Below are 164,750 nucleotides of genomic sequence, written 5' to 3' on the forward strand. Positions count from 1 at the left end.
TTTGGGCGCTATCATAGCGCCCGATTGAAGTGTCCAAAATCATTAGGCCAGTTCAAGCCCCCTCCCACATTGTTTTCTGCTGTCAGATAAATTGGGTTTAACCCGAACCTCGCCCACCTCGCGTCTGACCTTGTGAACGGCTCATTCATTCACGAGGCCCAGCCCATGTCCCGCCCTCTGCTCTCCCTGCGTCCTGCTGCCCAAGGCTTCACCGTTACCCTGCTGGTAGCGCTGGCCGGATGCGGGCTGTCGTCGTCCCCCGACCTGGCGAAACCAGCGGAGCCCATCGCAACGCTTCAACGCGCGCCGGCCCAGGGCGCAGTGGTCAAACGCATGGTCATGCCTGCCCCAATGATGATGCGGGAGACGGCGACCCTGGCTGAGCGCAGCGAACCCCGCGAGCAATACGCCAACCTGCCCGACAACCCCGTGCATCGCGTCGCCGAAACCCCGGTCTCCACCTTCAGCGTGGATGTCGACACCGGCAGCTACGCCAACGTACGACGCTTCCTCAACCAGGGCCGCCTGCCGCCCGAAGGCGCTGTAAGGCTGGAGGAAATGGTCAACTATTTCCCTTACGACTACGCGCTGGCTACCGATGGCTCACCCTTTGGCGTCACCACTGAAGTCGCCGCCACGCCGTGGAACCCGCGCACGAAACTCTTGCGCATCGGCATCAAGGCCTGCGACAAAACCGTGGCAGAACTGGCCCCGGCCAATCTGGTGTTCCTGGTGGATGTGTCCGGCTCCATGGACCGTCGCGAAGGCTTGCCGCTGGTCAAAAGCACCCTGAAATTACTGGTGGATCAACTGCGTGATCAGGACCGGGTGTCATTGGTGGTCTACGCCGGTGAGTCCCGCGTGGTGCTCAAGCCCACCTCCGGCCGTGACAAAACCACAATCCGCAACGCCATCGACCAACTCACCGCCGGTGGCGCCACCGCTGGCGCGTCCGGTATCGAACTGGCCTACCAGATGGCCCGCGAAGGCTTCATCGACCAGGGCATCAACCGCATCCTGCTGGCCACCGACGGCGACTTCAACGTGGGCATCAGCGACTTCGACAGCCTCAAGCAAATGGCGGTCGACCAGCGTAAAAGCCGCATATCGCTGACCACCTTGGGGTTCGGTGTGGACAACTACAACGAACACCTGATGGAACAACTGGCTGACGCCGGTGACGGCAACTACGCCTACATCGACAACTTGCGTGAGGCACGCAAGGTGCTGGTGGAGCAACTCAGTTCGACCCTGGCGGTGGTGGCGCGGGATGTGAAATTGCAGGTGGAATTCAACCCGGCCCAGGTCAGCGAATACCGCCTGCTCGGCTATGAAAACCGCGCCTTGAAACGTGAGGACTTCAACAACGATAAAGTCGATGCCGGCGAAATCGGCGCAGGGCACACGGTGACTGCGTTGTATGAAATCGTGCCGAAGGGCGAGAAGGGCTGGCTGGAGCCGTTGCGCTATGCCAGAGCGCCTGCGGCTGAATCCACCTCGGCCGAACTGGCGACGGTGCGCGTACGCTATAAACCGGCTGCGGGCGGTGACAGCCAGTTGATCGAACGGGCCGTCGGTAAAACGTCCACCGAGCCCAGCGACGACCTGCGCTTCAGTGCCGCCGTAGCCGCCTTCGCCCAACAGCTCAAGGGCGAAGGCCGCTACACTGGCAACATGAGCTTGCAGGACACCGCCGCCCTGGCCCGCTCGGCCCGAGGCGACGACCCGTTCGGCCTGCGCAATGAATTCGTGCAACTGGTCGAACTGGCCCAAAGCCTAAAACCCTGATCCCGAGCACAATGAGGATCAAATGTGGGAGGGGGCTTGCCCCCTCCCACACTTAGATCTGCTTCGATCTGACAGAAGGAGTTCGCCCACTACATGGCCGTTCCAGACGATCCACCCAGCGACGAATCGCTGCTGGCCCGCTACCGCACCGGCGACGCTGCTGCGTTCGAAGCCTTGTACGCCCGGCACCGCCAGGGCCTGTATCGCTTCCTCGTATCCCTGTGCAACAAACCCGAACTGGCCGAAGAAATCTACCAGGACACCTGGCTCAGCCTGATCCGCAGCACCACCCAGCCACAAGGCCGGGCGAGTTTTCGCACCTGGCTGTTCCAGATTGCGCGCAACCGCCTGATCGACCACTGGCGCAAGCACGGCCTGCACAACCCGCTGCATGACAGCTACGACGAGTTGCTGCACGCCCAGCCCGACGACAGCGCTGGCCCCGAACAGCAACTGAGCCTGAACCGCGACCAGGCGCGCCTCGACGCCGCCGTGCAAGCCTTGCCCGAAGACCAGCGCGAAGTCTTCCTGCTGCGCCTGCACGGCGACCTCGAAGTCCCGCAAATCGCCACCCTCACCGGTGCCCCGCTGGAAACCGTTAAAAGCCGCTTGCGCTATGCCCTGCAGAAATTGCGGCGCTTGCTGGCTGACGAGGTAACTGTATGACCGACGCCCGAGACCCGAACGATCCGCGCGACGAAGCGCTGATCCAACACTATCGCCAGAACAGCGCCGGCGAACCGCCCGCATTCCTGGACGCATTCATTCTGAACGCCGCCCGCCGCGAAGCGCCTGCCCCCAAGCTCAGCCTGTGGCAACGCTGGCTGCGGCTGTGCCAGCAACCGCGTTGGCAGATGGCGTTTGCCAGCGTGGCCGGTGTGGCGCTGCTGGCGGGCGTGATCACGCGCAGCCCCGAGCTTGCCCCGGTACAAAACACGCGCCTCGCCGCCCCGGCAACTTTATCCGCGCCTGCGCCCATGAGCGCGCCGCCGCGGGTCGAGTCGTTCAGCGCCGAAATGAACAGTGATGCCTTGCCCCAAGGCAAGCTGGCCAAGCGCGCAGTGCCTGACCCGCTGGAGCAGGGCTTGCAGGAAGTGTTGCGCCTGCGCGCGGCAGGCGATGAGGGTGCCGCGACGGTGAAACTGGCCGAGTTGCAAAAACGCTTTCCTGCGCAAAATCTTGAGGAGCGGCTCAAGGCATTGCAGCCTCACTGACCCCGTGGCGATGGTATCGCGCGATACCATCGCCCCTGTTCACTCATCTTGCACTGAACCTATTACGCAATAGCCCAATGCCATGGATGCTATTTGCTATCATTCGTCGAGCATGGTAGCCCAGAAGTTTAAAGTGAATTTAAAGTACGAGTTGATATGAGTAAAAAATATCTTATTGAGAATTTTATGATCTCCATTTTCATATTTGTTCTCTTCTTTACCGACATTTTTGGAGAGAGCACTTTTCTGAAGGATATTAGCTTCACTGCTCTGATGTTAGGAGCAGGCAGTATTTTCCTGTTTCCGTTCTCTCGATTTATAATCGAGCAGACAGCGCTTCGATTCACACGTCGTGAATTCTGGACGACCGGCTTATTGACGGAGTCGTCTGGGAAAAACGGGCTGTATGTGATTTTTTATATGGTTTGCATCGCTTTTGCCATTCCGGCCGTGCTTGGGTATCTATTCTATTCAGCACTAAAAAAAGTGGCCTGAAAAGGCCACTTCGTGTTTTTAGAAAGGAAGCACCGCGTCGAGTGCATCGTTAAATTGCTTAACACGTTTATCGTCAATAAATGCACTGACAAATGCCATGATCAGCGCAAACGCTACAATCCCGACGGGTGACGAAACAGTCACGCCGAACGCGAAAGCAATCAGGCCTGTTGCTGCAGCACCTGCAAACAGTGTTTCCACTTTCAGTGCAGTGTTATTCCAATCGCCTGTCGCGTAGCTTTTACTCACTTCATTATGCAAGTCATAGGCATCAACGGCTTTGCCCACATAGCCAAAGCCTTTGGCAAACCTGTTCAGGTTTTTTCCCAGTTCAGCGCTATCAAGCGAATCCAGGGCATTGACGATGGCCGCGCGGTCAGCCGCACTGAATTTCTTATCCAGAGCACCCTTGTATTGCTCAAAGGCATTCAGGGCCTCTTGTGCGCTGCGAAGCTTTTTGCCCTTCGCACTTTCGGCCAATTCTGCTGAGAGCGTAGACATTTGCTGCCCAAATTTTCCTCCGATCTCCTTGTAAAAATCAGCAGTGAATTTAATGGCATCTTTGATTTGCGCATCGGCCTTTGCCTGCTCTTCGGCAAGACGCTCCGCTTCAGCTTTTGCTGCGGCTTCGGCAGCCAGGCGTTCAGCCTCTGCCTGCGCCGCAAGACGTGCATCTTCCTCCGCTTGAGCGGTAGCGATCAAACCCGTCAAGGCGTTAGATTTTTCAGTCAACAATCGAATCTTTTCAGACAGGTATCTGCTTTTATAGGCCGCGCTATAGGAGTCGGCAAGTGCCTGATACGCGTGTTTGAAGCCCAACCGATCTTTATATTCAAGATTGACGAAATCCACCGCATTGTGCGGTATATCTTTTAGTAGAGGATCTCTGCCGAAGTAAGCGTTGGCCGCCGCAAGACTGGCAGTAAGGTCAGCCTGTGAGGTGTTGATTAGAGCATCAACGACGGTTTTTTCTTTCCTGGATTTTTCCAGTGCCGAAAGAGCATCCGCCCCAACGGCTGCGGCAACCTCCGAGTCGATCTCGGCCAGCAGGTTTGGCAGGTTGGCAGCGTACGAATCTGCAATCTGCTTTTGCGCCCTGACCGCCAGCGCCACCTTCGTCATCGTACTGTCAGGATGGCTGAAGTTCATCTTTCGCATGAGCGCATCGATGTCTGAAAAATCAACGATTTTCCCATCCCACGGCAAAGGCTTGGCAATAAAACCTCCCCCTGGCAGCGGCCCAGGAGGAAGGGGCAGTGGCGGCTCTGGCGTTACGATAATTGGGGGTAGAGTAATGTCTGTCATGAAATATCTCCTTGATATTTAGCTTCCTTGAGAATGCCCACCTTCCTGACGATTGCAGGGGAGGGCAAACGGTGTGAGGCAGAAGCCATCACACCCACACTGTACATAAATACAGCATTAAGGCCAATAAAAATATGCATTTGTGCATATTTCTGGAGGGGCTTCATCTGGCAAAACTAGAGAACAAAAAAGCCCCAGGTCTTTCGACCTGGGGCTTTTTCGTTCGTATATGGTGCCCCCGGCGTCGTTTGAACTGGACAGTAAAAGCCGCGTATTTATTGGGTATATTTGGTGGTTATTCGGTTAGGCATACACGTGGGCATACACGGCGCTTCCTTCTGGCCACTTTTTCGAGGTAGGTAAAGCAACACCAGATGGTTGGTGATGTGTTGCCATCCAGCTGAGTAGTTACTTCTTCGTTCGACCTTCTGCAGCAAGTGAGGCAAGCGCAAGGGTGATAAATCCTGCATTTCCATCCAGGGTATCCAGTGCCCCTCGAATGTTCTGTGCCACTTCTGTAGATCCTCTTTGCTCAACCCAGTTTGACAGCTCCTCGATAGCTGCCCCCAGGGCCAGTTGGTTTTCATTCATGCGCTTGAGTAATGACGCAAGCAAAGGTGTGTCTTCCATGATGTTCTCCCGCCATGTTGTCAGGTCGTCAATCTACCTCGAGCCAGTCGCATTGCATATCAGCTGTCCTCACCACCTGGTGATCGGAAATCACGCTGGTCATCTTGATTCCCTAGATGCGAAGTTGCATGGACTTGACCACCCATTTGCATTCGACTTGACCAGTCGTTTGCATCGGATTTGACCAGCATGCTGGGTGGCTTTGATCGGCAAAAAACGGCCAAAAGCTGCCGCTACTTGAGATAAACCTCAAGCGTTCCAACGCCCGAAAAGAGCCCCCCGTAACCGCAAAACAAAGCCTGTCAACATGCCTCTCAACGCGTCGCACATTGACCTATCCGAACAAAATCTTTAAGCGCCGCCTGATAAAGCGTCAATGGCTGATTGTCCGTATTGAATAGTGCAAACGGAATCATCGTGAGATGTGAAAACGACGTGGAGTTTATCGAGTAGGTTTTCTGCCTGCAAAAGCGCTGATCCTTATTCAATATAAAATCGAACTTGAAAAGGTTTGTCCGCGTACACCAACTGGGGATCAAACCCAGACTCAGGCCCGTCAAGTAATCTTGTCCGCAAGCGCCGCCAGATGAGAACTCCGAGATCTTTATTTCTAATGCCGGCAGGGTCGGAGCGGCGAGGCTGGAGCCCGTATCCTGTGCATCGGAAATGACTTTGAGTGTCGCTGCGTATGCGTCCTTGCCGAAGCGACTGTCTTTCCATGGGGAGTTTATTGCGTAACTGAAGCTGGAGATGATTTCTTGTGTTTCGGGTTCAGCGGGTTCGTTGATTGTCGGCTGGGACGAATAAGATGTGCAGCCGGAACAGAGTATCGCAATGCTGACAAACACAAATCCGTTGGCTATTAAGCGACGCATACTCAATTTTCCCTAACTATCAATTAGCCGACATTCCTGTCACTTAATGCCGTATAGCATCTTATCTACACGCCGGATTGCTGAATCAGCATAACAGGGCAGACTGTACGCGCGACACATCGGGAGAGAGAAAAGGCCACCGCCATGCGTTCTTTGCCCCAATCCGATGCGAACGATTGGCCAAGTCGAATGCAAATGAGTGGGCAGGTGCAATGCAAATGGGCGGTCAGATGGAGTGCAATTACCCACCCTAGAGGCCAACAATGTGGTGTAGGGCCAATTTGGAAAGGCAGCATCAGAGCACATATCCAGCCCCCTCCAAAACTGGTGTAACCGGTGTTACGAGTGTAACGCCCTTCACCAAACGCCCGGTTTCATTGGCTTTCATGCCTGTTACACAGTTGGGCGACATAGCGTACCCCCGATGTAACGCTGCCCCTGCGTGTAACGCTAAAGTCAGCATCCGGATGTTGTGGGCAGGCGCATTGCGCTCGAGCCTACCAAGCGAATTTCGCTGGCTCCGCCTTTCGATGAGAGGAAATCACGCTGGGGACCCTGAAAGCTTTAGCATCACACGGGGCATGAAACCCGCGGGATCGTGGTAGCGACAACCACACCAGCTTACTGAAATTTCAACGTTGAAATTGAAAGGTTCTTGAAGAAAGAAGGGCATCGTTACCGTATTGGTAACGGTACTCGCAGACGGCTGAAAAGGTAGGGCATATGCACAGGTGAACTGTAGTTCACCTGGTTCACCTGTTCACTAAGCTGGGCGCACTTTCGCTAACACGATCCCGCGGGTTCTATGCCCCGTGTCTTCCCAAAATACCCAGGGTCCCCGGTGAGGTTCCGATTCATAGAGCAGATGCACTGTGAATAGCAACTCGCTAAGCCGGGCACCTTTCCGCTGACATGAACAGGAGAGTTTCCTATCCTTTATTCAAGGGGATACTGCGATTTTCAAGTGTGAGCGCTATGCTCATGACCCTTATCGCTGATGGTTTATCTGCTTTCGGGGCCTGGGGAGCTAAAATTGGTGTTACAGGCTGCACGGGTGTTACGTCTGACAGCGGTTCTTGAGCTCTGGGCTCCCAGTGTTGGCTTATAATTTGAGGAGCTTTTCGACCATTCGCTGCCATTCGCAACGAGCAGCTATCTGCCAAGAGGTTGCTCTCACTCCCCACGCGTCAAATCACATCCCAATGGCCGGTAAGGGTCTGTCGCGGATACGACAAGCATCGTCGCTAGAGCATAACTGTTTGTGCATGAGTCATTGGATCGACCCTTCCGTTATCAGCTAGGAGCTAGCTGTTAATTTAACAAAGTTGAAAACGTAGTCCCCGCAAGATAAATCTTATGCCGAATGTAGGTGACTAGCAAAAGCTAATTCAAGTGACTTTGGTTAGGTTGGTAGATGTTCTACTATTAAACCAACAATTACTTTTGATCCGGCTAGCTTTCGAATTTTTTCTTGATAGGTATTAGGTCTGGCATGGAAGTGGATTCTACCCTTGTCGTAAGTGAATTTTGTATGCCATTCACATGTGATATGACTATCGTTGATTTCAACGCGTCTTCTCGCCATAGCGCCTCTATTACCATGAGTTTTTACGCTCTCAGGAGAAATTTCAACTCCCTTGCTGGCTGCTAGTTGTATTATTGTCGCAGGAAGATCGTTTTCAAAATGCAAAATCGCAAAATCATTTAAATAAGATAAGTGAGCTATGATAGATTGTGAGTGATCTCGGTAGCTAATCCCCATTCGCTTTAGGTTACTAGGGTTTGCGTGAAAATAAATATTTGGAAACAATAGATCGCCAAAAGCTTCCAGCTGTTCCGCCGGCATGTCTAATGCGCTAAACAAAAATCGCAATGCATTTAGATAGCAGGTTTGGTCAGAAACAATATACATTTTACTGCTGCGCCACCAGTTGTTGGCACTATAATTAAATCCTGTAATATATCCTCCTGCTCCTAGTCTGGCTAGCTCAACCGCACTCGCTTCAAGCACACGGTTTTCCTGGGTTAACACGCACTCCCCTCTCTCGATGGCCATATCAAATCGAAGGATAAGATCTCGATAATCACCGTCTGAAGAATGCGCATAAAGGAGTTCTGCGAAACTTATTTCCTGAAAGGTCAGGGAGTGCAAATTATGGGTGTAGTATAAATTTGTAAGTGGTGATGAAGAGACTTTGTCCATGATCTCTACAATATTTTCAAGTCCAGGTAGCCGCTCGGCTAAACTGTTGAGGCAGTGGGCAACAAAGTTTTCATCCATGAAAAAGTTCATCATAGTTTTCCTGTTGCCAAAGCTCGAAGATTTTTTGAATGTTGGTCAAAGAAACCTTCAGGCCATTTGTCGAGTTTGCCATCTGGTCGTAGTACTACTTGCTCGGCGTGCGTTGAATCGTCCGATTTTTTAGTGAAGTAGTAGAGTCGAATATTTTCAGCGACTATATTGTCTTTGAGTTTGACCGCGAGTCTAATTCCATCTAATACGTGATCGCTATGGGTTTCAATTAGAACTTGTACTCCAGCAAATGAAGCCATTGCCGCTAAGATGCCGAGACTAGTTTGTCCGCGAGGATGTAGATGAGCTTCAGGGTTTTCTAGGATAAGGAAAGCGCCAGAGTGTTTGATTCGCTCGAACCAGTGTGCCACTCGGGGATCTGAATCATCAACCACGTGGGCAGGCATAGTAAGAAGTGAGAGAACAATTGGTAGTCCATAGCTTATCCCGTACCCTGAGTTGGTCGGTCTATATCCATCAATCGACATATGTGACATATCAAATTTTTCTTGTACGCCGAAATCCAATCTGACGCCGGGAGCAATGTCGCTCATCCACCAATTTAATTGGGTTTTCAGCGTGTTCCCAAGTGCACTGGGATGTCTCAGGCATTCAGCGATGATGCATCCCTCCAAGAGTGCGGTATAGTGGGCGGCATATTCGCCATTTTGACCTATGGACAACGAGGATATGTCGTCACCTAATGTTGGAAGGCCGACACGAGGACCAAATCGATCGGCAGATATGAATTGCGTGACAGGTGCAAGGTTTCTTCGCTCATGCAAGAAAGAGTTCTTGGATATGGATAAAGATATATCTGTGCCGTCCTGCTTCGTTACCTCGATTTCTATCGGGTCATTTGCGCCAGCGTGACGTGAGCGTAACTCGGCATAACCTCCAAGCCCACTGATATATGGACCACCACCAGCGAACTCCGACAGACACATTCGGAGTGCTTGGATGGCAGTGCTTTTCCCAGTGTTATTCAAACCAGTAAATACAGTTAGGTTGCTTAATTCGAGTGTTTGGCTTTCAAAAGATTTGAATTTTTTTATGGATATACTATTAAGCACGCTGATATTCCTTTAGCAGTGTTATTGCTCTTGAGTATCTATCTCTCACGCCGGCAGGGTCACTACCGTACTTTCCAATTGCATCAGCAAACGCATCATCATCTAACATCTTGTGGTATTTCAGCAGGAAATGCTGTTTATCGGCGATGATCGATTCAAAGGTTGGTTGGTTAATTCGTGCGAGCAATACAGTCCACATTTCAAAAAGCGATTTATTGACAGGTGTCTTTCTTCTATTTTCATGCGATCTTCTAAACGCATGTTCTCCAAATAGTGAATCGCTTCTGTTAAGCGCTCTCTTAAATGCTTCAGTTAGTTGGATTTTATCATATCTTATTCGAAGGGGGATGGTGTGCTCATTGTTTACATGGCGCATGGTATCTGCCAGAAACTCATCCATATCTCCTTTGAAATCTTCTCTTTTCCTCAAGTAAAAAGATATAAAGCGCAGCACCAATTCTCGTCCGGCCATGCGGTCATCTTTTACGGTTTTACCCACAACCCTTTGGTAGACTGAATTGTCAACTAGCTCCCTCAGTAAATCTGATGCTTCACCTTGATAGAGAGCGTGTCTTATTTCTTGGGTTGAAAGTCTCATGCCTCCAGTATTAATTCTTTTAAATATGTTTCTTTTGACTTTTTCCGGGGTGTCAGGATTGATTATTGTAAAGGAAAGCTCAGCTTCCATGACATTGTTGATAATGCGCGCCGCGTCGAGCTTTCGATTTATCGTGTAAAAATCCTTCCCGTCGAAAGATTCGCCCCAGAATTCTAACCCTTTAAGTTTAAAACCTTTGCCGTCGCCGTCTTCACCTAGAATAAAATCTTTTATCGTCGTTAGCCGTTGAAGCCCATCTACTACTTCCCATACCCCATCCTTATCCTCAGATACATAAAACATGGGCAATGGAATTCTAAGCATCATAGATTCTATGAGCAAGCTCTTACGCTTAGTATCCCAGACAAAGTTTCGCTGAAAGTTTGGAGCCAGGGTTATGGTATGGTTGCGTATCCTTCTGAGCACAGTATCTAGCGCTACAATTTTTGAAGACAAAGAAATAGACGCAGGATCAAAGGGTTCTCCGGTTTTAAATTGGTTTCCCTCTTGTTCTCTCTCCACGCCGGAGCCGACGCCTTCGTCCGCTAGATCTTCTTGAATATTAACGGTCATTAAATATTTCCTCACATAGCGGTATTTTCCAGGTCACTCATTTTTCTATTTACGCGCCAGCCATTTGGACCTAGGTATCTTCCTGTGGGACGCTCGGCGAGCCCTGGAGTCTTCTGAGTATGACTCTAGGCTGATTCGAGACCAATAGATGTTCAAAATGAGTAGCGCACCGAAAAAATCCGAAGGCGGTAAATTTACACATTGCTTAACTGAGCGAGAAGCTTTTACGACCGAAGCCTTGGCCTCAATCCATTTTTTTTGTACCCACTGGGGATGCCTGAGGAAGGTCTGCTGGTAGCCGTTCTTTGCCGATCGTCACTACGGCGTGAGTGCGCTGGTCAAGTCGAATGAAAACGCTTGTTCAGCACGGATGCAATTGACTTGTCAGTGGCAGGGCAACTGAATGGTCAGGTCCACGCAATTTCGCAATAAATGCTCACAACAGCTAACGGGATAACGTAGCAGAATGCTATGACCTCCCTCAACAGTTCGCTGTCGTGCGCTATTGAGGCTATCCTGTTGCTCATTTGTCGATATCAATCTCGAGAGCTCTCAACACCGCGACAAGGGCATGATCACAACCTTCGGCCAAGTGGAAGAAGTGCGCACGGAAATTTCCATGGGTGTTACGGGCTTCCCGAATAGCGACAGCTTTCTTTTCGTTGGTCGCATGTCCCCGGATCTCATTACGAAGCTCATGGAGCTTTCTCATCGGCGCTAAGATCTGCTTAGCGTCCTCTACGCTGATTGAGCTTCCCACCAGAATTTCGTACAACAATTTGAGCGAGCGCCAGGTTGGCTCCAGGGCGCGGCCTTTTGCTTCAGCCATCTTGCGCAGTGGCTTGTCGAGAAAGCCTTCTACCAGGCATTGATCAAGAGCCATAACTTCATCACCCCATTCCTTGGGCGAGTCGGTGGCTGGAGCAAGCACGCTGTCGATCAGATCCTCACCGCGAGGTTTCCACCAAGCAGGCTTTTCCTTGTCGAGTGTTCGGACCTTGCGCTTGAGCGAATCTAAAGGATGATATTCGGTGTACCAGTTGCCCTCGATGTCCGTTCGGTGCGCGCGTTCGGAGATGGGAGCCTTAGGCCACTCGTTGAAGGCCTTCCAGTACAATTGTTCGTCGTAAGGGAGCTTCGATAGGTCCAAAATGTATGCATGAACCTGGCCGGCCTCATTGATATCGTAAGACTTAAGATACCAAGCTCCTCTGCAGGAAATGCTCCGGTCCCCCAGCGTGTATTTCTCGGGATCGCCCTTGAAGCGATTTAGAACCTCTGCCCTGAAAAAAGCAGGAGATATCTGCCAGGGAAGATCGCTATCTTCAAAATAGCTGACGATGTGCTCGGGGCTGCAAGAGGTTTCAACCTGAAGATCATTCTTGCGGTCATAGATTTTGAAGACCGCATACTCCCGATCTGGATCACCATCGAAATCTTTGCTCCAAGCCTCTTCTTGGTCTTCAACGGTAGTCTTAGGCCTAACCACTATGGCTCCATTCGCGAAGCTCGCCTTACTAGTCGATCCACCATGGTAGAACAGATCTGGCTCGTCTCGGTTGTATCGATTGGCGCCCTGCCAGCCGGTGAAGCTACCCGCCACGTAACGGGTAAAATCAAATTTCATGACCAGCGCCATGTCCGCTAGGGCCATGTAATTGTCCAGGTCCTTACGAAGGATCGTGACCACTTCCCGACCCTCCATCTGGTCGGGAATTTGGAGCTTCAGGATTCTGATGACATCTTCGATATCACCATTGTCATTTAAGCGGCAATACGCCTTTCGCTCATCCACATAGTGAATGTCGAGACAGTGTATGAGCTTCTGGCTAATTTCGATCGGCGTTGGCCCAGTATGAACCCCCTCAAGGCGTCGCCGAATGACCAACGGTTCCCCCCCTGATAAAGCAGACCCGCTGTCCTCTGGGAAGGGTGCCTCAATGTAGACACGATGTCCTTCATCGGAACACCAGGATTTCTGTATGCGCCAGGTAGCATCGGTAAAAAGTGAGAGATTTTGAAGCATTTTTCCATCGGGGGGAGTGACATTATCAGTTGGAGCGAGTGCCCCGACGATGAGAAGGAAAGGTGCGCTAACGTAAATCACAATCTCGTCTGATTTCGAGTTTGCTGTCATGTACTGCACGGCTTGCTGGGCATCTTTGTACCAAGGATCATCCTGGTCTTCTGGGGCTGTCGCCAACGCAATCAGAGGTTTGGTATCGAAACGACGCATTTCCACTCCTGTAAGCCTAAACGAATCCTTCAGAGGATGGCCCGGTAAGCCTGATCGTGTAAAAAGATGATCGCAGAGGCCGTCATATTTATCGTGTATTTTGCCACATGCTCTGGCACTAGCTTCTGCACCTCGCCGGCACCATGTGAGGTGCTAAGTTTGTTGCGAAGCGTGCCAACGGTCATCAGTGGCTGCTCCCAGAAGGTATCCATCTCAGTTTTCTGCATAATGGTCCGAATGAGCTTGGAGGTTGTGTCTCCTTGCGCATACCCGAAGCCCTTCTGGCCACAGATTACTTTCATGACGCTTTCGTAGCTGCTGTTGCACTTGGTGACGCAGTCGCCAAATTTTCCGTGCCGAAAGTCTTCCAGAGCTGCCATAAATTCGGAGTTCGCATTGAGAAATGCAGGCTGGCGCAATAGTTTCAGAGCGGGCTCGATAGCCGTCTCGTGGATAGCTTGGCTTTCCTTTGGAATGACCTTCGCCTGCACACGTATTCCAGTGAACTGAGTAGGGGCGCCTCGATAAATTTCTTCCCGTGTTTCCCATACCGGTTTGGTGACGAAGTAAGGAAGGTCATCAACGTTTAAAAATTCATTTAAGCGATCAATTACGAGTTCATGCTTACCGCCCAAGTAACGCCAGCCATCCCAGTGGACAAGATATTCAATCGCATCAAGGAAGTGGGGGTCGCTGCAGGTATGCAGAAACTCGAAAGCATCATCAGCGTAGGACAGATTGTTCTTTTCAGAAAGGTTTTGGTGCCCAAGAAGGTAGGAGAGCCGGTCGTGAAGAAACTCTAGGGTTTCGACCAAGCCTGGGCCAACGTCCCGAATAAGCATGAACGTCCTTTGCCGAAACTGCTGAGTGAGCTCCTTTTTCGGCTTAGTCTGGTTTTCATTACGTCGTGAAAAAACGTTGAAGATATTCCCTATCACTACGGCACCTTGAAGCCATTCAAAGAATGACATCATATTCCTGAAGGTGTCGCATAGCCATCACAAGCTCATCGTTGTCAACCGTTGGCTGTTTCCTTTTTCCGCAGTAGGTCGGAAGAATGTTCAACAGTTTTTCGGCAACGCGATCATCACATATGGATCATTTCTCAACCATTATGGTTAGTGAGCGGGAAGCTGCTGATGGTCTTAGCTTTCGCTTGGCGTTCCAGAACGATTGCAACTGCGATGGTGTGACCTCGATGTGCGGACGGCTATTATTCGCCAATTATGAGTGACGGCTAGCGACCAGTTTTGCACTTTTCGGGATATTGAGTCGCGCTTGGTATTTGCAGGGACGTTCGATCAGGCTGGACTCTGTGTAATTGCTGATTTGCACGTAGATTGTTGTTCTGCATCCGCATCAGGTGATGCGCGGTATAGGGAAGAGTAAACAGCCCGCGAGGGCGGGCTGGTTCGGGATTACGCGGTGAGTAAGTCTTCTAGAGAGATGTTACGGGCGACGGCTGCTAAATCGGAGTGCTCAAGCCTCGAATGGGAGGGGCCGAAGCGAGGGACCTCAAGCCCAGACAACCCATCTCCTATTCCGCCTTTTTGGTAGCTGACGGCAAGTATCCGTGCGCCTACAGCGAGCAGTTGCTCGGTCATAGCGTTCCACTCCTCGTCCAGCGCAAATCCAACTGCGCTCAATGCGGCTGTCTTGGACTCTTCTCCACGTTGGCGAGCATTCGTGATTTGAGCCTCAAGAGCATCAAGCTCGACTTGCAGAGCAGCGATGATCAAGTCTTGCCTCCTTACCTGCTCGTCCGTTGTTGTCAGTTGCTTAGCCGCCTTTTGCATTTCGCCGCTTGCTGATTTTTCGCCTTCTGCATCACCGCTTGCGAGGCATTTGGCGTAGGACGTTGCAGCATCGCGCTCGGCTTGTTGCGCCTTTTCCAGGGCTTGATCGGCTTCTGATTGAATTGCCTGAAATCGCTCGTTCAGGTGGGATTTTTTCCGTTGCAGCGCTTCGATTTCAGCAGTCGCATCGGACATTGCACGGATGGAGTCGACTTTGATTTGATCATTTTTTTCCAGACGTTCTAGGTGTTGAATCTTCCGATCAATTGCAGCCAACTCGTGTGGTATTGCACGTATACGAGCTTCGACGCTGGATATTTTATCGGCAGCTTCGCTTGCTTCCGGACTTCCAATTGGGTTGCCAATAGCACTGAAACCGCGCGGCGCGTTACGCCATTCGGCTTCCAGTTGCGGAAGGCTTTGTTCCAATATTTCCAGTTCTTGATTCAAGGTGGCTTGTTGCTGTTTTAGCTGGTTCATGTTGCGTTCCTAAAGGCGAAAGGTTGATTGGTTTTTTTCGTTGGCGGGCCAGGCCAAGGTGAGCCTGCATTCCTCATGGAGCAGCCGTTATTAGGCGGCCTGGGCGCCGTGATCACCTTGTTCGGGCACTGCGACAACCACATAGCAACGCTGCAAGCCCAGCCCCGGTAGTCGCACTGCGGTCGAAGCTTTGCCATCCTTTCCAGGCTCTAAAACACCTCGTCGCAGGAGCTCTTTGTTAACCGCACTCAGGTTCATGCCTCGGAAGATTTCGGCCCTCCAGGCTTCCGGCAGCACGTAATAGGTATTGGTGGTATGTAAGGCATCGCCCATGCCGTGTTCCATCGTCTTGCGAAAGCCCAACCGATCAATCGTGCGTGGGCCGTGTTCATCGATCTTGGCGGCGGCAGACTCCCATCGGGTGAAGCGGCTTTCTCCAAAGCGCTCGATGACCTGTCTCAGTCGCGCCAAAATCGCATCCCCCTCGAAGTTACCGGCACCGCCACGCTCTGCCAGCCATGCATGCAGGCAAACCCGTGCAGCCGTCGTGGCCGTACCATCAGGCCAACCGGTGACGCCGAAGGCGGTGGCCAACTCTCCGGCCGCTGCTGCGAGGCCAAAGCGAAGGGCGGCACGTTGGGCTTGCCCACTGGCTGAGGCGGGTAGGTTTTGGGTGATGAACTGCTCCACCGTGCGGCGAATGATCACCGTCCACCTGAGCATTTCCCCAGGCGCGCACAGTGCGTTCAGGAAGGCGGTAAGAGGTGTGCCATAGTATTTGGCGACACGGGCTTTGAGTGCATCAGAGAGGGTGGCAGCGTCCTCAAAACCGTTCAGCACATCGAACATGCCGAGGCCTTTGCTGGCATCTGCTGGCACGGCGAGCATGCGCACCTCCATACCGGCTTTCAGCTCCTTGTTGGCATCCGCCATGTGCTGCGCCAACGTCTTCTCACCGGTCGAGAGAAACAGCAAGCGCCACTCTTGCACCTGTCGGCCCGCTTGTCCTCGATCATTCGCCCGGGCCTTACCGGTGCCGTTACCGAGCATGTAAACCGTCTCGCCAATAATGCGTGGGTCACACATGCCAATTTCGTCCAGCACCAGGAGGCCGTCTGAGTGCGCTGCAGCGATGGACTCCAGGGCGTTATCTGTCGAGCGCCACGAACGCACCAGGCGCGGCCCGCCATAAACCGAGGCGGCGACTTGTAGGTGAGTGGTCTTGCCACCGGAGCTGTCGCCGTACAGGTGGAAGCCGCCTGACTCATGCCCCAGCAGGTTTAGCAGAGGCCCTGCAAAGGCCACAGAGACGACAAACGCCAAGCGATGGTTACCAACGCACAGCGCGCCGATTTGCTGCTGCCACTGCTCCAGAGAGCCCGCCTCGCTGATGGGTGGCAACTGCGCACCGGCCTCATAAAAATGCAGGTGCTCGGCGTGCGAGCCGATCTGTTGTTCGGGCAATAGGAACGCATTGTCGTGCCAGCCCAAGCGCGTTACCAAGCGTGCGCGCTGGGCGCTATCGAAGCCGCCGAGGTAACTCTGCAGGTCATTGCGTGCGTTGCGCCCCGATCGGCTTCCGGCAAGGCGCAGGCCCATGTCTACCAGTGGACCGAGTACATCCTTGCCGAAGTCGCCTGTCATGGTTCGGGCCGGAATATTCCAGCGCTTTTTGGCGCCATCCGGGTCGTCGAACTCGACCAACAAACCCCAGTTGTGGCCCTTGTCGTCGCGAGTGCGAGCGATAATTTCGAGAGGCGAACACACGGGACGCGCCTCGCCATCGTCGCCGGAATAAAACACCCCTTCAGGCGTCAGGCGAAAGCCGCCCGGCAACAGGTCATTTTTTGATTTCGCAGGACGTTTGGCAGGCACCTTGCCCTTCGGTTGTTGTGGCTCAGTGGGCTCAGCAACACTGCCGAAAAACTCGCCGTTGCGCACCAGCTCGGCGACGTGGCCTGCGGTCCAGCCTTTGGCTAATGCATCCGCTGCATCGTCGCCGTCTGCCCATTTTCCACCTTTGACGAATGTCGGTTTTCCGCCTTTGCTGCTGGGTTTGAGCTTGAACACGTCGAGCGAGATTCGTTGCACTGAAGCGGCGCCCAGCTCAATCAGCTTGAGCTCGATGGCTTCCATGCAGGTCTTGCCGCTGGCGTCGTTATCCGGCCACAGCACCACAGCGCGCCCTTTGAGCGGCGTCAGATCGGCCTTGTGCCAGGAGTTCGAACCGTTCGGCCAGCAGGTGGCTACGTGCTCGGGCAACAGTTCGGCGGCGGCGTCAGCAGCCTTTTCGCCTTCACACAGCACCACCGGCGCATCGGCGCGCTGTGCCAGGTCATCCAGGCGTAGCAATGGCCGAGGCTCAGGCAAGCCTTGCCAACGCCATTGTGTGGTTTGTCCATCGGAGCGCTTGCACCAGGTCAACGGCGCAAAGACCTTTCGCGGTTTGCCGTCTTCATCTGGGCCCAGGTCGAAGCGATACAACGCCATGACCGGCTGGCCCTGAGCATCGCGATAGATCCACACCTTGGACGGGGTGCCGTGTTGTCGGTGCTTGGCAGGGCACTTGTTCATGGCCTCGGCCGGGATCGGTTGAATCGCGATCCACTCTGGTGTTGCGCTCTTGGCCGGTGCGGTTTTGGCGGTCGCAGAGCCAGCGGAAACACTGAGCAGATCCGCCAGCTTTTTGCAGGCCTCAACGTCCGTACCGCCGTCGATGTAGCGCACCAGATCGATCAGGTCGCCGCCCTTATCGCCGGTGGCGAAATCCGCCCATGTGCCTTTGCTCAAATTTACCTTGAGTGAGCCAGCGTGTTTGTCCGTGCGTGTGGGATTCGGTGCGGTGTATTCCTTGCCACCGTCGACACGTTTGCCGTTTGGCAGCCAGTGAGCAAGCACACGGTCGATGTTCTTCAGCGCAGCGCTTTTTACGTCGGCAAAGCTGGGGCGTTTTGAGGTGTTGCCGGTGCGTTGAGTCATGGGGCGATCCTCGACTCAAGCAAGGCCTCGTTCACGTCGTCGATCAGTGCCTTGGCCATCTCGCCGAGGTAGAACGCAGGCCAACTAAAGCGCTCGCCCGCATCGCTGATGGCGGCGTCGAGGATCAGTTGATTGGCGTGGTGCAGAATTTGGGAGACGGCTTCAAGTGCGTCTTCCAGCGGGATACCGGCATTCACCCGAAACAGGTTTTGGCCGTTACCGTTGGCAGGGGAGAACTCGGAGCGTCCACGCGTGCTGGAGTGGGTCACAGCGCACCGCCTTTCTGGCCCATCGGCACAGAGGAGGCATCACCGTACATGGTGAGTGTTTTTATCAAGCCTAAGGTGCCGCGCACGTCCCAAATAACAGACGACAGCACGCGGTTGGAAAGCAGGGGTTTATCCCCGTCTAAGTGGTCTTCCAGCAGCATGAGAACGGAGTCGGCACGGTCGAGCGCACAGGTGATGGCGTCGATAGGCAGACCGGCTTCGGCATTTTGGCTGACGCAGAGGAGATCTTCGGGCAGTGCAAAGCCTGGGAGGATGCTCATTGTGCACCTCCTGCGGCTTCCAGGGCGCGAGCCTTGGACATATGGGCGTTGTAACGGGAAAGGCGTGTAGCGAGGCTGGAATTGGCGTGTAAAGCGGCGAGAGCCATTGCTCGATGAGCGGCGGCGCGAATTTTGGACGGATTGGTGGCGTGCATTGGGCGAAACTCCTTTGTCTGGGGAGCTGCCACGGTTCGCCGTCAAACGAATTAGGGTGGCAGCTGTACGCAGGTTGACGGACCGGGGACAAAGGAACCCGGCATACCCGAAGGTATCCCGCGCACAGCCGCCATAAACAGGATGTGCATGCACAAAAAAAGCGCCTGCAATCGTGATGGGGGCGCCTGTGCGCCAATGTCTGAACGGGCCGTCAAACCCGGTCGCTGATTTTGCAGCGACGAGCAGAGAGTAACGTCCGATTTTTGAAAGTGCAACTGTGCAGATAGCTTGCGGAATTTTTTGATGCGGCATAAATTGATTAGGCATGTAGATTTACCTCAACGCCTCCGGTTGCCGCCGGGGGCGTTTTCATTTCAGGCATGGATTTCCCAGCTCAGGGAAACAAAGGGCAAGAAGTCGCTATCGAGGCAAGCGCGTGCATCTTCGTAGGCGTCTAGTTGTTGGCCTTCGTCTACGATGATTGCTCGGGGGGCTTGGCAGGGAACTGACAATGCGCACCAGATGCCGTCTGCCCATCGCATCACCATCACGTCCCGATTCAGGCGTTTTTGCTCAGTGCGGTAGCGTTCGAAGCGTTGCATCCACCGCGGCGTGAATCCGACTGTTCTGAGTACAGAAAAGGGCTGCAAAATGGCCTTGTTGGCGACTCGGTTTTTCATGCTGCCACCTGGTCGCGAGCCTCTATGCGACTTCGTGCCCATGTTTGGATTTCAGATAAAACCCAAGCTACGGGTGCACCGCGAGCGTTGCTGTTGCTCAGCTTGACGGGCAGGGGAAAGCCGCTATCTGTGCGCTGCATGAGTTTGTAGATGGTGGAACGCTTCATGCCCACGATCCGCTCGACCTCGGGCATACGGATCAATGTCGACGATGCGTCAAAGATGGAGTTTGGAATGGTTGGGTTAACGCGGGGAAGTTTGGTGATAGAGGCTTTCATAGGTCTTGCTCTCGACTGGTTAGGACTGAGAGCAATGATCTAGGTGCAGGTCTGTGGTGAGCAGTTCACTTCCAATTGAAATCCGATTGAAATTTCTGGCTTACAGCACGAAATTGCGTTTGAGAACTGCCTCAACTCTTTTGCGTGTTAGGGCTTTTTCGGTCTCAAGCGTAATCCACTCAGGCCGCTGTTTTGGAGGTTTTGCCACCTCACCTTGTAGCCAGGCATGCACCTTCGTTGCAACGTTGCGTTTGGGCATCCCCGCTGCGCGGTAGTGAAGCCCCTGTTTAACTATCGCGGCGTCTCGAACGCTAATTTCCTCGTTACGCTCCATACCGCTGACGAGGCCGCCTTTTTTGCGGATGGCATTTTTGATCGCACGGTCCGCGATGTGTCTTAGTTCATCGTCGGTCAGGCAGGGTAGGGATATGATTGGTTTCAGATAGAGGGCGTAATCATCAAGTGTCTGAATGCGTTCATCCGGATCGACCTGCATCTCGACGAACTGACAGTAGAGATCCCTGGGCCAGTCGGTGGGACGTTCGGAGACGTGAGACCAAGCCTCTTGATCGACTGTCTGCATCCAGTTGGCTAACGTCTCCAGCGCTTTTACGGCACAAGCCATGATGTATGCAGAATGAGCATCGCGCTCTGACGCTGAGTAGCAATTGCTGTACATGCGGACCCAATGCGCGAGTCGTGCCTTGGTATCGGTGGAGGCATATTGAAAAATCGTCTCCTCATGGATCGTCGTCTGAATGCACATGCTGGCTAAATCTTTGTTGATATCGTCACCATGAATGCGCAGAAAGCATTGGTCGATCAAACGGCAGGCGTCAGCGACCTGCTCATGGCAGAGGTCATAGAGCGGTTGCGCAGAGAGATAACTGAACAAGCCTCGGCTTAACGCCAAACGCAAAATGGATTGGTGATCATTCATTGCCAACTGTCTCAGGCACCCTGTAACGGTGATTCCCGCGCCCTGCATTCGAAGCGAATACCCAGCGAAAGCCATTTTGTAGGCGCATGTTTAGACCGTTTGCCCCCAGGCGTGTAATGACTTTGGCGTTACACGCAAGGGCAGCGTTACATCGCATGTACGTTAAGCTGTTGAACTGTGTAACGGGCGTGAAAGCCAATAAATCCGGGCACTTGGCGAGTGGCGTTACACGAGTAACACGCGTTACACCGGATTCAGAAGGGGGCAGGGTTAGTGCTCTCATACTGCCTTTCCACATTGCCCCTGAACGACATTTCCACTCACTAGGGCATCAAGATGATCGGCGTACCACTGCATCATCACTCTGCGCTGAGGTAGGTACACAGCTTTGTTATAGACCCCGGCAATCCCTTCTTTTGCATGGGAGAGCTGGGCCTCAATATGATTCTCATCGAAACCCTGCTCATTGAGTATGGTGCTGGCAATGTGACGAAAGCCGTGACCTGTTTGCCGGCCGGCATATCCCAGTCTGCGTAGCGCCATTAGAAATACGGTATTGCTACGGGGGATTGTCCTGTCTTTCCTGCCTGGAAATAGGAGAGGGTACGCACCTGTCAGTGTTCGTAACTCAGTGAGCGCTTCAATTGCCTGTCGAGAGAGAGGCACCACATGTTCGCGACGACGTTTCATTCGCTCGGCTGGGATCGTCCATAGCTTTTTGGAGAGGTCGATTTCTGACCAGCGTGCTTCGCGGATCTCGCTCGGGCGCGATGCTAATAAGGAAAGCAAGCGAAGCCCAATACGAACGTCTTTTGCGTGAGGGTAGGAGTTGATCGCTCGAAGTAGCGCAGGCAGTTCTTCAATCGAAACGTGTGCATAGTTTTCAGCGCTGCGTGATTGCAGAAATTTGCTGAGACCTTCAAGAGGGTTGTGGACGGCTCGTCCTGTTACGCGGGCCAGGTCATAGATCTCTTTGCAAAAGGCACGAACTCGGCCCATTTGTTCAATGATCCCCTTCTGCTCCATGCCGCGTAGAAACTCCATCCATTCCAGGGGCAGTATTTCTGTGTATACGCGTTTGCCGAACACGGGGAACACGTGAAGCTCCAGTGCGCCAAGCACTCGTCGAGACGTACCTGACTCCCAGCTTGTGCGTCTGGCCTCAAACCACTCACGGCCTAACGCTTCAAAAGTGTTGTTAGCAGCGACCTGGTCTGCAACCTTCCGAGCTTGCTTGCTCACCAACGGATTTTTGCCGGTCGATGCGTCTTCCCGCAGTTGGGCTGCTTTCTGTCTGGCCAAAGAACCACTGATTTCCGGATATCCGCCGAGGCCTAACCAAGACCATTTGCCGTCTGGCTTTTTATAGCGCAGCTCCCACGATTTTTGCCCGTTAGGTTTTACTCGGAAGTACAGACCATTCCCGTCCTGCTCCCTATACGTAGCGTGCTCAGGCTCCAGGCCCGCAAGCGTGGTGTCTGCTAAGGGGCGGCGTTTGATTTCAGAGCGCTTCACTTCCTGTATGCCTCCAGTTATAGGAATCTCAAAGCATACACGTGGGCATACACGGCGGGAAGTTATAGGGGTAGACAGGGACGGATAGCCAGAAACAAGAAAGCCCGCACAGGGCGGGCTTCTAGGGGTGTTTCGTAGACTGTCTGAGACAGCCCGAGACTGCTATATGGTGCACCCGGCGGGATTCGAACCCACGACCCCTGCCTTCGGAGGGCAGTACTCTATCCAGCTGAGCTACGGATGCTTGTGCGGGCGACATCATACCCATGTCGACCTTGGGCGTCCATGCCGGTCTTTGGGCCTTTAAGTGTAGGAGTCTGCCGTGCGCAAGCTCTGGGCCGGGTGCCACCGATCAGTGCGGTGAAACCCAGCGCAACTACCCTGATCAGAAAACTCTGACAGATGCGTCGATTTTGTTCTTTTTTTCGAACATCCTATTGCCCTGTACCCCCATTGATCCTAGGATTCGTTTGAGATTTCAAACGCTCTGTCTCCCGCGTGCTCTTTCATTTCTCCCGCGCGCTGGGGCTGATTTCCCTGACGGCAGCCCACCAGGCGCCTTTCAACAACTCTAATTTGCTCCGCGTGCGCGCGGTGCTGTTAAGGAAAGCCGACATGCAGCTCAAAGATACCCAGTTGTTCCGCCAGCAAGCCTTTATCGATGGCGCTTGGGTCGATGCGGACAATGGTCAGACCATCAAGGTCAACAACCCGGCCACGGGCGAGATTCTCGGTACCGTGCCAAAGATGGGCGCTGCGGAAACCCGCCGCGCCATCGAAGCGGCCGACAAGGCTCTGCCGGCCTGGCGTGCACTCACCGCCAAGGACCGCGCCAACAAGCTGCGTCGTTGGTTCGAACTGCTGATCGAAAACCAGGACGATCTCGGCCGCCTGATGACTCTCGAACAAGGCAAGCCGCTGGCCGAAGCCAAGGGCGAAATCGTCTACGCCGCGTCCTTTATCGAGTGGTTTGCCGAAGAAGCCAAGCGCATCTACGGTGACGTGATTCCCGGCCACCAGCCCGACAAGCGCCTGATCGTGATCAAGCAGCCGATCGGCGTGACTGCTGCCATTACCCCGTGGAACTTCCCTGCGGCGATGATTACCCGTAAAGCCGGGCCGGCCCTGGCTGCCGGCTGCACCATGGTGATCAAGCCCGCGTCGCAGACCCCGTTTTCGGCCCTGGCCCTGGTCGAGCTGGCGCACCGCGCCGGTATCCCCAAAGGCGTGCTGAGCGTGGTCACCGGCAGCGCCGGCGATATCGGCGGCGAGCTGACCAGCAATCCGATCGTGCGTAAATTGTCCTTCACCGGCTCCACCGAGATCGGTCGCCAGCTGATGGCCGAATGCGCCAAGGACATCAAGAAGGTCTCCCTGGAACTGGGCGGCAACGCGCCGTTCATCGTGTTCGACGACGCTGACCTGGATAAGGCCGTCGAAGGCGCGATCATTTCCAAGTACCGCAACAACGGCCAAACCTGCGTGTGCGCCAACCGCCTGTATATCCAGGATTCGGTGTACGACGCGTTTGCCGAAAAACTCAAGGTGGCCGTGGCCAAGCTCAAGATCGGCAACGGTCTGGAAGAAGGCACCACCACTGGCCCGCTGATCGACGAAAAAGCCGTGGCCAAGGTCCAGGAACACATTGCCGACGCCTTGAGCAAAGGCGCCAAGCTGCTGGCCGGCGGCAAAGCGATGGAAGGCAATTTCTTCGAGCCGACCATCCTCACCGACGTGCCGAAAAACGCCGCCGTGGCCAAGGAAGAAACCTTCGGCCCACTGGCGCCGTTGTTCCGTTTCAAAGACGAAGCCGACGTGATCGCGATGGCCAACGACACCGAGTTCGGCCTGGCCTCGTACTTCTATGCGCGTGACCTGGGCCGTGTGTTCCGCGTGGCTGAAGCGCTGGAATACGGCATGGTCGGCGTCAATACCGGGTTGATCTCCAACGAAGTGGCGCCGTTCGGCGGCATCAAGGCCTCGGGCCTGGGCCGTGAAGGGTCCAAGTACGGGATCGAGGACTACCTGGAAATCAAATACCTCTGCCTGGGCATCTGACCGGCACGCGATTGCAGCAAACGCAGAGGGCACGAGAGCGCTGTCCCTTTGCGTGTTTCACACCGTTATTCGCAGTGGCCGGGAAAGCTGTGGCAGTCGATCATCGCATGCTGCCGTAGTTGCCTCTCCGCCACCTATCCTTGAACCACGCCGCCCGATGAGCGGCGAATGAGGACTTTATGAGCAAGACCAACGCATCCCTGATGAAACGCCGCGAAGCCGCTGTACCGCGCGGTGTCGGCCAGATTCACCCGATCTTCGCCGAATCGGCGAAGAACGCCACCGTGACCGACGTTGAAGGTCGCGAGTTCATCGACTTCGCCGGCGGTATCGCCGTGCTCAACACCGGCCACGTGCACCCGAAAATCATCGCGGCGGTGACCGAGCAACTGAACAAACTGACCCACACCTGCTTCCAGGTACTGGCTTACGAGCCCTATGTGGAAGTGTGCGAGAAAGTCGCGGCCAAGGTGCCAGGTGATTTCGCCAAGAAAACCCTGCTGGTCACCACCGGTTCCGAAGCGGTGGAAAACGCCGTGAAAATCGCCCGCGCCGCCACTGGCCGTGCTGGCGTGATCGCCTTCACCGGCGCTTACCACGGCCGCACCATGATGACCCTGGGCCTCACCGGCAAAGTCGTGCCGTACTCGGCCGGCATGGGCCTGATGCCGGGCGGCGTGTTCCGTGCGCTGTATCCGAACGAACTGCACGGTGTGAGCGACGACGACGCCATCGCCAGCATCGAGCGCATCTTCAAGAACGATGCCGAGCCGCGTGATATCGCTGCGATCATCATCGAGCCGGTGCAGGGCGAGGGCGGTTTCTACGTCGCGCCTAAATCGTTCATGAAGCGCCTGCGCGAACTGTGCGACAAGCACGGCATCCTGCTGATCGCCGACGAAGTGCAAACCGGTGCCGGCCGTACCGGCACGTTCTTCGCCATGGAACAGATGGGCGTTGCCGCCGACCTGACCACCTTTGCCAAATCCATCGCCGGCGGCTTCCCGCTGGCCGGTGTGTGCGGCAAGGCCGAGTACATGGACGCCATCGCCCCGGGCGGCCTGGGCGGCACCTATGCCGGCAGCCCGATTGCTTGCGCCGCCGCGTTGGCGGTGATGGAAGTGTTCGAAGAAGAACACCTGTTGGACCGCTGCAAGGCCGTCGGCGAGCGCCTGGTGACCGGCCTCAAGGCCATCCAGGCCAAATACCCGGTGATCGGCGAAGTGCGTGCCCTGGGCGCGATGATCGCGGTGGAGTTGTTTGAAGATGGCGACAGCCATAAGCCGAACGCCGCTGCCGTTGCCGCGGTAGTGGCCAAGGCGCGTGACAAGGGCCTGATCCTGCTGTCCTGTGGCACCTACGGCAATGTGTTGCGCGTACTGGTGCCGTTGACCTCGCCGGACGAGCAGTTGGACAAGGGCCTGGCAATCATTGAAGAGTGCTTTGCCGAGCTGTAAGCGGCAAGCCACAAGCTTCAAGTAATAAACGCTTGCAGCTACTCGCTCCCACCTCGCTGCGCAAAGAAGCCGCCCCCTGAGCAAAAAACGCATATGCGGTTTTTTGCTCACGGGGCGGCTTCTTGCGTGATGTGCAGGCATTACCGCTGGCCTGCTGCACCTCTTACCACATCCAGGACGGGGCAGGGCCGATCTGGCGCCGGCAAGACGATGGGACCTCGCACGAGGCTTTCCTGCCGGTGTCTTTATCTGACGGGCTCATCCCAACTCACTATGCGAAGCGGATGACATACATGTGCCTGGAGATCAGGCAGAGTTCCTGCTATCCACCCGTATATGCAGGAGGTTTTTCACTCATGGCTCAACCTCATGGCTTCTTCCAGGGCAAAACCGTCGCAGAGCTTTCCCGACAGGTGCGCAACCAAGAGGTACGTTGCGTTCAACTCACTCAGGCGGCGTTGGACGCTATCCATCAACTGAACCCTGCTATCAATGCCTTCGTCTCGCTTAACGTGGCTGAGGCACTTCACACCGCACAATTGCTCGATAGGGAGATCGACGAGGGTCAGTATCGCGGGCCGCTGCACGGTATCCCCATCGCAATCAAGGACAACATCGATACTCGGGGTATGCCTACGACGTATGGTTCTCACCTGTTTCAAAACCACTGGCCTACGGCTGATGCGCGTTGTGTCGCCCAGCTCAGGACAGCCGGGGCGGTGGTGGTTGGTAAAACGCTGACCAGTGAGTTTGCGCTCGGCCCTACGGGCGAATTTTCATTTCAGGGGCCGTCTCACAATCCTCACGACCTGAACAGGGTCACGGGTGGGTCCAGCGCAGGGAGTGCCGCAGCGGTTGCCGGGGGCATGGTCCCCATCGCGATCGGCACTGATACCGCAGGGTCCATTCGTATTCCAGCGTCTTTTTGTGGCGTGGTTGGGTTCAAGCCTAGTTACGGGCGCATTTCTCTTGAGGGGGTTTACCCTGTCAGCGCCACCCTGGACCATGTCGGTCCACTGGCTCAATGTGTAGAAGACATTGCCATACTGCTGGAGGTACTTAGCGTCTCGCCAATAAGCTGCGTGAAACCTGCCGACAAACCTCGGGCGGTATGGGTGGACCCCAAGGCGATCCACGATGTGGACGAGCGCGTGCTTGCATGCTGCCGTGCACGATTCCACGCGATATTTGGTACCGAACAACGGGCCGTCGATTTCGAAGCGTTGATTCCAGCGGTTCAAAGTGCTTTTAAAACCATTCTGCTCGCAGAGGCTTACGCCGTGCACAGTGCTTACCTGGAGGATGAGGGCAGCCATTTCAGCAGTGAGCTGAGAACTCGCCTCGCATCGGGCAAAGCGATTAGCGCCTGGCAGTATCTGAATGCGCTGGGAAGCCGTAAGTTGCTGCAGAGCCAAGTGGCTGAACTATTCAAAGCAACCGATTTGCTGGTAATGCCATCCACCGCGATTACGCCACCACGGTTTGGTCTCAAGAGGGTCACTGTCAACGGCGTTGAACATCCCATTCGAGAGGCCATCAATGGCTTGACGAGCGTCTGGAACCTGCTTGGTTTACCCGCCATCAACGTCCCCGCCGGAACCGTGGATGGTCTGCCCTGCGGGTTGCAAATCATTGCTGGCCCGAACCAGGATGAAAAGTTGTTGGCGTGGCTGGCGGCGCTGCAGGTTTAGTCTGCGCGCTCCGGGGTTGGCGGCTGCGAACCTGGGCGACGATGCAGGCATCACTGCCGCCATCGTAGGCCAGGTTGCAGGTGTGTATTACGGTGCGCAGGGCATTCTGCAGGTCTGGTTAAACGCACTGTGGATGCGGGGCCAGATCCACGCCATTGCCTTGGCGCTGATGCAGGTGCCGCAACAGGAAACCAGCCCATTCTGATGCGTTAATCCGCAATCACCATACCGATCAAAGGTACGATCAACACCGTACTGATCGCCATGGACAATACGTTGCCGATATACGGATGCATGTAGTCAGGCAGGCGCCCGGCAATTGCGGAGGCCAGCGGCGGGGCGATCAGGGCTCCCAACAATGCGCTGGTTACAATCACTGTCGCGTTTCCGCCATAGGTCAAGACGGCAGCGGGCACCACAGACACGAGAGGCACATAGGTTGGGTACCAACCACGCTCGCGCCATTGCCGGCGCCACAGGATGATGCCGATCAGAGAAGTCAGCGCTTGACCTGCAATCAGGTGTGGCAACCATCCAGATCCATAAGCGGGGCTCATGGGATTTAATGCATAGGCCAGCAATACCCCGGCGAGCAAACCCAGGCTGGCCCACTCATTGCCAAAGAATGGGGCTTCGGAGAAGTCCGCCAGCACGCGACGTAACGTCCAGCGTATGCCGTAGTCGGGTGTTTTCAGCGGGGGGGCGGGGGGAGGGATGCCGGCCTTGGTTTCAGTTGCACGGCTCACCAGCGCCGGGAGTGCGCGGCAGAGTAAAAATGCGACCACGCTACCTAACGCCATGCCCAGGACATTTCCAATCACCACTGGCAAACCCAGGGGAATACAGAGGTAGTTGACCATCAGCAGACAGCTCGGCGTCACCAGAAGCGCACCGAGCAAGGCGCCGTTGAGCGTGACCTTCCATCCCCCGCCAAACAGCAACACCATGGCCGCCGGAAGTGACACAAATGCAGCGAACGTTGGTTGCCAGGAATCCGCTGTCAGGGTCCAGCCCCAGATCGCGTTGCTCAGCAGCAGTCCCAGCAATGAACTGGTCACCAACCAAGGCCAGAGCCCCGTGCCGTAGGCGATGCTGAAGCCTTGCCAGGCTTGCGCGTACCGACTGGCCCAGTAACCGAAAGCACCACCGAGCAGCAGACCGAGTGATGCGAACTCGTGTTTGTAGAAGGCCACTTCGCTGATATCGCCGACCACCCAACGTAACCACGCTGTTGGCGAGGGCAGGCTGTCCATCATGTCGTTGTAACCTGGCCAGAGTACCGGTGCCGAGGTGGAGTAAGACACCGACAACGCAGTGAGTGACGCGACCAGGATGAGCGTGGCCGAGATCAGCATGACAAGGTGGCGAACAGATGAGTCCGATGACACTTTTGTGGGTATGTAATCCATGATCGACCCTCCGTCAGCGTGGCAGGCACGGGTGAAGGTGGTAGCCGAGCATCGTGTCATACAGGTCGCTCCGGCGATCCCGTTGCAGGTCGTTAAGGCTGTTCCAGATCGGCGCGCTGCGGGCGCTGGACAAGTCGATGTCGGCGTAAATGATCGCTTGCTCGTCGGATGAGGCGATTTTGCCGATGGGCCAACCGTTGGTGCCGGCAATCAGCGAGCACCCCAGGTAACGCGCATCCTGTTCTTCCCCGATGCGGTTTGCGGCAGCAATGAACACGTTGTTGGCGTGGGCGGCGGTCATGGTCAGGTAAGAGGCCATGCATTTGCCAGCTTCGTCGAACAGGGGCGGCGGGGTCCACACCCAGTTGTTCAGGCTGCAAATGATGTCGGCGCCTTGCTGAGTCAGTATGCGTGGGACTTCGGGGAACCAGATGTCCCAGCAGATCAGTAAGCCTATGCGGCCTATGGATGTTTCAAATACGGGGAATCCAAGGTTGCCAGGGGTGAACCAGAGTTTTTCCTTGTTCCAGAGGTGGGCCTTGCGGTATTTGCCAATCAGGCCATCGGGGCCCAGCAGCACTGCCGTGTCGAACAGCTGCATGCCTTCGCGCTCGGCCAGGCCCGCCACAAGATGTACTTGGTGAGCCTGGGCGAAATCCATCCACGCCCGCAGGCTGGGACCGCCTGGAACGGGTTCGGCATGTAGATAGGCATCATGGCGATTGTTGAATAGATAACCGGTATTGGCCAACTCCGGAAGCACAATCAGATTGGCGCCATTATTCACCGCTTGCAGGGCAAGACTGAGGCTGGTTTCCAGGTTGGAGGCGCGATTGTGGGTACCGACTTGCGGATCAAATTGCACAACGGCGACGCGTACTGGGCTCGTGGAATCGTTCATCGTGTAGACCTCTTTTTATTGTTATGAGCCCACCGGAGCAGGTGGGCGTTTAATAGAAAGTCTTTTTTGCTTGTGCGTCAGTAGGCTGTTTCCGTTAGGGTCGTAGGCAGCTGCTCTATCGATTTAGCGGCCCTTGATACCGGGGATAGTCATCCAGGGTAAAGCCCCCGTTGAACTTGGCGAGGGTGGTACTGCAGAGGTTGATCACTGCGTCGACGGCGCCACGTAGGCACGGCTCGGTCCAGCCCGCATCCACGGAAAACGATTCCCCGGCCAGATACAGGCCGCTGACATGGGCATAGTCCCGGTTGTACTGCATCAAGCTGACTGCGTCGTAGTAGGTCCCCGCGCGATAGAGCTTGGCGCAACCTAGTGCGTTCTTGTCGGTCACCCAGCGTTGGACGATGGCGTTTTGTTTGTCGATGTAGGGCGATATCGCCGTTTTGATATTGGCGCTGCGTAACAGGATGCGGTCCAGTTCCGTGACGCACTTATCGACCAAGGTTTGGTCGTCGAAAGAAGCCAGTTTGGTCGCGTCATCCTCCCAGGTGTAACTGAGCAAGATGCAGTCATAGGGATAGGCGTTGTGGTAGCGGTAGGTGTACACATCGTGGATAAAGCTGTCGGTGACCATGATCTGGGGGATTTTTTTGTTTTTCGACAGAAAGCTTTTCTTGAGCGGCGCATAGACCTTGCAACTGGTTTCCCAGTGGGCGGTTTTGTAAGCATTGGTGACGGAATACGGCAGCATCGCCTGGCTGAAGTTTTCCAGCTGAATGTGTGTTTCGATAATCCAGGATGGCAGTGTCATGATCACTGCATCGAAATCTTCATGGCGTTCTGATGTGGCTCTGGGACTACTGACCTGCCAGTCATAGGTCAAGCGGATTTGGCCGTTTTCAAGCTTGGTCAAGCGAGTCACTGAGGTGTCGGTAAGAAAGCCCTTCCCGCGTTGCCGACTGTGATCATAGAAGGACTTGCCGTTTAACTTGGTCCATAAAAAGCAGGCACTCGTCCAGTGCCGTTAGCCCCAGGTAACGCGGCGCATCGAACGGCAAGTCATTGCAGTCTTTGAGGGTGGTTTCCCCTAGATACGGTGACGGAGCGGGATTGCCGTTAATGCCGACGCGCCCATGCACCAGTTGGAGTTGACTGCTGAAACCGAAGATCGCAGTACGTAAAGGATAGAGGCAGCACACGTCATAAAATGCCCCCCAACTGCCATCGCCGATACCGATGGAATAGAAAAGTGTGGACTCTTCCTGGGTCATGCCGAGACCGCCAAAGTCCTCAGGAGTACGGGTGCTCCACGTAACGCTCGCCAACGCCACCAAGTCACGAAAGGACAGGCTTTGGTAACGCGCGACGATAGCGGCCCATAAGGATTCCCATAGTGGCGTGCCATACATCTGGGCGACTTCGTGCGTCATCTGATCGGCAAAACTGCGCCACTTGGCATACACCTCCTGCAATTTTTCTGTCGGAGGTGGCGTGTGGCCTTGCGGGTTTTTCCAGATAAGCATCTGTGGCTGTGGCGTTCCCTCAAGTAACCCTTCGCGCAGGTAAATGCCTGTGTCGCGTACATGCGATGTGCCTGGGTTGGGAAAGTCGGACAGCTGCAGTTCAAAGAGTTTGCAATAGTAGGCCAGCAGCGATTGCCCATCTAAAGGCGATTCACCTGCCTGATTGAACATGGGCATGCGCATGGCGCCCATTTCGAAGGGGGTCTGGCCCAGCATTGGAGATTGGCCGCGATTGAGCATCGATAGGTGACGCCCGCCAACCCGGTGAGACTGTTCCAACAATGTGACGTTGTTGAATCCGCACCGGAGTAATTCGCGCGCAGCGGTCAATCCGGTGATGCCAGCGCCAACGATGCAGATTTTGTAATCGGGTTGGGTTGCCTGGGCGATGCCAAAATCTTGTTCGACCAATTTGCGATAGTTGAAGCACAAGTCCGGAGGACTTGGGAACCGGCCTCGCCATGACGATGGGGCGTGGGCTGTTAAGTGCTTGGCGACCAGGGCGGGGTAGTCGTAGGTGGATCCGATGGTCATGGTTCATGCTCCAGAGTCTGCCCGGTCGGGAGGAATGACCGGCGGCAATGGCGAATGAATTTAGTACCGCGAGGAGGTGGCGGGGGGGTAGATCTTTGTGGTGAGGGTTGGGCGTCCGCTGGAGCGCGGGGCTGCCATCTTTCGACGGTCGTCCTACAGAGAAAATGCTATGAGTGATTGTTGTAGCCCAAGCGCAAAATGCGTTTTGGCGCAAGCTGCGCAGCGTGGAATAGAGACCTTGAAAAAAGCTGCGGGCAAGCCCCGTATTGCCCCCGACCTAACCCGCAATCACGCGGTTCTTGCCCTGGCGCTTGGCCTCATACATCGCCGCATCGGCGCGACCGAACAGTCTGTCGAGCGTTGAGTCATCTTCGCGCAGGCTGGTCAAACCCTGGCTGACCGTCACGGTAAACCCGTGGCCTTCGACGCTGAAACTCAGCGCCTGGATTTCCCTGCCCAGCCGCTCGGCCACCTGCAGGGCCATCTCCGGGGCGCAGCCGGGCAGTACGGCGGCAAACTCTTCTCCACCGATACGCCCGAACAGGTCGCCACGGCGCAACACCCCACGCCCGCTTTCGGCGATACGTCGCAGTACCTGGTCGCCTTCCAGATGGCCGTAGGTGTCGTTGATGTCTTTGAAGTCATCGATGTCCAGCAACAGGAACGCCAGCGGCGTGCCCTGCGCACAGGCGCTCTCAAAGGCCTGATTGGCGAGCTCGAAGAAGTGCCGGCGGTTGCTGCTCTGGGTCAGCACATCGGTGGTGGCCAGGCGATGCAGTTCCAGCTCCAGGTGCTTTTTTTCGGTAATGTCCTCGGCCATGCCCACGACGATCATCGGCTTGCCCGGCTCGGCCTGCTGGTTGATATAGCATTTGTCGCTGAGCCAGCGAATCTGCCCGTCGAGGGTGACGATGCGGTATTCGCGGTCTTCCACGGCGCCCTGGTCCAATACACGGGCCAGGCTGTGTTCGGCATAGTCGAGGTCTTCGGGGTGGATGCTGTTGCGCCACTCCCGATGGTCGGCCAGCAGCAAACCGGCGCTGCGGCCGAATATGCGTTCGTAGGCGGGGCTGACGTACAGCACGCGACGGGTTTCCCAATCAATGGCCCACAGCACGGCATTCACGCTCACCAGCAGCGAGCTGAGCAGCTGCTCACGCTCACTCAGGCGCTCGACCTCACCCTGGGCATGCATCAGCGCCAACAGCGTCGACGCCGCCGCCGGGCGCGGTGGCTGGGCAGAGGACACATCAGGCGTGCAGGGCTTTTCGTGAACCATCGGAACAACTCTCTCTGGGCGCGCCGCAGGATGGAACAGCGGTCACTACAAGGGGTCACCATGATGGCGAAGTGTTCTTTGAGAGAGGGGAATTGCAGTGAAGTTCCGTGATCGGGCTGGATTGGCGGTGCCCGTAAAATGGCGTCAGAAAGCCAGTGTGCGGGAGGGCGAGCCCTCCCGCAGTCATGTCAGACCCCTGCGGGGCGCAGTGAATAGGTCTTCAATTGATGGGCAAAATCGCGCAGGGATTGGATACCGCTGGCTTCGGCTTCGTGTACCCATTCCTTGATCGCCGCCAGCATGTCGTGGCCATTGGTGCTGGTCTTGAGCCAGATCTGCTGCAGCGCCAGACGCTTCTCGTAAATCACGCTCAGCGCTTGGCTGTGCTCCAGCATGCTTTGAATGCGCACGTGGTGGCGATCGCTCAGCAGGCTGGTTTCCCGCGACAGCAGACGCTTGGCGCGGTGGAACTGGTGGCGGACCGAGTGATCGACTTTCTCCAGCTCCTGCTTGACCAGCGGGCCGATCACCAATTTGCGGTATTGGGCCATGATCTGGAAGCGGTTGTTGAGGATCGCCATGGCGGTGTCCATGTCCAGGTGACCCTTGCCTTCGACGCGGTGGGCGATCGGCGCGACGCGCTGCACCTTGGCCAGGCGCAGGAAGCTGAACACCTTGATCCAGGCCCAGCCCAGGTCGAACTCCCATTTCTTGACCGACAACTTGGCCGAGTTGGGGTAGGTGTGGTGGTTGTTGTGCAGCTCTTCGCCCCCCACGATGATGCCCCACGGCACCAGGTTGGTCGCCGCATCGCGGCATTCGAAGTTGCGATAGCCCACGGCATGGCCCAGGCCGTTGATCACACCGGCGGCCCAGAATGGAATCCACATCATCTGGATCGCCCAGATGGTGATGCCGATGGTGCCGAACAGCAGCAGGTCGATCACGCCCATGAGCGCCACGCCCAGCAGCGGGAAGCGCGTGTAGAGGTTGCGTTCGATCCAGTCGTCCGGGCAGTTCTTGCCGTAGATGCGCAGGGTCTCGGGGTTTTCCGCCTCGGCGCGGTACAGCTCGGCGCCTTTGCGCAGCACGGTGGACAGGCCCTTGATCACCGGGCTGTGCGGGTCATCGACGGTTTCGCATTTGGCGTGGTGCTTGCGGTGGATAGCGGTCCACTCGCGGGTGTTCTGCGCCGTGGTCAGCCACAGCCAGAAGCGGAAGAAGTGTTTCAGGCCGGCATTGAGCTCGAGCGAGCGATGGGCTGAATAACGGTGCAGATAGACCGTGACCCCAATAATGGTCACGTGGGTCATCAACAGCGTGACTGCCACCAGTTGCCAGGCTGACAGGTCAAGAAAACCGTTGTACCACATAGGCTGTATGGCCCTCAGATAAAGTAAAGAACAGCTCATGCATTATCACTAAGCCTACAGAGAAAACCAGCCACCCTTTCAGATAGGAGTGACTGGATGTTTCTTATTCTATAATCCTCAGCCTTCGTAGGGCGATTCTGTTTTTTTGGTAAGGATTACTGACCATATGCTGTTTTCATACCGAGGAGCCCTACGTACGGGGCTGGTATACCTGCTGATTTCCATTGTATGGCTCAGGCTCAGCCACCACTTATTGATCAACTTTATCGATGAACCCCAGGCGTTGGCGCATTGGCTGCAACTGCGCGGCTATGTCTGGGTGGGCCTGAGCGCGCTGGCTATCTACGTGATGGGCGTGCGTTTCGCCCGGGCCCACCAGCTGCAACAGCCCATGAAAGAAAACCGTGAGCGCCTGCAACAAGCCGCTGCGGTCTTTGATTGCACCCGCGAAGGGGTGCTGGTCACCGATGCCCGGGGCCTGATCGTGCACGTCAATCGGGCATTCATGGAGATCACCGGCTATCGGCGCGAAGACGTCATGGGCAAGCCACCCAGCCTGTTCAAGTCCGGGCGCCATTCGTCGCGTTTTTATCAGCAGATGTTCCAGACCCTCGAACGCAGCGGTGAGTGGAGCGGCGAAATCTGGAACCGACGCCAGAGCGGAGAAGTTTACCCACAGTGGCAGACCATCCGCGTCATCCGCGATGAGCAAGGCCACATCAGCCACTATGTTGCGGTGTTTTCGGACATCAGCGCCATCAAGGACTCCGAACACGAACTGGCGCACCTGGCTCATCACGACCCGCTGACCGACCTGCCCAACCGCCTGCTGTTCACCGACCGCGCCGAGCAGGCGCTGGCCTCGGCACAAGTGCACAAACGTGGCTGTGCATTGCTGCTGCTGGACCTGGATCACTTCAAGATCATCAATGACAGCCTGGGCCACAATGTGGGCGATCAACTGCTCAAGCTGGTGGCCGTGCGTCTGACGGGGCTGTTCGGGCCTGGGGTGACCCTGGCGCGCCTGGGCGGCGACGAATTCGCCGTGCTGGCGGAGAGTTGCCCCCAGGTGATGCAGGCTGCGGCCCTGGCGCAGCGCATGCTCGATGCCATGAAGGAGCCGTTTGTGTTTGACGGCAACCAGCTGTTTATCAGCGCCAGCATCGGCATCAGCCTGTTCCCCAGCGATGCGCTGAGCGCCGAGCAGTTGTTGCGCAACGCCGACTCGGCCCTGTTCAAGGCCAAGCACGCGGGCCGTGAGGGCTACGCCTTGTACACCGAGGAACTGACGGCTCACGCGCAGAACCGTGTGGAAATCGCCAGCGAACTGCGTCGCGCCCTCGACCAGCAGGAGCTGCGCGTCTACTACCAGCCGGTGCACGGCCTGCAGGACAGCCGCCTGATTGGCGTCGAAGCGCTGGTGCGCTGGCAGCACCCGGAACGCGGCCTGGTGCCGCCGGGCGAATTTATCCCCATCGCCGAGCGCACCGGGTTGATCGCCGACATCGACGCCTGGGTGATGAACCAGGCCTGCCGCCAGATGTGCCAATGGCTGGCGGACGGCGCGCCGTTGGGGTTTATCGCGGTCAACGTGTCCAGCCGGCTGTTTGCCCGGCGCGAACTCTACGACCACGTGGGCCAGGTGCTTCACGATACAGGGCTGGATCCAGCCTTCCTTGAGCTGGAAGTCACCGAAAGCGCGGTGATGGACGACCCGGAAGTCGCCCTTGAACAACTGCACCGCCTGCGCGAGCTGGGTTTGCGCCTGGCCATCGACGACTTCGGCACTGGCTATTCCTCGCTGTTGCGCCTCAAGCGCCTGCCGGTGCAGAAACTCAAGATCGACCAGGGCTTTGTCGCCGGCTTGCCGTGGGATGAAGACGACGCCGCCATCGTGCGCGTGGTCATCGCCCTGGCCAAAAGCATGGGCATGCAGGTGCATGCCGAAGGGATCGAGCAGGTGGAGCAGGCCCGCTTCTTGCTGGACCAGGAATGCGACATGGGGCAGGGGTACTGGTTTGGAAAGCCGGTGCCGGCTGACGAGATCAATTGGGCACAAGCACCCGCCATCCGAGCTTGAAATGCGGTCCAGGGGTGGGAGGGGGCTTGTCCCCGATGGCAGTGGGTCAGCCAAGAGTCACTAACCTGACACACCGCTATCGGGGGCAAGCCCCCTCCCACATTGGAACTGCACAAGGCTTTATTTCAGTGCTGTGGTTCAAAATCCACGTGCAACCCCACGCCCCGCCAGAAAATTCTTTCTGGTTATATAAACATTCTTAAATAGTATTTTTAAGAATATCCCCGCTTATCTACTATCGCTCTCACGCCGCAAGCAGTGCCGCCACTGCCAGGCACTATTCATTTCAGGAGCGAGACCATGAGCGCATCTCTACGTAGCGTCGACGGCCAGGACGAAGCAGCCATTTTGCGTGAGATCCAGAGCGCCCTGCGCGATCTGCGGTTTGGCGCGGTGGAAATCACCGTACACAACGCTCAAGTGGTGCAGATCGAACGCAAGGAAAAATTCCGCCTGCAGAACCCGGGTAACAAACCCGCCTAAGAATAAGCCACGAGTAGGAGCGAGCTTGCTCGCGAAAAACGCCAACGATAACGCAGCGCATCAGGTTTAACGCGGTGCTCCTGGTTTTTTCGCGAGCAAGCTCGCTCCTGCAGGGTTGCGCCAACATAAGAATTTCAGGAGCTTCTATGTCGTCGATTCGCCGTTATGCCCTGGCCGCGCTGGCCAGTGCCGTGTTTGCCGGTTCCGCCGTTGCCAAGGACTACGAGTTGCTCAACGTCTCCTACGACCCGACCCGTGAGCTGTACCAGGACTACAACGCTGAGTTCACCACCTTCTGGAAGCAGTCCCACCCGGGCGACAACGTCAAGATCCAGCAATCCCACGGTGGTTCGGGCAAGCAAGGCCGTGCGGTGATCGACGGCCTGCGCGCCGACGTAGTGACCCTGGCCCTGGCCGGTGACATCGACGAAATCGCCAAGCTGGGCAAGACCCTGCCGGAAAACTGGCAAACCCGCCTGCCGGACGCCAGCACCCCGTACACCTCGACCATCGTGTTCCTGGTGCGCAAGGGCAACCCCAAAGGCATCAAGGACTGGGGCGACCTGATCAAGAAAGACGTGTCGGTGATCACGCCTAACCCGAAAACCTCCGGCGGTGCGCGCTGGAACTTCCTCGCCGCCTGGGCCTACGGCCTCAAGGCTGGCGGCAGCGAAGCCAAGGCTCAGGAATACGTTCAAGCGTTGTTCAAGCACGTGCCGATCCTCGACACCGGCGCACGCGGTTCCACCATCACCTTCGTCAACAACGGTCAGGGCGACGTGCTGCTGGCCTGGGAAAACGAAGCGTTCCTGGCGCTCAAGGAAGACGGTGGCGCCGACAAGTTCGACATCGTCGTGCCGTCCCTGTCGATCCTCGCGGAGCCGCCGGTGGCCGTGGTCGACAAGAACGCCGAGAAAAAGGGCAATACCGAGATCGCTACCGAATACCTCAAGCACCTGTACAGCCCGGCTGGCCAGGAGATTGCGGCGAAAAACTTCTACCGCCCACGCGATGAGAAAGTCGCCGCCAAATACGCCCAACAGTTCCCTGAACTGGACTTGGTCACCATCGACAAAGACTTCGGCGGCTGGAAAACTGCCCAACCGAAATTCTTTAACGACGGTGGCGTGTTCGACCAGATCTACACGGCGCAGTAAGCCAAAGTACCTGTAGGAGCGAGCTTGCTCGCGAAGGTCGTCAACGATAACGCGTACATTCTGAATGAGCGCGGTGCCCTTGATTCTTTCGCGAGCAAGCTCGCTCCTACAGTGGTTTCTACCCTTTAACCAAGGACTCTTATGTCGCGTCGTATTTCCCCCGTCATACCCGGCTTCGGGCTGACGCTGGGCTACACCGTGGTGTACCTCAGCCTGATCGTACTCATCCCCCTGGCGGCGATGTTTGTACACGCCGCTCAACTCACCTGGGATCAGTTCTGGAACATCATCTCCGCACCGCGCGTGCTGGCGGCGTTGAAACTGAGCTTCAGCACCGCGTTGTACGCCGCGCTGATCAACGGCGTGATCGGCACGCTGCTGGCCTGGGTGTTGGTGCGCTACACCTTCCCCGGACGCAAGATCATCGATGCGATGATCGACTTGCCGTTCGCCTTGCCCACCGCTGTGGCCGGTATCGCGCTGACCGCGCTGTATGCGCCCAACGGTCTGGTGGGCCAGTTCGCCGCCGACCTGGGCTTCAAGATCGCCTACACCCCGCTGGGCATTACCCTGGCGCTGACCTTCGTGACCTTGCCCTTCGTGGTGCGCACGGTGCAGCCGGTACTGGCCGATATCCCCCGGGAAGTCGAAGAAGCCGCCGCCTGCCTGGGCGCCAAGCCTTTGCAAGTGTTCCGCCACATCCTCGTGCCGGCCCTGTTGCCGGCCTGGCTGACCGGTTTCGCGCTGGCCTTCGCCCGTGGCGTCGGTGAGTACGGCTCGGTGATTTTCATCGCCGGCAACATGCCGATGAAAACCGAAATCCTGCCGTTGCTGATCATGGTCAAGCTCGACCAGTACGACTACCGCGGCGCCACCTCTATCGGTGTGCTGATGCTGGTGGTTTCCTTTGTCCTGCTGCTGCTGATCAACTTGTTACAGCGGCGCATCGAACGTCCATAAGGAGGCGCGGAACATGTCCCAATCGTCTATCTCCGCCGCGTCCTCGGCCAACGCCGCCCGGCGTGGCAGCGCCACCTCGCGACGTATCCTGATCGGCCTCGGCTGGCTGGTGTTCGCCCTGTTCCTGCTGCTGCCGTTGTTGATCGTGGTGTCCCAGGGCCTGAAGAATGGCCTCGGCGCGTTCTTCACCGCGATCCTTGAACCGGACGCGCTGTCGGCGCTGAAACTCACGGTAATCGCCGTGGTGATCTCGGTGCCGCTCAACCTGGTGTTTGGCGTCAGCGCCGCGTGGTGCGTGAGCAAATATTCATTCCGTGGCAAAAGCATCCTGGTAACGCTGATCGACCTGCCGTTCTCGGTGTCCCCGGTGATCGCAGGCCTGGTCTACGTGCTGATGTTCGGCGCCCAGGGCTTTTTCGGCCCCTGGCTGCAGGAACATGACATCCAGATCGTGTTCGCCTTGCCCGGTATCGTGCTGGCGACCATCTTCGTCACCGTGCCGTTCGTGGCCCGTGAGCTGATCCCGCTGATGCAGGAGCAGGGCACCCAGGAAGAAGAAGCCGCGCGCCTGCTCGGGGCCAACGGCTGGCAGATGTTCTGGCATGTCACCGTACCGAACATCAAGTGGGGCCTGATCTACGGCGTGGTGCTCTGTACGGCGCGGGCCATGGGGGAGTTCGGCGCAGTGTCGGTGGTGTCCGGCCATATTCGCGGCGTGACCAACACGCTGCCGCTGCACGTCGAGATTCTCTACAACGAATACAACCACGTCGCCGCCTTTGCGGTGGCCAGCCTGTTGCTGATCCTGGCGCTCTTCATCCTGCTGCTCAAGCAGTGGAGCGAGAACCGAATCAACCGCCTGCGCAACAGCGCCGGTGAGGAATAAGTCATGTCGATCGAAGTCCGTAATGTCAGCAAGAACTTCAACGCCTTCAAGGCCCTGGACAGCATCAACCTGGATATCCAGAGTGGCGAGCTGGTGGCGTTGCTGGGTCCCTCCGGCTGCGGCAAGACCACCTTGCTGCGCATCATTGCAGGCCTGGAAACCCCGGACGCCGGCAGCATCGTGTTCCACGGCGAGGACGTCTCCGGTCACGATGTGCGTGATCGCAATGTGGGCTTTGTGTTCCAGCACTACGCGCTGTTCCGCCATATGACCGTGTTCGACAACGTTGCTTTCGGCCTGCGCATGAAGCCGAAAAACCAGCGCCCGACTGAAAGCCAGATCGCGAGCAAGGTTCACGAACTGCTGAACATGGTGCAGCTCGACTGGCTCTCCGATCGCTACCCGGAACAACTCTCCGGCGGCCAGCGCCAGCGTATCGCCCTGGCACGGGCCCTGGCGGTGGAGCCTAAGGTGCTGCTGCTGGACGAACCCTTCGGCGCCCTCGATGCCAAGGTGCGCAAAGAACTGCGGCGCTGGCTGGCGCGCTTGCACGAGGATATCAACCTGACCTCGGTGTTCGTGACCCATGACCAGGAGGAGGCCATGGAAGTCGCCGACCGTATCGTGGTGATGAACAAGGGCGTGATCGAGCAGATCGGTTCACCGGGCGACGTCTACGAAAACCCGGCCAGCGATTTTGTGTACCACTTTCTGGGTGACTCCAACCGCTTGCACCTGGGCGAGGACAAACACCTGCTGTTCCGCCCGCACGAGGTGTCGCTGTCGCGGCATGAGCTGGAGGATCACCACGCGGCTGAGGTGCGGGACATCCGGCCGCTGGGTGCGACTACTCGCGTGACCCTGAAGGTCGAAGGCCAGCCCGAGCTGATCGAAGCCGAAGTGGTGAAGGACCACGACAGCCTGACCGGCCTGGCCCGTGGCGAGACCCTGTTCTTCAAACCCAAGGTCTGGCAAAAAGCCTGAGCACGCCCCAGAACCCCATGTGAAAACGGGACCAATGTGGGAGGGGGCTTGCCCCCGATAGCGGTGTGTCAGTCACACATATTCTGACTGATCCACCGCCATCGGGAGCAAGCCCCCTCCCACATTCAGATTCCACTGGGCTTGAGATCGCGGCGCGCCACCGGGCCTGAGCGGTGCTCAATCTGCTGCTTCAGCGCCTGCCGCAACCCCAGCAGAAACGCCAACTCCGCCACCACAAACAACGGCCCCACAATCAGCCCCGACACATCATCCACAAACGCCGGCTTTCGGCCTTCGTAGTAATGCCCGACAAACTGAATCACCCAGCCCACCACAAACATCCCGATACCGCTGCTCAACCACACCATCGTGCTCTGCGCCGCCAGCACGTGCCCGGCCCATACCGACAAGCCCATCAACAGCGTCATCAACAATCCCAGGGCCAGTTCCAGGCGCAGGTAAAACCACGCCGAAAACAGCGCCAGCACTACCGCCGGAGAAACCCACAGCGCGCCCACCGCCCATTCGGGACGTGACAGCAGCACGGCGACCGCCACCACGATCAAGGGAATGCCGATGAAGTGGCTGGCGATATTGCGTGGGTCGCGGTGGTAGGCGGCGTATTGACTGAGGTGGTCGACGAGGCTTTTCATTGTTGTTCCTCCTGTAGGATGTTTGATCATGCCCTGTCAGTAGGCGCCTAACTGTCAACTGGGCGACAATCTTCGGAGTTCCCATGGACACAGGCAAATGGCACGCGCATCTGCTCAGCGGCCACTGGTTTGGCCATCTGCCAGCAGACCTGCAGCATAGCCTGCTGGCGGCGGCGCGGGTGCGCACGCTGACGGCGGGGCAGTTTCTGTTCAAGCGCGGCGATCCGCCATGTGGCCTGTATGCGGTGCTGGAAGGGGCGGTGCGCATCAGCGCGGTGAATGCCCAGGGCAAGGAAGCGGTGCTGAGCCTGGTGGAGACGCCTTACTGGTTCGGCGAGATCTGCCTGTTCGACAACCTGCCGCGCACCCACGATGCGCTCGCCACGGGCCCTTGCACGCTGGCGCAGGTGCCGCAGGCGGCGATGCTCGGCATGCTCGAGCGGCATCCGGCGTATTGGCGCGATGTGGCCCTGTTGATGAGCCACAAGCTGCGCCTGTCGTTGATCAATATCGAACAGATGAGCCTGATGCCCGCGTCGGCGCGGCTGGCCCATCGGCTGCTGATGATTGCGCAAGGCTACGGTGAGCGAACGCAAGCACGCCGGGTGTTGCAACTGCCGCAGGAGGACCTGGCGGCGATGCTCGGCCTGTCGCGTCAGACCACCAACAGCCTGCTCAGGGCGCTGGAGCAACAGGGCGTCCTCGGCCTGAGCTACGGGGCCATCGAGATTCTCGACCTCAATGGCCTGCGGCTGGCTGCCGGCCTATGAACCGCGATAGGTGGAGAAGCCGTAAGGGCTGAGCAGCAGCGGGATGTGGTAGTGCTGGTCGGCCTGCTTGACCTGGAAAATCACCGGCACTTCGGGGAAGAAGGTTTCGCGGTTGGCTTTCTTGTAATAGTCGCCAGTCTTGAACACCACGCGGTACTCGCCCGGTTTCATGCTGCGATCAGCGGGAAACAGTTCGGCGATGCGCCCCTGTTCATTGGTCACGCCCCGGGACAGCGATTGCCATTGGTCGCCCACGTGTTCTTCCAGGGTGACGTTGACGCCGGCGCTGGGCAGGCCGTTTTCCAGGTTGAGCACATGCACGCTCAGCGGGTTGCCGGCGGCCATGGCCAGGGTGCACAGGCCGCTCAGGCTGAGGGCTGCGAGGGTCATGCTGAGGGTTTTCATCGTGAAGTCCTTTTTTGACAGAGGTGGTATCAAGGGGTGATTTTCAGGCCCAGTTGCTCGGCCGCCTGTACCGCGCAGGCTTCGTCCTGCGCGGCGCCGCCGGCACCGGCAATACCCAGCGCGCCGACCAGCTCGGCATCGGCAAACAGCGGCACGCCACCGCCGAGCAACAGCAACTCGGGCAAGCTGTTAAGGTTGGCGGCCTCGGGGTTGTTGCGTGCGCGTTCGGCGAACAGTCGGGTCGGGGTTTTGCTCGACAACGCCGTGTAGGCCTTGCGCTGGCTGGCGAGGCTGTTGTGTGGGCCGACGCCGTCGGCGCGCAGGCTCAGCAACAGGTTGCCGCCACGGTCGAGTACGGTCAGCGCGGCGGTGCAGTGCGCCAGGCCGGCATCGGCCAATTGGCGCGCGGTACGCAGATCCAGCTCGGCGTGGCGTGGCAGTTGCGGCGTGGCCTGGGCGGCAGTCGCCACGGCGAGGCTCAGGAACAAGGCAGTGCGAAACATGGTGAGGGCTCCAGATGGCAGGCCGTCACGGTAGCCAGTGGACGTGGTCAAAAGCCGCACAATTTGATGACAGGTTTGTAATCAAACCCAGAGGTAAGGCATGCAGGTGTTGTTAGTGGAAGACCAGCCGCAACTGGCGCAACGCATGGCCCAGGGCCTGAGCGAAGCGGGTTTCGGCGTGGAAGTCGCGGCCAACGGCATGGCGGCGCAGCGCTTTGTGGAAAGCACCGAGTACGACCTGGTGATCCTGGACGTGATGCTGCCGGGCCTGAATGCGTGGAAGTTGCAGCAGGCGATTCGCCAGCGAGGAGAAACGCCCGTGCTGTTCCTGACCACGCCGGATGGCATTGAAGATCGGCTGCGAGGGTTGGAATTGCATGAGGATGATTACTTGCTCAAGCCGTTTGACGCCAAGGCGTTGGTGGCGCGGGTGAGGAAATTGTTGCGGCGTGATCGGGGGCGGTGATTGCCAGTGACACCGCTATCGGGGGCAAGCCCCCTCCCACATTTGAACTGTGAATACCTTCAAGTGTGGGAGGGGGCTTGCCCCCGATGAGGCCCTCAAAAACACCCCCATTCACCTAGCGCAACCCCTCCCTGAACTGCCCCGGCGTCATCCCCGTCCAGCGCTTGAACGCCCGGTTGAAACTGCTGGTATCGGCAAACCCCAGCAAATGACTGATCTCGGCCAATGAACACTGCGGGTCGCGCAGGTGCAACAGCGCCAGGTTCTGCCGGCATTCATTGAGCAACGCATCAAACCGACACCCTTCATCCGCCAGGTGCCGCTGCAGGCTGCGCAGACTCAAATGCAACGCCTGGGCGATCCGCTCCGCGCCGGGTTCGCCGTCGGGCAGTTGCGCCTCGATGGCGGCGCGCACCTTGCGCTCCCAGGTCAGCGGTTGCAGTTGCGCCAGGGTGCGCTTGAGCACGGTTTCATTGTGTTCGGCCAACTCCGGGTTGGCATCGTCCAGGTGGCTGTCGAAGTCGCGGGCGGCGAACTCCAGGCGGTCTTCCTCGGCGCCAAAGAACACTGGCGCACGAAACACCGTGTGCCAGGGCGCGGGGTCGGCCGGCGCCGGGCGCCGCAGGTAAACCGCCAGCGGTGCGTAGTCGCGCCCCAGGCGGTTGCGGCAGGTCCGCACATAGATCGCCGCAAATGCATCGATGGCTTCCAGCGCCGGTGCCGGGCTGCCTTCGGGTTGCAGCAGGCGAAAACGGTAGCAGTCGCCGTGTCGGCTCAACTCCAGGCTCAGCGCATCACTGACCACCTGGTGATAGCGCACGATTCGTTCGAACACTTCGCGCAAACTGCCGCTGGCCACCAGCGCATAACCCAACGCATGAAAGGTGGTGGGGCTGACAAACCGCGACACCCGCAAACCAATCGCCGGATCGCCACTGGCTCGCACCGCCAGTGCCCACAGGCGTGTGGTGGCCGACAACGGGTAGCGTGCGTTCGGGTCGTCCATCAGCAGCGGGTCGAGCCCGGCCTCAAGGCACAGCGCGGCGCTGTCCAGGCCCAGGGCATCGAGTTGTTTGCGCAGGGCGCGGGTCCAGCTGGCGAGGGAGGTGGGTTCAGTCATGGCGATTGGCGCTTGCGGTCAACAGGTTGGCGTGCGGAGCTAGCGGCCTGCGCCAGGGTTGGGTGCAGGATGCAGGCATCACTCCACAAGAGAATGGAAGCATGGACGGTACTTGTGCAAGTCCCCAGCAGATGAACGCGCAACAGCGTTCGGCGCATATCCGCGAGGTGGTGCTGGCCGAGGGCGCGCGCCTGCGCCGACGGCACCCCTGGCTGCTGCATCAGGATGCGCTGGGCGCGGGCATCCTGGCGCTCGCGTTGGTCGGCATGATCGGTTCGGCGGCGCTGTATATCAGCGGTCACATGGCCTGGTGGGTGTGCCTGCTGCTCAATGCCTTCTTCGCCTCACTCACCCATGAGCTGGAGCACGACCTGATCCACAGCATGTACTTTCGCAAGCAGCGCGTGCCCCACAACCTGATGATGGGCCTGGTGTGGCTAGCGCGGCCGAGCACGATCAACCCGTGGATTCGCCGGCACCTGCACCTCAATCATCACAAGGTCTCCGGCACCGAGGCCGACATGGAAGAGCGTGCGATCACCAACGGCGAGCCCTGGGGCATCGCGCGGTTGCTGATGGTGGGGGACAACATGATGTCGGCCATGATCCGCCTGCTGCGCGCCAGGACCTGGCCGCACCGGTTCAGCATCCTCAAGCGGGTGCTGCTGGTGTACGCACCGCTGGCGCTGCTGCATTGGGGCGCGTGGTACATATTCCTCGGCTTTCATGCCGCCAACGGCATCGCCGGCCTGATAGGCGCGCCTATCGACTGGTCAGCCGGGACGCTGCAGATGATGCAGGTGATCGATATCGCGGCGGTGGTGATCATCGGCCCCAACGTGCTGCGCACCTTTTGCCTGCACTTCGTCAGTTCCAACATGCATTACTACGGCGATGTGGAGCCGGGCAATGTGATCCAGCAGACCCAGGTGCTCAACCCCTGGTGGATGTGGCCGTTGCAGGCGTTCTGTTTCAATTTCGGCAGCACCCACGGCATCCACCATTTTGTGGTGAAGGAGCCGTTCTATATCCGCCAGATGACGGTCAGGGTGGCGCATAAGGTCATGGCCGAGATGGGCGTGCGCTTCAATGATTTCGGCACCTTTGCGCGGGCCAATCGGTTTGAACGCGAGGAGCAACCGGACAGCGAACTCGCGTTCAGCAAGCAATGAACGCCAGCGGCAGGTCGCGAATCTGTTCGCGCACCGGCGGCTGGTAGTGATCGTTGCTGATCAGTTCATGCAGCAGTTCTTCGCGCAATTGGTGGAATTCAAAGCTGCTGCGCTGGCGCGGGTGGGGCAGGGCGATCTCGACCACCTGCTTGATCCGCCCGGGCCGGGGCTCCATCACCACCACGCGGTCGGCGAGGAAGATCGCCTCTTCCACATCGTGGGTCACCAGCACCGTGGTGATTTTGGCGCGGGCGCGAATCGCCAGCAGTTCGTCCTGCATCTGCTGGCGGGTCAGCGCATCCAGTGCGCCGAACGGCTCGTCCAGCAGCAGAATCCGTGGGCTGGCCACCAGGCCACGGGCGATCGCTACCCGTTGCGCCATACCGCCGGACAGTTGGTGGGGATAGGCGCGGGTGAAGTCGGTGAGGCCCACCAGTTCGATAAAGTCGCCAATGCGTCGGCTGCGCTCGGCCTCGCTCAAGGGCTCATTGACCAGGCCCAGGCCGATGTTCTGCGCCACCGTCAGCCAGGGGAACAAGCGGTGTTCCTGGAACACGATGCCGCGTTCGCTGCCGATGCCGCTCACGGCTTTGCCATCGACCTGAATCTGCCCGCGAAACTGCGTATCCAGCCCCACCAGCAAGCGTAAAAGCGTGGACTTGCCGCAGCCGCTCGAACCGACAATTGCCACAAATTCGCCCTCGGCAATCTCCAGGTTGAATTCGCGGATGGCTTCCAGCTCGACGCCATCCACATCGAAGGACTTGCCCACATGGTTGAAGCTGACAATCGGTGCGTTCATGCGTGTCTCCAGCCGGTGACGCGGCTTTCAAGGCGTTGGCCGATAAGGTTGAGGGTGGCGCCGGTGAGGCCGACCAGCAGCATGCCGCTCATGATCAAATCCATGCGCAGCAACTGCTGGGCGCCGATCATGAGGCTGCCGATGCCGCCATTGGACGGCATGAAGTATTCCGCGCCGATGGTGCCCAGCCAGGCGTAGATCAGGCTCAGGCGCAGCCCGGCGAAAATGCCCGGCGCGGCACCGGGCAGTATCAGGCGGCGCAGCCGCTGGAACAGGTTCAGGCGCAGCACCTGCGCGGCTTCGTTCAGTTGCGGTGACAGGTTCAACACGCTGCGCTGGGTGGCGATAAACAGCGGGAAAAACGCCGCCAGGCCAATGAACACCCACTTGGCCAATTCCCCCAGGCCAAACCAGGCCGTGAGCAACGGCACCCAGGCAAAGATTGCGATCTGGCGCAAAGCCGCCAGGGTAGGGCCGAGCACCCGCTCGCTGCGCGGTGACAAGCCCAGCCATAAGCCGATGGCAAACCCCAGGCTGGCGCCCAATGCCAGGCCACCCAGGGTGCGCCCCAGGCTTTTGCCCAGCGCGCCCGACAGCGTGCCATCCACGACGCCCGTGGCGGTGGTCTGCAGCACAGTCCATGGGCTCACCAGGATATTCGCGTCGACCCAGCCCTGCTGCGTCGCCACTTGCCACAGCGCCAGCAACCCCAGCGGCAGCAGCCACGGCTGCAGGCGCTGCCAACCCTGGTAACGCGGGCCGCGCCGGATGTGCGCGGTGGCCGGATGCGGCCAGTGCACCCATTTGCGGTCCAGCCAGCCGACGCCACGGTCCATCACCACGCCCAGCACGCCGATGACCACGATGCACACAAAGACAATATCGAGCATGAACAACTGGCGTGCCCACACCATCAGGTAGCCGATGCCTTCACTGGAGGCCAGCAACTCCACCGCCAGCAGCGACGTCCAACCGGCCGCCAGGGCCAGGCGCACACCGGCCATGAACGCCGGCAGTGCGGCGGGCAGGATCAGTCGGCGGATCAGCAGGTGGGTGGGCAGGCGCAGCACGCGGGCAGCTTCGCGCAACTGCGGCTGGGCATCGCGCACGCCGACCAGCGTATGCAAGGTCACGGGTACCACGATGGCCTTGACCAGCACCACCAGTTTCAGGGTTTCGCCGATGCCGAAAAACACCATGAACAACGGGATCCACGCCAGGGTCGGCACTTGCGCCAGCGCGCTGAACGTGGGAAACACCAGGCGCTCGGCGCGCGCATTGAAGCCCAGCCAGGCGCCGAGCAACGCACCGGCGCCGATGCCCGCCAGCAAGCCCCAGAACAAGCGCTGCACACTGATCGCCAGATGGCTCCATAGCTCGCCGCCCGCCAGTTCCACGGCGCTGCTCCACACCAGTGCAGGCGGCGGCAGGATTTGTTCGCTCATCCACTGATGACGGCTGGCCAGCCACCACAAGGCTAATAGCGTCAGCGGTAACAGCCAGGGGCTGAGCGCCGGCCAGCGCAGTGTGGGGGTGGTCAGAGGCGGGCTTAACCGTGCGGTCCGGGCCATCGGGGACCTTCCTTTCGTTATGTGATTCCGATCTTATAAAAACGTAATCAAGATGATTGTGCGATAAGAGAGTCCATTTAAAGCCCGTGCCCGGCACGCATCCAATGCATTCGGAGAATATTTTCGATGCTGTTTATGCATAGCCCGCTGCAGCCTGCGGTTTGTCTCGCATAGTTCAAAAGGTTATTAAATTGTGAATTTATAGTATTTAAAGTTTCTATCTGCCTATGTCTACTTTCAGCTCCCCAGGCGACCGTCGCCCACCAGGAGCTGCCCTTATGAAACTGCCCTTCAAACGTCTGATCACGCTGTTCGCCGCTACCGCGCTGGCGGGTCTGGTGCAGGCCGCCGAGCTCAAGGAAATCCGCATTGCCGTGCCAGACCTCAGCGCCGGGAGCCAACACAGCGGCGGCGGCATCACCGATGTATTGCGCCAACAGCAGATCTTCGAAAAGGCCTTTGCCGACCAGGGCATCACGATTCAATGGAATTACTTCAAGGGCGCGGGCCCGGTGATCAATGAAGCCTTCGCCAATGGCCAGGTGGACCTCGCTTATCTCGGCGACCTGGCGGCCATCATCGGCCGTTCCAATGGGCTGGATACCCGCCTGCTCAGCGCTACCGCGCGTGACATCAAGCAGTACCTGGGCGTGGTGCCGGGCTCGGGCATCAAGACCCTGCACGACCTCAAGGGCAAGCGCGTCGCGGTGTTTCGCGGCACGGCCAGCCAATTGTCATTCGACAGCGCATTGGCCAGCCAGGGCCTGAGTGAAAAGGACCTGAAAGTCATCAACCTGGATTACAACGCTGCCGGTGCGGCGTTGGCCGCCAAGCAGATCGACGCGACCTGGGGCGGCTCCAACCTCACGGCGCTGCAAGCCAAGGGGCTGGCCGAGATCGCCCTGACCACCAAGGACCTGAACGGCGCCGGCAGCATCCAGGCGGTATTGGTGGGTAGCAAACAGTTTGTCGACGGGCATCCCGACGCGGTGGCCAAGTTGCTCAAGGCCCAGCAGCAGGCGGTGCAATGGTTGACCGATGACAACAACAAACAGGCCTACATCGAGCTGGTGTCGGGGCTGGCCAGTTATCCGCCAGTGATCCTGAGCAATGATTTGAAGGACCAGCAGCTCAGCCAGATTTTCCCGGCGACGCTGGACCCGGTGTTCCTGGGCAAATTGCAGGATGCGGTGGATCTGGCTTCCAGGGAGAAGTTGATTCGCCGCTCGTTTCAGGTGAGTGATTGGGTGGCGCCTGGGTTGGCGGCGGCGGGGCTTTGAGTCTGGTGGTGCCTGGGCTATAGCTATCGGGGGCAAGCCCCCTCCCACACTTTGAAGGTATTCACAGTTCAAATGTGGGAGGGGGCTTGCCCCCGATGAGGCCGTTCAGACCGCCACACTCACCTCCTGCCTGTCGACCTCCACCAACACCTCAATCATCGCTTTAGCCGCCGGCGACAACCGCGCCCCCGTGCGGCTGACGATTCCGCACCGCGCACTCAGGGTCTCCATGTTCTGCGGCAGATTGCGCCAGTGCAGCAGCACCAGCGCGCCGCTGGCGATGTCCTCGGCGAACGCTTCCTCGGTGCCCACGCCGATGGCGTTGGACTGCAGCACGATTTTCACCAGCGCCGGGAAGTGTTCGGTCTGGATGCTCGGCGAAAAATCCATGCGCCCGCTCAGGTTTGCCAGCAGTTTGCGAATGCCCTGGGAGATCAGCGGCGCCGCCAGCGGGTAGTCGAACATGTCATTGGTCGACAGGCTGTCCTTGGCCAGCAGCGGGTGCCCCGGGCGGCAGAAAAACACGCCGCGTTTGGCGGTCAGCGCACGGGTCTGGAAGTTCGGGTCGGCTTCGAACTGGCGGATGTCGGCAATGAAGAATTCGATCTCCTCGCGGCTCAGGGCGCGGCTGAGTTTTTCCCAGTTATCCACCTGGAAACCGGTGCGGATTTTCGGGTGCGCGCCGATAAACCGCGCCACCGCATCCGGCACCAGTTTCACCGCCGGCGCCGGGCCGCAGCCGAAGCGCAGGTCGCCGGCATCGAGTTTGGTCATGCGCGTGACTTCACTGCTCAGCAAGGCGGCGCCGTGCACCAGGCTCAGGGCGTGTTGCAACACCACCTGGCCTTCGGGTGTGGGGCGCAGGTCCTTGTGGCCACGGTCGACCAGCACGCAGCCGAACTCCTGTTCCAGCCCCTGGATACTGCGGCTGAACGCCGGTTGAGTGATGCCCATGGCGTCCGCCGCGCGTACGAAACTGCGGTGTTCGTTGAGGGCAATGAGGTAGCGCAGTTGACGCAGATCCATATGCATTCCCGGCATTTGAAAAATAGGTCGAAGGCATTTGCGAGCGACGGAGCTGAGGTTTTAAATGCAAGCTCTTATTCCGTCAACGAAGCATTAGTTCATTTGCTAGATCTAAAATGCATATGAATAGAGCGTTGCCGGCGAGCGTTCCACCATCCGCAGGCACATGAGGGTCACCACAATGAGCAACGCCGCATTAGCTGTTCAACCCATCGCCCAGGCACTGGACATTCATCCGGTTGCCGGCCGCATCGGCGCCGAGATCCGTGGCATCAAGCTGTCGGGTCATCTCGATGCCGCCACTGTCGACGCCATCCAGCAAGCGCTGGTGCAGTACAAGGTGATCTTCTTTCGCGAACAGTCCCACCTCGACGACCAGAGCCAGGAAGCCTTTGCCCACCTGCTCGGCGAACCGATTGCCCACCCGACCGTGCCGGTGCGTGACGGCACGCGTTTCCTGATGGAGCTGGACGGCACGCGCGGCCAGCGCGCCAACTCCTGGCACACCGACGTGACCTTCGTCGATGCCTACCCCAAAGCTTCGATCCTGCGTTCGGTGCTGGCGCCCGCATCCGGTGGCGACACCGTGTGGGCCAACACCTCGGCGGCCTACAACGACCTCAGCGTCGAGCTGCGCGCCCTGGCGGATAACCTCTGGGCCATCCACAGCAACGAATACGACTACGCCGCGCTCAAGCCGGATGTGGCGGTGGAACGGCTCGAGGAGTACCGCAAGGTGTTCACCTCGACGGTGTATGAAACCGAGCATCCGGTGGTGCGCGTGCACCCGGTCAGCGGTGAGAAAACCCTGCTGCTGGGGCACTTCGTCAAGCGCCTCAAAGGCTATTCCCAGGCCGACTCGACGCAACTGTTCAACCTGTTGCAAAGCCACGTCACCCGCCTGGAAAACACCGTGCGCTGGCGCTGGAACAGCGGCGACGTAGCGATCTGGGACAACCGCGCCACCCAGCATTACGCGGTGGACGACTACGGCACCCAGGAGCGTATCGTGCGCCGGGTGACGCTCAAGGGCGATGTGCCGGTGGGTGTGCACGGACAATCCAGCAAAACCACCAAAGGCCGCTAAGCAAACACAAATCCAAATGTGGGAGGGGGCTTGCCCCCGATAGCTGAGTGTCAGTCAACCTTTCGGTGGCTGACACACCGCCATCGGGGGCAAGCCCCTCCCACAGTGATTTGCATCGTCTACCAGACGCCGATCTGCACCACCTTCTCCGCCTCCGGCTCACCGTAGCGAAACCACTGGCCACGCACTTCGATCTCGGTGTGGCTGATGGTGGTTCGCCGCTTCAACCCGCGCAGCCAGTCGAACAGATAACCCAGGTGCACCTCGCGCACGTCGGCATAGGCCGGGTCGGCGCCCAGGTCGTGTACTTCCTGCGGGTCGTTGTGCAGGTCGAACAGCTGCGGGCGGAAGCCATCATACGCCAGGTATTTCCAGCGCTCGCTGCGCACCATGGTCATGCGGCAACGGTCGATCGGCTGGCCCAGGCGCTCGCGGGCGGGGGCCTGGAAGGCGTAGTCGTACTCGGCAATCGCATAGTCACGCCAAGGCGTCGGTTCACCGTGCAGCAGCGGGATCAGCGAGCGGCCTTCCAGGCGGTGCTCGGCGGCGGGCAGGCCCAGGGCGTCGAGGAAGGTCGGCAGTGCGTCGATGGTCTCTACCAGGCGCGCATCCACCGAGCCACGGCTGATATCGGCACTGGCACGCGGGTCGCGCACGATCAGGGGAATGCCCACGGCAGGTTCGAGCAGGAATTCCTTTTCACCGAGGAAGTGGTCGCCGAGGAAGTCGCCGTGGTCGCTGGTGAACACAATCAGCGTGTCATTCCAGCGCCCGTTGCTTTGCAGGAAATCGAACAGCCGCCCGAGCTGGTCGTCGATCTGTTTGATCAGCCCCATGTAGGTTGGAATCACCGTGAGCCGCACCTCGTCGCGGGAGAAGTTCAGGCTCTCCTGGTGTTGACGAAACGCCTGGTACACCGGGTGATCGCTGGTGTGCGCCGGTTGAATCGGCGCCTGGATATGCTCGGCGCCATACAGCGCGTGGTACGGCGCCGGGGCGATATAGGGCCAGTGCGGCTTGATGTAGGACAGGTGCAGGCACCAGGGTTGTTCGGCCTGCTCCTGGATAAAGTCGATGGCGCGGTCGGTGGTGTAGACGGTTTCCGAGTGCTGCTCGGCAACCCGCGCCGGCAACCCGGCGTTGCGCATGTGCCAGCCGCTGAGCACTTCGCCGTTTTCACCTTGCGCGGCATTGGCCCATTCATGCCACGGGTTGCTGCCGCTGTAGCCCTGCTCGCGCAGGTAATGGGTGTAGGGCGCGGACTCGCGTTTGTCCTCGAACAGCGGGCTGTCGGGGTAGATGCCGTCGTGACGGAAATAGGTGTCGAAGCCCACTTCGTTCAGCGCCTCGGCCTGGGCGCTTTCAGGGTCGATATTCAAGCGCTGCAGGGCGTCCAGGTTTGGCGTGGCGTGGGTCTTGCCCACCAGCGCGGTGCGGATGCCGTGGGGACGCAGGTAGTCGCCGATGGTCAGCTCTTCCAGGGGCAGCGGTACGGCGTTCCACGCCACCTGATGGCTGCTGACATAGCGCCCGGTGTAGGCCGACATCCGCGACGGGCCGCAGATGGTGCCCTGGGTGTAGGCGCGGCTGAAACGCACGCCGGCTGCGGCGAGGCGGTCGATATTCGGGGTGTGCAAGTGGGCGTGGCCGTAGCACGACAGGTAATCGCGGCGCAGTTGGTCGCACATGATGTAGAGCACGTTGCGTACGGGTTGGGGTTGGGACATGGAGGCTCACCGGATGGAAGATAGGTGAGGTTTTTTCGCTGTTTGGGTGGGGCGCTGGCAAGTGCATTTGGGGACTGGGTTTCATGCAGTGAATGCATGGGTGTTGCCATCGGGGGCAAGCCCCCTCCCACACTTCAAATGCCTTCCAAATGTGGGAGGGGGCTTGCCCCCGATGGCGCCGGTTCAGACCGCGATATTCTCAAGCGTACAAATATCTTCATCCAACTCATCTACTTCCTTGATCTGCTCAATCATCGCCTCCGCCAACGGCGACAGCCGATACCCCGCACGGCTGACAATCCCGTAGCGGGTGTAGCGCTCCTCCAGATTTTCATCCAGTCCTTCGATCTTCAAACACACCAACTCGCCCCGGGCCATGTGCAGCACGTCGCTGTTGGCGCTGACGATGCCGATGGCGTCCGAACGCAGTACCACGCCCAGCAGGCTGTAGCCGTTTTCGCATTCGACGTTGGGCTGGTAATCCGGTCGGCCGCTGAGGTCGACGATGACTTTGCGCAGGTTCGGCGGGCGAATGGTCACGGCCAGGGGGTAGCTCATCAGTTCGGCGGGGCTGACGCTGTCGTGGGTGGCGAGGGGGTGCCCGATGCGGCAGCAGAAATACCAGCGGCGCGGGCGCAGGCGGTGGGTGTGGTAGTCGGGGTTGGCTTCGAAGTGGCGGGTGTCGGCGACGAAAAACTCGAACTCTTCACTGAGCAGGCGTTTGCTCAGGCTTTCCCAGTCGTCCACCTGGAACTGTACGCGTGCCTTGGGGTAGCGCCCGATAAAACTGCCGATGGCGCGGGGGATCAAGCCACCGGCCGGCGCCGGGCCGCAACCGAAGCGCAACTCGCCGGCCTCCAGGCCGTTGAACTGGCTGATCTCATTGGCCAGTTGCTGCGCGCCGCTGACCAGGCGCCGGGCATGTTCGAGCAGCACCTGGCCTTGTTTGGTCGGCGCCAGGTCCTTGCGCCCACGGTCGACCAACTGGCAGCCGGTGCTGTGTTCCAGCGCCTGGATGCTGCGGCTGAAGGCCGATTGCGACAGGTTCACCGTCAACGCCGCCGCGACGAAACTGCGCTGTTCGGCGAGGGCGATGAAGTGGCGAAGTTGGCGCAGGTCGATATGCATTTTTCACATCAAAAATATCCGGGAAATGCATTGGCTATGCATTAGGTCGACTCCTTATAAAGGCTATCTCTTATGCAGTAAATGTTCTTAAAACCATAAATAAATAACCTTAAGGAATATGCCTTGCTGGATATTCCTGGGTTCCGGAGCCGCCCATGAGTCTGTTCAAGCCCGTTGTACCCTTCAAGCGCCTGCCCCTGGCGATGCTGCTGGCGGGCAGTGCCAGTTGGACCCCCAGTCATGCTGCCGAGCCGGCTCCGGCAGGCGAGAGCGCCAGTGGCCAGTTGGAAACCGTCACGGTCACCGCGCGGCGGCGCACCGAGAGCGCCCAGGCGGTACCGACGCCCATGAGCGTGGTCGGCGGCCAGGCGCTGGAGAGCCAGCGGGTGTATCGCATTCAGGACCTGCAGCAGCTGGTGCCCAGCGTCAACGTCGCCTATATGCATGCGCGCCAGTCCAGCGTGTCGATTCGCGGCCTGGGCAACAACCCGGCCAGCGACGGCCTGGAGGGCAGCGTGGGGTTGTATATCGACAACGTCTACCTCGGGCGCCCCGGCATGGCGGTGTTCGACCTGATGGACATCGAGCAGCTTGAGGTATTGCGCGGCCCGCAGGGCACCCTGTTCGGCAAGAACACCACGGCGGGGGTGATCAATATCAGCACCCGCGCGCCGAGTTTCACCCCGGAGCGCAGCATCGAAACCTCGTTGGGCGAGGACGGTTATTTCCAGACCAAGGGCACGATTTCCGGGCCGCTTACCGATGAATTGGCCGGGCGTTTTTCCGCCTATCGCACGCGCAGCGACGGCGACATCAAGAATGAACATGACGGCCACGACCTCAATGGCGGTTCGCGCCAGGGCTTTCGCGGGCAACTGCTGTACAAGCCCAATGAGGCCTTCAACCTGCGCTGGATCGGCGACTACAACGAGGAGGACTCCAGCGCCGGTACGCGCGTGCTCTACAGCACCGGGCCGACCATCAACGGCACCAACCTCTATCAGTCCCGGGCCAACGCCGCGGGTGCGACCCTGGTCGATGGCACCCACCGCAAGGTCAACCTGGACAACGACCAGCACGTCACCGTGTTTCAGGGCGGCACCTCGCTGGAGGCCAACTGGACCTTGCCGAGCGATTTCACCCTGACGTCGGTCAGTGCCTATCGCTGGTGGAATTTCACCCCGCGCAACGATGACGGTCTTAACGTGCCGGCCTCGTATAACGCCGGCGTATCGGTGGAGGACAAGCAGTGGTCCCAGGAATTTCGCCTGGCTTCACCCCAGGGCGGGTTTTTCGATTACGTGCTCGGCGCCTACTACTTCGGCTCTGACCTGGATAACAAGTCCTTCGCCTATTACGGCCCCCAGGCCGACATCTGGAACGGCACGCCGAGCGGCGCGTTGAGCAACGTGAGCAGCATCGGCAACGGGCATATCCGCACCGACAGTTTTGCGCTGTTCGCCCAAGGCACCTGGCACCTGACCGAACGCCTGGATTTCACCGCCGGCCTGCGCGGCACCTATGAAGAAAAAAGTGCCTGGGTAACACGCAATGCGCCGCTTGGCGGCGCTGCGGTCAGCGGCGCCGCAGCCACGGCGCGACGCGGGCGTACCGGGGCGTATGACTCGGGTGACCTGACGCAGTACAGCGCCACCCCGTCGGGGCTGCTCAACCTCAGTTATCACTTCAATGACAACCTGCTGGGCTACGCCACGCTGTCCCACGGCGAGAAGTCCGGCGGCGTCAACCTGGCGGTGGGCTCGGCGCCGACGGCGGGGGCCGACTCGCTGTTGATCGGCACCGAGCGCGCCAACAACGCCGAGTTGGGTTTCAAGAGCACGTTGTGGGATCGCCGCCTGCAGCTCAATGCCAACCTGTTCTGGACCCAGGTCAATGGCTACCAGACCAACGCCTACGACCAGGACAACCGTGTGCAGTACCTCACCAACGCCGGCTCCGTGCGCTCGCGGGGGGTGGAAGTGGAAAGTACGCTGGTGCCGATCAAGGGCCTGACGCTGAACCTCAACGGCTCCTTCAACGATGTGAGTTACCTGTCTTACAAGGACGCGCCATGCCCGCCGGAAGTCAGCCTGCGCCCCGGCGCACCGACGTCCTGCGACCTCACCGGCCACCAGGTGGTGGGCGCGTCGAAATGGATCGCCAACGCCAACGGCGAGTACAAGTGGAACCTGGATAATGGCTTTGAACCCTACGTCACCGCCAGTTATGCCTTCCGCTCCAAGGCAGTGGGCACCGTGGAGGACTCCGACTACGGGCAGATCCCGGCCTATGCGCTGGTCAACCTCTCCACCGGCCTGCGCGGCAATTACCAACAGGGCCAGTGGGACGTGTCGCTGTGGCTGAAAAACGCCTTCGACAAAACCTACTACACCACCCTGTGGACCGGCGGCAACGGCGGATACGAAGGCCTGCTGGGCGCCCCGCGTACCCTAGGCGTGACCGGGCGCTACGACTTCTAGCCCGCTGCGGTAGGTGGCCGGGCTGAACACCCGCGTCACCAGCAGCATGGCCAGCACGGTCAGTGTCAGCACGATCCAGGCGCTGACAAAGTTGCCGGTCAGTTCGCGCAGCCAACCGGTCAGCCAGGGCGAAACGGCGTTGATCAAAAAGCCCACGCCCTGGACAAAGGCGGCAAGTTGCCCGGCCTGGCGCGGGTCGCGGTGATGGTCGAGGGTCAGCAGCAGGCTCAGGGCGAAGCACGCGCCCAGGCCGAAGCCGCACAGGGCCACCCACACGTGGGGAAAGGCCTGCGGCGCGATGATCAGGCCGAGGTAGCCGAGGGTTTGCGCCACCAGGCTGATGCCGAGCAGCGGGCGACGGTCGATGCCGCGTTGCGCCAGCACCGGCATCAGCAGCGCAGCGATCACCTGGAAAATGGTCATGAACGCCAACAGCGAGCCGCTGGGCAGCACGCCCCACCCGAGCTGCTGATAGTAGGCGGGCAGCCAGGCGACCATGCTCATATAGCCGCAGTTGACCAGGCCGAAATACAGCGCAAGCAACCACGCGCGGCGGTTGCGCAAACCCTTGAAGGCGGGGGCGACGTGTGGGTTCCTCGCGGCGCCCAGCGGCAACCACGCCCAGAGCAACAAGGCGCCAAGGGCCGGCAACAGCCACACACCCAACCCGGCCTGCCACTGCTGGAAGTGCGTCGCCACCACCGGGCTGAGCAGCGCGGCCAGCCCGCCGCCGGCCATCAGTGAGGCCGAATACACGCCCATCGCCACCGGTACGCGGTGATGAAACTCACGCTTGATCATCGCCGGCACCAGCGCCTGGATCAGCGCCACGCCCGCGCCGCCGAGCAACGCGGTGACCAGCAGCGCCGACGCCTGGCCCATCAGCCAGCGCGCCAGGCACGCCAGCAGAATCATCACCAGGCCCAGGGCGATGCCGCGTCGTTCACCGAGCCGCGCTTCCACGCGCACGCCCACCAGCGCCACCAACCCCATGCAGATCACCGGCAGGCTGGTCAGCAGGGCGCTGCTCTGGAAGCTCAGGCCGGTGGCCTGGCGGATTTCACCGAGCAATGGGCTGATGGAACTGAGGATCGGCCGCAGGTTGAGGCCGAGCACTACGAGCAGGCCCCAGCCGGCAAAGGATTTATTGAGGGTCATGCAGCGCCTGTGCACTCGGTAAAAGAGGCGTGAGTATGGCCAGCGTCCCGAGTATTCTGAAATTAAATATAACCATGCCTATCAGTGGCAAAGAGAATGATCATGTTCGATCCGGTATTGCTGCGCAGCTTTGTTGCCGTGGTGGACTGCGGCAACTTCACCCGCGCCGCCGAGCGCCTGCATTTGACCCAGTCCACCGTCAGCCAGCAGATCCGCCGCCTGGAAGATGCCGTGGCGTGCCAATTGCTGGACCGCGATCAACGGCGTGTCGTCGCCACTGCCGAAGGCGAGCGCTTGCTGGCCTATGCGCGACGCATCCTGGCGCTGCATGAAGAGGCCGCCGATGTGATGATCAGCCAGCAAAGTGACGGGGTGCTGCGCCTGGGTGTGCCGGAAGATTTTGCGGCGCAGCGGTTGATGCCGCTGCTGTCGGCGTTTGTGCTGGCCTATCCACGGGTGCGCCTGGAGGTCACCAGCGGCCTGGGCCCCGAGTTGCAGCACCAATACCGCAGCGGTGAGTTCGACGTGTTGCTGGTCAAGCAGATGGGCAGCAGCGATGACTGCCTGGCCTCGTGGCCCGAGCCGCTGTGCTGGGTGGACAGCCGCAGCACGCCGTGCCTGGGGCGCGACCCGTTGCCATTGGTGGCGTTTCCCGTGGGCGGCCTGTACCGCAATGAAATGCTGCACCACCTTGAAGTGGGCGGCTGGCGCTGGCGTATCGGCTATTCCAGCGCAAGCCTGGCCAGCGTGTGTTCGGCCGTGGCGGCGGGGTTGGGCGTGAGTCTGTTGCCGCTGAGGGTGGTGCAGGCCGGGCATGTGGTGTTGGGCGCAGAAAGCGGTTTGCCCGTGGTGCAAGGCGTGCGCCTGGCATTGTATGCCCGCGCCGGCCTGAGTGCGGCGGGGCAGTGTTTGCAGGCTGAACTGTTCGATTTGTGCGCAAACAGCCCCGTTGGGCCATGCCTCTACTGAATATTTTGCATGCCTGAAAAGCATTGGAAAATTCGACCTCGGCGCCAGGCCGCGCAAACTGTGGCTTTGGCGTATGAGTCAGTTTTGTATATTCAAATTAAGCATAAGCATAACTTTAAAGAATACTTTAAGAGATAAGCGCCTAGCCCGATGATTCAACCCTGGACGGCCTGCCACGCAGGTCCGCCGGTTTTTTGGTTGAAGACCGTAGGGAGTGAATCAATGGGCAATGTCCAGACCGCCGCCCGTGCCTCCGAGGCGCAAGGGCGCCTGGCACCGAGCGGTGAGTTGGTCGACCTTGGCCGGCCGCACCGCGCGCCGTTGGGGCAGTTGCGCCTGCAGCAGACCCCCAAGCGGTTTTCCAGCCGGCGCGAAGGCGTGCTGTTGGGATTGTTGGTGCTGGCCTTGCACGGCGCGGTGATCTACTGGGTGAGCCAGAAGCCCACCCCGGTGCTGCCGGTGGTGCCGCCGGAAATTCCGCCGATGACCATCGAGTTTTCCCGGCCGGCGCCGCCGGTGGTTGAACCACCGCCGCCGGTGCCGCCGCCACCTCCGGTGCTCGAGCCACCGCCGCCGGTGGTGGATGAGTTGGCCGCCAAGCCGGCGCCGCCCAAACCGGTGGTCAAGCCCAAACCCAAGCCGCTGCCAAAACCTGAGCCCAAGCCAGCACCCAAGGCCATCGAACAGCCGCCCGCGCCGCCTGTACCGGCGCCCCCGGCACCGGTTGCTGCACCCGCGCCGGCGCCGGTGACGCCTGCTTCGGCCAACGCCGCGTACCTGAAGAATCCGGCGCCGCAATACCCGTCACTGGCTCAGCGGCGTGGTTGGGAGGGCACCGTGTTGCTGCGGGTACACGTATTGGCCAGCGGCAAACCCGGTGAGATCCAGCTCCAGAAAAGCAGCGGTCGCCAGCAACTCGATGACGCCGCATTGGCCGCCGTGAAGCGTTGGAGCTTCGTGCCGGCCAAGCAGGGTGAGGTGGCCCAGGACGGTTGGGTCAGCGTACCGATCGATTTCAAGATTCATTAATTATTCAGCGGCACAGAGGGAAAACATCATGGCTTTGGCATCTCCACTTGAATCCATCGAAAGCGCGGTGATCTGGTTGCTGGTGGTCTTTTCAGTCGCCACCTGGGGCTTGGCATTGTTGAAGGGCGTGCAGTTCGGGCGTCTCAAGGCCCAGGATCGCAAGTTTCACAAACAGTTCTGGGCCGCATCGAGCCTCGACGCCGCCGCCGAGTTGGCCGACACCCAGCCGGGTGCGGCGGCACGGGTGGCCCAGGCCGGGTATGCCGCGATCCAGGTGGGCGATACCCCGCACGCGGCTGACCTGAGCCAGGCGATCAATCATCAGGACCGCCTCGAGCGCGCCTTGCGCCAGCAGATCGTGCGTGAGCGCCGCTCCCTGGAAACCGGCTTGGCGGTGGTCGCCAGTATCGGCAGTACCTCGCCGTTTATCGGCCTGTTCGGCACCGTGTGGGGCATCATGGAGGCGCTCAAGGGCATCAGCGCCGCCGGTTCAGCCAGCCTGGAAACCGTGGCGGGGCCCATCGGTGCAGCACTGGTCGCGACGGGGGTGGGGATTGCCGTCGCGGTGCCGGCGGTGCTGGTCTACAACTATTTCCTGCGCCGCCTGAAGCTGACGGCTGCCGACCTTGACGACTTTGCCCACGACTTCTACAGCCTGGCGCAAAAGAACGCCTTCCGCGTGCTGCTGCATCCGGCGCTGAACAAAGCCAGCGTCGGCAACCCGCAGAAAGTGAAGGAGGCGTCCTGAGATGGCCTTTTCCACGCAAGACAGTGATGAGGTGCTGAGCGAGATCAACGTCACGCCGCTGGTGGACGTGATGCTGGTGTTGCTGGTGGTGTTTATCGTCACCGCGCCGCTGCTGACCAACTCGATCCCGATCAACCTGCCCAAGACCGAGGCCGTGGCGCCGGTCGAGCAGAAAGACCCGCTGGTGGTGAGCATCGACGGTGCCGGCAAGCTGTTTATCAACAAGGACGAAATCCAGCCGGACCTGCTGGAATTCAACCTGCAGGCGGCCAAGGCCAAGGACCCCGATGTGCGGGTGCAACTGCAGGCTGACGATGGCGTGAACTACGGCGAAGTGGCACGCGCCATGGCGTCTATCGAGCGCGCGGGGATTACCAGGCTGTCGGTGATAACGGCGCGGTAGGGCGCAGCGGCAGGTTTCAAGCTGCAAGTAAAAGCAGGTTTGTTTGCAACGCATAACGCGATGCCGTTTTTCAGGCCGTCTCCTTGGCAGGGTGCGGCCTTTTTTTTGCCTCTAACTTGCAGCTAGCAGCTAACCACGTGAATCTTTTTTTGGTTATTAATAAATAGCTTCTTATTCCTTAACGAATATAAACCGCATCCCTATACTGATCAGCAACGTTAAACGCTGCAGGAGGGCACACCCATGCACAGCGAGTCGATTCGTTACCTGATCGTGCCGGGCTGGCAAGGATCGCCAGAAGAACATTGGCAAAGTCACTGGCAGAACAGCCTGCCCAACAGTGCGCGCGTGGAGCAGGACGATTGGCTGACCCCGCGCCGCGAAGACTGGGTGGCCGCGTTGGCTGAGGCCATCGCCGCCGACAGCACGCCGGTGATCCTGATCGCCCACAGCCTGGGTTGCATCACCGTGGCGCACTGGGCGGCCACTGCGCCTGTGCATTTCCTGCGCCAGGTACGCGGTGCGTTGCTGGTGGCGCCGGCGGATGTCGAACGTCCGGCCTGTGCCCCCGCCCTGCGCAACTTTGCGCCGATTCCTACCGACCTGCTGCCGTTTCCCAGCCAGGTGGTCAGTTCCGACAACGACAGTGCCGTCAGTGCGCCACGGGCATTGGAGCTGGCGCGTCATTGGGGCGCCGAAGCCGGAATATTGTCGGGCGCCGGGCACATCAATGTGAAGTCCGGCCACCAGCGCTGGGAGCAAGGCTTCGCCTACCTCTATCGCCTGCAAAGCCGCCTTGAGCATCACGCGCGACGCCGCGCATAAAATATTTCAACGCCCCGTCCCTTGAGTGGATGGGGCGGGAGCCTGCCATGAGTCTGCATGAAACCTACGGCCAGCCGTTGCTGACCTTCCCCGACGCCGAAAAGAGCCCGCTGAGCATCCGCGCCAAAGCGTTGGTGTTCGTCGACCCACGTTCGCGGCAGCTGCGCGAGGACCTGGAAAACCTGGCACCGCGTGCGTTGCCCGTGTTGATTCGTGGCGAGACGGGGAGCGGCAAGGAGCTGCTGGCGCGGCATATCCACCGGGGCAGTGACCGCACGGGCCTGTTTGTGTCGGTCAACTGCGGTGCGATCAGCCCGACGTACGCCGATGCGGAATTGTTCGGCTATGCCGCCGGCAGCCACAGCGGCGCGGCGAGCAGCCGGGCCGGGTGGTTCGGTTCGGCCAATGGCGGCACCTTGTACCTGGATGAAATCGGCGATTTGCCGTTGCCGATCCAGGTCAAGTTACTCGCCGCCCTGGAAAACCACGAAGTCACCCGTGTCGGTGCCCAGCAGCCAAGCCCGGTGGACGTGCGCCTGGTGGCAGCTACCAGTATCGACCTGGCCCAGGCAGTGGCGGCGGGCAAGTTTCATGAGCGCCTGTTCCATTACTTGAGCGAAGGTCAATTGGACCTGCCGGCGCTGCGCGAGCGGGTCGGCGACATCCTGTCCCTGGCCGAATACTTCCTGGGTATCTACAGCCAGCGCCTGGACCTGCCGGTGCCGCTGATCAGCGACGCCGCCCAGCGCGTGCTGGAGCACCACAGCTGGCCGGGCAATACCCGCGAGCTGGAAAACGTCATTCACTTTGCGCTGTTGGTGAGCAGCGGCGATGAAATTCTGCCGGAGCATCTGAACCTGCCCAGCGCCGGTTCGCCGCTGGAGCAGGTGCGGCGGATTTTCGCGAGCGCCAGTCCCGCGGAACAGGAGGCCCTGCGAAAATTCCTGTATGAGCAAAATGGAATATCAACGTGAATAAAAGATATTGTTCGGGAATAAAAAATCTAGGTATTGTCCACCCCACGCCGCGATAGCACTTCGCTGGCACCTCACATAAAAACGGTCGTTAGAAGGACATTGCATGAAAAAGGTTCTGTTGTTTACCGCACTGGCGGCTGCCCTGACGGCCAGCTTCGCCCAGGCCAACGAGAAACTGGTGGTGGCCGCCACCCCGATCCCCCACGCCGAAATCCTCGAGCTGATCAAGCCAACCCTGGCCAAGGAAGGCGTGGACCTGCAGATCAAAGTCTTCACCGACTACGTACAACCGAACGTGCAAGTGGCCGAGAAGCGCCTGGACGCCAACTACTTCCAGACCCTGCCGTACCTGGAAAACTTCAACAAAGGTAAAGGCACCAACCTGGTGACGGTGGTCGGCGTGCACGTCGAGCCTATCGGTGGTTACTCGAAAAAAATCAAAAATATTTCCGAGCTCAAAGATGGCGCCACCGTGGCCATTCCGAACGAAGGCTCCAACAGTGGCCGCGCCCTGTTGCTGCTGCAGAAGAGCGGTTTGATCACCCTGAAAGATCCGACCAACGCGCTGTCCACGCCGAAGGACATCAAGGACAACCCGAAAAACCTCAAATTCAAAGAGCTGGAATCGGCTCTGCTGCCGCGCGTACTCGACCAGGTTGACCTGGACGTGATCAATACCAACTACGCACTGGAAGCCGGCCTGAACCCGGCCAAGGATGCGCTGATCATCGAAGACGCCAAATCCCCCTACGTGAACTTCCTGGTTGCTCGCCCGGACAACAAGGACAGCGACGCTATCCAGAAGCTGTCCAAGGCGTTGACCAGCCCGGAAGTCAAAGCTTTCATCGAGAAGAAATACAACGGCGCGGTGGTGCCGGCGTTCTGATGTAAGCCAACACCCCCTTCAAGGTTTCAACGCCGACGGCTACTACAGCGTCGGCGTTTTTTTGTGCCGGAGATTTGTAACACAACCAGAAATGTGGGAGGGGGCTTGCCCCCGATAGCGGTGTGTCAGCCGGCATATCTGTCACTGACACTCCGCCATCGGGGGCAAGCCCCCTCCCACATTGGGTGCTCTGCGAACCAGAAATCCACAGGTTAGCTTTTTGAGTGATATCTATATGTAATTTCGGTATTTAAAGTTTACTTTTTATACCTTTAAAGTTCGCGCTACCCGACGTTATCCACGCCGGAACGGACTGCGCTCGCGGCATTACCCATGCGGCGATATGGACTTCACATGACCTTCGATTTGGCTTTTATCCTCAGCACCTTGCCCGCGTTTCTGAAGGCAGTCGGGGTGACGCTGCAAGTCGGCTTGATCGCGATTGCCAGCTCCATGCTGGTGGCGCTGATCAATGCGGCGCTGCTGGTGTTTCGCACACCCTTTCTGTCGCGGCTGGTCGCTCTGTACGTGGAGCTGGCGCGTAACACGCCGCTGCTGATCCAACTGTTCTTCGTGTACTTCGCGCTGCCGGCCCTGGGCGTGAATATCTCCGGGTTCTGGGCGGCGATCATCACCATGACCTTTCTCGGCGGCGCGTATCTCACCGAGGTGCTGCGCGCCGGCGTGGAGGCGGTACCGCAGGCGCAGATCGAGTCGGGCAAGTCCATCGGCCTGTCCGACTGGCAACTGCTGCGCCATGTGATTTTGCCCCAGGCCGGCATTCTCAGCCTGCCGGCGTTGTTCGCCAATTTCATCTTTCTGCTCAAGGAGACCACGGTGGTTTCCGCCGTGGCGGTGCCGGAGATTCTCTACACCACCAAGAGCTACATCGCGCTCTACTACAAGACCTACGAAATGCTCGCCGTGCTGACACTGATTTGCGTGCTGCTGTTCCTGCCGTTGTCGCTGCTGCTCAGCCGCCTGGAACGGAGGCTCCAGCATGGCCAGTTCGGGTCTTGAGTTGTTGTGGGTGTCGTTGCCGCAACTGGGCAAGGGCGCTGCGCAAACCCTGTCGATTTCATTTTTGAGCATCGCCTTCAGTACGGTCGGCGGCGTGCTGTATGGCGTGCTGCGGACTCTGAACAACACGGTGATCAACGCTGTGCTGCGGGTGTACCTGGAGCTGTTCCGGGCGATACCGGTGCTGGTGTGGTTGTACCTGCTGTTCTTCGGCCTGCCGATCTTCTTTGGTTTGAGCCTGCCGAGTTTCTGGTGCGCGGTATGGGTGTTGTCGCTGTGGGGTGCCAGTGAGGTCGGTGAAGTGGTGCGTGGCGCATTGCATTCACTGCCGCGTGGCCAGCGTGAAGCGGGCTTGTCGATCGGGCTGTCCGCCCCGCAGTTGTACGGCTATGTACTGCTGCCCCAAGCCCTTAAACGCATGACGCCGCCGACCATCAACGTCTACACGCGCATCATCAAGACCAGTTCGCTGGCGGTGCTGATCGGTGTGGTGGATGTGATCAAGGTCGGCCAGCAAATCATCGAGCGCACCTACGAGTCGGTATTGATCTACGGCGCGCTGTTCCTGTTTTTCTTCTTTATCTGCTACCCGTTGTCGGCCGCCTCCAAGGTGCTGGAACGGCGCTGGGCCCAAGCATGAGCGCATTGATCGAGTTTCAGGGTTTCAACAAATTCTTCGGCCAGGCGCAGGTGCTCAAGGGTATCGACCTGAGTGTGCAAAGCGGCGAAGTGGTGGTGATCCTCGGCCCCAGCGGTTGCGGCAAAAGTACCTTGCTGCGCTGCCTTAATGGGCTGGAAGTCGCCCACAGCGGCAGCTTGCGGTTTGCCGGCCTTGAGCTTCTGGGCAAGCACACCGACTGGCGCCAGGTGCGCCAGGACATTGGCATGGTGTTCCAGAGCTACCACCTGTTCCCGCACATGAGCGTGCTCGACAATATTCTGCTCGGCCCGCTCAAGGTGCAAAAACGCGACCCGCGTGAAGCCCGCGCGCAAGCTGAAAAATTGCTCGAACGCGTGGGCCTGGCCGACAAGCGCGATGCCTTCCCACGCCAGCTTTCCGGCGGTCAGCAGCAACGCATCGCCATCGTCCGTTCGTTGTGCATGAACCCGCAGGTCATGCTGTTTGATGAAGTCACTGCCGCCCTCGACCCGGAGATGGTCAAGGAAGTGCTGGAAGTCATCCAGGGCCTGGCCCGCGATGGCATGACCCTGCTGATTGTCACCCACGAAATGGCCTTCGCCCGCGCCGTCGCCGACCGCGTGGTGTTCATGGAGGCCGGTCGCATCCTCGAACACAACACCCCCGAGGCATTCTTTACGAACCCGCAAACCGCACGCGCGCAGCAGTTCCTGGAGAAGTTCTCCTTTGTTTCAACACTGCCCAAAAAGCGCAAGGAACCGGAGCTGATATGAAAAAGTTACTGCTGCCACTGTTGGCCGTCGCGTTACTGGCCGGCTGCGATAAAAAGGCCGAAGAGCCCACCAAACCTGCGGCTGTCAGCTACATCGACAAAATCAAGGCGCGGGACAAGCTGATCGTCGGCGTCTTCACCGACAAGCCGCCGTTCGGTTTTGTGGATGAGGCCGGGCGTTACGTCGGCTTCGATACCGACCTCGGCCGCCAATTTGCCAAGGACCTGTTGGGCGATGAAAACAAAGTCGAATTCGTCGCCGTGGAGCCCGCCAGCCGCATCCCGTTCCTGCAGAGCGACAAGGTCGACCTGATCCTCGCCAACATGACGGTCACGCCGGAGCGCAAGGAAGCGGTGGACTTCACCAATCCCAACCTGAAAGTCGCGGTACAGGCCCTGGTGCCGAACGACAGCGCGGTAAAGAGCCTGGATGATTTGGCGACCCGCACCACCATCGTCACCACTGGCACTACCGCCGATATCTGGCTGACCAAGAACCACCCGGACTGGAAACTGCTCAAGTTCGAGAAAAACTCCGAGTCGCTGCAGGCGCTGTCGGCCGGCCGTGGCGATGCTTACGCGCAGGACAACCTGGTGCTGTTCAGCTGGGCCAAGCAGAACCCCGGCTACCGTGTGCTGGAGCAGAAACTCGGTGATGAAGCACCGATTGCCCCGGCGGTGAAGAAGGGCAATATCGAACTGCGCGACTGGGTGAATGCGGAGTTGGCGAAGTTGGGTGAGGAGAAATTTTTGCTCAAGCTGTATGACCACTATGTGCGTAAAGAGCTGAGCGATGACACCAAGCCTGAGAGTGTGATTGTTGAAGGCGGGAAGTGGCAGGGCTGAAACCTGATTTTTGTGCTGACTGTACTGGCCTCATCGGGGGCAAGCCCCTCCCACACTGGACCGGATTTACAAAATCTGACGTGTGAATACAGTCCAATGTGGGAGGGGGCTTGCCCCCGATAGGGCCGGTACAGCTACCACCTATTCCGGCCAATGCCACGCCGGCGCATCCAGCATCCCTTGCCCGACAATCCGCGTCTCCCCCAGCACCTTCTCCAGCACGATCGAATTGCACCCTTCATCCTGCTGCAACGCCGCAATCAAGCGGCTGGCATGGGACACCACCCACACCTGGCACTGCTTCGACGCTTCGATGATCAAGCGCGCCAACGCGGGCAACAGGTCCGGATGCAGGCTGGTTTCCGGTTCGTTCAGCACCATCATGGTGGGCGGCCGTGGTGTCAGCAGCGCGGCAATCAGCAGCAGGTAGCGCAAGGTGCCGTCCGACAATTCGGCCGCCGACAACGGCCGCAGCAAGCCTTCCTGATAGAACTCAATCGCAAAGCGCCCGCCCTGCAGCGGCTGGATATTCAGGCGCGCGCCGGGGAACGCATCGCTGACCGCGCGCTGTAACGCCTCGGGGTCGCCAATCTCGCGAATGGTCTGCAAGGCCGCCGCCAAATCACGCCCGTCGTGGTGCAGCACGGGTGTGCGGGTGCCCAACTGTGGCTGGCGCACGGGCGCGTCGACGTCGCTGCGAAAGTGATCGTAAAAGCGCCAGCCACGAATGCTCTCGCGCAGCAGCAGCACTTCCGGCGAGCCACGCAGGCTGCCGACCTGGTCGAACAGGCTGTGGTAATTGGGCGTGTGCTGGGCCAGCACATCCCAGGCGCGGCCTTCGCGAGCGCGCACCATCGGCCCGCAACGTTGCACCAGCAGGCTGGCCGGGCGGTAGAGGTGCCCGGCCCATATGCACTCCTTCTTCACTTGCGGATCAAGGCTGAAAAACGACTTGGAGGGTTCCGGCAATCCCAGGGAAATGGCGTAGCTGAAATCTTCGGCGGCAAACCCCAGGCGCAGGCGCTTGACGCCCTGGCGCACGGTGGACTCGATCGGCACTTCGCCGCTGCGCATACGCCGACTGATGGTTTCCGGCCCGGCCCAGAAGGTCGAGTCCAGCCCGCCTTCGCGGGCCAGGGCGTTGATCACCCCGCCCTGGGCGGTTTCGGCGAGCAGGCGCAGGGCGCGGTACAGGTTGGACTTGCCGCTGCCATTGGGACCGGTGATCAGATTCAGCCGGTCCAGGGGCACCACCAATTTATTGATCGAGCGGTAATTGGCCACCGCGAGGGTTTTGAGCATATGCATTTAGTCGGCATGGGAACCATTGGAGTATGGGATCCTCCATGCAGATAAGGAACCCTGAACTACGCTCACAGTCGCATACACACTGGCAAGTCGGCATCACGCAAAAGGAGCCTGCATGGGCGGTCGCATTTCGACATTTTTACTCGGATTTGGCTTACTGACGCTGCTTGGCGGCTGTGGTCAGGAAAAGACCGAACCCAAAGCCCATTCCCGGGTGTTTGTGCAAACCGTGCAGCCAGCGGATTTCGCCGCGGCGGTCACGCTGACGGGGGATATCCAGGCGCGGGTGCAAACCGATTTGTCCTTTCGCGTGGGTGGCAAGATCATCCAGCGCATGGTCGATGTGGGCGACCGGGTCACGGCCAGGCAAGTGCTGGCCAGGCTCGACCCCAAGGACCTGCAGACCAACGTCGACTCCGCCCAGGCCCAGGTCGTGGCCGAGCAGGCACGGGTCAAGCAGACCGCCGCTGCGTTCGTGCGCCAGGAAAAACTCTTGCCCAAGGGCTACACCAGCCGCAGCGAATACGATTCCGCCCAGGCCGCGCTGCGCGGCAGCCAGAGCGCCCTCGCCGCCGCCCAGGCCCAGTTGGCCAACGCCCGTGAACAACTGGGCTACACCGCGCTGATCGCCGACGCGCCGGGCATCATCACGGCGCGCCAGGCCGAAGTCGGCCAGGTGGTACAAGCCACCATGCCGATCTTCAGCCTGGCCCGTGACGGCGAACGCGATGCGGTGTTCAACGTCTATGAATCCCTGCTGGTAGAACCGCCGTCGGATGCGCCGATTACCGTCAGCCTGCTGGACAACCCGAGCATCAAGGCCGTGGGCAAGGTCCGTGAAGTCACCCCGGCCGTGGCCGCCAATACCGGCACCGTGCAGGTGAAGATCGCCCTGCAAAGCCTGCCCAATGGCATGGAGTTGGGCTCGGTGGTCAGCGCCACCGCCAATGGCCCGGCCAGGGCCAGCATCGAGTTGCCGTGGTCGGCCTTGACCAAAGACCTCAGTGAACCCGCCGTGTGGCTGGTGGACGGTGACGGCAAGGCGCACTTGCATAAGGTCACGGTGGCGCGTTACCTCACCGGCAAAGTGATCATCGGCGATGGCCTCAAAGGCGGCGAAAAAGTCGTGGTGGCCGGTGGGCAACTGCTGCACCCCGGCATGCCTGTTGAAATCGCCGAGCAAGGAGCCCAACCATGAAGCAACTGACGGTCATCGTCGCCGCCAGCCTGTTGCTGATGGCCTGCTCCAAAGAAGAAGCACCGCCCGAACCGGTGCGCCCGGTACTGTCCATGGAGGTTAAGGCCGAAGACCAGGAAAACCTCGGTCGCTTTGCCGGCACCATTCAGGCGCGCTACGAAAGTAACCTGGGTTTCCGTGTACCTGGCCGTATTGCGCGTCGCGCCGTGGACGTGGGCGCTGAGGTGCAGAAGGGCGCCTTGCTTGCCGTGCTCGACCCCACCGACCAGCAGAACCAATTGCGCGCCGCCCAGGGCGACCTGGCACGCGTGCAGGCGCAGTTCATCAATGCCCAGGCCAATGCCCGCCGCCAGCAGGAACTGTTCAACCGTGGCGTCGGTGCCCTGGCTCAGCTCGACGTGGCCCAGACTGACCTGAAAACCACCCAGGCCACCCTCGATCAGGCGCGCGCCTCGGTCAACCAGGCCAAGGACCAGCTCAACTACGCCGAACTGCGCACCGACCACGCCGGCATCGTCACCGCCTGGAATGCCGAGGCCGGTCAAGTGGTCAGCGCCGGCCAGCAAGTGGTGACCCTGGCTCGCCCGGATATCAAGGAAGCGGTGATCGACCTGCCCGCCGGGCTAGCCGAGCGCTTGCCCGCAGATGTGGTGTTCCTTGTCGCCGGGCAACTGGACCCCAGCGTGCAGACCACCGCCATCGTGCGCGAGATCGAGCCCCAGGCCCAAAGCGCCACGCGCACCCGTCGCGCACGCCTGAGCCTGACCGAAACCCCCGCCGCGTTCCGCCTGGGCACCGCCATCAGCGTCACCCTGAGCAGCGCCATCGCGCCGCGCATCGAACTGCCCCTGAGCGCGTTGCAGGACGTCGACGGCAAGACCCGCATCTGGCTGCTCGACACCCAGAGCCAGACGGTGCAGCCGCGTGACGTCACGGTCGTCAGCCGGGATGCCGACAGCGCCGTGCTCAACGGCAGCGTCAAACCTGGCGAACGCATTGTCACCGCCGGTGTGAACAGCCTGAAACCCGGGCAAAAAGTCAAAATCGACGAGGACAGCCCGCGATGAAAGGGAGCTTCAACTTATCCGACTGGGCCCTCAAGCATCAGTCCTTCGTGTGGTACCTGATGTTCGTCGCGCTTTTGATGGGCGTGTTTTCGTACATGAACCTGGGGCGCGAGGAAGACCCCTCGTTCACCATCAAGACCATGGTGATCCAGACCCGCTGGCCGGGCGCGACCCAGGAAGAAACCCTCAAGCAGGTCACTGACCGCATCGAGAAAAAACTCGAGGAACTCGACTCCCTCGACTATGTGAAAAGCTACACCCGGCCGGGCGAGTCCACGGTGTTCGTGTTCCTCAAGGACACCACCAGCGCCAAGGCTATTCCGGAGATCTGGTACCAGGTTCGCAAGAAGATCGACGATATTCGCGGCACCTTCCCCCAGGGCTTGCAGGGGCCGTCCTTCAACGACGAGTTCGGTGACGTGTTCGGCTCGGTATACGCCTTTACCGGCGACGGCCTGTCGATGCGCCAGCTGCGCGACTACGTGGAGCAGGTTCGCGCCGAGATCCGCTCGGTGCCGGGGCTGGGCAAGGTCGAGATGATCGGCCAGCAGGACGAAGTGATTTACCTGAATTTTTCCACGCGCAAACTGGCCGCGCTGGGCATCGATCAGCGCCAGGTCGTGCAAAGCCTGCAGTCGCAGAACGCAGTCACGCCCGCCGGGGTGATCGAGGCCGGGCCGGAGCGGATTTCGGTGCGCACCTCCGGGCAGTTCGCCTCGGAGAAGGACCTGGCCAACGTCAACCTGCGTCTCAATGACCGCTTCTATCGCCTGGCTGACATTGCCGACATCAGCCGTGGCTACGTCGACCCGGCGCGGCCGATGTTCCGTTTCAACGGCAAGCCGGCGATCGGCCTGGCGATTGCGATGCAGAAGGGCGGCAATATCCAGTCGTTCGGCAAGGCGCTGCACGGGCGCATGGATGAGCTGACCGCCGACCTGCCGGTGGGCGTTGGTGTGCACAAAGTCTCGGACCAGGCCGAAGTGGTGGAAGAGGCCGTCGGCGGCTTTACCAGTGCGCTGTTCGAAGCGGTGATCATCGTGCTGGTGGTGAGCTTTATCAGCCTGGGCATGCGCGCCGGGCTGGTGGTGGCGTGCTCGATTCCACTGGTGCTGGCGTTGGTGTTCGTGTTTATGGAATACAGCGGCATCACCATGCAGCGGGTGTCATTGGGCGCCTTGATCATCGCCCTCGGCCTGCTGGTGGACGATGCGATGATTACCGTGGAGATGATGATCACACGCCTGGAAAAAGGCGAAACCAAGGAGCAGGCCGCGACCTACGCCTATACCTCTACGGCGTTTCCGATGCTCACCGGCACGCTGGTGACCGTGGCCGGTTTTGTGCCGATTGGTCTTAACGCCAGTTCGGCGGGCGAGTACACCTTTACGCTGTTCGCGGTGATCGCCGTGGCGATGCTGGTGTCGTGGGTCGTGGCGGTGCTGTTTGCGCCGGTGATCGGCGTGCATATCCTCAGTGCCAAGGTGAAGCCGCACGACGCCGAACCGGGGCGCATTGGTCGCGCCTTCAACGGTGGCATGCTCTGGTCCATGCGCAACCGCTGGTGGGCCATCGGCATCACCGTGGCGCTGTTCGTGGCCTCGGTGTTTTCCATGCAGTTCGTGCAGAACCAGTTCTTCCCGTCGTCGGATCGCCCGGAAATCCTGGTTGACCTGAACCTGCCGCAGAACGCCTCGATCAACGAGACGCGCAAGGCGGTCGACCGCCTCGAAGCCATCATCAAGGACGACCCGGACATCGCTCGCTGGAGTACCTATATCGGCCAGGGCGCGATCCGTTTCTACCTGCCGCTGGACCAGCAGCTGGAGAATCCCTACTACGCGCAGCTTGTGATTGTGAGTAAAGGCCTGGAAGAGCGCGGCGAGTTGATTACGCGTCTGCAGAAGCGTCTGCGCGATGACTTCGTCGGCATCGGCAGCTTTGTACAGCCGCTGGAAATGGGCCCGCCGGTGGGCCGGCCGATCCAGTACCGCGTGTCCGGCAAAGACACCGACCAGGTGCGCAAGCACGCCATCGAACTGGCGACCTTGCTCGATCAGAACACCCACTTGGGCGAAATCATCTACGACTGGAACGAGCCGGGCAAAGTCTTGCGCATCGACATCGCCCAGGACAAGGCGCGGCAACTGGGGCTGTCGTCCGAAGACGTGGCGCAGTTGATGAACAGCGTGGTCAGCGGCGCGTCGGTCACTCAGGTGCATGACGATATTTACCTGATCAACGTGGTCGGCCGCGCCGAAGACGCCGAGCGCGGTACGCCGGAAACCCTGCAGAACCTGCAGATCGTCACACCCAACGGCACCTCGATTCCGTTGCTGGCCTTCGCCACGGTGCGTTACGAACTGGAGCAACCGCTGGTGTGGCGTCGTGATCGCAAGCCGACGATTACCATCAAGGCAGCAGTGCGTGACGAGATGCAGCCGACCGACTTGGTCAAGCAGCTGGCGCCGACTATCCAGAAGTTCAACGACGGCCTGCCGGTGGGCTACAAAGTCGCCACCGGCGGTACCGTGGAAGAAAGCGGCAAGGCCCAGGGCCCGATTGCCAGCGTGGTGCCGTTGATGCTGTTCCTGATGGCGACCTTCCTGATGATCCAGTTGCACAGCGTGCAGAAGATGTTCCTGGTGGCCAGCGTTGCGCCGCTGGGGCTGATCGGCGTGGTGCTGGCGCTGATTCCCACGGGCACGCCCATGGGCTTCGTGGCGATCCTGGGTATCCTCGCGCTGATCGGCATCATCATCCGCAACTCGGTGATTCTGGTGACGCAGATCCATGAGTACGAAGTGGCCGGTTATACGCCGTGGGATGCGGTGGTGGAAGCCACCGAGCATCGGCGCCGGCCGATCCTGCTCACGGCTGCGGCAGCCAGCCTGGGCATGATCCCGATTGCCCGGGAAGTGTTCTGGGGGCCGATGGCCTACGCAATGATTGGCGGGATCATTATCGCCACGTTGCTGACGCTGTTGTTCCTGCCGGCGCTGTACGTGGCCTGGTACAAAATCCGCGAGCCCAAGCAGGATCAACAGGAACAACGCAGTTGAAAACTGTGGGAGGGGGCTTGCCCCCGATAGCGGTATGTCAGCCAAGCATCAGGTGACTGAACCACCGCCATCGGGAGCAAGCCCCCTCCCACATTTGGATCTTCATCTCGATTGAGGCTGTGGGAAGCTTCCTAAACCGCCGCTTGCCGTCCCGGCGAGACTGCGCATGTTTTACTCTTTCGGCCTTCTTCTCATTCAGGTCGATTCCCATGCAGTGCCTGCGTCCGCTCTTTTTACTCGGCGCGCTTCTCCTCGCGCCCTCAGTCTTGGCCTCCACCGTGCTGGAAAACGCCCTGTGGCGGGTTGACCTCGACCCCGCCACCCTGGCGCTGCGCGTCACCCCCGCGGGCGAGGCCTCGGTACAAGCTTCCAGCGGTGTCACCGCGCATGCGGTCAACGCGCTGCAGGCCGACGCCGAACAGGTTTCCTGGCAGTGGGACAGCGGCGCCTATCGCCTGACGGCCCGGCTTGAACAGCGCGAATTGACCCTGACAATCAATGCCCGTGAAGCGGGTGAGCTGGCCCTGCTGCGCCAGCCGGCCAGGGCCATGGGTCAAGGGCTGATCTGGCCGTTGGCCGAGGGGCATTACGTGCCGGCCGATAATGCCGTGTGGAAAGATTTTCTGATCGGGCGGGGCGAGCTCAATACGACCCAGGACCTCAGCTTGCCGCTATGGGGGCTGGATCACGGGCGCTTCACGCTCAACTGGCTGCTGACCAACCCCTATCACAATCGCCTCCAATGGCAAGCGGACGGCCAGGGCGTGGCGCTGTCCGTGTCCCATGAATTCACCTCGCTCGAGCCGCAGGCGCCGATGACGCTGCTGTTGCACCTGGGCGATGCCGACCCGTTGGCCGGCGCCAAACACTATCGTCAGTGGCTGGTCGAGCAGGGCCGTTACGAGTCGCTGGCGGACAAGCTGCGGCAAACGCCGGAGGCGGTAAAATTGCTCGGTGCCAGTCACGTTTACCTCTGGGGCAACGGCTTGCTGAAGCTCGATGATGTGGTTGATTGGCCCGCGCTGATCAAACGGTTGCGCACGCATGAGCTCAGTGGGCTGATGGACAAGGAGCCTGCGCAGGTGCTCGCGCAGACACGTGCATTGAATCGCTATGAGCAAACCCTGCTGTTGCGTGGCTTCAATGCGGCCATCAACACGAAGGTTCGGCAGGCTTGGCAGGTAGAAGAGCCCGACATGAATCGCCTTGCCGCTCGCTACGGCGAGTTGCGTCGCGAGCTGGCCCTGGATTTCGCCGGGGCCTTGGGGGATCGCCCCGAAACCTGGGGTCATTCGAGCATCCAGGCCTTGCGCGACGCTGGGCTCAAGCGTCTGCTGCTGACACTGGGCGAAGGTTGGGAAGGCGGCCTGTGGCATCCCGAGGCGATTCGTGCGGGGGTGGATGCCGGTTATCTGGTGGCGCCTTATGATTCGTATGAAACGGCTTTGTCCGCAGCTGAAAACGCCGATTGGACCACTGCTCATCTGGGCGGCAAGGCCTATCGCGACTGCGCAATCATGTTGAAAGGCGGCGCGCTCAAGGTCGGCTTCCAGCAATCCGGCCACTACACCGATCCACGCTGTGTGCGACCTTTGTTGCAGGCACGGGTGAAAGCGGTACAGGCCGCAGCCGGTTTCAACGCCTGGTTTCTCGATGCCTATGCCGCCGGAATGGTTTTTGACAGTTACCGCGACAGTGCGCCAATGACCCAGGCGCAAAACGCCCAAGGCAGTATCGACGCGTCGCGCTGGATCAACACCTCGCTCAAACTGCCCGCAGGCTCCGAGGACGGCAACGCCATCACCGCCCAGGGCATCCTGTTCGCCCATGGCATGCAAACACCGGTGATCGGCTGGGGGGACCGCGAGATGACCCAGGACCCACAGTCAGCCTACTACGTCGGCAACTGGTACCCGCCGGAGCAACCGGCCGTGTTCTTCAAACCGGTGCCCTTGAAAGCGTCGCTGCGCACGGTGTATCTCGATCCGACAATGCGCCTGCCGCTGTATCAGACGGTGTTCCATGGCTCGGTGATTACCACCCATCACTGGTTGTTCGACAGCCTGAAGTTAAGCAATGTGCAGGCGGAGAATGAGCTGGCCCAACTGCTCTACAACGTGCCGCCGCTGTATCACGTGAGTGCAGCAACGCTCAAGGAACGGCTGCCGGTGATTCAGCGCCAGGAGCGGTTTTTCCGCCCGCTGCATGAGCGCTTGGCGACTCAGGCGATGACGGGTTTTCGCTGGCTGACGGTGGACAAACTGTTGCAGCAAACGACGTTCGCCGATGGGACGCGGTTGGTGGCGAATTTTTCGCGCGCGCAAAAAGAAGGGTATGCCGGGCGCAGTGTGACGGCGCTGGTGGAGGGTGAGAAACCGGTGGTGTATCAGGTGGATCGACGTCGCCCTTGAGATCATCGGGGGGCAAGTCGAATCGTCGCACCGCCCCTCCCACATTTGGAATGCGTTCTCCTGTGGGAGGGGGCTTGCCCCCGATAGCTTCAGCCCAGGCGATAAATCACTCAAACCTTGCGCCACACACTGGCCAACCAAGGCTGCTGCTCCCTTGGCAAACCCGCCGGTCGATAGTAATGCTCCAGCTCTTCAAACCCGGCCTCAACCAGCAACCCCCGCCATGCCTCCAGATCGTGATAAGACCCATACCGCGGCCCGCTCCAACCTTCCCGGTTGTCACCCCGAGGATTGGAGCTGAACAGCACGCCGCCAGGTTTCAACGTTCCATGCAGCTCTTTGAGCACCCGTGGCAATTCCTGCCTGGGTATGTGAAACAGCACCGCATTGGCGAAGATCCCGTCAAAGCGCTCGGCAGGCAGGTCCAGTTTCAGGAAGTCTTGCTGCAACACCTCGCAACCGCTGTCTTCGCGCGCCATCTGCGCAAACCGCTCGGAACCGTCGAGCCCCACGGCGATATGCCCCATACGTGTAAACGTCTGCAAATCGCGCCCCGGCCCGCAGCCGAAATCCAGCACGGTAAACGGCGCCGCGCCCTGGATATGCCGCAGCAGCGCGTCGATGTTCTGGCTTACATCGTGATCGCGGGTGCCTTCACGGAAGTCTTCGGCCACGTTGTTGTAATGGCCGAGGGTGGTGGCGGTGATCTGGTTGAGGTCGTCGGGCTTGAGGGTCATGACAGGCAATACCGGGCGCTGAAATGCCCGACTATACCTCACCGCTTGTTCAGTACCCGCGCCAACCGATCCCCGCCCAGTTGAATCACCGCCACCAGCACCACCAACAGCACAATCACCGTCAGCATGATCTGCGTATCGAAACGCTGGTAGCCATAGCGGTACGCAATGTCGCCCAAGCCACCGGCGCCAATCGCACCGGCCATGGCCGATGAGTTGATCATGGTCACCAGGGTGATGGTGAACCCGCCGACGATCCCCGGCAGCGCTTCCGGCAACAGCACGTGCCAGATGATGTGCCAGCGGCGGCAACCCATGGCCTGCGCCGCTTCGATCAGTCCATGGTCGACCTCGCGCAGGCTGACTTCGGCGATACGCGCAAAGAATGGCGTGGCTGCAATGGTCAGCGGGACGACTGCCGCCCACACGCCATAGGTGGTGCCCACGATCAGGCGGGTGAACGGGATCAGCGCCACCATCAGGATCAGAAAGGGAATGGAGCGGAACAGATTGACGAAGGCGCCCAGCACCCGATTCAGCGTCGGCGCCTGGTAGATGCCGCCTTTGTCGCTGGTGACCAGAAACACGGCCAGCGGAATCCCCACCAGCAGGGCGATCAACGACGACACGCCCACCATCAATAACGTGTCGATGGCGCCCTGTACTAAACGATCAAACCACATGGCCCAGCACCTCCACCTGTTGCGCCCAGTTCGCGGCGCGGTTGCGCAGTTCTTCGGCGCTGTGCGACGATCCATTCACCGCCAGCAGTAATTGCCCCAGGGCATGGCCCTGGATGCGTTCCACCCCGCCTTGGAGCAAGCGCACGCGGCCGCCGAGGGCCTTGAACAGGGCGGCCAGGTCGGGCTCATCGGCGTCGCTGCCGGTGAACTGCAAGCGCAGCACCAGCGCGGCGTCGGCCGATGGGGGAGTGGGTTGCAGGCGGCTTTGCAATTCAGGCGGTAGCCCGTGTTGCAAGGGGGCGAGCAGGGTTTTGCTGACGTCATGCTGCGGATTGCCGAACACGTGCCACACCGGGCCTTGCTCGACGATACGCCCGTGTTCCAGCACCACCACGCGGTCGCAGATGTCGCGGATCACCGCCATCTCATGGGTGATCAACACGATGGTCAGGCCCAGGCGCTGGTTGATCTCGCGCAGCAGGCCGAGGATCGATTGGGTGGTCTCCGGGTCCAGGGCCGATGTGGCCTCGTCGCACAGCAGAATCTCGGGGTCGTGCACCAGCGAACGGGCGATGCCCACGCGCTGTTTCTGCCCCCCGGAAAGCTGCGCCGGATACGCTGTGTGCTTGTCCTGCAAACCCACCAGTTCCAGCAGCTCGCGCACCTTTTGTTCACGCTGCGGCTTGGGCACGCCGGCGACCCTGAGGGGCAGCTCGACGTTCTGCCACACGGTCTTGGCCGACATCAGGTTGAAGTGCTGGAAGATCATGCCGATGCGTCGGCGCAGTGCGACCAGGTGGTCCTCGTCGAAGCCGCCGATATCCACCTGATCGATCAGCACCCGCCCGCTGCTGGGTTGTTCCAGGCGATTGATGGTGCGAATCAGCGACGACTTGCCGGCGCCGCTGCGGCCAATGATGCCGAACACTTCGCCACGCTGGATCGCCAGGTCGATGCCGTGCAAGGCATGCACCGTGCCGTCATAGGTTTTACCCAGGTTGATGAACCGCACGTGGGCTCGGTGCAAATCCGCATGCAGTTCGGTCTGCCAGGCGTCCCTGGGCGGTGTGTCCAGGTCGCGTAGTCGGGCATTGATCGCGGTCATTTTTTAGCTTCCCAGCCGACTTGGTAAAGCGTACCGAGGGATTTATCCAGGGCGGCGCGTACCACTGGCGAGTGCTGGTAGATGTCGACGAACTTGATCAGCCGTGGGTCGGTTTTGCTCTTGGGCTGAATCACGAACTGGATCACGTATTCCGGGTGGTCCAGGCCGTCGAACAGCAGCGCCGATTGCGCATCGAAGGTCTTGGACAGGCGGATATACGCGGGGTAGCCCTGCACCAGGTCGGCGTCGTCATAGGCGCGCACCAGTTGCACGGCTTCCACTTGCAGAATTTTGATTTTTTTCGGATTGCTGACGATGTCTTCTTCGGTGGCCTTGTAGCCCACGCCCGGCTTGAGGCTGATCAGCCCGGCCTTGGCCAGCAGCTGCAGGCCGCGACCGCTGTTGATCGGGTCGTTGGCGATGGCCACGCTGGCGCCTTCGGGCAGGTCGTTGAAGCTTTTGTACTTTTTCGAATACAGCCCGACGTTGTTGATGATGCCCGGCGCGTAAGGCACCAGGTCAAACCCGGCAGCGGCCTTGGCGTTTTCCAGGAACGGAATGTGCTGGAAGTAGTTCACGTCGATATCGCCGGCGGCGAGGCTGACGTTGGGGGCGATCCAGTCGGTGAATTCCACCAGCTCGACGTTCAGGCCTTGTTTGCCGGCCTCTTCAACTGCCGCTTCCAGCGGGATGGCGAAGGCGGCGGTGGTGCCGACTTTCAACGGCGCATCGGCGGCGAATACGGCTGTGCTGAATAATCCGAAGGCCAGGGCCAGTGCTTTGACTGGGTGGGTGAGCAGTATTTTTTTCATCATCAATTTCCAGTCATAAGGTATTAGGACAAACAATGCAGATCCATGTGGGAGGGGCCTTGCCCCCGATAGCAGTGTGTCAGCGAACCAATCCGGTGACTGATTCACCGCCATCGGGGGCACGCCCCCTCCCACACTTTTTGGTTCAGTGTCGGTAGGTCGAGCCGGTGTGTTGTTCGGGTAGGCGAGCGGAGCCGTGGAAGACTTTTTCGCGCAGCGTGCCCTGCTCATACTCAGTCTTGTACGAGCCGCGTCGTTGTAATTCCGGTATCACCCAGTCGATGAAATCCACGTAGCTTTCCGGCGTGACGATGCGCGTCAGGTTGAAACCATCAAGCCCGGTTTCGCTGATCCAGGATTCCAGCTCATCCGCAACCTGCTCAGGCGAGCCCACCAGCGTGATATAGCGCCCGCCGAGGGCGTGCTGCTCCAGCAATTTGCGCCGGGTCCAGTCGTTGTTCTGCAGGTTTTTGGTGGCCGACTGGATCGCATTGCTCTTCACATACTGGATCGGCTCGTCCAGTTCGTACTCGGAAAAATCGATTGCCGTGGACGCCGCAAAGTGCGCCACGCCGGCCTCGGCGCTGGCATAGCTGAGGTACTCGGCGTGCTTGGCCCAGGCCAGTTCTTCGGTCGCGCCGACGATGACGTTGAGGCCCATGAACACTTTGATGTCATGCGGATTACGCCCGGCCGCCACTGCGCTGGCACGCACCTTGTCCACCTGGATCCTGGTCGAGGCCTTGTTCTGCCCGCTGATGAATACGCACTCGGCATGACGTCCGGCGAACTGCAGGCCGCGGTCCGAACTGCCGGCCTGGAACAGCACCGGCGTGCGCTGCGGCGAGGGTTCGCACAGGTGATAACCCTGGACCTGGTAGAACTCGCCGTGATGCTCGACCTTGTGCACCTTGGCTGGCTGCGCATACACCCGCGCCTTGGGATCGTTGACGACCGCGTCATCTTCCCAGCTGCCTTCCCAGAGCTTGTACAGCACCTGCAGGTATTCATCGGCCTGGTCGTAGCGGCGATCATGCTCGACTTGTTCGTTCAGGCCCATGGCCTTGGCGGCGCTGTCGAGGTAGCCGGTGACGATGTTCCAACCCACTCGGCCGCGGCTCAGGTGGTCGAGGGTGGACATGCGCCGGGCGAACAGATAGGGCGGCTCGTAGGTCAGGTTGGCGGTGAGGCCGAAGCCGAGGTTGCGGGTGACGGCCGCCATGGCCGAGACCAGCAGGAGCGGGTCGTTGACCGGCAACTGGATCGATTCCCTGAGCGGCACGTCGACAGACTTCTGGTACACGTCATACACGCCGACGATATCGGCGATAAACAAGCCGTCGAACAGCCCGCGCTCCAGGGTTTGCGCCAATTCGGTCCAATACTCGAGGGTCTTGTACTGGGTGGACGTGTCCCGTGGGTGGGTCCATAAGCCGTGGTTGATGTGCCCGATGCAGTTCATGTTGAACGCATTGAGCAGGATCTTTTTCTTGCTCATCAGATCGTCCCCCGCAGCGGCGGGTTTTCGGCGTTGAGGTAGTAATTGCCCACGGCGTGATATTTCCAGCGCACCGGGTCGTGCAGGGTGTGAACCCGTGCGTTGCGCCAGTGGCGGTCCAGCCCGTGCTCGGCCAGGGTCGCCTGGCTGCCGGCCAGTTCGAACAGCGTGCTGCCGGCGGCGAGGGAGATTTCGGTGCTCAGGGCGCGCACTTCGGCGACGGCGATGGAGGCGGCCGCGACGGTCTGGGCCGTGCTGTCGGCCTGGGCGCGATCGAGGAATTCGCCCGAGCGCTCCAGCAACGCCTCGGCGGCGTGCAGGCGGATACTCAGGTGGCCGAAGCTTTTCAAGGTCAACGGGTCATCGGTGGCCTTGTCGCTGCCTGAGTCGATCCAGGGGCGGGTCTTGGTGCGCACAAAATGCAGCGCATCTTCGAAGGCGGCGCGGGCGATGCCGGTGTCGATGGCGGCGTGAAGAATCTGCGCCAGGGGGCCGACGGTGGTCGGGCGTTCGAAGGCGCTCTGGAACGGGATCACGTCCCGGGCGTCCACCCAGACGTTGTCGAACACCACAGAACCGCTGCCCGTGGTGCGCTGGCCAAAGCCGCTCCAGTCGTCGATCACCGTCAGGCCGGCGCTGTCGCGGGGCACGAAGGCCAGTTGCTGGACACCGTGTTCATCCACCACCGACGTGGGGATGCGCTGGGCATAGATCGCGCCGGTGGCGTAGAACTTGCGCCCGCTGATGCGAAAACCCTCGCCGTCGCGGCTGAGGCGGGTGACGCGGTCGTGGGCGGTCTTGGTGCCCAGTTCCGCCAAAGCGTTGCCATAGCGCTGGCCGGCCAGCACTTCTGCGTACAGGCGCTGCTGTTGTTCGGGGTTGCCGTTGACGCGCAGCACTTCAAGGGCATAGAAATGGTTTTGCGGAATCTGGCCCAGGGAGGCGTCGGCCTGGGCAATCAGCGCAATGACCTTGGCCAGGGTGACGTTGGACACGCCGGCACCGCCGTAGGCCTTGGGCACGCTGATGCCCCACAGGCCGGAGCGGGAAAAGACATCCAGCTCGGGCAACGGCAGGCGGCGTTCGCGGTCGCGTTGGGCGCTGTCGCGGCGCAGGTCTTCGGCCAGGTCGCTGGCGACAATAAGGGCTTGTTCATCGCTGGTAATGACCGCGACGTGATTGGAAAGCGTCATGTGTTCTCCAGAAGCTCGTGGAAAAAGTGTTCTGGGCGGTCAGATCCAGGAATGTCGAGCCGGCAACGTGCCGTTCAAGCGGTACGCACCGATGGCGTGATACTTCCAGCGCACCGGGTCATGCAGCGTGTGGACCCGCGCATTGCGCCAGTGCCGGTCAAGGTTGAATTCGGCGAGGGTGGCGCGGCTGCCGGCCAACTCGAAGAGCTTTTCGCTGACCAGCAATGACACCTCGGTGGTGAGGACCTTGGCCTCGGCGACTGCGATCGACGCGCGCGCGGCGGACTGCGCGGTGATCGGTGCGGCGCTGACCTGGTCCAGTACCTGGCCGGCCTTGCGCAGCAGCGCCTGCGCGGCATGCAGCTCAATCTTCAACTTGCCGATATCGGCGATGACATACAGGTCGTCGCTGGCCCGTTCGACCTTGGCATCGATCCAGGGGCGTGAACGTTCACGGACAAAGGCGATGGTGTCTTCCAGGGCGCCCTGGGCGATGCCGGCGTCGATGGCGGCCTGGATCAGTTGCGATACGGCACCCTGGATATTCGGGCTTTCGCCCAGGCGCCAGTTGTCCACCACCCACTGCGCGTCCACCGGTACCCGGTCGAGCAGTACGGTGCCGCTGGCGGTGGTGCGTTGGCCAAAGCCCGACCAGTCATCCACGATGCGCAGCCCCTCGCTGCCACGGCGCACAAACGCCATGACTTGCTTGCCGTCCTCATTGAGGGCCTTGATGGCCACCCAATGGGCGAACAGTGCGCCGGTGGAGTAGAACTTCTGGCCGCTGACCACATAGCCGTCGCCCTCGGCGGTGATCCGTGCCTTGAGTTCCAGGGTGTTTTTCGTGCCGCGTTCCGGGCCGCCATTGCCGATGCGCCAACCCTCGAGCACGCTTTGGAACAGGTGTTTTTTCTGGCGCTCGCTGGCGGTGCTCTGCAGCAGGTGCAGGATGCCGAAATGGTTCTGCGGGATTTGCCCGAGAGCCGGGTCGGCCGCGCTGATGATGGCGAAGACCTCGGCCAGGGTCACGAACGAAACCTGTGGACCGCCGTATTCTCGGGGAATGGAAATACTGCCCAACCCGCTGCGGGTGAACTGTTCGATCTGCGCCCATGGCAATTGCCGTTGCTGGTCGCGCCTGGCGGCTTGCAGGCGCGCGGCGTCAGCCAGTTCATGGGCGGCGCTCAACGCCTGGGCGTCGTTGCGCAGCACGGTGGCCGGCAACAACAGTGGTGCCACGTCCAGATCACTCTGGGGGGGTGTTAGAGCCAAATTAGACATCAGCGCCGCTCCTTGGCTGCACGTAATGCCCTGGCGTTATGCACCGGGGTAATTCTGACCATACCGACCTCGCATTCAATGAAATGAAAACAGAAAATTCAGGAATGTCCGGTGGTCCGGTGCATATACCCTAAGCGTGTTTATTTTTTAAATAAACTAACTTTTAGGAATATGCATAGAAGGGTCGTCACCCCGGTTCGCAGGGGGAGCCGAACGGGCGAGGTTGATACGTGGCCTTGGCCGCGTCCGAGCCCATGGGAATCCAGGCGGCAATGCGCAAGGTACGGGCCGGTGCCCAGCGCGAATTGTTACCGACGCGATCCAGGATGCAGTACGTCACCTCCAGGCGGCAGTCGTCACCGCCTTCGATAATGACCGCCGAAGGCACCCAGACCTGAACGGGCATGCCCACGCTCCCGGCCTGGATTTTCGGCAGATCCATGCGTACGTCACCCCAGCGCAGCGTGATGGCGTCGCCGCTGGCCATGTTCGCGTAAGGCTCGATGGACAGCGGAATACCGCGTTGCACCTGGCGACTGTTGACGCCGTGGCGGCGGATGGTCTCGGGCAGGCTGACCGGTGCCAGGTTCTGGTTTTCGTCGCTGTACAGATTCGACGGCTGCCCGCCAGGGTAGTTGGTCTTGACCCGTACCTGGGTGGTGGCAGAGCGCGCGGGGCCGTGACCGATCTGCATGATCTGGTAGTGAACCCGGGCCGGGCCATCCTGTACAAAGCTTTCCGGCACCCGCAGGTGGGTCGGGGTACCGATTTTGCCGGCCGTCACCCGGCGTGAAGCGGCAAAGCAGTTGTTCCAGAACAGCTCGATCAGGTCGCCTTCCTCCATGCCGGGGTAAGGTGCGATGTCGACCTGCAGTTGAGCGGCCGCGTGGGCACTGATGCCGTTTCGAACGGCCTGGGGCAGGGTGGGTGCGGTCAGCATGGCTGGGATAGTAGTGTGCGTCATATGTGATCTCCTTGATGCAGCCAGCAGCAATCGTTCCGGGCCTTGGGCGCGGGTGCGCAAAGGGGCCGAAAGAACGATTCAGTGAGTAGCCGGGATAGGATCCAATCCTCTGGACGCTAGATAAGAGGGTTGCGCCGGGGGCGTCAATGGCGGCAAAGGGCTAAACGGCGGGTTGGAGTAGATTCAGAAGGGTCTGACTGGAAGGGGTATTGCAGGAGGGGCCTGGCAGAGTGTTTTACAAGCAGCAGCGGCGATTCTTTGTAGGAACCGCTTCTGTGGCGAGCGAGCGTGTGCGCCGGCCACAGAAGACCGATTCAATGGGCGAGAAATTTGCTCAGGAACTGCCGGGTGCGCTCTTCCCTGGGGTTGGCGAACAGCGCCTTGGCTTCACCCTGCTCAACGATCACGCCCTTGTCGAAAAAGATCACGCGGTTGGCTACATCCCGGGCAAAGCTCATCTCGTGGGTGACGATCACCATGGTGCGGTTTTCTTCGGCCAGGCTGCGGATGGTCGCCAGCACTTCACCGACCAGTTCCGGGTCGAGGGCCGAGGTGGGTTCGTCGAACAGAATCACCTCAGGCTCCATGGCCAGGGCCCGAGCGATCGCCACACGCTGTTGCTGGCCGCCGGACAAGCGCCGTGGATAAGCCGCCTCCTTGCCTGCCAGACCGACCTTGGCCAGTAACTTGCGACCCAGATCGGTCGCCGCGTCGCGTGGCATCTTCTTGACCACGATCGGGCCTTCGATGACGTTTTCGAGTGCGGTGCGGTGGGGGAACAGGTTGAAGTTCTGGAATACAAAACCCACGTGCTGGCGCAGACGTCGCACCAGGCTTTGTTGCTGGTTGAGCGGCTTGTTGCTGTCGATTTCGATATCGCCCACCTTGATACGGCCGCTGGTGGGTTCTTCGAGAAAATTCAGGCAGCGCAGGAAGGTGGTCTTGCCGGAGCCGCTGGGGCCGATGATGGCCACGACTTCGCCGGCCTTGACCTCAAGGTCGATGCCGTTGAGCACCACCTGACCGTTGAATTGTTTGGTCAGTTTTTCAACCACGATCATGCTTCAAGACTCCAGGTCATGCCGGTTGACCCGGTCTTCCAGACGATTTTGCAGATGCGCCAGGATGCTCGCCAGGATCCAGTAGATCAGGGCGGCGGACAGATACATGGTGAAAATTTCGAAGGTGCGCGCCGAGACCAGTTGGGCCTGCCGGAACAGCTCTGGCACCTGGATGGTGGCGGCCAGCGCCGTGTCCTTGACCAGCGAAATAAAACTGTTGCCCAGCGGCGGCAGTGCGGTGCGCATTGCCTGCGGCAGGATGGCGCGGCGCAATGTCTGCGCGCGGGTCATGCCGATGCTCGCGGCGGCTTCCCACTGGCCCCGCTCGATGGACGCGATGGCGGCCCGCAGGATTTCACAGGCGTAGGCGGCCATGTTCAGCGAAAAGCCGATCATGGCGGCCGGAATCGGGTCCAGCTCGATACCCACTTGCGGCAAGCCGTAGTAGATCAGGAACAACTGCACCAGCAAGGGCGTGCCGCGAAAGAACGACACGTAGACCCGCGCCGTCCAACTCAGCAGCTTGAAGCGCGACAGGCGCATCAATGCCAGGCCGAAACCCAGCAGCAGGCCGAAGAACATCCCGCCCAGGCTGAGGATCACCGTGTAATACGCGCCCTTGAGCAGAAAGGGCGCGGAGTCCAGTGCGAGTTGCAAACCTGCTTCCATTATTGAGTGACGTCAGCGTTGAAGTACTTCTCGGACAGCTTCTTCAAGGTGCCGTCGGCGCGCAGCTTGTCGAGGGCCTTGTTCACCGCGTCGAGCAGCTCGGGTTCGCCTTTGCGCAGGGCAATACCCGATTCCTGGCGAGAGAACGCCTCGCCCGCAGCGGCGGTGTCCTTGGCTTTTTTGGCGTATTCCAGAGCGGCCAGGCGGTCGATCAGGATCGCGTCGATGCGGCCGATGCGCAGGTCCTGGAATTTGGTCGGGTCGTCGTTGTAGGTCTTGATGATGGCTTTGGGTTGGTTGTCCTTGAGCCATTGTTCGTAGTTGGTGCCCAGGCCCACACCGACTTTCTTGTCGGCCAGGTCGCCGGCGGTCTTGATGGTGTCGACGTTCTTCTCAAGGGTCAGCGCCTGGATACCGGAGATGGTGTAGGGCTTGGAGAAGTCATACTTCTTTTTGCGCTCTTCGGAGATCGTCACCTGGTTGACCACGGCGTCCAGGCGCTTGGAATCGAGGGCGGCGAGGATGCCGTCCCATGGCGTGGCCTGCAGCTTGACCTTGACGCCCAGCTCCTTGGCCAGCGCCTCGGACAGCTCCACCTCGAAGCCGCTGAGCTTGCCGCTTTCATCGACAAAGCTGAACGGTGGATAGGTGCCTTCCAGGCCGATCTTGATCTCGCCGGCTTTCTTGATGGCGTCCAGTTGTTCGCCGGCAACCGCCTGGCCGAGCATGCCTGCGCCGAGCGCCAGGCCCAATGTGCCGACCAGCAATGTGCGACGCAATACAGAAATAGTCATGAAGAGCCCCTATGGTTTTTTATGGTGAGCGAAGCCGGTGACGCAGTAGCCGTATCCTGCCTTAAAGCGAGAACCGCGTCTTCGCCTGCGGCGCGATGATAAGGCGGGTTTTTAAGACTTGAAAATAATAAAAATACAACTTCATATTCTATTTTTGAATATGCAAGAGGTCCGATGTGGGAGGGGGCTTGCCCCCGATGGCGCAGTGTCAGTCAATTCATCTGTGCCTGACCCGCCGCTATCGGGGGCAAGCCCCCTCCCACAGTCAGTCCGCATTCAATCAGCTGAATACTGAGTCATAGGCAAACAGCGCCGGTGCCCCGCCCGTATGCAGGAAAATAATCGGACCGTCCCCGAACCGCTGACGCCCGATGCCGTCCAGCAAGCCTGCCATGGCCTTGCCGGTGTAGACCGGGTCGAGCAACAGACCTTCCTGGCTGGCCAAAAGTTTGATCGCCGACAACGTGCCCGCGTTCGGTTCGCCATAACGCGGGCCGAAGTATTCGTCCCACAGGATCACTTTGAATGCCTCGGGCACCGCCACGCCGAGCAGCTCGGCGGTACGCTCGGCCAGGCCCAGGACTTTCGGGCGCTGGGCTTCGTCGGTGCGCGACACGGTGACGCCAATCACTGGCAGGTTCGGCAGCGCTTCGCTCAGCGCCAGCGCAAGGCCGCTGTGAGTGCCTGCGCTGCCGGAGGCCAGTACCACCGCCGCACAGTCGAGGCCGCTGTCTTTGATCTGTGCTGCCAGCTCCAGGCCTGCACGCACATAACCCAGCGCGCCGAGGGCATTCGAGCCGCCGATAGGCACCAGATAGGGCTTCTTGCCGTTGCTGCGCAGGCGGTCGGCGAGGGCGTTGAGCTGGTCGTCGGCATTATCGAGGTTCTCGACCCGCTCCACCTTGGCGTCGAACAGTTCGAGCAACAGACGGTTGCCGTTGCCCAGGTAGTTGGGGTCGTCAGTGCCGGTAGGGTTTTCCAGCAGGGCGACGCAGCCCAGGCCGAGCCTGGCGGCCAGTGCGGCGGTCTGGCGCACATGGTTGGACTGGATAGCGCCGGCGGTGACCAGGGTGTCGGCGCCCTGGGCGATGGCGTCGGCGGCCAGGTATTCAAGTTTGCGCAATTTGTTGCCACCCATGGCCAGCGGGGTGGTGTCATCGCGCTTGACGTAGATGTCCCTGCCCAACCAGGCCGACAGCCGCTCGAGTTTTTCCAGGGCGGTGACGCCGCCCAACAGGTCCAGACGGTTAAAGCGGTCAAGTTGTTGTCTGATCATGGCTACGCACGGTGGCTGAGTAATCGGACGACTATAGGCAGGCACTTTTCATCGGGCAACGGCAAATCGCTTATGTCGGAAGGTTCTTAGCCTCATACCATTGGTTCTTAAGGGTTGCCGGGGCGCATACCGTAAAGTGATGGCCATTTCGTCAGGAGTGAATACCGTGAGTGAGCGTTCCAGCCATTGGCAATTGCAGACCATCGTCAGCCAACTGCGCAGCGCCCGGGACCAGTGGCGAACGCGCAACGGTCGCTTGAGCGGCGAGCATGGTGGTCGCGAATTACCGTCCCGCGAGGCCGTGGCGCAGATTCTCGAAGCGTTGTGCGGTGCACTGTTCCCGATGCGGCTGGGCCCGGTGGACCTGCGCGAAGAAAGTGAAGACTTTTACGTCGGGCATACCCTTGACGTCGCCCTCAACGCTCTGCTTGCCCAGGCCCGGCTGGAGCTGCGCTACGCCGCGCGTCAGGGCGGCCAGGATGACAGCCAGGTCGACGCCCATGCCATTCGCCTGATCCAGGATTTCGCCCTGGCATTGCCTGCCTTGCGCAGCCTGCTGGACACCGACGTACTGGCCGCCTACCACGGTGACCCGGCCGCGCGCAGCGTGGATGAGGTGCTGCTGTGCTACCCCGGCATCCTGGCGGTGATTCACCACCGCCTGGCCCACCACCTGTACCGCGCCGGTTTGCCGTTGTTGGCGCGGATCAGCGCGGAAATCGCCCACTCGGCTACCGGAATCGATATCCACCCCGGCGCGCAGATCGGCCCGAGTTTCTTTATCGACCACGGGACCGGTGTGGTGATTGGCGAGACGGCGATCATTGGTGAGCGGGTGCGCATCTACCAGGCCGTGACGCTGGGTGCCAAGCGCTTCCCGGCGGATGAGGATGGGCAGTTGCAAAAAGGACACCCGCGTCATCCTATTGTTGAGGATGACGTGGTGATTTACGCCGGCGCCACGATCCTGGGGCGGATTACCATCGGCAAGGGTTCGACCATCGGCGGCAACGTATGGCTGACCCGCAACGTGCCGGCGGGGGCAAATATTACCCAGGCGAATTTGCAGCACGATGATGGGGCGCAGAAGTAAAGCGTCTGCACAAATCCCCTGTGGGAGGGGGCTTGCCCCCGATTAGGGTGTGTCAGCTACAGATAAGTTGACTGATCCACCGCTATCGGGGGCAAGCCCCCTCCCACATTTTGATTGCATTCCAGATTCCTACCGGATTTCTCCCTGCTAGCGCTGAACGATTTCCGATCTCCACCCGTCATACCAGTCCTTGAGCTAGTGTAAGAATTGTCTACCACTCAGCCCCGAAATTAGTCCCAGACCGCCCATTCATGTTTAACTTGAACGTTCGTTCAAGTTAAACCGGTGGTTCGCTGCCCGCTCACAACAGGAGGCTTACCTTTGCTGAGTCCGTTATTGACAGCCACATTTCACACCTCGGGGGTGCATCGTTCATGAGTGCATCGTCCACCCCACCCAGCGGTCTGGTGCGCATGAATGCGCCCGTTTTCTACTTTGCCGCCACGGCCATTCTGCTGTTCGGCATCACTGTCATCGCTATCCCGCAACAGGCCGGTGCCTGGCTGCTGGCGGCGCAAAACTGGGCGGCCAATACGGTCGGCTGGTACTACATGCTGGCGATGACCCTGTATCTGGTCTTCGTGGTGGTCACCGCGCTATCGGGCTACGGCAAGATAAAACTCGGTGCCGACCACGACGAGCCCGAATTCAGTTACCTGTCCTGGGCCGGCATGCTGTTTGCCGCCGGGATCAGCATCACGCTGTTTTTCTTTTGTGTGTCCGAACCGCTGACTCACCTGGTGCAACCGCCCCAGGGCGAGGCGATGAACGCTGATGCGGCGCGCCAGGCCATGCAGATCCTGTTCCTGCACTGGGGCCTGCACGGCTGGGGCGTGTTCGCGTTTGTCGGCATGGCCCTGGCATATTTCGCCTACCGGCATAACCTGCCGCTGGCATTGCGCTCGGCGTTGTACCCGTTGATCGGCAAGCGCATCAATGGCCCGATCGGTTACGCGGTGGATGGCTTTGGCATCATTGCCACGGTGTTCGGCCTGGGCGCCGACATGGGCTTTGGCGTGCTGCACCTCAACTCCGGCCTGGATTACCTGTTCGGCATCGCCCATACGCAGTGGATCCAGGTGGGCTTGATCACCTTGATGATGGGCGCAGCGATCATCGTTGCGGTGGCCGGTGTCGACAAGGGTGTGCGGGTGATGTCCGACATCAACATGCTGCTGGCCTGCGCGCTGCTGCTGTTCGTGTTGTTTGCCGGGCCCACTCAGCACCTGCTCAATACCTTGATCCAGAACATCGGCGACTACCTCGGTGCGCTGCCGACCAAGAGTTTCGACGTATACGCCTACGACAAACCCAGTGACTGGCTGGGCGGTTGGACGGTGTTCTACTGGGCCTGGTGGATTGCATGGTCGCCGTTCGTGGGCCTGTTCATCGCGCGGATTTCCCGTGGTCGCACCATCCGCGAATTCGTGTTTGGCGTGCTGCTGATCCCGCTGGGTTTCACCCTGGCGTGGATGTCGATCTTCGGTAACAGCGCCATCGACCAGGTGCTCAACCATGGCATGACCGCCTTGGGCCAGTCGGCCATTGATGAACCGTCGATGAGCCTGTACCTGCTGCTGGAAACCTACCCGTGGAGTAAAACCGTGATTGCTGTCACGGTATTTATCAGCTTTGTGTTCTTCGTGACCTCGGCGGACTCAGGCACGGTGGTGCTGTCGACCCTGTCGTCCAAAGGCGGCAACGCCGATGAAGACGGGCCGAAATGGCTGCGCGTGTTCTGGGGCGCGATGACCGCCCTGGTCACCAGCGCCTTGCTGTTTGCCGGCAGTATCGATTCGTTGAAATCAGCGGTCGTGCTGACCTCGCTGCCGTTCTCGCTGATCCTGTTGCTGATGATGTGGGGGCTGCACAAGGCGTTCTATCTGGAATCGCAAAAGCAGATCGCCCAGTTGCATTCGCTGGCGCCGATTTCAGCGTCGCGCAAAGGCCGTGGCGGCTGGCGACAGCGTTTGAGCCAGGCCGTGCACTTCCCCTCGCGGGATGAGGTGTACCGCTTCCTCGAGTCGACGGTGCGCCCGGCGATCGAAGAAGTGACGGCTGTGTTTGTCGAGAAGGGCCTGAACGTGGTCACCCAGCCGGACCCGGCCAACGACAGCGTCAGCCTGGAAATCGGCCATGGCGAGGAGCATCCGTTCATCTACCAGGTGCAGATGCGTGGCTATTTCACGCCGTCGTTCGCCCGTGGCGGCATGGGTTCCAAAGAGATCAACAACCGCCGTTACTATCGCGCCGAAGTGCACCTGCGTGAGGGCAGCCAGGATTACGACCTGGTGGGCTACACCAAGGAGCAGATCATCAACGACATTCTCGACCAGTACGAGCGGCACCTGCAGTTCCTGCATCTGGTGCGCTGATTCGGCTGAGCAAATGTAGGCAATAGCGTTCCTCTCAAGCAGGTCTTTGCTGTAAAAGGGAAAGGCAGACTTAAGCGATTAAGCGGGTTGAAAGGCCTGGGAATAACCTTATTCCCAGGCCTTATTTGCCCCAAGCCCAGAGAGGACTCGATGAAGTACATTGCTGCCGAAAACCGTTATGAATCTATTCCTTATCGCCGCGTAGGCCGCAGTGGGCTGGTGCTGCCGGCACTGTCCCTGGGGCTGTGGCACAACTTTGGCGACAGCACCCCGATCGCCACCCAGCGCGCTCTGCTGCGCACCGCGTTCGACCTGGGCATCAATCACTTCGACCTGGCCAATAACTACGGCCCTCCCTACGGCAGCGCCGAGATCAACTTCGGCCGTTTGCTGCGCGAAGATTTCAAGCACTACCGCGATGAGCTGATCATCTCCAGCAAGGCCGGCTGGGACATGTGGCCCGGTCCTTATGGCCAGGGTGGCGGTTCGCGCAAATACGTGCTGGCCAGCCTGGACCAGAGCCTGCAGCGCCTTGGTGTCGATTATGTGGATATCTTCTACTCACACCGTTTCGACGCCGACACCCCATTGGAAGAGACCGCCAGTGCGCTGGCTACCGCTGTTCAGCAGGGCAAGGCGTTGTACATCGGTATTTCGTCATACTCCGGCGTAAAAACCCGTGAGATGGCAGCGCTGCTCAAAGAGTGGAAAGTGCCGCTGTTGATTCACCAGCCGGCCTACAACCTGCTCAACCGTTGGGTGGAAAAAGACCTGCTCGACACCACCGAAGAGCTCGGCGCCGGCGTGATTGCCTTCACGCCCCTGGCGCAAGGCTTGCTCACCGATAAATACCTCAACGGCATACCGGCCGATGCCCGGGTGAATCGGCCGGGGGGAGGCTCGCTGCAGGCCCAACACCTGTCCGAGGAGAACATTGCCCACGTTCGCGCCCTGAATGAGATCGCTCAGCGTCGCGGCCAGAGCCTGGCGCAATTGGCGTTGGCCTGGACCCTGCGGGATCCAAGGGTGACCAGCGCGCTGATCGGTGCCAGCCGGCCGGAGCAGATCATCGAGAACGTCGGGGCGTTGAAGAACCTGAGCTTCAGCGCTGAAGAGCTGGCGCAGATCGATCGGTTCGCCCAGGAAGGCGGGATCAATCTGTGGGAAAAACCGTCAATGGCTGAGTAATGGCAGCGTGCCTGCTCGCTAGGGGTGCTGACCTTTATCGTGGCAGGCACACTGCAGCTTTTCGCTCATCGTAGGGTTAGCACTCGCCGCGCATGTTGGAAGCCCGACTCAGACAACTTGACCTTATTTCCGTAAAGGTCTGCATAACCGTCAATCACGGCGACTGAGTGTGTCGCGTCTGCTACGGTACCCAGCCCCCCTTTTGCCAGTTGAGCCGGGTTGGTCCAGCGCCGTTTGGCATTTAAGCCCAGGCGCATAGTGGCATCCCCCGGTATCTCGCCGTCATTCAATGAAGCCATTGCATCTTCGAAACTGCGCCTGGCGGTGCCTTCGTGGTTTTTCATCTGAGCTCGCTTGGCGCTGGCGGCATACAGGAAAACTGCGTCCTTGAGTACGTCCGGGTCAGCGCCCTCAAAGTTGCTGCCGTTCCTCGCCAGCTTTAACTCTTCGTGCGATATGTGCAGTTTGAACATGTCCTGCATGGTCACGTCGAACCCCGTTTTTGTAGGCGTTATCTGTTTGAAAATGCCCTGCGGGTTATGGCCGTATTTCATCATCGCCAGCTTGATCGCCGACACCGTGACACAATTGCCTTCGGCGCCCTGCCAGAAACCTCGCCAGATATCGTTGGGCTTGGTGCCGATCGGCACCGAAGATATAAATGGGCTCTCGTCAGAGTGTGGCTTGTTCAGAGGGTTGATATTGGGAAAAGGGGCTGGCGAATCGCGATCAACCTGATGAGGCACTGCGTCAACCGCAGGCGCAACAGGGCTGGCGCGCTGTATGAGGGTGTTGAGAAGGGTGGTCAGTGAGTTCAGTTGTTGAACGATAGACGTGTATAGGTCTCGGTTGTTTTCCGGGCCGGCCGCGACGGGTGTTTCCATCGGTGCCTTGACGTTCGGCTTCACGCCTGCACCCGCGTAGAGACTGGAAGGTATTGAAGGATTAAGCGCTGCAGTGCCGCTGGCAGTGTTGAGTAACATAGGCCGCCTCGTATTCAGTCAGTGTGAGTGAGCGATTCAGTGATGGTCGAGTACGTAGCCGTGCCCGTCATAAGGCAGGTATTGATGCGCCTTTTCATTGCCCAGGACCAAGCCAAAACCGTACAGAAACCCGACGCTATCCTGGTCTTCCAGTTCGCTCACATGGACATGGCGCATATGGCCGATCATGCCGATATTTTCCAGGATAGGTTTGATATGCCGGCCATTCTGGACCGCATCACTGAGGGCCGTCTCGAAGTCGGACATTACCTCCGGATCTTCATGTTCCAACTGGTGACGTTTGGTAAAAGCCGCAAACATGAAGTTGGCGTCCTTTATCATCTCGCTGTCGTCACCGGACAGTTTCAAGGCTTGCCCGGCCCGCTGTATCTCCTGGCGAGAAACATGCACTTCATAACCATCTTTCATGGTCACGTCATAGCCGTCACCTGCAGCGGCAACCCGTTGAAAGCAATCGGTGGGGCTTTGTCCGAACTTCATCATCATCAGTTTTATTGCGTCAACATAGGCGGCCGTTTCGCGAAACTCGCCAAAGTCCCGGGGTGTGTCACTGAAGCCAGTCAATATATTGACTGGACGTTCACCGTTTCTCTTCGAAGAGATATCCGGCATCGCCTCAGGCGAGGGAGGGCCGGGCGGTGCCGCAAGGGGTTTGACGTTGGTTTGCGGGGGGGAAGGCGGAACCTGTGCAGGGCGTGAGTCAATGGATGGATCCTTCATGTCATCCCGTCTGTTGGTGACGGGTGAATCCGATAGTACGTAGGCCTGCTTTTTCAGCCTTAACCTGGAAGGTGTCCCGTGGAAATCCTCGTGACCATCGACAACCAGCATGGATTCCCCATTCGAGACAACCGTTACACCCAGTTTCTGACCCGTGCCAAGTGACTCAGACTTAACCTCTTTCATATGGTGTTCCAGGCCCATGAGCTTCAATACGCTGCTGGCATGTTCGCCCTTGTTTGTATTGCGCATGGCCATGGGATAACTCGCCTGTTCTGCGGGGTCACTACTTTCGAGCTGTTTTCGCTTGACCAGGGTCGCGTACAGAAAGTTGGCGTCTTTCAACATGTCCTCGTTGCCCAGCAGTTGTGAACCTGCCTTCGCAAGGTCCAGCTCTTTATGCGTGATGAATAATTTGAAGCCATCTTTCATCGTCACATTGAACCCGGTGTCCAGAGGGGTGACTTGAGCGTAAATATCGGTTGGACTTTGACCAAAGTGCTGCATGGCCAACTTGATCCCCGCGACATGGGAACTGTGTGGTGTGGTCAGTGAGCGGTAAGTAACATGGGGGGAGAAAAACAGGCCACCTAACACGTCGTCGGGTTTTTGTTTGTCCTTTTTATTTGAAAGGTACTCCGTGCTGTCAGTGCGCACCGTCGAGTGGGTCGTCGCTGCAACGATTGCTGGCCTGTCAGGCTTGACGGGCTTGGCATCCTGGGCGTCCTGGGCCTTCTGGAGCGTATTCATCAACTTTGTCAGCTCGCTTAACATGGCGAGCAAATCTTCACGCCGGTAGGGCGCGGCGGTGGACGGTGTCAGTGTTTCAAGTGTTGTGCCTGTGGCTGAAGGGGCGGGTTCAGCAGGTGGTTTATTTGTCGATTCATGAGGCTGTGGCGCAAAAGCTGTCAGCCACGGCGATAGGGTTGAGATATTCATTTAAGCACTCAATGGATTCACGTTAAGGGGTCACTGCGCAGGCGTTTTAGACGCATGATGTCAGTGGTGAGCCTTACCTTGTGCGTTCCTGAACGTGAGCGCTTGACGAGTTACAGAGCGTTTCGTGAGCCACATTTTTCCATAGGAAAAATCTTGAAATTAACGAGGTTTTCGCCATTCGAACGCAACGGTGCAGGGGCGACGCGAATCGCCATCCGAGGCGGTTGGATTAAAACGGCGCATCGCCCAGGATGGTTGCCCGATGCATGACGCGGCGCTGTGGACGGTAGTCATCCACCGCGTAATGCTGGGTCACGCGATTGTCCCAGAACGCCACGTCATTTTCCTGCCAGCGCCAGCGAATGGTGAACTCTGGGCGGGTGGCGTGAGCAAACAGCAGCTTGAGAATCGCCTCGCTTTCGGCCGGTTCCAGTTCATTGATGCGGGTGGTGAAGCCGTCGTTGACGAACAGCGATTTTCGGCCGCTGACGGGGTGTGTGCGGATCACCGGGTGTGACAGCGGCGGGTTTTTCCGACGGGTTTCTTCCCAGCGCGCCAGATCGTCGGCGCTGTTGCCAAAACGCTCCAGCGGGAAGGACTTGGTGAAATCGTGGGTGGCGGTGAGCCCATTGAGCAACGCCTTGAGTGGCTCGGACAGCGCGTCATAGGCCGAAATCCCGCTGGCCCACAAGGTATCGCCACCAAACGCCGGCAACAGCTTGGCACTGAGCACCGCGCCGAGGGCAGGTGTGGGCAGGAAGGTCACGTCGGTGTGCCACACGGCGTTGTCACGCACATCGGTCACGGCGGTGTCGAGGATCAGCACTTCGGGCTGTTCCGGCACGTTGGGGTAGATCGGGTGGATGTGCAGATCGCCGAAATTCGCCGCAAACCGTGCCTGCTGTTGCGGGGTGAGCGGCTGGTCGCGCAGGAACAGCACCGAATGCTTGAGGAGTGCTTGTTCGATCGCGTCGCGCTGTTCGGTGCTCAGCGCCCGGGTGATATCGACGCCACTGATCTGGGCGCCAAGCGCAGTGCTTAAAGGGGTAATGGTCAGGCTGCTCATTTGTTCATCACTCAGTGTGCCTGGCCATGCCACGGCACTAATTTACGCTGCAGGGCGCGCAGGCCCATTTCCATGGCGAAAGCGATCAGTGCGATCACCAGGATGCCCAGGACCACGACGTCGGTGACCAGGAACTGCGCCGCCGACTGCACCATGAAGCCCAGGCCGCTGGTGGCGGCAATCAATTCGGCGGCGACCAGGGTCGACCAGCCTACGCCCAGGCCGATACGTACCCCGGTGAGGATGTCGGGCAGGGCGCTTGGCAGGATCACATGACGAATCAGTTGGGCGCGGGTGGCGCCCAGCGACTGCGCGGCGCGCAACTTGGCCGGGTCGACAGTGCGTACGCCGGTCGCGGTGGCGATGGCAATCGGTGCAAAGATCGCCAGGTAAATCAGCAGCACTTTGGACAACTCGCCGATACCGCACCAGATCACGATCAGCGGCAGATAGGCCAGCGGCGGGATTGGCCGGTAAAACTCGATCAGCGGGTCGAGAATGCCGCGGGCGATACGGTTGGCGCCGATGGCAATCCCCACCGGTACGGCCGTCAGCACCGCGAAACCCAGGCCCAGGCCGATGCGGCTGAGGCTCGCGCCCAGATGCTGCCAAAGGGTCGAATCCATGTAGCCGGATGTCGCCAGCAACCAGCCTTTTTGCAGCACGGCAGAGGGCGGCGGCAGGAACAGGGGCTCGATCAAGCCGGTGGCGGTTACCGCCCACCAGATAGCGAGCAAGGCCACCAGTGTCAGTACGCTGATCCACCGTGTGCCGAGGCTGCGGCGTGCCGGAATAACCGCACGCGTCAGCGGCTTGGCCGCTGTGGCGGGAAGTTCATAGCTGCTCATGCGCACACCTGCCGTTGCGAGAACACTTTGCCCAGTACGTGTTCGCGGGTTTCGATAAAACGCGGGTCGGACTTGATCGCCCGTGCCGATTCGCCGGCCGCGTAGCGTTGGCCAAAATCCAGCTGCAGGCGCTCGACGATCTGGCCGGGGTTGGGCGCCAGCAGGATCAAGTCCGTGGCGAGGAACACCGCTTCTTCGATGTCATGGGTGATCAGAAACACCGGCTTGGCCGTGCGCCGCCAGACTTGCAGCAGCAGTTCCTGCATCTGTTCGCGGGTGAAGGCATCGAGGGCGCCGAACGGCTCGTCCATCAGCAGTACGCGAGGGTCGGCCGCCAGGGCGCGAGCGAGGCCGACGCGTTGCTTCTGGCCGCCGGAGAGTTGCCAGATGCGCCGGCTGTCGAAGCCGCTCAGGTCCACCAGCGCGAGCATTTCCCGGGCGCGCGCTTCACGTTGCGCCTTCGGCACGCCGGCCAGTTCCAGGCCGAAGGCGACGTTGGCCAGTACGTCCTGCCAGGGCAGCAGGGCATCGTCCTGGAACACCACGCCACGTTCGGCGCCGGGACCTTTGACCGGCACGCCATCGAGGGTGATACGCCCGGCCGACGGTTCGACAAAGCCGGCAATCAGGTTCAACAGCGAAGTCTTGCCACTGCCGGAGGGGCCCAGGGCCACCAGCAATTGCCGGGGACCAAGCTCAAGTGAAATATCCGCCAGTACCGGTTCCGGGGCGCCTGGGTACTGTGCGCTGATGCGCTCCAGCTGTAGCAAGGCCATTGCGATGAACTCCTTGAATCAGTGGGTGATGAACTTGGCGCTGACGTAAGGGGCGTAGTCCGGCAGCACCGCGTCGACCTTGCCTTGCTCCTTGAGGAACGCTGCGGTATCGGTGACAGCCTGGGTGGTCGGTGCGCCCAGCAGGGTGACCTGGTCAGCGGCCAGCGGGTAGACATTGCCTTGCAGCAGCAGCGGGATGTCGCTGGCCTTGGCGCCGGAGAGCTTCACCAGCTTGTCGACGTTCGCGTTGTCGGCGAGCCAGGCTTGTGGGTCTTTACGGTAAGCGGCGTAGGCATCCAGCGTGACTTTGGCGAAGGCCGTGACGATTTCCGGATGCTTCTCGGCGAAGTCCTTACGCACAATCCAGGCATCGAAGGTCGGCGCACCGAACTTGGCCAGTTCGCCGGACGTGATCAACACCTTGCCGTTTTCCTTGGCCACGCCCAGGGCCGGGTCCCACACATAGGTGGCGTCGATATCACCGCGTTTCCAGGCGGCGATGATGGCCGGTGGTGCGAGGTTGAGGATGGTCACCTTCGAGTGGTCGATGTTCCAGTGCTTCAGCGCGGCCAGCAGGCTGTAGTGCCCCGTGGACACGAACGGTACGGCGATCTTCTTGCCGACCAGGTCCTGAGGGCTGTTGATCCCCGAACCATCGCGCGCCACCAGGGCTTCGGCGCCGCCGATCTGGGTGGCAACAAGGAAGGTTTGCACCGGCACCTTGCGCGTGATCGCAGCGGTCAACGGGCTGGAACCGAGGTAACCGATCTGCACGTCACCCGAGGCGATGGCGGCGATGATATCGGCGCCATTGTCGAATTTGCGCCAGTCGATCCTGGCGTGGGTGGCTTTTTCATAGGCGCCGTCGGCCTGGGCGACTTTTGCCGGGTCTACGGTGGTCTGGTAAGCGACGGTCACATCTGCCGCCTGGGCAAACAGGCTGGCACCGGCCAGGGATAACGCCGCCAGCAAGCGCAGTGGGGTAGGCAGTTTCAAAGGGAAGCTCCTCAATCAAGCGGCCAGGGGGGCGGCGTGTGAGGAGACTAAATGATCTAAGAATCCGAAAATAAATAACATTTTCGAATTAGCTTATGAGGAGCAGGGTTGCAGCGATTCCTGAGCCTGATGCAGGGCAAATGTGGGAGGGGGCTTGCCCCCGATGGCGGTGGTTCAGTCACTGACTGAGTGGCAGACACACTGCTATCGGGGGCAAGCCCCCTCCCACATAAGGTTTAGTTGCTGATGGCCAGGATGCTCGCCTGGTACGACCCGACGAACACATCGAAATCGCCCACTTCGTTCTGCTCAAGCTCGGCCTGCTGAGCCAGCGACGTACGCGCCAGTTCTTCAAAGCGCGCTTGTTCCTCGGCTGGCAGCGGTTCCTTGCGGAAGTACTCGGCATGCACCTCGCTCTGATGCAGCGAGAACTGCGCGAAACTTTCCTTACGCTCGGCCATCGCGGCCAGCACCTGGGCCGAGGGCGTCAGTGACGGGTCGTTGACCTTGGCCAATTGAGCGTCCAGCGCCTGGCTGTGTTCAGTGATGCCATGGCTCTCATCGAGCAGGGCGGCCAGAGGCGCAATCTGCTCCAGCAGCTCGGCGGCCCACTCTTTCATCTCCACCGTCTGGCCTTGACGCTGCAATTGCAGGCCCGGACGGCGACCTTCCTTGACCACGCTGAGGAAGTTGGACGTGGCGTTGCCGCACTCGTTATTGGCGAACAGCGGGCTGTCGTTCAGCGCGCAATACAGCAGGAACGCGTCGAGAAAACGCGACTCCGCAAGATCGATGCCCATCGGCAGGAACGGGTTGATGTCCAGGCAGCGCACTTCGATGTACTGGATGCCGCGCGCCATCAGCGCCTGTATCGGCCGCTCGCCGGTGTAGGTCACACGCTTGGGGCGGATGTTGGAGTAGTACTCGTTTTCGATCTGCAGGATATTGGTGTTGAGCTGCACCCACTCACCATCCTTGTGCGTGCCGACTTCGACATAGGGCGCGTAGGGCGTTGCCACCGCTTCGCGCAGGCTGTCGGTGTAGCTGGCCAGGTCGTTGTAGCACGGCGTGAGGCCGGCCTGGGCGTTGCTCTGGTAACCCAGGTCGCTCATGCGCAGGCTCGTGGCGTACGGCAGGTACAAGGTATCGGCGTCGAGCACTTCAAGCTGGTGCGAACGGCCGCGCAGGAAGCCTGCGTCCAGGGCCGGCGAGGCGCCAAACAGGTACATCAACAGCCAGCTGTAGCGGCGGAAGTTGCGAATCAGCGCGATATACGCGGTGGATTGATAGTCGCGGTCGGTGCCGACAAAGCCTTCGGCTTCCTTGAGCAACGGCCACAGCTGTTCCGGCAGCGAGAAGTTGTAATGGATGCCGGCAATGCATTGCATGGTCTTGCCATAACGCAGGGCCAGCCCCTTGCGGTAAACGTACTTGAGCTGCCCGATATTGGAGGTGCCATAGTAGGCAATCGGAATATCTTCCTCGGCCGGCAACGGGCACGGCATCGAGGGGCTCCACAGGTATTCGCTGCCCAGTTTGGTGTAGGCAAAGCGATGGATCTTGTCCAGGCTGCTCAGAGTATCGGCCGGGTTGGGCAGCGCGGGAGTAATGAACTCCAGCAGCGACTCCGAGTAGTCGGTAGTGATCTGTTCGTGCGTCAACGCGGCGCCCAGGGCTTCCGGATGCGGCGTCTGGGCCAGGCGACCCTCACTGGTGACGCGCAGGCATTCACGCTCGATGCCATGCAGGCAGTGCTCTAGCAGGGAGAGGTGTTCGCGCTTGCCGAGCAGAGCCAGGCGGCGGTTGAGAAGTTCGCTCAAGTTGGATTCCTTCACGCGTCAGTCGCCCCAATATGGGGGTGGGCAAGACGGTCTACAAGGGTGAAGTTGAAACTGGCGTGATCGCCTGGTTCTGAGTCGATTTGACCCGCTCTGAATATGCCTACTTCACTCCATGAATTGGGCTACAGCGCAGCGAGAAAATTCCGACGCTGTTGTCACAGCGCCGAAATTAACTCAAATCAGGGGCAGGGAGCTATAGGACAGCGAACGTGCCCTGTGCTTTTGCGACAAGTCTTTCGTCCTGGTACACGTCGGCTTCGACCACCAGGGTGCGCCTGCCGGCGTGGATCACCCGGCTGGTGCACAGCACGTCACCCTCTTCAACGGCGCGGATATAGTTGATCTTGCACTCGATGGTCGCGCTCTGCTGGTCGAACCCGTGGGCGCTGGAACATGCCAACCCCATGGTGATGTCCACCAGGCTGAAAATCGCCCCGCCGTGCAACTTGCCCCCGCGATTGCGTAAATGCGGCGCAAGGCTCAGGGCCACCTCGGCAACGCCTGCATCCAGGCGCTGCAGGCGGCAACCGATCAGTTCGCTGAACGCGCTCTGGGTCAAACCGGCCGGAATATCCATCAACGCTTCTTCAACTGCTTGGCGTTGGCGAACAGCGAGGCCATCGCGTTGTTGCTCGGTGCGGCTGTCGCGGTGTCCTTGCGCGGCGCAGTGGTTTGCGACGGACGCGGTGCCGAGCCAGGGCGAGCGCCGCGGGCACCGTCGATTTTCTCGCCGGGGGTGTCGCTCATGCGCATCGACAGGCCAACGCGTTTGCGCGGGATGTCGACTTCCATCACCTTGACCTTGACCACGTCACCGGCCTTCACCGCCTCGCGCGGGTCCTTGATGAACTTCTCCGAAAGTGCGGAGATATGCACCAAACCGTCCTGATGCACGCCGATATCCACGAACGCGCCGAAGTTGGTCACGTTGGTCACCACGCCTTCGAGGATCATGCCCGGTTGCAGGTCCTTGAGGTCTTCGACGCCGTCCTGGAACTCGGCGGTCTTGAACTCGGGGCGCGGGTCGCGGCCGGGCTTTTCCAGCTCCTGCAGGATGTCGGTGATGGTAGGCACGCCGAAGGTTTCGTCGGTGTACTTTTTCGGGTCCAGGCGCTTGAGAAACGCGGCATCGCCGATCAGCGAGCGGATGTCGCGATCGGTTTCGGCGGCAATCCGCTGTACCAGCGGATACGCTTCCGGGTGAACCGCCGAGGCGTCCAGCGGGTTATCACCGTTCATTACGCGTAGGAAACCTGCGGCTTGCTCGAAGGTTTTTTCGCCCAGGCGCGCGACTTTTTTCAGCGCGGCGCGGGTTTTGAAGGCGCCGTTCTCGTCGCGGTGGTTGACGATATTCTGCGCGAGGGTAGCGTTCAGCCCGGAGATACGTGCCAGCAGCGCCACGGACGCGGTGTTCACGTCCACACCCACGGCGTTCACACAGTCTTCCACCACCGCATCCAGTCCACGCGCCAGCTTGAGCTGCGACACGTCGTGCTGGTATTGGCCGACGCCGATGGATTTGGGATCGATCTTCACCAGCTCGGCCAGCGGGTCCTGCAGGCGACGGGCAATGGACACGGCGCCGCGGATGGACACGTCGAGGTCCGGGAACTCCTTGGACGCCAGCTCAGAAGCCGAGTACACCGAAGCGCCCGCCTCGGAGACCATGACCTTGGTCATCTTCATCGCCGGGTACTTTTTGATCAGCTCGGCGGCCAGCTTATCGGTTTCGCGGCTGGCGGTACCGTTGCCGATGGCGATCAGGTCCACGGCGTGCTTGGCGCAGAGGGCGGCCAGGACAGCCAGGGTCTGGTCCCACTTGTTATGCGGCACGTGCGGGTAGACGGTGGCGTGGTCCAGCAGCTTGCCGGTGGCGTCGACCACCGCAACCTTGCACCCGGTGCGCAGCCCCGGATCCAGGCCCAGGGTCGCGCGTGGGCCCGCCGGTGCGGCCAGCAGCAGGTCATGCAGGTTGTGGGCGAATACGTTGATCGCCTCGGTTTCAGCGCCTTCACGCAGCTCGCCGAGCAGGTCGGTTTCCAGGTGGGTGTAGAGCTTGACCTTCCAGGTCCAGCGCACGACCTCACCGAGCCACTTGTCCGCAGGACGGTTCTGATTCTGAATGCCGAATTGTTGACCGATCATGCCTTCGCACGGATGCATGGTGCCCGGCAGCTCGTCACCGACTTTCAACGCGGAGCTGAGAATGCCCTCGTTGCGGCCACGGAATATCGCCAGTGCGCGGTGTGACGGCATGCTTTTGAGCGGTTCGTCGTGTTCGAAGTAATCGCGAAACTTGGCGCCCTCTTCCTCTTTGCCGGCGATGACGCGGGCGCTGAGAATGGCTTCCTGTTTCAGGTAGGTGCGCAGTTTTTCCAGCAGGCTGGCGTTTTCCGCGAAGCGCTCCATCAGGATGTACTTGGCGCCGTCGAGGGCGGCCTTGACATCGGCGACGCCTTTTTGCGCGTCGATAAAGCGCGCAGCTTCGGTTTCAGGCGTCAGCGACGGGTCGTTGAACAGGCCGTCGGCCAAGTCGCCCAGGCCGGCTTCCAGGGCAATCTGGCCCTTTGTACGACGTTTCTGTTTATACGGCAGGTAAAGGTCTTCGAGGCGGGTCTTGGTGTCGGCCAGCTTGATGTCGCGTTCCAGTTGCGGGGTCAACTTGCCCTGTTCCTCGATGCTGGCAAGGATGCTGATACGCCGCTCGTCGAGTTCTCTCAGGTAGCGCAGGCGCTCTTCCAGGTGCCGCAGTTGGGTGTCGTCAAGGCTGCCGGTGACCTCTTTTCGGTAACGGGCGATGAAAGGCACCGTGGAGCCCTCATCCAGTAGCGCGACGGCCGCTTCGACCTGCTGTGGGCGTACACCGAGTTCCTCGGCGATGCGGCTGTTGATGCTGTCCATAAAACCACCTGAAATTCTGAAAAGCAGCTCGCAGGCCCGGAAAACAAGGCCTTGCGAGGCTGGTTGAGCGGCCCGACCGGCACCGCTGCCTGGGTCAAGAGGCAGCCTATTGACCCTCGAAATCGAAAAAACACGACAAGCGGGTAAAAAAAAGCCCGGCAGTAAACGGTAACGATCTGACGTTGCCCTGCACGAAGGCGCCGCATTATAACCAGCGTTCTGCCCTTGGGGGCTACTGCGCCGCTGGTTGTAGGACACGGCTTAGCTGGTAGTAGAGGAAAAATCTGCTAACAATGCACACGGTGCGTATAACGGCAGCTAGGCCATAATGCGCGCCGAGATAAGAGGAGCATCTAATGAGCAGCACTGCACAAACTGCTGAAGGCGAAAAAATTCTCATCGTTGACGACGATCCGGGGCTGAGCAGCCTGCTGGAGCGTTTTTTCAACTCCAAAGGCTACCGGGCGCGCGCGGTGCCGAACACCGAGCAGATGGACCGCCTGTTGGGGCGCGAAGTGTTCAATCTGGTCGTGCTCGACCTGATGTTGCCTGGCGAAGACGGCCTGACCGCCTGCAAGCGTCTGCGTGGCGCGAACAACCAGATCCCGATCATCATGCTCACTGCCAAGGGCGATGAGCTGAGTCGCATCAAGGGCCTCGAACTGGGCGCCGATGACTACCTGGCCAAGCCGTTCAACCCAGACGAGTTGATGGCGCGGGTCAAGGCCGTATTGCGTCGCCAGGCACCGCCGGTACCGGGTGCGCCAGGCAGCGAAGACGAAAGCGTGACCTTCGGCGACTACGAGTTGTCCCTGGCGACCCGCGAGCTCAAGCGTGGCGACGAAGTGCACATGCTCACCACCGGCGAATTCGCGGTGCTCAAGGCCCTGGTGATGAACGCTCGCCAGCCGCTGACCCGCGACAAGCTGATGAACCTGGCCCGTGGCCGCGAATGGGACGCCCTGGAGCGCTCCATTGACGTGCAGATCTCCCGACTGCGCCGGATGATCGAGCCGGACCCTTCCAAGCCGCGGTATATCCAGACGGTGTGGGGTGTGGGTTATGTGTTTGTGCCGGATGGCACCGCAACCAAGTGACCGATGATTTGCAGGGACGGGCATCCGGCGTTTGATTCCATGAGGGTCGACGGGGTGCTCGGCGTCTGCAATTCTGCGAGCGCCGCTCGTTCCTGCAAGGTGTCTAGCTGTCTCCTATGAAAACCCCGCTGTGGTTCCCGCAAAGTTTCTTTTCCCGCACCCTCTGGCTGGTGCTGATCGTCGTTCTGTTTTCCAAGGCACTCACCCTGGTTTATCTGTTGATGAACGAGGATGTGCTGGTGGATCGGCAGTACAGCCACGGCGTCGCCTTGACGTTGCGTGCCTACTGGGCCGTCGACCCCGAGAACCGTGAAAAGGTAGCCAAGGCCTCAACGCTGATCCGGGTCGATGGTGCCGGCGTGCCTGAGGGCGAGCAGCATTGGCCCTACAGTGAGATCTACCAGCGCCAGATGCAGGCGGAGCTGGGTGACGACACCGAGGTGCGGCTGCGCATGCACGTTTCGCCTGCGCTGTGGGTGAGGGCGCCCAGTCTGGGCGATGCCTGGATCAAGGTCCCGCTGTATCCGCATCCGTTGCGCGGGCAAAAAATCTGGAACGTATTGGGCTGGTTCCTCGCCATCGGCCTGCTTTCAACCGCGTCCGCATGGATTTTTGTGCGCCAGCTCAACCAACCGCTCAAGCGCCTGGTATTTGCCGCCCGCCAACTGGGCCAGGGGCGCAGCGTGCGCCTGCCGGTCAGCGATACACCCAGTGAGATGACCGAGGTTTACGGCGCATTCAACCAGATGGCGGAGGATGTCGAGCAGGCCGGACGCGAGCGCGAACTTATGCTGGCGGGGGTGTCCCATGACCTGCGCACGCCGTTGACGCGATTACGCTTGTCCCTGGAGTTGATGGGCAACCCTACCGACCTCACCGATGACATGGTGCGTGACATCGAGGATATGGACGCGATTCTTGACCAGTTCCTGGCGTTCATCCGTGATGGGCGTGATGAGGTTGTGGAGGAGGTTGACCTGACCGATCTGGTACGTGAAGTGGTCGCGCCCTACAACCAGAGCGGTGAGCAGGTGCGCATGCGTCTGGAGCCGATTCAGCCGTTTGCCTTGCGCAGGGTGTCGATGAAGCGCCTGTTGAACAACCTGATCGGCAACGCCTTGCATCATGCCGGTTCGGATGTGGAGGTGGCGGCGTACGTGTCGGGTGACAGCGCAGCGCCCTATGTCGTGCTGAGCGTGATGGATCGCGGCACGGGTATCGACCCGGCTGAACTGGAAGCCATCTTCAACCCGTTTACCCGTGGCGACCGCGCCCGAGGCGGTAAAGGTACCGGTTTGGGGTTGGCGATTGTGCGGCGGATTGCTTCGATGCATGGCGGCAATGTTGAGTTGCGCAACCGTGAAGGGGGCGGGCTGGAAGCTCGGGTGCGCTTGCCGCTTGGGTTGATGTTGCCTAGAGATGCGGTATAGAAGCAGCCGTAAGCTTCAAGCTTCAAGCTTCAAGCTAAAAGAGTAAGGCAGGCTGTGTTTGCCCTTTCTTGCAGCTGATAGCTTGAAGCTCATAGCTGCTTTTTAGCCCTTGCCCTTGGTCCGAGTCATATTCGGCCCGCCATTTTTTTCCAGGTGCTGAATGATAATTCCCGCCACATCCTTGCCGGTGGTGGTCTCGATCCCTTCCAGGCCCGGCGATGAGTTGACCTCCATGACCAGGGGGCCATGATTGGAGCGCAGGATATCCACACCTGCCACGGCCAACCCCATGACCTTGGCCGCACGCAGTGCGGTCATGCGCTCCTCCGGGGTAATCTTGATCAGGCTGGCGCTGCCGCCACGGTGCAGGTTGGAGCGAAACTCGCCCGGCTTGGCCTGGCGTTTCATGGCGGCAATCACCTTGTCGCCCACCACGAAGCAGCGGATATCCGCACCACCCGCTTCCTTGATGTACTCCTGCACCATGATGTTCTGCTTGAGGCCCATGAACGCCTCGATCACCGACTCCGCGGCCGTTGCCGTTTCGCACAACACCACGCCGATGCCCTGGGTGCCTTCGAGCACCTTGATCACCAGCGGCGCGCCATTGACCATTTCGATCAGGTCGGGGATGTCATCCGGGGAGTGGGCGAAGCCGGTCACCGGCAGGCCAATACCCCGGCGCGACAGCAGTTGCAGCGAGCGCAGCTTGTCCCGCGAACGTGCGATGGCCACGGACTCGTTCAGCGGGAAAACGCCCATCATTTCAAACTGGCGCAGTACCGCACAGCCATAGAAGGTCACCGAGGCGCCGATGCGTGGGATCACCGCATCAAAGCCTTCCAGCGGTTTGCCACGGTAGTGGATCTGCGGCTTGTGGCTGGCAATGTTCATGTAGGCCCGCAACGTGTCGATCACCACCATTTCATGGCCACGTTCGGTGCCGGCCTCGACCAGGCGGCGGGTGGAATACAGACGCGGGTTTCGCGACAGCACAGCAATCTTCATGCAGCACCTGGGGCAGAAATAGTGGAGACCGGGAACACCGGCTTGTCTTGTACGTATTTTACGGCCGGGCTGACGACCAACTGGCCGTCAATCAGCGCCTTGGAGCCCAGCAACAGGCGGTAACGCATGGCTTTGCGGCAGGCCAGGGTGAATTCCACTCGCCATACCCGATCGCCCAACGCCAGGGTGGTGCTGATCACGTAGCGCACCTGCGCATGGCCGTTGGAGCTCTTGATGGTTTTCATCGTCACCAGGGGCGCTTCGCAACGCCGGTGGCGCAATTGCACCACGCTGCCCAGGTGCGCGGTAAAGCGCACCCACTTCTCGCCGTCGCGCTCGAACGGCTCGATCTCGGTGGCGTGCAGGCTCGAGGTGCTGGCACCGGTGTCGATCTTGGCGCGCAGGCCCGCCACTCCCAGGTCGGGAAGGGCCACCCACTCACGCAGGCCCACAACGGTCAAATGGTCAAATGTCTTCAAATAGGGTTACCGTCATTTTGCCCAGGCTTGAGGTGCAACCTTGGCCAGGGCATTGAATGCGGGCTTGGCGAACCAGTAGCCTTGCATTAGAAATATTCCACAGTCGGAGAGGAAGTCTCGCTCGCCGGCACTTTCGATGCCTTCGGCGATGACAGTAACCCCCAACTGCTCACAGATTGTGACAATCCCCCGGACGATCACCTGGCGGACACGGTCTTGGTCGACATCGCGAATCAGCGCCATGTCGAGCTTGATCAGATCAGGTTGGAAATCGGCCAGCAGATTCAGCCCCGAATAGCCCGCGCCGAAATCGTCGATGGCGGTCTTGAAACCGAATTCGCGGTATTCACGCAGAATATTCGTCAAATGGCGATAGTTATCTACATGCTCGCTTTCCAGGGTCTCGAAAATCAGGCGGTCCAGCGGGAAATTGTGTGCGCGGGCGGCCTCGAGGGTGCTGCGGATACACAATTCGGGACGGTAGACGGCATTGGGCATGAAGTTAATGGAAAGATACGTTTGCATGCCCAAGGCGGCGGCGCCGGCAATGGCCTGGGTGCGGCAGCGCTGGTCGAAGCGGTAGCGATTGGTTTCGTTGACATGTGCCAGCACCGACAACGCGCCTTCTCCCTGTGTGCCGCGCACCAAGGCTTCATTGGCAAATATCGAACGGTCACGCAGGTCTACGATAGGCTGGTAGGCGAAAGCAAAATCGAACCCCAGCGGCTCGCTTTGCTGGCAACCCACGCACCGCTGGTTGGGCGAGGTGAGTGAAACGGGAAAGTCGGTCACGGCGTATCCTCGCGAAAACAGGGTGCTACCTGGCGTATCTTAGGTGAGCCTTGGGGTTAATGCGTCGAAGGGTTTCAACGGTAAGGTTGCGACATTTTTCAGAGCGAGGAATTCAAGTGGCTCAAAAGCAGGAAGAGGAAGAAAAAGTCCGTTTGGACAAGTGGCTGTGGGCCGCGCGTTTCTACAAGACCCGTGCTCTGGCCAAGGCCGCCATCGAGAGCGGCAAGGTGCACCATCGCGGCGAGCGCTGCAAGCCGGGGAAGGAACCGCGCGTCGGCGATGAGTTTCAGATTCGTACAGGGTTTGATGAAAAGACTGTCGTGGTGCAAGCGCTCTCCATCGTGCGCCGTGGCGCGCCTGAAGCGCAGACGTTGTACGCGGAAACCGAAGCCAGTATTGCCAAGCGTGAAAATGCCGCAGCCATGCGCAAGGCGGGGGCTTCAGGCCTGACCACCGACGGCAAGCCGAGCAAGAAGCAGCGTCGCGATCTGTTCAAATTCCGCGGCAGCGGCAATGATGATTGATAGCGCGATCTCCACCACAAGGAAGATCAAAAATGTGGCAGGGGGCTTGCCCCCGATTGCGCAGTGTCAGCCACAGATCAGCTGATTGACCCACTGCTATCGGGAGCAAGCCCCCTCCCACATTTGGTCTGCGTCGTTAAGGATTCGTGCGCATGACGCTCAAGCGCCCGATCACCGGCAGTTTGCCAAGCAACCCGAACACCGGCGCTGTTACCCGCAACAGAAACCCCGACACCTTCGCCGCAAACGGCGTGTAGTAACCCCAGCCCAGGGCCAACAGCGCCAGCAATACCCCGCCGATGTAATCGTCCTGCCCCCAATGCGCGCCCGCCACCAGCCGCGGCATCATGAACAACAGCGCCAGGCCCCAGATCACCAGGATTTGCCCGATGCGTCTGGCGAAGACCGTCATGAACATCGCCCAGATCAACAACACCGAAGCATGATCGCCGGGGAAGCTCTGGCTCGAACGGTCTTTCAATTCCCAGGTTTTCTCCAGTCCGGGAAAAAAATCGCTCATCTGAATCGCGCCATCGATCACCATCGACGGGCTGCTGTGCTGCCAACCCATGTGCGCCGCGAGCTTGGAAAACAGCATCCGGATAAACAGCAACAGCAGCAGAATACCGAGGAAACCAAAGAACGCCTGGCGCACCTGTACGGCCTTGAATACCCAGTCGCCGCGAATCAGCAGGGCCAGCAGAATCACCCCGACGATCGCGTCGAATGGCCGCAGGCTCGCCACAGCCCACACGTGCAGCCAGGTGGAGTTGCTGGCCAGCGGGCCATTGAGCAGGTGAAACAGCCACTCGTCGAAAATCACACACAGCATCTGGCCCGTGGGCCACAGCCAGAAACACAGCAGCCCGATAGCGACTAGATTGCAAAGAGCCCATCGCCGGAGGTTCCAGTTCGCTTGGAACAAACCCGGATTGTTCATAAACTGTCCCTCATCGCTCGTTGGCTCCTTGTTTCAGGAGAAACCGCACCAATGTGGTGCTAAAGCGTTTAATTTTATAAACGTTGTAATCATTTTGTCATCACTTCAGATACCCAGACCTATGACTGATCTACCGGACACCGACTTCACCCAACGCTTTATCTTTGACGAGAACGACGCCCGCGGCGAGCTGGTCTCGTTGGAGCTCAGCTATGCCGAAGTCCTTGCCAAACACGCGTATCCGGAGCCGGTCGCGCAATTGCTCGGTGAGTTGATGGCGGCGGCTGCGCTGCTGGTGGGCACGATGAAATTCGACGGCTTGCTGATCCTGCAGGCGCGTTCCGAAGGTCCGATCCCGATGCTGATGATCGAGTGTTCCAGCGAGCGCGAAATCCGTGGCCTGGCTCGCTATGACGTCGACCGGATCACCCCGAACGCGACATTTTCCGAGCTGATGGCCGATGGTGTGCTGGCGATCACCGTTGACCCGACCGAGGGCCAGCGCTACCAGGGCATCGTTGATCTGGACGGCGAGACCCTGTCGGACTGCTTTACAAACTATTTCGTCATGTCCCAGCAGGTCGGCACCAAGTTCTGGCTCAACGCCAACGGCAAGCGCGCTCGCGGCCTGTTGTTGCAGCAGTTGCCGGCTGACCGTATCAAGGACGAGGATGAGCGCACCGATAGCTGGCGCAAGCTGACCGCCCTGGCTGGCACCCTGACTGCTGAAGAATTGCTGGGCCTGGACAACGAGACCATCCTGCATCGCCTGTACCACGAAGAAGCGGTGCGCCTGTTCGACGAGCAGTCCCTGCGCTTCAATTGCAGCTGCTCCCGCGAGCGTTCCGCCAACGCCCTGGTCAGCCTTGGCCTGGAAGATGCGCAAAATCTGGTGGTGGAACACGGTGGCCATATCGAGATCGACTGCCAGTTCTGCAACGAGCGTTATCTGTTCGATGCCGCCGATGTTGCTCAATTATTCGCCGGTGCAGGCAGCGACACCCCTTCCGACACCCGTAACTAAAACGTTTAAGCACAGGTAAATCACCTGCCAAATGCCGGATTAGAGGCGTTCTGACGGGAGGGCCCTACTCTTTTTGGGCTTTTCTGGCATAATCCGGCCCACTTTTTTCGCGGTAGTAGTGCGCAACTTTCTACTACAAAACGTTTGGAGCACTCGGCCATAGGCCGACGGGGAACCTCATGACGCAAGCCAATAACGCCGTATACACCGATCTGAGTGTTGACGATCTGGTCAAAGAAGCCCTGCAGCGCGGTGAAGGCGTGCTTGCCGATACTGGCGCGCTGGTCGTAGAAACGGGTCACCGCACTGGCCGTTCGCCGGTCGACCGCTTCATCGTTGAAGAGCCTACTACCCAGGACGCAATCGCCTGGGGCCCGATCAACCGCAAGTTCCCGGCCGACAAGTTCGATGCCCTGTGGGCTCGCGTCGAAGCGTTCAACAACGCGCAAGAGCACTTCGTTTCCCACGTTCACGTAGGGGCTTCCGAAGACCACTACCTGGCCGTGAAAATGACCACCCAGACTGCCTGGCAGAACCTGTTCGGTCGTTGCCTGTTCATCAACCCGGCCCAGTACAACCCGGCCGGTCGTGACGAGTGGCAAGTGCTCAACGTGGCCAACTTCGAGTGCGTGCCAGAGCGTGACGGCACCAACTCCGACGGTTGCGTGATCCTCAATTTCGCCCAGAAAAAAGTGCTGATCGCCGGCATGCGTTACGCCGGTGAAATGAAGAAAGCCATGTTCTCGGTGCAGAACTTCCTGCTGCCGGCCTCCGACGTGTTGCCGATGCACTGCGCCGCCAACATCGGCGAAGCAGGCGACGTGACCCTGTTCTTCGGCCTGTCGGGTACCGGTAAAACCACCCTGTCCGCCGACGAAAGCCGCTACCTGATCGGTGACGACGAACACGGTTGGGGCGAAGGCGTGGTGTTCAACATCGAAGGCGGTTGCTATGCCAAGTGCATCGACCTGTCCGAGAAGAACGAGCCGGTTATCTGGAAGGCCATCAAGCACGGCGCCGTGCTGGAAAACGTCGTTATCGACGAAGCCGGGCATGCTGACTACACCAATGTCAGCCTGACCCAGAACAGCCGCGCCGCCTACCCGTTGGAGCACGTTGCCAAGCGTTCCGAGAAGAACCTGGGCGGCGAGCCCAACGCGGTGATCTTCCTGACCTGCGACCTGACCGGTGTACTGCCGCCCGTGTCGATCCTCAGCGAAGAACAAGCGGCCTACCACTTCCTGTCCGGCTACACCGCACTGGTGGGCTCGACCGAAATGGGTTCGGGCAGCGGCATCAAGTCGACCTTCTCCACCTGCTTCGGTGCACCGTTCTTCCCACGCCCGGCCGGTGAATACGCTGAGCTGTTGATCAAGCGCATCCGCGGCTTCGGCTCCAAGGTCTACCTGGTCAACACCGGCTGGACCGGCGGCGGCTACGGTGTCGGCAAACGCTTCAACATCCCGACCACTCGCGGCGTGATCGCAGCGATCCAGAGCGGCGCGTTGATCGGTGCCGAGACTGAGCACCTCGACACCATCAACCTCGACGTGCCATTGGCCGTACCGGGCGTTGAGACCGGCCTGTTGAACCCGCGCAACACCTGGTCCGACAAGTCGGCCTACGATGAAGCAGCGAAGGCGCTGGCCGGTTTGTTCATCGAGAACTTCAAGAAGTTTGAAGTGAGTGATGCGATCAAGGCTGCGGGTCCTAAGTTGTAAGAACCGCACGCTGTGAAGAAGCCGCCCCTTGTGGGCGGCTTTTTTGTGCGCGACAGGTTGTATCCCGCTCGCCGGATTTGCGCAGATCCAATGTGGGAGGGGGCTTGCCCCCGATTGCGGTGTACCAGTCAAGGGTGGGCCGCCTGACACACCGCTATCGGGGGCAAGCCCCCTCCCACACTTGATTCTCGGTGTACTTCAGGTCAGCTCAGGTTTTCCAGTGTTTGCGTATCCCAGCTATGGGTCTTGATCGCCAAATAAAGCATACCGATGGTCAGCGGTACTTTTTCGCCACGCCCCTTGGCTCGACGCTTGAGAAACACATCAAACACCGGCGGGTTGAAGTAGCGATAAGTGTCGAAGTCGCCCAGGTCGAGCGCAAACTCCTGCTCCAGCGCTTCCATCAGCTGCTTGGCCTCACTGCCATCACAGCCCAGGTCGAAGTTGAGTGAGGTTTGCAGGCGGATGGTCCTGTGCTTCGGCAGGCCAATTTCTTCGTGCAGCAATTGCAGGAGCTGCTGCATGACGGGGTCTTCGGGGAAGTCGGGGGCGAGGTTCATGGTTGCGGCTATGAATAAAGGGTGAGTGTTTTGTGCTTTGCAATAAAGATTCTGGGTGCTCAATAACCCGATTCCTGTCACAAGGGCAACTATCGGCAGGCTTTCCAGGTGCGTTTCTTTGATCCAATTGGTGGCATGGAACAGAAGCGCTGGTCCCGTTATAAGAAGGCAAAGTCCAAGCCATTTTCTGAGTACTGACAGCTTTATTGTCCTCTCAATTATTGCAGCGAGTACAAGGAGGAACAGCAGATTGATCCACTGGGTGTAATCGGTCATCGTATTAGCCACCCTGAAACTGTCGGACCATGGCCGACAGTGATCGCTGAGGGCCGATACCGCCGTTGACCTGCGCGTCGAGACCGATAATGACATCGCCGGCGTGATAGCTGCGAATGATCCCTTTGACTATCAGGCTGGCGGTCGTCCCTACGATGCCTCCGATGGGTCGAGATACCAAGCTGACAGGCGCTGCCAAAGCGCTGCCTATCAACCCTGCAAGGATTTCCCCTCGTGTGTTAAGCAAGTCTGCCTGCTGTCGACTCAGCGGCTTTGAAATCGCGACTGTTATTTTGCAGGGCAAGTCACGGGCAAGCATTTTTTCGTAAAGATCCCTGAGGTGATTGCGTACCTCGTTTGCGGAGTCTCCTGCTTCCAGCGGGCATAGGTCGACCAAGGCGTGGCGATTTTCAGGTAAAACAGTGAAGCGAATCACTGTGAAGATGACGCCATAGTGGCCAATGTGTTGAGTCCTTTCGATGTTCACGGGGTTCTGCCGAGCAGTTGAGACCGCGCTATTTTCATTCAGCTACGCGTAACTTCTATAGAGGGTTGGGCGGGTATTTGAAGCAGTTTGGGAAAGGGATGGCGCAACGTTTGGTGGTTTCCTACAGTGGACTCCGGCCTTTATGGCTTGGCAGTGATTTAACAGGCGAAACTGCTCAATTGTATGAGCGAGCTTGCTCGCGAAAAACTCAAGGACGCCGCGTTCTTTCTGATTTACCGCGTCATCGTTGACGATTTTCGCGAGCAAGCTCGCCCCTACATAGGGCGTTGCTTAGATTTGCGCTTGTTCAGGTTGCAGTTGTACGTGTTGCGCGGCTTCCAGCAAATCACAGCCGTCCTGAACGAGCAGGTACAGGGCATTGATAATGTGTGAAATGTCTTTGAGGTCGGCGTGTTCGAAGGTCAGGCAGGAGAAAGTTTCGAGCAAGTCCGTGGCTGCGCGGATGCGTTGATGGGCGGCGGACTGGATGTCTTCGGCGTTGGCTTCGGTGTCGATAAGAAGTGGGTGGGTGTCGGTGAAGTTGGTGCGTAGCTGACGATAGCGCTCCATCGTTTCAGGTGTTTGCATTTGGAGGTACTCGGTTTGCTGTTAGGTAACCGACATCACCGTGGCCAAACGGTGGGTGGCGGACTGTGCGCGGGTTGGCCAACCGGAAACAGCACCGGCACGTCCGAAGACGTCCCCCACACAGCCGCCATAGCACTGCAATACGAGACGATAGACGTACGCAGAGCAGACAATGGCACTTATGTGTGCTGTTTTCTGGGTGACCAAACCCGGTCGCTGATTTGGCAGCGACGGAACGAACCTTAGAAGTGAGTGTGTTATTGGGCAATAAACAGATGGTTTAATCGTTCGTGATGCAATCACCCACTGACAGGCTTGCTGATACACCGCTCAAAAATCGCCTCCAACCCCCGATAATCACACGCCACCGCATCAATATTCGCGGGTACCCACGACGCGTGTTTCACCAGCCACCAGTTCACCGAAAATCCGGCATTTACGATGATTTGTTCAAACAAAATCCGTTGCGCTCTGCCGTTGCCTTCGCGGAAGGGGTGAATGACGTTGAGGTCGCCGTAAGCCTCGGCAACCTGCTTTACCAGTTCGGCCTGGCTAATGGCGATAAACCAGTTTGCTTCCTCCATACGCCGAATGATCTTCGCAGCTTCCGGCAGGATGCGTTCTGGGGTACAGAAAAGGGTGTCACCTTTCTGGAGGTTGACGCTGCGCAGTTCGCCGGCCCAGTCGTAAATGTCGCCGAACAGGATGCGGTGGATGTGTTGCAAGCGGTTGAGGTCATAAGGCGGCGGGAAGAGGGCGAGATTACCTGCGGCGATTTCAGATAATTCCCGCTCCGCCTCGTGCAGGCTGGTTTCGTCAAGCAAATCGAGGCGGTTGCACAGGACGCTGCTACCGGGGTAGCAGTATGGGTCCTGGCCCACCCCGTATTTGTCGAGCATCAGCGCGGGGTATTGCGGTACTTGGCAAGCACGGCTTCGCGGGTCGGCAAGGGTTTGTCGACGTCGGCCGGTTGGGTGTCGAACCCTTCCAGGCGCAGGCTGGCCAGGTAATTGGAACGGCGGATCTTGTGATAGTGATCCTGTTTTTGCTCAAAAGTCAGTTCGCTCATTGCAGCGTACTCCTGGTTAGCAAGGCTTTGATTGTAGCGCAATGCATCAAGGGAAAGGCAGGATAAAAACCACGTCACATTCCTTATAAAAAATCCGCCAGCGCGCTGAATTCAGCGTATGTTTCACCGCAAAATCTTGTAGGGCGATTCCGCCTTCTACTTAAAGGGAGTTAAGCATGGGTTTGCTTCGTGTCGCTTCGGCGATGTCATTGTGTGCGGTGGCTTTTTCGATCCAGGCCGAGCAGTTGCCGATCGAGGTGCTCAGCGCGGTGGTCAAGGACCAGAAGATCGCCGATGCCGAGGTGCTGTTGCAACGCAACGGTGCGCAGAACGTTGTAGGCCGCACCAACGCCCAGGGGCAGGTGACGCTGACCAGCGAGGCGGCTGACGACGCCAGCAATCTATTGATCATCAAGAAACCGGGCTACTCCAACCTGGTGGTGAAATGCCCGTGCAAGGGCATGACCTATGCCGTCAGCCCGGTCATGGAAAACCTCGATGGTCTGCGCGTGGTGCTGACCTGGGGCCAGACGCCGGACGATCTCGACTCCCATATGATCTTCCCCGGCAACAATATCTACTTCGAGAACAAGACTGGCACCGACGCCGAGCTGGACGTGGACGACACCGACAGCTACGGCCCGGAAACCATCACCCTGCAGAAGAAGCACTACGGCGAAAGCTACGTTTACGCCGTGCATGACTACAGCAACGGCGGCAATCCAGGTTCGCGCCAGTTGTCCAACAGTGAAGCCAAGGTGTTTGTGTACATGGGCCAATCCCTGGTGCGCACCTACTACGTGCCGAAAAACCGCAGCGGTAACCTGTGGACCGTGTTTCGCATGACCGGCAGCGGCGACTTCCAGGACATCAACACCTTCAACGGCGTGATGGTGGATGCTGCGAATGTGCTCAATGAAGTCAAACCGTTACTGGATGACAGTGTTGCGGTGGCGGCTGTCGCGGTCAGCTCTTCGGCCCAAACCGATGCCAAGCGTCTGAACGTTCAAGGCGAAGCGGCCTATCAGGCCGGGAACCTTGACCAGGCCATCGACCTGTTCCGCCAGGCCATCGAGTTGGACAATGGCTTCGGCAAGGCCTACGGCAATCTGGGCCTGGCATATCAGAAGGCAGGCAATACCGCGGAGTCGATCTGGGCCAACCGCAAGGCCATTGCCCTGGCGACGGGTGCCAATGCGGCAACCGTACGCGCGGGTGCCTACTACAACATTGCACGGATCTACGAAGCGGCAGGGCAGTTTGCCGATGCGTTGCGTCACTACCAGTTGGCCAAGGAACAGAAAGCCAATCCGGTGTACGACACGGCGATCGAGCGGGTGCAGAATCGCTGATCCTGCCTGAGTGAAGCTCTAAACTGTGGGAGCGGGCCTGCTCGCGAACGCGGTCCGTCAGTATCAAATATGCTGACTGATCACCGCCTTCGCGAGCAAGCCCGCTCCCACATTTGGATCTGTGTTTTCCTGCTATTACTTTGGAATATTCCTACTTCGGCCCTGGGCCATCTCCCAGCCTGTGTATCATCCTGTCTCTTTTTTCCATGCGACCTTTCTCGATCCGCTGAGCTTTCCGGGCTACGTTTTTAAGCCATGTTCAACGGTCAATGGAGTGACAGCCTATGCACGACACCCTCCAGCAGGTCTTCGGTTATCCGCAGTTTCGTCCGGGCCAGGAAGAAACGGTCAGCGCCGTATTGGCCGGTCGTTCGGCAGCGGCCATTTTCCCGACCGGGTCTGGCAAGTCGCTGTGTTATCAACTTTCGGCCGTACTGCTGCCGCACCTGACGCTGGTGGTGTCGCCGCTGTTGGCGTTGATGCAGGACCAGTTGGGTTTCCTGAAGCGCCACGGTATTTCAGCGGGCAGTATCGATTCGGCCCAGAGCCGTGATGATGCCAACGATGTGATGGCCCGTGCGCGTTCGGGCGAGCTGAAAATCCTGATGATTTCAGTGGAGCGCTTGAAGAACGAGCGCTTTCGAAACTTCCTGCAAAGCGTGCAGATCTCCTTGCTGGTGGTGGATGAGGCGCACTGCATTTCCGAATGGGGCCACAACTTTCGTCCGGACTATCTGAAGCTGCCGGACTACCAGCGCCAGTTCAAGATCCCGCAGGCGCTGCTGCTGACGGCCACCGCGACTCCCAGCGTGATTGCCGATATGCAGGGCAAGTTTGCGATTGCGCCGCAGGACGTGATTACCACCGGCTTCTACCGGCCCAACCTCAACTTGCTGGTGGAGCCGGTGAGCGGCGCGGACAAGCGCCGTCGCCTTGTGCAATGGATGAGCGAGCGGGCCGACCAGCCGAGCATCGTGTACGTCACCCTGCAGAAAACCGCCGAGCAGATTGCCGAGCACCTGAACCGCAATGGCATCCAGGCCGAGGCGTATCACGCCGGTCTGCCCCACGATAAACGCGAGGGCATCCAGCAGCGTTTCATGGGCGGGCGCTCCAATTGCATCGTCGCCACCATCGCGTTTGGCATGGGCATCGACAAAAGTGACATCCGCAACGTTGTGCACTTCGACCTGCCCAAATCCATCGAGAACTACAGCCAGGAAATCGGCCGGGCCGGTCGTGATGGGCGGCCCTCCGACTGCCTGGTGCTGGCCAACCGCGACAGCCTCAATGTGCTGGAGAACTTCGTGTACGGCGATACGCCGGAGCAGGAGGGTATCCGTCGAGTGCTGGAGGAGTTGCAAGCCGCACGGGGCGAGGGCCAGTGGGAGTTTTTGCTGAGGTCTTTGTCGGACCACAGCAATATTCGCGAGCTGCCGTTGAAGACGCTGCTGGTACAACTGGAGCTCAAGGGCGTGATCGCGCCGCGCTACGCGTTTTATGCCGAATACCGTTTCAAGTACCTGATCGAACCCGAGGCCTTGCTCGCGCGTTTCTCCGGCGAGCGGCAGCAATTTGTCGCGGCGATCATCCAGGTGTGCAAGCGTGCAAAAACCTGGGCAACGGTGGATTTCGACGCGCTGTATCAGCAGCACAATGCCGAGCGCAACCGAGTGGTCAAGGCGCTGGATTACTTCCAGGAGCAGGGCCTGATCGAGCTGGAAAGCAAGCAGATGACCGAGGTTTACAGCTTGCTGAATACCGATTTCGACGCACAGGTGCTGAGCACCGAGTTATACACAGGCTTCAAGCAACACGAAGTGACGGAGGTGGCGCGAATTCACGCCATGCTCGATCTGTTTGCCACCGAGCGCTGCCTTGGGCAACGTCTGGCGCAGTATTTTGGCGATGAAAACGCGCCGCAGCGTTGTGGGCACTGCTCGGTGTGCCACGGGCATGTCGCGCACTTGCCGGCGCCGCCGAGCTTGCCGCCGCTTGTGGATAAAAACTTCATGGGCCTGTGCGGTGATTTTATCCACAGGCATCATGAGCACACCGGCCAATTACCGGGTGCGGAACGGCTGACGCGCTTTCTGGGCGGGATCAGCGTGCCGTTGTTCACCAAGTTGAAGGCGCGGGGCATTCCCGGTTTCGCCGCACTGGAGGACTACCCCTACGCCGATGTACGCGAGTGGGCCGAGGCCCATTTGAATGAGCTGTAAACCCACTTTCACCCGAGGTGCCCATGCCTGACTCAGTGCCACAACGTGCCGATTACCCCCACTTCCAGCCGATCCTCACGCGCTGGCACGATAACGATGTGTATGGCCATGTGAACAATGTGACCTACTACAGCTTCTTCGACACGGCGGTGAATACCTACCTGATCGAACAAGGCGGGTTGGATATCCATGACGGTGAAGTGGTTGGGTTTGTGGTGAGTTCGGCGTGTGATTATTTTGCGTCGATCGCTTTTCCCGAGCGCATCGAAATCGGCTTGCGGGTGGGCAAGCTGGGCAACAGTTCGGTGCAGTATGAGCTGGCGGTGTTCAAGGCTGGCGAGCAAGAGGCCTGCGCGGCGGGGCGCTTTGTGCATGTGTTTGTGGATAGAGCGTCGAACCAGCCGGTGACGATTCCGGGGCTGTTGCGCGAGGCGTTGCAGCGGTTGGTAGCCTGACTCGGTCCCGCAAACGCTGCAGAACCAAATGTGGGAGGGGGCAAGCCCCCTCCCACATGGGATTTTCGTCAGGCCTTAGTCATCATAGCGATGATGGCGCTTGTGCTTGTTCTTGCGATGACCATAGGCATGACCGCGGCCCGGGTGATCATCGCGGTAGTAGCGACGGTCGTCACGGCCACGGTAACGGCGGTCATCGTCATCGCTCTTGTTGCCCATGTAGTTGCCCAGCGCGCCACCTGCGCCACCGCCGGCCGCCGAGCCGATCAGGGCACCGGTGCCGCCGCCGACACTGCGGCCTACCACGTTGCCGCCGGCTGCGCCCAGTGCGCCGCCAATGGCGGCTTCGCCACGGCTGCGCTTGTCGGCGCCGACCGCACTACCGCCCGCGCCGCCCAGCGCGGCGCCAATGGCCGAACCGGTGTTGCCGCCCAACTGCTGGCCGACGACCGAGCCTAGCACCCCGCCCAATGCGCCGCCCACACCGGCTTCGGTGGTGCCACCGGCCATGGCTGCGCCACTGACCAGGCCAAGGGACAACAAGAGAATCGAGGAGAACTTCATTCAGGGAAACCTCAAGGGGATGACGGCGCGATCCTGAGGTTGTATCGAGACGCTGACAATCGAAATCCGACCGGTGGCAGCAGTTGTATACAATTTGCTAAGTTGCTGTTTTGTATAGGGAACTTAAGTCGTTTTTACGAGTCTTTAGTTACTTAGCAATGGCCGCTTTTATGTAAAAGCGGCCTTTTTTTGTGCCCGTAAAATGTGTGTTGAGGATGCTGGCCTCTTCGCGGGCAAGCCGCTCCCACATTTGAAATGCATTTCAAGTACGGACGGTGGCTTGTCTGCCGAACCGAATCAGGCCGAGCGCGCCATGATCAAGCCAGTGTCACTCGCTGCTTCCAAACGAATCGCGACGAACTTCGACGTTGGCGTATGGCTCCCGTCGCCCGTGCTTTCCAATGGCACCAGAGGGTTCACTTCCGGATAGTAAGCCGCCGCCTGCCCGGCCGGAATATCGAACGCCAGCAGGGTAAAGCCTTTCACTCGGCGTTCACGGCCGTCTTCCCACAACGAGATGATGTCTGCCTTTTGCCCCGGTTTGAAGCCCAGGCGGATGATGTCGGCTTCGTTGACGAACAGCACATCCCGTTGCCCCTTGACCCCACGATAACGGTCGTCCAGGCCATAGATCGTGGTGTTGTACTGATCGTGGGAGCGCATCGACTGCATGATCAGGTCCGGCACCCGCCCTGTGGCATGGGTGCGCTCGTGAATCAGGTCCTTGGGCAGGACGTTCGGCCGGAAGTTGGCGCGGCCCGATGGGGTGTTCCAGCGGCGTGCGCCAGCGGAATTACCCAGATAGAAGCCGCCGGGATGTTTGATCTTCTCGTTGAAGTCCTTGAAGCCTGGAATGGTATCGGCGATCAGGTCGCGGATGCGGCCGTAGTCGGCGACCAGCCAGTTCCAGTCCACCGGTTTGCTGCCCAGGGTCGCGGCCGCGATGCCGGCCAGGATCGCAGGCTCCGATTTCATCAGTTTCGACAGCGGCTGCAACTGGCCATTGGAGCCGTGGACCATGCTGAACGAGTCTTCCACCGTCACCGCTTGCGGGCCGTCGGCCTGAATGTCGATGTCGGTACGGCCCAGGCACGGCAGGATGAGGGCGTCTTTACCGTGCATCAGATGGCTGCGGTTGAGCTTGGTGCTGATCTGCACGGTCAGGTCGCAGTTGCGTAACGCCTCGAAGGTGCGGGTACTGTCGGGCGTGGCCTGGGCGAAGTTGCCGCCCAGGCCGATAAACACCTTGGCGCGACCTTCGAGCATCGCGTGGATGGCTTCGACCACGTTGTGCCCATTGGTACGCGGCACCTGGAACTGGAAGCGGCGCTCCAGTGAGTCGAGGAACGCCATCGGTGGGCGCTCGTTGATGCCCATGGTGCGGTCGCCCTGCACGTTGCTGTGGCCGCGTACCGGGCACAGGCCCGCACCTGGGCGGCCAATGTTGCCACGCAGCAACATCAGGTTGGCAATTTCCTGGATGGTCGGCACCGAGTGACGGTGCTGGGTGATGCCCATCGCCCAGCACATGATCACGTTCTTGCCTTTGGCATACATGCGCGCGGCTTGCTCGATCTCCACCAGTGTCAGGCCGGACTGCTCGACGATTTCCTCCCAGGAGGTGTCATCGATCTGGCCCAGATAGTCCAGTACGTTAACGGTGTGCTCATTGAGGAAGCCATGGTCGAACACGGCTTCCTTGCCTTCGGCCAGCGCTTGACGCTCCCACAGCAGCAGGAACTTGGCCATGCCGCGCAGGATGGCCATATCGCCGCCCAGCGCCGGGCGAAAATAGGCAGTATTGGTCGGCTTGTCGCCGTTAGTGAGCATTTCCAGCGGATGTTGCGGGTGCTGGAAGCGCTCCAGGCCACGTTCTTTCAGGGGGTTGATACACACCACCTGGGCGCCGCGTTTCACTGCTTCGCGCAGCGGCTCAAGCATGCGCGGGTGATTGGTACCGGGGTTCTGGCCCCAGACGAAAATCGCGTCGGCGTGTTCGAAGTCATCAAAGGTCACGGTGCCTTTGCCCACGCCCACACTCTGTGCCAGGGCGACGCCGCTGGCTTCGTGGCACATGTTCGAGCAGTCCGGGAAGTTATTGGTGCCGTAGGCGCGCACGAACAGCTGATACAGGTAGGCGGCTTCGTTGCTGGCGCGGCCCGAGGTGTAGAACTCGGCCATGTCCGGGCTGGGCAGGGCATTGAGGTGCTTGCCGACCAGGTCGAACGCGGCTTCCCAACTGATGGGCTGGTAGCGGTCGGTCTCGGCGTCGTAGCGCATGGGCTCGGTGAGACGGCCTTGGTATTCGAGCCAGTAATCGCTTTGTTCCAGCAGCGCGGTAACGCTGTGCTTGGCGAAGAAGGCCGCGTCCACGCGGCGCTTGGTGGCTTCCCAGTTGACGGCCTTGGCGCCGTTTTCGCAGAACTTGACCATGCCGCTTTCCGGCGAGTCGCCCCAGGCACAGCCCGGGCAGTCGAAGCCGCCGTTCTGGTTGGTCTTGAGCATCATGCGCAGGTTTTTCAGCGCGTTGTCGCTGGTCAGCCAGGCTTGCGCCACGCTGATCAACGCGCCCCAGCCGCCGGCCGGGCCCTTATAGGGCTTGTAGCGTGGGGTTGGGGTCTGGTCGGCTTGGTGGTGAAGGCTCATGGCTGGTACTCCATCGCAGGGCTGTAGACCCGCGGCGCGCTTTTCTGCGGCAGGTGGATGAGATTTAGGTTATGCCGGCGCGCCCATTGCAGGGCCAGGCCGGTGGGCGACGACAGGCTGACCAGGGTCTGGATGCCCACGCGCAGGACTTTCTGGATCAATTCGAGACTGCAGCGGCTGGTGACGATCGCCAGGCCGCCGTCGGTCGGAATCTTTTGGCGGATCAAGGCACCAATCAATTTATCCAGAGCGTTATGCCGGCCGATGTCTTCGCGGCCCATCAGCAATTCGCCCTGATCATTCATAAACACCGCCGCATGCACCGCGCCGCTGTGCTGGCCCAGTGGCTGGAATGCACTGATGCGCTGGCGCAGGCCATCAAGCCATTCGGCCGGTGGCAAGGGCGCGCCGGGCAGCACCTGAAGGTCGGGCAAGGCCTGCTCCACCGCTTCGACACCGCACAGGCCGCAGCCGCTGGTACCAGCCAATTGGCGGCGCTGCTGCTTGAGGTTCCAGAATGCACGGCTGGAAATCTGTACCTGGGCATACTGGGCGGAGCCCGCGCCACTGAGCTTGAGGTCGTATATGTCGCTAACGTCGCTGATGATGCCGCTGCCAAGGCTGAAACCGACAATGAAATCTTCCAGGTCGGTCGGCGTTACCAGCATGACTGCCTGGCTGATGTCGTTATAGGCAATCGCCAACGCCACCTCTTCGGCCAGCGCAGTACGGCCGACGTCGGTGTGTTCGAGATTGCTGTACTGATAGCTCTGGCTGGCGGCGGGCGCTGGCGTTTCGAGGGCGGGCGCCGCGCAGGTGGGGCGCTTGGCGTTCATGAGGCAGTTACCACCGGCGGATTGATCAGTGTTCAGACTAGGCGCGACAAAGCGTCGCGTCTAATTGCCAGTATTGATGTATTGATAGATGGCGTCGATCAGGGCTCGGTTTGCGGGTAGGGATGGCCTGGAACCCAAATCCCTGGGACTGGTCTAGTCTTGGGCATCAGGCACTTAAACCCAAGGAGAGCGCACCATGAGTATTTTCAGTTTTGTTAAGGAAGCAGGCGAGAAATTGATTGATCTGCTGACGCCGGGTAATGCGAACGCGAGTGAGCAGTTGAAGGACCACATCTCCAAGGTCGGCCTTGGAAATCCGAATGTGCAGGCCACCGTTGAGGGTGACAAAGTCACCGTAACGGGCGAAGTCGCGACTCAGGAAGAGAAAGAAAAAATCATCCTGGCGGCCGGGAACATCGCAGGTGTCGGCAGTGTTGAAGACAAGATCACCGTCTCCGGCCCGGCGGTTGCCGCTGCGCGTTTCGTGGTGGTGAAGAAAGGCGACACCCTCAGCGCGATTTCCCTGACGGTGTACGGCAACGCCAATCAGTACAACAAGATTTTCGAGGCTAACAAGCCGATGTTGTCGCACCCGGACAAGATCTACCCAGGCCAGACGCTGCGTATCCCTGAGTAATACGCACAACAACCCTGTGGGAGGGGGCTTGCCCCCGATGGCAGTGTGTCAGTCACTGGATGTATTTCTGATGTACCGCTATCGAGGGCAAGCCCCCTCCCACATAGATTTAGATACCGACAATGAGATCGCGGTAATCCTCGACAGCCGCGAACTCTGCAGTGTCCTTTGGCCCCTTTTTGCTGTCAGGCTCTTTGACTGCCAGCAAATGGCCTACCCCGAAATCCCTGGCACTGCGCAGAATCGGCAAGGTGTCGTCGATAAACAGGCTACGGGCCGGGTCGAAGTCGATGTCTGCTTGCAGCGCTTCCCAGAACTGCGGGTTCTCCTTGGGAAAACCGTAATCGTGGGAGCTGATCAGTTGTTCGAAGTACGGTGCCAACTCGATGCGCTCCAACTTCAATGACAATGAGTCGCGATGAGCGTTGGTGATCATGATCACGCGCTTGCCGGCCTGTTTGATCGCTGCCAGAAAAGTATCGGCGTCCGGGCGCAGGGCAATCAGGTGGGCGGTTTCCAGCTTGAGTTCGCGCACCGGGATTGCAAGCTCGGCGCTCCAGAAATCCAGGCAGTACCATTGCAACTGTCCGGCGTTACGCTCGAACAGCGGCTGCAATTCCATCTGCGCCATGGCCAGGCTCACGCCGTGCAGCTCGGCGTAGCGTTGCGGCAGGTGCTCCATCCAGAAGTGGTTGTCGTAATGCAGGTCGAGCAAGGTGCCGTCCATGTCCAGCAGGACGGTGTCGATGGCGTGCCAGGGCAAAGAGGGCATGGGGCGTTCTCATGTAAGTAAAGATATCCGACACAGACAATCGGAAAAGCCACGGTATAGTAACCCGATCACGTCAAGGAGCCGTTTATGCGCCAGAAACCCACCGTCCTCGCCCGCGAAATAGTCGCCAGTAGCCGTTTGTTCCGCGTGGAGGAAGTGCAATTGCGCTTTTCCAATGGCGTTGAGCGCACCTACGAACGTCTGGTGGGCCGTGGTGCCGGTTACGGCGCAGTGATGATCGTGGCGATGATCGACGAAGATCATGCATTGCTGGTGGAAGAGTACTGCGGTGGCACCGATGAATACGAGTTGTCCTTGCCCAAGGGCCTGATCGAGCCCGGCGAAGATGTGCTGGCGGCGGCGGACCGCGAGCTCAAGGAAGAGGCCGGCTATGGCGCACGCCAGTTGGAACATATCACCGAGCTGTCGCTGTCGCCCGGCTATATGAGCCAGAAAATCCAGGTGGTGCTGGCCACTGATCTGTACGAAGAGCGCCTGGAAGGCGATGAACCCGAGCCTATGCGCGTGGAGCGGGTCAACCTGCGTGAACTGTCGGCGCTGGCGCAGAACGAGCAGTTCAGCGAGGGCCGGGCGCTGGCCGCGCTGTATCTGGTACGAGACCTGCTGACCCAGCGTGGAGTGTTCACCTTATGAGCGAACTGTTCCTCGGCCATCCGTTTATCGCGCCTGTCATTGAATTGGCTCGCCAGGCCGGTGAAGCCATCCTGCCGTACTGGCGTGCCGATGTGGCAGTGACCTGCAAAGCGGATGATTCGCCGGTGACGGCCGCCGATCTGGCCGCGCACCATCTGATTCTTGCGGGTCTCACGGCGCTGGACCCGAGCATTCCGGTGCTGTCCGAAGAAGACGCCGACATCGACCAGAGCGTGCGCGCCGGCTGGCAGCGTTGGTGGCTGGTGGACCCACTGGATGGCACCAAGGAATTCATCAGTGGCAGTGAAGAGTTCACGGTCAATATTGCCTTGATCGAGCAGGGCCGTGTGGTCTTCGGCGTGGTCTCGATACCCACCAGCGGTCGTTGCTACTTCGGCGGCGCAGGCCTGGGCGCTTGGCGCTCGGATGTGAATGCCGCGCCCAGGCAGATCCAGGTGCGCCAGACTCCGGCTGCGGGTGAAGCCTTTACCGTGGTTGCCAGCCGTCGCCATACCAGCCCGGAGCAGGAGCGTCTGCTGGACGGGCTGAGCCAAGGCCTGGGGGAGTTGAAACTGGCGAATATCGGCAGCTCCTTGAAGTTCTGCCTGTTGGCCGAAGGCAGTGCCGACTGCTACCCGCGCCTGGCGCCGACGTCGCAGTGGGACACGGCGGCAGCGCAAGGTGTGTTGGAAGGGGCGGGGGGCGAGGTGCTGGAGTTGAGCGGCAAGCCGTTCAGCTACCCGGCGCGGGAATCGTTGTTGAACCCGTTCTTTCTGGCGCTGCCGGCCAAGGCTGCATGGCGCGAACGCTTGTTGAGCCTGGCCAGATCTTAAGCCCTGCGCAAATTAAAAATGTGCGAGGGGGCTTGCCCCCGATTGCGGTGTGACAGTCAGAAGTTGGTTGCCTGACACACTGCTATCGAGGGCGAGCCCCCTCCCACATTGGTTTTCGGTGATGGCGGTTAGCGGTGCAGGACGTACTGGCCGGTGAAGGTTACGGCGCGGTCTTCGCTGCCCTCATTCACCACCCACGTCTGCAGCGCCAACCGCGCCCGGCCATGGCGTTTGTAGGTCGCCACAAAGCGCTTCCACACCTTCTCTTCAGGCGCCGCGCACATCACCGTCGCATCCTGCGTCACCGGCAACGGATAACTGATCTGTCCTTCCTGAATCACGATGTGCCCGTTTTCAATGCCGTCTTCGCGCAGTCTCAGGTGCAACCAACCCCAGCCTGCCAGCACGGCGCCGCAGTAGAGGCTGCCGCCAAACATGGTGCTCTTGTGGTTGATATTGGCTTGCAAGGGCAGATGCAGTTGCAGCTGGTCGTGTTGCCAGTCGAGCACCTTGAGCCCCATTTCCCGAGTGAGGGGGATGTCGTGATGGAGGATGGATTCCAGGTAACGGCTGTCGCGGCTCATGGCGGTCTCTTGGCGGGTGGACAGGATCATTCGTCGTCTGCGCTGTGGCTGGCGCTGTCGGCGAAGTTCAGGCCGTGCTTGCGCAGTTTGTCGTGCAGTGTTTTGCGTGGCACGCCGAGGGCTTCGGCGAGGCTGCGCAGGGAGCTGTGGGGGCGGGTCAGTTCGGCGGCGATCAGGCTTTTTTCGAATTGTTCGACTTGCTCGCTCAAACCGCCAGGCGTGGAGGTCAGGGTGCTGGCGGATGGATCGTCCGGCGTACTGTCCAGGGCCAGTTCCAGGCCCAGGGCGAAGCGCTCGGCGGCGTTTTGCAGCTCGCGTACATTGCCCGGCCAACTGTGGCGCAACAGCAGGGCGCGTTGTCCCGGTTGCAGCTCGTGCAGCGGCAGGCCGTGGCGGCTGCTGGCTTCGTCGGCGAAGTGCTGGAACAGCATCAGCGCGTCTTCGCCACGTTCGCGCAGCGGTGGAATGCGCAGCGGCGCGACGTTGAGACGGTAATACAAGTCGGCGCGGAAGCGGCCCTGGTCGGCGGCCTGGCGCAGGTCTTCCTTGGTGGCGGCGATGATGCGGATGTCCAGCGGGATCAGCTGGTTGCCGCCCAGGCGCTCGACCACGCGTTCCTGCAACAACCGTAGCAGCTTGACCTGCACGTCCAGGCTCATGCTTTCGATTTCATCGAGAAACAGCGTGCCGCCGTTGGCGAATTCGAACTTGCCGATACGGCGCTTCTGCGCGCCGGTAAACGCGCCGGGTTCATGGCCGAACAGTTCGCTTTCCACCACAGACTCGGCCAGTGCCCCGGCATTGATCGCCACGAACGGGCCGCTGCGACGGTTCGACAGATCATGCAGGGCGCGGGCGACCACTTCCTTGCCGGCGCCGGTTTCGCCGAGGATCAGCACATCGGCCCTGGTCGCCGCCAGCGCACCGATTTGCTCGCGCAGGCGCAGCATCTGCGGCGAATGCCCGACCAGGCGTGTGCTCAGTTGCTGCCGATCGCTGAGGGCCAGGCGCAGGCTGCGGTTGTCCAGCACCAGGCGGCGCAGGGCCAGGGCGCGGCGTACGCTGTCGAGCAAGGCGTCGCTGGCGAAGGGCTTTTCGAGGAAGTCGTAGGCGCCGGCGCGCATCGCCTGCACTGCCAGCGGCACGTCGCCGTGGCCGGTGATCAGCAGCACCGGCAGGTCGGGGTCCTGGCCGTGCAGTTCGGCGAGCAGCTCCAGGCCGTCCATGCCGGGCATGCGGATATCGCTGACCACTACGCCCGGCCAGTCCCGCGACAGGCGTGCGGTGAGGCCGCTGGCTTCGCCCAGGGGCAGCACTTTCAGTCCGGCCAGGTCCAGGGTCTGGCATAGCGCCTGACGCAAATGGGGATCATCGTCGATCAGCACCACCTGAATCTGGTTATCGATACTCATACACTGCGGTCCTCGGACGGTTGCACACTGACGCCCGGCGAGCCGGCACGCAATTTCAAGGTTAACAGCGCGCCGCCTTCCTTGTGGTTGGCGAACAGCAGTTCGCCGCCGAACGCACGCATCAGGGTGTCACAGATGGCCAGGCCCAGGCCCAGGCCCTGGGTGCGTGTCTTGGTGGTGTAGAACGGCTCGCTGGCGCGGCCCAGGGCTTCCATGCAAAAGCCCGGGCCGTTGTCGCGGATGTACAGGTTGACGCCCTGGTCGGTGGTTTGGGCACTCAGCCACAGTTTGCGTGGCGGGCCTTTTTCGGTGAGGGCGTCGAGGGCATTGGCCAGCAGGTTGCCCAGCACCTGGCGTAGACGGGTTTCACCGGCCTGTACCCATAAGGTCGCCTCGGGCAGGTCGCGGATCAATTCCACTTCCATCGAACGCCGCCGCTTGCCCAACAACGCCAGCGCATCGTCCAGCGCCGGTTGCAACGCCACGCTTTCCGGCGCGTGGCGGTCGCGGCGGGCGAACGCGCGCAAGTGGGCGATGATCGACGCCATGCGCCCGGTCAGTTCGCTGATCAACTTGAGGTTGCCGCGGGCATCGGCGGTGCGTTCATGGTCGAGCAGCACTTCAGCGTTTTCCGCGTAGCTGCGAATCGCCGCCAGGGGTTGGTTCAGTTCATGGCTGATGCTGGCCGACATGGTGCCCAGCGCCGAGAGTTTGCCGGCCTGTACCAGATCGTCCTGGGCGCGTACCAATTCCTGCTGGGCGTGTTCGCGCTCCAGCACTTCCTGTTTGAGGCGCCGGTTCAGGCCTTCCAGGTCGCTGGTCCGCTCGGCCACGCGCATTTCCAGTTCGCGGCGGGCCTTGGCTTCGAAGGCGATGCGCTCCAGGTAATGGCGACGGCGCTGCATCATCAAGCCAAGCAGCAGCATCAGCACCAGCAATGTCGCGCCGCCGACGGCCACCACGGTACGCACCGGGCGGTTGATCAAGGACTGGGGAGCGAGAATTTCCACGTTCCAGCCGGTTTCGGCGATCGCGGTGGATTGGCGCAGCCAGGCGCTGCTGCTGAGGTTCAGTGGCTGCGGATCACGGGTCGGGTAGGGCTGGATGGCAATAATGGCCTGGCGTTCTTCGGCGGTCAGCGGGCGTGTGGCGCGGAACCGCCATTGCGGGCGCGAGGTGAGGATCACCACGCCATTGTGGTCGGTCACCAGCAGTTGTTCAGGGGTGTTGCCCCACAGGCTCTCGGTGTGGTCCAGGTCGACCTTGACCACCAGTACGCCGATGATGTTCTCACCATCGCGCACGGCGGCGGCGAAGAAATAGCCGCGCTTGGCCGAGGTGGTGCCCAGCCCGAAAAAGCGCCCCAGGCGCCCGGCCATGGCTTCGCTGAAATAGGGGCGAAAGGAAAAATTGCGCCCGACAAAGCTGTCTTGTTTATCCCAGTTGGACGCGGCGAGGGTCTTGCCGGTGGTGTCCATCAGGTACATTACTTCCACCCCGGCCTGGGCGGCGACGTCCTTGAGCAGCAGGTTGGCGTTGACCAGGTGGGTGCTGATCTGCGGCGCATCCAGCGCGGTGCGCAGGGCCGGCAGGTCACCGAGGATCTGCGGTAGCACTTCATAGCGATGCAGGGTGCCCAACAGGTTGGCGACGTACAGGTCCAGGGTCTGACGGTTCTGCCCGGCCAGCTCGCTGCGGTAGTAGCGCTCGGCCAAGTGTTCCAGCGGCCATAGCAGCGGCGCCAGGCACAACGCCAACAGGGCCAGGCTACGCCAGCGGGGTCTTCGCGGAAGAGGTGGGGTCATGGGAATCGTGCGCCTGTGGGTACAGGCGCATTATGCCTAGTGCTGCCTGGCAAGACACTCGTGCAATGCGTCTTGCCATTGCGGCTGGCTGACGTGCCATTGCTGCTGCAGGTGGCTGCAATCGAGGCGTGAGTTCAGCGGGCGCCTGGCGGGTGTTGGATAGGCGCTCGACGGGATCGCTTCCAGTTCGGCGCAGGGTTTGCCTGCCACGCGCAGGGCTTCGCCAATGGCCTGGGCAAAGCCGAACCACGATGTTTCACCCTGGGCTGTCAGGTGATAAACACCCCAATCCCCGGCGTCACCGGCTTGCCAGCGCTCGATCAGTGCACGCGTACTGTCGGCGATGGTCCCGGCCCACGTCGGCGCGCCGATCTGGTCGGCGACGATACGCATCTGCGGTTTCTCCTGCAGCAGGCGCTGCATGGTCAGCAGGAAGTTCTTGCCGTGGCTCGAATACACCCAGCTGGTGCGCAGAATCAGGTACTTGCCGCCCACGGCCGCAATCGCCTGTTCACCCGCCAGTTTGCTCTGGCCGTAGACACCCAGTGGGTTGGGCGGGTCATTTTCGGTATAGGCGGCAGGTTTGCTGCCGTCGAACACGTAATCGGTGGAGTAATGAATCAGCGGGACGCCAAGGGCCTTGGCTTCTTCGGCGAGAATGCCGGGGGCGGTGGCGTTGATGGCGAAGGCTGCGTCCGGCTCGCTTTCGGCCTGATCGACCGCAGTGTGGGCGGCGGCGTTGATGATCAGGTCGGGACGGTGAGCGCGCACGTGTTGGCGAATCTGGTCGGCGTTAGCCAGATCAAGCTGGTCGCGGCCCAGTACGATGAGCTCGCCCAGGCCCTGGAGGCGCTGCTGCAGCGCCTGGGAGACCTGGCCGTGCTGACCGGTGATCAATATCTTCAGGGGCGCTGTCACGGGAACAGGTCCGCATCCCTCAGGCTTTTACCGACCTGATCCTTGGCGGACAGGGTCGGTGGGCCATCGAGCTGCCAATCGATATTGAGGTCCGGGTCGTCCCAGCGAATACAACGCTCTGCCGACGGCGTGTAGTACTCCGTCGTCTTGTAGAGGAATTCGGCGTAATCGCTCAGCACAAGGAAACCGTGGGCGAAGCCCGGCGGTATCCACAGCTGCCGATTGTTTTCGGCAGACAGGCGCACGCTGGCCCATTTACCGAAATGAGGAGAGCTGCGGCGGATATCCACCGCCACATCCAAGACTTCCCCAGCCGTCACACGCACCAGTTTGCCCTGGGCGTGTTCGACCTGGTAGTGCAGGCCACGCAGCACGCCTTTCAACGAGCGTGAGTGGTTGTCCTGCACAAACTGAAGTTTCAACCCGCTGGCATTTTCAAACTCGCGGGCGTTGAAACTCTCATAAAAAAAGCCGCGGTCATCGCCAAATACCTTCGGTTCGATGACCAATACACCAGGCAGCTCAGTGGCGCTCACATTCATTTAGGGGTCCCGGCCAGCATGTACAAATACTGACCATAGCCGGTTTTGCCGAAATATTTAGCGCGTTCCAGCAAATAGTCACGATCAATCCAGCCGTTGTCGTAGGCGATTTCTTCCAGGCAGGCGACTTTCAGGCCCTGGCGGTGCTCGATGGTCTGCACGTAAGTGGACGCTTCCAGCAGGCTGTCATGGGTGCCGGTGTCGAGCCAGGCGAAGCCACGCCCAAAACGTTCAACGTGCAGGTCGCCGCGCTTGAGGTAGGCGTTGTTGACGTCGGTAATCTCCAGCTCGCCGCGTGGCGAAGGCTGGACGGCCTTGGCGATCTTGATCACGTCGTTGTCGTAGAAATACAGGCCGGTCACCGCATAGCTCGATTTAGGCTTGGCCGGTTTCTCTTCAATCGACAGGGCGCGGCCTTCTTTGTCGAAATCGATCACGCCGAAACGCTCCGGGTCTTTGACCCAGTAGCCGAACACCGTGGCGCCGGATGGGCGTTTCGCGGCGTTGCGCAATTGATCACCGAAGTGCTGACCGTGGAAGATGTTGTCCCCCAGGATCAGGCACACCGGGTCATCACCGATGAACTCCTCGCCAATGATGAACGCCTGGGCCAGGCCATCCGGCGAAGGCTGTTCCGCATAGCTGAAGCGCACGCCGAACTGGCTGCCGTCACCCAGGAGGTTGCGGTATTGCGGCAGGTCCACCGGCGTGGAAATCACCAGGATGTCCTTGATCCCCGCCAGCATCAGCACCGAGATCGGGTAGTAGATCATCGGTTTGTCATACACCGGCAACAGTTGTTTGGACACGCCCAGGGTAATGGGGTGCAAACGGGTGCCGGAACCGCCGGCCAATACAATTCCCTTCATCATGCGATCAGATCCTTTACGTCAGTGTTGCCAAGTCGTTCACCTTGATAGCTGCCATCCTGGACCCTGCGGCACCATTCCAGGTTATCGAGGTACCACTGCACGGTCTTGCGCAGTCCGGTCTCAAAGGTTTCTTCCGGGACCCAGCCCAGCTCGCGCTCGATTTTGCTGGCGTCGATCGCGTAGCGTTGGTCGTGGCCCGGACGATCCTTGACGAACGTGATCAGGTCGGTGAATTTTTCCACGCCGGCCGGACGCTGCGGCGCCAGCTCTTCCAACAGGGCGCAGATGCCGCGTACGACGTCGATATTCTTCTGTTCGTTGTGGCCGCCGATGTTGTAGGTCTCGCCCACCACCCCAGTCGTCACCACCTTGAGCAGCGCACGGGCGTGATCCTCGACGAACAGCCAGTCGCGCACTTGCAAGCCATCGCCATACACCGGCAGCGGTTTGCCTGCGAGGGCGTTGAGAATCACCAGTGGGATCAGCTTTTCAGGGAAGTGGAACGGCCCGTAGTTGTTCGAGCAGTTGGTCAACAGCACCGGCAGGCCGTAGGTACGCTGCCAGGCGCGGACCAGATGGTCGGAGGCTGCCTTGCTGGCCGAGTACGGCGAGCTGGGGGCGTAGGGCGTGGTTTCGGTGAACAGATCGTCCACGCCGTGCAGGTCGCCGTACACCTCGTCGGTGGAGATGTGATGGAAACGGAACGCGCTTTTGGCCGGTTCAGCCAGCTTCTGCCAATAGGCACGGGTGGCTTCGAGCAGGCTGTAGGTGCCGACGATGTTGGTCTGGATAAAATCCGACGGGCCGTCGATGGAGCGGTCCACATGGGACTCGGCCGCCAGGTGCATGATCGCGTCTGGCTCAAAGCGCGCCAGTACGGCGCTGACGGTGGCCTGGTCGATGATGTCGGCCTGGACGAACTCGTAGCGGCTGTTGGACGCAATGCTGGCCAGCGACTCAAGGTTGCCGGCGTAAGTGAGCTTGTCCAGGTTGAGCACGTCGTGCTCAGTGTGCTGGATCAGATGCCGGATCAGGGCCGAGCCAATAAATCCGGCACCGCCGGTGATGAGAATGCGCATGTCGAGGGCCTTTTCCTTAGACGGACATTAAGCGAAAGAAGCATAGCTTGAGTTGTGAATCGAGCGGGCGCAAGCGCGGCGAGCAGGAGGGGTTGATTAACGCCCCCGAACAATGGCGATATAGACGTCTGATAAAACCGAGGTCGTCACAATGTTGCTCGCCACATTGATCCATCGTGCCAGCCTGCCGTGCCCCCAGTTGAGCCTGGAACAGGCGGCCCATCTGCTTGAGCAACATTACGGCCTTAGTGGCGCATTGCAGTCATTGGGCAGTCAACAAGACCTCAACTTCAGGATTGACAGCGCCCTGGGCCGCTTCGTTCTGAAAATCTGCCGGGGTGACTACGCTGCAATTGAGCTCCAGGCCCAGCACGCCGCCCTCAATGCGCTGCAGGCGCAGGCAGAGGTGCGTGTGCCCAAGGTGATCAAGGCCCTCAATGGCGATGAACTGCTGACCATCAGCGTCGATGGGCAGACTCTGCACCTGCGGCTATTGGACTACATCGACGGCCAACCGCTGACTCGTTTGCCTCACCTGGGCCGCGACGTGATTGCAGGCTTTGGCGACCTGTGCGGGCGCATGAGCCTGGCGCTGGCCACGTTCACCCATCCCGGCCTGGACCGCACCCTGCAATGGGACCCGCGCCACGCGCAGGCGTTGATCAAGCATTTGCTGGCGGCCTTGCCCGACCTTGCCCATCGCGCCGCGCTGGAACAGGTCGCCGGGCAGATCGACGCGCATATCGGGCCTTTGGCTGCGCACTTGCCCTGGCAGGCCGTGCACATGGACATCACCGACGACAACGTGGTCTGGCTGCGTGATGCGGGGCGGCACTGGCAGGTCCAGGGCGTCATCGATTTCGGCGACCTGGTGCATACCTGGCGCATTGCCGACCTGTCCGTCACCTGCGCCGCGCTGCTGCACCACGCCGAGGGCGACCCGTTTGCCATCCTGCCGGCGATCCGGGCGTGTCACGCGGTTACGCCGTTGCAGCGTGAAGAGTTGCGCGCGCTGTGGCCGTTGATCGTCGCCCGCGCAGCGGTGTTGGTGCTGAGCAGCGAGCAGCAGCGACGCCTGGACCCTGATAACGCCTACCTGTTGAAGAACGCCGAACACGAGTGGGAAATTTTCCACGTTGCGACATCGGTGCCGTTCGAATTGATGGAGGCGGCAATCCTCAACGCAGTCGGCGAGGCCTTGCCGGCCTTGGCCAGCCAGGATTTCGCCCCATTGCTGCCAGGGCTGGTCGGGCGGGAATTCGCATTGATCGACCTGGGCGTGCTCAGCCCGCATTTCGAGGCGGGCAACTGGGAGACGCCTGGCATCGATCGGCGATTGCTGGACGACGCCGCAGCGGTGCATGGGCAGGCGGCCAGCCGTTATGGGCAATATCGATTGTCGCGTACCCGTCCGGACAGCGCTGTGGAGCCGGACACTTTTCCCCTGCACGTCGAATTGCATCTGCCCCCTGGCACAGTGGTTGAAGCCCCTTTTGCCGGGACCCTGCGCGAGGGCGCTGACGGCGTGCTGTGTGTGCATGACGAGCGCCTGAGTCTGCGCGTATGGGGCGTGAAAACGCCGCACAATCCCGGTGCAGTGGTCGTGAAAGGGCAGGTACTCGGTGAGGTCCACGGGCCGTTGATCGTGCAACTGTGTCGTGCCGACCTTGAGCCGCCGTTGTTCTGTGCCCCCTCCAGGGCGGCGGCGTGGCGCGCGTTGTGCCCGTCACCGGCGGCGCTGCTCGGGTTGGCCTGCGACGCCGAGCCGGAGCTGGACCCCGAGGCGCTGCTGGCCCGGCGCGACGCCAGCTTTGCCCGCTCGCAGAAGCATTATTACGTCGACCCGCCGCGTATCGAGCGGGGCTGGCGCAACCACTTGATCGATATGCAGGGCCGCTCCTACCTGGACATGCTCAACAACGTGGCCGTGCTGGGCCACGGTCACCCGCGGATGGCGGCGGTGGCGGCGCGGCAATGGTCACTGCTCAACACCAACTCGCGATTTCACTACGCGGCGATTGCCGAGTTTTCCGAACGCCTGCTGGCGCTGGCGCCGCAGGGTATGGACCGGGTGTTCCTGGTCAACAGCGGCACCGAGGCCAATGACCTGGCGATTCGCCTGGCCTGGGCCTACAGCGGCGGGCGCGACATGCTCAGTGTGCTGGAGGCTTATCACGGCTGGTCGGTGGCGGCGGACGCGGTGTCGACCTCGATTGCCGATAATCCCCAGGCGCTGAGCAGCCGCCCGGACTGGGTGCACCCGGTGACGGCGCCGAATACCTACCGTGGTGAGTTCCGCGGGCCGGACAGTGCGCCTGACTATGTACGAAGCGTGGAACACAACCTGGCGAAAATCGCCGCGAGCCAACGTCAGCTGGCGGGTTTCATCTGCGAGCCGGTGTATGGCAACGCCGGTGGTATTTCGTTGCCGCCGGGCTACTTGCAGCAGGTCTATGGGTTGGTCCGCGCCCAGGGCGGCGTGTGTATCGCCGATGAGGTGCAGGTGGGCTATGGCCGCATGGGGGATTTTTTCTGGGGCTTTGAAGAGCAGGGCGTTGTGCCGGACATCATTACCATGGCCAAGGGCATGGGCAACGGGCAGCCGCTGGGTGCGGTGATCACCCGTCGCGAAATTGCCGAAGCCCTGGAAGCCGAGGGCTACTTCTTCTCCTCATCGGGCGGTAGCCCGGTCAGTTGCCGTATCGGCATGGCGGTACTGGATGTGATGGAGGAAGAAAACCTGTGGGAAAACGCCCAGGTAGTGGGGGGATATTTCAAGACACGCCTGCAAGCGCTGATCGAGCGTCATCCGTTAGTCGGCGCGGTACACGGTTCCGGCTTCTATCTGGGGCTGGAGCTGGTACGTGACCGACACACCCTGGAGCCCGCGACGCAGGAGACGGCGCTGTTATGTGACCGTCTGCGTGAGCTGGGCATTTTCATGCAGCCGACCGGCGACTATCTGAACATCCTCAAGATCAAGCCGCCGATGGTCACTACCCGGCGCAGTGTGGATTTTTTCGTCGACATGCTGTCCAAAGTGCTCGACGAACAGTTGTAACAAGCCGATTGATATCGGTTTTAACCGATTGAATTTATTGTGCGCCCTGTTTTTTAACTACTAAAGCCGATATTTATCCGTTATAAAGTCGGCTTTTACCCCATTCGGAGCCCTGATCGTCATGACCACCTTGCACAGCACGCCTCGCGCCGATGGCTTTCATATGCCCGCCGAATGGGCGCCACAGACCCAGACCTGGATGATCTGGCCCGAGCGCCCGGACAACTGGCGCCTGGGCGGCAAGCCGGCGCAGGCGGCCCACGTGGCCGTGGCCAAGGCCATTGCACGGTTTGAACCGGTGACCGTTGCGGTTTCCGCCGGCCAGTACGAAAACGCCCGCAGCCGCCTGGACGTGCCGAATATCCGCGTGGTGGAGATGTCCAGCGACGACGCCTGGGTACGGGACACCGGCCCGACGTTCGTGATCAACGACAGTGGCGAAGTGCGCGGTGTGAATTGGGATTTCAACGCCTGGGGCGGGTTTGACGGCGGTTTGTATGCGCCGTGGAACCGCGACTCACAAGTGGGCGGCAAGATTCTCGAGATCGAGCGCGCCTCACGTTATCGCACCGAAGGCTTCGTGCTGGAGGGCGGTTCGATTCACGTCGACGGCGAAGGCACCCTGATCACCACCGAAGAGTGCCTGTTGAATCGCAACCGCAATCCGCACCTGGACCGTGCGGCCATCGAAGCAGTCCTCAGCGCCAACCTGGCTGTGGACAAGATCATCTGGTTGCCGGATGGACTGTTCAACGACGAAACCGACGGCCATGTGGATAACTTCTGTTGCTACGTGCGCCCAGGTGAAGTGCTGCTGGCCTGGACCGATGACCCGCAAGACCCGAACTACGCGCGTTGCCATGCCGCCATGGACGTACTGCAAAGCAGCACTGACGCCCAGGGCCGCTCGTTCACGGTGCATAAGATGCCGATCCCAGGGCCGCTGTATGCCACCGAGGAAGAATGTGCCGGTGTCGATCCGGTGGACGGTAGCCAGGAACGTAATCCGAGCGTGCGGTTGGCCGGTTCCTACGTCAACTTCCTGATCGTCAACGGCGGCATCATCGCGCCGAGCTTCGATGACCCGCTGGATCACCAGGCCAAGCAGATCCTGCAGAACCTGTTCCCACAACACGAAGTGGTGATGGTGCCGGGCCGCGAACTGTTACTGGGGGGCGGCAATATTCACTGCCTGACCCAGCAGCAACCCGCCCCACAGAGAAATTGAGTGCAGTTGTAACAGCGCCTTGATGGCGAGTGAGTACTGCGCAATCGCAGCGTTCCAAGCAAGCCCGCGGCCCGGCAAGGTCGCGGGCTTTTTTGCGGCTCAATACCCGTAAATACGGGATATTGGCATAGCTCTTGTATCGCAGATAAACGACAGAGACTCAGCCCAAGACCGCATTGTTCTGTCACATACCTTGAGTAAGTTAGCCGCTCACGCAGCAGGAGAGAGCGCTGAAATGAATGCACAAATCAACCCGATGTTCACGCGCACGTTCCACCCGGTGCGGGTCGATGGCGATGCGATCCACGCGCTGGGGCTCTGGTTGAAGGAAAACGGCTCGCGACAAGTCAGGCAACAGCCAGACTTGCGCAGCGTGATGAGTGAACGCTACCCGGCGGGTTTGTTCACGGAGGATGAGGTGCGGGTGTTGTGCGAGCTGATGAGTCACTAAAGAGCTGCCACGCCAACTGCGTTGCCCTGGAGAAACACTAGAAACTGTAGGTGCCTGTCACCACCACGCTACGCGGCTCACCCGGCTGAATCTGCGCGGCGCTGGTGGCTGAAGCGTAATAGTGTTTGTCGGCGATATTGTTCAGCGCTGCCCTCACGTCCCATTCTTTCTGACGGAACCCGGCCAGCGCGTCCCAGCGACCATAACCGGGTAACACCACGGTGTTGAGGTTGTCGGCATAGCGGTCACCGACCAGGGTCAGGCCGGTTTCCGCATACCAGCCCATCTGCGGTTTCCAGGTGATGAACATGCTGGCATTGCGCTTGGCCACGTCGCTGATGCGCTTGCCTTCGAAACCATTGTTGTCCTCCTCGACCTTGGCATCCTGCAGGCCGACGCCGCCGCGCACGTACCAATTGCCGACGACCTTGCCGGTGGCTGTCAGCTCGATGCCGCGCGAACGTTGCTTGCCCGTCAGCAGGGTAATGGTGCGGTCCAGCGGGTCGCTGGTGCGACGGTTGTAGAGTTCAAGTTCGTACACGGCCAGGGTGGTGCTCAAACGGTCGTCAAGCCATTCGCTTTTCACCCCGATTTCCTTCTGTTTGGTCAACTCGGGGCTCAGGTCGTTGACGCTGCCGGCGGCGTTCGGTGTGATGCCGATCAAACCGCCGCCTGCCGGGGAGAACGTCTTGCTCCACGAGGCATAGAAGGAGTGATGCTCCAGCGGCGTCCACACCAGGCCGACGCGGGGGCTGGTGCTGTGGCTTTTGACGTCCTGCTGAGTGTTGAGCAGCTTGTTGGTGGTGTCCACTTCGAAGCGGTCATAACGCAGCCCGCCCAACAGTTGCCACTGATCGTTCAGGCGCAATTGATCCTGCACGTACAAGGCGCGGCTTTCGACTTCAGTGTGGTTGTCGCTCGAAACGCTCATGCGCCCGGTGTGGCGCAGGTGACGGTTGGGCTGGGTGAGGTCCAGGCTCGGTACAGCCTGGCCGCCCCGATTGGGCGCGGTGGCCGAGTAGAGTTTCGGGTCGCGGCGCTGGCTGCCCAGTTCAATCCCGGTAAGCAGGCGGTGCTCCAGCCCGAAGGTATCGAACCCCCCTTCCAGTTCGAGATTGTTGAACACGTTGCGGGTGGTCAGGTCCTGCTGCCAATGCTGGCGGCTGACGGTGTTGGTTCTTGCGTCGTATCCGGTCTGGTAGGTGTTGTCGAAATCGCTGTCGAGCTTGAACACGCCCAGGGTGTGGCGCAGTTGCCAGTTGTCGTTGAGCTCATAGGCAAGCTTTGAGCGCAGGGACTGGGAGGTGTCATCGATGTAATCGCCGCTGGAGAAATAGGTGGTGCTGCGACTCACATCCGCAGGGCGCCCATTGACGCCCGGAATGCCGCGGTCCGGTGTGCGGTTGTAGCGGCTGTATTCGTATTGCACCAGCCAGTTCAGCTCGGGCGTGAGCTGCCAGCTCATCGACGGCGCGAACAACTGGCGGTTGCCACTGACGCCATCGCGAAAGCTGTTGTTGTCCTGGTTGCCCATGTTCAGGCGCAGGCTGATGTTGTCGGTGGGATCGGTACTCAGGTCAGCGTACACGCTGCGCAGATCGTTGCTGCCACCCTGGGCTTCGAGGCTGGATACGCGGCCGGGGGTTGGCAGTTTGCTCACACGGTTGACGATCCCGCCCTGGCCGCCGCGCCCGTAGAGCACCGCTGCCGGGCCCTTTAGCACCTCGATACGCTCGATGTTATGCAGGTCGCGTACGTATTGGCTGTCGTCGCGGATGCCGTCCAGGTAGAAGTCATTGCTCGCATCGAAACCGCGGATACGCAGGCTGTCGAAGCGCGTGTCGGCGCCGCTGCTGACGTTGGGAATACCGCTCAACGCCTGGCCCAGATCGTTGGTGCCATAGGCGCGCAGGCTGTCGGTTTTCACCGAATCGATCGCCTGGGGTACGTAACGCACGGCAGTCGCAGTGCGCGTGGCGGTGTTGCTTTGCTGGGTGCGTGGGTCGTCTTCGTCGATTTCTGCGCTGATCGAGGTGGCGGGCAACACCGTGGTGGCACAGGCAAAACCGGCAGACAGCACAGTAGAAAGCCCAAGGAAAAACGGCATCAGGCGAGGGGCAGGCATGGGAAAATGTGTCCGAATTGTCAGGGAAGAGAAAGTACGCGAATGGTAATGCTTTGCATTCGCTCGCGTGATCTATTCCCAAACGTATCGCCTACTAATTTGTTACATAGTGTGTTTTTTTGCGGGGGGCGATGGGATTTTTGGACGTTTACCCAAGTGCAATAGGTCTGTGCTTAGAATTATTTAGCCTAAATACAGGTGGTTCACGAAATTGACACATAGTTCAACCCGCGCATAGGATTGCGTCCAACGCCTGTGGCTGACAGCCATGACTCATCCAATAAGAAAAGGCCCGCGGCAGTTCAGTCGTCCGCGGGCCTTGTTTTTTCTGGAGAAGGTCGACACCGGAAAGTGATAGGGGCCTGGTGTCATAGCGCGTACTCAACCAGTAATAAGGAATATAAGAAAATGTTGAAGCAACGGATGAGTCTGATCGCTCTGGGGATTTTGAGCGCATCGACAGCCATGGCGAACGACCAGGAGCAATCCAAGGGTTTCGTTGAAGACAGCCACCTGAACATTGCAGCACGCAACGCCTACATCAGCCGTGATTACAAAAACGGCAAGCAGGACAAAGCAGAGTGGGGCCAGGGCTTCATCGGCAAGTTCGAGTCCGGCTTCACCCAGGGCACTGTAGGGGTGGGTGTGGACGTGATCGGCCAATACGCCATCCGTCTGGACGGCGGTAAAGGTCGCAGCGGCGCCGGCGGTATCGACTTCTTCAAGCAAGGCGACAGCGGCGAAGCGGCCAACGACCTGGCCAAGGGCGGCGCAGCCGTCAAGGCGCGTATTTCCAACACCGTGATCAAATACGGTCAGCAGATGCCAGCCGTGCCGGTCCTGCAGTACGACAACTCGCGCCTGTTGTCGGAAACCTACGAGGGCACCTCGATCGTTTCCAAGGAAATCGCCGGCCTGCAACTGGACGCCGGTCACTTCACCAAGGAAGCGCGCAAGAGCGCCGAAGGCAGCGACAGCGGCCGCCTGAAGAGCATCAACTACATCGGTGGCAGCTACAAATTCACCGAAAGCCTGTCGGCTGCCTTGTACGCCTCCGATATGCAGGACGTGCTGAAGAAGCAATACGTCAACGTCAACTACGTGCTGGCGCTGCCAGAGAAACAGTCGCTGACCTTTGACTTCAACGGCTACAAAACCAAGCTGGACCGCAGCTTCGCCCTGGAAAACCAAGGTGATGCGGACGCCCGCGACAACAAAATCTGGAGCCTGGGCGCTACCTGGGCTGTTGGCCCGCACAGCTTCACCATCGCTCACCAGCGCAGCACCGGCGACACCGGCTACCTGTACGGCGGCTACCGCAACGCCGGCGGCATCGGCGATGGCGGCAATACCATCCTGCTGGCCAACTCCTACTGGTCCGACTTCAACGGCAAGGACGAGCGCTCCTGGCAGGCCGGCTACGGCATCGACTTCACTACCTTCGGCGTACCGGGCCTGACCTACAACGTTGCCTACGTGCGCGGTACCAACATCGACGACGGCACCGGCCGTGGCGATGGCACCGAGCGTGAAATCTGGAACCAGTTCAAGTACGTGGTCCAGAGCGGCCCGGCCAAAGACCTGAGCCTGCGTGCGCGTGCCTCGTGGTTGCGCGTTTCCAACAACGCCAGCAACTACAACGTAGGCGGTAACGAGCTGCGCCTGTTCGCCGACTACCCGATCAATGTTTTCTGATTGATCGCACGTCGTGCCTGATGCCAGGCAATAAAAAACCCCGACTGGCTCGGGGTTTTTTTATGCTTGAAAAGCATGCTTATTGGAGGGTGATGGTGACTTTGCCTTTTGCCCTGCCTTGCTCGACGTACCGCAACGCCTCTGCGGTCGATTCGAAAGGGAAGGAGCGATCGATGACCGGTTTGATAACGCCCGCCTCGATCAGCGCAGTTATTTTCTGCAGTTGTATTCCATCGGCCTGCATGAACAAAAAGGCATAGCTCACCCCGCGCTTGCGGGCTTTCCTGCGAATGCCGCTGCTCAGCAGGCGCATGACCTGCCCCAGCACCCAGGGCAAGCCTTGCGCTTGGGCAAATTGCGCGGTCGGCGGTCCTGACAGAGAAATAAGCTGTCCGCCAGGCTTGAGCACCTTGAGTGATTTCTCCAGTACATCGCTGCCGAGACTGTTCAATACCACGTCGAAATCGCGCAACTCGTTGGCAAAATCCTGCTGTTTGTAATCGATAACCACATCCGCCCCAAGTGCTTTCACCCATTCGACATTCGCGCTACTGGTGGTGGTCGCAACGAAGGCGCCGAGGTGTTTGGCGAGCTGGATGGCAAGCGTGCCGACGCCGCCGGAACCGGCGTGAATCAACACCTTCTGGCCTCTTTTCACCTGGGCGGTTTCAACCAGCACCTGCCAGGCCGTCAAGGCGGCCAAGGGCATGGCCGCCGCTTCGGCCATGCTCAGGTTCGCGGGTTTGAACGCCAGCGCGTTTTCATGCACGGCGATCAACTCGGCAAAGGTCCCGATCCGTGACTCGGGAGGACGTGCATAGACCTCGTCTCCCGGCTTGAATCGCGTGACCGCCGCACCTGTGCGAACCACCACCCCGGCCAGATCATTGCCCAATATCAATGGAAACCTATAGGGCAGGATCAGTTTGAACTCCCCCGTGCTGATCTTCGCGTCCAGCGGGTTCACGCTCGCTGCATGTACCTGGATCAGCACGTCATGCACACCGACCACAGGGTCAGGCACTTGGCCAATCACTCCATTCTGCTTGCCGTAGCGATCGATAAAAAATGCCTTCATGGTAGATAGCGCTGTGCCACGGTGGATTGCTTGATCTGCGCCAACAGTCCCTGGCGCGCGGTTTGCAGCGCATCCCAACGCTCGCCTTCCTGCAGCGCAGGAATGGTCACCGGTTCGCGACGGTCGAAGCCAAGCAGTGCGGCATCCACCAGCTCACCCACTTCCATGATTTCGCTCAAGGTGTTGATATCGATACCGGCGCGATCCCAGATCTCCGTGCGGGTCGCGGCGGGCAGCACGGCTTGCACGTAAACACCCTGAGGCGACAATTCCAGGCTCAGGCCTTGGGACAGGAACAGCACAAACGCCTTGGTCGCGCCATACACCGACATGCCGAACTCAGGCGCCAGCCCCACCACCGAACCGATGTTGATGATTGCGCCTTCACCTGCCTTGGCCAGGCGCGGTGCAATGGCGCTTACGAGCCGCACCAGCGCGGTGGTGTTGAGGGCCACCAGTTGCGCAACGCTGTCAGTGCTTTGCTCGATAAAAGTGCCCGATTGTGCGGCGCCGGCATTGTTGACGAGGATGCCGATGCGCGCATCATCGCGCAGGCGCGCTTCGACGGTGTGCAGGTCGCCGAGTTGCGTCAGGTCGGCCTGGAGCACTTCGATGGCGACGTTGTGTTCGCCACGCAAGGTGGCGGCAAGCGTTTCCAGACGTGAGTGATCGCGGGCGACCAACACCAGATCATGCCCGCGTTGGGCGAAACGCTCGGCATAAACCGCGCCGATGCCAGTGGAGGCGCCAGTGATGAGAACGGTAGGGCGAGTAGTCATGATGTCAGCTCTTTATCAGGAACAGGGAGTGGGATTGATGCGGATAAAACCAGGCTCTATCGGTTCTCGGCAGCGCTTGATTCGGCCAGCGTCGGGTAGTCGATGTAGCCCGTCGCACCGCCGCCGTAGAGCGTGGCGGGGTCGAAGGCGGACAGTGACGCACCGGCCTTGAACCGCTCCACCAGATCGGGGTTGGCGATAAAAGGGCGACCAAAGGCGATCAGGTCGGCCTTGTCATGCGCAAGGCGCGCCTCGGCCAGGTCCAGGTCATAGCCGTTGTTGGCGATGTAGGTGTTCCTGAAGCGCTGACGCAAGGCGTCGAAATCAAAGGGCGCCACGTCGCGTGGCCCACCGGTCGCGCCTTCGACGACGTGCAGATAAACGATGTCCAGCGCATTGAGTTGGTCGACGATGTAGTCGAACTGCGCTTGTGGGTCGCTGCTCGATACACTATTGGCCGGCGACACCGGCGAAAGGCGGATGCCCGTGCGATCGGCACCAACCTCGGCAACCACCGCAGCCGTCACTTCAAGCAACAGCCGCGCCCGGTTTGTGATCGAACCGCCGTAGGCATCCGTACGCTGGTTGGCGCCGTCCTTGATGAACTGATCCAGCAAATAGCCGTTCGCACCGTGGATCTCCACGCCATCGAAACCTGCGGCGATGGCGTTTGCCGCTGCTTGGCGGAAATCATTGACGATGCCCGGCAGTTCGTCAGTCTCCAATGCTCGCGGCTCGGAAACGTCCTCGAAGCGATTATTGACGAACACTTTGGTCGCGGGCCGAAGCGCGGAAGGCGCGACCGGCGCCGCGCCTTGGGGTTGCAGATCCACATGGGAAACACGGCCCACATGCCACAGCTGCAGGAACATTTTCCCACCCTTGGCATGCACGGCATCGGTCACCTGGCGCCATCCTTCTATCTGCGCCTGCGTGTAAATGCCCGGCGTGTCTTGATAACCCTGGCCCTGCTGCGAGATCTGCGAGGCTTCGGAAATCAGCAAGCCCGCGCTGGCCCGCTGGCTGTAATAGGCAGTTGCGAACTCACTCGGGACGAGACCCTCGCCGGCGCGGTTACGCGTCAGTGGCGCGAGAACCACACGGTTCGACAGCGTCAGGGTGCCCAGTGTGTAGGGAGTAAACAGATTCAGATCGCTCATGGGTGTTTGTTCCGTGCCCGTGGGTGAAAGTCATGACGCTTGTGATTAGGATGATGATCGAAATCTAAACTGTCAACGGTTTTGATTATGAACGACATCTATGTATCATTAGCCAATGAATTCAGCGGTAGCGAGGTAGCGAACATGCGCGTATCCAAGGCCCAGGCCCAGGCAAACCGGGAGCACATTGTCGAAACGGCTTCAGTGGTGTTTCGCGAGCGCGGCTTTGACGGCGTCGGCGTGGCCGACCTGATGGCTGCCGCCGGCTTCACCCATGGCGGCTTCTACAAACATTTCGGTTCCAAGGCGGACCTGATGGCCGAAGCCTCGGCCAACAGCCTCGCGCAATCCTTGGCCAGCGCCGAAAAACTCAGCGTGAAGGACTTCATCGATCTATACGTATCCAGGGAACATCGCGACGGCCGCGCCACGGGTTGCCCCATGGCGGCGCTATGCGGCGACGCGGCGCGTCAGTCGGGGGAGTTGAAGTCGGCCTTTGCGCAGGGCATTGAGCACATGTTGCAGACGCTCGGCGAAAAATGCCCGACCGGCCCGGATGAAGCGCCTGAGGAGGCCAGGGCGAAAATGATCGACCTGCTGGCGCGGGCGGTTGGCGCGATCATGTTGTCGCGCGCCTGTCCGGATGATTCGGCGTTGGCGGATGAGATTTTGGAGGTGTGCAGGGCGCGGATGGGTGGGGCGTTGTCGATTGAGTCGTAAAGGGCCACGTAGGCCAGGCCTACCCCCCCTCTGGATTAAACCTTTCTGACCTTGCGCACCATATCGTCAGAACGTGTTTTGAGCTTGCCCAACGGCTGACTAGCCGATCTACCAGGCAGGATGAAATCAAGTTTGCGAATGTTGGTGGCGCTCATCCCGAGTCATCGTCGCTCCAACGCCTTTCATCGGATGATGTCTCCAGGCTAGTATCGAGAAGATCAGCAACCGTATGACAAGGAAGGTCGTAATGGATCTACACAACGAGTTCGAAAAAAGTAAATTTTTTCATAGCGCTCGGATCGACCGTCGCTCCGCAGACGCATTAGTTGGCTTGGCCGCTGGCTTGACGGCTGATGGAGTGGTGACCACTGGCGAAGCTCTATTTTTAAAACAGTGGCTGGACACCAATTTGGTTCATCTTGATGATCCAGTGATAAATCTTCTGTACTCCCGCTTATCCAGCATGCTTCAAGACAACGTCTTGGACCCTGACGAATCCCAAGAGCTGCTTAGTCTTTTGCAAAGCTTCTCTGGCCTGCCTTTACAACCTCCTAAGGGTGTTGAACCGGGTTTTGTCGCGCCTAACGATTTGCCTTTCAATGCACCCGCGCCTGATCTGATCTGGGACGGTAAGATGTTCGTTTTCACCGGGATCATGGCTTACGGGCCCCGCAAGGATTGCCAAGCGTTGATAGAAGAGCGTGGGGCGCTGATTGCTGGAGGGGTGAGTAAGAAAGTGCATTATCTGGTCGTTGGCAGCATCGGTAACGAGCAATGGCGTCACAGCAGTTATGGCACCAAAATCATGAAGGCGGTAGAGCTTCGCGAAGCGGGGGCGCCGATAGCCATTGTTGGTGAGCGTCATTGGCAGCAAATGCTGTTTGGCTGAGGCGCCGTTGCTCCCGGGCGACGCTGGTAGCGAGATTGAACGCGCCTGATTGAATGCTGCAACGACGTTCATGCCCTTGTTGCTCAATTAGTCTTGAGATTGCGATCACGAGCAAGCTCGGCTCTTACAGAGTGAGGTATCGCAGGCCTCGTCGCTGTATTGGATGACGCCTTCGTAGCCTTCGACAGCTCCTGCAAAAACCAAACGCGCACAAAAAAAGGCCCACCTTACGGTGAGCCTTTCTCGATGTCGCGAGGCACCAGGAGTCGAATCGAAAAATAAGTAATTGTTTTCAATACAGTTATCATGCGATCAAGTCAGTTCTACCTCTTTGACTATCCTCAGTTTGTTCTCAGTTCTACATTTCCTGGTGTCGCCGGCGACAACACATCAATTCGCCCCTGTCCGTTCATGGCGAATTTGCGCGTTGAGGCCTCTTTCGCCTCAAGGGTTGGATTCCGGGCCTCCTCTGCATCGCTTCAAATGGGGCTATAGTCGCCTCATAAGCCTTTTTCAGCGCGTCAGCACCCCTTATCTTCTTCGGTCCTTTACGGTTTAGGCGCTAAACGGTAGTGTCAGTAGTGGCATTGCGCCGTCAACGATTCATATGGGAGTCTGGGCATGGAAAGCCAACGTAAAATCGTCCTTCCCGAAGATATATTCGATCAATCCAATAAGTGGAATTGGGTTGCCAGATGATGCTACGGCCAATTTTTGAGGGCCAGCCTTGGACGTCCCTTAGCCAACCCGGCATGTCGCCATATCCTTTATATAAGCCACGCTGTACAAATCAGATTCAGACTATCCAAGATAAAAATACAAGTAGGCATTTATGGATTATCACATGCTTGCTACGTCGTTTCGGTCTAGTTGCGCAGGCCGGAATGTAACTACATGCCAATTTGAAGCCGCAGATATTTAAATCTGCAGTTGAAGGTTTAGAACTATGGTGAAAAATAGTGTTGAAGCAAGCTTGCCTCATACAGCGGTTGCGACTTGGGGTGGATATATATATCAAGGAAAAATTGCGCTGTATCACTGCCTTAGTTTGATGTTGGAAAATGCGGTTGATAGTAAAAAATTCGCATTGCAACTTGATAGTATCGATGATTTTGCCATCTTATTAGATGGTGTATGTCAGTCCATGCATCAAGTTAAAGCGTATAAAAGCGATGACTTTTCCGCTTATTCTGAGGCGATAACCGAACAAGTCGAAAAGTCAAAGGCATATCCTGGGTGCAAGGTCTTATTTCATGTTTCCAAGGACATTATCCTCCCTGCTGATTTCAGTAGTGTTTACTCGCCTGCAGTTTTTTATAGTTACAAGAAAATTGCACAAGCGGAAAGTTACTGTGCGCTATCAGAAGTTGACTCGCTACTGGAAAAGCTTATATGCGAGTTTTATAGTAAGTATGAGCCAGGCTCAAAGCATAAAACTGTATCGGATTATTTACAGTGGTCGAGAAATCTTCTAGAGGATATTATAGTAAGTAAGATAATCTCGATGCACGCTGAAATCCAGCTTACCAAAGGGGCGGTTCAGCGACAGATTGCAAATAGAGAGAAAATTAGTTTCTTGGATTTTTTCGATATTTTATCTGTCGAGTTAACTTCTGCCATACTTTGTGAGAGTTATTTCTTTTCGGTAATAATTAAAGACATTGGTAGTTACTATTCCGATTTTTGCGATGAGAGCGACTTGGTGCGTGAGGATTTAGATAAATTAGGAAGGTGCGTTGCTAGGATTAATAAATTTGATGTTGAAAAGCTAAAAGTGTTTATGCGCTCAATTTTACCTAGTAAAAAAGGACGGTTTAACTCCTTGGCGGAATACAAGGATGAGTCTGTAAACTCTGATGATCTCCAGTATGGATTGTTTAGAGTTTTCGATGATCTAATTGAGCCTGACTTCAATGATGGGACGCGGAACGCAGGTTTTTTCTGGGAGTTTTCTGGGTGCAGTTATTACCCAACGGCAATTCACCAAGGAAAGAAGAGTGCCGGTGCTATTTGTAAAAAAATTGTCGATAATGCCCTAAAGCATGATGTCGAATTTCTCTATGAAAGTGGAACATTGATAACTACTGATATAGATGCAGATTCTATATTTTCGGTCGCGAATGTTGGGCCGCGAGGTGGTGCACTTCATGATCATACTAAATTTAATAAGTTTAAAGATGTAGCGTTGGTGTCTATTGCTAATTTGCCAAGCGGGATTAAGAAATGAAGCAACTCTTAGCTGAATTATTCTCTAGACATAATTATTCAGAGACGTTGACTGAAGAGTTTAGCCTGTTCGCACCTGACGAGATTAGTAAGGAGGCATACTGGCTGGTTGTAGAGTCCTCGCCGCGAACTGTAATTGAGAACCAGCATTCCTGGCTGACTAAATGCCGAGAGATATACCGAAACCCTGCGATCGAGAAAAATACGAGCCTAGTTTGTATTTGGCCTGTCGAAAAAATCACCGATAAAATTATTTCTGAGGTACATGCTACGGAAGAAGATTTATTTTTTTTCAAGAAACATGTGCTCTACCATACAGATGCCGAGATAGTTAGCCTAAATGAAAGGCTCGGAGAGGGGAATGTTGCAGATTTGATTTTAAACTCGGTGAACAACCCTGATGTTTTTTCCAGTTATAAAAACTCTTTGGGCACTGAAAGCTGGGAGGAATTAATTTATAGGGTGGTCATAAAACTTGGATTTATAGATATCGGAGAAGGTGAAGCGGCTGATATAGAAGGGCTTTACATTCGACATCGCGAAAAAATTAGCAGCACAAAACAACCGGAACTCTTATCGTTTATTGAGTCCAGTGTGCTTGATTTGAATGTTGATGGATTTGATAGCGCCGAGTCTCTATTGAAAAATTTGGTTGATAAAATAGCTGAGGCCGGCCATGAAGTTAAATATTAAGAAACTTGTTCTGAAAAACTTCAAAGCATTTGTGGCTCATCAATTTGAGATTGGTAGTTGTAACTTGGCAATCTTGGATGGGCCTAATGGGTTTGGGAAAACCTCTTTTTTTGATGCTGTAGAGTTTCTTCTGACCGGCGATATTGGCCGCTACAATAACTTGGAAAACTCCGTAGTTGATAAACGCTCGATAGCCTTAGGAAGCCCAATAGTCCATGACCAAGCGGTTCCAGGGGCTGAAATTTCAATTGTGGCGGAGATTGAAACCAGTCATGGACTATTTTATTTAAAAAGAAGCGCGAGTAAGGATAAGCTGGATAAAGGGAAGGGGCTTGGATTAAAGCTGTTTAAGCTCTATGAGTTGACTAGTATAGATGGGGAGGGGCGGTTAGTTCAGGATGAAGAGTCTTTCTTAGGAGCAATACTTGGGGTCGGTTATCTACGAGATTTCAAGCTTTTTCATTACATCGAGCAAGAAGATAATACAGCTATTTTAAAGAGCAAAGCATCGACTAAGCAGCAGAAAATTGACCACTTGTTTGATGTGGGGGATTACAGAGAAAAAATTAAAAAAATTGACAGCGCGAAAGAGTTGATCGCCAGCCTAAAGACAACTGCGAAAAGGGAAGACTTGAGTTCGCGAAAAACAGAGATTGAGCAGTTGCATCGATCTGTTAATGTCGGGAATGAAAACGTAAGCGAACCTTTTCAAAGATTAATCTCTGCTACTCATCAGCCATGGGATCATGAAGATATCGTAGTCAAGTCTTCAATTATAGCTACCTGGTTAGGCGATGAAGGGGCATTGAATAGGCTTAGGAAATTTATAGAAGGAGTAGATAATTTTATTAACTCCAAATATAACTCTAAGATTGATAAGGTCCTGAAGCCAAAGCAGGAGGCGCTTGAGAGCCTACTAAGGTTTGGTGGTCGTCTGGATTCGATCGCAGTATATAAAAATGATGTCGCTCTTTATGATTTTGGTGTGGACTTTTTAAGTAAATTTGAAAGCGGGATTCCCTCGTCGTTAAAAGAAGATTTGAAGTTTGATTCTGAAGTGTTTGATAGTTTTGGTTTTGAGTTGAACTACAATGATTTTTCACAGGCTGTTGCTGAAATAAAATTGATTGTGGAGAACTCAAGCGCCGTCGAACTTGCTTACAATGAATTGAAGGCTGCTCGAGATCTATTTGTTTCCAAGTACTCCTCTGAACATATAAGTCATGATGATCCCAATTGTCCTGCATGTGGCTATGACTGGAAGTCGTACGACGAGTTACTGCGTCACATGGAATCCCAAAGATTAGTTCTAGAGACCCTTGTTGATGTTAATGGAGAAGCGCTGAAACGAAATATAGAACTGTTTGAAAGGAAAGTCTTAGGTCCTATTCGCAAAGCTATAGGCGAACACGCTGCTGTTCAGAAAGACTCTATAGATTATAAGAAAAAAATCACAGAGCTTCGAGAGGAGCAGGTTTCGTATTTGCGTAAGCTTGTGCGTGCATACCTATCTTATGATATTGATGTAAGACCTTTTTACTGTATAAGCTTTGACTTGCAAGAATCTTTGGACGTTAACAGGCTTGGTGAGGCTGTTAGTGCTTTGTATCGCGTTGTCGATCATGATTCTATTGATGAGGATTTTCAAGAGATTTTTGAGCAGGTTTTTCTGGAAGATGATAATGCAGCTTTAAGTCTTGAATTGGATTCGATTGATAGAAAAATTTCCTATGTGAAGGCAGCCTATACTAGAAGTATCTATGGCGATATCAAGGATAAGGAAAAATCCTATAGTGCGGCCGAAGATATTTACAAGAAAGCCATTTATCTGGATAAGGCTCTAAGTAAGCTCAGGGATATTTATAATGAAAATTTGAACTCTTATGTAGCGTCAATTGCTAAAGGCATTGAAGTGCTATTTCATATATATTCAGGGCGGCTTTTGCAGAACTTTCAAAGTGGTCTTGGAATTTTTATTGAAACCGATGGTAAGAATCTATCATTTCGAGAAAACCCTAAAAAATTGCATGATGTAATATTCTCTATGAGTTCAGGGCAGCTTTCTTCCTTGGTGCTTTCATTTACGCTGGCTTTAAATAAGAGGTACGCAAGGAACGCTATTTTGTTGATTGATGATCCTGTCCAAACACTAGATGATATAAATGTTGCTGGGTTTGTTGATTTGTTAAGGGCGGAGTTTTCCGATAGGCAAATAATTCTTTCCACGCACGAAGATGAAATGTCGGCTTATATGCAATATAAATTCAAAAAGTATAATTTGGATGCTGAGGGCTTAGACTTTAAACAAGTCTTTGCGGTTAATTAAGGGCTCTGATTTTTTATGTGTGCCTGCTTCTGTTGTTAAAGAGACCATCTTGGATGGTCTCTGTATTATGTATTGATGGTGAGGTGCTCAATGTGGGTGGTTGGCTTTGCTGATGATTTGGAATTGCCAAGACTTTCCTAGACGAAGAGTGAGTAAGTTTACGGTCAATATATAGTAATAGCGCGTTGATTCTGCTCGCTGGTTCACGTGCTGATTTAAGAACCAGACGAGATGTTTTCGCTGCCAAGTCCACGGATTGTCTCGGTGCCAGCGCACAGCTATAGCTTCTTGGATGGCTTTTGCTTGGTGTAGGTGGCGCTGACGTGTCGTTTGCGATCCGCTCATGACTCCCGCGAGGAATACCTCCATATCGAATGGCTTGCTCATGCTCGGCCACCGATATAAGCCGAAACTACGTCGATACGACCGTGCCCCAGCTCATAGCTGATTTGTGCGCGTGCCTCCTGATCGAGGTGTTGGTCGAGCTGGTAGCAACTACCTCCTTTGATTGGCGCAAGTTGGTTTGTAATCTGCTCATACCGTTCGCATGCGTAGGCCGCACGCAATTCGTGGAATCCCTTGAGGTTGTGCGCGTGAAGGATGTCCCGTGCAGGGCGGATGATTCGCTGTTGAAAGTCTAGGTAGCTTTCGTTCAGTGCAAGCAAGTTGTCGCTTCCGACGGGAGAGGCATGCTTGGCGTACGTGAGCGCTTCACGAATATGATTATCCACCCAGATCCAACGAGGCGCCGACGCACCCGAGCGGCCACCTTTGGTGCCATCTTGAATGTTGATCTTGCCGTATCGTTCGGCCTCCCTTTGCAGTCGAGGAAGATCAGCCAAAATGGCCTCTCGCAGGCGCATGCCGGTTGCTCGCGCCAACTGAGCGATGGCCGCGGCGCGCGGTTGCAGATGTTCAGAGAGGACGTCGACGATACGTTTTACGTGATCGCGGTCCTGGCCTTGCGGAGGCATGGTGCGGACGCCGGTGCGCTGCATCCCAAGCACCTTGCTCGGACTTGCCACCCTTACATACTGATCACCACGAAGCGCTGCCATGGTTCTGTTGACGCTGGACAATCGGTTTTGCGCAGTCGCGATGGCAAGCTCACCATTTTCAACTTGCTGGCGTAGGTACCCGGCGTAGTCCAGCAAGGTCTGCCGATTGATCTTCCTCGCATCGTTGAATTCCGGCCCACCTTCGGACCGACACCAGCGCACAAACGCCCGCCACCGATCACTGTGCGCTTTGATCGTGCCGTAATGCCCGTCGCCAAATAGATCTTTCAGCGCCTGCGGCCCGGCATAACTCAGTTGTCGCCCATAGCCAAAATTGCGCCCATCCCGTCTACCGACCAATGCCATGATCCAACTCCTCTCGAAGCCAAAACCCTTGAAGCTTTCCCCACGTCATCCCGCCACGGATGTTGAGTGTTATCAGGGATCAAGGCCCCTGCGACCTGTGAGGGTTGTCCACTAACGCAGGACTGGCGGCTCTTTACGACCGGGAGCTTGGGCATCTCATGATCTGGCCTCCTGAGCACTTCCGAGGAAGTGGGCGGGTGGAGGCTGCACTGGCTGACGAGACCGGTGCCGCGAGATCCTGAGTCAGGTGAAGGCAGTGAAGCGATGACCGGGGCGTGCCTGGCTGTCAGTCAGGTGCAGTCCATTCTGTAGGCTGCGGCACCATCATCTGCATCGCTGTTGCTGGTGACTTTCCGGTGTTTGTCACGCCGATTGTCACGAGGGGAAATGCCGCAATGCCTTGTACGAGTAGGGCTGCAGCAGTGGTAGGAGCGCCCGTCTCTTTCCGGGAGAAAGAGACGGGCGCAGGTTGGCACAAGGAAATGGCCAAGCGGATAGGTTGCTGCAGGGCAGCTATGAAAAGGGGATGAGTTGCCACAGTGGGCACACTGGTAAAAGTAGGCATCCATCACATCGCTGTGACCGTGCGAGCCGCCGGACGCTAATCGCACTTTGGGAGAACCACCACGGTGTGGCGTAGCCTCAAAGGTTCTGGCTACCTGGGTTGCTGTCAACGACAGCGCTTTGCCCGATCTTTTCTACGCCTGTGGATAATTCGGGTCAAGGCTCGAATTTTCGGGAGTGCTGCGGCTGTGGATGAAATTATCCACCGGTGGAAATCAGTGGTTTTCCACAGACAGTTGCGTGGGCTTTAGATTTTTAAGTGAGGTCCATCCAAACAGGGCGGCTTTGCAGCCCTGTTTGGATGGACCCGCGTGGACAAGCGGATCACTGAGATATGAAGACCGAGCGCTTACTCGGTTGCGCCACGTTTTGCTTTTAGGCGAGTGACGTTCGCCCCCGTCTGGTTCGCGAATTCGTGTGGAGTGACATGTTCCTGCCGGTTGGCCTCCAGATACCGGCTCCACCAGTTCATGATCAGCCTGCGCTCCTCAATGAACTCGGCCTTGTGGATGTATGCGGCGCGGACGTTGTTGCGTTCCTTGTGACTCATCTGCCTTTCAATAGCGGTCTCGGACCACAGTCCTGATTCAATCAGTGCGCTACAGGCCATTGAGCGAAAGCCATGACCGCAGATTTCCGTTTTGGTGTCGTAGCCCATCTTTCTGAGTGCGCTATTCACCGTGTTTTCAGACATGGGTTTCCAGGGCTTGGCATCGCCTGCAAACACCAGGTCGAATTTGCCGGTGAGGGCGTGGATCTGTTCAAGCAGGGCCACGGCTTGCGGCGATAAGGGTACAAGGTGGATGTCCCCGGCCATCTTCGTACCCCTTGTTGAAAAGGGAACGCCGTCCAGCGCGGGTCGAGTGTCCGGTATCTCCCAGGTGCCGCGCTTGAGGTCGAACTCGCTCCAGCGGGCGAAGCGCAGTTCGCTGGAGCGGACGAACACGTGCAGCGAGAGCATGACCGTCAGCCGGGTAAGTGCGCGACCTCTGTAGGTGTCGATACGCTCCTGCAATTCAGGCAGACGCGATAAGGGTAAAGCAGGGCGGTGAATCACCCTCGGAGCTTTGATCAAACCTTCAAGGTCGGAGGCAGGGTTTGCCGCGATCTGTCGAGCACGCTTCGCCTCGCGCATGATGCTTTGCAGGTAGTTTTGTACCCTTAAAGCGACGTCAATCGTGCCGCGCTTCTGGATCGCTTCCAGAGGTTGCATCAGGTCGTGGGTGTCCAGATCGACAATGGAGCGAGCGCCGATCAGCGGGAAGACATGGGTTTTGAGGCGGCTCAGGACCGTCTTGGCATGGCCCGGAGCCCATTTGGCAGACATCGCTTTGTGCCATTCCAGTGCAGCGCTTTCAAAGGTTCGGCCTTTGATTGCGGCCTGCGTCTTGGCTTGGTGTTTGGTCTCTATGGGGTCGATGCCTTTCGCCAGCATCCGCTTGACCTCCAGGCGCTTGTTACGTGCATCGGCGAGACAGACCACGGGATAGCTGCCGAACGAGGTCAGTCCTTCGCGTCCATCAGGTTTGACATACCTGAGACGCCAGCCTTTACGGCCATTGGGTTGGACTAGAAGGTAGAGGCCGTCGCCGTCGAAAAGCTTGTAAGCGCGGTCGGTGGGCTTGGCTGAGCGGCAAGCCGAATCGGAGAGTGGAGCAGTGGTGCGCGACATAAGGGTACTCCCCCTTTATCGAATTACCTTACCCCTAACACTACCCCTAAAACGGTTGGAATCCACCAGTTTCTGACGGAAACCGATGGAACGCCAAAACGAAAAAACCCGCCAGAAGGCGGGTTTTCGGGGGTTCCAGAGATTTTGAAAGCCTTCTCTGGAACCTTGTATGGTGCCGGCACCAGGAGTCGAACCCGGGACCTACTGATTACAAGTCAGTTGCTCTACCAACTGAGCTATACCGGCATGTTAGGGCGACGATTATAGCGACTGAAAAGGTTCTGTAAACCCCTGAATTCTGACTATTTTTGCAAACCCTGTGGTTTTTTGCGATCGCCGGGTTTTTTCCACATGTTCACCGCTCGAAAGCCCGTACAGATAACGCATCAAAGAAGGTCATAAAATTGACTACTTACCGTTCATCCAAAATTCGATCGCCAATAGCACCAAAATAATGACACTTGCCACCCTGTTGTTACAGAATGCCCCATACAAGGGCGCCTAATAATAAGACCTGCGGTAAGTACCCGCGCTTGCCGAGCTTCACGTCTTAAGTTGCGTCGTGAGGAGCAAGCTATGGGTCTTGGCAGGGAAATCCTGGCGTTATTCGGCAAGGACGTCACTCATGGTGCCGATGGCATCAATGCACGAATGCGCGTTTTCGGCAGTATTCCTGAATCATCTCATCAATCTCTCCAGCCTGTGGAGACCCCTGTGTTGCGTCCAAAAATAGTGGCGCTGGTGTCTATCAATGGTGGTGTCGGTCGCAGCACGCTGGTGACGGCGTTGAGCAGCGGTTTGCAGCGCCATGGGGCGTCGGTGGTGGCGCTGGATCTGGACCCGCAGAATGCCTTGCATCACCACTTTGGCGTCAGTTGTACATTGCCGGGTATCGGGCGCACCAGCCTGGACCATGGACAATGGGGCCCGCTGCAGCAGTCGGGTTTTGCCGGGTGTCGGGTGATTACCTTCGGTGATATCGATGTCCAGCAGCAGGAGAATCTGGAGCGTTGGCTCAAGCAGGAGCCCGATTGGCTGGCGCGACGTCTTGGGTCATTGGGCTTGAGCGAGCGGCAGACGGTGATTATCGATACGCCGGCCGGCAATAACGTGTATTGCCACCAGGCGCTGAACGTTGCCGATGTGGTGTTGGTCGTCGTGCATCCGGACGCGGCGTGCCTTGGCACGCTGGATCATCTGGACGCGCTGTTCGCGCCGCATCTTGAAGGCCAGTGCCCACCTGCCGTGCACGTGGTGGTTAACCAGGTGGATGAAAGCAATGTGTTCAGCCTGGATATGGTCGAGGCGTTCAAACATCGGCTTGGCAAAGAGCCGCTTGAAGTTCATCGCGACATGGCGATCAACGAGGCGTTGGCCTTTGCGGCAGACCCGTTGGATAACGTGACGAAGCGGCTCGCCAGTGACGATATCAATGCGCTGTGCCTGCTGCTGAAGGGGCTGAAAAAAACCGCGTGAAAGCGCGGTTTATATAGTTTGGCTCAGATGCTTATGCACAATCCGTTAGTAACAGGCGTCACATAACAGCCATTGTGTGGAGGCGTTCTCAACACGCTGCAACTGCCTGTTTTGTGTGCGTTTTATTGTGTGAACAAAAAATGACCAGTGCTGCTTTTGGTCTGTAGCGCTGATGGTTACAGCCTCCGTAAAGAATTCATCAACAGAGTTATCCACAGGGCGCTGTAGGAATTTTCGCCCCTTAATCGCGCTGGGCCAGCACCATCAAGTTGCGTGGCGTGAGGGTCGGTTCACAGAAGCTGCCCAACTCGATGTTGTAGCCCTGCTCCATCAGGAACAGTGCCCGATCCAACACCAGCCACAATTCCAGCGGGCGACGAAACAGGCCTCTGACCAACTCCAGGTTTCGTACTTCGGCCAGTCGACGCCAGCCATGGGCTTCCAGGGCGAGCCAATCCTGTTCACCTGTGGCTAAGCCCTTGAGGCTTGCCAGCTCCCGGCAATATTCAGCGAAGGATTTATCCAGCCATTTGGCGGGCAGGGAGGGCGTGGGCAGGTAGTCGTCACATCCGCGCAGTTGCCGTTGCAGGCGGTCGAAGCCCAGGCGCCGAGCCATGGACGTATCGCGTTGCTGGCGTACGCGTTTGCCCGCGGTGACGGTTGCGCTCAGCGGCAGGCCCAGGTCATCGATTGACAGGTGCAGGGGGGAGCCGCGCCCGGTCGCGGACAGCGCTGTATAGCGATCGGCGTTGATACGGTTATAGCAGCACGGCGCCAGCGCCAGTTGTTTGCAGCCGGCAGCGCTGGCCACTTGCAGCATGCGCACGTGGAGGTCGCCGCAAGCGTGCAGGGCGACTGGGGTGTGCTCGGAGCTGATTGCTACGTCTGCCATCACGTCCTGCAGGCGATGGGTGACGGGCAAGCCGTGGTGATCGCTCAAGGCTTTGCCTGAGGCAATCAGGGCCGGGTCATATTCCAGGCAGGTCAGCTGTTGGCCGGGTTGCAGCAGGCGGCGGCCGAGGTGGCCTTTGCCGGCGCACCAGTCCAGCCAGTGGTGGGGCGTTGCGGCAAAATTCAGGGCGGCGCCGAAGGCTTCGATCTGTTGCCATTTACGGCCCGGAACGTCGACATTCAGGCGATGGTGAGCGGATGCAAGCGCGTGTGTCGGCAACTTACCCACAGTGCCCAGGCGCAGGGCCTGTGCCGCCAGTTGTGGAAAAGGCGCGGGCGCCGGCAGGTCGTGGGGGGCATTGTGACAGGCTTCGGCGTCGTCCAGCGAGCGCTGGCGTAGCCACTGCGATAACGCGCAATGCTCGGTTTCCCAGGGTAATTGCAGATGGGTAAAGGGCCGTGGTCGCCACAGCCCTTGGTGCTCGATCAGAAACGCATCCAGTGCCTGGAAGCGTGCCTCAACGTCCTTGGCACGCATCGACGCGCAGCCATTTCTCCAGCAGTTTGAAACCGCGCACCAGCACATAGGCCATCAACAGGTAGAACAGCCCGGCCGCGAAGAAGATTTCCACCGGCAGGTAGGTGCGGGCGATGATGGTCCGCGCCATGCCGGTCAGTTCCAGCAAGGTCACGGTACTGGCCAGGGCGCTGGCCTTGAGCATCAGGATCACTTCGTTGCTATAGGCCGGCAGGCCGATACGCGAGGCGCGGGGCAGGATGATGTAGAACAGTGTCTTGGGCCTGGACATACCCAGGGCGCGAGCGGCTTCGATCTCGCCCGGGGGAATGGCCTGGATCGCACCGCGCAGGATTTCAGCGATATAGGCGGCGGTGTGCAGGGTCATGGTGGCCGTGGCGCACCAGAACGGATCGCGCAGGTAGGGCCACATGAAGCTGTTGCGCACGGCGTCGAACTGCGCCAGGCCGTAATAGACCAGGAACAACTGCACCAGCAATGGCGTGCCACGGAAGAAGAAAATGTAGCCATAGGGCAGGGCGCTCACGTACCAGCGGCGCGACGAGCGAGCGATACCGAGCGGGATCGCCAGTAACAGACCGGCAATCACGGCGATTGCCACCAACTCCAGGGTCAGGGTTGCGCCCTGGGCCAATTTGGGCAGCCACTTGATGATCACCGCCCAGTTCAGGCCCAGGTCGAAATGCGACAGCCAGCTGTAATCACCGCTCATTGGGCGCTCCTTGCAAAGCCGCGGGCGGCGCGTTTTTCCAGGAAGTGCATGCTGGTCATGGCCAGTACGGTCAGACCCAGGTACATGAATGCGGCGACCATGAAGAAGGTGAACGGCTGCTTGGTCACGGTTACGCCGATCTGCGCGTGGCGCATGATTTCTTCCAGGCCGATCACTGACACCAGCGCCGTGTCCTTCATCAGGATCATGAACAGGTTGCCCAGGCCGGGCAGGGCGATGCGCCACATCTGCGGCATGATCAGTCGCGTGAAAATCCGGAATCTCGACAGCCCCAATGCCACACCGGCTTCGCGGTGGCCCTTGGGAATGGCGAGGATCGCGCCGCGAAACACTTCCGTGGCGTAGGCGCCAAAGCACAGGCCCAGGGCGATGACCCCGGCGGCAAAGGCACTCAGGGAAAGGTCGGGGTTACCAAAGAACTCCCCGAGGGCACGCATCAGGTTGACGGTGCCGAAATAAATCAGCAGCACCCACAGCAATTCGGGAATGCCGCGAACGATGGTCGAATAGGCACCGCCCAGCCACTGCAACGGCTTGTACGGTGAAGTCTTGGCCAGGGCACCGGCCAGACCCAGCACCAGCCCCAGGCACAGGGCCGTGAGCGCCAGTTTGACGGTCATCAGCGCGCCGGCGGCAAGCGCCGGGCCGAATCCGTAGAGATCGAAATTCATGGTGTTTTCATATCGCGGCAGGCATTGCTGAAAGCCGACGCGCTCAGGTGAGCGCGCCGGGCAGGCCGTTCAGATCATTCGATGCTGAACGGGAAGTACTTGTCGTTGATCTTCTTGTAGGTGCCGTCTGCCTTGATCTCTGCCAGGGCTTTGTTCAGGCGCTCGCGCAGCGGGTCGCCCTTGCGGACGGCGATGCCGATCTTGTCGCTCTCTACAACCGGGTCGCCCTTGAACTCATAGGCCGAACCGTCTTTGCTCTTGAGCCACTCGTACTGCACGTACTTGTCGGCCAGGATGCCGTCGAGGCGGCCGGACGTCAGGTCGAGGTAGGCGTTTTCCTGGGTGTCATACAGCTTGGCCTCGGTGTCCGGCAGCTTGTCTTCCAGGTAGGTGCCAGCCAGGGTTGCACGTTGTGCACCGATCACCTTGCCTTTGAGGTAGGCGGCGTCGGGCTTGAAGTCGGCGGTGGCTTTTGGCGCGATGAACTGCAGCTTGTTGGAGTAGTACGGGTCGGTAAAGTCGACAGCCTGCTTGCGTTCATCGGTGATGGACAGCGAGGACACCAGGAAGTCGAACTTCTTGGCGTTCAGGGCCGGGATGATGCCGTCCCAGTCGGACACATACACTTCGCACTTCTCGACTTTCATCTTGGCGCACAGGGCGTCGCCGATGTCCTTGTCGAAACCGACGACATTGCCGCTGGCGTCTTTATTGTTGAAGGGCGGATAGGCCGCTTCGATCCCCATCTTCAAGGTTTCTGCCATGGCCGTGGCGCTGAACGCCATCGAGACGGCCGCGGCCAGAAGGAATTTTTTATAGGTCTGCATGCATGTTGCTCCGTTAGCGGTTGCTGGACATGAATTGTTTGCAGCGCGCCGAAAGCGGGTTGTCGAATACCTGCTGTGGCGATCCTTGCTCTTCGACCAGGCCCTGGTGCAGGAACACCACTTCGCTGGACACTTGGCGGGCGAAGCCCATTTCGTGGGTGACCAGCAGCATGGTGCGGCCTTCTTCGGCCAGCGCGCGGATCACATTAAGTACTTCCTGGACCATTTCCGGGTCAAGCGCCGACGTCGGCTCATCGAACAGAATGACTTTAGGCTGCATTGCCAGCGTACGCGCAATGGCGGCGCGTTGTTGCTGACCACCGGACAGTTGCGCCGGGTAGGCGTGGCGCTTGTCAGCGATGCCGACCTTGGCCAGCAGGGCCTCGGCCACTTCTATCGCTTCGGCCTTGCTCTGGCCGAGTACACGGCGGGGCGCCTCGATGATGTTGTCGAGGATGCTCATGTGCGGCCACAGGTTAAAGTTTTGAAACACAAAACCGATTTCGCTGCGCAGGCGGTTGATCTGCTTGCCGTCGGCGGCAAACAATTCACCGTTTTTAGCGGCCTTGAGCTTGAGTTCTTCACCGGCCACCAGGATCTGCCCCTGGTGCGGGTTTTCGAGCAGGTTGATGCAGCGCAGGAAGGTGGACTTGCCGGAGCCGGAGGAACCCAGGATCGAGATCACATCGCCGTCGCGAGCGGTCAGCGAGATACCTTTGAGTACCTCCAGCTCACCATAGCGTTTATGCAAGTTGCGGATTTCAAGCGCGGGCGTGGCCTCGGCCATGTGCGGTCCTCATTGTGTTCGTTGCGATCTTCGCTGTTGGGCCGCCTTCCTGGCGAGGCGCCAAGCTAGCATAGCGTTTGGATGACAGCCAACAGCGCTGCGGACGGTTAACGGGTGGTCTGCGGCAGGGTGTCGCATCGGCGCAGCGGCGTGTCGCGCCATCTACAACCGAACAGACGTTTGAACCCGGAGCATCTACAGGCTTCGCGTAAAAAAGGGCGCGATGGTGCCAGCTTTGGGCAGGTGTTGGAAGGGTTAACCGGGCAAACGGCGCGTATCAGCGCTTTTATGGAGCGTCACGCACTTTTTGTGTGTGCTTTTGGTGCACCTGTTCGTCCGCAGGGTGAGTCGCTCGGTAACGCTATAGCGGAATGCCATTGTTCTCAAAGACTTGCGATCACTGCTGAACTTTCCTACAGCCCGCGTCAACTGTGCCTCTGTTACATTTTGGCGCAAATCTTGCGTAAAAAATAAAGAACGCCCTGTTGGTTTCTTTTCACGAGAAACACCGCAGGCCCGGCGAACCGTTTTCGCAATTCCTCGCAAAGGTGTGTCAATGAGTAGTACGCAAAGCTCCAATGACCTCGAACAGGGGCTCAAACCGCGGCATGTCACCATGCTGTCGATTGCCGGCGTGATCGGTGCCGGTTTGTTTGTCGGCTCCGGCCACGCGATTGCCGCAGCCGGCCCGGCCGTACTGCTGGCCTATGCGGCTGCCGGTACGCTGGTGGTACTGGTGATGCGCATGCTGGCCGAGATGGCCGTTGCGTCGCCTGATACGGGTTCGTTCTCGACTTACGCCGACCGAGCAATCGGCCACTGGGCCGGTTTCACCATCGGCTGGTTGTACTGGTGGTTCTGGGTGCTGGTGATTCCGCTGGAAGCCAATGCGGCGGCGACCATCCTGCATGCCTGGTTCCCCGACGTGGCGATCTGGGCCTTTACCTTGATCATTACCTTGCTGCTGACCGCGACCAATCTGTTCAGTGTGAAGAACTACGGTGAGTTCGAGTTCTGGTTTGCACTGATCAAGGTCGTGGCAATCGTAGGCTTTGTCATTCTCGGCCTGGCGGCGATTTTCGGCTTTCTGCCTACCAGCCAGGTCAGCGGCGTATCGCATCTGTTCGACACCCAAGGCTTTATGCCGAACGGCATGGGCGCGGTGCTGGCAGCGATCCTGACCACCATGTTCTCGTTCATGGGCACTGAGATCGTCACCATTGCCGCCGCGGAGTCGAAGAATCCTGGCCAGCAAATCACCAAGGCTACCAACTCGGTGATCTGGCGGATTGGTTTGTTCTATCTCTTGTCGATCTTCATCGTCGTGTCCCTGGTGCCGTGGAATGATCCGACACTGGCTGCCGTGGGTTCCTACCAGACCGTGCTCGAGCGCATGGGCATCCCGAATGCCAAGCTGATCGTCGACCTGGTGGTATTGGTTGCCGTGACCAGTTGCCTTAACTCGGCGCTGTACACCGCCTCGCGCATGCTGTTCTCCCTGGGCCGTCGTGGCGATGCCCCGGCTGTGGCCAAGCGCACCAATAAAAGCGGTACGCCTTACTGGGCGGTGCTGCTGTCCACCGGCGCTGCGTTCCTGGCGGTATTTGCCAACTATGTGGCACCGGCGGCGGTCTTTGAATTCCTGCTGGCCAGTTCCGGCGCGATTGCCTTGCTGGTGTACCTGGTGATCGCAGTGTCGCAACTGCGCATGCGTCAGAAGCGTACGGCGGCGGGTGAGAAGATTGTCTTCAAGATGTGGCTGTTTCCGGGCCTGACCTACGCGGTGATGGTGTTTATCGTCGGTACATTGACCATCATGCTGTTCCAGGAAGCCCATCGGGTCGAAATCATCGCGACCGGCATTCTGAGCTTGCTGGTGGTGTTGGCGGGGCTGTTTGTTGCCAGTCGTCGCAAGGCCCAGAGAGTTGGCGCTGCCGTACTGAACTGACGAAATGCAGATCAAAATGTGGGAGGGGGCTTGCCCCCGATAGCGGTGGTCAGTTAACAAATAAGTGACTGACGCACTGCCATCGGGGGCAAGCCCCCTCCCACATTGTGTG

General features: G+C 59.1%; 144 protein-coding genes, 2 tRNA genes and 1 pseudogene. 60 read left to right on the forward strand and 87 right to left on the reverse strand.

All coding sequences use genetic code 11. From position 1 onward, the window contains the following. Positions 1–165 precede the first annotated feature (165 nt). The 4 genes from CIB54_RS10625 to CIB54_RS10640 all read left to right on the forward strand — a co-directional run bounded on the left by CIB54_RS10625 (position 166) and on the right by CIB54_RS10640 (position 3,497). Entirely contained in the window at positions 166–1,788 is a 1,623-nt protein-coding gene (locus CIB54_RS10625) for a vWA domain-containing protein (protein ID WP_101219751.1), read from the forward strand. Positions 1,789–1,881: 93 nt separating this feature from the next. Then, entirely contained in the window at positions 1,882–2,454 is a 573-nt protein-coding gene (locus CIB54_RS10630; protein WP_065893850.1) for an RNA polymerase sigma factor, read from the forward strand. Further along, on the forward strand, positions 2,451–3,002 hold the full coding sequence (locus tag CIB54_RS10635) for a hypothetical protein (RefSeq protein ID WP_101219752.1): 552 nt from the start codon (positions 2,451–2,453) through the stop codon (positions 3,000–3,002). The genes CIB54_RS10630 and CIB54_RS10635 overlap by 4 nt, the downstream gene beginning before the upstream one ends. A gap of 156 nt (positions 3,003–3,158) precedes the next feature. Next, positions 3,159–3,497 (forward strand): colicin E1 family microcin immunity protein, encoded by a 339-nt coding sequence (locus CIB54_RS10640; RefSeq protein ID WP_157829705.1) that lies wholly within the window; start codon positions 3,159–3,161, stop codon positions 3,495–3,497. A gap of 18 nt (positions 3,498–3,515) precedes the next feature. On the opposite strand, the gene CIB54_RS10645 is transcribed toward CIB54_RS10640, so the two are convergent. The 17 genes from CIB54_RS10645 to CIB54_RS10720 form a co-directional block, all read right to left on the reverse strand. Further along, positions 3,516–4,802 (reverse strand): colicin-like pore-forming protein, encoded by a 1,287-nt coding sequence (locus tag CIB54_RS10645; RefSeq protein ID WP_101219754.1) that lies wholly within the window; start codon positions 4,800–4,802, stop codon positions 3,516–3,518. A 408-nt stretch (positions 4,803–5,210) separates the two neighbouring features. Next, positions 5,211–5,432, reverse strand: a complete 222-nt coding sequence (locus CIB54_RS10650; protein WP_056858122.1) for a hypothetical protein — start codon at positions 5,430–5,432, stop codon at positions 5,211–5,213. 314 nt (positions 5,433–5,746) lie between these two features. Then, positions 5,747–6,307, reverse strand: a complete 561-nt coding sequence (locus tag CIB54_RS10655) for a hypothetical protein (protein ID WP_101219755.1) — start codon at positions 6,305–6,307, stop codon at positions 5,747–5,749. Positions 6,308–7,709: 1,402 nt separating this feature from the next. After that, a complete protein-coding gene (locus CIB54_RS27290) occupies positions 7,710–8,600 on the reverse strand; it encodes a hypothetical protein (protein ID WP_157829706.1) in 891 nt (296 codons plus the stop codon). Beyond that, complete coding sequence (locus CIB54_RS10660; protein ID WP_003187523.1) at positions 8,600–9,673, reverse strand: AAA family ATPase; 1,074 nt, start codon at positions 9,671–9,673, stop codon at positions 8,600–8,602. The genes CIB54_RS27290 and CIB54_RS10660 overlap by 1 nt, the downstream gene beginning before the upstream one ends. Then, positions 9,666–10,844, reverse strand: coding sequence for a DUF262 domain-containing protein (locus CIB54_RS10665; protein ID WP_003187525.1), 1,179 nt, complete (start codon positions 10,842–10,844; stop codon positions 9,666–9,668). The genes CIB54_RS10660 and CIB54_RS10665 overlap by 8 nt, the downstream gene beginning before the upstream one ends. 523 nt (positions 10,845–11,367) lie before the next feature. After that, a complete protein-coding gene (locus tag CIB54_RS10670; RefSeq protein WP_003187526.1) occupies positions 11,368–13,080 on the reverse strand; it encodes a hypothetical protein in 1,713 nt (570 codons plus the stop codon). Between the two features lie 29 nt (positions 13,081–13,109). Further along, positions 13,110–14,051, reverse strand: a complete 942-nt coding sequence (locus CIB54_RS10675) for an abortive infection family protein (RefSeq protein ID WP_003187528.1) — start codon at positions 14,049–14,051, stop codon at positions 13,110–13,112. A gap of 447 nt (positions 14,052–14,498) precedes the next feature. Next, positions 14,499–15,356, reverse strand: a complete 858-nt coding sequence (locus tag CIB54_RS10680) for a hypothetical protein (protein ID WP_003187529.1) — start codon at positions 15,354–15,356, stop codon at positions 14,499–14,501. Between the two features lie 90 nt (positions 15,357–15,446). Continuing rightward, positions 15,447–18,335, reverse strand: a complete 2,889-nt coding sequence (locus CIB54_RS10685; RefSeq protein ID WP_003187531.1) for a DUF927 domain-containing protein — start codon at positions 18,333–18,335, stop codon at positions 15,447–15,449. After that, a complete protein-coding gene (locus CIB54_RS10690; RefSeq protein WP_003187533.1) occupies positions 18,332–18,604 on the reverse strand; it encodes a DUF3077 domain-containing protein in 273 nt (90 codons plus the stop codon). The genes CIB54_RS10685 and CIB54_RS10690 overlap by 4 nt, the downstream gene beginning before the upstream one ends. Next, positions 18,601–18,885, reverse strand: coding sequence for a hypothetical protein (locus CIB54_RS10695; protein WP_032900340.1), 285 nt, complete (start codon positions 18,883–18,885; stop codon positions 18,601–18,603). Before CIB54_RS10695 ends, CIB54_RS10690 begins: the two co-directional genes overlap by 4 nt. 530 nt (positions 18,886–19,415) lie before the next feature. Next, positions 19,416–19,721 (reverse strand): hypothetical protein, encoded by a 306-nt coding sequence (locus CIB54_RS10700; protein ID WP_003187535.1) that lies wholly within the window; start codon positions 19,719–19,721, stop codon positions 19,416–19,418. Beyond that, the gene (locus tag CIB54_RS10705) at positions 19,718–19,999 is read right to left on the reverse strand and encodes a helix-turn-helix transcriptional regulator (RefSeq protein ID WP_087945004.1); all 282 of its coding nucleotides are present in this window, start codon (positions 19,997–19,999) and stop codon (positions 19,718–19,720) included. Before CIB54_RS10705 ends, CIB54_RS10700 begins: the two co-directional genes overlap by 4 nt. Positions 20,000–20,099: 100 nt before the next feature. Further along, complete coding sequence (locus CIB54_RS27615) at positions 20,100–20,939, reverse strand: hypothetical protein (RefSeq protein ID WP_003187536.1); 840 nt, start codon at positions 20,937–20,939, stop codon at positions 20,100–20,102. 279 nt (positions 20,940–21,218) lie between these two features. Then, entirely contained in the window at positions 21,219–22,454 is a 1,236-nt protein-coding gene (locus CIB54_RS10715; RefSeq protein WP_003187538.1) for a tyrosine-type recombinase/integrase, read from the reverse strand. 167 nt (positions 22,455–22,621) lie between these two features. Then, positions 22,622–22,698 (reverse strand) — tRNA-Arg (locus CIB54_RS10720). A gap of 371 nt (positions 22,699–23,069) precedes the next feature. On the opposite strand from CIB54_RS10720, the gene gabD reads away from it, so the two are divergent. From gabD to CIB54_RS10740, 4 genes are all read left to right on the forward strand, one after another. After that, entirely contained in the window at positions 23,070–24,512 is a 1,443-nt protein-coding gene (gene gabD, locus CIB54_RS10725; protein ID WP_101219756.1) for an NADP-dependent succinate-semialdehyde dehydrogenase, read from the forward strand. 179 nt (positions 24,513–24,691) lie between these two features. Beyond that, the gene (gabT, locus tag CIB54_RS10730; protein WP_065949967.1) at positions 24,692–25,969 is read left to right on the forward strand and encodes a 4-aminobutyrate--2-oxoglutarate transaminase; all 1,278 of its coding nucleotides are present in this window, start codon (positions 24,692–24,694) and stop codon (positions 25,967–25,969) included. A 356-nt stretch (positions 25,970–26,325) separates the two neighbouring features. Next, a complete protein-coding gene (locus tag CIB54_RS10735) occupies positions 26,326–27,660 on the forward strand; it encodes an amidase (RefSeq protein WP_157829707.1) in 1,335 nt (444 codons plus the stop codon). A 16-nt stretch (positions 27,661–27,676) separates the two neighbouring features. After that, positions 27,677–27,865 (forward strand): hypothetical protein, encoded by a 189-nt coding sequence (locus CIB54_RS10740; RefSeq protein WP_065949969.1) that lies wholly within the window; start codon positions 27,677–27,679, stop codon positions 27,863–27,865. 4 nt (positions 27,866–27,869) lie between these two features. Here CIB54_RS10740 and CIB54_RS10745 read toward each other — a convergent pair whose 3' ends face one another. From CIB54_RS10745 to desA, 5 genes and pseudogenes are all read right to left on the reverse strand, one after another. Further along, on the reverse strand, positions 27,870–29,069 hold the full coding sequence (locus CIB54_RS10745) for a hypothetical protein (protein ID WP_101219758.1): 1,200 nt from the start codon (positions 29,067–29,069) through the stop codon (positions 27,870–27,872). A gap of 13 nt (positions 29,070–29,082) precedes the next feature. After that, entirely contained in the window at positions 29,083–29,970 is an 888-nt protein-coding gene (locus CIB54_RS10750) for a nitrilase family protein (RefSeq protein ID WP_065949971.1), read from the reverse strand. 115 nt (positions 29,971–30,085) lie between these two features. Continuing rightward, positions 30,086–32,027, reverse strand: a pseudogene (locus tag CIB54_RS10755) (flavin monoamine oxidase family protein). 277 nt (positions 32,028–32,304) lie between these two features. Beyond that, entirely contained in the window at positions 32,305–33,306 is a 1,002-nt protein-coding gene (locus CIB54_RS10760) for a sensor domain-containing diguanylate cyclase (RefSeq protein ID WP_065949973.1), read from the reverse strand. Between the two features lie 188 nt (positions 33,307–33,494). Then, positions 33,495–34,679, reverse strand: a complete 1,185-nt coding sequence (desA, locus tag CIB54_RS10765) for a delta-9 fatty acid desaturase DesA (protein WP_057725344.1) — start codon at positions 34,677–34,679, stop codon at positions 33,495–33,497. Between the two features lie 166 nt (positions 34,680–34,845). On the opposite strand from desA, the gene dibA reads away from it, so the two are divergent. The 6 genes from dibA to CIB54_RS10795 all read left to right on the forward strand — a co-directional run bounded on the left by dibA (position 34,846) and on the right by CIB54_RS10795 (position 41,229). Next, entirely contained in the window at positions 34,846–36,759 is a 1,914-nt protein-coding gene (gene dibA, locus CIB54_RS10770; RefSeq protein WP_101219759.1) for a phosphodiesterase DibA, read from the forward strand. 300 nt (positions 36,760–37,059) lie between these two features. Beyond that, positions 37,060–37,242 (forward strand): sulfur starvation response protein OscA, encoded by a 183-nt coding sequence (gene oscA / locus CIB54_RS10775; RefSeq protein WP_010565387.1) that lies wholly within the window; start codon positions 37,060–37,062, stop codon positions 37,240–37,242. 146 nt (positions 37,243–37,388) lie between these two features. Then, positions 37,389–38,399, forward strand: a complete 1,011-nt coding sequence (locus CIB54_RS10780) for a sulfate ABC transporter substrate-binding protein (protein ID WP_065949975.1) — start codon at positions 37,389–37,391, stop codon at positions 38,397–38,399. 141 nt (positions 38,400–38,540) lie between these two features. Beyond that, positions 38,541–39,359 carry a sulfate ABC transporter permease subunit CysT gene (gene cysT, locus CIB54_RS10785; RefSeq protein ID WP_065949976.1) on the forward strand — a complete coding sequence of 273 codons (819 nt, stop codon included), beginning with the start codon at positions 38,541–38,543 and terminating at the stop codon, positions 39,357–39,359. A gap of 13 nt (positions 39,360–39,372) precedes the next feature. Continuing rightward, entirely contained in the window at positions 39,373–40,245 is an 873-nt protein-coding gene (gene cysW / locus CIB54_RS10790) for a sulfate ABC transporter permease subunit CysW (protein WP_101219760.1), read from the forward strand. Between the two features lie 3 nt (positions 40,246–40,248). Further along, positions 40,249–41,229, forward strand: coding sequence for a sulfate/molybdate ABC transporter ATP-binding protein (locus CIB54_RS10795; protein WP_065949978.1), 981 nt, complete (start codon positions 40,249–40,251; stop codon positions 41,227–41,229). Between the two features lie 125 nt (positions 41,230–41,354). Here the strand turns inward: CIB54_RS10795 and CIB54_RS10800 are convergent, their stop codons facing one another. Further along, entirely contained in the window at positions 41,355–41,882 is a 528-nt protein-coding gene (locus CIB54_RS10800) for an Mpo1 family 2-hydroxy fatty acid dioxygenase (RefSeq protein WP_101219761.1), read from the reverse strand. Between the two features lie 83 nt (positions 41,883–41,965). Here CIB54_RS10800 and CIB54_RS10805 point away from each other — a divergent pair, with 83 nt between their 5' ends. Next, positions 41,966–42,652, forward strand: a complete 687-nt coding sequence (locus CIB54_RS10805; RefSeq protein ID WP_101219762.1) for a Crp/Fnr family transcriptional regulator — start codon at positions 41,966–41,968, stop codon at positions 42,650–42,652. Here the strand turns inward: CIB54_RS10805 and uraH are convergent. Then, complete coding sequence (gene uraH / locus CIB54_RS10810) at positions 42,647–43,057, reverse strand: hydroxyisourate hydrolase (protein WP_065949981.1); 411 nt, start codon at positions 43,055–43,057, stop codon at positions 42,647–42,649. The genes CIB54_RS10805 and uraH overlap by 6 nt on opposite strands. Positions 43,058–43,086: 29 nt before the next feature. Continuing rightward, positions 43,087–43,560 carry a GlcG/HbpS family heme-binding protein gene (locus CIB54_RS10815; RefSeq protein WP_057725353.1) on the reverse strand — a complete coding sequence of 158 codons (474 nt, stop codon included), beginning with the start codon at positions 43,558–43,560 and terminating at the stop codon, positions 43,087–43,089. 100 nt (positions 43,561–43,660) lie between these two features. Between CIB54_RS10815 and CIB54_RS10820 the strand changes: the two genes are divergently transcribed. Further along, complete coding sequence (locus CIB54_RS10820) at positions 43,661–44,026, forward strand: response regulator (protein ID WP_065949982.1); 366 nt, start codon at positions 43,661–43,663, stop codon at positions 44,024–44,026. Between the two features lie 115 nt (positions 44,027–44,141). Here the strand turns inward: CIB54_RS10820 and CIB54_RS10825 are convergent, their stop codons facing one another. Next, a complete protein-coding gene (locus tag CIB54_RS10825; protein ID WP_101219763.1) occupies positions 44,142–45,146 on the reverse strand; it encodes an AraC family transcriptional regulator in 1,005 nt (334 codons plus the stop codon). A gap of 101 nt (positions 45,147–45,247) precedes the next feature. Here CIB54_RS10825 and CIB54_RS10830 point away from each other — a divergent pair, with 101 nt between their 5' ends. Beyond that, positions 45,248–46,318 (forward strand): fatty acid desaturase, encoded by a 1,071-nt coding sequence (locus CIB54_RS10830; protein ID WP_101219764.1) that lies wholly within the window; start codon positions 45,248–45,250, stop codon positions 46,316–46,318. Here CIB54_RS10830 and CIB54_RS10835 read toward each other — a convergent pair. Both CIB54_RS10835 and CIB54_RS10840 read right to left on the reverse strand, forming a co-directional pair. Beyond that, on the reverse strand, positions 46,305–47,120 hold the full coding sequence (locus CIB54_RS10835; protein ID WP_101219765.1) for an ABC transporter ATP-binding protein: 816 nt from the start codon (positions 47,118–47,120) through the stop codon (positions 46,305–46,307). The genes CIB54_RS10830 and CIB54_RS10835 overlap by 14 nt on opposite strands. Next, the gene (locus CIB54_RS10840) at positions 47,117–48,691 is read right to left on the reverse strand and encodes an ABC transporter permease (RefSeq protein WP_101219766.1); all 1,575 of its coding nucleotides are present in this window, start codon (positions 48,689–48,691) and stop codon (positions 47,117–47,119) included. Before CIB54_RS10840 ends, CIB54_RS10835 begins: the two co-directional genes overlap by 4 nt. Before the next feature lie 278 nt (positions 48,692–48,969). Here CIB54_RS10840 and CIB54_RS10845 point away from each other — a divergent pair, with 278 nt between their 5' ends. Next, on the forward strand, positions 48,970–49,971 hold the full coding sequence (locus CIB54_RS10845) for an ABC transporter substrate-binding protein (RefSeq protein ID WP_065884686.1): 1,002 nt from the start codon (positions 48,970–48,972) through the stop codon (positions 49,969–49,971). 105 nt (positions 49,972–50,076) lie between these two features. On the opposite strand, the gene CIB54_RS10850 is transcribed toward CIB54_RS10845, so the two are convergent. Continuing rightward, complete coding sequence (locus CIB54_RS10850; protein ID WP_101219767.1) at positions 50,077–50,997, reverse strand: LysR family transcriptional regulator; 921 nt, start codon at positions 50,995–50,997, stop codon at positions 50,077–50,079. A gap of 181 nt (positions 50,998–51,178) precedes the next feature. On the opposite strand from CIB54_RS10850, the gene CIB54_RS10855 reads away from it, so the two are divergent. After that, positions 51,179–52,084, forward strand: a complete 906-nt coding sequence (locus tag CIB54_RS10855; RefSeq protein WP_065884684.1) for a TauD/TfdA dioxygenase family protein — start codon at positions 51,179–51,181, stop codon at positions 52,082–52,084. Positions 52,085–52,203: 119 nt separating this feature from the next. Here CIB54_RS10855 and CIB54_RS10860 read toward each other — a convergent pair whose 3' ends face one another. Both CIB54_RS10860 and CIB54_RS10865 read right to left on the reverse strand, forming a co-directional pair. Then, positions 52,204–53,811, reverse strand: coding sequence for an alkaline phosphatase family protein (locus CIB54_RS10860; protein WP_101219768.1), 1,608 nt, complete (start codon positions 53,809–53,811; stop codon positions 52,204–52,206). Between the two features lie 183 nt (positions 53,812–53,994). After that, positions 53,995–54,939: a LysR family transcriptional regulator gene (locus CIB54_RS10865; RefSeq protein WP_101219769.1), complete on the reverse strand. Its 945-nt coding sequence runs from the start codon at positions 54,937–54,939 to the stop codon at positions 53,995–53,997. A 155-nt stretch (positions 54,940–55,094) separates the two neighbouring features. On the opposite strand from CIB54_RS10865, the gene CIB54_RS10870 reads away from it, so the two are divergent. Beyond that, entirely contained in the window at positions 55,095–57,419 is a 2,325-nt protein-coding gene (locus CIB54_RS10870; protein WP_065893825.1) for a TonB-dependent receptor, read from the forward strand. Here CIB54_RS10870 and CIB54_RS10875 read toward each other — a convergent pair. Continuing rightward, positions 57,390–58,577 (reverse strand): CynX/NimT family MFS transporter, encoded by a 1,188-nt coding sequence (locus CIB54_RS10875; protein ID WP_065949992.1) that lies wholly within the window; start codon positions 58,575–58,577, stop codon positions 57,390–57,392. The two genes, CIB54_RS10870 and CIB54_RS10875, sit on opposite strands and share 30 nt — an antisense overlap. Positions 58,578–58,679: 102 nt before the next feature. On the opposite strand from CIB54_RS10875, the gene CIB54_RS10880 reads away from it, so the two are divergent. The 11 genes from CIB54_RS10880 (at position 58,680) to CIB54_RS10930 (ending at position 67,692) form a co-directional block, all read left to right on the forward strand. Further along, entirely contained in the window at positions 58,680–59,546 is an 867-nt protein-coding gene (locus CIB54_RS10880; protein ID WP_101219770.1) for a LysR family transcriptional regulator, read from the forward strand. Positions 59,547–59,768: 222 nt separating this feature from the next. Beyond that, positions 59,769–60,575 carry an energy transducer TonB gene (locus tag CIB54_RS10885; protein WP_101219771.1) on the forward strand — a complete coding sequence of 269 codons (807 nt, stop codon included), beginning with the start codon at positions 59,769–59,771 and terminating at the stop codon, positions 60,573–60,575. A 28-nt stretch (positions 60,576–60,603) separates the two neighbouring features. Next, complete coding sequence (locus tag CIB54_RS10890) at positions 60,604–61,323, forward strand: MotA/TolQ/ExbB proton channel family protein (protein ID WP_065949995.1); 720 nt, start codon at positions 60,604–60,606, stop codon at positions 61,321–61,323. A 1-nt stretch (position 61,324) separates the two neighbouring features. Beyond that, positions 61,325–61,726, forward strand: coding sequence for an ExbD/TolR family protein (locus CIB54_RS10895; RefSeq protein WP_065949996.1), 402 nt, complete (start codon positions 61,325–61,327; stop codon positions 61,724–61,726). Between the two features lie 243 nt (positions 61,727–61,969). Further along, complete coding sequence (locus CIB54_RS10900; RefSeq protein ID WP_101219772.1) at positions 61,970–62,551, forward strand: alpha/beta hydrolase; 582 nt, start codon at positions 61,970–61,972, stop codon at positions 62,549–62,551. Positions 62,552–62,598: 47 nt separating this feature from the next. After that, positions 62,599–63,525: a sigma 54-interacting transcriptional regulator gene (locus tag CIB54_RS10905; protein WP_065949998.1), complete on the forward strand. Its 927-nt coding sequence runs from the start codon at positions 62,599–62,601 to the stop codon at positions 63,523–63,525. 106 nt (positions 63,526–63,631) lie between these two features. Continuing rightward, positions 63,632–64,414 (forward strand): MetQ/NlpA family ABC transporter substrate-binding protein, encoded by a 783-nt coding sequence (locus CIB54_RS10910; protein ID WP_065949999.1) that lies wholly within the window; start codon positions 63,632–63,634, stop codon positions 64,412–64,414. A 354-nt stretch (positions 64,415–64,768) separates the two neighbouring features. Beyond that, the gene (locus CIB54_RS10915) at positions 64,769–65,434 is read left to right on the forward strand and encodes an amino acid ABC transporter permease (protein WP_101219773.1); all 666 of its coding nucleotides are present in this window, start codon (positions 64,769–64,771) and stop codon (positions 65,432–65,434) included. Further along, positions 65,415–66,074 carry an amino acid ABC transporter permease gene (locus CIB54_RS10920; RefSeq protein ID WP_065950001.1) on the forward strand — a complete coding sequence of 220 codons (660 nt, stop codon included), beginning with the start codon at positions 65,415–65,417 and terminating at the stop codon, positions 66,072–66,074. Before CIB54_RS10915 ends, CIB54_RS10920 begins: the two co-directional genes overlap by 20 nt. Next, on the forward strand, positions 66,071–66,847 hold the full coding sequence (locus tag CIB54_RS10925; RefSeq protein ID WP_065950002.1) for an amino acid ABC transporter ATP-binding protein: 777 nt from the start codon (positions 66,071–66,073) through the stop codon (positions 66,845–66,847). The genes CIB54_RS10920 and CIB54_RS10925 overlap by 4 nt, the downstream gene beginning before the upstream one ends. Next, the gene (locus tag CIB54_RS10930) at positions 66,844–67,692 is read left to right on the forward strand and encodes a transporter substrate-binding domain-containing protein (RefSeq protein WP_065950003.1); all 849 of its coding nucleotides are present in this window, start codon (positions 66,844–66,846) and stop codon (positions 67,690–67,692) included. The genes CIB54_RS10925 and CIB54_RS10930 overlap by 4 nt, the downstream gene beginning before the upstream one ends. Positions 67,693–67,833: 141 nt before the next feature. Here CIB54_RS10930 and CIB54_RS10935 read toward each other — a convergent pair whose 3' ends face one another. After that, positions 67,834–68,994, reverse strand: a complete 1,161-nt coding sequence (locus CIB54_RS10935; protein ID WP_101219838.1) for an AAA family ATPase — start codon at positions 68,992–68,994, stop codon at positions 67,834–67,836. A 121-nt stretch (positions 68,995–69,115) separates the two neighbouring features. Between CIB54_RS10935 and CIB54_RS10940 the strand changes: the two genes are divergently transcribed. The 4 genes from CIB54_RS10940 (at position 69,116) to CIB54_RS10955 (ending at position 76,738) form a co-directional block, all read left to right on the forward strand. Beyond that, the gene (locus tag CIB54_RS10940; protein ID WP_101219774.1) at positions 69,116–70,198 is read left to right on the forward strand and encodes an efflux RND transporter periplasmic adaptor subunit; all 1,083 of its coding nucleotides are present in this window, start codon (positions 69,116–69,118) and stop codon (positions 70,196–70,198) included. Next, positions 70,195–71,265, forward strand: a complete 1,071-nt coding sequence (locus CIB54_RS10945; protein ID WP_101219775.1) for an efflux RND transporter periplasmic adaptor subunit — start codon at positions 70,195–70,197, stop codon at positions 71,263–71,265. Before CIB54_RS10940 ends, CIB54_RS10945 begins: the two co-directional genes overlap by 4 nt. Further along, positions 71,262–74,327, forward strand: coding sequence for an efflux RND transporter permease subunit (locus CIB54_RS10950; RefSeq protein WP_101219776.1), 3,066 nt, complete (start codon positions 71,262–71,264; stop codon positions 74,325–74,327). The genes CIB54_RS10945 and CIB54_RS10950 overlap by 4 nt, the downstream gene beginning before the upstream one ends. A 209-nt stretch (positions 74,328–74,536) precedes the next feature. Further along, a complete protein-coding gene (locus CIB54_RS10955; protein ID WP_101219777.1) occupies positions 74,537–76,738 on the forward strand; it encodes a glycoside hydrolase in 2,202 nt (733 codons plus the stop codon). Positions 76,739–76,848: 110 nt separating this feature from the next. On the opposite strand, the gene CIB54_RS10960 is transcribed toward CIB54_RS10955, so the two are convergent. From CIB54_RS10960 to CIB54_RS11015, 12 genes are all read right to left on the reverse strand, one after another. Further along, a complete protein-coding gene (locus CIB54_RS10960) occupies positions 76,849–77,475 on the reverse strand; it encodes a class I SAM-dependent methyltransferase (RefSeq protein ID WP_101219778.1) in 627 nt (208 codons plus the stop codon). Positions 77,476–77,513: 38 nt separating this feature from the next. Then, complete coding sequence (locus CIB54_RS10965; protein WP_065893807.1) at positions 77,514–78,158, reverse strand: methionine ABC transporter permease; 645 nt, start codon at positions 78,156–78,158, stop codon at positions 77,514–77,516. Continuing rightward, entirely contained in the window at positions 78,148–79,263 is a 1,116-nt protein-coding gene (locus CIB54_RS10970) for a methionine ABC transporter ATP-binding protein (RefSeq protein ID WP_101219779.1), read from the reverse strand. The genes CIB54_RS10965 and CIB54_RS10970 overlap by 11 nt, the downstream gene beginning before the upstream one ends. Next, positions 79,260–80,075 carry a MetQ/NlpA family ABC transporter substrate-binding protein gene (locus CIB54_RS10975; RefSeq protein WP_065950010.1) on the reverse strand — a complete coding sequence of 272 codons (816 nt, stop codon included), beginning with the start codon at positions 80,073–80,075 and terminating at the stop codon, positions 79,260–79,262. Before CIB54_RS10975 ends, CIB54_RS10970 begins: the two co-directional genes overlap by 4 nt. A gap of 145 nt (positions 80,076–80,220) precedes the next feature. Then, entirely contained in the window at positions 80,221–81,573 is a 1,353-nt protein-coding gene (locus CIB54_RS10980; RefSeq protein WP_101219780.1) for an LLM class flavin-dependent oxidoreductase, read from the reverse strand. After that, positions 81,573–82,766 (reverse strand): SfnB family sulfur acquisition oxidoreductase, encoded by a 1,194-nt coding sequence (locus CIB54_RS10985; protein WP_065950012.1) that lies wholly within the window; start codon positions 82,764–82,766, stop codon positions 81,573–81,575. Before CIB54_RS10985 ends, CIB54_RS10980 begins: the two co-directional genes overlap by 1 nt. A gap of 39 nt (positions 82,767–82,805) precedes the next feature. Then, positions 82,806–84,047 carry an SfnB family sulfur acquisition oxidoreductase gene (locus CIB54_RS10990; protein ID WP_065950013.1) on the reverse strand — a complete coding sequence of 414 codons (1,242 nt, stop codon included), beginning with the start codon at positions 84,045–84,047 and terminating at the stop codon, positions 82,806–82,808. A gap of 187 nt (positions 84,048–84,234) precedes the next feature. Then, a complete protein-coding gene (locus CIB54_RS10995) occupies positions 84,235–85,011 on the reverse strand; it encodes a hypothetical protein (RefSeq protein WP_065950014.1) in 777 nt (258 codons plus the stop codon). Positions 85,012–85,325: 314 nt separating this feature from the next. Further along, on the reverse strand, positions 85,326–86,072 hold the full coding sequence (tcyN, locus tag CIB54_RS11000) for an L-cystine ABC transporter ATP-binding protein TcyN (RefSeq protein WP_101219781.1): 747 nt from the start codon (positions 86,070–86,072) through the stop codon (positions 85,326–85,328). Between the two features lie 3 nt (positions 86,073–86,075). Next, a complete protein-coding gene (gene tcyL / locus CIB54_RS11005; RefSeq protein ID WP_032878420.1) occupies positions 86,076–86,741 on the reverse strand; it encodes a cystine ABC transporter permease in 666 nt (221 codons plus the stop codon). Next, positions 86,741–87,535 (reverse strand): cystine ABC transporter substrate-binding protein, encoded by a 795-nt coding sequence (gene tcyJ / locus CIB54_RS11010; RefSeq protein WP_101219782.1) that lies wholly within the window; start codon positions 87,533–87,535, stop codon positions 86,741–86,743. Before tcyJ ends, tcyL begins: the two co-directional genes overlap by 1 nt. Before the next feature lie 280 nt (positions 87,536–87,815). After that, positions 87,816–88,811 carry a D-cysteine desulfhydrase gene (locus tag CIB54_RS11015; protein ID WP_101219783.1) on the reverse strand — a complete coding sequence of 332 codons (996 nt, stop codon included), beginning with the start codon at positions 88,809–88,811 and terminating at the stop codon, positions 87,816–87,818. A 166-nt stretch (positions 88,812–88,977) separates the two neighbouring features. Here CIB54_RS11015 and epsC point away from each other — a divergent pair, with 166 nt between their 5' ends. The 3 genes from epsC to mgrA all read left to right on the forward strand — a co-directional run bounded on the left by epsC (position 88,978) and on the right by mgrA (position 93,467). Next, the gene (gene epsC / locus CIB54_RS11020) at positions 88,978–89,904 is read left to right on the forward strand and encodes a serine O-acetyltransferase EpsC (RefSeq protein ID WP_101219784.1); all 927 of its coding nucleotides are present in this window, start codon (positions 88,978–88,980) and stop codon (positions 89,902–89,904) included. Between the two features lie 413 nt (positions 89,905–90,317). Then, positions 90,318–92,279 (forward strand): choline transporter BetT, encoded by a 1,962-nt coding sequence (betT, locus tag CIB54_RS11025; RefSeq protein ID WP_164484677.1) that lies wholly within the window; start codon positions 90,318–90,320, stop codon positions 92,277–92,279. A gap of 150 nt (positions 92,280–92,429) precedes the next feature. Further along, positions 92,430–93,467, forward strand: coding sequence for an L-glyceraldehyde 3-phosphate reductase (mgrA, locus tag CIB54_RS11030; protein ID WP_101219785.1), 1,038 nt, complete (start codon positions 92,430–92,432; stop codon positions 93,465–93,467). A 65-nt stretch (positions 93,468–93,532) separates the two neighbouring features. On the opposite strand, the gene CIB54_RS11035 is transcribed toward mgrA, so the two are convergent. From CIB54_RS11035 to CIB54_RS11075, 9 genes are all read right to left on the reverse strand, one after another. Then, positions 93,533–94,450, reverse strand: coding sequence for a hypothetical protein (locus CIB54_RS11035; protein ID WP_101219786.1), 918 nt, complete (start codon positions 94,448–94,450; stop codon positions 93,533–93,535). 36 nt (positions 94,451–94,486) lie between these two features. Then, positions 94,487–96,130: a hypothetical protein gene (locus tag CIB54_RS11040; RefSeq protein WP_157829708.1), complete on the reverse strand. Its 1,644-nt coding sequence runs from the start codon at positions 96,128–96,130 to the stop codon at positions 94,487–94,489. Positions 96,131–96,359: 229 nt separating this feature from the next. Then, positions 96,360–97,196: a taurine dioxygenase gene (tauD, locus tag CIB54_RS11045; RefSeq protein WP_101219788.1), complete on the reverse strand. Its 837-nt coding sequence runs from the start codon at positions 97,194–97,196 to the stop codon at positions 96,360–96,362. Between the two features lie 11 nt (positions 97,197–97,207). Next, entirely contained in the window at positions 97,208–98,044 is an 837-nt protein-coding gene (tauC, locus tag CIB54_RS11050) for a taurine ABC transporter permease TauC (protein ID WP_101219789.1), read from the reverse strand. Beyond that, on the reverse strand, positions 98,041–98,820 hold the full coding sequence (tauB, locus tag CIB54_RS11055; RefSeq protein WP_101219790.1) for a taurine ABC transporter ATP-binding subunit: 780 nt from the start codon (positions 98,818–98,820) through the stop codon (positions 98,041–98,043). The genes tauC and tauB overlap by 4 nt, the downstream gene beginning before the upstream one ends. 18 nt (positions 98,821–98,838) lie before the next feature. Then, the gene (tauA, locus tag CIB54_RS11060) at positions 98,839–99,816 is read right to left on the reverse strand and encodes a taurine ABC transporter substrate-binding protein (protein WP_101219791.1); all 978 of its coding nucleotides are present in this window, start codon (positions 99,814–99,816) and stop codon (positions 98,839–98,841) included. 236 nt (positions 99,817–100,052) lie between these two features. Continuing rightward, positions 100,053–101,636, reverse strand: coding sequence for a glutamate--cysteine ligase (gene gshA / locus CIB54_RS11065; protein ID WP_065950027.1), 1,584 nt, complete (start codon positions 101,634–101,636; stop codon positions 100,053–100,055). Positions 101,637–101,850: 214 nt separating this feature from the next. Then, a complete protein-coding gene (locus tag CIB54_RS11070) occupies positions 101,851–102,234 on the reverse strand; it encodes a PaaI family thioesterase (protein ID WP_065950028.1) in 384 nt (127 codons plus the stop codon). After that, the gene (locus CIB54_RS11075) at positions 102,234–104,558 is read right to left on the reverse strand and encodes a Tex family protein (RefSeq protein WP_101219792.1); all 2,325 of its coding nucleotides are present in this window, start codon (positions 104,556–104,558) and stop codon (positions 102,234–102,236) included. The genes CIB54_RS11070 and CIB54_RS11075 overlap by 1 nt, the downstream gene beginning before the upstream one ends. A gap of 356 nt (positions 104,559–104,914) precedes the next feature. Here CIB54_RS11075 and ompR point away from each other — a divergent pair, with 356 nt between their 5' ends. Together ompR and CIB54_RS11085 are read left to right on the forward strand one after the other, a co-directional pair. After that, positions 104,915–105,655 (forward strand): osmolarity response regulator transcription factor OmpR, encoded by a 741-nt coding sequence (gene ompR, locus CIB54_RS11080; protein ID WP_015373500.1) that lies wholly within the window; start codon positions 104,915–104,917, stop codon positions 105,653–105,655. Between the two features lie 116 nt (positions 105,656–105,771). After that, positions 105,772–107,085, forward strand: a complete 1,314-nt coding sequence (locus CIB54_RS11085; protein ID WP_065950030.1) for an ATP-binding protein — start codon at positions 105,772–105,774, stop codon at positions 107,083–107,085. A 102-nt stretch (positions 107,086–107,187) separates the two neighbouring features. Here the strand turns inward: CIB54_RS11085 and rimK are convergent, their stop codons facing one another. The 3 genes from rimK to CIB54_RS11100 are packed head-to-tail and all read right to left on the reverse strand — an operon-like array spanning position 107,188 to position 109,364. After that, positions 107,188–108,093, reverse strand: coding sequence for a 30S ribosomal protein S6--L-glutamate ligase (rimK, locus tag CIB54_RS11090; protein WP_003171022.1), 906 nt, complete (start codon positions 108,091–108,093; stop codon positions 107,188–107,190). Then, complete coding sequence (locus CIB54_RS11095) at positions 108,090–108,539, reverse strand: retropepsin-like aspartic endopeptidase RimB (protein WP_170827547.1); 450 nt, start codon at positions 108,537–108,539, stop codon at positions 108,090–108,092. The genes rimK and CIB54_RS11095 overlap by 4 nt, the downstream gene beginning before the upstream one ends. Before the next feature lie 45 nt (positions 108,540–108,584). Beyond that, positions 108,585–109,364 carry a S6 modification regulatory phosphodiesterase RimA gene (locus tag CIB54_RS11100; protein ID WP_065950031.1) on the reverse strand — a complete coding sequence of 260 codons (780 nt, stop codon included), beginning with the start codon at positions 109,362–109,364 and terminating at the stop codon, positions 108,585–108,587. A gap of 116 nt (positions 109,365–109,480) precedes the next feature. Here CIB54_RS11100 and CIB54_RS11105 point away from each other — a divergent pair, with 116 nt between their 5' ends. Further along, positions 109,481–109,888, forward strand: coding sequence for an RNA-binding S4 domain-containing protein (locus tag CIB54_RS11105; protein ID WP_065950032.1), 408 nt, complete (start codon positions 109,481–109,483; stop codon positions 109,886–109,888). 136 nt (positions 109,889–110,024) lie between these two features. Here the strand turns inward: CIB54_RS11105 and CIB54_RS11110 are convergent, their stop codons facing one another. Beyond that, positions 110,025–110,828 (reverse strand): phosphatase PAP2 family protein, encoded by an 804-nt coding sequence (locus CIB54_RS11110; protein WP_065950033.1) that lies wholly within the window; start codon positions 110,826–110,828, stop codon positions 110,025–110,027. Positions 110,829–110,949: 121 nt separating this feature from the next. Here CIB54_RS11110 and hslO point away from each other — a divergent pair, with 121 nt between their 5' ends. Both hslO and CIB54_RS11120 read left to right on the forward strand, forming a co-directional pair. Further along, positions 110,950–111,852 (forward strand): Hsp33 family molecular chaperone HslO, encoded by a 903-nt coding sequence (gene hslO / locus CIB54_RS11115; protein ID WP_101219793.1) that lies wholly within the window; start codon positions 110,950–110,952, stop codon positions 111,850–111,852. Between the two features lie 179 nt (positions 111,853–112,031). Then, positions 112,032–113,573 carry a phosphoenolpyruvate carboxykinase gene (locus CIB54_RS11120; protein ID WP_101219794.1) on the forward strand — a complete coding sequence of 514 codons (1,542 nt, stop codon included), beginning with the start codon at positions 112,032–112,034 and terminating at the stop codon, positions 113,571–113,573. Between the two features lie 203 nt (positions 113,574–113,776). Here CIB54_RS11120 and CIB54_RS27620 read toward each other — a convergent pair whose 3' ends face one another. From CIB54_RS27620 to CIB54_RS11150, 5 genes are all read right to left on the reverse strand, one after another. Next, complete coding sequence (locus tag CIB54_RS27620) at positions 113,777–114,409, reverse strand: DUF1493 family protein (protein WP_232790543.1); 633 nt, start codon at positions 114,407–114,409, stop codon at positions 113,777–113,779. A gap of 4 nt (positions 114,410–114,413) precedes the next feature. Then, complete coding sequence (locus CIB54_RS11130) at positions 114,414–114,896, reverse strand: hypothetical protein (RefSeq protein WP_065933409.1); 483 nt, start codon at positions 114,894–114,896, stop codon at positions 114,414–114,416. Between the two features lie 291 nt (positions 114,897–115,187). Beyond that, positions 115,188–115,484 carry a hypothetical protein gene (locus tag CIB54_RS11140; protein WP_065933408.1) on the reverse strand — a complete coding sequence of 99 codons (297 nt, stop codon included), beginning with the start codon at positions 115,482–115,484 and terminating at the stop codon, positions 115,188–115,190. Positions 115,485–115,783: 299 nt separating this feature from the next. After that, positions 115,784–116,383, reverse strand: coding sequence for a putative adenosine monophosphate-protein transferase Fic (locus CIB54_RS11145; protein WP_065933407.1), 600 nt, complete (start codon positions 116,381–116,383; stop codon positions 115,784–115,786). Further along, complete coding sequence (locus CIB54_RS11150; RefSeq protein ID WP_003236014.1) at positions 116,383–116,553, reverse strand: YhfG family protein; 171 nt, start codon at positions 116,551–116,553, stop codon at positions 116,383–116,385. Before CIB54_RS11150 ends, CIB54_RS11145 begins: the two co-directional genes overlap by 1 nt. A gap of 176 nt (positions 116,554–116,729) precedes the next feature. Here CIB54_RS11150 and CIB54_RS11155 point away from each other — a divergent pair, with 176 nt between their 5' ends. The 3 genes from CIB54_RS11155 to CIB54_RS11165 all read left to right on the forward strand — a co-directional run bounded on the left by CIB54_RS11155 (position 116,730) and on the right by CIB54_RS11165 (position 120,582). Then, the gene (locus CIB54_RS11155) at positions 116,730–117,905 is read left to right on the forward strand and encodes a tetratricopeptide repeat protein (protein WP_101219796.1); all 1,176 of its coding nucleotides are present in this window, start codon (positions 116,730–116,732) and stop codon (positions 117,903–117,905) included. A gap of 284 nt (positions 117,906–118,189) precedes the next feature. Continuing rightward, positions 118,190–120,127 (forward strand): RecQ family ATP-dependent DNA helicase, encoded by a 1,938-nt coding sequence (locus CIB54_RS11160; RefSeq protein WP_101219797.1) that lies wholly within the window; start codon positions 118,190–118,192, stop codon positions 120,125–120,127. Between the two features lie 23 nt (positions 120,128–120,150). After that, a complete protein-coding gene (locus CIB54_RS11165; RefSeq protein WP_101219798.1) occupies positions 120,151–120,582 on the forward strand; it encodes an acyl-CoA thioesterase in 432 nt (143 codons plus the stop codon). A gap of 75 nt (positions 120,583–120,657) precedes the next feature. Here the strand turns inward: CIB54_RS11165 and CIB54_RS11170 are convergent, their stop codons facing one another. From CIB54_RS11170 to fdhD, 3 genes are all read right to left on the reverse strand, one after another. Next, positions 120,658–121,146 carry a glycine zipper domain-containing protein gene (locus CIB54_RS11170; RefSeq protein WP_065950039.1) on the reverse strand — a complete coding sequence of 163 codons (489 nt, stop codon included), beginning with the start codon at positions 121,144–121,146 and terminating at the stop codon, positions 120,658–120,660. A 297-nt stretch (positions 121,147–121,443) separates the two neighbouring features. Further along, the gene (locus CIB54_RS11175) at positions 121,444–123,792 is read right to left on the reverse strand and encodes an FdhF/YdeP family oxidoreductase (protein ID WP_065950040.1); all 2,349 of its coding nucleotides are present in this window, start codon (positions 123,790–123,792) and stop codon (positions 121,444–121,446) included. Next, the gene (gene fdhD / locus CIB54_RS11180; protein WP_101219799.1) at positions 123,789–124,628 is read right to left on the reverse strand and encodes a formate dehydrogenase accessory sulfurtransferase FdhD; all 840 of its coding nucleotides are present in this window, start codon (positions 124,626–124,628) and stop codon (positions 123,789–123,791) included. Before fdhD ends, CIB54_RS11175 begins: the two co-directional genes overlap by 4 nt. A gap of 196 nt (positions 124,629–124,824) precedes the next feature. Between fdhD and lysM the strand changes: the two genes are divergently transcribed. Beyond that, complete coding sequence (gene lysM / locus CIB54_RS11185; RefSeq protein ID WP_101219800.1) at positions 124,825–125,265, forward strand: peptidoglycan-binding protein LysM; 441 nt, start codon at positions 124,825–124,827, stop codon at positions 125,263–125,265. 109 nt (positions 125,266–125,374) lie between these two features. On the opposite strand, the gene yrfG is transcribed toward lysM, so the two are convergent. Next, a complete protein-coding gene (yrfG, locus tag CIB54_RS11190; protein ID WP_101219801.1) occupies positions 125,375–126,037 on the reverse strand; it encodes a GMP/IMP nucleotidase in 663 nt (220 codons plus the stop codon). A gap of 87 nt (positions 126,038–126,124) precedes the next feature. On the opposite strand from yrfG, the gene nudE reads away from it, so the two are divergent. Together nudE and cysQ are read left to right on the forward strand one after the other, a co-directional pair. Further along, complete coding sequence (gene nudE, locus CIB54_RS11195) at positions 126,125–126,691, forward strand: ADP compounds hydrolase NudE (RefSeq protein ID WP_065883206.1); 567 nt, start codon at positions 126,125–126,127, stop codon at positions 126,689–126,691. Beyond that, a complete protein-coding gene (gene cysQ, locus CIB54_RS11200; protein WP_101219802.1) occupies positions 126,688–127,524 on the forward strand; it encodes a 3'(2'),5'-bisphosphate nucleotidase CysQ in 837 nt (278 codons plus the stop codon). The genes nudE and cysQ overlap by 4 nt, the downstream gene beginning before the upstream one ends. Before the next feature lie 128 nt (positions 127,525–127,652). Here the strand turns inward: cysQ and CIB54_RS11205 are convergent, their stop codons facing one another. From CIB54_RS11205 to rfbB, 7 genes are read right to left on the reverse strand one after another with little or no spacing between them, the layout of a single operon-like run. After that, entirely contained in the window at positions 127,653–128,108 is a 456-nt protein-coding gene (locus tag CIB54_RS11205) for a thioesterase domain-containing protein (RefSeq protein WP_101219839.1), read from the reverse strand. Positions 128,109–128,134: 26 nt separating this feature from the next. Further along, on the reverse strand, positions 128,135–129,520 hold the full coding sequence (locus CIB54_RS11210) for a sigma-54-dependent transcriptional regulator (RefSeq protein ID WP_101219803.1): 1,386 nt from the start codon (positions 129,518–129,520) through the stop codon (positions 128,135–128,137). Beyond that, on the reverse strand, positions 129,517–131,325 hold the full coding sequence (locus CIB54_RS11215) for a sensor histidine kinase (RefSeq protein WP_065950046.1): 1,809 nt from the start codon (positions 131,323–131,325) through the stop codon (positions 129,517–129,519). Before CIB54_RS11215 ends, CIB54_RS11210 begins: the two co-directional genes overlap by 4 nt. A 36-nt stretch (positions 131,326–131,361) precedes the next feature. Further along, positions 131,362–132,243 (reverse strand): dTDP-4-dehydrorhamnose reductase, encoded by an 882-nt coding sequence (gene rfbD, locus CIB54_RS11220; protein ID WP_101219804.1) that lies wholly within the window; start codon positions 132,241–132,243, stop codon positions 131,362–131,364. Continuing rightward, a complete protein-coding gene (gene rfbC, locus CIB54_RS11225) occupies positions 132,240–132,785 on the reverse strand; it encodes a dTDP-4-dehydrorhamnose 3,5-epimerase (protein ID WP_065950048.1) in 546 nt (181 codons plus the stop codon). The genes rfbD and rfbC overlap by 4 nt, the downstream gene beginning before the upstream one ends. After that, complete coding sequence (gene rfbA, locus CIB54_RS11230; RefSeq protein ID WP_065950049.1) at positions 132,782–133,657, reverse strand: glucose-1-phosphate thymidylyltransferase RfbA; 876 nt, start codon at positions 133,655–133,657, stop codon at positions 132,782–132,784. The genes rfbC and rfbA overlap by 4 nt, the downstream gene beginning before the upstream one ends. After that, positions 133,654–134,736: a dTDP-glucose 4,6-dehydratase gene (rfbB, locus tag CIB54_RS11235; protein WP_065950050.1), complete on the reverse strand. Its 1,083-nt coding sequence runs from the start codon at positions 134,734–134,736 to the stop codon at positions 133,654–133,656. The genes rfbA and rfbB overlap by 4 nt, the downstream gene beginning before the upstream one ends. A 151-nt stretch (positions 134,737–134,887) precedes the next feature. Here rfbB and CIB54_RS11240 point away from each other — a divergent pair, with 151 nt between their 5' ends. The 3 genes from CIB54_RS11240 (at position 134,888) to CIB54_RS11250 (ending at position 139,476) form a co-directional block, all read left to right on the forward strand. Continuing rightward, positions 134,888–137,797 (forward strand): aminotransferase, encoded by a 2,910-nt coding sequence (locus CIB54_RS11240; protein ID WP_101219805.1) that lies wholly within the window; start codon positions 134,888–134,890, stop codon positions 137,795–137,797. A gap of 121 nt (positions 137,798–137,918) precedes the next feature. Beyond that, the gene (gene aguA / locus CIB54_RS11245) at positions 137,919–139,025 is read left to right on the forward strand and encodes an agmatine deiminase (protein WP_057725458.1); all 1,107 of its coding nucleotides are present in this window, start codon (positions 137,919–137,921) and stop codon (positions 139,023–139,025) included. Positions 139,026–139,260: 235 nt separating this feature from the next. Then, on the forward strand, positions 139,261–139,476 hold the full coding sequence (locus CIB54_RS11250; protein WP_101219806.1) for a hypothetical protein: 216 nt from the start codon (positions 139,261–139,263) through the stop codon (positions 139,474–139,476). Positions 139,477–139,513: 37 nt separating this feature from the next. On the opposite strand, the gene CIB54_RS11255 is transcribed toward CIB54_RS11250, so the two are convergent. Beyond that, positions 139,514–141,601: a TonB-dependent receptor gene (locus CIB54_RS11255; RefSeq protein ID WP_101219807.1), complete on the reverse strand. Its 2,088-nt coding sequence runs from the start codon at positions 141,599–141,601 to the stop codon at positions 139,514–139,516. A gap of 408 nt (positions 141,602–142,009) precedes the next feature. Between CIB54_RS11255 and CIB54_RS11260 the strand changes: the two genes are divergently transcribed. Continuing rightward, entirely contained in the window at positions 142,010–143,296 is a 1,287-nt protein-coding gene (locus CIB54_RS11260) for an OprD family porin (protein WP_065932609.1), read from the forward strand. Positions 143,297–143,375: 79 nt separating this feature from the next. Here the strand turns inward: CIB54_RS11260 and CIB54_RS11265 are convergent, their stop codons facing one another. The 3 genes from CIB54_RS11265 to CIB54_RS11275 are packed head-to-tail and all read right to left on the reverse strand — an operon-like array spanning position 143,376 to position 146,313. Further along, a complete protein-coding gene (locus CIB54_RS11265) occupies positions 143,376–144,374 on the reverse strand; it encodes an NADP-dependent oxidoreductase (RefSeq protein WP_101219808.1) in 999 nt (332 codons plus the stop codon). Continuing rightward, positions 144,371–145,153 carry an SDR family NAD(P)-dependent oxidoreductase gene (locus CIB54_RS11270; protein WP_101219809.1) on the reverse strand — a complete coding sequence of 261 codons (783 nt, stop codon included), beginning with the start codon at positions 145,151–145,153 and terminating at the stop codon, positions 144,371–144,373. The genes CIB54_RS11265 and CIB54_RS11270 overlap by 4 nt, the downstream gene beginning before the upstream one ends. Before the next feature lie 56 nt (positions 145,154–145,209). After that, positions 145,210–146,313: an alkene reductase gene (locus CIB54_RS11275; RefSeq protein ID WP_101219810.1), complete on the reverse strand. Its 1,104-nt coding sequence runs from the start codon at positions 146,311–146,313 to the stop codon at positions 145,210–145,212. A 144-nt stretch (positions 146,314–146,457) separates the two neighbouring features. On the opposite strand from CIB54_RS11275, the gene CIB54_RS11280 reads away from it, so the two are divergent. The 5 genes from CIB54_RS11280 (at position 146,458) to CIB54_RS11300 (ending at position 153,167) form a co-directional block, all read left to right on the forward strand. Next, positions 146,458–147,033, forward strand: a complete 576-nt coding sequence (locus CIB54_RS11280; protein ID WP_101219840.1) for a TetR/AcrR family transcriptional regulator — start codon at positions 146,458–146,460, stop codon at positions 147,031–147,033. A gap of 247 nt (positions 147,034–147,280) precedes the next feature. Then, positions 147,281–147,922 (forward strand): BRCT domain-containing protein, encoded by a 642-nt coding sequence (locus tag CIB54_RS11285; RefSeq protein ID WP_101219811.1) that lies wholly within the window; start codon positions 147,281–147,283, stop codon positions 147,920–147,922. A 946-nt stretch (positions 147,923–148,868) separates the two neighbouring features. Next, positions 148,869–150,149, forward strand: a complete 1,281-nt coding sequence (locus CIB54_RS11290) for an ABC-three component system protein (RefSeq protein WP_157829710.1) — start codon at positions 148,869–148,871, stop codon at positions 150,147–150,149. Beyond that, positions 150,146–150,841: an ABC-three component system middle component 1 gene (locus CIB54_RS11295; protein WP_101219813.1), complete on the forward strand. Its 696-nt coding sequence runs from the start codon at positions 150,146–150,148 to the stop codon at positions 150,839–150,841. Before CIB54_RS11290 ends, CIB54_RS11295 begins: the two co-directional genes overlap by 4 nt. Beyond that, complete coding sequence (locus CIB54_RS11300; RefSeq protein ID WP_101219814.1) at positions 150,825–153,167, forward strand: ATP-binding protein; 2,343 nt, start codon at positions 150,825–150,827, stop codon at positions 153,165–153,167. The genes CIB54_RS11295 and CIB54_RS11300 overlap by 17 nt, the downstream gene beginning before the upstream one ends. Before the next feature lie 87 nt (positions 153,168–153,254). Here CIB54_RS11300 and CIB54_RS11305 read toward each other — a convergent pair whose 3' ends face one another. The 4 genes from CIB54_RS11305 to CIB54_RS11325 all read right to left on the reverse strand — a co-directional run bounded on the left by CIB54_RS11305 (position 153,255) and on the right by CIB54_RS11325 (position 157,013). Further along, positions 153,255–153,554 (reverse strand): hypothetical protein, encoded by a 300-nt coding sequence (locus tag CIB54_RS11305; RefSeq protein ID WP_101219815.1) that lies wholly within the window; start codon positions 153,552–153,554, stop codon positions 153,255–153,257. Continuing rightward, complete coding sequence (locus CIB54_RS11310; RefSeq protein ID WP_101219816.1) at positions 153,551–154,531, reverse strand: integrase domain-containing protein; 981 nt, start codon at positions 154,529–154,531, stop codon at positions 153,551–153,553. The genes CIB54_RS11305 and CIB54_RS11310 overlap by 4 nt, the downstream gene beginning before the upstream one ends. Before the next feature lie 913 nt (positions 154,532–155,444). Continuing rightward, positions 155,445–156,767 carry a tyrosine-type recombinase/integrase gene (locus CIB54_RS11320; protein WP_101219817.1) on the reverse strand — a complete coding sequence of 441 codons (1,323 nt, stop codon included), beginning with the start codon at positions 156,765–156,767 and terminating at the stop codon, positions 155,445–155,447. Between the two features lie 170 nt (positions 156,768–156,937). Further along, positions 156,938–157,013 (reverse strand) — tRNA-Thr (locus tag CIB54_RS11325). Positions 157,014–157,343: 330 nt separating this feature from the next. Here CIB54_RS11325 and bcsQ point away from each other — a divergent pair. Next, a complete protein-coding gene (gene bcsQ / locus CIB54_RS11330; RefSeq protein WP_101219818.1) occupies positions 157,344–158,243 on the forward strand; it encodes a cellulose biosynthesis protein BcsQ in 900 nt (299 codons plus the stop codon). A 241-nt stretch (positions 158,244–158,484) separates the two neighbouring features. Here bcsQ and CIB54_RS11335 read toward each other — a convergent pair whose 3' ends face one another. The 5 genes from CIB54_RS11335 to CIB54_RS11355 all read right to left on the reverse strand — a co-directional run bounded on the left by CIB54_RS11335 (position 158,485) and on the right by CIB54_RS11355 (position 162,690). Further along, positions 158,485–159,672: a methyltransferase gene (locus tag CIB54_RS11335; RefSeq protein WP_101219819.1), complete on the reverse strand. Its 1,188-nt coding sequence runs from the start codon at positions 159,670–159,672 to the stop codon at positions 158,485–158,487. After that, complete coding sequence (locus CIB54_RS11340) at positions 159,653–160,342, reverse strand: ABC transporter permease (RefSeq protein ID WP_065950184.1); 690 nt, start codon at positions 160,340–160,342, stop codon at positions 159,653–159,655. Before CIB54_RS11340 ends, CIB54_RS11335 begins: the two co-directional genes overlap by 20 nt. A 38-nt stretch (positions 160,343–160,380) precedes the next feature. Next, a complete protein-coding gene (locus CIB54_RS11345) occupies positions 160,381–161,076 on the reverse strand; it encodes an ABC transporter permease (RefSeq protein WP_065950065.1) in 696 nt (231 codons plus the stop codon). Between the two features lie 74 nt (positions 161,077–161,150). Continuing rightward, the gene (locus tag CIB54_RS11350; RefSeq protein ID WP_057725474.1) at positions 161,151–161,903 is read right to left on the reverse strand and encodes an ABC transporter substrate-binding protein; all 753 of its coding nucleotides are present in this window, start codon (positions 161,901–161,903) and stop codon (positions 161,151–161,153) included. A gap of 13 nt (positions 161,904–161,916) precedes the next feature. Beyond that, positions 161,917–162,690 (reverse strand): ABC transporter ATP-binding protein, encoded by a 774-nt coding sequence (locus tag CIB54_RS11355; protein ID WP_065932620.1) that lies wholly within the window; start codon positions 162,688–162,690, stop codon positions 161,917–161,919. A 556-nt stretch (positions 162,691–163,246) separates the two neighbouring features. Between CIB54_RS11355 and gabP the strand changes: the two genes are divergently transcribed. After that, positions 163,247–164,638, forward strand: coding sequence for a GABA permease (gene gabP, locus CIB54_RS11360; RefSeq protein WP_101219820.1), 1,392 nt, complete (start codon positions 163,247–163,249; stop codon positions 164,636–164,638). Positions 164,639–164,750 lie beyond the last annotated feature (112 nt).

Origin of the sequence: Pseudomonas fluorescens, assembly GCF_002837185.1 — a bacterium.
In the GTDB taxonomy this organism is placed as follows: domain Bacteria; phylum Pseudomonadota; class Gammaproteobacteria; order Pseudomonadales; family Pseudomonadaceae; genus Aquipseudomonas; species Aquipseudomonas fluorescens_AM.

Coding starts and splice junctions, on each gene's coding strand:
- CIB54_RS10940 (WP_101219774.1), top strand. CDS start 69,116: ATGGGCGGTCGCATTTCGACATTTTTACTCGGATTTGGCTTACTGACG.
- ompR (WP_015373500.1), top strand. CDS start 104,915: ATGAGCAGCACTGCACAAACTGCTGAAGGCGAAAAAATTCTCATCGTT.
- CIB54_RS10905 (WP_065949998.1), top strand. CDS start 62,599: ATGAGTCTGCATGAAACCTACGGCCAGCCGTTGCTGACCTTCCCCGAC.
- CIB54_RS10840 (WP_101219766.1), bottom strand. CDS start 48,691: ATGGCCCGGACCGCACGGTTAAGCCCGCCTCTGACCACCCCCACACTG.
- desA (WP_057725344.1), bottom strand. CDS start 34,679: ATGTGGTACAACGGTTTTCTTGACCTGTCAGCCTGGCAACTGGTGGCA.
- CIB54_RS11160 (WP_101219797.1), top strand. CDS start 118,190: ATGCACGACACCCTCCAGCAGGTCTTCGGTTATCCGCAGTTTCGTCCG.
- CIB54_RS10910 (WP_065949999.1), top strand. CDS start 63,632: ATGAAAAAGGTTCTGTTGTTTACCGCACTGGCGGCTGCCCTGACGGCC.
- CIB54_RS11335 (WP_101219819.1), bottom strand. CDS start 159,672: ATGCGTGCCAAGGACGTTGAGGCACGCTTCCAGGCACTGGATGCGTTT.
- CIB54_RS11175 (WP_065950040.1), bottom strand. CDS start 123,792: ATGAGCCTTCACCACCAAGCCGACCAGACCCCAACCCCACGCTACAAG.
- rfbB (WP_065950050.1), bottom strand. CDS start 134,736: ATGCGCATTCTCATCACCGGCGGTGCCGGATTTATTGGCTCGGCCCTG.
- lysM (WP_101219800.1), top strand. CDS start 124,825: ATGAGTATTTTCAGTTTTGTTAAGGAAGCAGGCGAGAAATTGATTGAT.
- CIB54_RS11310 (WP_101219816.1), bottom strand. CDS start 154,531: ATGGCATTGGTCGGTAGACGGGATGGGCGCAATTTTGGCTATGGGCGA.
- CIB54_RS10650 (WP_056858122.1), bottom strand. CDS start 5,432: ATGGAAGACACACCTTTGCTTGCGTCATTACTCAAGCGCATGAATGAA.
- CIB54_RS10695 (WP_032900340.1), bottom strand. CDS start 18,885: ATGAGCATCCTCCCAGGCTTTGCACTGCCCGAAGATCTCCTCTGCGTC.
- CIB54_RS10835 (WP_101219765.1), bottom strand. CDS start 47,120: ATGAACGCACCGATTGTCAGCTTCAACCATGTGGGCAAGTCCTTCGAT.
- cysQ (WP_101219802.1), top strand. CDS start 126,688: ATGAGCGAACTGTTCCTCGGCCATCCGTTTATCGCGCCTGTCATTGAA.
- CIB54_RS10675 (WP_003187528.1), bottom strand. CDS start 14,051: ATGTCATTCTTTGAATGGCTTCAAGGTGCCGTAGTGATAGGGAATATC.
- uraH (WP_065949981.1), bottom strand. CDS start 43,057: ATGAAAACCCTCAGCATGACCCTCGCAGCCCTCAGCCTGAGCGGCCTG.
- CIB54_RS10700 (WP_003187535.1), bottom strand. CDS start 19,721: ATGAAAAACCGAGTCGCCAACAAGGCCATTTTGCAGCCCTTTTCTGTA.
- CIB54_RS10750 (WP_065949971.1), bottom strand. CDS start 29,970: ATGAACGATTCCACGAGCCCAGTACGCGTCGCCGTTGTGCAATTTGAT.
- CIB54_RS11070 (WP_065950028.1), bottom strand. CDS start 102,234: ATGGATATTCCGGCCGGTTTGACCCAGAGCGCGTTCAGCGAACTGATC.
- CIB54_RS11290 (WP_157829710.1), top strand. CDS start 148,869: ATGGTGAAAAATAGTGTTGAAGCAAGCTTGCCTCATACAGCGGTTGCG.
- CIB54_RS10990 (WP_065950013.1), bottom strand. CDS start 84,047: ATGTCTAATTTGGCTCTAACACCCCCCCAGAGTGATCTGGACGTGGCA.
- CIB54_RS10630 (WP_065893850.1), top strand. CDS start 1,882: ATGGCCGTTCCAGACGATCCACCCAGCGACGAATCGCTGCTGGCCCGC.
- CIB54_RS11240 (WP_101219805.1), top strand. CDS start 134,888: ATGTTGCTCGCCACATTGATCCATCGTGCCAGCCTGCCGTGCCCCCAG.
- CIB54_RS10855 (WP_065884684.1), top strand. CDS start 51,179: ATGAGCAACGCCGCATTAGCTGTTCAACCCATCGCCCAGGCACTGGAC.
- CIB54_RS10985 (WP_065950012.1), bottom strand. CDS start 82,766: ATGACGCTTTCCAATCACGTCGCGGTCATTACCAGCGATGAACAAGCC.
- CIB54_RS11280 (WP_101219840.1), top strand. CDS start 146,458: ATGCGCGTATCCAAGGCCCAGGCCCAGGCAAACCGGGAGCACATTGTC.
- tauB (WP_101219790.1), bottom strand. CDS start 98,820: ATGGCCTTGCTACAGCTGGAGCGCATCAGCGCACAGTACCCAGGCGCC.
- CIB54_RS10685 (WP_003187531.1), bottom strand. CDS start 18,335: ATGACTCAACGCACCGGCAACACCTCAAAACGCCCCAGCTTTGCCGAC.
- rfbA (WP_065950049.1), bottom strand. CDS start 133,657: ATGATGAAGGGAATTGTATTGGCCGGCGGTTCCGGCACCCGTTTGCAC.
- CIB54_RS10780 (WP_065949975.1), top strand. CDS start 37,389: ATGTCGTCGATTCGCCGTTATGCCCTGGCCGCGCTGGCCAGTGCCGTG.
- bcsQ (WP_101219818.1), top strand. CDS start 157,344: ATGGGTCTTGGCAGGGAAATCCTGGCGTTATTCGGCAAGGACGTCACT.
- tauC (WP_101219789.1), bottom strand. CDS start 98,044: ATGAGCAGCTATGAACTTCCCGCCACAGCGGCCAAGCCGCTGACGCGT.
- CIB54_RS27615 (WP_003187536.1), bottom strand. CDS start 20,939: ATGAATGATCACCAATCCATTTTGCGTTTGGCGTTAAGCCGAGGCTTG.
- CIB54_RS10900 (WP_101219772.1), top strand. CDS start 61,970: ATGCACAGCGAGTCGATTCGTTACCTGATCGTGCCGGGCTGGCAAGGA.
- CIB54_RS10995 (WP_065950014.1), bottom strand. CDS start 85,011: ATGACGCACACTACTATCCCAGCCATGCTGACCGCACCCACCCTGCCC.
- CIB54_RS10665 (WP_003187525.1), bottom strand. CDS start 10,844: ATGACCGTTAATATTCAAGAAGATCTAGCGGACGAAGGCGTCGGCTCC.
- CIB54_RS11040 (WP_157829708.1), bottom strand. CDS start 96,130: ATGAATATCTCAACCCTATCGCCGTGGCTGACAGCTTTTGCGCCACAG.
- CIB54_RS10705 (WP_087945004.1), bottom strand. CDS start 19,999: ATGAAAGCCTCTATCACCAAACTTCCCCGCGTTAACCCAACCATTCCA.
- CIB54_RS11110 (WP_065950033.1), bottom strand. CDS start 110,828: ATGAACAATCCGGGTTTGTTCCAAGCGAACTGGAACCTCCGGCGATGG.
- CIB54_RS11255 (WP_101219807.1), bottom strand. CDS start 141,601: ATGCCTGCCCCTCGCCTGATGCCGTTTTTCCTTGGGCTTTCTACTGTG.
- CIB54_RS11085 (WP_065950030.1), top strand. CDS start 105,772: ATGAAAACCCCGCTGTGGTTCCCGCAAAGTTTCTTTTCCCGCACCCTC.
- yrfG (WP_101219801.1), bottom strand. CDS start 126,037: ATGCCCTCTTTGCCCTGGCACGCCATCGACACCGTCCTGCTGGACATG.
- CIB54_RS10830 (WP_101219764.1), top strand. CDS start 45,248: ATGGACGGTACTTGTGCAAGTCCCCAGCAGATGAACGCGCAACAGCGT.
- tauD (WP_101219788.1), bottom strand. CDS start 97,196: ATGAGCAGCCTGACCATTACCCCTTTAAGCACTGCGCTTGGCGCCCAG.
- CIB54_RS10875 (WP_065949992.1), bottom strand. CDS start 58,577: ATGACCCTCAATAAATCCTTTGCCGGCTGGGGCCTGCTCGTAGTGCTC.
- CIB54_RS27290 (WP_157829706.1), bottom strand. CDS start 8,600: ATGAACTTTTTCATGGATGAAAACTTTGTTGCCCACTGCCTCAACAGT.
- CIB54_RS10625 (WP_101219751.1), top strand. CDS start 166: ATGTCCCGCCCTCTGCTCTCCCTGCGTCCTGCTGCCCAAGGCTTCACC.
- betT (WP_164484677.1), top strand. CDS start 90,318: ATGAATGCGCCCGTTTTCTACTTTGCCGCCACGGCCATTCTGCTGTTC.
- CIB54_RS10965 (WP_065893807.1), bottom strand. CDS start 78,158: ATGTGGTTTGATCGTTTAGTACAGGGCGCCATCGACACGTTATTGATG.
- CIB54_RS11210 (WP_101219803.1), bottom strand. CDS start 129,520: ATGAGTATCGATAACCAGATTCAGGTGGTGCTGATCGACGATGATCCC.
- CIB54_RS11120 (WP_101219794.1), top strand. CDS start 112,032: ATGACGCAAGCCAATAACGCCGTATACACCGATCTGAGTGTTGACGAT.
- CIB54_RS10815 (WP_057725353.1), bottom strand. CDS start 43,560: ATGTTTCGCACTGCCTTGTTCCTGAGCCTCGCCGTGGCGACTGCCGCC.
- CIB54_RS11215 (WP_065950046.1), bottom strand. CDS start 131,325: ATGACCCCACCTCTTCCGCGAAGACCCCGCTGGCGTAGCCTGGCCCTG.
- CIB54_RS27620 (WP_232790543.1), bottom strand. CDS start 114,409: ATGACCGATTACACCCAGTGGATCAATCTGCTGTTCCTCCTTGTACTC.
- aguA (WP_057725458.1), top strand. CDS start 137,919: ATGACCACCTTGCACAGCACGCCTCGCGCCGATGGCTTTCATATGCCC.
- CIB54_RS11145 (WP_065933407.1), bottom strand. CDS start 116,383: ATGCTCGACAAATACGGGGTGGGCCAGGACCCATACTGCTACCCCGGT.
- CIB54_RS10670 (WP_003187526.1), bottom strand. CDS start 13,080: ATGCGTCGTTTCGATACCAAACCTCTGATTGCGTTGGCGACAGCCCCA.
- CIB54_RS10800 (WP_101219761.1), bottom strand. CDS start 41,882: ATGAAAAGCCTCGTCGACCACCTCAGTCAATACGCCGCCTACCACCGC.
- CIB54_RS10935 (WP_101219838.1), bottom strand. CDS start 68,994: ATGCTCAAAACCCTCGCGGTGGCCAATTACCGCTCGATCAATAAATTG.
- CIB54_RS10845 (WP_065884686.1), top strand. CDS start 48,970: ATGAAACTGCCCTTCAAACGTCTGATCACGCTGTTCGCCGCTACCGCG.
- dibA (WP_101219759.1), top strand. CDS start 34,846: ATGCTGTTTTCATACCGAGGAGCCCTACGTACGGGGCTGGTATACCTG.
- CIB54_RS10880 (WP_101219770.1), top strand. CDS start 58,680: ATGTTCGATCCGGTATTGCTGCGCAGCTTTGTTGCCGTGGTGGACTGC.
- CIB54_RS11285 (WP_101219811.1), top strand. CDS start 147,281: ATGGATCTACACAACGAGTTCGAAAAAAGTAAATTTTTTCATAGCGCT.
- CIB54_RS10980 (WP_101219780.1), bottom strand. CDS start 81,573: ATGAGCAAGAAAAAGATCCTGCTCAATGCGTTCAACATGAACTGCATC.
- CIB54_RS10820 (WP_065949982.1), top strand. CDS start 43,661: ATGCAGGTGTTGTTAGTGGAAGACCAGCCGCAACTGGCGCAACGCATG.
- CIB54_RS11140 (WP_065933408.1), bottom strand. CDS start 115,484: ATGCAAACACCTGAAACGATGGAGCGCTATCGTCAGCTACGCACCAAC.
- CIB54_RS10885 (WP_101219771.1), top strand. CDS start 59,769: ATGGGCAATGTCCAGACCGCCGCCCGTGCCTCCGAGGCGCAAGGGCGC.
- CIB54_RS10635 (WP_101219752.1), top strand. CDS start 2,451: ATGACCGACGCCCGAGACCCGAACGATCCGCGCGACGAAGCGCTGATC.
- CIB54_RS10960 (WP_101219778.1), bottom strand. CDS start 77,475: ATGACCCTCAAGCCCGACGACCTCAACCAGATCACCGCCACCACCCTC.
- CIB54_RS10825 (WP_101219763.1), bottom strand. CDS start 45,146: ATGACTGAACCCACCTCCCTCGCCAGCTGGACCCGCGCCCTGCGCAAA.
- CIB54_RS10860 (WP_101219768.1), bottom strand. CDS start 53,811: ATGTCCCAACCCCAACCCGTACGCAACGTGCTCTACATCATGTGCGAC.
- CIB54_RS10895 (WP_065949996.1), top strand. CDS start 61,325: ATGGCCTTTTCCACGCAAGACAGTGATGAGGTGCTGAGCGAGATCAAC.
- CIB54_RS11295 (WP_101219813.1), top strand. CDS start 150,146: ATGAAGCAACTCTTAGCTGAATTATTCTCTAGACATAATTATTCAGAG.
- CIB54_RS10865 (WP_101219769.1), bottom strand. CDS start 54,939: ATGCATATCGACCTGCGCCAACTTCGCCACTTCATCGCCCTCGCCGAA.
- CIB54_RS11355 (WP_065932620.1), bottom strand. CDS start 162,690: ATGGCCGAGGCCACGCCCGCGCTTGAAATCCGCAACTTGCATAAACGC.
- CIB54_RS10735 (WP_157829707.1), top strand. CDS start 26,326: ATGGCTCAACCTCATGGCTTCTTCCAGGGCAAAACCGTCGCAGAGCTT.
- CIB54_RS11015 (WP_101219783.1), bottom strand. CDS start 88,811: ATGATCAGACAACAACTTGACCGCTTTAACCGTCTGGACCTGTTGGGC.
- CIB54_RS10970 (WP_101219779.1), bottom strand. CDS start 79,263: ATGACCGCGATCAATGCCCGACTACGCGACCTGGACACACCGCCCAGG.
- CIB54_RS11075 (WP_101219792.1), bottom strand. CDS start 104,558: ATGGACAGCATCAACAGCCGCATCGCCGAGGAACTCGGTGTACGCCCA.
- CIB54_RS11270 (WP_101219809.1), bottom strand. CDS start 145,153: ATGACTACTCGCCCTACCGTTCTCATCACTGGCGCCTCCACTGGCATC.
- CIB54_RS11350 (WP_057725474.1), bottom strand. CDS start 161,903: ATGCAGACCTATAAAAAATTCCTTCTGGCCGCGGCCGTCTCGATGGCG.
- hslO (WP_101219793.1), top strand. CDS start 110,950: ATGACTGATCTACCGGACACCGACTTCACCCAACGCTTTATCTTTGAC.
- CIB54_RS10760 (WP_065949973.1), bottom strand. CDS start 33,306: ATGGTTCACGAAAAGCCCTGCACGCCTGATGTGTCCTCTGCCCAGCCA.
- nudE (WP_065883206.1), top strand. CDS start 126,125: ATGCGCCAGAAACCCACCGTCCTCGCCCGCGAAATAGTCGCCAGTAGC.
- oscA (WP_010565387.1), top strand. CDS start 37,060: ATGAGCGCATCTCTACGTAGCGTCGACGGCCAGGACGAAGCAGCCATT.
- CIB54_RS10680 (WP_003187529.1), bottom strand. CDS start 15,356: ATGAACCAGCTAAAACAGCAACAAGCCACCTTGAATCAAGAACTGGAA.
- CIB54_RS11165 (WP_101219798.1), top strand. CDS start 120,151: ATGCCTGACTCAGTGCCACAACGTGCCGATTACCCCCACTTCCAGCCG.
- CIB54_RS10655 (WP_101219755.1), bottom strand. CDS start 6,307: ATGCGTCGCTTAATAGCCAACGGATTTGTGTTTGTCAGCATTGCGATA.
- gabD (WP_101219756.1), top strand. CDS start 23,070: ATGCAGCTCAAAGATACCCAGTTGTTCCGCCAGCAAGCCTTTATCGAT.
- CIB54_RS11305 (WP_101219815.1), bottom strand. CDS start 153,554: ATGAGCAAGCCATTCGATATGGAGGTATTCCTCGCGGGAGTCATGAGC.
- CIB54_RS10920 (WP_065950001.1), top strand. CDS start 65,415: ATGGCCAGTTCGGGTCTTGAGTTGTTGTGGGTGTCGTTGCCGCAACTG.
- CIB54_RS11170 (WP_065950039.1), bottom strand. CDS start 121,146: ATGAAGTTCTCCTCGATTCTCTTGTTGTCCCTTGGCCTGGTCAGTGGC.
- CIB54_RS10745 (WP_101219758.1), bottom strand. CDS start 29,069: ATGGATTACATACCCACAAAAGTGTCATCGGACTCATCTGTTCGCCAC.
- CIB54_RS11300 (WP_101219814.1), top strand. CDS start 150,825: ATGAAGTTAAATATTAAGAAACTTGTTCTGAAAAACTTCAAAGCATTT.
- CIB54_RS10925 (WP_065950002.1), top strand. CDS start 66,071: ATGAGCGCATTGATCGAGTTTCAGGGTTTCAACAAATTCTTCGGCCAG.
- CIB54_RS10950 (WP_101219776.1), top strand. CDS start 71,262: ATGAAAGGGAGCTTCAACTTATCCGACTGGGCCCTCAAGCATCAGTCC.
- CIB54_RS11275 (WP_101219810.1), bottom strand. CDS start 146,313: ATGAGCGATCTGAATCTGTTTACTCCCTACACACTGGGCACCCTGACG.
- tcyN (WP_101219781.1), bottom strand. CDS start 86,072: ATGATCGTGGTTGAAAAACTGACCAAACAATTCAACGGTCAGGTGGTG.
- CIB54_RS11320 (WP_101219817.1), bottom strand. CDS start 156,767: ATGTCGCGCACCACTGCTCCACTCTCCGATTCGGCTTGCCGCTCAGCC.
- fdhD (WP_101219799.1), bottom strand. CDS start 124,628: ATGAACGCCAAGCGCCCCACCTGCGCGGCGCCCGCCCTCGAAACGCCA.
- CIB54_RS10915 (WP_101219773.1), top strand. CDS start 64,769: ATGACCTTCGATTTGGCTTTTATCCTCAGCACCTTGCCCGCGTTTCTG.
- CIB54_RS10805 (WP_101219762.1), top strand. CDS start 41,966: ATGGACACAGGCAAATGGCACGCGCATCTGCTCAGCGGCCACTGGTTT.
- CIB54_RS10640 (WP_157829705.1), top strand. CDS start 3,159: ATGAGTAAAAAATATCTTATTGAGAATTTTATGATCTCCATTTTCATA.
- tcyJ (WP_101219782.1), bottom strand. CDS start 87,535: ATGACTATTTCTGTATTGCGTCGCACATTGCTGGTCGGCACATTGGGC.
- CIB54_RS11205 (WP_101219839.1), bottom strand. CDS start 128,108: ATGAGCCGCGACAGCCGTTACCTGGAATCCATCCTCCATCACGACATC.
- CIB54_RS10890 (WP_065949995.1), top strand. CDS start 60,604: ATGGCTTTGGCATCTCCACTTGAATCCATCGAAAGCGCGGTGATCTGG.
- rimK (WP_003171022.1), bottom strand. CDS start 108,093: ATGAAGATTGCTGTGCTGTCGCGAAACCCGCGTCTGTATTCCACCCGC.
- rfbC (WP_065950048.1), bottom strand. CDS start 132,785: ATGAATGTGAGCGCCACTGAGCTGCCTGGTGTATTGGTCATCGAACCG.
- CIB54_RS10795 (WP_065949978.1), top strand. CDS start 40,249: ATGTCGATCGAAGTCCGTAATGTCAGCAAGAACTTCAACGCCTTCAAG.
- tcyL (WP_032878420.1), bottom strand. CDS start 86,741: ATGGAAGCAGGTTTGCAACTCGCACTGGACTCCGCGCCCTTTCTGCTC.
- CIB54_RS10645 (WP_101219754.1), bottom strand. CDS start 4,802: ATGACAGACATTACTCTACCCCCAATTATCGTAACGCCAGAGCCGCCA.
- gabT (WP_065949967.1), top strand. CDS start 24,692: ATGAGCAAGACCAACGCATCCCTGATGAAACGCCGCGAAGCCGCTGTA.
- gabP (WP_101219820.1), top strand. CDS start 163,247: ATGAGTAGTACGCAAAGCTCCAATGACCTCGAACAGGGGCTCAAACCG.
- CIB54_RS10850 (WP_101219767.1), bottom strand. CDS start 50,997: ATGGATCTGCGTCAACTGCGCTACCTCATTGCCCTCAACGAACACCGC.
- CIB54_RS10975 (WP_065950010.1), bottom strand. CDS start 80,075: ATGAAAAAAATACTGCTCACCCACCCAGTCAAAGCACTGGCCCTGGCC.
- CIB54_RS10930 (WP_065950003.1), top strand. CDS start 66,844: ATGAAAAAGTTACTGCTGCCACTGTTGGCCGTCGCGTTACTGGCCGGC.
- CIB54_RS11345 (WP_065950065.1), bottom strand. CDS start 161,076: ATGAATTTCGATCTCTACGGATTCGGCCCGGCGCTTGCCGCCGGCGCG.
- CIB54_RS11155 (WP_101219796.1), top strand. CDS start 116,730: ATGGGTTTGCTTCGTGTCGCTTCGGCGATGTCATTGTGTGCGGTGGCT.
- cysT (WP_065949976.1), top strand. CDS start 38,541: ATGTCGCGTCGTATTTCCCCCGTCATACCCGGCTTCGGGCTGACGCTG.
- CIB54_RS11250 (WP_101219806.1), top strand. CDS start 139,261: ATGAATGCACAAATCAACCCGATGTTCACGCGCACGTTCCACCCGGTG.
- CIB54_RS10955 (WP_101219777.1), top strand. CDS start 74,537: ATGCAGTGCCTGCGTCCGCTCTTTTTACTCGGCGCGCTTCTCCTCGCG.
- cysW (WP_101219760.1), top strand. CDS start 39,373: ATGTCCCAATCGTCTATCTCCGCCGCGTCCTCGGCCAACGCCGCCCGG.
- mgrA (WP_101219785.1), top strand. CDS start 92,430: ATGAAGTACATTGCTGCCGAAAACCGTTATGAATCTATTCCTTATCGC.
- CIB54_RS11265 (WP_101219808.1), bottom strand. CDS start 144,374: ATGAAGGCATTTTTTATCGATCGCTACGGCAAGCAGAATGGAGTGATT.
- CIB54_RS11260 (WP_065932609.1), top strand. CDS start 142,010: ATGTTGAAGCAACGGATGAGTCTGATCGCTCTGGGGATTTTGAGCGCA.
- CIB54_RS10870 (WP_065893825.1), top strand. CDS start 55,095: ATGAGTCTGTTCAAGCCCGTTGTACCCTTCAAGCGCCTGCCCCTGGCG.
- CIB54_RS11035 (WP_101219786.1), bottom strand. CDS start 94,450: ATGTTACTCAACACTGCCAGCGGCACTGCAGCGCTTAATCCTTCAATA.
- CIB54_RS10945 (WP_101219775.1), top strand. CDS start 70,195: ATGAAGCAACTGACGGTCATCGTCGCCGCCAGCCTGTTGCTGATGGCC.
- CIB54_RS11150 (WP_003236014.1), bottom strand. CDS start 116,553: ATGAGCGAACTGACTTTTGAGCAAAAACAGGATCACTATCACAAGATC.